227 protein-coding genes and 1 tRNA gene (2 of these 228 cut by a window edge) are annotated in these 230686 nt (G+C 57.4%); 101 read left to right on the top strand and 127 right to left on the bottom strand.

The window, feature by feature from the left end; all coding sequences use genetic code 11:
- The 3 genes in view from GOX75_RS09740 to GOX75_RS09750 are tightly spaced (at most 10 nt apart) and all read right to left on the bottom strand, a layout consistent with a single transcriptional unit that may run on beyond the window.
- A protein-coding gene (locus tag GOX75_RS09740; protein WP_171122569.1) for a DUF1737 domain-containing protein crosses the window boundary here: on the bottom strand, positions 1-166 show its 5' portion. It extends 41 nt beyond the left edge of the window; only the first 166 of its 207 coding nucleotides appear in the window; its start codon is at positions 164-166; the stop codon falls past the left edge of the window.
- A 10-nt stretch (positions 167-176) separates the two neighbouring features.
- A complete protein-coding gene (locus tag GOX75_RS09745; protein ID WP_171122571.1) occupies positions 177-731 on the bottom strand; it encodes an NnrU family protein in 555 nt (184 codons plus the stop codon).
- Between the two features lie 6 nt (positions 732-737).
- Complete coding sequence (locus GOX75_RS09750) at positions 738-1595, bottom strand: CoA ester lyase (protein ID WP_171122573.1); 858 nt, start codon at positions 1593-1595, stop codon at positions 738-740.
- Between the two features lie 171 nt (positions 1596-1766).
- Here GOX75_RS09750 and GOX75_RS09755 point away from each other — a divergent pair, with 171 nt between their 5' ends.
- Positions 1767-2066, top strand: a complete 300-nt coding sequence (locus GOX75_RS09755) for a hypothetical protein (protein ID WP_171122575.1) — start codon at positions 1767-1769, stop codon at positions 2064-2066.
- Here GOX75_RS09755 and GOX75_RS09760 read toward each other — a convergent pair.
- Entirely contained in the window at positions 2063-2818 is a 756-nt protein-coding gene (locus tag GOX75_RS09760) for a sulfite exporter TauE/SafE family protein (RefSeq protein WP_171122576.1), read from the bottom strand. The two genes, GOX75_RS09755 and GOX75_RS09760, sit on opposite strands and share 4 nt — an antisense overlap.
- 147 nt (positions 2819-2965) lie before the next feature.
- Here GOX75_RS09760 and mdh point away from each other — a divergent pair, with 147 nt between their 5' ends.
- The 9 genes from mdh to GOX75_RS09805 all read left to right on the top strand — a co-directional run bounded on the left by mdh (position 2966) and on the right by GOX75_RS09805 (position 14215).
- Positions 2966-3928: a malate dehydrogenase gene (gene mdh, locus GOX75_RS09765; protein ID WP_170353522.1), complete on the top strand. Its 963-nt coding sequence runs from the start codon at positions 2966-2968 to the stop codon at positions 3926-3928.
- Between the two features lie 321 nt (positions 3929-4249).
- Positions 4250-5443 (top strand): ADP-forming succinate--CoA ligase subunit beta, encoded by a 1194-nt coding sequence (gene sucC, locus GOX75_RS09770; protein WP_171122578.1) that lies wholly within the window; start codon positions 4250-4252, stop codon positions 5441-5443.
- A gap of 83 nt (positions 5444-5526) precedes the next feature.
- Positions 5527-6408 (top strand): succinate--CoA ligase subunit alpha, encoded by an 882-nt coding sequence (gene sucD, locus GOX75_RS09775; RefSeq protein WP_171122580.1) that lies wholly within the window; start codon positions 5527-5529, stop codon positions 6406-6408.
- Between the two features lie 40 nt (positions 6409-6448).
- Positions 6449-6991 carry a DUF805 domain-containing protein gene (locus tag GOX75_RS09780; RefSeq protein WP_171122582.1) on the top strand — a complete coding sequence of 181 codons (543 nt, stop codon included), beginning with the start codon at positions 6449-6451 and terminating at the stop codon, positions 6989-6991.
- On the top strand, positions 6988-9945 hold the full coding sequence (locus tag GOX75_RS09785) for a 2-oxoglutarate dehydrogenase E1 component (RefSeq protein ID WP_171122584.1): 2958 nt from the start codon (positions 6988-6990) through the stop codon (positions 9943-9945). The genes GOX75_RS09780 and GOX75_RS09785 overlap by 4 nt, the downstream gene beginning before the upstream one ends.
- 3 nt (positions 9946-9948) lie before the next feature.
- A complete protein-coding gene (odhB, locus tag GOX75_RS09790; RefSeq protein ID WP_171122586.1) occupies positions 9949-11475 on the top strand; it encodes a 2-oxoglutarate dehydrogenase complex dihydrolipoyllysine-residue succinyltransferase in 1527 nt (508 codons plus the stop codon).
- Positions 11476-11477: 2 nt separating this feature from the next.
- The gene (locus tag GOX75_RS09795) at positions 11478-11747 is read left to right on the top strand and encodes a hypothetical protein (protein ID WP_171122588.1); all 270 of its coding nucleotides are present in this window, start codon (positions 11478-11480) and stop codon (positions 11745-11747) included.
- A gap of 72 nt (positions 11748-11819) precedes the next feature.
- The gene (lpdA, locus tag GOX75_RS09800; protein WP_171122590.1) at positions 11820-13208 is read left to right on the top strand and encodes a dihydrolipoyl dehydrogenase; all 1389 of its coding nucleotides are present in this window, start codon (positions 11820-11822) and stop codon (positions 13206-13208) included.
- Between the two features lie 158 nt (positions 13209-13366).
- On the top strand, positions 13367-14215 hold the full coding sequence (locus GOX75_RS09805) for a DUF533 domain-containing protein (protein WP_171122592.1): 849 nt from the start codon (positions 13367-13369) through the stop codon (positions 14213-14215).
- Positions 14216-14224: 9 nt separating this feature from the next.
- On the opposite strand, the gene GOX75_RS09810 is transcribed toward GOX75_RS09805, so the two are convergent.
- Genes GOX75_RS09810 through GOX75_RS09825 form a run of 4 tightly spaced genes read right to left on the bottom strand, consistent with a single transcriptional unit; the run spans position 14225 to position 17130 of the window.
- A complete protein-coding gene (locus GOX75_RS09810) occupies positions 14225-14830 on the bottom strand; it encodes a pyridoxamine 5'-phosphate oxidase family protein (RefSeq protein ID WP_171123204.1) in 606 nt (201 codons plus the stop codon).
- The gene (locus GOX75_RS09815) at positions 14817-15557 is read right to left on the bottom strand and encodes a 1-acyl-sn-glycerol-3-phosphate acyltransferase (protein WP_171122594.1); all 741 of its coding nucleotides are present in this window, start codon (positions 15555-15557) and stop codon (positions 14817-14819) included. Before GOX75_RS09815 ends, GOX75_RS09810 begins: the two co-directional genes overlap by 14 nt.
- A complete protein-coding gene (locus GOX75_RS09820; protein WP_171122596.1) occupies positions 15557-16456 on the bottom strand; it encodes an ABC transporter permease in 900 nt (299 codons plus the stop codon). Before GOX75_RS09820 ends, GOX75_RS09815 begins: the two co-directional genes overlap by 1 nt.
- Positions 16453-17130, bottom strand: a complete 678-nt coding sequence (locus GOX75_RS09825) for a cell division ATP-binding protein FtsE (RefSeq protein ID WP_171122598.1) — start codon at positions 17128-17130, stop codon at positions 16453-16455. Before GOX75_RS09825 ends, GOX75_RS09820 begins: the two co-directional genes overlap by 4 nt.
- Positions 17131-17314: 184 nt before the next feature.
- On the opposite strand from GOX75_RS09825, the gene GOX75_RS09830 reads away from it, so the two are divergent.
- A complete protein-coding gene (locus GOX75_RS09830) occupies positions 17315-18091 on the top strand; it encodes a zinc-ribbon domain-containing protein (protein WP_171122600.1) in 777 nt (258 codons plus the stop codon).
- A gap of 9 nt (positions 18092-18100) precedes the next feature.
- Here GOX75_RS09830 and GOX75_RS09835 read toward each other — a convergent pair whose 3' ends face one another.
- The 5 genes from GOX75_RS09835 to argH all read right to left on the bottom strand — a co-directional run bounded on the left by GOX75_RS09835 (position 18101) and on the right by argH (position 23815).
- On the bottom strand, positions 18101-20641 hold the full coding sequence (locus GOX75_RS09835) for a TIGR02302 family protein (protein ID WP_254428725.1): 2541 nt from the start codon (positions 20639-20641) through the stop codon (positions 18101-18103).
- 37 nt (positions 20642-20678) lie between these two features.
- Positions 20679-21944: a diaminopimelate decarboxylase gene (gene lysA / locus GOX75_RS09840; protein WP_171122602.1), complete on the bottom strand. Its 1266-nt coding sequence runs from the start codon at positions 21942-21944 to the stop codon at positions 20679-20681.
- A 65-nt stretch (positions 21945-22009) separates the two neighbouring features.
- Positions 22010-22159, bottom strand: a complete 150-nt coding sequence (locus GOX75_RS09845) for a hypothetical protein (protein ID WP_171122604.1) — start codon at positions 22157-22159, stop codon at positions 22010-22012.
- Between the two features lie 85 nt (positions 22160-22244).
- Positions 22245-22427: an argininosuccinate lyase gene (locus GOX75_RS09850; protein WP_171122606.1), complete on the bottom strand. Its 183-nt coding sequence runs from the start codon at positions 22425-22427 to the stop codon at positions 22245-22247.
- On the bottom strand, positions 22427-23815 hold the full coding sequence (argH, locus tag GOX75_RS09855; protein WP_171122608.1) for an argininosuccinate lyase: 1389 nt from the start codon (positions 23813-23815) through the stop codon (positions 22427-22429). Before argH ends, GOX75_RS09850 begins: the two co-directional genes overlap by 1 nt.
- A gap of 21 nt (positions 23816-23836) precedes the next feature.
- On the opposite strand from argH, the gene GOX75_RS09860 reads away from it, so the two are divergent.
- The 10 genes from GOX75_RS09860 (at position 23837) to GOX75_RS09905 (ending at position 31829) form a co-directional block, all read left to right on the top strand.
- Entirely contained in the window at positions 23837-24403 is a 567-nt protein-coding gene (locus tag GOX75_RS09860; protein WP_171122610.1) for a TlpA disulfide reductase family protein, read from the top strand.
- Positions 24404-24493: 90 nt separating this feature from the next.
- Positions 24494-24823: a hypothetical protein gene (locus tag GOX75_RS09865; protein ID WP_171122612.1), complete on the top strand. Its 330-nt coding sequence runs from the start codon at positions 24494-24496 to the stop codon at positions 24821-24823.
- A 61-nt stretch (positions 24824-24884) separates the two neighbouring features.
- Positions 24885-25271, top strand: a complete 387-nt coding sequence (locus tag GOX75_RS09870) for a hypothetical protein (protein ID WP_171122614.1) — start codon at positions 24885-24887, stop codon at positions 25269-25271.
- Entirely contained in the window at positions 25268-26239 is a 972-nt protein-coding gene (locus GOX75_RS09875; RefSeq protein WP_171122616.1) for a sterol desaturase family protein, read from the top strand. The genes GOX75_RS09870 and GOX75_RS09875 overlap by 4 nt, the downstream gene beginning before the upstream one ends.
- A gap of 90 nt (positions 26240-26329) precedes the next feature.
- Positions 26330-26518, top strand: a complete 189-nt coding sequence (locus GOX75_RS09880) for a hypothetical protein (protein ID WP_171122618.1) — start codon at positions 26330-26332, stop codon at positions 26516-26518.
- A 99-nt stretch (positions 26519-26617) separates the two neighbouring features.
- A complete protein-coding gene (locus GOX75_RS09885) occupies positions 26618-27451 on the top strand; it encodes an EAL domain-containing protein (RefSeq protein ID WP_171122620.1) in 834 nt (277 codons plus the stop codon).
- A gap of 182 nt (positions 27452-27633) precedes the next feature.
- On the top strand, positions 27634-28809 hold the full coding sequence (locus GOX75_RS09890; RefSeq protein WP_171122622.1) for an acetyl-CoA C-acetyltransferase: 1176 nt from the start codon (positions 27634-27636) through the stop codon (positions 28807-28809).
- Positions 28810-28995: 186 nt separating this feature from the next.
- Positions 28996-29718 carry an acetoacetyl-CoA reductase gene (phbB, locus tag GOX75_RS09895; RefSeq protein WP_171122624.1) on the top strand — a complete coding sequence of 241 codons (723 nt, stop codon included), beginning with the start codon at positions 28996-28998 and terminating at the stop codon, positions 29716-29718.
- A gap of 300 nt (positions 29719-30018) precedes the next feature.
- A complete protein-coding gene (locus GOX75_RS09900; protein WP_171122626.1) occupies positions 30019-30966 on the top strand; it encodes a transcriptional regulator GcvA in 948 nt (315 codons plus the stop codon).
- Positions 30963-31829: a DMT family transporter gene (locus GOX75_RS09905; RefSeq protein WP_171122628.1), complete on the top strand. Its 867-nt coding sequence runs from the start codon at positions 30963-30965 to the stop codon at positions 31827-31829. The genes GOX75_RS09900 and GOX75_RS09905 overlap by 4 nt, the downstream gene beginning before the upstream one ends.
- On the opposite strand, the gene GOX75_RS09910 is transcribed toward GOX75_RS09905, so the two are convergent.
- From GOX75_RS09910 to GOX75_RS09920, 3 genes are all read right to left on the bottom strand, one after another.
- A complete protein-coding gene (locus tag GOX75_RS09910; protein ID WP_170563647.1) occupies positions 31826-31990 on the bottom strand; it encodes a YdcH family protein in 165 nt (54 codons plus the stop codon). The genes GOX75_RS09905 and GOX75_RS09910 overlap by 4 nt on opposite strands.
- A gap of 121 nt (positions 31991-32111) precedes the next feature.
- Positions 32112-32885, bottom strand: coding sequence for a tRNA1(Val) (adenine(37)-N6)-methyltransferase (locus GOX75_RS09915; protein WP_171122630.1), 774 nt, complete (start codon positions 32883-32885; stop codon positions 32112-32114).
- Entirely contained in the window at positions 32882-33097 is a 216-nt protein-coding gene (locus tag GOX75_RS09920; RefSeq protein ID WP_037316655.1) for a DUF2007 domain-containing protein, read from the bottom strand. Before GOX75_RS09920 ends, GOX75_RS09915 begins: the two co-directional genes overlap by 4 nt.
- A gap of 56 nt (positions 33098-33153) precedes the next feature.
- On the opposite strand from GOX75_RS09920, the gene GOX75_RS09925 reads away from it, so the two are divergent.
- Positions 33154-34152 carry a polyprenyl synthetase family protein gene (locus GOX75_RS09925; protein ID WP_171122632.1) on the top strand — a complete coding sequence of 333 codons (999 nt, stop codon included), beginning with the start codon at positions 33154-33156 and terminating at the stop codon, positions 34150-34152.
- On the opposite strand, the gene GOX75_RS09930 is transcribed toward GOX75_RS09925, so the two are convergent.
- The 4 genes from GOX75_RS09930 to soxR all read right to left on the bottom strand — a co-directional run bounded on the left by GOX75_RS09930 (position 34145) and on the right by soxR (position 39010).
- Complete coding sequence (locus GOX75_RS09930) at positions 34145-34966, bottom strand: 4-(cytidine 5'-diphospho)-2-C-methyl-D-erythritol kinase (RefSeq protein ID WP_171122634.1); 822 nt, start codon at positions 34964-34966, stop codon at positions 34145-34147. The two genes, GOX75_RS09925 and GOX75_RS09930, sit on opposite strands and share 8 nt — an antisense overlap.
- On the bottom strand, positions 34956-36671 hold the full coding sequence (locus GOX75_RS09935; RefSeq protein ID WP_174825806.1) for a tetratricopeptide repeat protein: 1716 nt from the start codon (positions 36669-36671) through the stop codon (positions 34956-34958). Before GOX75_RS09935 ends, GOX75_RS09930 begins: the two co-directional genes overlap by 11 nt.
- 101 nt (positions 36672-36772) lie before the next feature.
- Positions 36773-38419: an electron transfer flavoprotein-ubiquinone oxidoreductase gene (locus GOX75_RS09940; RefSeq protein ID WP_171122638.1), complete on the bottom strand. Its 1647-nt coding sequence runs from the start codon at positions 38417-38419 to the stop codon at positions 36773-36775.
- A 135-nt stretch (positions 38420-38554) separates the two neighbouring features.
- On the bottom strand, positions 38555-39010 hold the full coding sequence (gene soxR / locus GOX75_RS09945; protein ID WP_171122641.1) for a redox-sensitive transcriptional activator SoxR: 456 nt from the start codon (positions 39008-39010) through the stop codon (positions 38555-38557).
- Between the two features lie 86 nt (positions 39011-39096).
- On the opposite strand from soxR, the gene GOX75_RS09950 reads away from it, so the two are divergent.
- From GOX75_RS09950 to GOX75_RS09960, 3 genes are all read left to right on the top strand, one after another.
- The gene (locus GOX75_RS09950; RefSeq protein ID WP_171122643.1) at positions 39097-39477 is read left to right on the top strand and encodes a VOC family protein; all 381 of its coding nucleotides are present in this window, start codon (positions 39097-39099) and stop codon (positions 39475-39477) included.
- A gap of 141 nt (positions 39478-39618) precedes the next feature.
- Positions 39619-40089 carry a transcription elongation factor GreA gene (greA, locus tag GOX75_RS09955; RefSeq protein WP_171122645.1) on the top strand — a complete coding sequence of 157 codons (471 nt, stop codon included), beginning with the start codon at positions 39619-39621 and terminating at the stop codon, positions 40087-40089.
- Positions 40090-40103: 14 nt separating this feature from the next.
- Positions 40104-41096, top strand: coding sequence for a hypothetical protein (locus GOX75_RS09960; protein WP_171122647.1), 993 nt, complete (start codon positions 40104-40106; stop codon positions 41094-41096).
- Here GOX75_RS09960 and glp read toward each other — a convergent pair.
- The 5 genes from glp to GOX75_RS09985 all read right to left on the bottom strand — a co-directional run bounded on the left by glp (position 41093) and on the right by GOX75_RS09985 (position 45529).
- The gene (gene glp / locus GOX75_RS09965) at positions 41093-42358 is read right to left on the bottom strand and encodes a gephyrin-like molybdotransferase Glp (protein ID WP_171122649.1); all 1266 of its coding nucleotides are present in this window, start codon (positions 42356-42358) and stop codon (positions 41093-41095) included. The genes GOX75_RS09960 and glp overlap by 4 nt on opposite strands.
- Positions 42355-42846 carry a molybdopterin-guanine dinucleotide biosynthesis protein B gene (gene mobB, locus GOX75_RS09970; protein WP_171122651.1) on the bottom strand — a complete coding sequence of 164 codons (492 nt, stop codon included), beginning with the start codon at positions 42844-42846 and terminating at the stop codon, positions 42355-42357. The genes glp and mobB overlap by 4 nt, the downstream gene beginning before the upstream one ends.
- A complete protein-coding gene (gene mobA / locus GOX75_RS09975; RefSeq protein ID WP_171122653.1) occupies positions 42843-43487 on the bottom strand; it encodes a molybdenum cofactor guanylyltransferase MobA in 645 nt (214 codons plus the stop codon). The genes mobB and mobA overlap by 4 nt, the downstream gene beginning before the upstream one ends.
- A gap of 47 nt (positions 43488-43534) precedes the next feature.
- Entirely contained in the window at positions 43535-44488 is a 954-nt protein-coding gene (locus GOX75_RS09980; protein ID WP_171122655.1) for an AEC family transporter, read from the bottom strand.
- Positions 44489-44587: 99 nt separating this feature from the next.
- Entirely contained in the window at positions 44588-45529 is a 942-nt protein-coding gene (locus tag GOX75_RS09985) for a formate dehydrogenase accessory sulfurtransferase FdhD (RefSeq protein WP_254428726.1), read from the bottom strand.
- On the opposite strand from GOX75_RS09985, the gene GOX75_RS09990 reads away from it, so the two are divergent.
- Positions 45528-46244, top strand: coding sequence for an AzlC family ABC transporter permease (locus GOX75_RS09990; protein WP_171122657.1), 717 nt, complete (start codon positions 45528-45530; stop codon positions 46242-46244). The genes GOX75_RS09985 and GOX75_RS09990 overlap by 2 nt on opposite strands.
- Positions 46241-46573: an AzlD domain-containing protein gene (locus GOX75_RS09995; protein ID WP_171122659.1), complete on the top strand. Its 333-nt coding sequence runs from the start codon at positions 46241-46243 to the stop codon at positions 46571-46573. The genes GOX75_RS09990 and GOX75_RS09995 overlap by 4 nt, the downstream gene beginning before the upstream one ends.
- Here GOX75_RS09995 and GOX75_RS10000 read toward each other — a convergent pair.
- The 7 genes from GOX75_RS10000 to GOX75_RS10030 all read right to left on the bottom strand — a co-directional run bounded on the left by GOX75_RS10000 (position 46562) and on the right by GOX75_RS10030 (position 53072).
- On the bottom strand, positions 46562-47194 hold the full coding sequence (locus GOX75_RS10000) for a hypothetical protein (RefSeq protein ID WP_171122661.1): 633 nt from the start codon (positions 47192-47194) through the stop codon (positions 46562-46564). The genes GOX75_RS09995 and GOX75_RS10000 overlap by 12 nt on opposite strands.
- A gap of 21 nt (positions 47195-47215) precedes the next feature.
- Complete coding sequence (locus GOX75_RS10005; protein WP_171122663.1) at positions 47216-47350, bottom strand: aa3-type cytochrome c oxidase subunit IV; 135 nt, start codon at positions 47348-47350, stop codon at positions 47216-47218.
- 68 nt (positions 47351-47418) lie between these two features.
- Positions 47419-47979 carry a hypothetical protein gene (locus tag GOX75_RS10010; RefSeq protein ID WP_171122665.1) on the bottom strand — a complete coding sequence of 187 codons (561 nt, stop codon included), beginning with the start codon at positions 47977-47979 and terminating at the stop codon, positions 47419-47421.
- On the bottom strand, positions 47966-49804 hold the full coding sequence (locus GOX75_RS10015) for a glycerophosphodiester phosphodiesterase (RefSeq protein ID WP_171122667.1): 1839 nt from the start codon (positions 49802-49804) through the stop codon (positions 47966-47968). The genes GOX75_RS10010 and GOX75_RS10015 overlap by 14 nt, the downstream gene beginning before the upstream one ends.
- A gap of 64 nt (positions 49805-49868) precedes the next feature.
- A complete protein-coding gene (locus GOX75_RS10020; RefSeq protein ID WP_171122669.1) occupies positions 49869-50318 on the bottom strand; it encodes a DUF6173 family protein in 450 nt (149 codons plus the stop codon).
- A gap of 4 nt (positions 50319-50322) precedes the next feature.
- Positions 50323-51369, bottom strand: a complete 1047-nt coding sequence (locus GOX75_RS10025) for an MBL fold metallo-hydrolase (RefSeq protein ID WP_171122671.1) — start codon at positions 51367-51369, stop codon at positions 50323-50325.
- Positions 51369-53072 carry an acyl-CoA dehydrogenase gene (locus GOX75_RS10030; protein ID WP_171122673.1) on the bottom strand — a complete coding sequence of 568 codons (1704 nt, stop codon included), beginning with the start codon at positions 53070-53072 and terminating at the stop codon, positions 51369-51371. Before GOX75_RS10030 ends, GOX75_RS10025 begins: the two co-directional genes overlap by 1 nt.
- A gap of 137 nt (positions 53073-53209) precedes the next feature.
- On the opposite strand from GOX75_RS10030, the gene GOX75_RS10035 reads away from it, so the two are divergent.
- Complete coding sequence (locus GOX75_RS10035) at positions 53210-54160, top strand: L-threonylcarbamoyladenylate synthase (RefSeq protein ID WP_171122675.1); 951 nt, start codon at positions 53210-53212, stop codon at positions 54158-54160.
- Here the strand turns inward: GOX75_RS10035 and GOX75_RS10040 are convergent, their stop codons facing one another.
- Positions 54161-54715, bottom strand: coding sequence for a YqgE/AlgH family protein (locus GOX75_RS10040; protein WP_171122677.1), 555 nt, complete (start codon positions 54713-54715; stop codon positions 54161-54163). It abuts the gene before it with no gap.
- A 145-nt stretch (positions 54716-54860) separates the two neighbouring features.
- Between GOX75_RS10040 and GOX75_RS10045 the strand changes: the two genes are divergently transcribed.
- Positions 54861-55673 carry a protein-disulfide reductase DsbD domain-containing protein gene (locus GOX75_RS10045; RefSeq protein WP_171122680.1) on the top strand — a complete coding sequence of 271 codons (813 nt, stop codon included), beginning with the start codon at positions 54861-54863 and terminating at the stop codon, positions 55671-55673.
- Positions 55674-55678: 5 nt separating this feature from the next.
- Positions 55679-56098, top strand: a complete 420-nt coding sequence (locus GOX75_RS10050; protein WP_171122682.1) for an NUDIX hydrolase — start codon at positions 55679-55681, stop codon at positions 56096-56098.
- Here GOX75_RS10050 and GOX75_RS10055 read toward each other — a convergent pair.
- The 6 genes from GOX75_RS10055 to GOX75_RS10080 form a co-directional block, all read right to left on the bottom strand.
- Complete coding sequence (locus tag GOX75_RS10055) at positions 56095-59493, bottom strand: efflux RND transporter permease subunit (protein ID WP_171122684.1); 3399 nt, start codon at positions 59491-59493, stop codon at positions 56095-56097. The genes GOX75_RS10050 and GOX75_RS10055 overlap by 4 nt on opposite strands.
- Positions 59494-59499: 6 nt before the next feature.
- Positions 59500-60954 carry an efflux RND transporter periplasmic adaptor subunit gene (locus tag GOX75_RS10060; RefSeq protein ID WP_171122686.1) on the bottom strand — a complete coding sequence of 485 codons (1455 nt, stop codon included), beginning with the start codon at positions 60952-60954 and terminating at the stop codon, positions 59500-59502.
- Positions 60955-61058: 104 nt separating this feature from the next.
- A complete protein-coding gene (moaB, locus tag GOX75_RS10065) occupies positions 61059-61601 on the bottom strand; it encodes a molybdenum cofactor biosynthesis protein B (RefSeq protein ID WP_171122689.1) in 543 nt (180 codons plus the stop codon).
- A 6-nt stretch (positions 61602-61607) separates the two neighbouring features.
- A complete protein-coding gene (locus GOX75_RS10070; RefSeq protein ID WP_171122691.1) occupies positions 61608-62228 on the bottom strand; it encodes a LysE family translocator in 621 nt (206 codons plus the stop codon).
- Entirely contained in the window at positions 62225-62824 is a 600-nt protein-coding gene (locus GOX75_RS10075) for a metallophosphoesterase (protein WP_171122693.1), read from the bottom strand. The genes GOX75_RS10070 and GOX75_RS10075 overlap by 4 nt, the downstream gene beginning before the upstream one ends.
- A complete protein-coding gene (locus tag GOX75_RS10080) occupies positions 62824-63588 on the bottom strand; it encodes a uracil-DNA glycosylase family protein (protein ID WP_171123210.1) in 765 nt (254 codons plus the stop codon). Before GOX75_RS10080 ends, GOX75_RS10075 begins: the two co-directional genes overlap by 1 nt.
- Positions 63589-63803: 215 nt before the next feature.
- Between GOX75_RS10080 and GOX75_RS10085 the strand changes: the two genes are divergently transcribed.
- From GOX75_RS10085 to GOX75_RS10115, 7 genes are all read left to right on the top strand, one after another.
- Entirely contained in the window at positions 63804-63989 is a 186-nt protein-coding gene (locus GOX75_RS10085; RefSeq protein ID WP_171122695.1) for a hypothetical protein, read from the top strand.
- A gap of 409 nt (positions 63990-64398) precedes the next feature.
- Complete coding sequence (locus GOX75_RS10090) at positions 64399-65334, top strand: aspartate carbamoyltransferase catalytic subunit (RefSeq protein WP_171122696.1); 936 nt, start codon at positions 64399-64401, stop codon at positions 65332-65334.
- Entirely contained in the window at positions 65331-65849 is a 519-nt protein-coding gene (locus GOX75_RS10095; protein WP_171122698.1) for a hypothetical protein, read from the top strand. Before GOX75_RS10090 ends, GOX75_RS10095 begins: the two co-directional genes overlap by 4 nt.
- Entirely contained in the window at positions 65834-66220 is a 387-nt protein-coding gene (locus GOX75_RS10100; protein ID WP_171122700.1) for a hypothetical protein, read from the top strand. Before GOX75_RS10095 ends, GOX75_RS10100 begins: the two co-directional genes overlap by 16 nt.
- A complete protein-coding gene (pyrC, locus tag GOX75_RS10105; protein WP_171122702.1) occupies positions 66217-67497 on the top strand; it encodes a dihydroorotase in 1281 nt (426 codons plus the stop codon). Before GOX75_RS10100 ends, pyrC begins: the two co-directional genes overlap by 4 nt.
- A complete protein-coding gene (gene plsY / locus GOX75_RS10110; RefSeq protein ID WP_171122704.1) occupies positions 67497-68102 on the top strand; it encodes a glycerol-3-phosphate 1-O-acyltransferase PlsY in 606 nt (201 codons plus the stop codon). The genes pyrC and plsY overlap by 1 nt, the downstream gene beginning before the upstream one ends.
- Before the next feature lie 460 nt (positions 68103-68562).
- Positions 68563-69039, top strand: coding sequence for a YHS domain-containing (seleno)protein (locus GOX75_RS10115; RefSeq protein WP_171122705.1), 477 nt, complete (start codon positions 68563-68565; stop codon positions 69037-69039).
- Between the two features lie 70 nt (positions 69040-69109).
- On the opposite strand, the gene GOX75_RS10120 is transcribed toward GOX75_RS10115, so the two are convergent.
- Positions 69110-70093: a quinone oxidoreductase gene (locus GOX75_RS10120; protein WP_171122707.1), complete on the bottom strand. Its 984-nt coding sequence runs from the start codon at positions 70091-70093 to the stop codon at positions 69110-69112.
- Between the two features lie 194 nt (positions 70094-70287).
- Here GOX75_RS10120 and GOX75_RS10125 point away from each other — a divergent pair, with 194 nt between their 5' ends.
- Complete coding sequence (locus GOX75_RS10125; protein WP_171122709.1) at positions 70288-71145, top strand: DUF2189 domain-containing protein; 858 nt, start codon at positions 70288-70290, stop codon at positions 71143-71145.
- Between the two features lie 16 nt (positions 71146-71161).
- On the opposite strand, the gene GOX75_RS10130 is transcribed toward GOX75_RS10125, so the two are convergent.
- The gene (locus tag GOX75_RS10130; RefSeq protein ID WP_171122711.1) at positions 71162-72145 is read right to left on the bottom strand and encodes an NAD(P)H-quinone oxidoreductase; all 984 of its coding nucleotides are present in this window, start codon (positions 72143-72145) and stop codon (positions 71162-71164) included.
- 55 nt (positions 72146-72200) lie between these two features.
- On the bottom strand, positions 72201-72893 hold the full coding sequence (locus GOX75_RS10135) for a COQ9 family protein (RefSeq protein WP_171122713.1): 693 nt from the start codon (positions 72891-72893) through the stop codon (positions 72201-72203).
- A 111-nt stretch (positions 72894-73004) separates the two neighbouring features.
- Here GOX75_RS10135 and rpsU point away from each other — a divergent pair, with 111 nt between their 5' ends.
- Positions 73005-73211, top strand: coding sequence for a 30S ribosomal protein S21 (gene rpsU / locus GOX75_RS10140; RefSeq protein WP_005614280.1), 207 nt, complete (start codon positions 73005-73007; stop codon positions 73209-73211).
- Positions 73212-73329: 118 nt separating this feature from the next.
- On the opposite strand, the gene ppk2 is transcribed toward rpsU, so the two are convergent.
- Positions 73330-74247 (bottom strand): polyphosphate kinase 2, encoded by a 918-nt coding sequence (gene ppk2, locus GOX75_RS10145; protein WP_171122715.1) that lies wholly within the window; start codon positions 74245-74247, stop codon positions 73330-73332.
- A 345-nt stretch (positions 74248-74592) separates the two neighbouring features.
- Between ppk2 and GOX75_RS10150 the strand changes: the two genes are divergently transcribed.
- Positions 74593-75381 (top strand): CPBP family intramembrane glutamic endopeptidase, encoded by a 789-nt coding sequence (locus GOX75_RS10150; protein ID WP_171122717.1) that lies wholly within the window; start codon positions 74593-74595, stop codon positions 75379-75381.
- A 1-nt stretch (position 75382) separates the two neighbouring features.
- Here GOX75_RS10150 and GOX75_RS10155 read toward each other — a convergent pair whose 3' ends face one another.
- Positions 75383-75841: an Lrp/AsnC family transcriptional regulator gene (locus GOX75_RS10155; RefSeq protein ID WP_171122720.1), complete on the bottom strand. Its 459-nt coding sequence runs from the start codon at positions 75839-75841 to the stop codon at positions 75383-75385.
- 136 nt (positions 75842-75977) lie between these two features.
- Here GOX75_RS10155 and ald point away from each other — a divergent pair, with 136 nt between their 5' ends.
- Complete coding sequence (gene ald / locus GOX75_RS10160; RefSeq protein ID WP_171122721.1) at positions 75978-77096, top strand: alanine dehydrogenase; 1119 nt, start codon at positions 75978-75980, stop codon at positions 77094-77096.
- 130 nt (positions 77097-77226) lie between these two features.
- Here ald and GOX75_RS10165 read toward each other — a convergent pair whose 3' ends face one another.
- Positions 77227-78033: a mechanosensitive ion channel domain-containing protein gene (locus GOX75_RS10165; RefSeq protein WP_171122723.1), complete on the bottom strand. Its 807-nt coding sequence runs from the start codon at positions 78031-78033 to the stop codon at positions 77227-77229.
- A 214-nt stretch (positions 78034-78247) separates the two neighbouring features.
- Here GOX75_RS10165 and GOX75_RS10170 point away from each other — a divergent pair, with 214 nt between their 5' ends.
- A complete protein-coding gene (locus tag GOX75_RS10170; RefSeq protein ID WP_171122725.1) occupies positions 78248-78946 on the top strand; it encodes a glutathione S-transferase family protein in 699 nt (232 codons plus the stop codon).
- A 42-nt stretch (positions 78947-78988) separates the two neighbouring features.
- On the opposite strand, the gene GOX75_RS10175 is transcribed toward GOX75_RS10170, so the two are convergent.
- From GOX75_RS10175 to GOX75_RS10215, 9 genes are all read right to left on the bottom strand, one after another.
- Positions 78989-79438 carry a YtoQ family protein gene (locus GOX75_RS10175; RefSeq protein ID WP_171122727.1) on the bottom strand — a complete coding sequence of 150 codons (450 nt, stop codon included), beginning with the start codon at positions 79436-79438 and terminating at the stop codon, positions 78989-78991.
- Between the two features lie 128 nt (positions 79439-79566).
- The gene (pheT, locus tag GOX75_RS10180; RefSeq protein WP_171122729.1) at positions 79567-81963 is read right to left on the bottom strand and encodes a phenylalanine--tRNA ligase subunit beta; all 2397 of its coding nucleotides are present in this window, start codon (positions 81961-81963) and stop codon (positions 79567-79569) included.
- 78 nt (positions 81964-82041) lie between these two features.
- Positions 82042-82845 carry a PHB depolymerase family esterase gene (locus tag GOX75_RS10185; protein ID WP_171122731.1) on the bottom strand — a complete coding sequence of 268 codons (804 nt, stop codon included), beginning with the start codon at positions 82843-82845 and terminating at the stop codon, positions 82042-82044.
- Between the two features lie 428 nt (positions 82846-83273).
- Positions 83274-84347: a phenylalanine--tRNA ligase subunit alpha gene (gene pheS / locus GOX75_RS10190; RefSeq protein WP_171122733.1), complete on the bottom strand. Its 1074-nt coding sequence runs from the start codon at positions 84345-84347 to the stop codon at positions 83274-83276.
- Positions 84348-84432: 85 nt separating this feature from the next.
- Entirely contained in the window at positions 84433-85500 is a 1068-nt protein-coding gene (locus GOX75_RS10195; RefSeq protein ID WP_171122735.1) for a Hint domain-containing protein, read from the bottom strand.
- Positions 85501-85627: 127 nt separating this feature from the next.
- Positions 85628-86998 (bottom strand): glutamate--cysteine ligase, encoded by a 1371-nt coding sequence (locus tag GOX75_RS10200; RefSeq protein WP_171122737.1) that lies wholly within the window; start codon positions 86996-86998, stop codon positions 85628-85630.
- A 64-nt stretch (positions 86999-87062) separates the two neighbouring features.
- Positions 87063-87590: a hypothetical protein gene (locus tag GOX75_RS10205; RefSeq protein ID WP_171122739.1), complete on the bottom strand. Its 528-nt coding sequence runs from the start codon at positions 87588-87590 to the stop codon at positions 87063-87065.
- Entirely contained in the window at positions 87587-88399 is an 813-nt protein-coding gene (locus GOX75_RS10210; protein WP_171122741.1) for a GNAT family N-acetyltransferase, read from the bottom strand. Before GOX75_RS10210 ends, GOX75_RS10205 begins: the two co-directional genes overlap by 4 nt.
- Positions 88400-88431: 32 nt before the next feature.
- Complete coding sequence (locus GOX75_RS10215) at positions 88432-89157, bottom strand: 16S rRNA (uracil(1498)-N(3))-methyltransferase (RefSeq protein ID WP_171122743.1); 726 nt, start codon at positions 89155-89157, stop codon at positions 88432-88434.
- 12 nt (positions 89158-89169) lie between these two features.
- Between GOX75_RS10215 and ubiA the strand changes: the two genes are divergently transcribed.
- The 3 genes from ubiA (at position 89170) to GOX75_RS10230 (ending at position 92430) form a co-directional block, all read left to right on the top strand.
- The gene (gene ubiA, locus GOX75_RS10220; protein ID WP_171122745.1) at positions 89170-90132 is read left to right on the top strand and encodes a 4-hydroxybenzoate octaprenyltransferase; all 963 of its coding nucleotides are present in this window, start codon (positions 89170-89172) and stop codon (positions 90130-90132) included.
- Between the two features lie 65 nt (positions 90133-90197).
- Positions 90198-92108, top strand: a complete 1911-nt coding sequence (locus GOX75_RS10225) for an OmpA family protein (RefSeq protein ID WP_171122747.1) — start codon at positions 90198-90200, stop codon at positions 92106-92108.
- A gap of 1 nt (position 92109) precedes the next feature.
- A complete protein-coding gene (locus GOX75_RS10230) occupies positions 92110-92430 on the top strand; it encodes a hypothetical protein (RefSeq protein ID WP_170387322.1) in 321 nt (106 codons plus the stop codon).
- Between the two features lies 1 nt (position 92431).
- Here the strand turns inward: GOX75_RS10230 and GOX75_RS10235 are convergent, their stop codons facing one another.
- From GOX75_RS10235 to pgsA, 3 genes are read right to left on the bottom strand one after another with little or no spacing between them, the layout of a single operon-like run.
- A complete protein-coding gene (locus GOX75_RS10235; protein WP_171122749.1) occupies positions 92432-92875 on the bottom strand; it encodes a molybdenum cofactor biosynthesis protein MoaE in 444 nt (147 codons plus the stop codon).
- 3 nt (positions 92876-92878) lie between these two features.
- Entirely contained in the window at positions 92879-93124 is a 246-nt protein-coding gene (gene moaD, locus GOX75_RS10240) for a molybdopterin converting factor subunit 1 (protein WP_171122751.1), read from the bottom strand.
- 3 nt (positions 93125-93127) lie between these two features.
- Positions 93128-93796 (bottom strand): CDP-diacylglycerol--glycerol-3-phosphate 3-phosphatidyltransferase, encoded by a 669-nt coding sequence (gene pgsA, locus GOX75_RS10245; protein WP_171122753.1) that lies wholly within the window; start codon positions 93794-93796, stop codon positions 93128-93130.
- Between the two features lie 170 nt (positions 93797-93966).
- Here pgsA and GOX75_RS10250 point away from each other — a divergent pair, with 170 nt between their 5' ends.
- Positions 93967-94851, top strand: a complete 885-nt coding sequence (locus GOX75_RS10250) for a DMT family transporter (RefSeq protein WP_171122755.1) — start codon at positions 93967-93969, stop codon at positions 94849-94851.
- Here GOX75_RS10250 and uvrC read toward each other — a convergent pair.
- From uvrC to GOX75_RS10285, 7 genes are all read right to left on the bottom strand, one after another.
- Positions 94848-96722 carry an excinuclease ABC subunit UvrC gene (uvrC, locus tag GOX75_RS10255; protein WP_171123212.1) on the bottom strand — a complete coding sequence of 625 codons (1875 nt, stop codon included), beginning with the start codon at positions 96720-96722 and terminating at the stop codon, positions 94848-94850. The two genes, GOX75_RS10250 and uvrC, sit on opposite strands and share 4 nt — an antisense overlap.
- Positions 96723-97012: 290 nt before the next feature.
- The gene (locus GOX75_RS10260; RefSeq protein ID WP_171122757.1) at positions 97013-97792 is read right to left on the bottom strand and encodes an SDR family oxidoreductase; all 780 of its coding nucleotides are present in this window, start codon (positions 97790-97792) and stop codon (positions 97013-97015) included.
- A gap of 21 nt (positions 97793-97813) precedes the next feature.
- A complete protein-coding gene (locus GOX75_RS10265) occupies positions 97814-98776 on the bottom strand; it encodes a calcium/sodium antiporter (RefSeq protein ID WP_171122759.1) in 963 nt (320 codons plus the stop codon).
- Positions 98777-98944: 168 nt separating this feature from the next.
- Entirely contained in the window at positions 98945-99742 is a 798-nt protein-coding gene (locus tag GOX75_RS10270) for a S49 family peptidase (protein ID WP_171122761.1), read from the bottom strand.
- A gap of 113 nt (positions 99743-99855) precedes the next feature.
- On the bottom strand, positions 99856-100617 hold the full coding sequence (locus tag GOX75_RS10275; protein WP_171122763.1) for an ABC transporter permease: 762 nt from the start codon (positions 100615-100617) through the stop codon (positions 99856-99858).
- Positions 100614-101543, bottom strand: coding sequence for an ABC transporter ATP-binding protein (locus GOX75_RS10280; protein ID WP_171122765.1), 930 nt, complete (start codon positions 101541-101543; stop codon positions 100614-100616). Before GOX75_RS10280 ends, GOX75_RS10275 begins: the two co-directional genes overlap by 4 nt.
- A 100-nt stretch (positions 101544-101643) precedes the next feature.
- Complete coding sequence (locus GOX75_RS10285; protein ID WP_171122767.1) at positions 101644-102909, bottom strand: TAXI family TRAP transporter solute-binding subunit; 1266 nt, start codon at positions 102907-102909, stop codon at positions 101644-101646.
- A 122-nt stretch (positions 102910-103031) separates the two neighbouring features.
- Between GOX75_RS10285 and GOX75_RS10290 the strand changes: the two genes are divergently transcribed.
- Positions 103032-104120 (top strand): CaiB/BaiF CoA-transferase family protein, encoded by a 1089-nt coding sequence (locus GOX75_RS10290; protein WP_171122769.1) that lies wholly within the window; start codon positions 103032-103034, stop codon positions 104118-104120.
- Between the two features lie 82 nt (positions 104121-104202).
- On the opposite strand, the gene hemE is transcribed toward GOX75_RS10290, so the two are convergent.
- Positions 104203-105237, bottom strand: coding sequence for a uroporphyrinogen decarboxylase (gene hemE, locus GOX75_RS10295; protein ID WP_171122771.1), 1035 nt, complete (start codon positions 105235-105237; stop codon positions 104203-104205).
- 106 nt (positions 105238-105343) lie between these two features.
- Here hemE and hemC point away from each other — a divergent pair, with 106 nt between their 5' ends.
- Positions 105344-106303: a hydroxymethylbilane synthase gene (gene hemC / locus GOX75_RS10300; RefSeq protein WP_171122773.1), complete on the top strand. Its 960-nt coding sequence runs from the start codon at positions 105344-105346 to the stop codon at positions 106301-106303.
- Positions 106304-106535: 232 nt separating this feature from the next.
- On the opposite strand, the gene GOX75_RS10305 is transcribed toward hemC, so the two are convergent.
- The 5 genes from GOX75_RS10305 to GOX75_RS10325 are packed head-to-tail and all read right to left on the bottom strand — an operon-like array spanning position 106536 to position 113022.
- The gene (locus GOX75_RS10305; protein WP_171122776.1) at positions 106536-107813 is read right to left on the bottom strand and encodes an aspartate aminotransferase family protein; all 1278 of its coding nucleotides are present in this window, start codon (positions 107811-107813) and stop codon (positions 106536-106538) included.
- Between the two features lies 1 nt (position 107814).
- Complete coding sequence (locus GOX75_RS10310; protein WP_171122778.1) at positions 107815-108918, bottom strand: mandelate racemase/muconate lactonizing enzyme family protein; 1104 nt, start codon at positions 108916-108918, stop codon at positions 107815-107817.
- Complete coding sequence (locus GOX75_RS10315; protein WP_171122780.1) at positions 108915-109490, bottom strand: dimethylsulfonioproprionate lyase family protein; 576 nt, start codon at positions 109488-109490, stop codon at positions 108915-108917. The genes GOX75_RS10310 and GOX75_RS10315 overlap by 4 nt, the downstream gene beginning before the upstream one ends.
- Positions 109487-110569: an alcohol dehydrogenase family protein gene (locus GOX75_RS10320; RefSeq protein ID WP_254428727.1), complete on the bottom strand. Its 1083-nt coding sequence runs from the start codon at positions 110567-110569 to the stop codon at positions 109487-109489. Before GOX75_RS10320 ends, GOX75_RS10315 begins: the two co-directional genes overlap by 4 nt.
- On the bottom strand, positions 110566-113022 hold the full coding sequence (locus GOX75_RS10325) for an FAD-dependent oxidoreductase (RefSeq protein ID WP_171122782.1): 2457 nt from the start codon (positions 113020-113022) through the stop codon (positions 110566-110568). Before GOX75_RS10325 ends, GOX75_RS10320 begins: the two co-directional genes overlap by 4 nt.
- 68 nt (positions 113023-113090) lie before the next feature.
- Here GOX75_RS10325 and GOX75_RS10330 point away from each other — a divergent pair, with 68 nt between their 5' ends.
- Genes GOX75_RS10330 through GOX75_RS10340 form a run of 3 tightly spaced genes read left to right on the top strand, consistent with a single transcriptional unit; the run spans position 113091 to position 115490 of the window.
- On the top strand, positions 113091-113978 hold the full coding sequence (locus GOX75_RS10330; protein WP_171122784.1) for a MurR/RpiR family transcriptional regulator: 888 nt from the start codon (positions 113091-113093) through the stop codon (positions 113976-113978).
- Positions 113975-115063, top strand: a complete 1089-nt coding sequence (locus GOX75_RS10335; RefSeq protein ID WP_171122786.1) for an aromatic ring-hydroxylating dioxygenase subunit alpha — start codon at positions 113975-113977, stop codon at positions 115061-115063. Before GOX75_RS10330 ends, GOX75_RS10335 begins: the two co-directional genes overlap by 4 nt.
- A gap of 43 nt (positions 115064-115106) precedes the next feature.
- Positions 115107-115490 (top strand): carboxymuconolactone decarboxylase family protein, encoded by a 384-nt coding sequence (locus tag GOX75_RS10340; protein ID WP_171122788.1) that lies wholly within the window; start codon positions 115107-115109, stop codon positions 115488-115490.
- 39 nt (positions 115491-115529) lie between these two features.
- Here GOX75_RS10340 and GOX75_RS10345 read toward each other — a convergent pair whose 3' ends face one another.
- On the bottom strand, positions 115530-116126 hold the full coding sequence (locus GOX75_RS10345; RefSeq protein WP_254428728.1) for a TetR/AcrR family transcriptional regulator: 597 nt from the start codon (positions 116124-116126) through the stop codon (positions 115530-115532).
- A gap of 140 nt (positions 116127-116266) precedes the next feature.
- Here GOX75_RS10345 and GOX75_RS10350 point away from each other — a divergent pair, with 140 nt between their 5' ends.
- Genes GOX75_RS10350 through GOX75_RS10365 form a run of 4 tightly spaced genes read left to right on the top strand, consistent with a single transcriptional unit; the run spans position 116267 to position 120232 of the window.
- Complete coding sequence (locus GOX75_RS10350; protein ID WP_171122793.1) at positions 116267-117622, top strand: NAD(P)/FAD-dependent oxidoreductase; 1356 nt, start codon at positions 116267-116269, stop codon at positions 117620-117622.
- Positions 117619-118521: a bile acid:sodium symporter family protein gene (locus GOX75_RS10355; protein WP_171122795.1), complete on the top strand. Its 903-nt coding sequence runs from the start codon at positions 117619-117621 to the stop codon at positions 118519-118521. Before GOX75_RS10350 ends, GOX75_RS10355 begins: the two co-directional genes overlap by 4 nt.
- A complete protein-coding gene (locus GOX75_RS10360; RefSeq protein ID WP_171122797.1) occupies positions 118518-119456 on the top strand; it encodes an SDR family oxidoreductase in 939 nt (312 codons plus the stop codon). Before GOX75_RS10355 ends, GOX75_RS10360 begins: the two co-directional genes overlap by 4 nt.
- A complete protein-coding gene (locus GOX75_RS10365) occupies positions 119453-120232 on the top strand; it encodes an SDR family oxidoreductase (protein ID WP_171122799.1) in 780 nt (259 codons plus the stop codon). The genes GOX75_RS10360 and GOX75_RS10365 overlap by 4 nt, the downstream gene beginning before the upstream one ends.
- Positions 120233-120248: 16 nt before the next feature.
- Here the strand turns inward: GOX75_RS10365 and GOX75_RS10370 are convergent, their stop codons facing one another.
- The 4 genes from GOX75_RS10370 to GOX75_RS10385 all read right to left on the bottom strand — a co-directional run bounded on the left by GOX75_RS10370 (position 120249) and on the right by GOX75_RS10385 (position 124367).
- The gene (locus GOX75_RS10370) at positions 120249-121325 is read right to left on the bottom strand and encodes an AI-2E family transporter (RefSeq protein ID WP_171122801.1); all 1077 of its coding nucleotides are present in this window, start codon (positions 121323-121325) and stop codon (positions 120249-120251) included.
- Between the two features lie 224 nt (positions 121326-121549).
- Positions 121550-121825, bottom strand: coding sequence for a hypothetical protein (locus GOX75_RS10375; protein ID WP_171122803.1), 276 nt, complete (start codon positions 121823-121825; stop codon positions 121550-121552).
- A 35-nt stretch (positions 121826-121860) separates the two neighbouring features.
- Positions 121861-122598, bottom strand: a complete 738-nt coding sequence (locus tag GOX75_RS10380) for a hypothetical protein (RefSeq protein ID WP_171122805.1) — start codon at positions 122596-122598, stop codon at positions 121861-121863.
- 95 nt (positions 122599-122693) lie between these two features.
- A complete protein-coding gene (locus GOX75_RS10385) occupies positions 122694-124367 on the bottom strand; it encodes a sulfatase-like hydrolase/transferase (protein WP_171122807.1) in 1674 nt (557 codons plus the stop codon).
- A 276-nt stretch (positions 124368-124643) separates the two neighbouring features.
- Between GOX75_RS10385 and GOX75_RS10390 the strand changes: the two genes are divergently transcribed.
- The 3 genes from GOX75_RS10390 (at position 124644) to GOX75_RS10400 (ending at position 127224) form a co-directional block, all read left to right on the top strand.
- Positions 124644-125600, top strand: a complete 957-nt coding sequence (locus GOX75_RS10390; protein WP_170620713.1) for a helix-turn-helix domain-containing protein — start codon at positions 124644-124646, stop codon at positions 125598-125600.
- Positions 125601-126136: 536 nt separating this feature from the next.
- On the top strand, positions 126137-126730 hold the full coding sequence (locus tag GOX75_RS10395) for an ankyrin repeat domain-containing protein (RefSeq protein ID WP_170752041.1): 594 nt from the start codon (positions 126137-126139) through the stop codon (positions 126728-126730).
- A 14-nt stretch (positions 126731-126744) separates the two neighbouring features.
- Positions 126745-127224 carry a YHS domain-containing (seleno)protein gene (locus tag GOX75_RS10400; RefSeq protein WP_170752043.1) on the top strand — a complete coding sequence of 160 codons (480 nt, stop codon included), beginning with the start codon at positions 126745-126747 and terminating at the stop codon, positions 127222-127224.
- 19 nt (positions 127225-127243) lie between these two features.
- Here GOX75_RS10400 and GOX75_RS10405 read toward each other — a convergent pair whose 3' ends face one another.
- From GOX75_RS10405 to GOX75_RS10445, 9 genes are all read right to left on the bottom strand, one after another.
- Positions 127244-129562, bottom strand: coding sequence for an adenylate/guanylate cyclase domain-containing protein (locus GOX75_RS10405; RefSeq protein ID WP_171122809.1), 2319 nt, complete (start codon positions 129560-129562; stop codon positions 127244-127246).
- Positions 129563-130066: 504 nt separating this feature from the next.
- Positions 130067-131371 (bottom strand): aminotransferase class III-fold pyridoxal phosphate-dependent enzyme, encoded by a 1305-nt coding sequence (locus tag GOX75_RS10410; protein WP_254428746.1) that lies wholly within the window; start codon positions 131369-131371, stop codon positions 130067-130069.
- A 52-nt stretch (positions 131372-131423) separates the two neighbouring features.
- Positions 131424-132986, bottom strand: coding sequence for a trimethylamine methyltransferase family protein (locus GOX75_RS10415; RefSeq protein ID WP_171122813.1), 1563 nt, complete (start codon positions 132984-132986; stop codon positions 131424-131426).
- The gene (locus GOX75_RS10420) at positions 132979-134211 is read right to left on the bottom strand and encodes an aromatic ring-hydroxylating dioxygenase subunit alpha (RefSeq protein WP_171122815.1); all 1233 of its coding nucleotides are present in this window, start codon (positions 134209-134211) and stop codon (positions 132979-132981) included. Before GOX75_RS10420 ends, GOX75_RS10415 begins: the two co-directional genes overlap by 8 nt.
- Positions 134208-136271, bottom strand: coding sequence for an FAD-dependent oxidoreductase (locus GOX75_RS10425; RefSeq protein ID WP_171122817.1), 2064 nt, complete (start codon positions 136269-136271; stop codon positions 134208-134210). The genes GOX75_RS10420 and GOX75_RS10425 overlap by 4 nt, the downstream gene beginning before the upstream one ends.
- A gap of 60 nt (positions 136272-136331) precedes the next feature.
- The gene (locus GOX75_RS10430) at positions 136332-137408 is read right to left on the bottom strand and encodes a PotD/PotF family extracellular solute-binding protein (protein WP_170752057.1); all 1077 of its coding nucleotides are present in this window, start codon (positions 137406-137408) and stop codon (positions 136332-136334) included.
- 4 nt (positions 137409-137412) lie between these two features.
- Complete coding sequence (locus GOX75_RS10435) at positions 137413-138510, bottom strand: ABC transporter ATP-binding protein (protein WP_170752059.1); 1098 nt, start codon at positions 138508-138510, stop codon at positions 137413-137415.
- Positions 138507-139295 (bottom strand): ABC transporter permease, encoded by a 789-nt coding sequence (locus tag GOX75_RS10440; protein ID WP_170752062.1) that lies wholly within the window; start codon positions 139293-139295, stop codon positions 138507-138509. Before GOX75_RS10440 ends, GOX75_RS10435 begins: the two co-directional genes overlap by 4 nt.
- The gene (locus tag GOX75_RS10445; protein ID WP_171122819.1) at positions 139292-140161 is read right to left on the bottom strand and encodes an ABC transporter permease; all 870 of its coding nucleotides are present in this window, start codon (positions 140159-140161) and stop codon (positions 139292-139294) included. The genes GOX75_RS10440 and GOX75_RS10445 overlap by 4 nt, the downstream gene beginning before the upstream one ends.
- A gap of 88 nt (positions 140162-140249) precedes the next feature.
- On the opposite strand from GOX75_RS10445, the gene GOX75_RS10450 reads away from it, so the two are divergent.
- Positions 140250-140924, top strand: a complete 675-nt coding sequence (locus GOX75_RS10450; protein ID WP_254428729.1) for a TetR family transcriptional regulator C-terminal domain-containing protein — start codon at positions 140250-140252, stop codon at positions 140922-140924.
- A gap of 339 nt (positions 140925-141263) precedes the next feature.
- Here GOX75_RS10450 and GOX75_RS10455 read toward each other — a convergent pair whose 3' ends face one another.
- Positions 141264-142163 carry a sterol desaturase family protein gene (locus tag GOX75_RS10455; protein WP_170464538.1) on the bottom strand — a complete coding sequence of 300 codons (900 nt, stop codon included), beginning with the start codon at positions 142161-142163 and terminating at the stop codon, positions 141264-141266.
- A 551-nt stretch (positions 142164-142714) separates the two neighbouring features.
- On the bottom strand, positions 142715-143179 hold the full coding sequence (locus tag GOX75_RS10460; protein ID WP_171122370.1) for a hypothetical protein: 465 nt from the start codon (positions 143177-143179) through the stop codon (positions 142715-142717).
- A gap of 127 nt (positions 143180-143306) precedes the next feature.
- Here GOX75_RS10460 and GOX75_RS10465 point away from each other — a divergent pair, with 127 nt between their 5' ends.
- The 6 genes from GOX75_RS10465 to GOX75_RS10490 all read left to right on the top strand — a co-directional run bounded on the left by GOX75_RS10465 (position 143307) and on the right by GOX75_RS10490 (position 149095).
- Positions 143307-143822: a DUF805 domain-containing protein gene (locus GOX75_RS10465; protein ID WP_170756011.1), complete on the top strand. Its 516-nt coding sequence runs from the start codon at positions 143307-143309 to the stop codon at positions 143820-143822.
- A gap of 42 nt (positions 143823-143864) precedes the next feature.
- Entirely contained in the window at positions 143865-144635 is a 771-nt protein-coding gene (locus GOX75_RS10470; RefSeq protein ID WP_171122821.1) for a hypothetical protein, read from the top strand.
- The gene (locus GOX75_RS10475; protein ID WP_171122823.1) at positions 144619-145005 is read left to right on the top strand and encodes a hypothetical protein; all 387 of its coding nucleotides are present in this window, start codon (positions 144619-144621) and stop codon (positions 145003-145005) included. The genes GOX75_RS10470 and GOX75_RS10475 overlap by 17 nt, the downstream gene beginning before the upstream one ends.
- A 223-nt stretch (positions 145006-145228) precedes the next feature.
- Positions 145229-145447 (top strand): DUF3955 domain-containing protein, encoded by a 219-nt coding sequence (locus tag GOX75_RS10480; RefSeq protein WP_170555315.1) that lies wholly within the window; start codon positions 145229-145231, stop codon positions 145445-145447.
- A complete protein-coding gene (locus tag GOX75_RS10485; RefSeq protein WP_170555317.1) occupies positions 145444-145857 on the top strand; it encodes a hypothetical protein in 414 nt (137 codons plus the stop codon). Before GOX75_RS10480 ends, GOX75_RS10485 begins: the two co-directional genes overlap by 4 nt.
- A 652-nt stretch (positions 145858-146509) precedes the next feature.
- Positions 146510-149095, top strand: coding sequence for an autotransporter outer membrane beta-barrel domain-containing protein (locus tag GOX75_RS10490; RefSeq protein ID WP_171122825.1), 2586 nt, complete (start codon positions 146510-146512; stop codon positions 149093-149095).
- A gap of 386 nt (positions 149096-149481) precedes the next feature.
- Here the strand turns inward: GOX75_RS10490 and GOX75_RS10495 are convergent.
- Positions 149482-149571, bottom strand: a tRNA-Ser gene (locus GOX75_RS10495).
- Between the two features lie 315 nt (positions 149572-149886).
- Here GOX75_RS10495 and GOX75_RS10500 point away from each other — a divergent pair.
- Entirely contained in the window at positions 149887-150390 is a 504-nt protein-coding gene (locus GOX75_RS10500; protein ID WP_171122827.1) for a hypothetical protein, read from the top strand.
- Between the two features lie 31 nt (positions 150391-150421).
- Here GOX75_RS10500 and GOX75_RS10505 read toward each other — a convergent pair whose 3' ends face one another.
- Positions 150422-151039, bottom strand: coding sequence for a hypothetical protein (locus GOX75_RS10505; protein ID WP_171122829.1), 618 nt, complete (start codon positions 151037-151039; stop codon positions 150422-150424).
- A gap of 331 nt (positions 151040-151370) precedes the next feature.
- On the opposite strand from GOX75_RS10505, the gene GOX75_RS10510 reads away from it, so the two are divergent.
- The 3 genes from GOX75_RS10510 (at position 151371) to GOX75_RS10520 (ending at position 154751) form a co-directional block, all read left to right on the top strand.
- Positions 151371-153479, top strand: a complete 2109-nt coding sequence (locus tag GOX75_RS10510) for an alkyl/aryl-sulfatase (protein WP_170676892.1) — start codon at positions 151371-151373, stop codon at positions 153477-153479.
- Positions 153480-153572: 93 nt separating this feature from the next.
- A complete protein-coding gene (locus GOX75_RS10515) occupies positions 153573-154091 on the top strand; it encodes a DUF1269 domain-containing protein (protein WP_058284048.1) in 519 nt (172 codons plus the stop codon).
- 81 nt (positions 154092-154172) lie between these two features.
- Positions 154173-154751, top strand: coding sequence for a DUF3611 family protein (locus tag GOX75_RS10520; protein WP_170621342.1), 579 nt, complete (start codon positions 154173-154175; stop codon positions 154749-154751).
- 62 nt (positions 154752-154813) lie between these two features.
- On the opposite strand, the gene GOX75_RS10525 is transcribed toward GOX75_RS10520, so the two are convergent.
- The 4 genes from GOX75_RS10525 to GOX75_RS10540 all read right to left on the bottom strand — a co-directional run bounded on the left by GOX75_RS10525 (position 154814) and on the right by GOX75_RS10540 (position 159670).
- On the bottom strand, positions 154814-155674 hold the full coding sequence (locus GOX75_RS10525; RefSeq protein ID WP_171122831.1) for a hypothetical protein: 861 nt from the start codon (positions 155672-155674) through the stop codon (positions 154814-154816).
- Between the two features lie 33 nt (positions 155675-155707).
- The gene (locus GOX75_RS10530; RefSeq protein WP_171122833.1) at positions 155708-157369 is read right to left on the bottom strand and encodes a SulP family inorganic anion transporter; all 1662 of its coding nucleotides are present in this window, start codon (positions 157367-157369) and stop codon (positions 155708-155710) included.
- 48 nt (positions 157370-157417) lie between these two features.
- A complete protein-coding gene (locus tag GOX75_RS10535) occupies positions 157418-159418 on the bottom strand; it encodes an alkyl/aryl-sulfatase (protein WP_217354426.1) in 2001 nt (666 codons plus the stop codon).
- A 66-nt stretch (positions 159419-159484) separates the two neighbouring features.
- Positions 159485-159670, bottom strand: a complete 186-nt coding sequence (locus tag GOX75_RS10540; protein ID WP_171122835.1) for a hypothetical protein — start codon at positions 159668-159670, stop codon at positions 159485-159487.
- A gap of 381 nt (positions 159671-160051) precedes the next feature.
- On the opposite strand from GOX75_RS10540, the gene GOX75_RS10545 reads away from it, so the two are divergent.
- On the top strand, positions 160052-161608 hold the full coding sequence (locus tag GOX75_RS10545) for an alpha/beta-hydrolase family protein (protein WP_254428730.1): 1557 nt from the start codon (positions 160052-160054) through the stop codon (positions 161606-161608).
- Positions 161609-161666: 58 nt separating this feature from the next.
- On the opposite strand, the gene GOX75_RS10550 is transcribed toward GOX75_RS10545, so the two are convergent.
- From GOX75_RS10550 to GOX75_RS10600, 12 genes are all read right to left on the bottom strand, one after another.
- On the bottom strand, positions 161667-163484 hold the full coding sequence (locus tag GOX75_RS10550) for an SLC13 family permease (RefSeq protein ID WP_171122839.1): 1818 nt from the start codon (positions 163482-163484) through the stop codon (positions 161667-161669).
- Between the two features lie 48 nt (positions 163485-163532).
- Positions 163533-163889, bottom strand: coding sequence for a hypothetical protein (locus tag GOX75_RS20340; protein WP_254428731.1), 357 nt, complete (start codon positions 163887-163889; stop codon positions 163533-163535).
- An 89-nt stretch (positions 163890-163978) separates the two neighbouring features.
- Complete coding sequence (locus GOX75_RS20345) at positions 163979-164404, bottom strand: hypothetical protein (RefSeq protein WP_254428732.1); 426 nt, start codon at positions 164402-164404, stop codon at positions 163979-163981.
- Positions 164405-164826: 422 nt separating this feature from the next.
- On the bottom strand, positions 164827-165756 hold the full coding sequence (locus tag GOX75_RS10560; protein WP_371808152.1) for a DMT family transporter: 930 nt from the start codon (positions 165754-165756) through the stop codon (positions 164827-164829).
- A 180-nt stretch (positions 165757-165936) separates the two neighbouring features.
- Positions 165937-166311: a hypothetical protein gene (locus GOX75_RS20570; protein ID WP_171122840.1), complete on the bottom strand. Its 375-nt coding sequence runs from the start codon at positions 166309-166311 to the stop codon at positions 165937-165939.
- 297 nt (positions 166312-166608) lie between these two features.
- Positions 166609-167181, bottom strand: a complete 573-nt coding sequence (locus tag GOX75_RS10570; protein ID WP_170336663.1) for a hypothetical protein — start codon at positions 167179-167181, stop codon at positions 166609-166611.
- A gap of 378 nt (positions 167182-167559) precedes the next feature.
- Complete coding sequence (locus GOX75_RS10575) at positions 167560-168681, bottom strand: alanine/ornithine racemase family PLP-dependent enzyme (RefSeq protein WP_171122842.1); 1122 nt, start codon at positions 168679-168681, stop codon at positions 167560-167562.
- Positions 168678-169877, bottom strand: a complete 1200-nt coding sequence (locus GOX75_RS10580; protein ID WP_170647618.1) for a DUF1611 domain-containing protein — start codon at positions 169875-169877, stop codon at positions 168678-168680. Before GOX75_RS10580 ends, GOX75_RS10575 begins: the two co-directional genes overlap by 4 nt.
- A gap of 92 nt (positions 169878-169969) precedes the next feature.
- Positions 169970-170599, bottom strand: a complete 630-nt coding sequence (locus tag GOX75_RS10585) for a hypothetical protein (protein WP_254429639.1) — start codon at positions 170597-170599, stop codon at positions 169970-169972.
- A 214-nt stretch (positions 170600-170813) separates the two neighbouring features.
- Positions 170814-171167: a hypothetical protein gene (locus tag GOX75_RS10590; RefSeq protein ID WP_170329075.1), complete on the bottom strand. Its 354-nt coding sequence runs from the start codon at positions 171165-171167 to the stop codon at positions 170814-170816.
- 3 nt (positions 171168-171170) lie between these two features.
- On the bottom strand, positions 171171-171479 hold the full coding sequence (locus GOX75_RS10595; RefSeq protein ID WP_170329073.1) for a hypothetical protein: 309 nt from the start codon (positions 171477-171479) through the stop codon (positions 171171-171173).
- A 447-nt stretch (positions 171480-171926) separates the two neighbouring features.
- Positions 171927-172679: a Crp/Fnr family transcriptional regulator gene (locus GOX75_RS10600; RefSeq protein ID WP_171122846.1), complete on the bottom strand. Its 753-nt coding sequence runs from the start codon at positions 172677-172679 to the stop codon at positions 171927-171929.
- 135 nt (positions 172680-172814) lie between these two features.
- On the opposite strand from GOX75_RS10600, the gene GOX75_RS10605 reads away from it, so the two are divergent.
- Together GOX75_RS10605 and GOX75_RS10610 are read left to right on the top strand one after the other, a co-directional pair.
- On the top strand, positions 172815-173048 hold the full coding sequence (locus GOX75_RS10605; protein WP_170336649.1) for a hypothetical protein: 234 nt from the start codon (positions 172815-172817) through the stop codon (positions 173046-173048).
- Positions 173049-174400: 1352 nt separating this feature from the next.
- Entirely contained in the window at positions 174401-176758 is a 2358-nt protein-coding gene (locus tag GOX75_RS10610) for a sulfatase-like hydrolase/transferase (RefSeq protein WP_171123220.1), read from the top strand.
- A gap of 321 nt (positions 176759-177079) precedes the next feature.
- On the opposite strand, the gene GOX75_RS10615 is transcribed toward GOX75_RS10610, so the two are convergent.
- The gene (locus tag GOX75_RS10615) at positions 177080-178318 is read right to left on the bottom strand and encodes an adenylate cyclase (protein WP_171122848.1); all 1239 of its coding nucleotides are present in this window, start codon (positions 178316-178318) and stop codon (positions 177080-177082) included.
- Between the two features lie 236 nt (positions 178319-178554).
- Here GOX75_RS10615 and GOX75_RS10620 point away from each other — a divergent pair, with 236 nt between their 5' ends.
- From GOX75_RS10620 to GOX75_RS10645, 6 genes are all read left to right on the top strand, one after another.
- Entirely contained in the window at positions 178555-178797 is a 243-nt protein-coding gene (locus GOX75_RS10620) for a hypothetical protein (RefSeq protein WP_171122850.1), read from the top strand.
- Between the two features lie 23 nt (positions 178798-178820).
- Positions 178821-180461 (top strand): sulfatase-like hydrolase/transferase, encoded by a 1641-nt coding sequence (locus GOX75_RS10625; RefSeq protein WP_171122852.1) that lies wholly within the window; start codon positions 178821-178823, stop codon positions 180459-180461.
- A gap of 119 nt (positions 180462-180580) precedes the next feature.
- Positions 180581-181276: a hypothetical protein gene (locus tag GOX75_RS10630; protein WP_171122854.1), complete on the top strand. Its 696-nt coding sequence runs from the start codon at positions 180581-180583 to the stop codon at positions 181274-181276.
- 370 nt (positions 181277-181646) lie between these two features.
- On the top strand, positions 181647-182537 hold the full coding sequence (locus tag GOX75_RS10635) for a tyrosine-type recombinase/integrase (protein WP_171122856.1): 891 nt from the start codon (positions 181647-181649) through the stop codon (positions 182535-182537).
- Positions 182538-182921: 384 nt separating this feature from the next.
- The gene (locus tag GOX75_RS10640; RefSeq protein WP_254428734.1) at positions 182922-183965 is read left to right on the top strand and encodes a FecR domain-containing protein; all 1044 of its coding nucleotides are present in this window, start codon (positions 182922-182924) and stop codon (positions 183963-183965) included.
- Between the two features lie 33 nt (positions 183966-183998).
- Positions 183999-186233 (top strand): CHASE2 domain-containing protein, encoded by a 2235-nt coding sequence (locus GOX75_RS10645; RefSeq protein ID WP_371808149.1) that lies wholly within the window; start codon positions 183999-184001, stop codon positions 186231-186233.
- 44 nt (positions 186234-186277) lie between these two features.
- Here the strand turns inward: GOX75_RS10645 and GOX75_RS10650 are convergent, their stop codons facing one another.
- From GOX75_RS10650 to GOX75_RS10660, 3 genes are all read right to left on the bottom strand, one after another.
- On the bottom strand, positions 186278-187246 hold the full coding sequence (locus GOX75_RS10650) for a hypothetical protein (RefSeq protein WP_171122858.1): 969 nt from the start codon (positions 187244-187246) through the stop codon (positions 186278-186280).
- A 217-nt stretch (positions 187247-187463) separates the two neighbouring features.
- A complete protein-coding gene (locus GOX75_RS10655) occupies positions 187464-187781 on the bottom strand; it encodes a DUF3775 domain-containing protein (RefSeq protein ID WP_171122860.1) in 318 nt (105 codons plus the stop codon).
- Between the two features lie 89 nt (positions 187782-187870).
- On the bottom strand, positions 187871-188644 hold the full coding sequence (locus GOX75_RS10660) for a DUF1365 domain-containing protein (protein WP_171122862.1): 774 nt from the start codon (positions 188642-188644) through the stop codon (positions 187871-187873).
- Positions 188645-188791: 147 nt separating this feature from the next.
- Between GOX75_RS10660 and GOX75_RS10665 the strand changes: the two genes are divergently transcribed.
- The 3 genes from GOX75_RS10665 to GOX75_RS10675 are packed head-to-tail and all read left to right on the top strand — an operon-like array spanning position 188792 to position 190570.
- Complete coding sequence (locus GOX75_RS10665; protein ID WP_171122864.1) at positions 188792-189448, top strand: sigma-70 family RNA polymerase sigma factor; 657 nt, start codon at positions 188792-188794, stop codon at positions 189446-189448.
- Between the two features lie 10 nt (positions 189449-189458).
- Positions 189459-190109 (top strand): ChrR family anti-sigma-E factor, encoded by a 651-nt coding sequence (locus GOX75_RS10670; protein WP_171122867.1) that lies wholly within the window; start codon positions 189459-189461, stop codon positions 190107-190109.
- 59 nt (positions 190110-190168) lie between these two features.
- Entirely contained in the window at positions 190169-190570 is a 402-nt protein-coding gene (locus tag GOX75_RS10675) for a hypothetical protein (protein WP_171122870.1), read from the top strand.
- 3 nt (positions 190571-190573) lie between these two features.
- On the opposite strand, the gene GOX75_RS10680 is transcribed toward GOX75_RS10675, so the two are convergent.
- The 6 genes from GOX75_RS10680 to GOX75_RS10705 form a co-directional block, all read right to left on the bottom strand.
- Positions 190574-191803 carry a DNA recombination protein RmuC gene (locus GOX75_RS10680; protein ID WP_171122871.1) on the bottom strand — a complete coding sequence of 410 codons (1230 nt, stop codon included), beginning with the start codon at positions 191801-191803 and terminating at the stop codon, positions 190574-190576.
- Positions 191804-191855: 52 nt separating this feature from the next.
- Positions 191856-193715 carry a DNA mismatch repair endonuclease MutL gene (mutL, locus tag GOX75_RS10685; RefSeq protein WP_171122872.1) on the bottom strand — a complete coding sequence of 620 codons (1860 nt, stop codon included), beginning with the start codon at positions 193713-193715 and terminating at the stop codon, positions 191856-191858.
- A gap of 280 nt (positions 193716-193995) precedes the next feature.
- Positions 193996-194925: a metal ABC transporter permease gene (locus GOX75_RS10690; RefSeq protein WP_171122875.1), complete on the bottom strand. Its 930-nt coding sequence runs from the start codon at positions 194923-194925 to the stop codon at positions 193996-193998.
- The gene (locus GOX75_RS10695; protein ID WP_171122877.1) at positions 194922-196127 is read right to left on the bottom strand and encodes a metal ABC transporter permease; all 1206 of its coding nucleotides are present in this window, start codon (positions 196125-196127) and stop codon (positions 194922-194924) included. Before GOX75_RS10695 ends, GOX75_RS10690 begins: the two co-directional genes overlap by 4 nt.
- 2 nt (positions 196128-196129) lie before the next feature.
- On the bottom strand, positions 196130-196933 hold the full coding sequence (locus tag GOX75_RS10700; RefSeq protein WP_171123226.1) for a metal ABC transporter ATP-binding protein: 804 nt from the start codon (positions 196931-196933) through the stop codon (positions 196130-196132).
- A 3-nt stretch (positions 196934-196936) separates the two neighbouring features.
- A complete protein-coding gene (locus GOX75_RS10705) occupies positions 196937-197890 on the bottom strand; it encodes a metal ABC transporter solute-binding protein, Zn/Mn family (protein ID WP_171122879.1) in 954 nt (317 codons plus the stop codon).
- Between the two features lie 201 nt (positions 197891-198091).
- Here GOX75_RS10705 and deoC point away from each other — a divergent pair, with 201 nt between their 5' ends.
- The 3 genes from deoC to GOX75_RS10720 all read left to right on the top strand — a co-directional run bounded on the left by deoC (position 198092) and on the right by GOX75_RS10720 (position 202303).
- A complete protein-coding gene (gene deoC, locus GOX75_RS10710) occupies positions 198092-199090 on the top strand; it encodes a deoxyribose-phosphate aldolase (protein WP_171122881.1) in 999 nt (332 codons plus the stop codon).
- 10 nt (positions 199091-199100) lie between these two features.
- Positions 199101-201434 carry an aldehyde dehydrogenase family protein gene (locus tag GOX75_RS10715; RefSeq protein ID WP_171122883.1) on the top strand — a complete coding sequence of 778 codons (2334 nt, stop codon included), beginning with the start codon at positions 199101-199103 and terminating at the stop codon, positions 201432-201434.
- A gap of 137 nt (positions 201435-201571) precedes the next feature.
- Positions 201572-202303, top strand: coding sequence for a cyclic nucleotide-binding domain-containing protein (locus tag GOX75_RS10720; RefSeq protein ID WP_171122885.1), 732 nt, complete (start codon positions 201572-201574; stop codon positions 202301-202303).
- A 3-nt stretch (positions 202304-202306) separates the two neighbouring features.
- Here the strand turns inward: GOX75_RS10720 and GOX75_RS10725 are convergent, their stop codons facing one another.
- From GOX75_RS10725 to GOX75_RS10755, 7 genes are all read right to left on the bottom strand, one after another.
- Positions 202307-203611: a pitrilysin family protein gene (locus GOX75_RS10725; RefSeq protein ID WP_171122887.1), complete on the bottom strand. Its 1305-nt coding sequence runs from the start codon at positions 203609-203611 to the stop codon at positions 202307-202309.
- Positions 203608-204948 carry a pitrilysin family protein gene (locus GOX75_RS10730; RefSeq protein ID WP_171122889.1) on the bottom strand — a complete coding sequence of 447 codons (1341 nt, stop codon included), beginning with the start codon at positions 204946-204948 and terminating at the stop codon, positions 203608-203610. The genes GOX75_RS10725 and GOX75_RS10730 overlap by 4 nt, the downstream gene beginning before the upstream one ends.
- A gap of 82 nt (positions 204949-205030) precedes the next feature.
- On the bottom strand, positions 205031-205549 hold the full coding sequence (locus GOX75_RS10735) for a DUF3035 domain-containing protein (RefSeq protein ID WP_171122891.1): 519 nt from the start codon (positions 205547-205549) through the stop codon (positions 205031-205033).
- Between the two features lie 50 nt (positions 205550-205599).
- A complete protein-coding gene (lspA, locus tag GOX75_RS10740; RefSeq protein WP_171122893.1) occupies positions 205600-206070 on the bottom strand; it encodes a signal peptidase II in 471 nt (156 codons plus the stop codon).
- Complete coding sequence (purH, locus tag GOX75_RS10745) at positions 206070-207659, bottom strand: bifunctional phosphoribosylaminoimidazolecarboxamide formyltransferase/IMP cyclohydrolase (protein WP_171122895.1); 1590 nt, start codon at positions 207657-207659, stop codon at positions 206070-206072. The genes lspA and purH overlap by 1 nt, the downstream gene beginning before the upstream one ends.
- Positions 207660-207681: 22 nt before the next feature.
- Positions 207682-209421 carry a heparinase II/III family protein gene (locus GOX75_RS10750; protein WP_171122897.1) on the bottom strand — a complete coding sequence of 580 codons (1740 nt, stop codon included), beginning with the start codon at positions 209419-209421 and terminating at the stop codon, positions 207682-207684.
- A 90-nt stretch (positions 209422-209511) separates the two neighbouring features.
- Positions 209512-210768 (bottom strand): RsmB/NOP family class I SAM-dependent RNA methyltransferase, encoded by a 1257-nt coding sequence (locus GOX75_RS10755; RefSeq protein WP_171122899.1) that lies wholly within the window; start codon positions 210766-210768, stop codon positions 209512-209514.
- An 88-nt stretch (positions 210769-210856) separates the two neighbouring features.
- On the opposite strand from GOX75_RS10755, the gene GOX75_RS10760 reads away from it, so the two are divergent.
- Complete coding sequence (locus tag GOX75_RS10760) at positions 210857-211039, top strand: DUF1674 domain-containing protein (RefSeq protein WP_171123228.1); 183 nt, start codon at positions 210857-210859, stop codon at positions 211037-211039.
- 4 nt (positions 211040-211043) lie between these two features.
- On the opposite strand, the gene GOX75_RS10765 is transcribed toward GOX75_RS10760, so the two are convergent.
- Complete coding sequence (locus GOX75_RS10765) at positions 211044-211898, bottom strand: LysR family transcriptional regulator (RefSeq protein WP_171122901.1); 855 nt, start codon at positions 211896-211898, stop codon at positions 211044-211046.
- Between the two features lie 98 nt (positions 211899-211996).
- Between GOX75_RS10765 and GOX75_RS10770 the strand changes: the two genes are divergently transcribed.
- Both GOX75_RS10770 and GOX75_RS10775 read left to right on the top strand, forming a co-directional pair.
- The gene (locus GOX75_RS10770; protein WP_171122903.1) at positions 211997-213133 is read left to right on the top strand and encodes a TauD/TfdA family dioxygenase; all 1137 of its coding nucleotides are present in this window, start codon (positions 211997-211999) and stop codon (positions 213131-213133) included.
- Positions 213130-213720: an HD domain-containing protein gene (locus GOX75_RS10775; RefSeq protein WP_171122905.1), complete on the top strand. Its 591-nt coding sequence runs from the start codon at positions 213130-213132 to the stop codon at positions 213718-213720. The genes GOX75_RS10770 and GOX75_RS10775 overlap by 4 nt, the downstream gene beginning before the upstream one ends.
- 128 nt (positions 213721-213848) lie before the next feature.
- Here GOX75_RS10775 and dapB read toward each other — a convergent pair whose 3' ends face one another.
- Positions 213849-214658, bottom strand: coding sequence for a 4-hydroxy-tetrahydrodipicolinate reductase (gene dapB, locus GOX75_RS10780; RefSeq protein ID WP_171122908.1), 810 nt, complete (start codon positions 214656-214658; stop codon positions 213849-213851).
- A 90-nt stretch (positions 214659-214748) separates the two neighbouring features.
- Here dapB and rbfA point away from each other — a divergent pair, with 90 nt between their 5' ends.
- From rbfA to GOX75_RS10835, 11 genes are all read left to right on the top strand, one after another.
- A complete protein-coding gene (rbfA, locus tag GOX75_RS10785) occupies positions 214749-215144 on the top strand; it encodes a 30S ribosome-binding factor RbfA (RefSeq protein WP_171122910.1) in 396 nt (131 codons plus the stop codon).
- The gene (locus tag GOX75_RS10790; protein ID WP_171122913.1) at positions 215141-215878 is read left to right on the top strand and encodes a phosphodiester glycosidase family protein; all 738 of its coding nucleotides are present in this window, start codon (positions 215141-215143) and stop codon (positions 215876-215878) included. Before rbfA ends, GOX75_RS10790 begins: the two co-directional genes overlap by 4 nt.
- 60 nt (positions 215879-215938) lie before the next feature.
- Positions 215939-216844, top strand: coding sequence for a tRNA pseudouridine(55) synthase TruB (truB, locus tag GOX75_RS10795; RefSeq protein WP_171122915.1), 906 nt, complete (start codon positions 215939-215941; stop codon positions 216842-216844).
- A gap of 20 nt (positions 216845-216864) precedes the next feature.
- A complete protein-coding gene (locus GOX75_RS10800; RefSeq protein WP_171122917.1) occupies positions 216865-217368 on the top strand; it encodes a DUF1643 domain-containing protein in 504 nt (167 codons plus the stop codon).
- Between the two features lie 95 nt (positions 217369-217463).
- Entirely contained in the window at positions 217464-218447 is a 984-nt protein-coding gene (locus tag GOX75_RS10805; protein WP_171122919.1) for a calcium-binding protein, read from the top strand.
- 146 nt (positions 218448-218593) lie between these two features.
- Positions 218594-218863, top strand: a complete 270-nt coding sequence (rpsO, locus tag GOX75_RS10810; protein ID WP_171122921.1) for a 30S ribosomal protein S15 — start codon at positions 218594-218596, stop codon at positions 218861-218863.
- Positions 218864-219196: 333 nt separating this feature from the next.
- Positions 219197-219826, top strand: coding sequence for an outer membrane protein (locus GOX75_RS10815; RefSeq protein WP_171122923.1), 630 nt, complete (start codon positions 219197-219199; stop codon positions 219824-219826).
- Between the two features lie 100 nt (positions 219827-219926).
- The gene (locus GOX75_RS10820; protein ID WP_171122925.1) at positions 219927-220583 is read left to right on the top strand and encodes a sulfotransferase family protein; all 657 of its coding nucleotides are present in this window, start codon (positions 219927-219929) and stop codon (positions 220581-220583) included.
- A gap of 225 nt (positions 220584-220808) precedes the next feature.
- Complete coding sequence (locus GOX75_RS10825) at positions 220809-220964, top strand: hypothetical protein (RefSeq protein ID WP_171122927.1); 156 nt, start codon at positions 220809-220811, stop codon at positions 220962-220964.
- Positions 220965-221099: 135 nt separating this feature from the next.
- The gene (locus GOX75_RS10830) at positions 221100-221432 is read left to right on the top strand and encodes a Hint domain-containing protein (protein WP_171122929.1); all 333 of its coding nucleotides are present in this window, start codon (positions 221100-221102) and stop codon (positions 221430-221432) included.
- Complete coding sequence (locus tag GOX75_RS10835) at positions 221429-221941, top strand: Hint domain-containing protein (RefSeq protein ID WP_171122931.1); 513 nt, start codon at positions 221429-221431, stop codon at positions 221939-221941. Before GOX75_RS10830 ends, GOX75_RS10835 begins: the two co-directional genes overlap by 4 nt.
- Positions 221942-222054: 113 nt before the next feature.
- Here GOX75_RS10835 and GOX75_RS10840 read toward each other — a convergent pair whose 3' ends face one another.
- A complete protein-coding gene (locus GOX75_RS10840; RefSeq protein WP_171122933.1) occupies positions 222055-223656 on the bottom strand; it encodes a BCCT family transporter in 1602 nt (533 codons plus the stop codon).
- Positions 223657-224077: 421 nt separating this feature from the next.
- Here GOX75_RS10840 and pnp point away from each other — a divergent pair, with 421 nt between their 5' ends.
- Complete coding sequence (gene pnp / locus GOX75_RS10845; RefSeq protein WP_171122935.1) at positions 224078-226225, top strand: polyribonucleotide nucleotidyltransferase; 2148 nt, start codon at positions 224078-224080, stop codon at positions 226223-226225.
- A 56-nt stretch (positions 226226-226281) separates the two neighbouring features.
- Here the strand turns inward: pnp and GOX75_RS10850 are convergent, their stop codons facing one another.
- Positions 226282-226917, bottom strand: coding sequence for a DUF1326 domain-containing protein (locus tag GOX75_RS10850; protein ID WP_171122936.1), 636 nt, complete (start codon positions 226915-226917; stop codon positions 226282-226284).
- Positions 226918-227195: 278 nt separating this feature from the next.
- Here GOX75_RS10850 and GOX75_RS10855 point away from each other — a divergent pair, with 278 nt between their 5' ends.
- Complete coding sequence (locus GOX75_RS10855) at positions 227196-227918, top strand: glycosyltransferase family 25 protein (protein WP_171122938.1); 723 nt, start codon at positions 227196-227198, stop codon at positions 227916-227918.
- Between the two features lie 65 nt (positions 227919-227983).
- Here the strand turns inward: GOX75_RS10855 and GOX75_RS10860 are convergent, their stop codons facing one another.
- Positions 227984-228634, bottom strand: a complete 651-nt coding sequence (locus GOX75_RS10860) for a peroxiredoxin (RefSeq protein WP_171122940.1) — start codon at positions 228632-228634, stop codon at positions 227984-227986.
- Between the two features lie 218 nt (positions 228635-228852).
- Here GOX75_RS10860 and GOX75_RS10865 point away from each other — a divergent pair, with 218 nt between their 5' ends.
- Positions 228853-230292 (top strand): aldehyde dehydrogenase family protein, encoded by a 1440-nt coding sequence (locus GOX75_RS10865; protein ID WP_171122942.1) that lies wholly within the window; start codon positions 228853-228855, stop codon positions 230290-230292.
- A gap of 54 nt (positions 230293-230346) precedes the next feature.
- On the opposite strand, the gene GOX75_RS10870 is transcribed toward GOX75_RS10865, so the two are convergent.
- Positions 230347-230686 carry the 3' end of a bifunctional helix-turn-helix domain-containing protein/methylated-DNA--[protein]-cysteine S-methyltransferase gene (locus GOX75_RS10870; protein WP_171122944.1) on the bottom strand. The gene runs 503 nt beyond the window's last position, so only the last 340 of its 843 coding nucleotides appear in the window; its start codon lies beyond the right edge, outside the window; it ends in the stop codon at positions 230347-230349.

The following is a 230686-nucleotide window of genomic DNA, read 5'->3' on the forward strand; positions in this document are numbered from 1 at the left end:
CGACCTCTTTGGTCACAGCCTGCGCGCAGCGCATCACGTTGTTTGCTGCGTCAAAGGCATAGGACGGGTCGCCATACAGCTCCCAGCCTTTGGCCAGCGCGTCGGACACTTTGTGGCAAAAGGCCGAGGTGTCCTCTTCCGTCAGCAGACGATAAAGTTTTGCCATCCTCAGCCCCCTATGATCCGAACGGCGACGGGCCAACCAACCCGTGAATATAGCCGATCACGCCCAGCAGCACGATCGAGGCCACAAAGAACATCGCATCCTTGCCATAGGTGCCAGGCTCACCAGGGGTCCAGTCGGGTTCGGCCCGGTTGATCATAACCACCTCGACCAACGCCCACAGGAACAGCCCGCCGAACAGGATGATCGAGGCTAGATCGCCATTGACCAGCAAATGCGCAAATGCCCAAGCGCGGAAGCCTGCCAGTTGCGGGTGGCGCATCTTGTTCAGCAGACGGCCTTTTTTCCCAGCGGGGCTCATCATGAAGATGGCGATCAACACCAACAGATTGTTGATGTGAACCATGAAAGTCGGCGGTGCCCAAACATAGATGAAATCGGTCATGCGATAACCGAAGATCATCAGCAAGATCGCCGCCACCAGCGCTAGCGCCACCGCGCCTTTGCCGCCATTGCCCATCGCCGCGCGTTGCGCTGGCATCACACGTTTGAACAGATGCGCGGCCCACCAAAGCGCCACACCAAGGATCAGAAGAACAAAGCCCATGCTGGCTTACCCCGCTTGCAAAGCTGAAATCGCCTCTGCTTTTGCCAGAATTTCGCGGGCGGTTGCAACGTGCAGGTTTTCCACGATCTTGCCATCCACGACAGCAACGCCCTGCCCTTGTGCTTCGACCTCTTCAAAGGCGGCAATCTGACGTTGCGCCAGGTCAATTTCGGCGTCAGACGGGGCGAAGGCCGCGTTCGTTATCTCGACCTGAGCGGGGTGGATCAGGGTCTTGCCGTCAAAGCCCATGTCACGGCCCTGCGTGCATTCTGCGGCCAGACCTTCGTCATCCTTGAAAGCGTTATAGACGCCATCCACGATGATCAGCCCCTCGGCCTTGGCGGCCAGCAGACACAGGCCCAGCGACGTCATCAGCGGCAGGCGGTCGGGGCGGAACCGGGTCTGCAATTCCTTGGCCAGGTCGTTGGTTCCCATAACAAAGCCCGCCATCAGCGGATGCGCGGCGATCTCGGCGGCGTTCAGCATTCCGCGCGGGGTCTCCATCATCGCCCAGATCGGGATATCGCCAGTGATCGCGGCCAGCGCGTCCACATCAGCGGCCGAGTTCACCTTGGGCAGCAGAACCACATCGGCGTCCATGTCCCGCACGGCCTCGGCATCGGCGCGGCCCCATTCGGTGTCCAGTCCGTTGATCCGCACAATCTTAACCCGCGCGCCATATCCACCCGCGGCCAAAGCGGCCTTGAGCGTTTCCCGCGCGTTGTCTTTTTCGTCGGCGGCGACGGCATCTTCCAGATCAAAGATAATCGCGTCGACCGGCAAGGTGCGCGCCTTGTCCAGCGCCCGATCTTTCGAGCCGGGGATATACAGAACAGAACGATAGGGGCGCTGACGGGGGTCCATTGGCCTCTCCCTTGTGAAATAAAGTTGCGCGGAATGGGGCATTTTTTGTCGGAAAGTTCAAGGACAAAATCGCCGCGTTGCAGCATTCGCGACGCAACGTGCGTCGGTTTAACCAGATTTCGGCACGTCACTTGCACCCTTTTGGACAGATGGAATCGAAAGGGTGCAAGGATGCAGAATACGCTGTTCAAGATGACGATGGGGCTGGGCATCATGGTTCTGGCCGCCGTTCAGGTGCAGGCACAGACCTGCGCGCCCCGCGAGGAGATCATAAAGCGACTGGCTGAAACCTATGGCGAGACCCGACAGGGTATTGGCATCGCGCGACAAGGTGCGGTGATGGAGGTCTATGCCTCGACCGCAAGCGGTAGTTGGACGATCACGGTGACGTTGCCGGACGGGATGACCTGCCTAATCGCGTCCGGTCAGTCCTATGAGGACATGGACGAGGCACTGCCGCCCAACGTCTAAGTCAGTGCATCCCAGATCAGCTTGCTACCCGTCAGAGTCAGCAGGACATAGGCGATGCCAAAGAATAAGCGTTCGGACATCATAAAATGTGCCCGGACACCCAACCATGCGCCAAGAATGGCAAAGGGGGCCAGCAGCAAGTCCGCCAGCGCCGTATGCCACGTAAACAGGCCCAGATAAGCGAAGGGCACGAATTTCACCGCGTTGATGACCCAGAAGACCAGCACGGTGCTGGCCTGAAACTCGGTCTTCGTCAGGCGTTGCGACAGCAGGTACACGGCGGCAGGCGGACCGCCAGCATGGCTGACAAAACTGGTGAACCCGGCCACCAACCCTGCAAACAGCCCGGCCGACGGCGGCAGACGGTTGGCAAAACCACGAATCCAGCCCCTGCTTTGCGCCACATGCCAAATCACGAACCCGACCGAGATCCCTCCGATCAGCAGGCGAAGCAAGTCGTCGTCGGTGGCACGATAGAGCCACGCGCCCAGCGCGACACCCGGCACAGCCCCCAGAATCAACAGGCGCGAATCCGGCCAGCTCCACCGTTTCCAATAGGGTTTCAGGGTGGCAACGTCGATCACCATCAGAATCGGCAACATCAACGCCAGCGCCTGTCCGGGCGTCAGGATCAACGCCAGAATCGACGAGGACGCAAAGGCCACGCCCGACCCGAACCCTCCCTTGGAAATGCCTGCAAAGATCACGGCAGGGATAGCCACGGCAAAGAACATCAAGTCCAGTTCGAACATTCAGCATTCCAGAAAAGCAAGAATTCACGCCCCTTGGACGCTAGGAAAATCGGTATGCGGTTGTATGCCACGCAGCAGAACACTTGCACAAATCCGTTTTACCGACTAGCACAACCGCGATTTCAAAACCCATCGGAGATATTCCAAATGGCCAGACCCAAGATCGCGCTGATCGGCGCAGGTCAGATCGGCGGCACGCTCGCCCACCTCGCTGCAATGAAAGAACTGGGTGATGTCGTCCTGTTTGACATCGCCGAAGGCACACCGGAAGGCAAGGCGCTGGACATCGCTGAATCCGGCCCCTCCGAAGGGTTCGACGCCAAGCTGAAAGGCACCCAGTCCTACGAGGACATCGCTGGCGCCGACGTCTGCATCGTCACCGCCGGTGTTCCCCGCAAACCGGGCATGAGCCGCGATGACCTGCTGGGCATCAACCTGAAAGTCATGAAATCCGTGGGTGAAGGCATCGCCGCCAATGCGCCCGATGCGTTCGTCATCTGCATCACCAACCCATTGGACGCGATGGTCTGGGCGCTGCGCGAATTCTCGGGCCTGCCCCACAACAAGGTCTGCGGCATGGCAGGCGTTCTGGACTCGGGCCGTTTTGCGCATTTCCTGTCGGAAGAGTTCAACGTGTCCATGCGCGACGTCACAGCATTTGTTCTGGGCGGCCACGGCGACACGATGGTTCCGTCGGTGCGCTATTCGACCGTTGCTGGTATCCCGCTGCCCGATCTGGTTGAAATGGGCTGGACCACACAAGAGAAACTGGACGCCATCGTTCAGCGTACCCGTGACGGTGGCGCCGAAATCGTTGGCCTGCTGAAAACCGGCTCGGCCTTCTATGCTCCGGCAACATCGGCGATCGAAATGGCCGAAGCCTACCTGAAAGACCAGAAGCGCGTCCTGCCCTGTGCCGCCTATTGCAACGGCGAACTGGGCGTTGACGGCATGTATGTAGGCGTCCCCACCGTGATCGGCGCGGGCGGCATCGAGCGTGTTGTCGACATCAAACTCAACGAAGAAGAGCAAGCCGGTTTCGATAACTCGGTCAACGCTGTGAAGGGCCTGATCGAGGCATGTAAGGGCATCGACAGCTCTCTGGCCTAATTTCGGCCGTTTCGACATTCCAAACCGGCCCACAAGTTGGGCCGGTTTTCTTTTGTACTGGCCTCTTGATCCGCAATACTTGCGGGAAGAGTATTAGCGCAAACACCTCAAACACCCTTTTTGAATTTGTTTTCAAAGGCGCGAAACGATTTATCGAATCATAAATTTAACTTCCGTCATTTTGTGATCACACCCAAAAAAAGTGTGATCACAAACAGTAAAAATCTCTGTGAAAAAGGGCTTTGAAAACAAAAAAACCTTTAAATTTACCCTTCGGACATTTCTATAACGAAGTAATCGTAGTCAAACGGGACAGTTTCGATGAACATTCACGAATATCAGGCCAAGGCTCTTCTTCGCAGCTATGGCGCTCCGGTCTCTGAAGGTCGCGCGGTTCTGCGCGCCGAGGAAGCCAAAACCGCAGCCGGTGAACTGGACGGCCCCTTGTGGGTTGTAAAGGCCCAAATCCACGCGGGTGGCCGCGGCAAGGGCTCGTTCAAAGAGGCTGACGCCGGTGAAAAAGGCGGTGTCCGTCTGACCAAGTCGGTGGAAGAAGCCGCCGAAGAAGCCAAAAAGATGCTGGGCCGCACGCTGGTCACACATCAGACTGGCCCCGCAGGCAAGCAGGTCAATCGCATCTATATCGAGGCTGGTTCCGGCATCGAACGCGAACTGTATCTGGCCCTGCTGGTGGATCGCCAGACCAGCCGCATCTCGTTCGTATGCTCGACCGAAGGCGGCATGGACATCGAAGAAGTGGCCGAGTCCACGCCTGAGAAAATCCTGTCCTTCTCGGTGGACCCTGTGACCGGCTATCAGGCTTATCACGGCCGCCGCATCGCCTTCTCGCTGGGTCTGGAAGGCGCGCAGGTCAAGCAATGCGTCAAGCTGATGGGTCAGCTGTACCAGGCTTTCGTCGAGAAGGACATGGAGATGCTGGAAATCAACCCGCTGATCGTGGCCGAAGGCGGCGACCTCAAGGTGCTGGACGCCAAGCTGGGCTTTGACAGCAACGCGGTTTACCGCCACCCCGACATTGCCGAGCTGCGCGACGAGACCGAGGAAGACCCCAAGGAACTCGAAGCCTCCAAGTACGACCTGAACTACATCGCGCTGGATGGTGAGATCGGGTGCATGGTGAACGGTGCCGGTCTGGCGATGGCCACGATGGACATCATCAAACTGTATGGTGCCGAGCCTGCCAACTTCCTCGACGTGGGCGGCGGTGCCACCAAAGAGAAAGTGACCGAGGCGTTCAAGATCATCACCTCGGACGAAAACGTCAAAGGCATTCTGGTCAACATCTTCGGCGGCATCATGCGCTGTGACGTCATCGCCGAAGGCGTTGTCGCAGCGGTGAAAGAGGTCGGCCTGAAGGTTCCGCTGGTCGTGCGTCTGGAAGGCACGAATGTCGAGAAAGGCAAAGAGATCATCAACACCTCTGGTCTGGACGTGATCGCCGCGGACAACCTGAAAGACGGTGCCGAGAAGATCGTGAAGGCGGTAAAAGGCTGATTGTCATCCCGTAAGGCGGGCTTCAGCCCGCCTTTCCCAAGATTTTGGCGGGCCAAAACCCGCCCTACAAAGGAGAACGCCAGATGGCAGTCCTCATCGACGAAAATACCAAAGTGATCTGTCAGGGCTTTACCGGCTCGCAGGGCACATTCCACAGCGAACAGGCCATTGCTTATGGCACCAAGATGGTCGGCGGTGTAACCCCCGGCAAAGGCGGGATGACCCATCTTGACCTGCCCGTGTTTAACTCGGTCCACGAGGCCAAGCATGTGACCGAAGCCAACGCCAGCGTGATCTATGTGCCGCCGCCTTTCGCGGCTGACTCGATCCTCGAAGCGATTGATGCCGAGATGGAGGTGATCGTCTGCATCACCGAAGGCATCCCGGTTCTGGACATGATGAAGGTAAAGCGGGCGCTGGAAGGCTCGAAATCGCGCCTAATCGGCCCGAACTGCCCCGGTGTCATTACGCCCGACGCCTGCAAAATCGGCATCATGCCCGGCCACATCCACAAGCGCGGCTCGGTCGGCGTTGTGTCGCGTTCCGGCACCCTGACCTATGAGGCCGTTAAGCAGACCACCGATGTGGGTCTAGGCCAGTCCACCTGTGTGGGCATCGGCGGCGATCCGATCAAAGGGACCGAGCATATCGACGTGCTGGAATGGTTCCTGGCGGACGACGAAACCCACTCGATCATCATGATCGGTGAGATCGGTGGCTCGGCCGAAGAAGAAGCCGCGCAGTTCCTGGCGGATGAGGCCAAGAAGGGCCGCAAAAAGCCGGTTGCTGGTTTCATCGCAGGCCGCACAGCCCCTCCGGGCCGCCGTATGGGCCACGCGGGCGCGATCGTCGCCGGCGGCAAAGGCGGAGCCGAGGACAAGATCGAAGCCATGCGCTCGGCCGGTGTCGTTGTGGCAGAAAGCCCCGCGACGCTGGGTGAGGCCGTGCTGGAAGCGATTGGTTAAAGCGGCGGCTTAGCCGTCTACTTTGGGAGGAACGGAAAACATGACCTTTGGTGAGGCTGTCAAAACGTGTTTCTCAAAGTTCTTAACATTCTCGGGCCGCGCCTCGCGGCCCGAGTACTGGTTCTTTTTCCTGTTTATCGTGATCTGGAATATCATCGCCGGGATTATTGACTGGCAGTTTTTCACTCAGGTCACCACGACGGAAACGGGCACGACGAAATCCGTCACCGCCACATCAAGCCAACCGGTACAGTCAATCGTCGGCGTAATCGTCTTTTTCCCGCATCTCGCGGTCGCATGGCGCCGGATGCATGACACCGGGCGCAGCGGGCTTTATGCGCTGCTGCCGATCCTGCTGATCCTCGGAGCCGCCGCAGTTCTGATTTTCGGAATTGGTCTGGCGTCCAGTTTCCAGCACGGTGGCAATCTGGACATCCTGTTTACCCGCGCCACTTTGCTGGTCGTAATTCCGACGCTGCTGGTTCTGGTGGTGTCGCCTCTCCTGGTGCTGTGGTGGCTGACCCGCCCCAGTCAGCCAGGCACAAATCAATACGGTCCCAACCCATATGAGGTAACCCAATGACCGAACACTCGCCCAACTCTGCCTTTCATGCCTCAAGCTTTATGCAAGGGCATAATGCCGAATATCTGGAGCAGCTTTATGCTCAGTACACAAAGGACCCCGGCGCGGTAGACGCGGCCTGGGCCGAGTTTTTCAAGGCCATGGGCGACGCGACGCCGGACGTCCAGAAAGAAGCCGAAGGGCCATCATGGGCGCGAACCGACTGGCCGCCGATGCCAGCGGATGATCTGACCGGGGCGCTCACTGGGGAATGGGCCGAGATTGACGCCAAGGCGGCGGGAAAAAAGATCAAGGACAAGGCGGCAGACAAAGGCGTTGAGGTCAGCGACGACCAGATCAAGCGCGCCGTTCTGGACAGTCTGCGGGCGCTGATGCTGATCCGGGCCTATCGCATCCGGGGCCATCTGGCCGCCAATCTGGATCCGCTGGGGATGCGGGCGGCCAGCACCCATCCTGAACTGGACCCCAAGACTTATGGGTTCACCGAGGCCGACATGGACCGGCCGATCTTTATCGACAACGTGCTGGGTCTGCAGATGGCCTCGATGCGGCAGATCGTAGATATCGTGAAGCGGACCTATTGCGGCACCTTCGCGCTGCAATACATGCATATCTCCGACCCTGAACAGGCCGCGTGGCTGAAGGAACGGATCGAAGGATACGGCAAGGAAATCGCGTTTACCAAGGAAGGCCGCAAGGCGATCCTGAACAAGATGGTCGAGGCCGAGGGCTTCGAGAAATTCCTGCACGTCAAATACATGGGCACCAAACGGTTCGGTCTGGACGGGGGTGAGGCCCTGATCCCCGCGATGGAGCAGATCATCAAGCGTGGCGGTGCCTTGGGCGTCAAGGAAATCGTCATCGGGATGCCGCACCGTGGCCGTCTGAACATTCTGGCCAACGTGATGCGCAAACCCTATCGCGCGATCTTCAACGAGTTTCAGGGCGGCAGCTTCAAGCCCGAGGACGTGGATGGCTCGGGCGATGTGAAATACCATCTCGGTGCTTCTAGCGACCGTGAATTTGACGGCAACAGCGTGCACCTGTCGCTGACCGCCAACCCCAGCCATCTTGAGGCAGTGAACCCGGTGGTTCTAGGCAAGGTCCGCGCCAAGCAGGATCAGTTCAAGGACGCCGAGCGTACCTCCGTGATGGGCATCCTGCTGCACGGCGACGCAGCTTTTGCCGGTCAGGGTGTTGTTGCCGAAGGGTTTGGCCTGTCTGGTCTGCGCGGTCACAAGACCGGCGGCACCATGCATATCGTGGTAAACAACCAGATCGGCTTTACCACCGCGCCGCATTTCAGCCGCTCCAGCCCATATCCGACGGATATCGCGCTGATGGTTGAGGCACCTATCTTCCACGTGAACGGCGACGACCCCGAGGCTGTGGTTCACGCCGCCAAGGTCGCCACTGAATTCCGCCAGAAGTTCCACAAGGACGTGGTCATCGACATCTTCTGCTATCGCCGGTTTGGTCACAACGAGGGCGATGAGCCCATGTTCACTAACCCGATCATGTATAAGAAGATCAAAACGCATAAGACCACGCTGTCGCTGTACACCGAGCGTCTGGTCAAAGATGGCCTGATTCCCGAGGGCGAGATCGAGGACATGAAGGCCGCGTTCCAGGCTCATCTGAATGATGAGTTCGAGGCCGGAAAAGACTACAAACCCAACAAGGCCGATTGGTTGGACGGGCGCTGGTCGCACCTGGACAAGAACAAGGAAGAATATGTGCGTGGCGACACTGCGATCACGCCCGAGACAATGGCCGAGATCGGAAATGCGCTGACCCATGCGCCTGCGGATATCGCCGTTCACAAGACGGTGTCGCGCCTGCTCGATCACAAGAAGCAGATGTTCGACAACGGCAAAGGTTTTGATTGGGCAACGGGTGAAGCGCTGGCCTTCGGGTCCCTGCTGACCGAAGGCTATCCGGTGCGTCTGTCCGGCCAGGACGCGACGCGCGGCACATTCAGCCAGCGCCACTCTGGCTTTGTGCATCAGGAGACCGAGGAACGGTATTACCCGCTGAACAATATCCGCGCCGGCCAGTCGCAGTATGAAGTGATCGACTCGATGCTGTCCGAATACGCGGTGCTGGGCTTTGAATATGGCTATTCGCTGGCCGAACCCAACGCCCTGACCCTGTGGGAGGCGCAGTTCGGCGATTTTGCCAACGGCGCGCAGATCATGTTCGACCAGTTCATCAGCTCGGGTGAATCGAAATGGCTGCGTATGTCCGGGTTGGTGACGCTGCTACCGCACGGGTTCGAAGGGCAAGGCCCGGAACACTCGTCCGCCCGGCTTGAACGGTTCCTGCAGATGTGCGGTCAGGACAACTGGATCGTGGCGAACTGTACGACGCCCGCGAACTATTTCCACATCCTGCGCCGACAATTGCACAGGACATTCCGCAAACCGCTGATCCTGGTAACGCCCAAGTCGCTGCTGCGTCACAAGCTGGCCGTCAGCACGGCCGAGGATTTCACCACCGGGTCCAGCTTCCACCGGGTGCTGTGGGATGACGCGCAGCAGGGGAATTCCGACACCAAGCTGGTCGCAGACAAAAAGATCAAGCGGGTCGTTCTGTGTTCCGGCAAGGTCTACTATGACCTGCTGGAAGAGCGCGACGCGCGCGGTATCGACGATGTCTATTTGTTGCGGATCGAACAATACTATCCCTTCCCCGCGCACTCACTGATCAACGAGCTTGAGCGATTCAAAGAGGCCGAGATGCTCTGGTGTCAGGAAGAACCCAAGAACCAAGGGGCCTGGACCTTTATCGAGCCGAATATCGAATGGGTCCTAACTCGGATCGGTGCCAAGCATACACGGCCACGCTATGTCGGCCGCGCGACGTCGGCCTCGCCCGCAACGGGTCTGGCCAGCCAACACAAAGCCCAACAAGAAGCGCTGGTGAACGAAGCGCTGAGCATTGAAGGAAAATAAGCAATGTCCATTGAAGTTCGTGTTCCCACGCTGGGCGAGTCGGTCACCGAGGCCACGGTTGCAACCTGGTTCAAAAAACCGGGCGACGCAGTGGCTGTGGATGAGATGCTGTGCGAGTTGGAGACCGACAAAGTCACCGTCGAAGTCCCTTCGCCTGCCGCTGGTGTGATGGGTGAGATTGTTGCAGCCGAAGGCGAAACCGTAGGCGTTGACGCTTTGCTGGCGACGATCGCAGCCGGAGAAGGCGCCGCCCCGGCTCTGGCGGCGGCCCCAAGCCCTGCACCTGCCGCCGCACCCGCAGCGTCTGGCGGAAGCGTGGACGTGATGGTTCCCACGCTGGGCGAATCCGTCACCGAAGCGACTGTGTCCACTTGGTTCAAACAGGTCGGCGACAGCGTCGCGCAAGACGAAATGCTGTGTGAGCTTGAAACTGATAAGGTCTCGGTCGAGGTTCCCGCCCCGACGGCTGGCGTATTGGCCGAGATCGTAGCGCCCGAAGGCACCACCGTCGACGCAACGGCAAAGCTGGCCGTGATTTCCGGCGCAGCGGCAGGTGCAGCCCCGGCACCGTCAGCACCGGCAGCGGCACCTGCCGCGGGTACCGGCGATGGCGGTGGCAAGGATGTCACCAACGCACCGTCCGCTGAAAAAGCTATGGCCGAAGCAGGACTGTCTGCAGATCAGGTCACCGGAACCGGGCGCGATGGCCGCATCATGAAAGAGGACGTCGCAAACGCTGTTGCAGCGGCCGCTACGGCACCAGCACCTGCGGCGGCTGCCCCCGCCCCTGCTTCCCCTGCCCCACGCGCGCCGGTTGCCGCAGAGGATGCCGGGCGCGAAGAGCGTGTGCGCATGACCCGTCTGCGCCAGACCATCGCCAAGCGCCTGAAAGACGCGCAGAACACGGCCGCGATCCTGACCACCTATAACGAGGTAGACATGACCGAAGTGATGGCCCTGCGCAGCCAGTACAAAGACCAGTTCGAGAAAAAGCACGGCGTCCGTTTGGGCTTTATGTCCTTCTTCACCAAAGCCTGCTGTCACGCGTTGAAAGAAGTACCTGAGGTGAACGCCGAGATCGACGGTACGGATATTGTCTATAAGAACTTCGTCCACATGGGCGTGGCTGCGGGAACTCCGCAGGGTCTGGTAGTTCCGGTCATCCGCGACGCGGACAGCATGTCCTTTGCCGAAATCGAAAAGGCGATCGCAGAAAAAGGCAGACGTGCCCGTGACGGCAAGCTGTCCATGGCCGAGATGCAGGGCGGCACCTTCACCATCTCGAATGGCGGTGTCTATGGCTCGCTGATGTCTTCGCCGATCCTGAACCCGCCGCAATCGGGCATTCTGGGTATGCACAAGATTCAGGACCGCCCCATGGTGATCAACGGTGAGATCAAAATTCGCCCGATGATGTATCTGGCCCTGTCCTATGATCACCGGATCGTTGACGGCAAAGGCGCGGTGACGTTCCTTGTCCGCGTAAAAGAAGCGCTGGAAGACCCACGCCGCTTGCTGATGGATCTGTAATCATGGCGACTCATGTACTTTGGGAGGCTGACGTGGCGGACTTTGATGTCTGGCTGAAAGTCTTCCGCGAAGACCAAAAAATGCGAGAGGCCGCGGGAATCCGCGACCTCCACATCTGGAAAGACCCAGATCAGAAAGACCACGCAGTTGCGTTGTTCGAAATCACGGATCTGGAGCGCGCTCAGGACTTTATTGAATCTGAGGAACTGGCCATGCATCACGAGCGTGGCGGAGTTGCCCATATCAAAACAAAAATTCTGACACCGGTCTGACTATTGCCGGGTGCGCCATCCCATGATGGCCACCCGATTTAAATTTAACTCCTCAGGTTCTAGGAGAATAAAATGGCAAACTATGATGTCATCGTTATTGGCGCCGGCCCCGGCGGCTATGTCTGCGCGATTCGCTGCGCCCAGTTGGGTCTGAAGACCGCTGTCGTTGAAGGGCGTGAAACGTTGGGCGGCACCTGCCTGAACGTAGGCTGCATCCCATCGAAGGCATTGTTGCACGCATCGCACCAGCTTCATGAGGCCGAGCATAACTTTGCCAAGATGGGCCTGAAGGGCAAAAGCCCCTCGGTCGATTGGAAGCAGATGCAGGCCTATAAGGACGAGGTGATCGACGGTAACACCAAGGGCATCGAGTTTCTGTTCAAGAAGAACAAGATCGACTGGCTTAAGGGCTGGGGCTCAATCCCTGCCGCAGGTCAGGTCAAGGTGGGCGATGAGGTCCACGAGGCCAAGAACATCATCATCGCCTCAGGGTCCGAGCCGTCCTCGCTGCCGGGTGTCGAGGTGGACGAGAAAATCGTCGTGACTTCGACCGGTGCGTTGTCGCTGGGCAAAATCCCGAAAAAGATGATTGTGATCGGCGCGGGCGTGATTGGGCTGGAGTTGGGCTCGGTCTATCAGCGTCTGGGCGCCGAGGTGACTGTGATCGAATTCCTCAACGAGATCACGCCGGGTATGGACCCCGAGGTACAAAAGACGTTCCAGCGGATTCTCAAGAAGCAGGGCCTGAAGTTCGTCATGGGCGCCGCCGTGCAAAAGACCGAAGCCACCAAGACCAAGGCCAAGGTCACCTACAAGCTGCGCAAAGATGACAGCGAGCACGTGATCGACGCCGACACCGTGCTGGTCGCCACCGGGCGCAAGCCGTTCTCGGATGGTCTGGGACTGGATGCTCTGGGCGTCGAGATGACGCCGCGCGGCCAGATCAAGGTTGGCAGTGATTGGCAGACCAACGTGCCCGGCATCTATGCCATCGGTGACGTGACCGAAGGCCCTATGCTGGCCCACAAGGCCGAAGATGAAGGCATGGCCGCCGCCGAGCAGGTCGCAGGCAAGCACGGCCATGTGAACTACGGCGTTATTCCGGGCGTGATCTACACATGGCCCGAGGTCGCCAATGTCGGCGAAACCGAAGCCACGCTGAAAGAGGCGGGTCGCGCCTATAAGGCCGGCAAGTTCATGTTCATGGGCAATGGACGCGCCAAGGCAAACTTTGCCGCCGACGGTTTCGTCAAGATTCTGGCCGACAAGGAAACCGACCGCATTCTGGGCGCACATATCATTGGCCCCGCTGCAGGTGACCTGATCCACGAAGTCTGCGTCGCGATGGAGTTCGGTGCGTCAGCCGAAGACCTGGCCCTGACTTGTCACGCCCACCCGACCTACTCGGAAGCCGTGCGCGAGGCTGCGCTGGCCTGCGGGGACGGCCCAATCCATAGCTGACCTTTCAGCACTCAAAACATCAAAGGCGGGCCAAAGTGTGCGCCTTTTTTATTCCGCGACTCTGCCTTATTTTTGCTCTCGCTTAGGTTGATCAACACCTTGTGACCGCTGGGCGCGTCCCTACGGCTGGGATCGAAAAAATTTTTTTTGAGGCTGATATGAGATTTCTTTCATTTTGCGCTGCGGCGCTGATTATCACGTTATTTTTCGGACAAGAGGCGCAGGCGGGGCGCGCGGGTGGCGTCTGGGGTACATCCGAGCAGATGACCCTGATTACCCCCACGGATATTGAAGACAACAACGGTCAAAATCTGTCGTTGTGCCATCTGACCAAGAAAACGCACATCATGTTCGCCGGGGTTTGGCGCAGCTCTATCGGCTATGTGATGGCGCCGAATAAATGCGACAGCGACAGTTACTACAACATGCCCGCAGACAGGCTGGAGCTTGGGAAAGCACTGGGAGACTTTCCTTCGGACTTGCCAGCGCAACCCAAAATGTCGCGTGCGGACATGGTGTCCGGCTTTTGGGGCTTGGGCGCAATCGCCGTTCTTCTTATTTTGGCCGGAGCAAAAAAGGCGGGGCAATCCAAGCGCACGAAAGAACGCTATGCGGAAATGGGCACAGCAAATCCCGCAGCGTTGCAGGCAATGGATGCGATGTGTCACGCTGCAAAAGCGGACGGCTCGCTTGATGCGGCGGAAATTTCAACGATGGCCAACATCGCCCAGCAGATGACGGGTGAAACCTTTGATGAATCCCGTATTCGCCGCATATACAATATGGCCGAGGCCAAACCAACGGATGCGCAATTTGCAGCCTTTGGCCGTGGGCTGACTGCCGATCAGAAACGCATGGTCATGCAAGCCACGCTGATGATCGTGGGCGCAGATGGCGATCTGGACAAGGCTGAAACAGTGTTTATTCACAAACTGGCCAAGGGTCTCGGCATCAGCGTGGACGAGGTCAAGGCGATGTTCCAGAACATGACCGCTCAACCCGCCTGATCTGCGGATTTACCACATCGTTTTCGCGGCTCGTGCTTGCCATTCCTGATCATAGCGCGCGCCGCCCTCTTCTCCGCTTGAGGCCTCAGCTAGAATTTCGCCGATAGTGGGAAGGTTGGCGCTTTCGTCACCGCTGTTCCAGGTGCACGCCCGGATAAGCGCGCGGGCGCATTGTGTGTAGACCTCGGCGATGTCGACAACGATCACCGTCGCTGGACGTTTGCCGTTTTTCTCAAACCGCCCTGTCAGAGCCTTGTCTGCCGTCAGTCGGGCCGTGCCATTCACACGTACGACATTGTTTGACCCCGGCACCATGAACATCAGGGAAACGCGCGGGTCGCGCACGATGTTGCGCAGGCTGTCCAGCCGGTTGTTGCCCCGCCAGTCGGGCATCGCCAGCGTTCTGTCATCCAGTTCCAGAACCACGGGCCCGTCATCTCCGCGCGGGCTGCCATCCACACCTTCCGGACCGACCGTGCTGAGGACGCACAAGCGCGACGCCATAATCCATTTTCGGTACAAAGGGGTCATCCGGTCCGCCACTTTGCGTAGGGATGGCGCGCCTGGCGTACCATAGAGGCTTTCGAGCGTTTCTATGTCCTCAATGAACTCCATCTGGATCAAACCCCACTTCCCGCATCAACGCATATGAACGCGTTTCGATTGCCTCTTCCAGTCGGGTCAGAAACGCCTCCCGCTCGACACCCGGCTCGATCGGGTCCAGGAAATCGACAATCGCCAGACCGGGTTTTCGCATCACCCCGGTCCGAGGCCAGAAAACTCCGGCGTTAGTAGCCGCCGGAACACAGGCAAAACCCAACCCTTCGTATAGCACTGCGGCACCAACCTTATAGGGTTTCCGCGCGCCGGGGGCGACACGCGTGCCTTGCGGATAGATGACCAACTGACCCGGCTCGGCAAACTCTGTCGCGACGTCCTTTACCATCTTGGCCACCGCTACGCCTTTCTTGCCGCGATTCACCGGGATACACCCAAGCCGACGAGCGTAAAGACCAATCATCGGAGTCCATAGCAATTCCCGCTTCATGATGAACTTTCCATGCGGGACCGCGTGGAAGATTATCATGATATCCAGAAACGACTGGTGTTTGGCCCCGATTACCACTTCATCCACGGGCACCGTGCCGCGAACTTCGAAGCGAATACCAACCATCCAACGTGCCAGCCATAGGGTTGTGCGGGCGTACAGCTTGCAGGCCTGCAACGCGCCTTTCTTGGCAAACAGGGCGTAAGGCGCAAAGACAATGCCCAGAACCAACATCCAAGCGTAAATCACGATCATGAAAATCAACGATCGAACCCACTGTATCGCATCAGCCATCACGAAAGCTCCGTCAATTTGCGGGTTGCCGCGGTCCAGGTGGCCAGAAACGCAACTGCGGCTCCCATAAGGGGGATAAGTAACGGCAGAAACCAACCCAGCCCCTGAAACCCGAGGCCGGTCAGGAACCCACCCTCATCCGAGGCTTCGGGCAGCAGCAAGACCCCTGTCATCCCAAGCACAACGCCGACCAAGGCACCAAAGAACGCGCGATACGTGAACCGACGCACGAAAGCATTTGCGATGAACCTGTCGCGCGCGCCCACAAGCCGCAGAACTTCGATAATCTGCGCATTGGCCGCAAGTGACGCGTTTGCAGCCAATGTGATCATGGCCGCCGTCGCAACACCGATCAGCAGGATTGAAATCCACCCCAGCCGTCGCAGCGACGTCGCGGCATCGACCAGTGGCTCGCGCCAACGGGTATGGTCATCCAGCACAGCGCCCGGCACCTCGGCCCCAAGCCGCAAGCGAAGGCCGGTTACATCCAGCCCTGGCGCGCCCTCGACGATCTCGATCAGTTGCGGGACGGGCAGCGTATCCAATGGCAGGTCCGGGCCGAACCACGGAGACAGCAGGGCCAATTGCTCATCCGATGTCAAAGCCCGCGCAGATGCAACTCCGGGCGTTTGCGACAGCACCGTCAACGCGGCCTCGGTCTGCGCGGCAAGCTGATCGGACGGGGCATTGATGCGCAACGTAGCGGCCCCTGCCAGCTCGGTCGCCCAACGGTCCGCCAGTCGCCCCGATGCCAGTGACAGGGCCAGTGCAAACACCGCAAGGAAAGCCATCGCGCCTGAGACAAACACTGTAAGCTGCGCCGTATACCCCGTTGGGGGAACAACGCGATCAGCCCGCTTGTCCCGTTTCAGCAGATTGCGAATGGTAACCTCGCTCATAGATCTGCTCCGGCCAGTTGGACCTGTCGTTGCGAGATGCGCAACACACGCGCCTGAACCTGGCTTTTGGCCGCCCGGATGAGGCTAAGGTCATGGGTGGCGATCAAAACGGTTTTTCCCATCTTGTTCAGCTCCACCAATAGACGCAGCAGACGCTGGGACATCTCCCAATCGACGTTCCCGGTGGGCTCGTCCGCCAGCACGACATCCGGCGACAGGATCACTGCCCGGGCCAGGGCTGCGCGTTGACGCTCACCACCGGACAGTTCGGGCGGAACCGCCTCTTGCCGCGTGCCAAGCCCGACCCAGTTCAACAACTCGGTCAAGTCCTGCTGCTGCGCAGATTCGGCACGGCCCGACACCATCAGCGGCAGGGCCACGTTCTCGGCCAATGTCATGTGATCCAAAAACCGGCAATCCTGATGCACGACTCCGATCCGGCGGCGCAGCAACGCCATTTGATCGCGGTCCAGCGTGGCAACATCTTGCTCAAATGCCTTAAGCTGGCCTGAGGTCGGCAACAGCGCCCCATAGCAGAGTTTCAAAAGAGTCGTCTTACCCGCCCCCGACGGCCCGGTCAGAAAATGGAACGAACCCGGGTTCAACTGTAGGGAAACATCGCTCAGCAATGCCCCTCCACCATAGGTATAGCTGACGTTTTCCAGCTCGATCACAGGCGCCCCCCGGTTATTCTGTTGTTCTTCTTGCCCGAGCATGGTGACGGTTTCAATGCCTGCACCGGGTCGAATTGGTGACACTTACGGCGTGAAACCGAAAACACTCTTTGCTGTCAGGTCTTAACGGAATATCATTCCTGAAAAAACTATCATCAGGTCAATACTATGGCCGGGAGGCAGCATGCGTCTTACTTGTCCGAATTGCGGTGCCCAATACGAGGTGCCAGACGAGGTTATCCCTTCAGAGGGGCGTGACGTTCAATGCTCCAACTGCGAAAAAACATGGTTCCAAAGCAAAAACCCAGAACCCGTGGCCACGCCCGAACCAGCGAAACCCGAAACCGGCACGGCTGAGAAAACCCCGGCAGAACCTGCGCCGGAACCACCGCAAAAACCTGCAGCGGACGCGGAACCGGAAACCCCAACGGCCGAGGACAAACCGTCCGAGGACTCAGCGTCGGGCAACGTTGATCCTGCCGTAGCGAACATCCTGAAAGAGGAAGCCGCGCGTGAGGCTGACCTGCGCGCGAAAGAAGCTGAAACTCTGGAAACGCAGCCCGATTTGGCGCTAGACGCGCCTCCAGAGCCTGAGCCAGAGCAGGCAGTCAAGGACCTGACGGCAAGGGAAACGGCCGAGGATGCCGGTCAGAAAGACGCGCTTCCCGATGTCGACGCAATCAATTCCTCGCTGCGTAGCGAAGAACCCGCACCCAAGAAAAAAAAGAAAAAGAAAGAAGAGGTGGAACTGGTACCGCGCAAGTCTGGCGGTGGGTTCCGGCGTGGTTTCCTGCTGATGATCATCATTGGCGTTATCCTGTTCCTGATCTACGGCAACGCACAACGCATTTCCGAGGCCGTACCGCAGGCTGATCCTGTCCTTGATGGCTATGTGACACTTGTCGATCAGGCACGCGTTTGGCTTGAGGCGCATACCGGAGCCGGCACACCGCAGAACTGACCTGTCGCGTTAGAACCGCTCCAGCAGTCGCTTGAGATATTCCAGTTCAATCTCAGGCCGGTCCGATTCTCCGGTCCGGCGGCGGATTTCGTCCAGCAATTCCCGTGCCCGGCGATAGACATCTTCGCCCTGCAGCAGGTTGTCATCGGTTGAAATCGACCCTGCTGCACCCGGGTTACGACCCAGAGGATCGCGATTGTTGGCCTGCATGTCGCCTTCCTGCGCGCCTTGACCGGGCTGGTTCTGCTGGTTCTGGGCTAACGCTTCACCCAGTGAACGCATACCTTCGCGCAGGGCTTCCATCGCCTCGGACTGGCGATCAATCGCCTCGGCCAGATCGTCACCGCGCAGCGCTTGCTCGGCCTCGTCCATGGCGCGGCCCGCACGACCCAGCGCGTCGCGGGCAGATTCGCCCTCGGGCGTTCCAGCGCCGGGCAAGTTCTGTTGCTGCCGACCAAGCTCATCGCGCAAGGCTTGCTGGCGATCGGCCAGCGATCCCTGACCCTGCTGACCTTCTCCGGCCTGATCCGAACCCTGACCCTGACCACCTTGGCCTTCATGGCTTTCGCCGCGGCCCTGACCCCCATTTCGGCCTTCATTGCCCTGATTTTCACCAGCTTGCGCGCCGGGATTGAACTGTTCCTGTAAATCGCGGAAAGCCTGATCGCTCAGCCCCTGCTGTTCGCGCAGCGTCTCGGCCAGACCTTCCATCGCCTGCTGGCCTTCGGACTGCTGGCCCTGACCCTGACCTTGCGTGATGCGCATGTTTTCCATCATCTGCTGGAACTCTTCCAACGCCTGCTGCGCCTCGGCCATACGGCCCTGTTCCATCAGTTCCTGAATACGGTCCATCATGCGCTGCAGGTCGTCCTGCGTCATTTGCATGGTTTCGCCGTTCTGACCTTGCTGACCTTCCTCACCGCCATTTTCCTGCGCCAGCCGCTGAAGCTGCCGCATATAATCCTGCGTAGCCTCGCGCAGTTCTTGCATCAACTCGGCGATTTCTTCATCGGTTGCGCCGTTCTGCATCGCCTCGGTCAGGCGTTCCTGCGCGCGACGCATCCGTTCCAACGCATCCGCCAGCGTTCCTTCCTCGATCAGAACCGCCAGATCCCACAGGGACTGAGCAATCTCAGCCTGCTGTTTCGGTTTCAGGCCGTATTCGGTGAATGTCTCAAGCCGCCGAAGCGTCACGCGCAACCGCAGATAGGCCGTATCCGATCGGAACACGTCTTCGGGCAAATGAGACACTGCCCGCAAAAGCTGCGCAACGCGCGTGGCGTTCTCGCGTGTCCATAGCAGATCGCGCCGCTGTTCGATAATCGCCGCCGCCAAGGGATCGAAAAAACGACGGGCAGGCAGCGCCGTCATATACGGTTCGGACTGCGTTTCCTGATCTGCGGCATCGCGCGCGGTCAGAGTGATTTTGACAGGCAGATGCGCCCAGGGGTGTTCCGAGAAATCCTCGATAAAGTCCTCGATAAAGTCGGTGCGATCCCCTGTAATCGGCATCGGCAATTCAACGGAAATTACGTCGCGTGGTTCTGGCTCATGCGTCAGACCATAACGGCGGTCAACAGAGGCAAGGTCGAGTTCGATGGTGGCCGAACCGGATTGAACGCCATAGTCATCACCAGCCGCAAAGGGCAGCTTCATCTGCCCTCCAGCTTCGGCCTCGGCTATATCCGCAACGGCAATCTGGGGCGGCGCGTCCGCTATGATATCCAGCGTCCAATCTCGTCCAGAAGGACCATCAATCCTCAATAGCCCGGACCGGTCAGCAACAAATTCCTGCTCGGGCGCGGTTGCAGCTTCGGTCCCCAGCGGAGTGGTTGTTTCGGTAAGGCTGTGCGCACCGACCTCGCCATAAAAGCGAAGCGTTACCCGGCTGCCCTGCGGGATCGACAGCGTTGGGTCGGATTGATCGGCCAGATAGAGCGTCGGTAGGCCGGTGTATCTTGGCGGCTCTACCCAGCCTTCCCAACTTGGCCCCTGCCCTGCCATCGCGGCCCCCGGTGTCATCTCGGCCACCGATCCGATGCGCCAGAACGACCCGAACAAGGCAGCGATCACCAAGGCCAGCAGCGCCGAATAGCGCAGGGCATAGGGGTCGCGATCCGCAAGGCGCAAGTTTGGCTTTACCGGCTCGGCCTGTGCCGCACGCTGGGCCATCCGGTTTTGGTGCGCGCGCCACAAAGCGACAGAGTCCGCATCCATCGCGCCAATTGCCTGACTGTCCATAAGCGCCTGAATAGGTCGGCCCGGAAGGGTCTCATCCAGACGCATCAACGCTTCGGCCCGGGACGGAAGATGGAATCGCCTTGCCCCCAAAGCCAGCGCAGCCAAAAGACCCAGCACCGAAAGTGATCCGACGATCCAGACGGTTTCAACCGTCACAAGATCTTGCAGGCCCAGCATTAACGCGGCCAAAATCACCATAAGTACAGAAAAAAACGGCCAAAAAGCACGCCATACTCGCTCGGCCAGCATCCCTGCATGCGTCAGCAGCAGGGACAGTCTTGGGATCGGCAAGGTCGGTCTTGTGCGCAAGGCGGGCCTCCGTCAACGGGCCCGCGCGCCTATCGCGTCAAAGCCACTCTGGTATGGTATCGCGGTTTATCATTTCGTCAAAGCTTGGGCGTTCACGAATTACGGCGAATTGATCGCCATGCACCAGAACTTCGGGGATCAGAGGGCGCGTATTGTATTCGCTGGCCATCACCGCACCATAGGCCCCAGCGCTGCGGAAGGCGACCAGATCGCCCGGCGCAAGCGGCGGCATGCTGCGCTGTTTGGCGAATGTATCGCCTGTTTCGCACACGGGGCCCACGATGTCATAGGGTTGCTGTTCCACCCCCGGCGCGGGTTCATTCACGGCGACGATATCGTGATGCGCCTCGTACATTGCGGGGCGGATCAGATCGTTCATCGCGCCATCGAGGATCAGGAAATCACGGCCTTCACCCGATTTCACGTAGATTACTTTGCTGACCATCAGACCCGCATTGCCCGCAATCAAGCGACCCGGTTCGATCTCGATCTCACAGTCCAAATGACCCAGTGTCTTTTTGATCAGCGCGCCATATTCCACCGGCAGCGGCGGCGCATCATTCGCGCGAGTATAGGGGATACCCAAGCCTCCGCCCAGATCCAGACGACGGATATTGTGACCTTCGGCGCGCAGCTGCTCGGTCAATTCGGCGACTTTGGTATAGGCTAGCTCGAACGGTTCCAGCTCGGTCAGCTGCGAGCCGATATGAACATCGATGCCGATCACCTCCAACCCCGGCAGGCTGGCTGCATGGGCATAAACCTCGGACGCGCGGGCGATCGGAATGCCGAACTTGTTTTCCGACTTGCCGGTGGCGATCTTGGCGTGGGTCTTGGCGTCCACATCCGGGTTCACCCGCACGGTGATCGGTGCCACAACGCTCAGTTCCAGCGCAATCGCGTTGATCACTTCCATTTCAGGTTCGGATTCCACGTTGAACTGGCGGATACCGCCGGTCAGCGCGGTGCGAATCTCATCCGCCGTTTTGCCAACACCCGAGAATACGATCTTGTCGCCCGGCACGCCTGCGGCCTTGGCCCGCAGATACTCCCCGCCCGAGACCACATCCATCCCCGCGCCCGCCTGCGCCAGCGTCTTCAGGATCGCCTGATTGCTGGCTGCTTTCATCGCATAGCAGACAAGGTGGTCCATGCCGTCCAGCGCATCATCAAACAGCTTGAAATGCCGCAGCAGGGTCGCTGTGGAATAGACATAGAAAGGGGTTCCGACGCTCGCGGCGATTTCGGAGATTGGGACATCCTCGGCGAAAAGCGCGCCGTCGCGATATAGAAAGTGATCCATACCCGCGCGCTTAGACCAAAAAGGGCGCGCGGATCAATGGATTCTGCGCGCGCCCTTGCGTTGCATTAGTTGGATGTTGAAACGCCGACCCGTCCGTAGCCGGAAATCTTGATCCCTGACCCGCCCGAGTTGGTCTCGGGCTCTGGGCGCGGGTTGTACGAAGGATCACACGCCGCCAGAACGGCAAGCGACAGGATCAGGCCAATAGTTTTCATTCGTGTCTCTTCGGAGTTAAGGCGCCAAAGCGCCAGTTACCGGGTGCAAATGGGCGCGGAGCCAGAGAATTGCAATCTTCGCTCGTCAGCGGCCCAGGTAAATTCCCAACCCGCCGCGTTGCAGACCAATTCCGCCACCCACATGCGTGCCGCTGCTGCCGACGCCGATGCTGGCATTCATCGTCGGCTGAATCGGCTCGCCGTCCGCGCCGCACCCGACCAGTACCGCTCCGAGCGAGACCAAAAGCAAAACTCGCATGATCTGCATTACACCAACGCCTTCCACCGCTTGATCTGGGCACGCACCTGATCCGGGGCTGTGCCGCCGTAGGACTGACGCGAGTTTACCGAGTTTTCGACGGTAAGAACAGAATAGACATCCTCGGTGATATCCGCGTGAACCGATTGCATGTCTTCCAGCGTCAGGTCAGGCAAATCGCAGCCCTTGCTTTCGGCCATCGCGACCAACGAACCGGTGACGTGGTGCGCGTCGCGGAATGGCAGGCCCAGCACCCGCACCAGCCAATCGGCCAGATCGGTCGCGGTCGAGAACCCAGACCCCGCCGCAGCCGCCAGACTGTCGCGGTTGGCGGTCATGTCCTTGACCATCCCCTCCATCGCAGCCAGCGCCAGCATCCAGTTGTCGGCGGCGTCAAAGACCTGTTCCTTGTCTTCCTGCATGTCCTTGGAATAGGCCAGCGGCAGACCCTTCATCACCATCATCAGCGCGGTGTTCGCGCCGTAGATACGGCCAACTTTGGCGCGGATCAGCTCGGCCGCATCGGGGTTTTTCTTTTGCGGCATGATCGACGAGCCGGTCGAGAATCGATCCGACAGCGTGACAAATCGGAACTGGGCCGAAGACCAGATCACCAGCTCTTCGGCAAAGCGAGAGAGGTGCAAAGCGCAGATCGAGGCGATGGACAGGAACTCCAGCGCGAAATCCCGATCACTGACAGCGTCCAGCGAGTTCGCTGCGGGGCGGTCAAAGCCCAGCGCCTGCGCGGTCATGTCCCGATCAATCGGGAAGGACGTTCCGGCCAGCGCTGCAGCACCCAAGGGGGATTCGTTCATCCGTGCGCGCGCATCTCGCACACGCGACAGGTCACGGCCAAACATCTCGACATAGGCCATCATGTGATGGCCCCAAGTGACCGGTTGCGCCGTTTGCAGATGGGTGAAACCGGGCATGACCCAATCAGCCCCGGCCTCGGCCTGTGTCAACAGCGCGCGGATCAGGGCCAACAAGCCGGTCTCCGCCGCGTCGAACTGATCACGGACCCACAGCTTGAAATCGGTCGCCACCTGATCGTTGCGGCTGCGGCCCGTGTGCAAGCGGCCTGCCGGTTCGCCGATGACTTCCTTCAGGCGTGCCTCGACATTCATGTGGATGTCTTCCAGCGCGGTTGAAAACTGAAACGAACCGGACTGAATTTCTGACAAGACTGTGAGCAGCCCTTCCCGAATAGCCTGCGCATCATTATCAGTAATAACGCCCGTAGCCGCCAGCATGGCGGCATGGGCGCGCGAGCCTGCGATGTCCTGGGCTGCCATCCGCTGATCGAACCCGATCGAGGCGTTGATTGCCTCCATGATCGCGTCTGGACCGGCGGCAAAGCGGCCGCCCCACATCTGGTTCGAGGATTGATCGGTCATGTAAGAAAACCCGGAGTTGATATGCGCCTATTTCGTCTGATCCCCCTTTATATGGCCCTTGCGCTGGGTGCAAACGCGGCTTTGGCTGCGGATGTCGAATCTCTGAAGCCGCTCCGTGACGGCACGCTGAAACGGCTGATCCTGCACAAAGAACCCAAACCTCATGAGTTGGTCGAATTCCAGCTTGAAGATGACGGCGGCGCCGCAACGCTGGCGGATTACAATGGCAAGTATGTTCTGGTGAACTTCTGGGCCACGTGGTGCGCCCCTTGCCGTAAGGAAATGCCCCAGATTGCTGAACTGCAGGAAGAGTTCGGCGGCGACAAGTTCGAGGTTGTCACCCTGGCCACAGGCCGCAACTCGGCCGCCGGGATCAAGAAGTTCTTCGAGGAAAACGGCATCGATAACTTGCCCCGCCATCAGGATGCGGGCTCGGCTGTTGCGCGTGAGTTCGGTGTGATTGCCTTACCGATTACCGTGATCCTGGATCCCAATGGCGACGAGATCGCCCGGCTTATCGGAGATGCCGAGTGGAATTCAGACAGCGCGAAAGCGATTATCGCGGCTCTGGTGGGTGCGGAAAGCTAGGCCCAACGCACCAAACTCCATTCTGTGCTAAACTAAGACCGGCCCCAACGGGCCGGTTTTCGTTTGTAACCTGCAGAAAGGGAGACGGCGATGAAACCGGTAGTCTTACTGATTGGCCGTTTGCCAAATGTGATCGGTGATGTTGCGCAGCAATTGGACCATATGCCCATTCAATGGCTCGGCGCGCATGATCAGGACGAAGTCAGGCGGCAACTGGATGCCGAGCCGCAGATTGCCTGCGCCATAATTGGAGCAGGGCTGGACGACAAAATACGTGGCGAACTGGTTGGAATAATTGCGTCACGCAGGCCGGATATCTGTATCCACCTCAAAGATCGGGCCTCCGGTCCCGAAGGGTTGGTCCCGTTCGTCAGACGCGTTGTTCAACACGAAATCTTGACCGACGCCCCGGCAAGCTGACGCGACGCCACCTTTGACAGTTTCCGCCGGGATTTGCACTCTGCCCGTCGGGAGGAAGGCTATGCCGCTTGAATTACTGCTGGTTCTGGTGGTTGGAGGAATCGCCGGGATCACGTTGATGATGCATCTCTCGGGCAAATCCCGTGTGCGTACCCTGACGCCGGAAAGCGCGCGGTCGGAATGGCTGCGCCATGTGCCGGATGATGACATCATAGATGTGACAGTGGCCCATGATGGCCATAGCGCGCTGATCCGCACCCCTTCTGGTAGCGGGCTGGTGTGGTCCTTTGGCGCAGACACTGTGGCCCGTCATTTGCTGGACTTTGACTGGATGGACCATCCGGACGGATTTGAAGTCTTTTTCCACGAATTCGGCACACCCAAAGTCCTTGTCCGCCTAGACGAATTCGAACGCCAGCACTGGCAACTTCTGTTGGAGCCTGCATGACCGATCAAGTTACATTTCCAGACGCCGTGCAATGGGCCATTCCCTTTTTCATTGCCGCCATTCTGGCCGAATTCATATGGATCGCCGTGAAAGGCAAAGGGGGCCGGTACGAGACCCGGGATTCTGTCACTTCGTTGATCATGGGGGCCGGCAATATCGCCTCGGATCTCATGGTGGGGTTCCTGATATGGGCCGGGTTCATGTGGCTTTGGCAAATCACTCCGCTGAATCTGGGCACGTCGATCCCGGTGATTATCCTGTGCTTCGTGCTGGATGATCTCCGGTATTACTGGGTGCACCGTTTCGGTCATCGCATCCGCTGGGTCTGGGCCAGCCATGTGAACCACCACAGTTCGCAGCACTACAACCTGACAACGGCGTTGCGACAGACCTGGACCTATTCATTCACCTTCATGATGGTCGTCCGTTCACCATTGATCCTGCTGGGGTTCCACCCTGCAATGGTGCTGTTCTGCGGCGGTGTGAACCTCGTCTACCAGTTCTGGATTCACACTGAAGCCATCAAGAAAATGCCCCGCTGGTTCGAGGCCGTAATGAACACCCCTAGCCATCACCGCGCCCACCATGGCCGCAACGCACGCTATCTCGATTGCAACTATGCGGGCACCTTCATCATCTGGGACAAACTGTTTGGCACCTTCGTCCCCGAGCAGGAAGACGACAAAGTCGATTATGGTCTGGTTCACAACATCGGCACGTTCAACCCATTGCGGGTCGCCTTCCATGAATGGGTCGGTATCTGGCGTGACGCCACGCAACCGGGGCTGACAGTGCGGCAGCGGCTTGCATATTGCTTCGCGCCTCCGGGCTACAGCCACGACGGAAGTCGCGACAACTCGGAACAGATCAAAGCCAAGCACATTGCCCGCCATCCCGAAGATCGCGGGTCGCCCGGATTTGAACAATTCGAAACAGAAATGCCCAATTCGCAGGCAAAGCGCGTCTGACGCCTCCACCCAACTTATGTCTGATCTTGAAATGTGATGCGCGCAATCCATATCAACGGGATACGCGAAACACACAGCAGGAGGCAGGACATGACCCGGATTATGACCGCATCGACCATATTGGGTCTGACTGGTTTGCTGGTTGCAATGTTCGCCGCGTTAAGCGGAGCGTTGCCCCTGTTGATTGCAATTGGGTTTTCCATGTTGGCGCTTGGCTTTACCGGAGCCGTAATCGGGGCCGCTGCGTCCCTGGGACGAGCTTGGGAAGCGGCACGATAACGCTGACGCACGGATCATTCCCACCCACCGTTAACTGCAAATTAACGAGTATGCCTTGAAATCGAAACCTGACCTATGGCGGCAGGGATTGGCAGACTCATGCAGGACAAAACACTGGCAGACATGCCCGAGGGGTCGGAAAACCCCCTGAATGCGGCTGTCACTTCGCGCGATGCCACGGCGGTACAAATGGCCTCCGAAGCGATAAAGCACAAACAATGCAAACTGGCTTTCCAACCCGTCATACAGGCCAGTCCTCCGCACCGCGTCGCATTTTATGAGGCGTTCATCAGGGTTCTGGACGAAACAGGCCGGGTGATCCCTGCGCGTGAATTCATGCCGCAACTGGAAAAGACTTCAATCGGTCGTGAAGTGGACTGCGTCGCGCTTGAGATGGGATTGCGCACGCTGGCCCGGAATCCCGACATCCGAATGTCGATTAACATGTCCGCACGTTCGATCGGGTATGGGCGATGGTCCCACGTGATGGAACGGTTTCTCAAGAAGGACGTTAGCATAGGTGAGCGCTTGATTTTGGAAATTTCGGAAAGCTCGGCCATGACCTTGCCTGATCTTGTGGTCGATTTCATGGACCGTATGCAGCCTCGGGGGGTTGCGTTTGCACTGGATGATTTTGGCGCCAGCAATTTCAGCTTTCGTCATTTCCGCGAGTTCCTGTTCGATGCGGCCAAAATAGATGGCCAATTTGTCCGCGGCATCAGCACCAACCCTGACAATCAGGCACTGGTGCGCGCCCTGATCGCCGTCGCGCGTAAGTTTGAAATTCTGGTCACCGCCGAATCGGTAGAAACCAGAGAAGACGCGGAATTCCTTATCGCTAACGGCGTTGACTGCCTTCAGGGTTTTTTGTTCGGTTCGCCTTCGATCAAGTCTCCGTGGAAGGCGGAAAAAACACCTAAAACAGCAAGTTAACCGGGAACAATCCGCCCAAACCCCGCCTGAGACAAGCTGACCATTGCTGCAACTGCAGCATTGCGCTATTCCAAGTGCAGTTGGAGCGGGGGATCACGAGGCGCTCTTTCTGTCAGGGGGCCACCCCTGCGACCTGCGCCGTCATGTTTCCCACAGAACCTTGATGGTAAAGGATTGTCTTAATGACCAACGTAGTAATTGCATCCGCAGCACGCACAGGCGTCGGCAGCTTCGGCGGATCATTCGCCAACACCCCTGCCCATGACCTCGGCACGGCAGTTCTTGAGGCCGTGGTTGAGCGTGCCGGAATCGAAAAAGGCGAAGTCAGTGAAACCATCATGGGTCAGGTACTGACCGCCGCGCAGGGTCAGAACCCCGCGCGTCAGGCGCATATCAACGCCGGTCTGCCCAAGGAAAGCGCCGCCTGGGGCATCAACCAAGTCTGCGGTTCGGGCCTGCGGGCGGTTGCGCTGGGCGCGCAACACATCCAGTTGGGCGATGCGGATATCGTCGCCGCCGGTGGCCAGGAAAACATGACCCTGTCCCCCCACGCCGCTGCGCTGCGAGCCGGTCACAAGATGGGCGACATGAAATACATCGACACCATGATCCGCGATGGTCTGTGGGATGCGTTCAACGGCTACCACATGGGTCAGACCGCTGAAAACGTGGCCGAGAAATGGCAGATCAGCCGCGATGCGCAGGACGAATTCGCAGTCGCCAGCCAGAACAAAGCCGAGGCCGCGCAAAAGGCCGGCAAGTTCGCTGACGAGATCACGCCCTTTACCATCAAAACCCGCAAGGGCGACATCGTGATGGACAGCGACGAATACATCCGCCACGGCGCAACGATGGAGGCGATGGCCAAGCTGCGCCCCGCGTTCACCAAGGACGGCTCGGTCACGGCGGCGAATGCGTCCGGTCTGAATGACGGTGCGGCGGCGACCCTGCTGATGTCGGCCGAGAATGCTGAAAAACGCGGGATTGAGCCTCTGGCCCGCATCGCATCTTATGCCACCGCGGGTCTGGACCCGTCGATCATGGGCGTCGGCCCGATCTATGCATCGCGCAAGGCGCTGGAAAAAGCCGGCTGGTCGGTTGACGATCTGGATCTGGTCGAGGCCAACGAAGCCTTCGCCGCACAGGCCTGCGCCGTCAACAAGGACATGGGCTGGGACCCGTCGATCGTGAATGTGAATGGTGGCGCGATTGCCATCGGCCACCCGATCGGTGCCTCGGGCTGCCGGGTTCTGAACACGCTTCTGTTCGAAATGAAGCGCCGCGACGCGAAAAAGGGTCTCGCGACCCTCTGCATCGGCGGCGGCATGGGCGTCGCCCTGTGTGTGGAGCGCGACTAAGTGGCTTGAAACCCGAATACAAAGGGGCGTCCGGTGGGCGCCCTTTTTTGTTACACTGGGGCCTGCCCCACAGATGCGACGATATTACCGTGCGGAACTTCAAAATTCAGAGCGAAATAATATTGCGCAAGATCACCTCTCAAAGTAACAGCATTACCCAGACGATATGAATTGGAGGAGTCCTAAATGGCACGTACAGCACTCGTCACCGGCGGTTCCCGCGGCATCGGCGCAGCAATTTCCAAGGCGCTCAAGGCCGAAGGATACAATGTTGCAGCCACCTATGCCGGCAATGACGAAGCCGCAGCAAAATTCACCGAGGAAACCGGCATCGCCACGTACAAATGGAATGTTGCCGACTACGACGAGTCCAAGGCTGGGATCGAAAAGGTCGAGGCCGAGGTCGGCCCGATCGACATCGTGGTCGCCAACGCAGGCATCACCCGCGATGCGCCGTTCCACAAGATGACCCCGGAACAGTGGCATCAGGTAATCGACACCAACCTGACAGGTGTGTTCAACACCGTGCACCCGGTCTGGCCTGGAATGCGCGAGCGTAAGTTCGGTCGCATCATCGTCATCAGCTCGATCAACGGTCAGAAGGGCCAGTTCGCACAAGTGAACTATGCCGCGACCAAGGCAGGCGATCTGGGCATCGTGAAATCCCTCGCGCAAGAAGGCGCGCGCGCAGGCATCACCGCGAACGCGATCTGCCCCGGCTACATCGCAACCGAGATGGTCATGGCGGTCCCTGAAAAAGTGCGTGATTCCATCGTTGCGCAAATCCCGGCTGGTCGCCTGGGTGAGCCCGAGGAAATCGCACGCTGCGTTGCGTTCCTGGCGTCGGACGATTCTCAATTCATCAACGGCTCGACCATTTCGGCCAACGGTGCACAGTTTTTCGTCTAATCCGAACACAGAAACAAAAAACGGGCCGGTCTCTTCAGACCGGCCCTTCTTTTATCCCGTAAGGACGCGCGCGCTGCGTTCAGCGGGAACCAAAAAGCCAGTTCATGGCCTGCTTAAGCATCTTACCGCGTTCAGCATGGGCCCGCTGAAAGGCGCGGGCGGCTGCGGGGTTTGTTGTCATCTCGATCATGGCAGACATCCTTTCAGTTCAGCTTTGTTTGACTTGAGCTGAATATGCGCCTTATCAATGTTGGAGACAAACGAGCTTTCTGCGAACTTCAGTTAAGAATTTCTTATGCCATGAGCGACTACCTTCCCCCGCTGACCGCGTTGCGCGCCTTTGATGCCGCCGCGCGCCATATGTCCTTTGCGAAAGCCGCCGAAGAACTGCATGTCACCCCTGCGGCCCTGTCCTTTCAGATCAAATCGCTTGAGGAACATCTGGGCCGCCCGTTGTTTCGCCGCCTTAACCGAGCCGTCGAACTGACCGAGGCAGGGCGCGCACTGGCACCCGGCGCAGCAGAGGGCTTTGCCGCATTGCAGGCCGCCTGGCAGGCAGCCCGAAGACAAGGAAACGATACCAGCCTGACCGTGACCGCAGGCCCGGCTTTGACCGCCAAGTGGCTTGCCCCGCGCCTTTATGAATTTGCACGGGCGCATCCTGAGATTGACCTCAAATTCTCGGCCACCTTGCGCAATATGGATCTGGAGCGTGACGACGTAGATGTGGCGATCCGGTTTGGCTATGGCGATGACGAGGGATTATATTCCCTGCCCGTGCGCAAAGAATGGCTGACGCCAGTCATGACACCTGAAATGGCCGAACGGTATGCAACGCCCGACAGCCTGAAAGACGCCCCCCTGATTTTTGACGACTCGATTGCGTTTCTCCAACCGCCCAGTGACTGGCCCACATGGTTTCGGGCGGTCGGCGTAAATTATTCGCCCACTCATGGCGCCCATTTTTCGAACGCAGACCACGCGATCGACGCAGCGGTTGCGGGGGTTGGGGTTGTGCTTGGTCGCCGCGCGATGATCATCAAGGACCTGACCGAAGGGCGCTTGGTCGCGCCGTTCAAGACGGCCATCGAAACGCGGGGGCGGTTTCGTTTTTTGTGCCTCCTGGGGGCAGAGAACCGCCCTCAAATCGCCGCCTTCCGGGATTGGTTCATGGACGAGATTGAAAAAACCGCGCATATCTCGGATGAATTCGAAATCATTCCGGTGGAAGAGGTCCCTGCCCTATGACAAGAACCCGTGCGACAGGGATCGGATTTATCGCGGTCCTGCTGTGGTCTCTGTTGGCCTTGTTCACGGTAGGATCTGCGCCCACACCGCCATTGCAGCTAAACTCCATATGTTTCTCAATCGGCGGCACGCTTGGGTTAATCTGGATCTGGGCCAACGGTGGCCTGTCTCAGCTTCGAAACGTGCGCTGGACAACCTACCTGTTCGGAACGATCGGGCTGTTTGGCTACCACGCGCTGTATTTCTCGGCCTTGCGCATGGCACCTGCGGCCGAGGCTGGCTTGATCGCATATCTCTGGCCCTTGCTGATTGTCCTCTTTTCAGGGCTGTTGCCCGGCGAGAACCTGCGACTGGGGCATCTGTTCGGTGCCTGTCTGGGGTTCGCCGGGGCCGCTGTGATCATTGCCGGGGGCGGAAGTGCAGGATTCCAATCGGATCACCTGCCGGGATACGCCCTGGCCCTGTTATGCGCGCTGACATGGTCCGGCTATTCGGTATTGTCCCGGCGCTTGGGCGACACGCCGACAAGCTCAGTCGCCGTGTTCTGCGTTGCTACGGCCATAGCGTCCGCTTTACTGCACCTGGCCGTTGAAGAGACCGTGTGGCCGGACACAGCGACAAGCTGGGTTTCCGTGCTGGCCTTGGGTCTGGGGCCGGTGGGACTGGCGTTTTATGTCTGGGATATAGGGGTTAAACAAGGCGACATTCAGATTCTGGGAACGGCGTCCTACGCGGCACCCTTGTTGTCTACGCTTATTTTGGTTGTGGCCGGGATCGCGGCCCCCTCGTGGGGGTTGGCGATCGCGGCCGTATTAATTACGGGCGGCGCGACAATCGCGGCCCGCGCCAGTATGAGCAGTTAACTGGACAGGCGCTCGATCTCTTCTTTCAGTTTCAGCTTCTGTTTCTTGAGTTGAGCGATATGGAGATCATCGATACCTGGCGAGCGTTGGGCTTGTTCTACTTCGAGACCGAGAGTTTCGTGCTTTTTCTTCAGTTCCGTCAGATGTGCGCTCACGCTCATGGCGATACTCCTTTGTTGGTGTCTCAGGTTTACGTATGAAGTTGATCACATCGTTTCCAGCCTGTCACGCTGCAGACGCACAGAATCTGTAATAAATCCGACAAATTCGGCTGGTTAATGCCTATCGATCCGGGAAACAGGCCAGCGCTGCGCCATCGCGCAACACCGAAGATACGTGCGGCGTATAGCTTTCCCCGTCTTTTTCGTGGCGTTCTCCTGCGTGCAAAATCAGGGGTGCATGCAGTTGGAAAGCTGCGCGCCCCCCCTTTTTTGCCCGCAGAATCACCAGCTCGGTCTTGCGCCCGGCCCGGGCTGACAGCGGCACAACTTCGATTGATCCCAGCCGCCCAGAACACGAGGTCAGCATTTCCGGCAACCGATCCGCCTTTTGGATCATGTGTAGGGAACCCTTCGGCGCAAGGCGTTTGGCTGCAGCGTCAAACCAAAGGTCCAGCGGTGTATCTCCGCCCAATGCGACGCTTCGTCCCTGATCCATGGACGGGCTATGCGCCCCGACACGGTAATAGGGCGGATTGGCGATCACATGATCAAACTGACGCTGTTTCAGGTCCGACGGCATGGCCGTCAGGTCCGCTTGAATAACTTCCAGCCGTGCGGCGTTTTCAACAGCGTTCCGACGAGCCAGATCAGCATATGGCGCTTGTAATTCCACCCCGACAGCCTGCAACCCCGGCACACGTGCCATCAGCGACAGCACCGCTGCCCCAGCCCCGCAGCCCAACTCCAGCACGCTTTGGCCCTGTTTTGCCGGAACACAAGCGGCCAGCAGGATCGGGTCCACCCCGGCGCGGTATCCGCCACGAGGTTGCCACAGGCGCACACGGCCACCCAAAAAGTCATTCAGGGTCAGGTCATCATCGTCAAACAGGGTCATCGGCCCAACGGAATTTCATTGTCACGCATCACGCGCTCGGCCCGCGTCAGGTCATCGGCCCGGACCATCAGGCGGCGCGGGAAAATTCCTATGCCACCTTCGAGGATGCTCATATTTACGTCCATCTGAAAGCAGTCTATATCCTCGCCTTCAAGAAGGGCGGATGCAAACGCCAGGATCGTTGGATCGGTGCTGCGCAAAAGTTCTTTCATGGGGATGGATGTAAGGGCAAGGTGCGGCAGAAGTCGAGCCTTGTATCAGGAGTGTGATGACGATCAGCACGGTCTCAAAACCGCATGAGCGGCTGGCGGAAATTCTCGCGGGAGAAATGGACGCAGTAAATGAACTGATCCGAACCCGCATGGCGTCCGAGCACGCCCCGCGTATCCCGGAAGTAACGGCGCATCTGGTCGAGGCGGGCGGCAAGCGTTTGCGCCCGATGCTGACCCTGGCCGCAGCGCAACTGTTTGGCTATCAGGGCAGCCACCATGTACGGCTGGCAGCGACTGTTGAATTCATCCATACCGCCACTTTGCTGCACGACGATGTTGTGGACGAAAGCGGCCAGCGGCGTGGGCGCCCCACGGCAAACCTTTTGTGGGACAACAAATCCAGCGTTTTGGTGGGCGACTACCTGTTCTCGCGCAGCTTTCAGTTGATGGTCGAGACAGGATCGCTGCGCGTGCTAGATATCTTGGCAAACGCATCAGCGACGATTGCCGAAGGTGAAGTCCTGCAAATGACAGCGGCCACCGATCTGGGCACCAACGAAGCGATCTACTTGCAGGTTGTACGGGGCAAAACGGCGGCATTGTTCTCAGCCGCGACTGAAGTCGGCGGTGTCATCGCCGGTGCAGCAGAAGAGCAGGTTCAAGCCCTGTATGACTATGGTGATGCGCTGGGGATCGCCTTTCAGATCGCGGATGACCTGTTGGATTATAAGGGCGACAGCACTGCGACCGGCAAAAACGTCGGTGACGATTTCCGCGAACGCAAACTGACCTTGCCCGTAATTAAGGCCGTCGCGCAAGCAACCCCAGAAGAACACGCATTCTGGGAGCGTACGATTGGCCGTGGCCGTCAGGAAGACGGTGATCTGGACCACGCGCTTGGGTTGATGGCCAAATACGGCTCGCTGGACGCCACGCGCTCGGATGCGCTGGGATGGGCGAATAAGGCCAAAGCGTCGCTCGACATTCTACCCGACCATGAAATTCGCACGCTGCTGCGCGATTTGGCGGATTATGTGGTGTCTCGCCTCAATTGAGCTGAACCGCGCGACACCACCAGTCGGGATAGGCTGCGCCAATCTCGTAGGCTGCGTAATGGGCCGCCTTCATACTGGGGAAGAGCGCAAAGCACGTCGACCCTGACCCTGACATCCGAACAAGCAGAGCCTCCTTGGTGGCGGCAAGTTCATCCAGAACCCGACCAACCTCGGGTGCAAGCCCCTTGGTCGGGCCTTCAAGATCGTTTCGTTGATCGCGCAACCATGTGGCACAGTCCTCAGCGGCGGCAAAGATCGGAATATCATCCGGCATGGGGTCGTTGTTGCGGCTATCCAGTGCAGAGAAGACGGCCCCTGTGGGAACCTCAACGCCCGGATTGACCAAAAGGGCTGGCATTTGTGGCAAAACAACCGGTGTCAGCCCGTCGCCAATGCCGCGCATTCGGCTGGCCTGCGCAGCCATGCAGACGGGGACATCCGCACCAAGTGACAAAGCGATCTCATCCGGAATGGTACCGCCCTGATCGGCAACCATGCGCAAAGTGGCCGCGGCATCGGACGATCCGCCACCGATCCCGCCACCGTGCGGCAGCACCTTGTTCAGGTCGATATGCCCTGCCCAACCTGCGGCTTTGGCTGCTTTCCAAACCAGATTACGATCATCCGCAGGAACCCCTGCCGCATGCTCACCCGTAACCGTGATCAACAGATGATCTCCATGCGTGAAGCGTAGCGTGTCACCCACATCCGCAAATACCACCAGTGAATCCAGCAGGTGATACCCGTCGGCCCGTCGACCGGTCACATGCAGAGTCAGGTTGATCTTGGCGGGCGCGAAAGCCTCAGCCTTCATTTGCGACCTTCAATGGGTCTGCACCTTCTTCGGCCAGAACTGCATCCAGCCCGATCTCAAGCTTGCGGCGAATTCGGTCCGGGTCGACTTCGCCGTCCGTGTCATCGGGGTCGATGAAGGATAAGGCGCGTTTCCATTGGAACTCGGCCTCGCGCGCGCGTCCGACCGCCCAATAGACATCCCCCAGATGGTCGTTCACCACGGGATCGACCGGCATCAGCTCAACCGCGCGCTCCATATGCTCAACCGCTTCGTCATAGCGTCCGAGACGGAACAGAACCCAACCCAAGCTATCCACAATGTAGCCGCTGTCAGGCCGCGCGGTGACAGCGCGTTCGATCATGTTCAAGGCTTCGTCCAGCTTCTCGCGCCGCTCAACCAGCGAATACCCCAGATAGTTCAACACCTGCGGCTGATCCGGGTTCAGTTCCAGCGCCTGCCGGAAATCGGCCTCGGCCTGATCCCAGTTCTTGAGCCGCTCGTGCGAGATGCCGCGCGCGTAATACAGGAACCAGTTTCCCCCGACACCGCCTTCAATCAGTTCGATGGCCTTGTCATAGGTTTCCACCGCATCAGCATAGTTCTCCTGCCGTCGCTGAAGATCGGCCAACGCAACATGAACGCTGGGCAGGTTCGGACTTTGGGTGGCAAGGGTCTGCAAGACTTCGGCGGCCGCATCGGTTTTACCTGCGCGGCCAAGCACCTCGGCGCGGCCCAACTCGGCGGCGTGATAATCGCTGCTTTCGGCAGGCACTTTGCGATATGCCTCAACTGCCAGATCATATTGCTCGAGCTCGTCCAGCAACTCGGCGCTCAGCAAAATTGCGTCCACGTGGTCAGGCCGCAAGAAAGCTGCAGTTTGTGCGTAAAGCAGAACGTAGTTCTCCGCCGCCTCGGTGCTGAGCGCAGCCCCCACGGAAAAGAACACTTCTGCCATGCCGTCCTGCGCCGTTCGCACATGCGTGAAGGGCAGGGTTTCTTCCGCTGCCAGGCGCGCCTCATAGCTTTCGATGGATGGGTCGCTGCCAGCGGCAAACACGTCATCCAGAAAGGCCAGCGCATCCTGGTTGCGATCAAGCTGTGACAGCACCTCAACCCGTGCCAGTGCCGCACGGCGCGTGAATTTTGCAACCGCCCCTTCGTCGGCTGCAAAAATCGCTTCGGCCCCTTCGAAATCCCCGACCGAGGCCAATGCCAGCGCCTTGTGGTAAAGCGCGAATTCCCGCAACCCTTCCTGTGTCGCCACCTGATCGAACTGATCCATCGCTTTGGTCATGGACCCCTGACCAATGTGGGCCCATCCCAACATCAAACCGTCGACCAACGGTCCGACGCCCTGCGTTTCGGGATCAAGCGCCAACAGTTCGTCCAGCTTGTCATCCGCAACAAGGTTAGCGGCGATAACCATCCGAGCTGCCTGACTGGGAAGGTCCATTTCAACAACTGTGCGGGCCACAGGCTGAGCGCGTTGCAACTCGCCCAGCGACAGCCTGGCAACAACGACGCTTTCCAGCAGCTTTTGGTTTTCGGGGTCAGCGCGCAGGGCCTGAGCAAAGTAACGCTCGGCTGCGGTATAATCGTTCTGGAAAATCGCCTGACGCCCGGCCAAATATGGCCCGGACCCGGTATCCGAAAAAGCCGGAAACGTGACTGACGAAGAAAGCAGCGCAACTAGCGCTGCGCGACGGAGGAGGGAAGCCACCAAAATCCTGCCTTGCTATTGTTTACTGACCAACAAGCTAGGACTTTGGCAGGTAAGAGGCAATGGCAGAGCCTTCACGGCCCTGCCAGTGCCCGTCTTTTCGCTTACATGTTGGGATAGTTTGGCCCGTCACCACCCTGTGGCGTGGTCCAGGTGATGTTCTGGCTGGGATCCTTGATATCGCAGGTCTTGCAGTGAACACAGTTCTGGAAGTTGATGACGAATCGCGGTCCGTTCTCATCCTCGACCATCTCGTACACGCCTGCCGGGCAATAGCGTTGCGCCGGTTCGTCGAACTTGGGCAGGTTGACATTGACCGGAATCGCCGGGTCGGACAGCCGCAGGTGGCAGGGCTGACTTTCCTCATGATTGGTCATTGCAAACGAGACATTGGTCAAACGGTCGAACGACAGCACGCCATCGGGTTTGGGATAGTCGATGGGCGTGTGCTTGCTGGCCTCTTCGGTTGCTTCGGCATCGTTCTTGCCGTGACCCAAAGTGCCAAACAGCGAAAAGCCCAGCGTGTTGGTCCACATGTCCAGACCACCAAAGGCAAGAGACGCCGTCAGGCCCCATTTCGACCACATCGGTTTGACGTTGCGCACCTTCTTCAGGTCGCTGCCGATGGCACCGTCGCGCACGTCGGCCTCGTAAACAGTCAGCTCATCGCCCGCACGGTCGGCCTTGATCGCGTCAAACGCGGCCTCGGCTGCGGCTTTACCCGACAGCATCGCATTGTGGTTACCTTTGATGCGCGGCACGTTGACCATACCCGCCGAACAGCCCAGAAGCGCCACGCCCGGCGCGACCAGTTTCGGCATCGACTGATAGCCGCCCTCGGTGATCGCACGCGCACCATAAGCCACGCGCTTGCCGCCTTTCAGCAACTCGGCCAACATCGGGTGATGCTTGAAACGCTGGAATTCCATGTAGGGATACAGGTGCGGGTTCTTGTAGTTCAAGTGGACCACAAAACCGACGTAGACCTGATTGTTTTCCAGGTGATAGATGAACGACCCGCCGCCTGCGTTGCTGCCCAGGGGCCAGCCCATCGTGTGCGTGACCGAGCCTTCCTTGTGCTTGGCCGGGTCGATCTCCCAGATTTCTTTCATGCCGACGCCGTATTTCTGCGGCTCTTTCCCGGCTTGCAGATCGTATTTGGCGATGACTTCCTTGGACAGCGACCCGCGCACGCCTTCCGACAGGAAGACGTATTTGCCGTGCAGTTCCATCCCCGGCTCGGTGTTGGGGCCATATGAGCCATCGGCTTCCAGACCAAAGACACCGGCGACCACGCCTTTGACTTCGCCGTTCTCGCCGTAAACCAGCTCGGAACACGCCATGCCGGGGAAGATTTCCACGCCCAGCTCTTCGGCCTGATCAGCCATCCAGCGGCAGACATTGCCCATCGACACAATGTAATTGCCGTGGTTGTTCATCAGTGGCGGCATCGGCCAGTTGGGGATGCGGATCTGTCCCGCCTCACCCAGCATATAGAAGTTGTCCTCTTCGACCGGCGTTTTCAGCGGCGCGCCTTTTTCTTTCCAGTCTGGGATCAGCGCATCAAGGCCACACGGGTCAAGAACCGCACCCGATAGGATATGCGCGCCCACTTCCGAGCCCTTTTCCAGAACCACAACGTTCAGGTCCGCATCCAACTGTTTCAGACGGATGGCCGCCGACAGACCCGCGGGGCCTGCACCCACGATCACCACATCGTATTCCATCGCTTCGCGTTCAATCTCGGCCATCGCGGGCTCCTTAGCTAACTTTCCGAATTGGCGCTTTCACTGCGTGGTCTGCGCAATTTTGTTTCACGGGTGATTACATGGTCACAAAGACCTTGGTCAATCAAAACACGGCGTAACATTGCTGCAATGCGGCAGTTATGCCTCGGGAGAGTCTCCCATCAGATACCTGGGACCGCTACCATAGGACTTGGCACGGTCATCCGGGTTGTAAAGCGCGCATTTCGGCAGGCTCAGGCACCCGCAACCAATACAGCCGTCCAGATTGTCGCGCAGTCGTGTCAGTGTCTCGATTCGCTGATCCAGATGGGTCCGCAACCCGACACTGATTTTCTGCCAATCCTTTGGGGTCGGGGTCCGATTGCCCGGCAAGCCTGACAACACTTCACGGATTTCGGGCAAGGTCAGGCCGAACTGTTGTGCGATCATGACAAAGCTCAGCCGACGAATATCGGCGCGTTGATACCGTCGCTGCCCGCCCGCATTCCGCCAAGGCGCGATCAGGCCCTGCGCCTCGTAATATCGAATGGCCGAAACTGCCAACCCCGTACGCCGTGCAAGAGCGCCAATTGCAAGCCCCTCAGATACCGCCATTTTACCCTCAAAAATATCTTGACCTAAAGTTAGGTTTAGAAATTACGGTGAGTCGGGACAAGCTTCAAACTTAAAAAGGAGTTCCCATGATGGCGACGCTTGAACACACAAACTTCACGGTCCGCGACCCTCAGGCTTCGGCCAAGTGGATGCACGATGTCTTTGGCTGGAAAACCCGCTGGGAAGGACCGGCGATCGCGGGTGGATATACGGTCCACGTGGGCAGCCCGCATACCTATCTGGCACTTTACGCACCCAGCGATCCCAAACCATCAGGCGAAAGCAGCTATGACATCATTGGCGGGCTTAATCATGTTGGTGTTCTGGTCGAAGATATCGACGAAACCGAAGCCCGGGTTGTCAAAGCCGGGTTCACGCCAAAGTCGCACGCGGACTACGAACCCGGTAAACGGTTCTACTTTGATGACGAAAACGGCATAGAATTCGAAGTCATTAGCTACGACTAGGCTGTAATCCGCAGGTTGGGCGGCTTCGCCCCCTTGCATTTCCCGCGCCATTTGGGTCAGGTATTTGACGACCCATCAATTCGCCCCGACGCTTGTCTCATGCGGCGGGGCGAAACAATTTTATGCGTGGACGAAAAGAACATGGAAAAAATTCCGATGACGCCCGCGGGCAATGCCGCGCTCGAGGCGGAACTGAAAAACCTCAAGTCGGTCGAGCGCCCGGCGATCATCGAAGCCATCGCCACGGCCCGCGAGCTTGGCGATCTGAAGGAAAACGCCGAATACCATTCGGCCCGTGAAAAGCAGGGCTTTATCGAAGGCCGCATCAAAGAGCTGGAAAGCATCCTGTCGCTGGCAGATGTGATAGACCCTGCCAAGTTGTCGGGCGCGATCAAGTTCGGTGCAAAGGTCACGCTTGTCGACGAAGACACGGATGAGGAAAAGACCTGGCAGATCGTGGGTGAGTATGAGGCCAATATTGAAAACGGCCTGCTCAACATCAAATCCCCCATCGCCCGCGCTCTGATCGGCAAGGACGAGGGTGACAGCGTCGAAGTCCGCACCCCCGGCGGTGTGCGCTCTTATGAGATTTTGAACATAGAATACGCCTGACCGGAGCGGTAACCATGTCCGAGCCCACGCCAGAGCAGGAAGACGAACGGCCGACCGCACTGGGCATATATGACAAGCCTGCAACGTCGTCAGTGACCGAAATCGAGATTGTCGCGATCGCGCTCAGCGTGATCTGGCTGATCGTGTCGGTCGTGTTTCTGGTCCTGCCCGGCAAGGTGGAAGGCGGCAGCTTTGTCGTCACCTTGCTGGCTGTCTTCATGCCCGTCGCGATGATCTGGGTTGCGGCCACGTCGATGCGTGCCAGCCGGGTCATGCGCGAGGAAAGCGCCCGGCTGCAAACCGCCATTGACGCGATCCGGCAGGCTTACGTGGTGCAACAACAGCGCGCCGCCAGCGGGTACGAACCCGCCGTTACCAAGAAACTGGATGAAATCGCTCAGACCGCAAAAAAGACCGAAAGCGCACTGGCAACTTTTTCGACCCAGCGTACCGAACCCGCGCGCAGCACAATCAACAGCGGGACCGGGGACCAAACCTCGCTGGAGCTGGGCACGCAGGCCGACGAGATTGCCCCGCGGCTGAGCACGGATGTCTTTATTCGCGCGCTGAATTTTCCCGAGACACAGGAAGACACCGAAGGCTTCGACGCGCTGCGGCTGGCCCTGAAGGATCGAAAAACGGCGCAGTTGGTGCAGGCGTCACAGGATGTTCTGACCCTGCTCAGTCAGGAAGGCATCTATATGGACGACCTGCGCCCCGACATGGCGCGACCAGAGGTGTGGCGGCAGTTCGCCCAAGGCGCGCGCGGTCGCGCCGTTGCGGCATTGGGCGGAATTCGCGACCGATCGTCCCTTGCACTGACAGCTGCACGCATGAAGCAGGACCCGATTTTTCGGGACGCGGCACATCATTTCCTGCGCCGGTTCGATCACATGATTGTCGAGTTTGAACCGGATGCCAGCGATGCCGATCTGACCGCGCTTGGTGATACGAGAACCGCGCGGGCTTTCATGCTTTTGGGGCGTGTGGCCGGTACGTTCGACTAAAGCCCGAAACTGCCAAAGGGAATAAACCGCACCGTGTCGCCCGGCTGAATGTGGCGGGCACCGTCCTCGATCTCGACCAGACCCTCCGCCCAGCTCAGCCCGCTGATCCGACCGGACCCTTCCGAGGCAAAGACTTCGACTCGGCCCCCGCGAACACGGCCGCGCAGGTATTCACGTCGTCCGGGTTTCTTGTGTTTTTCAAACGCGGCAGGAAGATCAAAGCCCTGCGGCGTCGACCAGCCCTCGCCCGCCAAAAGACCAAGCGCTGGCCGTGCAAAAATCAGCGTGCAGACCAGCGCCGCCACGGGATTACCCGGCAGGCCGAAAACAGGGGTTTCCTTCCACATCCCAAGCGCCAGAGGGCGCCCCGGCTTCAATGCAATCCGCCATTCCTGCATCGCACCGGCCTGTTTCAACAAGGCTGACACGTGATCTTCATCCCCCGCCGATGCCCCGCCGCTTGTCAGGATCACATCCGATTGCCCGGCTGCAAGATCCAACCTGTCCTTTAGGATCGCACGGTCATCGGGGACACGCCCCAGATCAACCGCTTCGAATCCCATTTTCCCGATCATCGACAAAAGCATCGGGCGGTTGGCGTCGAAAATCTGACCCGGCCCCGCGATGTCGCCGGCTTCAATCAGCTCATCGCCTGTCGACAGAACGGCAACGCGCAACTTGCGGCGGACCGGCACCTCGGCAATCCCTATCGCCGAAAGAAGCGCAAGATCTGCCGGGGTCAACCGTCGCCCGGCGTCCAAAACAGTATCGCCTTCGTTCACGTCCTCTCCGGCGCGGCGGGCGTTTGCGCCTTTCCTGAGCGGGCCGTGAAAGGCGATATGGCCATCCTTGACGGTGACGTCTTCCTCGAGAACGACAGTGTCCACGCCCTCGGGCAAGGCGGCGCCCGTCAAAACCCGTAGGGCATGGCCCGAGGCCACCCGCCCCTCAAAGGGCATCCCTGCCGCTGCACGTCCATCTTGCAGGGGCATCACCTGCGGCCCTTCCGGGGCGGCGCCAGAAAACCCATACCCATCCACGGCGGAATTCGGCTGCGGCGGGTTTGAACGCAGCGCCTGAATATCTTCAGCCAGAATTCGCCCCTCGGAGTCCGAGACCGGAGTCGTCTCAGACCCGGTCACACCTGTCAGCCTGTCCTGTAACAGAGCCAGGGCATCATCCACCGGCGTCCAGCTCACCCCGGCGGGCAGCGCAAAACAATCGTTGCTCAATGGGGGCGGTGCGATGTTCGGTTTGCTCATAACCCGACTTCCTGCAGGATAAAATCTGCGATGGCCTTTGTGTCGTTCAGGTCGAAAACGGGCACATTCAGGTCCATCAGAGTATCGCTAGCCACGGCGCGGATCGTGTCATTCTCCTCCGCCAACAAGCTATTACCGGGCTCGGCCCTGAAAGCTTCGATCTTGGGATGGGCTTCACGTTTGAAACCTTCGATCAGAACCAGATCAACCGGGGTCAGTCGGGCCAGAAGGCTTTTCAAGGACGGCTCGGGCGCTCCGCGCAATTCCTGCATGATGGCGATCCGTTGGCCCGAAGCCAGCAAAACCTCATTGGCCCCGGCGGTACGATGGCGATAGCTGTCGGTGCCCTTCTGATCGACATCTACACTGTGATGCGCGTGTTTGACGGTGGACACGGAAAATCCGCGCCCGCTGATTTCCGCCACCAAACGTTCCATCAGCCCGGTTTTACCTGCGTTCTTCCAGCCGGTGACGCCATAAACTCTCATGCCTGCGCCAACAATTTCTGCGCCCGGTCCAGATCATCCGGCGTGTTGACGTTGAAGAAAGGATCAAACGGATCGACAGGAAACAGCGCCTCGCGCCCCGCATGTTGATCCGTCCACAGGACGACTTTGCGCAAACCACCCTGCAAAGCCGCGCGCAGGTCGTCACGCAACGCCACGGGCCACAGTCCAAATGTCGGATGCCGGTTGATCTTTTTGCCACCCCCGGATTTCAGGGTCTCATCCCCTGTGCGCGGTGTGGTTGCAAGAACCAGCGGGTTGGCCTGCGCTTCTGCTGCGGCAGTTAGGCGCGCAACCAGATCGCGCGGAAAGAACGGCGTATCGGCGGCGGCAGTAACGATACATTCGGCACCCTGTTCAGCCGCCCAGTCGAGCCCGGCCAGAACGCCCGCGAGCGGGCCTGCAAACCCTTCGATCGTGTCGGGAACAATCGGCAGGTCGTACCCACCAAACCGGGTCGGATCGCCATTCGCGTTCAGCGCCAGATCAGCCACCTGCGGGCGCAACCGGCCAATCACGTGGTCCAGCAAGCTTTTGTCGCCAATTTTCAGCAGGCCCTTGTCTCCACCCCCTATCCGGGTGGCCAGACCGCCTGCAAGGATAACGCCGAGAGGTTTGTTCATTCCTGTACCTGATTGGGATCAGTCGCTTACAACCTTGTAAATCGAACTCAGTTCAATTGGAACGCGGTTGGATAAAGGTTGTGCAATACAAATAACCACATAATCAACGTTCCCACCGACAAAAACGACGTTGCGGAAACGATGTGCGCGGCCAGTTGCGGTTCCTGATCATAGTGCTTGGCAAGCAGAAAGATGTTCTTGGCGGTCGGAACCGCCGCTGAAACCGTTGCGGCGATTGTCCAAAGTGGGTCCAGACCAATCAGATGCGCCGCCAGAAGCACCAGCCCGGGCGCAGCGATCAGCTTGACCAGTGTCAGAAGCAGGATCAAAGGCCCCGTTTGAATAATCGTCCGCACGCTGGTCGTGAAGCCGATTGCGAACAGCGCAACCGCGGCCAAAGCTTGGCTCAGAAGTTCAAGGTAATCGGATACCGAATCCGAAAACCCGATCCCGGTGAAGGAATACGCGACCCCCAGCAATGTGGCCGCGATGATCGGATTTTTCAGCACGTTCAGGAAAATCCTGTAGATTGGTGTCTTGGCGCTGGCCTTATGTCCAGCCGAGCTTTCCAACACGGTCGTCATGACCAAAAGCATCAAGGCGACAACCAGATTCGCCAACACAGCCGGTAGCGCACCCTTGGCTCCGAAAATCGCGTGTAGAACGGGCAACGCAACTAAAGCCGTGTTCGAGGCAACCCCGGCAAAGGCCGCGACGGTGGCAGAACCGGTCTCAAATCCCGTGAAACTTTTCAAACCTGCGAAAAGCAGCACAAACAAAAGCAGCAACGTCCCGCCGTAAGACAGATAGAACCCATAATTAAGAAGATTTTGGAACTCTTCCTGCCCGATCAGATAGAACATGATGGCCGGGATCAGGACATAAACCGCAAACTGGACCAGCGCGTCAGACGTGTCCTGGCCCAAAAGGTTCGTCCAGGAAAATACGTATCCGGTCAGGATTACCGCGAAAACCGGCGCGATAAGATTAATCAGCTCCATGTTGCCATCAGGCGGGAATTCACCTGCACTCCTGTTTGCTATACCCCATACTAGGGCATATCTGTCGGAATTCGCAGCATTATTTATAAAGTGCCATTTCTAGCCCAGTGCGCTTTTCCGTTTGTGCTTTTTCTCTTCAATCGGAACGGTTGCCGGATCCACGTCCCGCACGAGCCGATCTTCGCCTGCCAGACACACGAAACGCTGCCCGCGCATCCGACCGATCAGCGTCAACCCAACCTCGCGCGCGATCTCAACGCCCCAGGCCGTGAAACCCGAACGGGATGCCAGAACAGGAATACCCATCATGGCCGTCTTGATCACCATTTCCGAGGTCAAACGACCTGTGGTGTACAGGATCTTGTCCTCTGCCGCTTCGCCCTCGGACAGCATCCAACCGGCGATCTTGTCGACCGCGTTGTGCCGACCCACGTCCTCCATATAAACCAACGGGCGGTTTTCCCGGCACAACACCGTGCCATGGATCGCACCCGCCTCAAGATAGAGCGAGGGTGTGCGGTTGATCTTGGCCGCCAGATCATAAAGCCACGATGTGCGCACGGTGACCTGAGGCAAGCGCACGTCTTCGAGACCCTCCATCATATCCCCAAAGACGGTTCCAACGGCGCAGCCACTGGTACGGGTCTTTTTCTTGAGCTTATCCTCATAAGACGTCTCGCGCGCCGTGCGGACAACGACGGTTTCCAGATCTTCATCGAAATCGACACGGGTAATCTGGTCGTCAGGCAGCAGCATGCCCTGATTGCGTAGAAAACCCAGCGCCAGATATTCGGGGTAATCGCCAATTGTCATCGCGGTCACGATCTCTTGCGAGTTCAGGAAAATCGTCAAAGGACGTTCTTCCACCACTGAAATCTGGCTGGCCTCGCCATTCTGATCCACACCTTCGACGGCACGTGTCAGGCGGGCCGCCCTGGGGTCGGGGGCGATGATGTAGTCTGACAGGTTCTGTTCCGTGGCCAATTGCAACCCTTTCCCAAGACCGCTACTGCTGCGATCAACACCATAGGATTTAGCCATGGCAGACACCACATCCAAGTCATACTTCTGGAAAGGGTTTCGGGACGGGACCCCGTTTATCTTTGTTGCGATACCGTTCGGCACACTGTTCGGCGTGTTTGCGACCGAAGCAGGCTTGAACATCGTCCAGACGATGGCTTTCACCTCAACCGTTTTTGCCGGGGCTGCCCAGTTTGCCGCCCTGCAACTGCTGCAAGATCAGACCCCGACCGCGATCATTCTGGTATCCGCCTTGGCGGTGAACCTGCGCATGGCGATGTACTCGGCCTCATTGACGCCGTTTCTGGGCGCGGCCCCGATGTGGCAGCGTGCTTGCGCGGCCTATCTAACTGTCGACCAATCCTATGCCAGTTCGATCGTTCAGTTCGAGAAAGAGCCAAACATGACCGTCCCGCAACGGATGGCCTATTTCGTCGGCTCGGTCACGCCGATCACACCTCTTTGGATACTGGCAACCTACCTCGGCGCGGTTCTGGGTACGCGTATTCCGGAAAGTTGGGCACTGGATTTTGCCCTGCCGATCACATTTCTGGCGATGATCGGCCCAATGATGCGCACCCTGCCTCATGTGGCGGCGGCACTTGTTGCGATCATTGTGTCCCTGCTGACGGTGGCGATTCCGTTCAATCTGGGCCTGCTGATCGCCGGGTGCGCCGGCATGATCGCAGGCGCGCAGGCCGAATTGATGGCCGAACGCAGAAAGGCCGCCGCATGACACAGCCTGATCCTGTCACTATCTGGACCATCATCATCGGGCTTGCCATCGGCAGCTATGCCCTGCGCTTTGTCTTTATCGGCCTGGTCGGAGATCGCCCGATGCCGCCATGGTTGCTGCGCCATCTGCGCTATACGGCCGTGGCAATCATTCCTGCGCTGATCGCGCCGTTGGTCGTCTGGCCCACGGCAACAGGCGGTCAACCCGACGCACCGCGCATGGCAGCGGCGGCTGTGGCCATAACTGTCGGACTATTCACCAAGAACGTGATCGCGGCCATCTTCAGCGGGGCCGCAACGCTTTACGGGCTGCTCTACCTATTGGGCTGAGTCAGCCTCCAACTGGTTCAGTTGCTCATTATTAAAGGCGAGACCGGTTTGAAGATCGGCGTCGTCGTTTTCCCGGTATTCAGCGGTTTGAACACCCGGTAGCTGGGCAAACTGGTCCGACAACTTAACGGGATAGAACGTGGTTTCGATCTGCTCGAACCCCGGCACTTGCTGCAGCAACTGGGCAGTCGAATTGGCACAGAATGCACCTGCAACCGGCCCCGATTGCTTGGCAAGCTGCAGGGCAATCTCGGCCTGTTGGGGGGTCACTTCGACAGTTTGAATGCGCGCATAATGCGTTTCGCGCGCGTGGCTGCTGCGATAAGCGCGTTCCACATTCGGGGTAATGCCGTACAGGACGTCGTCCTTGATCGGCACCACATCCGCCCTGAATGATCCGGCGGGGTCAAAGATCACCCTTTCGCTGCCGCTGATCATCAGCGACGTATGGGCACCTGAACCCGTCCGGGTGCTGATCATTGTATAAAGGGTCAGGCTCGACGGCCCCGGATCGCGATAGGACCGCGCCGAAATTTCAGCCAATTCCGCCTGCGGACGCTGTGACCCAGCGCAACCCGCAACTGTCACAGCCAGCAGGCAGGCAATCAAAACCCTGATCACGGCCAACCCCGTTTTTCGGATTTAAGCGGCAAAAACCGCCAGGAAAAGGCAGAGGAAGGCGATGGCAACCACACACCATGTGGTCGCTTTGATGAACCCGTTGAAGGTTTTGGTTTGGACGGTGATGTCCATTTCGCCGTGCTTGTGTTCAGCCATGATTGTCAGAATCCCAATTCGCGTGTTTGAGATGTTGGATAATCGAAAATCCCGGGCCTGTCACCACGTCATTCGCGCGCAGGGGTCAGGGGTGGAAACACCGAACATCCCGGATAGCCGAACCCCCAGCGCCACGGAAGCCCGGAACACGGAGCTCCGCCAAATCGGACGGCTGCGTGCATTGCCTCGGCGGTCACGGAGTGCGCTAGGCGAATCTGATCCGGCGTCATGTCATAGCGCTGTGCGTAGCCATCGGCGTGGTCTTCTCCGTGCTGTTTGACACAGGCGCGCAAGGCGCTGTCCGCTGCCACGCGGGCCGCGAAACTGTCATCGGCCGTAAGCGCGCCACCGGCATTGTGATAGGCGCGGTCATGGGTGACGCAGCATCCCTCCCACGGCGGGTGGGCTTCGTAGAGCGCGCTGAACTTGGGAAATGTATCCGCAACAAAACGCCAGCTTGCCGACAGGCCGCCCGAACAGCCATCTGTTTCAAACGGCGTCAAGGCGGCCTCGTCCAATTGCGGGACCAAGGCGCGATGCGCGGGCATTTCGATGCTGCGCAGGACATCCTGCGAATGCGCAGGTGATGCGATCAGCCCCACCGCAAAAATCAGGTTACGGGCTGTCATCTCGCATCGCCTCTGTGTCTATTGACAGACCAAACGCGTTGGCCAGCCACAGCACCAACCGCTCACCCGGCCCCATTTCGGCACGTGCACGCAGAACTTCGTTTGCCATAGCGGGGCGGTCTGTGATCAGCCCGTCCACGCCCATCGACGCCATCGCAGACATCTGCAGCGGATCATTGACCGTCCAGACATAGATGTCCTTGCCCGCCGCCTGAACCGAACGCACCAGTCCCGGCGTGGCCATCGCAGCATTTACAGCGACAAAATCCCCTTCAAGCCCTGACAGATCACCGATTGCGGTGGCCGCAAGAACCCCGGCGCGCCAGTCCGGGCGCAATTTCTTCATCTTTTGCACGGCCGGATACTTCAGCGACATCGTGGCGATGTCGTCCTGCATATCGAGTTCCTCGACCAATGCCGCCACGCGGTTTTCCAGATCAACGTCGTGACCATAGTATTTCAATTCGATGATGACCTTGGACTTGCCCTTGGCCGCCGCCAGCACGTCGCGCAGGGTCGGGGTGCGTTCTTCCGCGTATTCGGGGTCAAACCAACTGCCGATGTCGATCTCGGCCACCTCTTCCATGGTCACATCCCAAACCTTGGTGGGGACGCCCGCCAGTTTCATGAAATCGCTGTCATGAGCAACGATCACCACATCATCCGCAGTTTCCTGCACGTCGATCTCGACCCAGTCGGCGCCGTCCTCGATCGCCTTCAGGACAGCCGCCATCGTGTTTTCCGGCCGCAAGGCAGCGGCCCCGCGGTGGCCAATGACCTCGGCCCGGTCGGGGGCCTGTACCTGTTCCAACAGATGCTGACCAAACCACAGACCGATCAGCACCGCGACCACAGCGCCGCCGACTGCGGTGAACAACGGCACCCGCAGGCTGCCGGGTTCGGGGTGTGGAGGCTCATCCGTCCTGATTTCAAAGAACCTGTCCAGAACCACGGCCAATGCGCCCAGCGCGGTCGCTGCCAAAACCAGCCCCGCCAGCGACCATAACCCGGCAATCAAAAGGCTGTAGGTCAATGCCAGGCGCAGGTTCGAGCTGTCCTGAAGTGGCACGATGGCGAACAGCACCCCGGCAACCCATGCAATCAGCGTCGCAATCAGCAGCCGCACTATCAGCCACACCGCAAGTTCGATCTTTAGCTGCCCCCGTTTCCCTTCCATCCTTTCGGTGCTGAGGGCGAAGGTCTCAGCCGGGCGCACCTGTTCGAACAGAACCAGATGCAGCGACAGCGCCCATCCCGACAATCTACGGATCAGAACCCAGGCCATGACCAGCAAAACAGCCCCGATCAGAACCACGGCCAACCAAAAAGAGGGCGGTTTGAAAGTCAGGTAATAGTTGATGTCATATTCCGTCAGTGTCCACCAAGCGATCAGGGCAGACACCGCAGCGAAGGGCAAAACCAACAGCAAGACCCGCAGAACAAACCGCACCGCGAAGCCAAACAGCGCTGGAAGGCTCGACAAAATCAGGCCGATGGCAGCGCTTCCTGCGCGCCATGGGTCAGATTCCCCCATCCGTAGCGATCCCGTCATGACAGAAAATACGAACACTTCGGCCAGCAGAAACAGGCTCAGAACGGCGACAGCGACCAAAAAACCGGCCGGAGATAGGACAAAGGCCGCGATGTCCTGATCCGTCAGCGCCGTCTGGCTGGACAGTGAAACTGCAAGGTTCGCGGCAATCGCCAGCCCCGGTGTGATAAGCGCGATCAAAAGCAGACGCACCACGAAATAGATCGGAACAAACACGCGGCGGCGCGCCCATGCGCCTTTGTAGGCATTTGTAACGGCTGAGAAACTTGTCACCTGACGCCCCCCTGAATGATCCCTTCATTCAAGGCCGCGCCGTCACGAATTGCAAGTCAGGCGATCAGCTTTCTTCCAGATTAGCCGCCAGCCGGAACCCGATGCGATTTGCGGGTTTGTCTTCGACCGATTTCGGCAGGGCGCGCAGCATCACGTTCAATTGGCTCACATGCTGCACAAGCTGGGTTCGCGCACCAGTCGCGTCCGAACCGTAGAAAGTGATGACATCGGGGTCAAAATACCCCATCCCTTCGATCCGCATTACACCCGCATCGCCGCCGGTAAAGCCCATCGCGATCTCGTGGTCGCTGTCCAATGTCTGCTCAAAGTTCTGGATGTACAGGATCAGACGCTCATAGGCCCATTGCGCAGGGCTTTTGGTTTCTACGGGCGTCTTCAACGGGTCGGGCAGGTCTTTTGCACCGGATTTCGCATCGGGGTTGGAATGAACCTCGTAACATCGGGGAAGGGCCGCGGATTCTGCTGCCTCGGCCGAGGTTTCGATCTTGTCCATACCTTTACCCTTTGCGCTGAAACTCCCACGCCCCGTCCGCGCGGAGCGTCCGGGTGACAGCACCAATGTGGTAAAGATGGTTGAGATGTGCAACCGACTCAACCAAAGCCAGCCCGTACTCACCCTCGGAAATCTTGCGTTTGAACAGCGGAAGGAAACAGTCGGCGGCGGTTCTGGGCGTGTCCAGATAGTCGCGCAGGCGATCCAGTGCACTGTGGTGGTTTTCGATCAACTGCTTCATCCGTAGTGGCAAACCGGTAAATGGCAGCTTATGCCCACCCAGTGCCAGTTGGTCAGGCCGGGCCAGACCTTGCAGACGCTCGCACGCCTCCAGCCATTCAGCGACCGGGTCCGCCATCGGTTCGGTGACAAAGACGCCAAGGTTGGGACTGATCGAACTGAGAATCTGATCACCCGTAATCACCAGATTGTCGTCGCGGCTCCAGAATGTGGCATGTTCGGGTGCGTGGCCATTGCCCATATGCACGACCCAGTCGCGACCACCCATGCGGATCACGCCATCCTGCTTGATCCGGGTAAAGCCCAACGGCATCGGATAAACCGTGTCGCAATAGTTAAAGGGCCGCTCGGTCAAGCGCTTGGCCAGAATGTCCGGCGCCATGCCAGCGCTGCGATAATAGTCCAGCGTTTCCTGCGGCCAGTTTTCCTGCACATCCAGCGTCAGCATTCGCGCGAACAACCACGCCGTGCGGGTCGTGATCAGTTCCGCGTCGTGTTCGGATTGAAACCAACCTGCATTGCCGATGTGATCCGGATGATGGTGGGTGACCACCACGCGTTTGATCGGCTTACCCGCCAAGGGGCCAGCCATCAGGGTTTCCCAGATGGCACGGGTCTTATTCGACGAGAAGCCGGTGTCGATCAGCGTCCATCCATCACCGTCATCCAACGCATAGACATTGACATGATCCAGCGCCATGGGCAGCGGTAACCGCATCCACAGAATACCTTCGGCGACCTCGATCGCTTGGCCCGTAGCCGGAGGCTCGGGCCATGGATAGCGGATCGCCAAAGAGGTATCGCCGTCCATCAGGCTGCCAGCTCGTCCGCGCTGAGGGCATAGACATCGTCCGCGCCGTTCTGCGCCTGCGCCAGAAGACCCGCGAATTCAGGCAGCAGCGCATTTACATAGTAGCGCGCCAGCTTAAAGCGGGGGCCTTCCGGTTCCGCCAGAGCCGCCTTGAGGTGATAATGCCCACCCAAAACACGCGCGAAGGCGTGCAGATAAGGCACCGCACCTGCGAAACGGGTATTCATGTCGGTCTGCGACACAAGCCATTCGGTAGCTTCACGCAGGCTCTCGGTGGCTTCCCAGACAGGTCCGGCCAATTCGGGCATAGTCGCGCGCGCTTTTTCTGCGTGATCTTCGATTTCGTCCAGAAGGCGGCTGGCCGCTTCGCCACCATCCATCATCTTGCGGGCAACAAGGTCCATGGCCTGAATGCCGTTGGTGCCTTCGTAGATCGCAGTCACACGGACGTCGCGGTAAAACTGTGCAGCTCCGGTTTCTTCGATGAAGCCCATGCCGCCATGCACCTGAACACCGGTTTCCGAGACACGCATACCGGTTTCGGTGCCGAACGCCTTGCAGATCGGGGTCAGCAACGCCGCACGCGCGCTCCAATCCGCGTCGCCAGTGGCATCGGCCATGTCGATCGCAGCCGCGTTTGCCAGCATGATCGAGCGCGCAGCAAAAGTGTCGGCCCGCATCGCCATCAACATCCGGCGCACATCCGCGTGGTCGATAATGGTCCCGGACGGTGTCTTGCCCTGTTTCCGTTCCAAAGCGTATTGCACCGCGTGCTGATAGGCACCTTCCGCAGCACCCACTCCCTGACCGCCAACGCCCAGGCGCGCGTTGTTCATCATGGTGAACATCGCGGCCATGCCGCCATGTTCCTTGCCCACAAGCCAGCCCTTGGCGCCGTCATACTGCATTACACAGGTCGGCGACCCATGCAGGCCCATCTTGTGTTCCAGCGAAACCACTTTCAGGTCATTGGCCACACCGGGGTTTCCACTCTCGTCCGGCAGGTATTTTGGCACCAGGAACAATGAGATACCTTTTGTGCCCGGCACTCCATCGGGCAAACGCGCCAGAACCAGATGGCAGACGTTTTCGGCAAAATCGTTGTCACCCCACGAGATATAGATCTTCTGACCTGACACCGCATATGTGCCGTCGCCATTGGGTTCCGCTTTTGAAGTCAGCGCGCCAACGTCCGATCCGGCCTGCGGTTCGGTCAGGTTCATGGTGCCCGACCATTCGCCTGCGATCATCTTGGGCAGGTACAACTCTTTCAACTCATCACTGGCGTGATGTTCCAGCGCCTCGATCTGGCCCTGTGTCATCAAAGGGGCCAGTTGCAGCGACAGACAAGTAGCAGCCATCATTTCGTTTACTGCTGTGGTCAAAGTCATCGGCAGGCCCATGCCACCATATTCGGGGTCCGCGCTCATCCCGATCCAACCGCCTTCGGCAATCGCTTTCCAGCCGTCCGCATAGCCCGGCGAGGTGCGCAGCACGCCGTTTTCCAGACGCGCGGGTTCCAAATCACCGGGGCGTTGAAGCGGTGCCATAATCTCTTCGCACATCTTCCCGGCCTCGGTCAGGATGGCGCTGACTACGTCCTCGCTGGCTTCCGCGAATTTTTCAGTCGCAGCGATCTGGTCGAACCCGATCGCGTTTCGTAGCAAAAATTCATAATCAGCGATTGGCGCGCGGTACGGCATGTCTTCCCTCGGAGTTGTTTCGTTCGGTTTAATATGGCGGGGTTGGAAATTCCACCGCCGACCTATATGCATCTGGGTTTGAACGATTACGTAGCTTTACCAATGTTACACGCAATCAAAACGCAGCGTCACCGCCAATGAGTCCTAACGGCACACGGGAATATACCGCGACCCCCAGCGGAATAGCGCAGGCTGCGGACCTGTTACGGCAGGGGCTGTTGGTCGCCTTTCCGACCGAAACGGTTTACGGGCTCGGCGGAGATGCCCGAAATGGCGAGGCCGTGGCCAGCATTTACGCCGCCAAGGGACGCCCCAGTTTCAACCCGTTGATCGCGCATGTTGCGTCTGTCGAAGCCGCTCAACGCTTTGTTGAATGGTCCGATCTGGCGGAAAAGCTGGCGCGAGCTTTTTGGCCCGGTCCACTAACATTGGTGCTGCCCTTGCGCTCGGACCACGGCATCTCTTCTCTGGTTACCGCCGGGTTGGACACGCTGGCCGTGCGCGTTCCAGCGCATCCCACGGCACGCGCGCTGCTGGGTGCGTTTGACGGGCCGGTTGCGGCACCTTCGGCCAACCCTTCGGGTCAGATCAGCCCGACCACGGCCGATCACGTGCGGGCCGGGCTGGACGGTCGCATCGCCGCCATTCTGGACGACGGGCCCTGTGGTGTGGGGTTGGAGTCCACCATCGTCGGGTTGGCTGGCCCTCCGGCTCTGCTCCGCCCTGGTGGAGTGGCGCTGGAACAGATCGAATCTGTTCTGAACACTCAACTGCATCTCCACCTGCCGGAGGACCCGTTATCCGCGCCGGGGCAGTTGCAGTCGCATTACGCCCCGGACGCACCTGTTCGGCTAAACGCCTGCAAAACGCAGGGCGACGAAGTACTGCTGGGCTTTGGGTCGGTCGATTGCGATCTGAATCTGTCACCGGACGGAAACCTGACCGAGGCAGCGGCCAATCTGTTTGCCACGCTGCACAGCCTTAACGAGACAGGCCGGCCCATTGCGGTATCGCCGATCCCCGATCACGGGTTGGGGGTGGCCATCAATGATCGCCTCCGCCGCGCTGCTGCACCGCGCGATAGCTGATCAGGCGCGCCCGGCGCTGGCCGACAAAGTCAGCGGGTCCACACCCAGCGTTGCAAGTGTAGCTTCCCATTTCTCATCATCAGGAACGTCGAACACAAGCCGCGACGACGCCTCGGTCGTCAGCCAACCGTTTTGGGCGATCTCATCCTCAAGCTGCCCCGGCCCCCAACCAGAATAGCCCAGCGCCAGCGTGGAATTCAAAGGCCCCTTCCCCGAGGCAAGATCTTCAAGCACGTCCAAAGTGGCGGTCATGCTGAAATCGTCCGAGATTTTCATCGAATGCAGGTTCGCGTCGTAATCCGAACTGTGCAGCACAAATCCACGGGACATTTCGACCGGACCTCCGAAATGGACCAGACGCTCGCCTATGATCGGGATCTCGCAGGCGATATTTAGCTGTTCAAGCAGGGCTTTGATCCGCAGGTCCGACGGTTTGTTCACAATCAGCCCCATGGCACCGTCTTCCCCGTGGCTGCACATATAGACCACCGAATGATCAAAGCGCGGATCCCCCATGCCGGGCATGGCAATCAACAGTTTTCCGGTCAGGTCCATAAGATGCCATCTCTTGCTGAGTACCTTTCAACAATGGCCTTGGGGGGGTTGGATTGGCAAGGGATCAACGCAGATTTCCGCGGATTTCATTCTGGTGACCGGAACGTGACTTGGATTCTGGCCCAACTCCGCGCATGTATTGGGTATGAAAGTAAACGGGACATTACCTGCGGTCGCATTGACCCTGAGCTTTTTGACATCAGGGCCAGCTTTGGCTCAGGTCACAGGGTCGGTGGTCGAACTGGACGTGCTGGATGGGGGTCGCACCGCGCAGGGCACCTATCTGGGGGCTATGCGTTTGACCTTGCAGGAAGGTTGGAAAACCTACTGGCGCGCGCCCGGAGATGCAGGAATTCCGCCTCAGTTTAACTGGAGCGGCTCGGAAAATGTGGGCGATATATCCTTTACATGGCCCGCGCCCTCGGTCTTTGATCAGAATGGTTTGAAATCTATCGGATACCAGGATCAACTGGTTCTTCCCGTTGAAATCACACCGAAGAATGCCGCCAAACCCGTTCGCTTGCGGGGAACAATGGATTTGGGCGTCTGCAAGGATGTGTGCATCCCCGAGCAGTTGGGCTTTGATCATACGCTAAATGCCGATGCGGGTCGCAATCCCGCAATCGCCGCCGCGCTTGCGCAGCGCCCGTTTTCCGCGAAAGAGGCGCGCGTGGCGCACACCAGTTGCCGTCTGACACCCACGTCGGACGGAATACAGATCGAAGCCCGCGTCACCATGCCCTCGGCCGGAGGGCGTGAGATCGCCGTGATCGAACCCGGCAACTCGATGCTGTGGGCCTCGCCCCCGGAAACGGAACGCCAGGGTGACACGCTGGTTGCCACGTCTGAGGTGATCAGCGAATCCGGCGGTGCCTTTGCGCTGGACCGATCCGAGATTCGGATTACCATTTTAGGCGCAAGCCACGCGGTTGATATTCAGGGGTGCAGCGCAGGCTGACAGGCATGACGCAAACTCCTAAAATCGGCGCATTGGCCGTCGTCGTCCATAACGAACAGGTTCTGTTGGTCCAGCGCAGCAAACAGCCCGACGCGGGGCTTTGGGGTTTTCCCGGCGGCCACGTAGAATGGGGCGAAACTGTTCTTGAGGCCGCGCAACGGGAATTGCGCGAAGAAACCTCGGTCATTGCCGAGCCTTTGCGATATCTGGATAATCTGGACCTTCTTCGCCGGGACGCGCAAGGCGCAGTACAGTCACATTACCTGCTGGTCGGTGTCGCCTGTGAATACCGCTCAGGAACCCCTGTTGCCGCAGACGACGCGCAGGATGCGCGCTGGTTTCCTTTGGATCAAATCCGTCGCGGCGAGCTGGCCATGAGCGACCGAGTGCCAGATTTGCTGGAAATCGCGCTAAACCGCGATTAGGCTGGCCGCCCTTTCAGACGTACATACAGCAGGCTGGACAATGTGACGGAAAGCAAAAGGATCAGCACCGCCCCGGCAAAGAAGGCGCCAAGCCCCATCTGCAATACAGCGAGTCCATCCTCACCGGCGTAAAGTCCCGACAGCGGTCCAAACGGTATGCCGGTCACGGCTGGCAGAACCATCGTCACGCCAAGCCATAGCAACATGACCAGCCCCGTCACAGCCAGCGCACCGCGCACGACACGGTCCGGTGCCCGCAGCCCCCTGCGCATGGCTGTCATCGGGCGCGACAGGTCATTTAGAATGGCCAGCAGCGCAGGAACCAGCAGCAGAACCAACAGCATCCCGAAGGCCAGCCCGTAGACCAGAGTAATAACCGTCGGCTTGAGGAATTGCGCCTGTTGCGATCCTTCATACAAAAGCGGCGTGAGCCCCAGAACAGTAGTCAGCGTCGTCAGCATCACCGGCCGCAAACGGTCTGCCGTTCCTTCAATGATCGAAGGCACAAGCCCACGCTCTTGTCGGTAAGCATCGATGGTCGTCACCAGAACAATCGAGTCGTTGATGATGATCCCAGTCATCCCCAACAACCCCACTACTGTGAACATGCTCAGCGGCACGTCCCAGACGTAGTGCCCCCAAATCGTTCCGACCAAGCCAAACGGTATGATCGCCATAACGACCAGAGGTCGCGTCCAACTGGCGAAGACCCAAGCCAAAACCAGATAAATCCCCGTCAGGCACAAAATCAGACCAGTCCGCGCCTCGGACAGGAATTCATCCTCCTGTTCACTCAGGCCTGCCATCGTCCATTCGACCTGGCGCTCCGAGGCGATGCCGGGCAAAATCTCTTCCTGCATCGCGCGGGCGATTTCGGCGGCCCGGGCGGGGTCATCCTCGGAAATGTCGCCATAGACCGAGACCACCCGCAAGCCGTTCTCGCGCCGCACGGTCGAGAACCCGGACTTTCGCTGTACGGACACGATATCGGCCAAGGGTACATAAACGCCGTCTGGCGTGCGCATCAGCGTTCGCTCAAGGAAGTCGGCGGTCAGTTCCCCCTCGGGAAGTTCCACGCGAATCTCGGCGCTTCGGGGACCATCGGGGAAGGTGGCGGCCTCAATACCGTTCAACCGGTCGCGCAGAACCCGGCCCAGCGTTTCGATCCGGAAACCCAGCGCCTGCCCCTGCGCTGTGAGATCCAGAATGAACTCTTCCTTGTCATATGCCAGATTATCTTCAAGGGCCGAGACTTCGGGGTATTTCGAAAGTTCGGATTGCAGATCTTCAGACGCGGATTTGAGCGTATTTACGTCCGCGCCATAAAGCTGAACGTCAATCGCATCACCACCCGGACCGGACCGCCAGCCCCGGAAGCTGAGGATTTCCACCTTGGGATGGCGCGGAACAAAGTCCTGTAGCTCGCCCACAAATTCAAAGCTGGAATAAGGGCGCAGATCGGCGTCGATCAATTCAATCGAAATCCCGCCCAACAGGTCCGAATCCTTGCCATCCGCTGCCGACAAACCGCGCCCTGCTGTGCCGCCCACTTCGGCTAGCACGTATTCGATGGGATTGCGCCCATGGCGTTCTTCGTAAATCTCGCCCAGTTCTTCGGCTGCGCGTTGGACCTGCTGCATCATTGCCAGCGTGTCGGCGCGGGTCGCGCCCTCGACCATGATGAAATTGCCTGTGATCGAGCCGCGCTCGGGCGCGTTGAAGAACCGCCAGTTCACGTCGCCCCGAATGAAAAGCGCGATCTGGCTGGCCAGAAATACGATCATGACCGCAACTACGACATACCGCGCCCAGATTGCCCATGCGATCAAGGGCCGGAACAAAGTGTCCCGGACCCAACGGAACCCCCGATTTACCACCCGGTTAGGCAAGTCATACCAATGTTCCTTGGCCGAATGCGCGATTGCGTGGGCCATGTGGTTGGGCAGGATCAGAAAACACTCGATAAGCGAGGCGATCAGGACCGCGATGACAGTAAAGGGTATGTCGCGGATCAGCTCTCCGAACCGCCCGCCAATGGCAGTTAACCCGAAAAAGGCGATCACAGTTGTCAGGGTCGCGGCAAAGACAGGCATCGCCATGCGCCGCGCGGCGCGTTCGGCAGCGATCATGGGGGCCTCGCCCAGCCTTCGCGCCCGGAAATCCGCGTGTTCTCCAACAACAATCGCGTCATCGACAACGATGCCAAGCGTAATGATCAGGCCAAACAACGAGACCATGTTAATCGAAAGCCCGCCTATATACATGAAGGCGATGGCCGCAGACATGGCCACCGGAATACCCGCCGCAACCCAAAAGGCGATGCGCGCGTTCAGAAACAGGAACAGCAGGCAAACGACAAGCCCCAGCCCAACAAGCCCGTTGTCGATCAGAATATCCAGACGGTTGGTAATCGCCTGCGCTCGTGTGCGGATCAACTCAACCGTCACGCCTTCGGGCAGGCTAGCCTGCATCTCGGCAACCACATCTTCGACGGTATGCTGAATTTCAATGGCATCCCCGAGGTTCGAGCGGTCGACCCGCACGGACATGGCCGGGTTATCACCCACGTAATAACTGCGGTTCCGGTTGACGCCCTCCACCCGGATCACGGCGACATCGCCAATAAGAAGTTTTGAGCCGTCCTCGAAATTGCGGAGTGGAATGCCTTCGATTTCCTCTGGCGTCCGCTTTTCGGTGCCGGTCCGAATGCGCGCATTGGCTCCGGTAACATCACCTGCTGGATTCGCCGTTACTTCGGCAGCGATGGCCGAGGCGATCTCGGACAGGGTGATATCATTTGCGATAAGCTGCGCTGTCGGAACTTCGACCACGATACGAGGGGCCGCAAGGCCACGGATCGTCGTCCGCGTGACACCCACGGCGAACAGGCGGTTGATCAACTCATCGGTGAACTTGGCCAGATTGTCAGGCGCGACAGGTCCTGTGACCACCACATCCGTAACTCGGTCGCGCCACCCGCCGCGGCGTATAGTCGGTTCGTCGGCGTCTTCCGGCAGGTTGGTCACACCGTCGACGGCGGTTCTGACATCCTCCACTGCGCGGGACATGTCCCAGTTGGGCTCGAACTCCATCCGAATACTTGCCCGCCCCTCGCGCGAGGTGGTTTCGGTACTGGCCACCCCCTCGACCGCCAATAGCGCAGGTTCAAGAAGCTGAACGATGCCATTGTCCACGTCTTCGGGACCGGCCCCGTCCCACGCGACGTTCACATCGACGCGCTCAAGAATGACATCGGGAAAAAACTGCGCGCGCATGTTCGGGATGGCCGCTGCCCCCAGAACAAGCATGACAAGCAGCAAAAGATTGGCGACCGTCCTGTGCCGGGTAAAGTAGCTGAGAACGCCGCCTGCCGCACCGGGTATGTCGCGCATCATCGGGCCTTACCCCCCTGCCCGATTTTCCAGACGCCGCACAAGTGACGCCGGCACTTTCGCCTCGCGCAACTGCCCCAGAACGCGGTCCTTCACAGCATCCGGCATTCGATCACTGGCTTCGACCTGCGCCACCAACCGCGCGCGTTGTTCTTCGGTCAGCTCGACCATATCGGCCAATGCGCCTGCGTTGGCCTCGGCTCGCAGGGGTCGCACCCGGACACCCGCCCCCAGCAGGGGCGTTCTGCCGACCACAACCTCTCGGCCTTCCAGACCCTCACCGCGCAACAAGACCTCATCCCCCTGACGACGAACAAGCTGCACAGGCAGCGACTCAAGCCGATCCCCCTCGCCCAGCACCAAAACCGTGCCGACCGCATCCAGAACGGACGAGGGCAGGCGCACGACGTTGTCCAACGGTTGTTCCTCAACAGTGACCGTCACGAAATCGCCGGGCTTGAACCCGGATGCATCGTCCAGACGGGCATAGATCAACCGCCCGGTCTGCCCTTCGCCCGCCGAACCGCTGTCGCGGCTGATGCGCCCTTGCGCCATCAGGTCGGTGCCTGTGACCTCGAGCGACACTGTGACAGGCGCGTTGATCAACCCGCCCTGCGCATCCAGCAGGCGTACATATTGCGCAGTCGAGACGCGGAACGCCACCTCCAGCGCATTCGGATCGACCAGTTCCGCCAGCTTTTCATTGGCGGACACCAAGCGCCCTTCAACCAGAGTCACATCCGTCAGCGTACCGCCAAACCGCGCCTTTACTGTCATGTCGTCCAGATCACGCTCGGCGGCCTCCAGCGCGATACGCGCCCGCGCCAGCAGGGTGGTTGCCTGATCCACGCGCGATTCCGCCTGCGCCAGTGCAATCCGCCGCGCCAGAACCGACTGTTGAGCGGATGCCTCGGCCAGTTCAGCCTCTTCCACGGCGGCCGGGGTTCCGACGCCCCGCGTCTGCAAGTCTTTCTGACGCTGCAAGGCACGACCGCGCAGGCCTGCCTGCGCCTCGGCTGAATTCAACTCGTCCTGCGCCAGCAGCAAAGACCGCTCGGCATCACGTTCCTCGAACTGAGCGTCCAGAAGATCGGATTTCGCACGATCCAGTGCAGATTGCGCATCGGCGGGATCAAGCTCGACCAACACTTCGCCTTGTGTCACCACGCCGCCATCCTCGAAATCTTCGGACAACGACATCACCCGCCCCCCTAAAGCGGCGCGTAGTTCCAGACGCCTGCGGCTTTGCACTTCGCCGAAGGCCTCCAGATAGGGGATGACAGTTGTAAGCTCGGCTGGCTGGACGGAAACGGCAAACACACGCTCGCGCGCCTGCGGAGCCTCATCGTCGCGTGTCAGCACATCCTGAACAGCGCCCGAAATCATTTGAACAGCCACAAACAGCAGGGCCAGCGTCAGAAACGCCAGAAAAACACCGACAAGGCTCTGCCGTAGAAATCGCATTCACTTTTACCCCGGTTGCATCAGGCTGCCATTTGCAAAAGGTAGCCGGGCTGTCGAAATTGCCAAGCTACAAAGCACGTTAAACGCTTAAACGTGTGAACAGTTTACTTCCGTCGCAGATGTTCGTCCAATCTGGGCATTATTTCCACGAAATTGCAGGGCCGGTGTCGGTAATCGAACTGTTTTTCCAAAATGCCGTCCCACGCATCCTTGCACGCGCCGGGGCTGCCGGGCAGCGCAAACAGATAGGTTCCTCCGGCTACGCCGCCGGTTGCGCGGGATTGCACCGCCGAAGTGCCGATTTTCTCCATCGACACTATGGTGAAAACGGTGCCAAACGCGTCGATTTCTTTCTCATAGACGTCGCGATGCGCCTCGACTGTTACATCGCGCCCGGTCAGTCCGGTACCACCGGTCGAAATCACGACGTCGATTTCCGGGTCCGCGACCCAATTCCGCAACTGCGCAGCAATCTCGGCACACTCATCCCGGATGATCTTGCGGTCCGCGACTGTATGGCCAGCCCGTTCGATCCTGTCGACAAGCGTCTGGCCCGATCGATCTTCCTCCAGCGCGCGCGTATCCGATACGGTCAAAACAGCGATCCGGACGGGGATGAAATCCAAGGTTTCGTCAATGCGCGACATTTAGCGTCAGGCCCTTTCCATGATGGCAAGTCGAATGGCAAGGGCCGTGAAAATACCGCCCGTCACCCATCCCATGATACGAGAGGCGCGCGGGTTCGAGATCAGCACTCGCCCCGCACCGCCTGCGAAAACCCCAACCAGCCCATTCACCACGAATCCGCCCAGCGCGATGATCACGCCCAAGATCAGGAATTGCGGCAGGATCGGACCGATGGCCGGGTTCACAAATTGCGGGATAAAGGCCAGCACGAACAGAATGACCTTGGGATTGGTCAGGTTCACAACCAGCCCGTCCCGAAACGCGTATCGCGTTGGTTTGGAGGGTTTGTCATCCGAAACCGCCCCGTAGCGAATTGCACCCCAGGCCAGATACATCAGATAGGCCACGCCCATCCAGCGGATCACGTCGAACAACCACGGCAGGGTAGACACGGCAGCACCCAAGCCAAGCCCTGCCAGCAACACGTGAACCATCAGCCCCGCGGAAACCCCCGCGCTGGCGATCAGTGCAGGTTTCGCACCAGATCGCAGCCCCTGTCCGAAACAGAACATCATGTCGGCCCCCGGCGTAAAATTCAGCGCCATAGCCGCCGGTATGAATGCCAGCAACGTCACCGTTTCGATCATGAGGTCACCTCGAACCAGTTCACTTTAGGACCAAGATTGGCGATCTGCGTGCGTCCGATGGCGCCACGATAGCCCCAACTATCATGGATATGGCCGTGCAAAGAGTATTGCGGCTGCAGGCGTTCTATCGCATCGCGCACGGCAACCGACCCTACCGCATCGCCCATTGACGTCGTATCGCCATACCCTTTGGGCGGGGAATGCGTGATCAGGACATCGGCGGCGTCGCAACGCTCCAGCAACTCGGCGGCTTCCGATTCCGACAAGTCACAGGACCACTCACCAAACGGCGTGAGGGGAACTCCGTACCCAAGGCCAAACAGACGCAGACCATCCACAGTCATCCCCGACCCGTGTAGAACATGGACACCCTCGGGCGCGGCATCCGTCAATTCGGCCGCGCTTTCGGCGTTTCCGGGGATCAGGACAAGAGGGGCGGAAATCTCTGACAGCATCGCCATCGCCTCATCCAGACCCTGTCGCATGTTGCAGTAATCACCCGCGCCGATCACCAGATCAGCCTCGGCGCTGGCCACGGCAATCTCGGCCGCGCGGTTGCGTGCCATATGCAGGTCTGAGAACGCGAGAACTCGCATCACTTACCCTCCAGCCAGGCTTTCAGCTCTAGCAAATCCGCCCATGCCTGCCGTTTCAACTGTGGCTGACGCAGCAGGTCCTCGGGTCTCAGCATCGGGATCACCGGCAGGTCAAACCCCAGATCCCACTTACCGCGCAGCCGGGTGATCCCGCGCCTGCCCAACACAGCCTGAGAACTGATGTTGCCCATGACCACCAGAACATCCGGCTTGGCCAGCGCTACGTGTCGCTCCAGAAACGGCTGCATCATACCGATTTCCTGAGGGTTCGGGTCCCGGTTCTGGGGCGGGCGCCAGGGAAGAACATTGGTGATATAGACGTTTTTGGACCGGTCCAGATCTATCGCGGCCAGCATCCGGTCCAGCAACTGACCCGCTCGACCTACGAAAGGCTTGCCCGCGCGGTCTTCTTCGCGGCCCGGCGCTTCGCCGACGATCATCACCCGCGCACCCGGTGTGCCATCGGCAAAGACCAATTGGCGCGCCCCGCGTTTGAGATCACAATGCTCGAACGCATCCATCGTGCTGCGCAACTGATCCAACGACCCTGCGCCGGCGGCTGCCGCCTTTGCCACGGCAACCGGATCCACCTGTTTCGGCTTTTCGGGCGCGGCTTGGGCTGCTGCAGGCTTTTTGGCCTTGGGCGCGGTATCGGGCAGCGCATAGCGATCCACCGGAACATCCCCGGTCGCTTCTGTTGCGCCCAGTTCGACCTGCCATTCCAGCAAAGCCCGCGCCGTGTGATAGTCCAAAGCCGATTCCATAACCCTCAATCTAACCACCTTTTGACCGAGGGAAAGTGAATAGCACTTGATCGGATGGCCCGTCCCGCTCAGCATTGTCTCATTCATGTTGGTCCTATTACGATTCCTTGCCATTGCACTGTTGCTGATCCCCCTCGGCGACCCCGGTTTCGCGCAGCTGCAAAACCGAGGCGGTCTGTATGACAGGAACACCTTTCCAAACCGGGGCGGCATCTATGAGCGGAACAATCAGTGCCCCGGTGGTCAGTTCAAATGCGGTGCGCGCTGCTGTTCCGGCGGGCAAAGATGCAGTTTCGACGGCCACTGTATTCCGCTGGGCGGCACCTATTGCGGGGGTGGGCGCACATGTGGCCCGTTCGAGCGGTGTGTTGCAGGCGGCAGATGCGCACCACGAGGGGTAAACAAGTGCCGGTCGCGCCTTGACTGCCCCGGCGGCAGCTTTTGCAATATGCGGGGTGAGTGCGAGCGGACCACGCCCGATCTTCAACCGCTCCCTTCCTTAAAATGCGATGACGGACGGACCTGCGATTCGGGCTCCGCTTGCCTGCCCGGCGGTGGATGCTCGCGCCCGGGCTGGTTTTTCTGCGAAAAAACCGGGTCGCAATGCCGTCCCGGGTTCAAGTGTTCCAAGAATCAGGGCTGTGTCCCGGTCAAGGCGGTGGACTGCGGCTATGGCAAATGGTGCAAACCCGGTGAACAGTGTCTGCCCGACGGCGGGTGCGAGAAACTGCCCGAAGGGTCCGATCCGTAGGTTGCCTTGCCTCGCGCAGCTTCTTATAAGCGGCTCGATTGTCAGACAGGAGCCCGCCCATGCGTTTCGCCCATCGTCACCTTCTTGGCATCGAGCATCTGTCGCAATCCGATATTACCGCCATTCTTGATCTGGCCGAAAAATATGTCGATCTGAATCGTCAGTCAGCCAAGCGTTCAGACGTGCTGTCGGGGCTGACCCAGATCAACATGTTCTTTGAAAATTCGACCCGCACACAGGCCAGCTTTGAAATCGCGGGAAAGCGATTGGGCGCGGATGTGATGAACATGGCGATGCAGGCCAGCTCGATCAAAAAGGGCGAAACGCTGATCGACACGGCGATGACCCTGAACGCGATGCACCCCGATCTGCTGGTGGTGCGGCACCCCCATTCCGGCGCGGTCGATCTGCTGGCACAAAAGGTTAATTGCGCCGTGCTGAACGCAGGCGACGGGCGCCACGAACACCCCACGCAAGCTTTACTGGACGCGCTGACAATTCGCCGCGCCAAGGGTCGGCTGCACCGGCTGAACATTGCAATCTGCGGGGACGTGGCCCATTCGCGCGTGGCCCGGTCGAACTTGATCTTGCTGGGCAAGATGGAAAACCGCATCCGGCTGATCGGACCGCCGACTCTGGTGCCCGGTCAATTCGCTGACTTCGGTGCTGAAATCTATGACGACATGAACGAGGGGCTGAACGACGTGGACGTCGTCATGATGCTGCGCCTTCAAAAGGAACGGATGGACGGCGGCTTCATCCCTTCGGAACGCGAATACTATCACCGCTACGGGCTGGACGCCGCGAAACTGGCGCAGGCCAAGCCAGACGCCATCGTCATGCATCCCGGCCCGATGAATCGCGGCGTGGAAATCGACGGCACTTTAGCCGACGACATCAACCGCTCGGTCATTCAGGAGCAGGTCGAGATGGGAGTCGCCGTCCGCATGGCCGCGATGGAGCTGCTTGCCCGCAACCAGCGTGAGGCCGCATGAGCGATCTGACCGTTGCCCCCCATGAACACGGCGTGATCCGCCTGTTCACGCTGGGCATGCGCCCGGAAGAGGCGAAGTTTCTACGCGAACCGGGCGCTGCGGATCAGGTTCTGGGGGTTGCGGGTCTGGACCCGAATCAAATCGACATTTTCCCGGTCGCCGACCTCGAAGACCTGGGGCTTTATGGATATCTCAACGAGGGGTGCGGGGTAACGGAAGATCAGTTGAACCGCACAGATCTTGAGGCGGTTGACGGCTGGGTCATGGCCGTTCGCAGCGCAGCTTTCGGTGGAAACGCCGCCGAATTGCACCCCGATCCAAGGCTGCACCTCATCGGCCTTTATACGGAAGAAACAACCAATTGGTCCGGCGGTGCCATTGCATCTGAAAGCGCCAAGCCGTTCTCGGCCCCGCAGGCAGCTTCGGCTGACGACACGCCACCCCGTGTCGGGTCCGCTGTCTTGGGACTTGTGATCCTGTTGTTGATCGGGGGTGTTCTTTGGCTGATCCTGTAACCTTCACCGCCGACAAAAGCGCCTATATCCGCACAAACACATGGCTGGCCGCCTTTGCAATGGCAGGTGCCATGGTCGTGCTCTGGCTGGTTGGGAATCCGTACATCTGGACCGGTGCGCCTGCGGGCCTTGCAGCGGTTGGCGTCCGTGCATGGTATCTGGCCTCGGAAGAACTGACCAACACGTGGAAGATGTCCGAGACTGCCCTGACGGGCCCCGGCCCACGCAACGTACCCCTGAACCAGATCGAGGCCGTCAACATCATGGGTAGCTTCGTTCAGATCGTCACAAAGGGCGGCGACAAGCACCTGATCAAATATCAGGCCGACCCCGCTGCCACCAAAGCCGCAATCGAAAGGGCCATGGCATGACCGACCAGCTTTTCACCAACGCCCGCCTGATCGACCCCGAGGCCGGGACAGACAGCCTCGGTTGGCTACAGATAGCCGGAGGCCGGATCGTCGCGCGCGGCGAAGGTGCGGCCCCATCCACCGACGCGCAGGTGATCGACTGCGGAGGGCATTGCCTTGCCCCCGGCATCGTCGATATCGGCGTCAAGGTGTGCGAGCCTGGCGAGCGGCACAAGGAAAGCTATAGATCCGCAGGTCTGGCCGCCGCTGCGGGGGGCGTGACCACAATCGCCACCCGGCCCGACACTCTGCCCGCCGTTGACACACCCGAAACGCTGGAATTCGCCACCCGCCGCGCACAGGCGGATGCTCCGGTGAACGTCATGCCTATGGCCGCCCTGACCAAAGGGCGCGAGGGGCGCGAGATGACCGAGATCGGGTTCCTGCAAGACGCGGGTGCCGTGGCCTTTACCGATTGCGACCACGTGATCGCCAATACCAAGGTGTTTTCCCGCGCGCTGACCTATGCGAAATCCTGCGGCGCGCTGGTGATTGCCCATCCACAGGAACCGGGCCTCAGCGCAGGGGCCGCCGTCACCAGCGGCAAGTTCGCCGCCCTGCGCGGCTTGCCCGCCGTTTCCCCCATGGCCGAGCGGATGGGGCTGGACCGCGACATCGCCCTACTTGAGATGACCGGCGCCGCCTATCACGCCGACCAGATCACCACCGCCCGCGCCCTGCCCGCGCTGGAGCGCGCCAAGCGAAACAGGCTGGATATCACCGCAGGCACTTCGATCCACCACCTGACGCTGAATGAACTGGACGTGGCTGACTATCGCACCTTCTTCAAGGTCAAGCCGCCGCTGCGGTCCGAGGACGACCGGCAGGCCGTGATCGAGGCAGTGCGGACCGGGCTGATCGACACGATCAGTTCGATGCACACCCCGCAGGACGAGGAAAGCAAACGCCTGCCGTTTGAAGAAGCCGCATCCGGCGCTGTGGCGTTGGAAACGCTGCTGCCTGCCGCGCTGCGTCTTTATCATAGCGAACAACTTGAACTGCCGACCCTGTTCCGCGCCATGTCCCTGAATCCGGCCAAACGGCTGGGGCTGGAATCCGGCCGTCTGGCACCGGGCGCGCCTGCTGATCTGGTTCTGTTCGACCCGGATGTCCCATTTGTGCTGGACCGGTTCAGCTTGCGATCAAAGTCGCAGAACACACCATTTGACGGCCAGCGGATGCAGGGTAAGGTCACCGCAACCTATGTCGCGGGACAAGAAGTTTACCGGAGACCCTGATGCCACCATTTGACAGTTCCATGACCCAATTACTGCTGTGGGCTGTGTTTGGATACCTGATCGGGTCCATCCCGTTCGGGATGATCATCGCCAAGGTCATGGGCTTGGGCAACTTGCGCAATATCGGGTCTGGCAATATCGGCGCAACGAATGTGCTGCGCACCGGCAACAAATCGGCAGCCGCCCTGACGCTGCTGTTAGACGCGGCCAAGGGCGCAGTTTCAGTCCTGATCGCACGAGCGATGGCCGGCGAAGATGCGGCTCAGGTCGCGGCGCTGGCGGCCTTTCTGGGGCACTGTTTTCCAATCTGGCTGGGTTTCAAGGGCGGCAAAGGGGTTGCCACCTTTCTGGGGATTTGGCTGGCCCTGGACTGGCGCGTTGGCGTGGCGTGTTGCCTGACATGGTTGGTGGCGGCTGCGATCTGGAGGATTTCGTCGCTGGGCGCACTTGCGGCGGCGGCGCTTTCGACCATTTGGGTCATGATCCTGACGGACACCACTACATTCGTTCTCGGAGCGATCCTGACCTTGCTGGTCTATTGGCGGCATAGCGCAAATGTTGCGCGTATACGTGCCGGAACAGAACCCAAAATCGGGCAGCCTTGACCGCGACACAGCCCTTTCTACAGGCATTTTTTGCCCTACCCGCTGGAACATCAACGGGGCGGTTCAAAGGCAATCCCTATGTCCTGACCCGAACCGAGCTGGCCGGGGGCAAATCCCAAAAACTTGTCGCCCATCAATTAGGTGGGCCGGACTATATAAGCCTGAACCTTTATCTCACGAAAAACAGTGGCGCCTTGCTGCGCCCATGTGAGATGTCGGTGCAAAAAGTCACTGATTTTGTTTTTTGTTTTCAGCCGGATTATTAGGCATCGCCCTATTTTCATGCCTGAAATCCAATTATTACAGCGCCCTCACATTTCATTGTTTTGAACGTGATGCCAAGGCCGCCCATTTCGGGGTCGTGACGGCCAATTCCCGACCGCACTGAACAAAATCTCGAGAGTTGACCGGACACAATTTGCGCGTCGTCCGGTGGCTCAATTCACGAAAGGTGAAAACCATGAACAAGATCAAATCCCTCATCGGCGGCGTTGCGCTGTCCGTCGCAGTCGCAAGCACAGCTCTGGCCGCTGGTGTTGAACTGAACGCAAGCTCGACTGGTCTGGCGTTGCAGGGCTATGACCCGGTTGCCTATTTCACCGTTGGCGAAGCGACCAAAGGCGACTACCGCATCACCGCGCTGCACAACGACGCGCTGTACCGTTTTGCATCGGAAGAAAACAAAGTCGCGTTTGAAGAAAACCCCGAAGCGTACCTGCCTGCATATGGCGGCTACTGTGCGTTCGGCACCGCAATGGGCTTCAAGTTTGACGGCGACCCGAACTACTGGAAAATCGTTGACAACAAGCTGTACCTGAACCTGTCGTCTGACATTCAGGAACGCTGGGAAGGCGACATCCCGGGCTTTAACAAAGCCGCAGACGCCAACTGGAAAGACATCGCAAGCAAAACTCCGGCCGAACTGCAAGCGCAGTAAGCCAACCCTTGCGAAGAAAAGACCGGCGGCAGGAATGCCGCCGGTTTTCTTTTTTGACGACGGTTGCCGTTTACAATTCCAGCACCGTGCTGCCTGTGGTCTGGCGCGCTTCAAGCGCGCGATGGGCGTCCGCGACTTGTTCCAGCGGGAAACGCTGATCTATGTGTATCTTGACCTCATTGCCCGCCACCTTGCCGAACAAGCGCCGAGCCATGGCCTGACAAACAGCGTGATCGGCAATATGGGTGAACAAGGTCGGCCGGGTGATTTGAAGCGACCCCTTCTTGCCCAGAATTCCGATATCCATCAGCGGCACGGGACCCGACGCATTCCCGAACGAAATCATCATCCCCAGCGGCCTAAGGCAGTCCAGCGACCCGTTGAACGTATCGGCCCCGATCGAGTCCATCACCACATCCACGCCTTTGCCACCCGTAATCTCGGCGACGCGTTCCGCAAAGTTTTCGGTCCGGTAATTTATGCAATGGGTGGCACCGTTGAACTGCGCCAGACTGCATTTCTCATCCGTGCCTGCGGTTCCAATCAGCTTGATGCCTTCGGACTTGGCCCATTGACAGGCAATCAGGCCCACACCCCCGGCTGCCGCATGGAACAGAACGGTGTCTCCGCGTTTCAGCGGCGTCGTGCGGTGGAACAGATATTCAACTGTCATGCCCTTGAGCATCATTGCCGCCGCCGCGTCGAACGAGATTTCATCAGGCAGGGGACAGACCTGAGCCGCAGGCATGACACGCGCTTCGCAATAGGCGCCCGCTGGGGCCGCGGCATAGGCGGCACGTTGGCCGGGTTCCAGATGGGTCACACCGTCGCCAACGGCTTCGATTATCCCTGCGGCCTCCATACCCAGAGCGTGCGGCAACTCCATCTGGTACAGTCCGGTGCGCTGGTACACGTCGATGAAATTCAATCCGCAGGCGTGATGGCGAATGCGTACTTCTCCGGGTCCCGGTTCACCAAGGGGGCGGTCTTCGATCTTGAGAACCTCAGGGCCGCCGTGTTCGTGAATAACGACGGTTCGTGCCGTTTGATGCATGCTGAACCTCCTGTTGTCTGCCGCCAAGCTAACACGCCTGCGACACATAACAATCGGCACAATACCGCGAGCAACCGCCAAAACGGAAAAAATTGTGTTATACTGGTGCCTAAGCGTTGCCGGCTGGTCCGGCCAAAGGCAACTGTCGCCGGATCATCTCTGCTGCGTTCAAATGCAAACCGGAGGGGATGACGATGGCCAAGACTATTGGAAATCCGATCAGCTGGGCAGCCCGCAATATTGGTGCGACCGGTGATCATATCGCAGAAAGCGTGACCCGTATCGGCAGTTCGGACACGCAGCAATTACCGCGGGTTCAGACTCTGACCCTGAGCGACCTCTGGGCCTGTCTGCGCGCGGGTTCGGAAGATTTTGTGGAAACCCGGGCAGACGCGATTTTCGTCGTGCTGATCTATCCGATCGCAGGGCTTTTGATGTTCGGGTTCGGGCTGAACAGGAACATGGTTCCTTTGCTGGCCCCGCTGATCGCAGGGTTCGCCCTTGTCGGACCAGTGGCTGCCGTGGGCCTTTATGAAATCAGCCGCAAACGCGAACAGGGGGCCGAAGCCCATTGGCTGGACGCGTTCGGCGTTTTCCGCTCTCCCTCATTCGGGGCGATACTAGCGCTGGGTTTCTACCTGGTCATGTTGCTGCTGATTTGGCTGATGGTTGCGCAAAGCATTTATGTCCAAACCCTGGGACCCGATTTGCCAACGTCCCTTGGGGCATTCCTGACCGAAGTCTTCACGACCCGCGAAGGCTGGACCATGATCCTAATTGGCAATGCAATCGGGTTCCTGTTTGCCCTAATCGCATTGGCCATCAGTGTGGTCAGCTTCCCATTGCTCTTGGATCGCAAGGTCGGTGTGCCGGTGGCCGTCGTAACATCGGTACGGGTGTTGCGACATAACCCGGGGGTTATTCTGACATGGGGACTTATCGTTGCCGCCTCATTGATTCTGGGCGCAATTCCGATGCTGCTGGGGCTGATTGTGATCATTCCGGTTCTGGGCCACGCCACATGGCATCTGTATCGCCGTGCCGTGGCCTGAACCGTTCGGCTGGCGCTTAGCCGACCTTCAGAACGATCTTGCCAATGTGGCCTGAGCTTTCCATTCTGGCGTGCGCCGCCGCTGCATCGGCCAGCTCGAATTCGCTGTCCATCACAGGTGCCACTTTCCCGGCGTCAAGCAGAGGCCAGACGGCCTCGCGCAGGTCCTGCGCGATCTTCGCCTTGGCCAGATCGGATTGCGGACGCAAGGTGCTGCCGGTCAGGGTCAGACGATTCACCATCATCATGGCAAAGTTCAATTCGACCACCGGCCCCTGCAGAAAGGCGATCTGAACCAATCGCCCGTCCTCGGCCAAGGCTTTCACGTTGCGCGGGATGTAGTCGCCGCCCACCATATCAAGGATCAGGTTCGCGCCACCTTCGGCGCGCATCGCTGCCACGAAATCCTCCTCGCGATAATTGATCGCCTTTTCCGCGCCCAGCTTTTCGCAGGCCGCGCATTTTTCAGCCGACCCGGCGGTTGCAAAAACCCGCGCGCCAAACGCATTCGCCAACTGGATCGCCGTTGTACCGATTCCGCTGGAGCCGCCATGGATCAAAATCCGCTCGCCAGCTTTCAGACCGCCGCGCGTAAACACGTTTGACCAGACCGTAAAGAAGGTTTCGGGCAGGCACGCGGCCTCTTTCAGGCCCATGCCTGCGGGCACCGGCAAGCAATGCGCGGCGGGTGTGGCCACGTATTCAGCATAGCCACCCCCCGGCAAAAGCGCGCAGACATTGTCGCCCACGGACACCCCTTCGACACCAGCTCCGACGGCTACGATTTCACCAGAAGCCTCAAGCCCCGGCAGATCACTGGCACCCGGGGGCGGATCATAAGCCCCCGCCCGTTGCAGCGCGTCGGGGCGGTTCACACCCGCGTAAGCCACTTTCAGGACAACCTGACCGGCTTGTGCCTCGGGCACCGGGCGTTCAACCAATTGCAGAACATTCGGGCCGCCGGGCTTGGTAATTTCAACGGCGCGCATCGTTTGGGTCATGGGCAAATCTCCTTTGCCCAATGCCTAACAGCCAAATAACGAAAGGCCCAGACGCTTACTTGCGTGGGTTCAGCATTCCCGGCATATCAGCTTTCATTTTCATCGGAGCCTTCACTTGACCCGCCAGCCAGTTCGGAACTGCAAGAAACGGCTTGAACAAAGGGTTCCCGTTCACCTGCGCCTTGATCTTTTCGAACTGCATGACATTGTCGATGCGGCGGTCCAAAAACTCCCACGATTTTTGATGGTTCGGCGAATCGTCCCCCAGCCAGAACAACACGGTTGAGGAATAGACCCCAGACAGCGTCGCGCGCTTGGTGTACCAGTTCACGTCGTCAGACGTATCGCCCAGCGTATCCCAGATCAGATCGCAGGTCTGCCACATTGCTTTGGCCCCGTCGGCCGCGTGCATCGGCAGTGAAAAAAGTGTCACGCCCCGGCGCACCAGTTCTTTGTCCTCAACCGCTTCAAGGCGGAACCGGACGGCCGCGGCGATGCGGTCGCGGAACTTCAGATCGCTTAAATTCTCGGATTTCAGGCGCTCCACCATCGCAGCGTCCCCCCGCGCGTGAAACGCTAGCGCCAGGTCGACCGCACCACGGGGACAGATGGCACGCGCCAGCGCGTCGTCCATATCGCAATCGACTATGGCCATTCGAAAGCTGGTTTCAGACCAGCCGTCAAAGGGCACATGGGCCAGCATCGCGTCCAATAGCTGGGTTTTGGCGTCTTCATAAGTGGTGGTCATGGCGGTTCTCCGGGTTCTTGCACCAGTACTAGACAAGTTAGGGGCGCTTTGCTATACGGCCACTTCCTGCAATTTCCTTGCAACTCTATCTAGAAAGGTGGTGACAACCACATGCAGGTTAGTGTTCGCGACAATAACGTCGATCAGGCGCTTCGTGCCCTGAAGAAAAAGCTGCAGCGCGAAGGCGTGTTCCGTGAAATGAAGCTTAAGCAACATTTCGAGAAACCGTCCGAGAAAAAAGCGCGCGAGAAAGCTGAAGCGATCCGCCGTGCCCGTAAACTGGCACGCAAGAAAGCCCAGCGCGAAGGTTTGCTCTAAGCACCTGACGCTCGTCCAGCTTTGGATGACACTATTTGACGACCCCCGAGGCCACGCCCGGGGGTTTGTCGTTTCAAGGCCAAAGAAAAACGCCCCCGAAACATCAGGGGCGTCAGAATCAATAGATTTTCGGAACGTGCAACTCATCCGGCAGGATGCGGCGTTCATATTCCGGGTTGTACTTACGATCCGGCAGATTGACCTTTTCCTGCGGTACGTCCGTATAGGGGATCTTGGTCAGCAGGTGTTCGATACAGTTCAGCCGCTCGCGTTTTTTGTCGTTGCCTTCGACGATATACCACGGTGCCTCGGGAATATTGGTGCGGAACAACATATCCTCCTTGGCCTTGGTGTAAGCTTCCCAGCGGATGCGGGATTCCAGATCCATCGGAGACAGCTTCCACTGCTTCATCGGGTCGTGGATGCGCATAAGGAATCGCAACTGCTGTTCCTCATCCGTGATCGAGAACCAGTATTTCAGCAAGATAATCCCCGAGCGCACCAGCATCCGTTCAAATTCGGGAACGTCCTGAAAGAACTGTCCGACCTGATCCTCGCTGGCAAAGCCCATGACCCGCTCGACGCCCGCGCGGTTGTACCATGACCGGTCGAACAGAACGATTTCACCGGCCGCAGGCAGATGCGGAACGTAGCGCTGAAAATACCACTGGCTTTGTTCCCGGCGGCTTGGCGCTGGCAAAGCCACAACCCGCGCGACCCGGGGGTTCAGTCGCTGGGTGATCCGCTTGATCACCCCCCCTTTTCCGGCGCTGTCGCGGCCTTCGAACAGAATGCAGACCTTGGCCCCGGTATGCTGCACCCAGTCCTGAACCTTGATCAATTCGGCCTGAAGGCGCAGCAGGTTGCGGAAATAGACTTTGCGGTCCAGCATCTCGGGGTGCTGATCCTTGTAAATCTTGCGGATCTCCATCGACAGCATTGGCTCGCTAAATTCGATCTCGAAATCTTCGTCCAGCGTGTCTTCCAACTCGGCTTCCAGCCAGTCTTTGGGGGCATCGTTGTTTTCGTAAGCCAAGGTCTGTTCCTTATCTCATATCGGGCTCGGACCGTACCGGGCGAGTGTAAACGCCTGATGTCATCAGAAAAATTGATGAAGGCCCTTTTCCTAAGCTTAACCGCACTGGGCCGCAAGGTCACTGCGACACGAGAAAACGCGTAAGACAGCACTGGCAACAAAGGATGCACACGCCGTGTACACGCGGCAAAAATACCGCATAGCCAAATGGTTGGCACCGCTGCCCAGCACGTTATCTTGCCTTATTCAACCGCGTGAACGCATCTGTACCTGAAGCAAACCCGCGAGAGTCCCGTGACACATTTTGCATCTTTGCTACCCGCAATTTGGCCCTGGCTGATACTCATGACTGCGCAGATCGTCGCGGTCGCTGGCAAGAGGATGCTCTGCCTTGCTTTGCTCGCCCTGTTCGGCGCGGCCGCTCTTACAACCGGGTTGATCACCCCAATCGCGCTTTGCATTGCGCTTGCGGGTCTTGGTGGCGCGGCCATTATACCTCGGTTATCCGGGTATTCTGCAGGATTTGGGCATACCGCAATGATCCTGTGGGCCGCTGCCTTGGGTGCGCATCTGGTCCCTGGTTTCCACAACCTGCTGGTTCTTGATCAGGTCCAATCGGGACCAGACAGCACGGCGTTCAGCATGTACTTGAACCTGGACAAACCCCTGGTTCTTTTCGCCGTTCTTCTGGCCTGGCCCAACGTGAACACCCCAATCGCTCAGGTTCGCCGTCGCCCCTTGTTCGTTGGCCTAATACTCTTGCCTCTGCTGTTCGCAACTGGCCTTGCAACCGGGGCCGTACGGCCCGAGATCGGCCTGCCCGAGTGGTGGCTGTTGTTCGCACTCGCAAACCTGCTGCTAACCTGCCTGACGGAAGAGGCTTTCTTTCGCGGCTATCTGCAATCCATGATTTCTTCAAAACTTGGGGCAGCCTTGGGAATTGCCGCCGCGAGCGTTCTGTTCGGTCTGGTGCACTGGCCGGGTGGATTGGCGCTGGTCGCGTTCGCTTCGATCCTCGGGGCGGCTTGCGGGCTTGGCTATTATGCAACCAGTCGGCTTTGGGTGCCCACGCTGATGCACTTTGCGTTTAACGCGGTGCATCTGACCTTTTTCACCTATCCCGGCCCTGTCTGAATTACACTGGCAAAGCCGTGGTCTTGAACACCGTCCGCAGCGCGAAAGAGCTTTGCATCTGCGCCACGCCCGGCAGTCGCGACAAGTACTGACGGTGAATGCGAGCGAAATCTTCAGTATTTTCAGCCACGACCTTCAGAATATAGTCCGCCGTTCCCGCCATCAGATGACACTCAAGAACATCCGGAATCCGTGCAACGGCCTTCTCGAATGCATCCAGAACCTCTTCGGCCTGACCCTGCAGCGTGATCTCGACAAATACGGTCGTCGGCACCTTCATCATGCGCGCATCGAGCAAGGCAACATAGTCCCGGATATACCCTTCTGACTCGAGTCGCTGCACGCGACGATGACAGGCCGAGGGCGACAAGTTGGCCTGCTCGGACAACTCGGCATTGGACATCCTGCCATTTCTTTGCAACGCGGCAAGAATCTTTCGATCTGTCGTATCAAGGCTCATGAGCGCAATCCTTTTGCAGGTAGACGCTATTTTATCGAAGAATCTTCGGAAGAAAAGCACAGTGGCAGGCAGAGTTTCACAGAAATTGCATCCGGCATTGCCTATATTTTAGGCAATTAATAAACGGAGAGGCCAAATGAAAATCGGTTGCCCCAAGGAAATCAAACCGCAAGAGTTCCGCGTCGGCATGACACCCAACGCCGCGCAAGAGGCCATTGCCAGAGGTCACGAGGTGATTATCGAAACCGGGGCCGGACAGGGCTCGGGCTTTGACAATACCGACTACATCGCAGCCGGAGCGACGATCGTCGACACCGCGGCCGAGGTTTTCGCCACGGCAGACATGATCGTCAAAGTGAAAGAACCGCAGGCAGCCGAGCGCAAGATGCTGCGCGAAGGTCAGTTGTTGTTTACCTACCTCCACCTTGCACCCGATCCAGATCAGACGCATGACCTGCTTGCTTCGGGGTGTACGGCCATTGCTTATGAAACCGTAACCGACTCCAGCGGTGGCCTGCCCTTGCTTGCGCCGATGTCCGAAGTCGCGGGTCGCCTTGCGCCGCAAGTCGGCTCATGGACCCTCCAGAAGGCCAACGGTGGCCGCGGGGTGCTGATGGGCGGTGTCCCCGGTGTAGGCCCCGCGAAAGTTGTGGTCATCGGCGGGGGTGTTGTGGGAACGCATGCCGCCCAGATCGCAGCCGGCATGGGCGCAGATGTCACTGTGCTGGACCGTTCTCTGCCGCGCTTGCGCTACCTCGACGACGTGTTCGGGAACAGGTTCAAGAACCAGTACTCGACGGCCGGTGCCACGGCTGAGCTGATTCAAACCGCGGACATGGTCATCGGTGCGGTGCTGATCCCCGGAGCCGCTGCGCCAAAACTGGTTACGCGCGAACAGCTATCCACGATGAAACCCGGCGCGGTTTTGGTTGATGTCGCCATTGACCAGGGTGGTTGTTTTGAGACCTCAAAAGCCACAACCCACGCCGAGCCGATCTACGAGGTCGATGGCATCATGCACTACTGCGTGGCCAATATGCCCGGCGCCGTCGCGCGGACTTCGACCATTGCATTGGGGAACGCGACGATGCCCTTCATGCTGGCGCTAGCCGACAAAGGTTGGAAACAGGCCTGTCAGGACGATCCGCACCTGCTGGCCGGGCTGAATGTTCACGCCGGACAACTGACCTATTATGCGGTCGGCAAGGCGCTGGGTATCGACGTTGTATCGCCCAATGTGGTGATCAAGTCCTGAACCCTCCCGCCCCTGAAAGCGCCCTCTGCCGAGGGCGTTTACAGCGTTGGGCCAAGCGCCGCGCAAAAGGCGCGGCGCCGGACCCAACCGGAGAAGGGCATTTCAATGCCCGACCGACGGGCGGGAGCACTTACGCCTGTTTGTGAATCTCCACCGAATGCGGATATGGAATCGAGACACCCTTGGCGTCGAACGCTTCCTTGATCGCTTTGGTCAACTCGAACTTCACGTCCCAGTAATCGGCATTTGCGCACCACAACCGTGCGGTCAAATCAACCGAGCTGTCGCCCAGATTGGTCACCCGTACCCAGGGTTCGGGATCGCTCAGAATGCGGCTGTCCGCCTGCGCGACACTTAGAATGATCTTCATCGCCTCATCCGCGCTGTCGCCATAGTCGATCCCAAACACCAAATCGACACGCCGGGTATCATGCGCCGAATAGTTCGAGATGATCGACCCCCAGGACTGACCATTGGGGACAATGATCTGTACGTTGTCGGGCGTCACAAGCTCGGTCGTGAATAGGTTCAGGTCTTTCACGGTGCCGGACGTCCCGCCAATGTCGACATACTGACCCAGCTTGTAGGGGCGGAACACCACCAGCATCACTCCGGCGGCAAGATCGCTGAGCGTTCCCTGAAGCGCCAAACCGATCGCAAGCGAAGCAGCACCCAGAATGGCGACGATGCTGGTCGCCTCGATGCCGAAAATGCCCAGCACGGCGACCAGAACCATGGCCAGTATCGCCCATTTCACAAGGCTGGCGACAAAATTCCCAAGCGTCTGATCAATGTTCGGTGTTGCATTGATCCGGCGGCGGACCACGCCGCTGATCGCTCCGGCCACGATCCACCCAAGGATTAGAACAATCAATGCCTTCACAGCGTTCACGATAAGGGGGGCAAACGCACCCACCTGAGTCACGACCTCATCCACGCGCTTCTCCTTTCCGAGTTGTTCCTGACCCGCGACGGCTGCGCGGGATTGCCGAAGTTTGAGCGATAACGGGGCTTTGGTCTAGGTGTGAGATCCAGACCTTTTCCCCGTTGTTCCAGAATACACAGCCGCTGACCGGCTGCGCACACTCCCACCACTGGAAGGATCGTCCATCCGTGCTTACCTGTTGCAGACCGTCTGAAAGGAACCAACCATGCTGGACACCACCTCACACCCGATTACAGCTCGCTGGCCTGCCAGCAGCCCCGACAAGATCCAACTCTATTCCTATCCTACGCCCAATGGCGTCAAAGTCTCGATCATGCTGGAAGAAACCGGCCTGCCCTATGAGCCGCATCTGGTCACGCTGGCCGACAAGGATGTTAAAAGCCCCGAGTTTCTTTCGCTGAATCCCAACAACAAGATCCCCACGATCATCGACCCCAATGGTCCGGACGGAGAACCGCTGGCGCTTTTCGAAAGCGGTGCGATTCTGCTGTATCTCGCCGAAAAAAGCGGCAAGTTGCTGGGGTCAACGCCGGCCGACAAACATCGTGTCACCCAATGGCTGATGTTTCAGATGGGCGGTCTGGGGCCGATGTTCGGACAGTTGGGCTATTTCCACAAATTCGCCGGAAAAGAGATCGAAGACCCACGCCCCCGCGAACGGTACATCGCCGAAGCGAAACGGTTGCTGAACGTCCTGGACACACAACTCAGCGGTCAAGACTGGATCGCTGGAGAGTATTCGGTCGCCGACATAGCCATCGTCCCATGGCTGCGCGGTTTGGACTATTATGGCGTCAAAGAAATCGTGGGATGGGACGATTTCGCGAACCTTCAACCCTATGTCGACCGGTTCCTTGCACGGCCCGCCGTTCAGCGCGGCCTGCGCATTCCAGCGACAGAGTAAAACCGGGTAGGGTGAGGTCCCGCCTCACCCCGCACCTTCACTTCAGCCAGGAAGTTTGCCCGTCAAAACGTACCGCAGCACGTCAACAACTTGCGCGGGCTGCTCGGCAACTGCCAGCGCAGCGGCGTCCACCTCTTTTAGGGCGTGCTGGTGATCGGGGCCGTGCAATACGATCAGGGACTTGCCCAAAGCCGCAGCATACCCTGCGTCGAACGCTGCGTTCCACTGCTTGTACTTCTCGCCAAACCGCACCACGACAACGTCAGCATCGGCGATCCCCTTGCGCGTGCGAATAGCGTTAACCATCGCGCCCTTATGGTCATACCAGTATTTGTTCGACTCGGCACCCAGAATGGCCACTCCGCAATCATCGCTGGCGTCGTGATCCGTCACCGGGCTGTTGAACGTAATATCCAACCCTTTTGCGCCTTCGATAATCTGCTCACGCCAGTCGGTGTGAATCTCTCCGGACAGGTAAACGCTCAGGCTCATGGAACTCTCCTTGCTGGTTGGCGCGACCCTAGTGCGAATTCCTTGGCAACCCAAGGGGTCGCAACGTTATAGGTTCGGCAAAAAAAGCGCGCCCGAAGGCGCGCCCTGAACTTCGATTGCAGACCGGCTTAACCGCGCAGCGTTCCACCGGTCGCCTTGGTAACCTTGGCGATGATCTTCTGGGCGGCCGCCTCGATATCTTCTTCCTTGAGCGTCTTGTCAGTCGGCTGAAGGCGAACAGTAATGGCAAGGGATTTCTTGCCCTCTCCGACGCTGCCACCGATGAATTCGTCAAAGACACGCACATCCTCGATCAGTGCCTTGTCCGCACCTGCGGCTGCATTGACCACAGTCAGTGCCTCGACACTTTCGTCTACGACAAAGGCAAAATCCCGCTCGACCGCTTGCAGGTCACGCAGTTCTAATGCCGCTCGGGTCGCGCCGGACTTACGGGGCAGAGGCACCTCATCCGGCCATATGGTAAGGGCCATCGCCGGGCCTTTGATATCCATCGCCTGCAGGATACGCGGGTGCAGTTCACCAAACACACCCAACACCTTTTTCGGACCCAGACAGATTCTACCGTGACGGCCCGGATGCCACCACGCATCGCCATCGCGCAGAATCTGAACCTTGGCGGGCGCACCAATGGCTGCAAGCACAGCCTCGGCATCTGCTTTCACGTCGAACAAGTCGACGGGGCGTGACGCACCATGCACATCTTTTGGCCCGTCGCGGCCGACCAGCAGACCGGAAATCTGAGTTTTCTGATCCCCCGGTTCGCCATCATGGAAGACAGGGCCAACCTCGAACAGGGCCACATCTGCATATCCGCGCGCCTGATTGCGCGCCGCCGCCTGCAACAGACCGGGCAGAAGATCGGGGCGCATATGGCTCATCTCGGACGAGATCGGGTTTTCCAACTGGGTCGCCTCATCACCGCCACCGAACAGCGCTGCCGACGTTTGATCAATGAACGTGTATGACACGCACTCATTATACCCCAAGGCCGCGCAGGTACGGCGCGCCATGGATTGACGGCGCTGTGTGGGCGTCATCACCGGTTTGGGGATACCATCCGTGATACGCGGCAGCGGCTTGCCTTTCAGCTTGGTCAGGGACGCAATCCGCGCGACCTCTTCCACCAGATCGGCTTCACCCATGATATCGGGGCGCCAACTAGGAACATGGGCCATCTCGCCCTCAAGGCGGAAACCCAGACGGGTCAGGGTCTGGCGCTGCTCGCTTTCGGGAATATCCATCCCGACCAGCGACTGCACACGCGCCGCGTCCAGCTTGTAGGCACGCGCATGGTTCGGTGCTTTGCCTGCTTCGACAACGGACGAAACCTCGCCCCCGCAGATATCCAGAATCATCTGCGTTGCCTGCTCCAGCCCTTCGCGAGTGTAGTCCGGATCAACGCCACGTTCGAACCGATAACGCGCGTCCGAGTTGATCTTGAGCGCACGACCGGTCAGGGCGATCTGCACATGATCCCAGAACGCGCTTTCGAGGAAGACATTCACTGTCTCTTCGGTACAACCGGTTTCCTCGCCACCCATGATGCCAGCGATAGATTCCGCGCCCTTGTCGTCCGAAATCACCATCATGCCGGGCTGCAAAGTGTATTCTTTTTCGTCCAGCGCCACCAGCTTCTCGCCGCCCTTAGCGCGATGAACGCGCAGGTTGCCCTGCACCTTGTCCGCATCAAACACATGCAACGGGCGGTTCTGGTCAAAGGTCATATAGTTGGTGATATCCACCAGAGCCGAAATCGGACGCAACCCAATCGCCTTCAACTGATCCTGCAACCATTGCGGGCTGGGTCCATTCCTGACCCCGCGGATCACCCGTCCAGTGAAATGAGGCGCACCGTCGAGCGTGTCTTCGTCAATCGTCACCTTGATCGGGCTTTCGAAATCGCCGGGTACAGGCGTATAGTCACGCTGCTTCAGCGTACCCACACCCCGCGCGGCCAGATCGCGCGCAATCCCCGCCACACCAAGCGCATCGGGGCGGTTCGGCGTGATCGCGATCTCGATCATCGGGTCAACCTTCGAGGGTTCATTCTCGGCCAGCCAGTCTACAAACGTGTCACCCACCTCGCCCGAGGGCAGCTCGATAATGCCGTCATGTTCGTCGGACAGCTCCAGTTCACGTTCCGAGGCCATCATGCCATAGCTTTCGACACCCCGGATTTTGCCGACGCTGATGGTTATGTCCAGACCGGGGATATACATGCCCGGCTTACAGACGACGACCGTGATCCCTTCGCGGGCATTGGGTGCACCGCAGATGATCTGCAAATCGCCCTCATCGGTTTCCACGGTGCACACACGCAGCTTGTCCGCGTCGGGGTGCTTCTCGGCGTGTTTCACATGGCCCAGCGTAAAGCCTGCCAGCCGGTCCGCCGGGTTCACGATCTCTTCGACCTCAAGGCCAAGGTCGGTCAGCGCCTCGGCGATCTCATCAACCGACGCATCCGTATCGAGGTGGTCTTTCAGCCAGGACAGAGTGAATTTCATTGCAGCGGGCTTTCTTGGGCAATCATCCGTTTGGCACAGGCAATGGCAAAGATTGCGCCAAGGTGCAAGCGCTGCGCGCTACGGATAGGTGGGGGTGCGGCCCAAAAGCTCGTCCAATTGCCAGCCGATCCAGCCATGCGGAATGAAATGTCCGCCCGGATGCGTGTCCAGCACCACCTGCCCCTGCGCGCAATCGGTCCATTCCGTGCGGCTGAGCGTCAGGAACGGCTTCACGCTCCAATCCCCGCGCGGGGTCGCGCCGTTGCAATTGTACTTCTCGCGCCACAGCGCCACCGGATAGGTCGTGTCCCCATCGGGGCCAAGGGGGAAATCCATCACCGTATCATCCAAGCCATGCACATGCCGCACCTCACGCGGAGCTTCGGGGCAGGTTTCCGTCTGACGGATCGAGCCGGCAACGGCCAGCAGCGCCGCCATGTCATTACCCGACTGGCACACAAAGCGCCACGCCATCGCACCGCCATAAGAATACCCCGAGACATAGATACGGTCCGGATCGACCGGATAGCGACTGGCCACATCCTCCAGCACCCGATCGGCAAAGAGGACATCCCCGGTATCCGCCGACCAGAAATTCCAGCTTTTGCCCAAGCCGTTCGGGGCCACCAGCAACACACCCCGCAGCTTCGTGGCCCCCGCGATCCGTTCATGGTTCACCACTACGGTGCCCTGCCGCGACCATCCGTGAAAATGCAGCAGCACCGGCAGAGGACTTTCTCCATCCCATCCATCCGGCTCCAGCACATGATACGAGCGGTCCCCGACCTCACAGGCGGTATCGCCATGGCAATCGGATTTCCAAGGTCCCATGGCGAGCGCCGGGGTTGCGGTCATCAAGAGGAAAAGCAGTCGATAGATCATAGGCCAGAGCCTAGTCACCTGACACGCGGTGTCACATAAAATATTGGTGTAGGCCGGGCTTCAGCCCGGCACCCATCCGAACCAAATGGCGGGCTAAAGCCCGGCCTACAATCAACGCAGCGCCAAGCCGTACAATTCTACTTTCTCTTCTTTGTCCCGCGCTGCACTCGCAAAATTCGCAATTTTTCTTCCTGTCGCGGCCTCACTTGCATGCTGAAACGAACGTAAGCGGCCCAAATACCTGGGCAAACCGCTACAAGAAGGACAAAACCCATCAACACAGCGCTGGAACCTGCAATAGAAACAGCCACTCGTGTAACTATCACAATCCCAAACGCTAGACCCAAAAGCCAACGTAAGAGAGCATGTGAAACCCGATCGTCCCAACAATCCAAGTAACGGGCCAGATACAGTCCCAGCGGATATATTTACCGCGACAAACCACCATGCAGGTTCGGCATATCCAGCGCGGCAAACCCGTAATGTCTCAACCAGCGCAGGTCGGAATCAAAGAACGCCCGCAAATCCGGAATGCCGTATTTCAGCATCGCCAGACGGTCGATCCCGATCCCGAACGCAAAGCCCTGATAGACCTCAGGATCAATGCCACCGGCGGCGATCACCTTGGGGTGGACCATGCCGGAACCCAGAATTTCCATCCAGTCGTCGCCCTCGCCGATCTTTAGCTGGCCGTTATCCCACGAACAGCGGATATCGACCTCGGCCGATGGCTCGGTGAAGGGGAAGTGTGAGGCGCGGAAGCGTAGTTCGACATCGTCGACTTCGAAGAACGCTTTCACGAACTCTTCCAGAACCCATTTTAGGTTCGCCATCGAGATGTCTTTGTCGATGGCCAACCCCTCGACCTGATGGAACATCGGCGTGTGGGTCTGGTCGTAGTCGGCGCGGTACACACCGCCCGGACAGATCACGCGGATCGGCGCGCCCTGTTTCTCCATCGAGCGTATCTGCACCGGAGACGTATGCGTTCGCAGCACATGCGGCGGGCGATTGTCACCCTCAGCGCGGTGCATATAGAACGTATCCATCTCGGCCCGTGCAGGGTGGTGGCCGGGGATGTTCAGCGCGTCGAAGTTGTACCAGTCGTCTTCAATGCGCGGCCCCTCGGCCACCGAGAAACCCAGTTCAGCAAAGATCGCAGTCAGTTCCTCGGTCGCCTGACTGACCGGGTGGATCGACCCCTGTCGGCGCGCGCGGGTCGGCAGGGTCACGTCCAGCCATTCAGTGCGCAGGCGTTCGTCCAGCGCGGCATCGGCCAAAGCCGCCTTTTTCGCGGACAGGGCCGAGTTGATCTCGTCCTTCAAAGCGTTCAGCGCAGGGCCTGCGACCTGACGTTCCTCGGGCGTCATCTTGCCCAGTTCGCGCATTTTTAGCGCGACCTCGCCTTTTTTGCCCACGGCCGCGACGCGGATCGCCTCAAGCGCGTTCTCGTCGCCTGCCTCGGCGATCTGCCCCAGATATTTTGCCTTAAGATCGTCCATGACGCTTCCTGAACCTGGCCTCTGACTGATGTTCAGGACCTGCTATCACAGCGACGCGCGAAAGCAAGAGGGGGCCGGTGCGCTTTCAAATCGACCGCAGCGCAATTGCCTCGGCCTTGCGCTGTACAGGCCGTGATGTCGGGCCATAGCTGCCAGGATGGTCGCGCAATTCGGGAAACAGCGCGAAAAGTTCATCCGCCGTGTCAGCACCAAGCCCCTTTAGCCCTTCACCCCCTGGAAAAAAACTCTCAGAAATCAAGCCAGAGGTTGAGACAAGCTGATGGCGATCAAACATCAGATGCACATAGCGCACGATATCGCAGGGCGCAGAGGCGATCGTTTTGCCATTGGTCAAAGCGCTGGCGGCGATCAGAACGTCGTCCTCGCCAAACAGCAATTGCGCCTGCCAGCCAGAAATCAGCAACCGATGTTGGGGTGAGACAAGGATGTCGCGCTGCGCGCCCAAGGTGCCGGCCTGAATCCGAACAGGGGCAAACCGGCCGTTGCCCCTGACCGTCTTCCCTCCGACCCACCGCACCGGGCACGCACCGTCGTCAACCGTCAAAACCAGATCGCCCGGCCGCAGCGTTTCAACCCGACGCGGGCCGTCCGGTGTCTCCACAAGCGCTCCCGCCACAAAACAGGCCGCACCGCTGTCACCCGGCGAAAGAGGCGCGTTAACCTGCGTATCAGGGTCTGGCTGATTAAACTGAATAGACGTCGTCGTCTGACCCGGATTTGTCAAAACCGGCAGGTTTTCCGAGGTCGCACCAGCAGCGACCCCATCCAAAGCCAGAATATTCTGCGTCCCGCGACCGATGTCGTAAAAGTCGATCACTTCGTTCGTCGTGGTGTTGGTGAGCGCATAAGCCTCAAAAATGTTCGGACCACCACCGTTGGGATCGGTAAGCAGGATCGGGAAATCGTCCGCCGAGATCACAAAGACCTGCTCGCCGTTGTCAGGGTCGGTAAAGATCTGAACAGACGGGTCATCAAGCGGAATTTCTATGCCGACCGTACCATTGGCCTGATAAAAGGACACCGTGAAATCCGATGGGTCCTCGGACGGGCTGAGCGAGACTTCCAGAAACTCGGCCACGCCTGTTTGCGCGGCATACGCGTTCGAATAATGTAGTTCACTGATACGAGCCATATGTCCACCGACACACAAAGGTTTGTCGGGACTATACCCTCAAAACCAAAAACCGAACCTTAATACACATGAGATTTGGACCGGGGATCACTCATTTGCAACAATCCGGCGATCGGCGTGACGGCAATCAATAGCTGTATTCGGGATAAATCCGGGTCAGATCGCCGTTCCAGTCGCCATTGTAGTGATCCAGCAACTCGTCCGCGGGGACTTTGCCTGTCTCGATGCTGTCCTTCAGAGCGTTCAGAAAATGGGTCTCATCCGGAACCAACCCGCCAGCGCCGGGCAAGGCGCGGGACTTCAGGCCAGACTCGGCAATCGAAACAACTTCGCGCGCAAGATCGTGCATGTTGATGTTTCCGACCCGTGCCTGCAGGCCATCTTTAGCGGCCTCGACGCGTAAGGATTCGCGCGTTTCAGCGTCCCATCCTTTGACCAGATCCCACGCGGCATCCAGTGCACCCTGATCATAGGTCAGACCCACCCAGAAGGCAGGCAACGCACACAGCCGACGCCAAGGGCCGCCATCTGCGCCGCGCATCTCCATGAACTTCTTGATCCGCGCTTCGGGGAAGGCGGTCGTCAGGTGATCGGCCCAATCCGACAGGGTTGGCGTTTCACCGGGCAGCGCGGGTAGTTTGCCCTGCAGGAAGTCGCGGAAGGACATGCCCAGCGCGTCGATATACTGCCCATCGCGATAAACGAAGTACATCGGCACATCGAGCGCGTATTGCACGTAACGCTCGAATCCGAAGCCTTCTTCGAACACGAAAGGCAGCATTCCGGTCCGCGCATCGTCCAAATGCCGCCAGATATAGCTGCGCCAGCTTTTCTGGCCGTTCACCTTGCCCTCGAAGAACGGCGAGTTCGCAAACAGTGCGGTCGCCACCGGCTGCAACGCCAGCGCCACACGCAATTTCTGCACCATGTCGGCCTCGGACCCAAAGTCAATATTGACCTGAACCGTACAGGTGCGACGCATCATGGCGCGCCCCATGGTGCCAACCTTTTCCATATAGTCGTTCATCAACCGATAGCGGCCCTTGGGCATCAACGGCATCTCGTCATGGGTCCAGATGGGGGCCGCGCCCAGTCCGATGAACCCCACGCCGATCTCGTCGGCAATATCCTTCACCTCGCGCAGGTGGGTGTTCACCTCATCGCAGGTCTCGTGGATGGTCTCGAGCGGAGCACCCGACAACTCCAGCGCACCGCCGGGTTCAAGGCTGACATTCGCGCCGTCTTTCTCAAGCCCGATCAAGTGACCCGCTTCGCGCACCTCGGCCCAGCCATGGCGGTCGCGCAGACCTTCCAGCACAGCCACGATCGAGCGTTTGCCTTCAAACGGCAGCGGTTTCAGAGTGTCTTTGCAATAGCCGAACTTCTCATGCTCGGTCCCGATACGCCAATCGGACTTGGGCTTGCAGCCCGATTCCAGATATTCGGCAAGTTGTTCGTGGCGTTCGATCGGCCCGCCGCCGGACTGGGGGATGGACATGAACCGCTCTCCGATCCTGATGTGTCTGTCTTTCGGTCAGTCCTGCGGTGAAATGCCGCCAGTGTCAATGCAGCCGAAGATGTTGCGGGCGCATCGGCTTACGCTCCCATATGACCACCGGATGCACGCCTCCGCTGTTCAGTTCCGCCAGCATTGCTTCGGTTTTAAGCCCCGGCAAGGCCGAGAAAACGTCGAACAACGCCTCGGCCCCTTCTGCATTCACAGGAATGTGAAGCGCAGGCTGACCCGGCTGATCCAGAACCCAATGCGCAGGGTTCGAGGTCGGGTCCAATGCCAGCCGCTCGATTTCACGTGCAGCGACGATGCCACCATCCAACGGGCCAAGATAGGTGATCTGCCCTTCGTCAATAGTAACAACGCCGGATCCGCCTGCTCCGGTTCTGAACCGCGCGCGTTGAATACCGACCACGGTCAACGCCGCGGCGACAATCACCAGCACCCACCCCAACCAGCCAAGCAGGCCCCCGGGGCCGCTGATCCAACTGAGTCCGACCAACAGAACCACACCGGCCGCCAGCACCTCGCGCCAGCGCCACAGGGTCAGTTTGGCTTCGGGTCGGATGAAACTCATGCCGGGTCCTTTGGGGTCTTGAACAGGATCAGGGAATACTGACCTGCGGGTTTAAATCCGATTGCGATATAAGCACGCGCAGCGGAATCGGAAGCCGCAAAAAGAACAGCGCGGGTTACACCCGCCGCCCGAGCCTCAAGCAGGTGCAGCGCGACAGCCAATTTCGCATAACCGCATCCGCGCAAGGTAGGCGGGGTATAAACGCCACCGATTTGCACCACTTCGGGCAATCGCGCATTGAATCCCGTCATTCCCACAGGCTGACCAGAAACCAGCAAAGCCCGGTGAGAATCGCGTTCGACATAGGCGGCAACGTCTTTCTTTGACTGGTTTTGCGCGCGATCCTCGTCGAAATCCATCGCTTCGGTCAGGTAGCTCTGACGCCAGCCCTCGGCAATCTCGCGATCCACATCACCCAGCGGCACTAGCGTGGCGCCGGACGTATCGGGCAAGACGATGTGGTTCAGATCCAGTGTGAAGCCCGGTTCGTCACTGTTCATGGTCGCAGGCCGATCGTCCCACCCTGCCAGATGCATGAATCGGCGGGCCTGCGTTGCCTCGGCCGCCAGACCGAACAATGCGCGACCCCGGATCAACTCTATCGCTTCTAAAAGCTCGGCATCGCTGCAATCAGGGCATTGCGGCAGCACCATACCCTCGTTCGTGATGGCAAGAATGGCACGCGGACTATCGCCCAATGCCCAGACATTCAACGCGCGCGGGTCACACCCCCGCAAACCAAAATCACGCAAATTGGCCAGAGGAAACATCGATGCCTGAATGTGTTTCGACAGAAACCGGTCGATCATTGGCACGTCTTCTTGTCGCGCCTGCCGCCACGTCACGTCCAATCCCCCAGCGCCTGCTGCCACATTGTCAGCGCAGCAACCGCCGCCGTATCCGCCCGCAGGATGCGTGGGCCCAGACTGACCACATGCGCAAAGGGCAACCCAGACAGGCGCGAGCGTTCCCGATCGGAAAACCCTCCTTCGGGCCCTATGAGGATAGCCCAGGGCTGATCCTTTTCGTTCGCTGCCAGACGCAGGGCTGATCCCACCTCGGCCTCGTCACAGAACATCAGTTGGCGACCGTCAGGCCATGCATCCAGCACGCGGTCCAGACGCTGCAGGTCGGCGACTTGGGGTACATAAGTCCCGCCGCATTGCTCAGCGGCTTCGACCGCGTGGGCCTGCAGGCGGTCCTGTCGGATACGTTCGGAATTGGTGAATTCGGTCTGGACGGGCAGGATGCGCGCGGCACCCATCTCGGCCGCCTTTTCGACAATGAAATCGGTCCGTGCTTTTTTGATCGGCGCAAAAAGCAGCCACAGATCAGGCGGCAGTTGCAAAGGTTTGGACTGTTTCAAACAGGTCAGCACCCCGCCGCGTTTTCCGGCCTGCACGACCTGGGCCAGCCACTCTCCGTCCTGGCCGTTGAACAGCGCCACGTGCCCGCCCACGGCCAGACGCATGACACCGAAAAGGTAATGCGCCTGCTCGCGCGTCAAATCAACGGATTGCCCCGGACCCAGAGGGTGCTCTACATACAGTCTGATCTTTGCACTCATGAGACGTTACATATGCAAGGCAACGCCCCAACACCAGACGGTCAGGTCGCCGATGCGGTATCCGGCAACTGGGTCGATACACACGCGCCCGCTTTCGCCCGGCCATACTTGCGCCTGAGCCGTGCAGACCGGCCCATCGGCACATGGCTATTGCTGATCCCCTGCTGGTGGGGTCTGGCGCTGGCGATCCTGAGCGACGGCAATCCGCGTTTGGAAGATCTTTGGATCGCTGTCGCCTGTGCCATCGGTGCGTTCCTGATGCGGGGCGCGGGCTGCACATGGAATGATATCACCGACCGAGAATTCGATGCTCAGGTCGAACGCACCCGGTCGCGACCCATTCCTTCGGGACAAATCAGTGTGCGGCAGGCTGCGTTCTGGATGGTGCTGCAATGCCTTTTGGCGTTGATGATCCTGCTGACCTTCAATCGGGCCGCCATAGCAATGGGCGTGCTGTCTCTGCTTCCTGTAACGATCTACCCTTTCGCCAAACGCTTCACTTGGTGGCCGCAGGTGTTTCTGGGCCTCGCGTTCAATTGGGGCATCCTTCTGACTTGGGCCGCGCATACGGGAACAGTCAGCGTTCCCGCAATCACGCTGTATCTGGCAGGCATCGCGTGGACGTTGTTCTATGACACGATCTATGCCCATCAGGACGCCGAAGATGACGAGCTGATCGGCATCAAATCCACCGCCCGTCTATTTGGTGAGAACACGGCGAAATGGCTGAAATACTTCCTTGTCGCAACCGTCGCGTTAATGGGCCTGGCGATCATCGACGCAGCAACGGCACAGGCGTCGACCCTTGCACTGTTCGTGGCTCTTTTCGGTCCTTGGGCGATGGGATGGCATATGGCGTGGCAGTTGCGCGGATTGGACACGGATGACAACGCCAAGCTGCTGCAATTGTTCCGCGCCAATCGGGACACCGGCCTTATTCCGCTGATCTTCCTTGGCGTCGCGTTGCTGGTCTGATTGCACCTCGGCGCAGGCCTCTGTAAGAGTGCTGCTCAATCACCCGAGGAGTCGATTGCCCGCACATGCGCCTGCCCTATTTCATCGCCGTTGCCCTGATTTTCCTCGTGTCAGCCGGAGTATCCCTGCTGGCGGCCAGTTACGCGGTGACAAAGGTCGAAGAGGCATCCGAATTCGCAGTGCGGCGCGCGCTGGACCTTAAAGGCCATGACTGGGCCGAAGTTGAATCCGACGGCCTGCGAGTCATCCTGACCGGAACCGCACAGGATGAGGCCGCCCGTTTCAATGCATTAACGGCCGCAGGGACCGAAGTTGATACGTCGCGCGTCATTGACGAGATGCAGGTTGAAGCGACGCGTCAGTTGGCTCCACCACGCTTTTCCGCAGAAATCCTGCGCAACGATAGCGGCATTTCGGTTATTGGCCTCATACCTGCCAGCCAGGACCGGGACGCGTTGGTAGACCGGCTTCGCAATCTGGATGGCGGCAATGTCTCGGACCTGATGGAAACCGCAGACTATCCAAAGCCGAAAGGCTGGGAAGAAGCGTTAAACTATTCGGTTGAGGCTCTGGCGCGTCTGCCGCGCGCCAAAATCTCGGCCAGCCCCGGACTGGTCAAGATCACGGCCATCGCAGACAGCCAGCAGGAAAAAGAGCAACTGGAACAGGACCTGACCCGGGCAGCCCCCCCCAGCCTGCGCATCGGGCTGTCCATTTCGGCGCCAAGACCGGTGATCACGCCTTTCACCCTGCGTTATTTGATTGATGAGTCCGGCGGGACCTTTGATGCGTGCTCGGCGCAAGACGAAGAAGCGCGCGACACGATAATCCAAGCGGCGCAAGGCGCTGGTCTGACGGGGCCGTATTCCTGCACGATCGGGCTGGGTGTGCCATCGCCCCGCTGGCCCGAGGCTGCATCACTGGGCATTCGCGCGCTGGCAGAAATTGGTCAGGGTTCAATCACAATTTCGGATGCTGATGTAACGCTGGTCGCCGCCGAAGGCACCAATCCCGCGCTTTTTGACAGGATCGTAGGCGAGCTTGAGGCCGCTCTGCCCGGTGTTTTCGCCTTGCACGCCGTATTGCCGGAACCGACCGAAGACGCACCTGCAGGTCCGACAGAGTTCTCCGCAACGCGCAGCCCTGAAGGTCTGGTGCAGATGCGCGGCCGTTTGGGTGACGAAGCGGCGCGCGACATGGTCGACAGTTTCGCACGGGCGGCTTTTGGGTCTGAACGAGTTTATACCGCCGCGCGGATTGCCCCCGATTTACCGTCAGACTGGCCCGTGCGCGTGCTGGCCGGGCTCGAAGCCCTGTCTCACCTGCACAATGGCGCTCTGACAGTAACGCCGGATGATGTCGTCCTTAGCGGCATCAGCCACGATCCCGAGTCCAAGGCCCGCATCGCCGGTCTGCTGTCCGAAAAACTGGGAGACGCGCAGGACTATACTCTGTCCATCACCTATCAAGCACCCCCTGAACCAGAAGACACGCTGCCGGACCCCGAAATGTGTGAGGAGCAGATCGCGGAAATTCAGGCAGCAACCAAAATTGCCTTCGAGCCGGGCTCGGCCACGATTGCGTCAGACTCGCGCGATACTGTGAACCAAATTGCCGACATTTTGCGAGAGTGCGGACCAATCCGGATGGAGATTCAGGGCCATACCGACAGTCAGGGCCGCGAAGAGATGAACCAGCAACTCAGCCAGGCGCGGGCGCAGTCCATCCTGAACGAATTGCGCGGCCGCAGGATTCCAACCGGCAGCTACTCGGCCGTCGGCTATGGTGAAACCCAGCCCATCGCAGATAACGACACTGAAGAAGGCCGTGAGGAAAATCGCCGGATCGAGTTTCGACTGATCCGACCCGAACCTATTGCCAATTCCGAAACCGGGCTTGAGGCGATGGAAGCCACAACAGGCGACTCGGAAGACGCGCAGCCAGAGGCCGAAGATACCGGCGCAGAGGAACAGTAAGTTGAACAGAATCGAATTCATCATCGCCACCGCCGTTATCCTGTTTGCGGCATTCTGCATGGGCTGGTTCGCGAACTGGCTTGCGCACCGCCTGTCGCGTGTGCGTCAAAGTGATGTCGCCGATCTGGACCGCATGAGTCAGGAATTACACGAAGCCGAAGAGACCCGCGATCAGGCGATCACTTACCTGCAACAGCGCGAAGCGGAACTGACCAACCAACTGACGCAGGCCGAGGCAGAATTGTCCGCAGCCATGGATGGCCTGCGCGCTGCACGTCAAGAGGCCGAGGAACTGCGGGGCCGTATCAACAACGCGGACTGACCTACCACCGGGTCAGCGCGTCTTCATCCTCGTCCTTGGCGGCCACCCAATCGGCCCCATCCGACGTGATTTCCTTTTTCCAAAACGGTGCGCGGGATTTCAGGTAGTCCATCAGAAATTCTGCAGCCTCGAACGCATCCTTGCGGTGCGGTGCGGCGGTTGCCACCATCATGATCCGATCCCCCGGAGCCAGTCGCCCGTGGCGGTGGATGACAAGGACATCACCCAGTGACCAGCGGCTTTGCGCCTCTTCCGCGATCTTGGTCAGGGCCCGTTCGGTCATGCCGGGATAATGTTCGATCTCCATGACATCCAAATCGGCCGCAGCCAGATCACGGACAACGCCGGTAAATGTCACAATCGCCCCGTTTGCGGCATCCTTGGCGGCAAAAGCGTTGGCTTCGGCACCCAGATCAAACGCGTCTTCCTGAACCACGATACGCATGGATCAGCCGCCGGTCATGGGAGGGAAGAACGCGACTTCACGAACCCCGGCAAGCGGCGCGTCAAAGTCCGAAAGCTCCTGATCGAGCGCCACGCGCAGCGCCGAAAGATCAGCAAAGGCCGCGGCATAGCGATCCTCTCGCGCGCTGAGTTCCGCGACCAGATCGGAAACGGTCGCGGCTTCGGTATCCACCCGCTCTTTCGGCAGGCCGATGCGTTCGCGCACCCAGGCGAAATACAGCACGTCCATCGCTTAGCTCTCCTTCAGATGGGGCATGGCTTTACGTAGGTAGTCGTAGCCCGTGATCAATGTCAGGGTCGCTGCGATCCACAGCAGCCACAATCCGATCCGGCCCGACCAGAACATCCCTTCAAGGTGCCAGCGGATGTTATTTACATCACCTACCTGTCCCGTAAGAACCTGATCAATGGTCGTAGGATCCATTCCGAACGTGGACATCACAAAGTTATGCTCGAATATCCCTTGCGAAAACAAGATAGCGATCGCAACCATCTGCGCGGTGGTCTTCCACTTGGCCAGCTTGGTCACTTTCAGGGTCCCCGCCACATCGCCCAGATATTCGCGCAGGCCCGAGACAAACACCTCGCGGAACAGGATCACGGTTGCGGGCAGTACCAGCCACGGCGTCCAGTGTTCGGTGGAATATCCAACAAGGATCATCAGCGCGATCACCACCATTGCTTTGTCAGCAATCGGGTCCAGCATTGCACCAATCTTGGTTTCCTGTTTCCACGCCCGCGCCAGATAGCCATCAAACCAGTCGGTGATTGCGGCAGACAAGAACAGGATTAGGGCAAACCAGTCCGCATAGGGTCGGGTGAAATACAGAAACATCACGGCCAGACCGGGGGCCGCAAGCAGGCGAAGAACGGTCAGAATATTGGGCAAGTTCCACTTCATGACCCGACCCTACATCGCCGGTTCAGGACATAAAAGGTGGCCCATCGAAAATCTGACCCGATCACAGGTAGTTGTGGCGCCCGGGGTCAAAGGGTCGCAACCCCGAATGCGCGGCTTGGCGCGCGGGGGCTTTGCGGTCAGATTGGCGCGCGGTCCAGACAGAGCAAAACATGACACAGCACATTCAAACCGATCCCCGATCCAACCTGATCGGCAGCGCGTGGATGATCGCCGCAATGGCGCTGTTCGCGCTAGAGGATGCGCTGATCAAGGCGGCTTCGGCGGCGATTCCGATTTGGCAGGTGCTGGTTCTGTTTGGCGCGGGCGGCGCGGTGATCTATGCGGCGGTGGCCCTGCTTCGCGGCTCGCGGCTGTTTCAGGAAGATGTACTGTCGCGCCCCATGGAAGTACGTGTGGTGTTTGAAATTCTGGGGCGGCTGTTCTATGTGCTAGCCATCGCACTGACGCCGCTTTCATCCGCCACGGTGATCTTGCAAGCCACGCCTCTGGTCGTTGTCGCGGGGGCCGCGCTGGCCTTTGGCGAAACCGTCGGCTGGCGGAGGTGGAGCGCCATTCTGGTCGGCCTGATCGGCGTCGTGATCATCATTCAACCGACCGGAGACAGCTTTTCGCCCCTGTCCATCCTTGCGGTGCTGGGGATGCTGGGGTTCGCGGGCCGTGATCTGGCCAGCCGCGCTGCGCCCGCCTCACTGGGGACCGAGGTGCTGGGTTACTACGGTTTCCTCTGCATCATCATCGCCGGGCTGGCCTATCGGTTTTGGGAGGGGACACCGATGCAGCCCCTTACCCCGCATGTCAGCCTGCACATGACAGGCGCAATCGTGATGGGCGTCTTGGCCTATGCCTCGCTGATGAAGGCGATGCGCACAGGCGAGGTCTCATCCGTCACGCCCTTCCGCTATTCCCGGCTGTTGTTCGGGATCGGGCTGGGCGTGTTCATGTTTGGTGAGCGACTGGACCAGACCATGTGGATCGGGTCGGCGCTGATCGTGGCCTCGGGCCTCTATATCCTGTGGCGCGGACGGCGAGCCTAGCCCTTGTCATGGAAGAAATCATAGACCTTCTGCGCCAACCCGGCTGAGATCCCCTCAACCGCTTTCAAATCCGCCAGGTTGGCCCGGCTGACCGCCTTGGCGCTGCCGAAATGAGTTAGCAACGCGCGTTTACGCGCCGCCCCGACGCCGGGGATTTCGTCCAGAGGCGTCGCCCCCACCGCTTTGGCACGTTTCGCACGATGGGTGCCGATGGCGAATCTATGCGCCTCATCCCGCAGGCGCTGGATGAAATACAGCACCGGATCATTGCGTTTCAGCGCAAAGGCGCGCTGGCCGATGCGGTGGAATTCCTCTTTGCCGTGGTCGCGATCCACGCCCTTGGCGACACCGACCATCGGGATGTCTTCGACGCCATGTTCGACCATGATTTCATGCACCGCGCTCACCTGACCCGCGCCACCGTCGATCAACAACAGGTCCGGCCAATGCCCCTTGTCGCGGTCGGGGTCTTCTTTCAACAGGCGGGTAAAGCGGCGGGTTAGGACCTCTTTCATCATGCCAAAGTCGTCGCCGGGGGTCAGATCATCCCCACGGATGTTGAACTTGCGATAGGCGTTTTTCATGAACCCTTCGGGGCCCGCCACGATCATCCCGCCCACCGCATTGGTGCCCTGTATATGTGAGTTGTCGTAGACCTCGATCCGGCTTGGCGGGCTGTCCAGGTCAAACGCCTCGGCCACGCCGCGCAACAGCTTGGCCTGCGTGGCGCTTTCCGACATGCGCCGGGCCAGTGATTCACGCGCGTTGCGCAGGGCACCCGCGACCAGTTCCTGCTTCTCGCCGCGCTGGGGGACAAGGATTTCCACCTTGCGCCCGGCCTTTTCCGACAATGCGTCCTGCATCAGATCGGCGTTTTCGACCGCATCCGACAGGATCAACTGACGCGGCGGTTCCTTGTTGTCGTAGAACTGACCAAGGAACGCCTCCATCACCTCGGCTGGCGACACATCCGCCCCCACCCGAGGGTAATAATCCTTGTTTCCCCAGTTCTGGTTGGCGCGGATAAAGAACACCTGCACACAAGCCTGCCCGCTCTCCATATAGAGGCCGATCACATCCGCCTCGGCCACGCCGCGCGGGTTGATGCCCTGGGACGTCTGCACCTGCGTCAGCGCCCGAATGCGGTCGCGCAGGCTGGCGGCACGTTCAAACTCCATCGCCTCGGAGGCGGCCATCATCTGTTCAGCCAGTTCTTCCTGCACCTTGGTCGACCGGCCCGACAGAAAGCGTTCGGCATCCTTGACGCTTTCGCCGTAATCGCTTTCCGAGATCAGCCCAACGCACGGCCCCGAACAGCGCTTGATCTGAAACAGCAGACAGGGCCGCGTGCGGCTATCGAACATGGAATCCGAGCAGTTGCGCAGCAAGAACGCCTTTTGCAACTGGTTCAGCGTCCGGTTAACGGCACCCGCACTGGCGAAGGGGCCAAAATAGGCGCCCTTTTCTTTCTTCGCCCCACGATGCTTCTTGATTTGCGGAAACCCATGATCCTTGGCGACCAGAATGTTCGGAAAACTCTTATCATCGCGCAGCAGCACATTGTATTTGGGCTTGAGCTGCTTGATCAGGTTCTGTTCCAGCAGCAGCGCCTCGGTCTCGGTCCGCGTGGTCAGAAACATCATCGAGGCGGTCGCGGCGATCATCTTCTCGATCCGCCCCGAATGGCCGGGGCGCGTATAGTTCGACACCCGCGCCTTCAGGTTCCGCGCCTTGCCCACGTACAGAACCCGGCTGTCCGCATCCAACATCCTGTAAACGCCCGGAGAACTGTCCAGCGTTTTCACATAACGCTGTATACATTTGTATCCAGTGGCTTGGCCGTCGGGGTTCGATTCGTTCTGGGTGGTCATGAGTCCGAAATATGATTCCCTGACCATGGCTGCAATCTTAAGCGTCTCAATTCAAGAGAAAACAAATCCACGGTTTCTGTGGATAACTATGAAGATAAGTTTCCAAGGGTCTCGATTTTCCCTTGATTCATTAAGGATTCCTTGATTTGCACAAAAAATAGGCGCTATATTAACTATCTGTTTTTAAATGTAATTTTTTCATACACATGGCAAGTGTATGAAAAAAAAGACAATTTTGTAACGCGCAAGTAACGGAAATGCGAGCGGTGCAAAACTTGAGGCAAAGATGCCTATTCAACCCCCAAAACATCCGGAGTTTGCCATCCAAGATGCTGCCCGCCATCGACGCATAGTAACTGCCCGGTCACGGCATGCGCGTCCAGAAAATATCCCAGCGCAGCGGTGATATCAGATGGGTTCGCGCCGCGTTCAAGCACGGTATTAGCGCGCTGCGCCTTGAAGTGATCTTCGCTTTGCCTGTGGCCCTGCATCGTCGGGCCGGGGCCGATCGCGTTGACGCGGATCGCGGGGGTTAGGGCCTGCGCCGCCGTGCGGGTCAGCGCCCAAAGACCCATCTTGGCAATGGTGTAGGACATGAACTCGGGCGTCAGTTTACGGACACGCATATCAACCATGTTGACGATCAGGCCAACTGCCACGGGCTCTCCCGCATCGTCGGTATCCGGTTCCAGATCCTGCTCTGCCATTGCCTGTGTCAGAACGAAGGGCGCGCGCAGATTACTGTCCAGATGCCGATCCCAGCTTTCACGGGTCGCCGTATGGATGTTATCATATTCAAAGATCGAGGCGTTGTTGACCAAACAGGTAATTGGCCCGCCCAAAGCCTCAGCCGCGCGCGGCAAAACCGTCTGGACCTGCGCCTCGTCCAGCAGGTCGGCCTGCAATGCGATAGCCTTGCGACCCATGGCCTGAACCTCGGATACAACCTCGGCGGCAGGATCGGCAGAAGTCGCGTAATGCACAGCAACATCATACCCGCGTTGGGCAAGGTACAAGGCCATGGCTCGGCCAAGGCGGATTCCTGCACCGGTTACCAACGCTCGGGTCATACGTACTCCCTCTTAATCAAGTCACGCCAACAAAGAGATGACGTAGACCGCATAGAGCAGAGTCAATAACAGTCCCCACCCACGCGTGATGTCTTTTTTGAAGAACACAAACGGGATCAGCAACAGCGACGCGCCCAACATGACCCACAGATCGAACCGCAGGAATTCCTGATCAACCGGAATAGGCCCGACCAGTGTGGCGATGCCCACGATGGCCAGCAGGTTGAACATGTTCGAGCCGATCACATTGCCTAACGCAACGTCCGCCTGACGGCGCAGGGCGGCCATGACAGTCGTTGCCAATTCCGGCAGCGAGGTCCCGACCGCGACCAATGTCAGGCCGATCACGGTTTCGCTGACGCCATAGGTGCGTGCGATGACGGTCGCATTATCCACCAGCAGATGCGCCCCCATCGGCAACCCGATCAGACCCAGAACCAAATAGATCGAGATCTTCCAATAAGGCATGTCCGGGTCGGCTTCTTCCAGCCCGTCAAGCTCTTCATCGTCGGCGCAGGCTTCGCCGCAGGCCTTGCGGTGAGCGTGGGCCTCGCGGAACGCATTCCACAGAACAAGACCAAGCGCGGCCAACAGGATCGCACCGCTGTACAAATTGAATATGCCACAGAAGGCCAGTCCGATGAAAAGAACTGAGGCCAGCAACATGAAGACATAGTTCTTGCGGCTGTCGCATTCACTGGTGTGCAGCGTCGCCAAAAGCGCAGGCAGACCCAGCACCAAAAGGATATTGGCCGTGTTCGACCCCACCACATTCCCCAGCGCGATCCCCGGCGCATTTTCCTTGATGGCGCTGATGGCAATCAGCAGTTCGGGGGCCGAGGTGCCAAAGGCCACGATTGTCAGACTGACGATCAGCGCGGGCACGCCCAGACGCAGGCTCAGGTTCACCGCACCACGCACCAGCGCATCACCCGCCAACAGCAAGATCAGCAGCCCGAGGCCGGAAAGCAGCCATGCCGTCATGTACGGCCTCCTTTTTCGCAGGCGCAAGGACCTTTGCCGATCCTGAACCGCCCGCAGCGCGGGCATCTTGAAGACTGCAACCTATGCTGTCCCGGAAAGCGCAGTTTCCCGAACATGGCCAGGACACCCATAGCAATCAGAAAAAGGGTTACGATCTTGATAATCACGTTACAAACCGAAACGCGCGTAGGCCGCGCGCTCCTCAAGGCCGGCAATCGCATCCTGGGCCAGTGACGCCCCGAACCGAGACCACAGCGGTTTGCGAAGGCCGTATCGACGGAACTTTACCTTGTCGCCGAAACGCTCCTGCATCTTTGGCTTAAGATGGGCGATACCGTCGATCAGCCCCAATTCCCGCGCGCGCCGGGCTAACCAGACCTCGCCGGTGAACAGGTCCTCGTTCTCATCCAACTTTGCGCCCCGGCGGTTTTTTACATGGGTGATGAAATTGTCGTGAATATCGGCCAGCAATCTTTCGAGCCGCGCGACATCCTCTTTCTTTTCCGGAGAGAACGGGTCCAGCATGGACTTTGACTGCCCGGCCGTGTGGACACGACGTTCAATTCCCTGACGTTTCAGCAACACATGCGCCCCGAACCCGGACGAGATCACCCCGATCGAGCCAAGAACCGAACTGTCGTCTGCATAGATTTCATCGGCTGCCGCTGCCAGCCAGTACCCGCCCGAGGCTGCAACATCCTCGACAAACGCAATGACCGGCACATTCAGTTCGTCAGACAGCCGCCGTATGCGGGCGCCAATCAACGAGCTTTGAACCGGTGACCCTCCGGGCGAGTTAATTTCAAGCGCCACCGCAGAGGGTTTTCCTTTGCGAAAGGCTTTCTCAAGTACCGGGGCAAGCGAAGTATCAGACATCGACGCACGTCCGGCCATTCCGATGGCACCGGACAATCGCACGACAGCGACGCTGGGTTGTTTTTTGAGAAACGGCAGGCTGAGTTTCATGGATGCCGATGTAGAGTGCAGCCAACCGGTAAACAAGGGACCGCTGGGGCCTAAAACGCGACGTGAACCAGATTCACACACATGACGGGCAAAAATGCAACGCCACGGATCGCCTAGCTGCGAATGCGCCAGCCTGTTTTGAAAATCCACCCGATGATGCCCAGACAGATGCCGGTGAACACCAAAATTGCCAAAAGGCTGAACCCAATGGGAACATCGGCAAGCCCATAGAAGGACCAGCGGAACCCGGAAATCAGATAAACCACCGGGTTGAACAGGGTGACTGTCTGCCACACTGGAGGCAGCATCGAAATCGAATAGAACGTACCTCCCAGAAAGATAAGAGGCGTCACCACCAATTGTGGGACCAGTGACATCTGTTCAAAATTGCTGGCCCAGATGCCTATTATGAACCCCAGCAGCGAAAAGCTGAGACAGGTCAGAACCAGAAACCACACCATCGCAAAAGGGTGTTCGATCCTTAGATCCACAAAGAACGTGGCGGTAATCAGGATTACCACCCCCACGAACAGCGCCTTTGTCGCGGCGGCTCCGACGTAGCCGATCACAATCTCGATAAAGTTCACGGGGGCGGATAGCAGTTCGTATATCGTGCCTAGAAACTTGGGAAAATAAATCCCAAAGGACGCGTTCGAGATCGACAGCATCACTACCGACAGCATGATAAGCCCCGGTACGATGAACGCACCATAAGATACGCCCTCGATCTCTTGGATACGGCTGCCGATTGCGGTGCCAAAAACCACGAAATACAACGAAGTCGACAGGACCGGAGACAGAAAGCTCTGCGCCAGTGTTCGAAAGAACCGGGCCATTTCGAACCGGTAGATGGCGGCGACGGCGGACCAGTTCATGCTGGGGCTCCGGACACTAGATTAACAAAAATTTCCTCAAGGCTCGACTGACGGGTCTGTACATCGCGCAACACCAACCCCGCCTGGGCCACGTCATTCAGCAAGGTGGTGATGCCTGTCCGGTCGGCGTGGATATCATAAGTATAGATCAGCACATCACCGTTTCCGTTCAAAGTCAGATTGTGCTCGGCCAGGGCTTTGGGAATGGATTGAATGGGTTCTGTCAGCATGACCTCGATCTGCTTCTTGCCCATCTGGGCCATAAGCGTGTTCTTGTCCTGAACCAGCAGCAATTCACCCTTGTCGACGACCCCCACGCGGTCAGCGATGGCCTCGGCTTCTTCAATGTAATGCGTGGTCAGAATGATGGTGACGCCTGCCTGTTTCAGCTCGGCCACGATCTCCCACATGTCTTTGCGCAGCTCAACATCAACACCGGCTGTGGGCTCGTCCAGAAACAACACCCGCGGTTCATGCGCTAGAGCCTTGGCGATCAGAACGCGGCGCTTCATGCCGCCTGACAATTCCTTGATCGCGTTCTTGCGCTTGTCCCACAAGGACAGCTTGCGCAGGATTTCCTCGATCCTAGAATTGTCAGCACCATACCCGAACAACCCGCGCGAAAACCGCACCGTATTCCAAACTTTCTCGAACGGCTCCAACGCAATCTCTTGCGGAACCAGCCCAATCATTCGACGGGCGGCCCGAAAATCGGTCTGGATATCATGCCCGCCTACCGTCACCGACCCGGAAGTCGGGGTCGTGATCCCGCAAACGGTTGAAATCAGGGTCGTCTTACCCGCTCCGTTCGGCCCCAGCAGCGCAAGAATCTCACCTTCTTCAATATCCAATGAGACGCCCTTCAGCGCCTCGAAACCGTCGGCATAGGATTTGCGCAAGTCCCTGATGGACAGAATTGGTGTCATTCACTTTCCCCGTTCTGGCGGGGACATTACCCCGGCGAACCGACACAGAACAGGCCCATTCCGCACAGGGTCCTGCGCATTTTTGTACGCGCCAACAGCCTCAAGCGGGTCCGGCATTGCGCAATTCGGCTATTCGCTTCTGGATCAACTCAACGTGCAACCGAGCGTCGTATTGCCCCTGCCGATAAGCAGCCGGCAACCGCAGCGCAGCCAGACGCTCATCCAGTTCACTCAAATGCGCCTGCATCATGTCCAACTCGGCGTCGCTTGGGTCATTGGCCAATTCCAGCTCGATATCGCGGATTTCGGGGTAATGTTGCCAAACACGCCAGCGCATCGCGTAGGCATAGGCAAAGGGCAGCAGCCGCATCAACGGAACCACGATAAAAAAGAACGGCAGCAACAACAGCAATACCCGGTTGATCTGCGCGGCAATCCAATAAGGCAGCCAGTTATGCCAGGTGGACGGGCCATCAAGGATCAATTGACGCGCGGTATTGCTGACATTCAGGCCGGTGCCGTCAATATTCGGAAAAACGCCCGGGTCCGAGATAATGCCCCTTGCCTGGTGCAACTCGATCGCTGCCATTGTCAGACGGTTGACCAAAGCCGGATGCAGATCGGGTCGCACGACCAACCGTGCCTCGATCGCGACCAACTCAACAGCGCGTGGCGGCAGCACAGGGTCCAAAGACATTCCCCCGGCCGGCACCGATACCACCGTCGCATAGGTCAGGCGTCTGGAAATTGCCTGTACATGTGCCAGGTCCAACACCCGCAGCCCCGGAGATTCATAGGCCGCCTTGAGATAGGGCGCTTCTATCGGGGCCACATAGACTGCGATATCCAGTTCACCCGCAAGCAGGGCAGCCGCAGCTTCGGCATAAGGTATTGAGAAATGTTCGTTTGTGTCCTCGGCCAGCCCCACAGCCCGTTCAAGATCACGAAACGCCGCCGCCGTTCCTGACCCTGGTGCGCCACTGTTGATCCGCAAACCGGACCAAAGGGCAGGATTGCGCGGGATGGCCGCGTCTTTGTTCACCAGAAAAACAACAGGCTCAAAGAATACGGCACCGACAGCTTCGGCTCTGTTTGGGTCAACCTTGATTCCACCTTGCAGAAAAGCGGCATCCACCTCGCCATTATTCAGCAGATCAGCATTCTCTACCGATCCGGCCGTTTCGAGTATTTCAAGCCGGATGCCATCCCGCGCCAATATGTCTGCATAGTCCTGCGCTACGGTTTCATAGGCCCCACCCGCGGGACCCGCAGCCAATACGATGGTTCCAGGGGGATGCAGGCGCGACAGAACACCGGCGAGAACCGCCAGCGCAAGAACGCTCCCGAAAAGGATCCACAACCGCATCCGAGCCTCTCTCCAATCCCCGCTGGAAACGCTAGTGGTCACGTAACCATCTTGCAAGCCATCAGAATCCGGCCTTGCAATTCCCGCAAAGCCTCGAAACCCTGCCTGAAAAGGAGGCCACAATGCTGAACGGAATCCGGATCATCGAAGTCGAGGGCTTGGGCCCCGGCCCGTTCGCGGCCATGATGCTGGCCGACCTGGGCGCAGATGTCATAACCATCCATCGCAAGGGCCAGCCCACCACCCCCGGAATGCCTGAGAGTTCCGTGCTGGATCGCGGCAAACGGTCCATAGACCTGAACCTCAAGGATGACGCCGATCTTGAGATCGCCAAGCGCCTGACCTCATCCGCCGACGCCCTGATCGAAGGCTTCCGCCCCGGCGTGATGGAAAAACTCGGCCTCGGACCCGAAACCTGCCACTCCCTCAACCCCAAACTGGTCTATGGCCGCATGACGGGCTGGGGGCAGGACAGCCCCCTTTCGGACAGGGCGGGCCACGACCTGAACTATATCGCGATGTCCGGCGCGCTCTGGTACGCCTCGGCAGCAGGGCAAGCCCCACAGACACCGGCAACATTGGTGGGCGATATCGGGGGCGGCGCGATGTACCTTGTCGCAGGCATAATGGCTGGCCTGATCAATGCACAGCGCACAGGTCAGGGTACCGTCGTCGATGCCGCCATCTATGACGGCTCGGCGCATATGATGAACCTGCTCATGAGCATGCGTCAAACCGGCAACCTGTCGGAAACGCGGGGCCAAAGCCTGCTGGACGGCCCTCATTGGAGCCGCACCTATACCTGCGCCGACGGCGGGTTCATCACCGTGCAATGCCTCGAGCCAAAATTCTACGCTGAGTTCCTCAATAAATTGGGCCTGTCACAGGATCCTGACTTCACTAAACAATACGACCCAAAACTGTGGCCACTGCTCACCGCGCGCCTATCCGAAATCTTCTCTCGACACCCCCGCGATCATTGGGCGATGCTTTTCCACGACACCGACGCCTGCGTCGCCCCCGCGCTTAGCCCCGAACAGGCACATTCCCATCCCATGAACAACGCGCGCCAGACATGGCAGAACATCGACGGAACCCTCCAGGCCGCCGCCGCGCCGCGCTTTTCAAACCACGCATGGCAACCAAAGCCCAGCCCATTGCGCGGCGAACACCGTTCGGAAATTCTGGACGAACTCAACCCAAAGCGCTGATCCGCCCCTTCACCTGGCTATGAATATCCCGGGGGATGAATTGGCCGCAGGCCAAGAAGGGGGCTGGCCCCCTTCAACCAGCTTACCGCGATCGCACAGTATCAATCATCAATTGCACGTTCTCGGGGTCGGCATCCGGCGTGATCCCATGCCCAAGGTTGAAAATATGCGGTCCCTTTGAAAACGCCTCAACGATCTTGCGCGTTTCATCCACCAAAGCCTGCCCACCCGTCACCATATGGGACGAGGCCAGATTGCCTTGAACACAGCCATCCACCTGCACGTGGGCCGCCGCCCAATCTGGCGCGACCGAGTTATCCAGCGCCACACAATCCACTCCGGTCGCCTTAGCAAACCCGACATAGCCTTCACCGGCCTCACGCGGGAAACCGATCACCGGAATGCCGGGATGGCGCGCCTTGATGGCCTGAGTGATGACCCGGCACGGCTCAACGGCGTATTTCTGGAACGCGTCCCCCTTCAACGACCCAGCCCAGCTGTCAAAGATCTTGACCACCTCGGCCCCTGCCTCGATCTGGGCCGAGAGGTATTCGATCGTCGCCAGCGTGATCCGCTCCAGCAACGCCTCGAACAATGCCACATTCCCTTCGCGCAGCGCATGGGCCGGGCCCTGATCCGGCGTGCCGCGCCCGGCGATCATATAGGTCGCCACCGTCCAGGGCGCGCCTGCAAACCCGATCAACGTTGTCTCGGACGGCAATTCACGCGTTAGGATTCGCACAGTTTCATAGACCGGCGACAAAGTCTCGTGGATCGCATCAACAGGCTTCAATGCGTCAAATTCGGCCTGCTGTGTGATGGTCGACAGGCGCGGTCCCTCGCCGGTCACGAACCACAAATCCGCGCCCAGCGCCTGCGGCACCAGAAGAATGTCAGCAAACAGAATCGCCGCGTCGAACCCATAGCGGCGGATCGGCTGCAATGTGACCTCGGCCGCCAGTTCGGGGTTATAGCAAAGCGACAAGAAATCCCCTGCCCGCGCCCGTGTCGCGCGATATTCGGGCAGATACCGCCCGGCCTGACGCATCATCCAGATCGGTGGCACATCCTGCACCTCACCCGCCAGCGCCCGCAGCAGTTTCTTTGTTTCGGCCATGTCTGCCCCCAATCATCAGGTTTGCGCCACGGGTCGGCCCTCAGTGGCAATTTGTCAAGCTCTGCCCCCATTGTCAGGGCAATGTGACGCGACTAAAGCTGTGCGCATGACACTGACCCTGCCCTCCCCCGACTCGCCGCTCAAGATCGGTACCCGAGGATCACCTCTGGCGCTGGCACAAGCCTATGAGACACGGCAGCGACTGGGCGCGGCTTTCGACTTGCCGGATGAAGCGTTCGAGGTCGTGGTCATCAAGACCACCGGTGACAACCGCGCCATGATCGACGCGGACCGCCCGTTGAAAGAGATCGGCAACAAGGGCCTCTTCACCAAGGAAATCGAAGAGGCGATGCTGCGCGGCGATATCGACATCGCGGTGCATTCCACCAAGGATATGCCAGTGGAACAGCCCGCAGGTCTGGTGCTGGACACCTTCCTGCCGCGTGAAGATGTGCGCGACGCGTTCATCTCGCCCAGCCTGACAACCATTCGCGACCTGCCGCAGGGTGCCACCGTCGGCACCTCATCCCTGCGCCGACGGGCTCAGTTGCTGAACCGCCGCCCCGACCTGAACGTGGTTGAATTTCGCGGCAATGTGCAAACGCGGCTGAAGAAACTGGCCGATGGCGTGGCGGATTGCACCTTTCTGGCCATGGCCGGTATCCGCCGCCTGAAAATGGACGACGTCCCTGCCACCGCCATTGCGCCCGAGGACATGCTGCCTGCCATTGCGCAGGGCACTATCGGTATCGAACGCCGCAGCGACGATTTCCGCGCAGCTTGTATGCTCGAAGCCATCCACCACGCCGAAACCGGCCAGCGCCTGGTCGCAGAGCGCACGCTACTGGCTGCGCTGGACGGTTCGTGCGAGACGCCGATCGCTGGCCTTGCCGAAATACAGGACGGCCACCTGCGCCTGCGAGGTGAGGTTCTGCGCCCGGACGGGTCCGAGGCCATCTCGGAAGACATCACCGGTGCGGTTGCCGATGGGCCCGAGATGGGCCACGCCATGGCGAAAACGCTGCTGCAGAAGGCGGGTTCAGGCTTCTTCGACTGGAGAAGTTGAGAAAAAGTTGCGCAATGTGAACTACTTCACTGCTCGCATTTCCAAACGCTGACAACATACAGATACACCGATTGAGACGTCGGGCTGCTCTCGAAAAAGTCGAAAGTTTGCAAGTCTGTCCGTATTTTTAAGTGGTATTCGAGGGGGCGAGGTGCAGCCCCGGACATCCAATCATTCAGGGCCGCTGTCATCAACTGGCAGCGGCCCGTTTCTTTGCCCAGACTAAATCCGTTTAGGCATTGGCAATTATCTGGATCGCTTTTTCAACCGCGTGCTTAGTCTGTTGCAGGTCCGCTTCCGTCACAGCCAAGGAAGGATAAAGCTTGCCCGGCGACTTGAATATCCCGCTCGCCCTTAAGCTGTTGTTGTAAATCACGTTACGATGCGGATCATCATGCTTGGCGCTGCGGTACTCGCGGCAATCGTTTTCCGTGAAAAAGATATCGAACAACGTCTCGTCGCCGCAAATCCGAAACGGAATCCCGGCTTTGACCAAGGCAGTACCCTGCATCTGTTGCAACGCTGCACCCGTTGCGCGCAGTTGGTCATAGACGCCGTCGCGCCGAAGAACCTCCATCGTTTTCAGGCCCGCGACCGAGGCCACCGGGTTTCCCGACAAGGTCCCAAGCTGCATCAGCCACCCGTCCTCGCCAACCTGATCCTTGTCGAAATGTTTCATGATCTCGGCGCTTGCACCCAGCGCAGCCAAAGGGAACCCTCCGCCGATGATCTTGCCCAGCGTACAGATATCGGGTGTCACACCGTATTTCTCCTGCGCACCGCCATAGGCCAGACGGAACCCCGTGACGATCTCGTCAAAGATCAGCAGGACGTTGTGCTTGTCGCACAAGTCGCGCAGCCCTTGCAGGTATCCGGGCAAGGGCGGGATGATCCGCTGCAAGGGTTCGACCATGATCGCAGCGATATCGTCATGCTTATTCAGCAGGGCCGCGACGGCCTCAAGGTCGTTGAACGGCGCAATCAGCATCTGCTCGGCCACCCCCGCAGGTATCCCGGCGCTGTCAGGCACCGCTTGCGGAAAGTTGACCCGACGGCTGGGGGCAAGGCTCATCTGCGCCTCGGCGCTCATGCCATGATAGCCGCCTTCAAATTTCAGAATCTTGTCACGCCCGGTATAGGCGCGGGCCAGACGGATTGCGTACATGTCGGCCTCGCCACCCGAGGCCACAAAACGCACCTGTTCGCAGCACGGCACCGCATCGACAATAGCCTCAGCCAGTTCGATACCCTTGGCGTTATTGGCAAAGAAGGTCATGCCCTTGGACAGTTGCTCCAGCACTGCCTCCATCACTTCGGGGTGGCCGTGGCCCAGCAGCATCGGGCCGGACCCGATCAGATAGTCGATGTATTCATTGCCGTCCTCATCCCAGACGTGGCTGCCCTCGCCACGTGCGATAATGATGCCGGGGTCGAAATTGCCAAAACCCCCAGCGGGCAAGACCTCATTCGCACGGGCGATCCATTCGGATTGGGTGTTGATCTTGAGCATCTCAGGCAATCTCCAATATCGGGGCGCCAAGGATATCCGGGTCGGGCGTCACGCCCAAACCGTGTCCTTCAGGCGGAGCAATGCGACCGTCTTTGCGGCTGGGCGCATCGGGGCAAAGGCGTGGCGCCACGTAAGAGGACAGATCACAGGTGTTCATCAGCGATCCCTGCGGGGTCGAGGCCGCGAAATGCAGCGCGGCCGCGGTGACGATATCGGACCCCCATGTGCACTCGGCGCAGATTTCGGCCCCCAGATATACGGTCAGGTCCCGTGCACGGCGCATGGCCGACAGACCTCCGAACTTAGATAGTTTTAACGCCACCGCATCCATGCAGCCAAGTTCATGCGCCCGCAGCAGCGAGGCCAGATCATGTGCGTTCTCGTCGATCTTCATCGGCAGGCCAGTGGCTTGCCGGACGGCAGCACAATCTTCCAGCGTTTTGCAGGGCTGTTCCAGCATCACATCCAGATGCGCCACCGCGCGGCCCGTGCGTGTGGCCTGAAGACGCGATGCGCCGCAGTTCCAGTCGCCATAGACGATAGGGCCCTGCCCCACGGCCTCGCGCACTTTGATCAGGCGTTCAGCGTCGGCCTGCCAATCGGCTTCGACCCCAAGTTTGACCTGAAACTGGCGAATGCCTGTCTGATAGGCGACTTGCGCGATGCGGGCCATCTCATCCGGAGTAACGCAGGTGATCGAGTGATAAAGCGGCATGTCCTTGCGCGTGCGCCCGCCCAACAGCGCATAGACCGGTTGGCCCGTGGCTTGGCCGAACAAATCCCACAGCGCCAGATCGACGGCGGACTTGGCGTAGCGATGACCTGGCAAAAACCCATCAAGCTTGCGCATGGGCGCGTCCGCCCCGAAAGGTGACATCCCGAGGATTTCCGGGGCCATTTCAGTAATCGCGGCGGGAACACCATCGGCATAGGCCGGAAGGTAGTGGGGGATCGGGCAAACCTCACCCCACCCTTGCAGGCCAGTATCTGTGATTAGGCACAGGACATGGGTTTTGACCGTGGCGCAGGTTTTGCCTTCGGCCATGCGGTACGTTTCATGGCTGCTGAGGTCGACAGACCAGAGGGTGAGTTTGGTAACCTTCATGCGGCGTCCATCTGGGGCAGATCGTCCAAACCTTCGCCGCGCCACAACACATAGGTCAGGATCGGGCTGTCGGTGGTGATCATGGCATGGCTCTGCCAACTGGCATGCAAGCGGGTTTGATTGGGGGTTAGGTCGGCCTCATTTCCTTGAACGCGAAACCGCGCGCGGCCAGCGGCGATCAGGTACAGTTCTTCGGCCTTGTGGCTGTGCCAATCATAGTTCAGCCCGTCACCCCAATAGGCCACATAGCCGCGCAGTTGCGCCGAGTAGAAATGGCCGGTTGGACCGAACAGCTCGTAATATCCATAGCGATTCAGAAAATCGGCTCCGACTTCGTCTTCAGTATAGGTCTGTTTCCAGTTGGCCAGATGTGCGGTTGCGCGAATTGCCTCGGTCAGGGCTAGGGTCGGCCCGGCGTCGGGCCGGATTGCCTGCACCAGGGGAACCGCCGGAATTGCGTTTGGCGGCACATCAGCGGCAAACAGGTCGTCGGGCCAATCTCCGAACGCAGCCAGATCGGGATGCGTGTAATGCAACCGCCACGCGGCTTCGAGGACATCATCCATGGTCATGGGATCACCACAATGTTTCCAGTGTGTTGTTTCGCGATGAACGCGGCCTGCGCCTCGCGCAGTTCTTCCAGCGGATAAGTCGCGGCAAGGGCCGGTTTGATCTGACCCGCCTCGATATATTTGACGAGGTTTTGCATCACCTGCGGGTCGATGACGGTCGAGCCGGTGAAGGTCAGGTCGCGCAAATAGAAGGTGCGCAGGTCAAAATCCACCATTGGCCCTGCGATGGCACCGGAACAGGTATAGCGCCCGCCACGTTCAAGGATGTCGATCAGGTTGGACCAATAGGGGCCACCGACCACATCGGCGACCACTGTGATTTTTTCGTCCCCCAGCGCCGCACGCAAGTTATCGGGCGCGCGCGGCAGGATTTTGTCCGGGCCAAGTGCGGCGACGTCGGCGTGTTTCGCCTCGGACGCCAGTGCAATGACCCGCGCGCCGTGACGTTTGGCCAGTTGCACCAATGCGCCTCCGACCCCGCCCGAGGCTCCGGGCACCAGAACGGTGTCATTCTGGCTGACATTGGCGCGGGTCAGCATCCCCTCGGCGGTCGAGTAGGAACAGGAAAACGTCGCCAATTCCGCATCCGACAGGTCGGAGGTAATCGGCACAGCATTCACGGCCAGAGTGGTGGCGTATTCCGCAAACCCTCCGTCCCGTTCCGAGCCGTAGTAGCCGGTTTTGTCCTTGTTTCCGGGATCATCCGGGTCGCGCAACCAGCCATCTGTGATTACACGCTGACCGATGCGGGCCGGGTCGACGCCTTCGCCTACGGCGACGATATGGCCACAGATATCAGCTCCTTGGATGCGTGGGAAGGTGATCGGGTTGCCTCCCCAGGTGGGGTCTTCTTCGCCTACCTCTTCAAACGCGCCTCCGGTGGTCGCGTCAGTGACGGTCTTGGAATACCAGCCCGACCGCGTATTGACGTCCGTGTTGTTCAGACCGCAGGAGGCGACCTTGATCAGCACTTCATTGGCAGCCGGTTCGGGGCGGGGCCAGTTGGGGTGCAACACCATTTGTTCTAATCCGCCATGACCCATCGTGACCATGGCTTTCATTGTATCGGGCAGGGTCATTGCGCGGCCTCCAGTACGGTGTCAGTGCGTGGCAAAATGCTTTGGGGATCGTAAGCCGGTTCATCCAGCACGCAGGCCACGCGGGGTCGGCCGTGGATCACGACCTGCAAGGCTGTGCCGGGTGTGGCGGCCTCGGGTTTGACGTAAGCGAAGGCGAGGATCTTGCCGACGGTATGCCCATAGGCCACCGATGCGATCGAGCCGACGACGCGGCCATCCAGCATCACCGCCTCACCGCCATGTCCGTCGATCTCACCATCCGGTTCAATCTCCAGATAAGCGCAAACCCACGGCAGGTCGCTGTTCAGGGTCTTGTCTTTGCCCAGATACTCCTTGTCGGTGCGCGCAAAGCGCAGCACATCGGCCTCGGCCAGAGTGACCTCATTGGTCAGCTCGCCTGCGCCTTTGAAGCCCTTCTCCATCCGCATCGCATTCATGGCAAAGCTACCATAGTCGGCGATGCCGTGCGGTTCTCCGGCGGCCCAAAGCGCCAAGTAAACGTCCAAACAGGCGGCGTTTGGCATGTGCAACTCCCAGCCCAGTTCCCCGGCATAGGACATGCGGAAAGCCCAGACCTTGTGACCCGCGATGTCGATTTCCTGCGCCGAGAGCCAACGGAACCCGGCATTGGTCAGATCGGCATCGGTGCACCGCGCCAGCACATCCCGCGATCGGGGGCCGTTCAGTGACAAGGCAGACCAGTCAGCGGACAAAGCGTTGATCTGCACATCCTCATCCACACGCTGTTGCGTCATATGGTCCAGCAGGCGTTGTTCGAAGAAGGCCGCGCAGACCAGATAAAAGCGATCCTCGGCCATTCGGACGATGGTTGTCTCCAACTCGATCCGGCCACGGCGGTTCAGCATATGGGTCAGCGTGATCGAGCCGACCTTTTGCGGCATCCGGTTGGCGGTCAGCCGATCCAGCAACGCATAGGCGTCCGGTCCTGAAACCTCGATCTTGGTAAAGGCGGTCACATCCATGATGCCGACGCGTTCGCGCACCGCTTTGACCTCGGCTGCGACCATGTCATCGGCGGGGGTTCGGCGGAAGGAATAGTGGTCACGCTGTTCCACCCCATCCCGCGCGAACCAGCGGGGGCGTTCAAACCCATAGACCTCCTCATGGACCGCGCCCTTGGAGTTCAGCAGATCATACAAAGGCGACGGTTTGATCGGGCGCCCCTGGAGCCGGTTGAAATGCGGAAAAGGTATTTCGTGGCGCAGGCAGTAATCTTCCTCGGCCTTGATCACCTGCCAGTCCTTCGTGGCATAGCTGCCGAACCGGCGCGGATCGAACTCGCGCATCGAGATATTGGCGGCCCCATGCACCATCCAGCGCGCCAACTCACGCGTCAGGCCCGGCCCCCAACCAATGCCGATCTGCGTACCGCAGCAGCACCAATAATTCCGCACACCCGGCGCAGGCCCGATCAGCGGGTTACCATCGGGCGGATGCGAGATCGCCCCATGCACATCGCGCTGAATGCCCAACTCGGCAAAGATCGGCATCCTGTTCAGGCTTTCCTCAAGCCACGGCATCACCCGGTCGTAATCCGCGTCGAACAGCCAGTTTTCATATTCCCATGGGCAATGATCGTGCCAAACCGAGTTCGGGTTTTCTTTTTCATAAATCCCGATCAAGCCCCGGTTTTGCTCCATGCGGATATAGCCCGAGACTTTGCGGTCATCGCGGATCACCGGCAATTCCTTGTCCAGATTCTGGAACTCAGGCACCGGTTCGGTCACGAAGTAATGGTGGGTCATCGAGGTCATCGGCAATTGCAGCCCCGACCATTCGCCCATCTGACGCGCATAGGTGCCGCCCGCGTTCACCACATGCTCGCAGGTGATGGTGCCCATTTCGGTTTCAACCACCCATTCGCCATTCTCGGCCTGCGTGATGTTGGTGGCGCGACAGTTGCGGAAGATGCGGACGCTCTTTTGGCGCGCGCCCGTGGCCATCGCCATGGTCACATTGGTTGGGTCCACATGGCCGTCATCGGGCGTGTGCAGCGCGCCCAGAACACCGTCCAAGTTATAAAACGGATGCAGCTCGGCCACCTTCTCTGGGCCAACCAGTTCAATATTGAACCCCAGCGAGCGACCCACCGACAGCGTGTGGCGCAGCCAGTCCATCTCATCCTCGGTATAGGCCAGACGGAAGGAGCCGCAGCCATGCCATGTCACCGGCTGGCCGGTCTCGGCTTCCAAAGCACCGGAGTACAAACCGATATTGTAATCCACGCATTTGCCCAGCCCAAAGCTTGAGGTCGAATGCGTGATCTGACCCGCCGCGTGCCATGTGCTACCGCTGGTCAGTTCGGCCTTTTCCAGCAGGACGGTATCCTCGCCCCAGCCTTCATGCGCCAGATGATAGGCTAGACCGACCCCCATGACGCCGCCTCCAACGATGACCACGCGGGCGTGGGTGGGCAATTTCTTCTCGGACATGACATTTCCTCTTCCCGAGTCGCTTTTCTGCTCGACAGGCTAATTCCACATTTGTACCATCGTCAATCATGAATGACACAAATGTATCATCCATCGTATTGGATCGTCTCAGTGAAGAATGGGACGCCCTGACGCCCGAGGCACAGAAGGCCGCGCGCTATGTGCTGGAAAACCCCACGGATGTCGGGGTTTCGACGGTGCGCGAGATCGCCGAAGCCGCCAAGGTCAAGCCCAACACCTTTGTCCGCATGGCGCGGCAAGTGGGCTTCGAAGGTTATGAGGATTTCCGCGCGCCCTTCCGCGATGCGATTCGGCGCGGTGGTATATCCTTTCCCGATCGCGCCCGCTGGTTGCAGGATATCGGCAAATCGGGTGAACTGGGCGGGCTTTATGCCGATATGGTCGGTGCTGCGATCCGCAATATCGAGGACACCTTTGCCGGGATCGACGCCGCCCGCCTGAAGGCGGCCGCCGAGGATATCTGGAACTGTCGCCAGATCTTTACCCTGGGCGTCGGCGTGAACAACTCGAACGCGCGCAACTTCACCTATCTGGCGTCGACGGGGATGAAGCAGTTCCACGCCATACCGCGGCCCGGATCGACCCCCGTGGACGATCTGGCCTGGGCGGATGAGCAGGACGTGCTGATCGCCATCACCTGCCACCCATACCGGACCGAGGTGATCGACGCGATCAAACTGGCCCGGCAACAGGGTCTGACCGTCATCGGCATCTCGGACAGCCCCGCCAGCCCAGTGATCCTGAACGCGCAGCACGGCTTTGTCGTGGCGGCTGACACGCCGCAATTCTTCCCTTCTTCCGTCTCGACCATCGCTTTGCTGGAAACGCTGCTGTCCTTTGTGGTGGCTGTGTCCAGCGATGAAATCGTCGACAGGGTCGAGAAGTTTCACCAACGCAGGCACCACCTTGGTCTTTACGCAGAGGAGCCCGAATGAACGCCCCCCTGACCCATTCACTGGACGCGCGATACTATACCGACCCTGCGATCTTCGTGCAGGAAATGCAGGGGTTTTTGGCGCGAACCTGGCAATTCGCGGGCCACGTGGCGCAGGTGCGCGAACCCGGCGATTACTTCGCCTTCGAGATTGCGGGCCAGAACCTGTTCTGCATTCGCGGTCGTGACGGTGAAATCCGCACGTTTTACAACGTCTGCCAGCACCGGGCGCATGAGATGGTCAGCGGCGCGGGCAATACCCGCGTTGTCGTCTGCCCCTATCATTCCTGGACCTATGAGCTGTCAGGCCAGTTGCGCGCCGGACCAAACATCAAATCAGTTCCGGGTTTCGACCGCAGCGCCATTTGCCTGACTTCGGTGCGGACCGAGGTGTTCAACGGTTTCATCTTCGTCAACCTCGACGATGACGCCGCGCCCATGGACGACTGGTACCCCGGCGTGCGCGAGGAAATCCGTGCCTTTGTTCCACAGATCGACGATCTGGAACCGCTGGAATGGGTGGAAATCCAAGAAAACTGCAACTGGAAAGTCAGCATCGAGAACTATTCGGAATGCTACCACTGCCCGACCAACCACCCAACCTTTGCCGAAGGCGTCGTCAAGCCCGAGACATATGACATCCAGCCCGATGCGGGCGGCGGCTATGTCCTGCGTCATACGACCGAGTGTCAGAGCCTCAACAAGATGACCTATCCGATCGACATGTCTGTACCGCACGCGGGCGATTATCAATCGTGGTTTCTTTGGCCGATGTTCTCGTTCCAATGCTATCCGGGCAACGTGCTTAACACCTATCATTGGCGCGCACATGACGCCGATCACTGCACCGTCTGGCGCGGCTGGTACACCGAGGGCGGGTCCGAAAGCGCGGTGATCCGGCAACTTGCCGTCCAAGACCGCGAAACCACTGTCGAAGAGGATATCCGGCTGGTCGAATCCGTTCATCGCGGCCTGAAGTCCCGCGGCTATCGCCCCGGACCATTGGTCTTGGACCCCGGTTGTGGTGTGATGTCAGAACACTCAATTGCCCGGTTGCAGCAATGGATGCGCGAAGCCGTGGACTGAAGACCTGCGCAACAGATCGAGACCCGATAAAACAGAGGATAATATGGCAGATATTTTCGACGAAGACCTGTTCCTGAAAGGGTTGGAACAACGCAAAAGCACTCTGGGCGCGGAATATGTCGAGAAGAACCTAGCCGCAGCCGATGACTTCACCCGCCCGTTTCAAGAGGCCATGACCGCATGGTGCTGGGGCTTTGGCTGGGGCGATGACGTGATCGACGCCAAGACGCGCTCGATGATGAACCTGTCGATGATCGGTGCGTTAGGCAAGATGCATGAATGGGAGATCCACTGTAAAGGCGCGATCAACAACGGTGTAACCCCCGAAGAAATTCGCGCCATTATTCACGTGATCGGCATATACTGCGGCGTCCCACAGGCGTTGGAGTGCTTCCGCGTCGCGCGTAAGGTTCTGGGATACGCATAACCGACGTGATGCGTGGCAGGTCCGAGGCCATTCGCGGGATCAGGCGGTCTCGGCGCTTAAACTGCCAGTAATGCCTGCCTCGCAAAAACTCAGCAGATTCTCGATCATATCCTGAGCCTTGGGCCCACCCTTGGAACCGGACAGGGCCGAAATACGCCAGTCGGACGTACACAGGGCCAGCATCGCAGACACCGCATAGACCAGTGACGCGGACACGCGGTTTGGATCGGCATTGGGGAACCGTGCACACAAGGCTTGAACCGCGAATGACGCGGCGGGGTCGAAATGCACCTTTGCCAGCGCCCGCCAGCGCGTATCTGCGGACACCATCGCCACGATACGCGCATAAGCCAGCCATTGCGGATCACCACCGAACGCGCGCGTGATCAGCGGTTGCATATAGGCCGCGACAAAGTCCCTGACCTGCCAATCCTGGCCCTCCAGCGCCTTGATCGCGGTCAGGCGTTCTTCGGAAAGAACAGAGGCACGGCGCGCGACGATCCGTTCAAACAGTTCTTCTTTCGGGCCACCGTGAAAATTCACGTTCGCCTTCTGAACCTGTGCCCGCTCTGCGATGTCCCGAATCGATGCGCCTTCGAATCCCCGTTCGGAAAAAACCTGCTCGGCAGCGTCCAAGATTCGCTCTCGCGCAGCTACAGATCGCTGCGACGGCGCCCTTTTTCTTTCTTTTACAGCGTGTTGCGACATCTCAAAAATCAGTTTGCCTTATTTAGAACGATCGTTCAAGGTAAATGACGTCGCAGGAGGAGAGACGCATGGAGCAGGTGCAGTTTGGAGCGGGCCAGCCGGTAACGGTGAAGGCCCGCCCGGAAGATAGTTTTGCGCTTATCGGGGCCGGACCCATGGGTCTTGCGATGGCAAAAACGCTCATCGAGCAGGGCGTGCCGTTTCAAGGATTTGAACTGGCAGATGATGTGGGTGGTCTGTGGAACATTGATGCACCTCGGTCCACGATGTACGAGACCGCCCACCTCATTTCTTCGAAACGCATGACCGAATTCGCAGATTTCCCGATGCTTGAGGAAACCGCCGAATATCCCTCACACCGCGAACTAAAGACCTACTTTCAGGACTTCGCCACCGCGTTCGATTTGTATCAGCACTTCCACTTCGGTGCCGAGGTTCTAAGCACCAAGCCGCTGGACAAAGGTGGGTGGGAGGTCCGCTGGCGCGACAAATCCGGCACCGAGCAAACACAGAAGTTCGCGGGCGTTCTGATCGCCAACGGAACCCTGTCAGAACCCAACCTGCCTGAGTTTGAAGGCACGTTCACCGGTGAATTCATCCATGCGTCGCAGTACCGCTATCCAACGCAGTTTGCGGGCAAAAGGGTTCTTGTCATCGGCGCGGGAAACTCGGGCTGTGATATTGCAGTTGATGCGATCCACCATGGGGTTTCGTGCGACATTTCCATGCGTCGCGGGTACTACTTTGTTCCGAAATACGTCTTCGGCAAACCAGCTGACACGATGGGCGGGAAAATTCGCCTTCCGATGTGGCTGAAGCGCAAGGTGGATGGTGCAATTCTAAAATGGTTTGTGGGGAACCCTCAGAAATACGGGTTTCCAAAACCGGATTACGAACTGTACGAGTCCCACCCCATCGTGAATTCGCTTATCCTGTTTCACGCCGGGCATGGCGACCTGAAAGTCCGCCCTGACATTGCACGGTTTGACGGCAAGACCGTCCACTTCCGGGATGGCAGTTCGGCCGAGTACGACATGATTCTTGCGGCGACCGGGTACAAGCTGCACTACCCGTTCATCGACAATTCGCTTCTGAACTGGACAGGCGACGCACCGCATCTTTACCTGAACTGTATGCATCCTGAACGGAATGACGTGTTTGTTCTGGGCATGGTCGAAGCATCCGGGCTGGGCTGGCAGGGCAGGCACGAGCAGGCCGAAATGATCGCTCGGTATATTTCCGGGTTGCGGTCCGGAAACACGGCAGCAGAAGCGATCCGCGCAACCAAGGCCGAAGGGTTCGAGCGGGCAACGGGCGGCATGAACTATATCGACCTGCCCCGCATGGCCTATTACGTCGACAAGGCAACCTATCGGCGCGAAGTGACGGGCCAGATCGCGGCTCTTAGGGCGGCAGAAAAATGAACGGGATCGACCAGGTCACACTGAACTTCGACGCGAGCAACCTGAAGCTGTTGAACGCCATCCTCGCCGTCGTCATGTTTTCAATCGCGCTGGACCTAAGGTTTGATGATTTTCGGCGGGTGGCTCGGGGGCCCAAGCCCCTGATCGTCGGACTGATTTCGCAGTTCGTCGTTTTACCCGCCCTAACATTCCTGATGATCGTCGCGTTAAAGCCCATGCCCTCTGTCGCGATGGGGCTTATTCTTGTTGCGGCATGTCCTGGTGGGAACATCTCGAATTTCATGACCCATCGTGCAAAGGGCAATGTCGCGCTGTCCGTGTCGATGACAGCTTTCGCAACCGTCGCAGCGATCATCATCACGCCCGCAAATATCGCGTTCTGGGGCAATCTCTATGGCCCGACCCGTGAAATCCTGCAGCGCACTGAAATCGACCCGATCGCGGTGGCAATCACCGTAGGGTTCATGCTGATCCTGCCGCTGATCCTGGGAATGTTTGTGAACGCGCGCTTTACACTGTTTGCCGATCGCATTCGCCGACCGATGCAGTGGCTGTCGATGGCCATCTTCGTTGCGTTCATTGTCGTCGCATTGGCGGCGAACTGGGACAACTTCCTTCAGGTTGCCGGGGCCATCATCGGGCTGGTCATCCTGCACAACGCCCTGGCCTTTCTGGGCGGCTACTTCACCGCCACCGCGGGCAGCCTGTCCAAGCGCGATCGTCGCTCGGTCACGATCGAAACTGGAATCCAGAACTCGGGGCTGGGGCTGATCCTGATCTTCGCCTTCTTCGGTGGCTTGGGCGGCATGGCCGTTGCCGCAGCCCTATGGGGTATCTGGCACGCAATATCGGGCATCGCCCTTGCCGCGTTCTTCGCAAGACGAGAGATTCCGCAATGACCCGGATTCTGATCACAGGTGCAGCCGGAGCCGTTGGCACGGCGCTGCTGCACCGACTTGGCCCCCGATCTGATCTTGAGATCATCGCGACCGACATTCGGGAACCTTCGAACCTGCCCGCAAATGCGCGGTTCAGAAAAATGAACGTGACCAGAAATGACCCTCAATCCGTTATCCTCGAAGAGCGTCCTCATACGATTGTACATCTTGCCTCTATCGTAACACCCGGTCCGAATTCGACCCGCGAAATGGAATACAGGGTTGATGTCGAAGGCACGCGCAATGTTCTGGACGCAGCAATCGGTGCAGGCACCCGGCGACTGGTGGTAACATCGTCTGGGGCGGCCTATGGATATTACGAAGACAACCCCGTTCCGCTAAAGGAAACGGACGCGATCCGAGGCAACGAAGAGTTTGCCTATTCCTGGCACAAACGTCTGGTCGAACAGATGCTGGCCGAGGCCAGATACTCTGCGCCGGATCTGCAACAGGTCATCCTGCGCGTTGGCACGGTACTTGGTGCAAATATCGAAAACCAAATCACCGCCCTGTTCCGCAAGCCCCGCCTTTTGGGCCTGAAAGGATCGGACAGCCCATTTGTCTTTATCTGGGACAAGGATCTGTCGGAAATCCTGGTGCGGGCCGCGACTGACAGTCCCGCCGGCATCTTCAACGTATCCGGCAACGGATCGCTGACCATTTCACAGATCGCGTCGGCGATGGGAAAGTCGGTACGATGGTTACGGCCTGGGCTGCTCAAAGCTGCGCTAACATTTGCGCGCCCTCTGGGTCTGTCACGCTATGGCCCTGAACAGGTGCGTTTTCTGCTGTACCGCCCTGTGCTGGACAATTCCGCGCTTAGGACAAGTTTCGGATATGAGCCCGAGCTTTCCAGCGCAGAGGCATTTCAACGCTGGTGGGAGGCCGCACAATGACACAAACCGCAGTGATAACCGGCGGCGCGGGTGGACTAGGCCGAGCCCTGTCTGCGGCGCTGCGTGCCCAAGGGTGGCACACCGTACTGATCGACCTTCCGGGCCCCGAGCTAGACTCTTATGCCCGCTTGGACGGCGTGACCACATTCGCCTGCGACCTGACCCAACCAGACCAGATCAAAGAGACCTGCACCCAGGTCATTGAATCCTGCGCGTCGATTGATCTGGTGATTTACAACGCGGGCGTTTCGCAGATCTCTGCCTTCGCCGAATGCGATATGGCCTCACACCGAAATCTCTTCGAGATCAATTATTTCGCGGCAGTCGACTGTGCCAGGCAGTTTCTGCACCCTTTGCGACAATCCAAGGGAACCCACTTGGCTATATCCTCGGTTGCCGGGTTTGCGCCGCTTTTTCATCGTACTGCCTATGCCGCCAGCAAACACGCGCTTGAAGGGTTCTTCAAATCGCTTGGCGCAGAAGAAATCAAGCATGGTGTAAGTGTCAGCATCGCCGCACCTTCGTTTGTAGCCACCAACATCGGACGCCCCGATGCGGCACAAAGCGGGTTTGTCAGGCCGGGTTCAGCCTCGGACGGCGTTGACTATATGGAGCCTGAGGACGCAGCCCGCGTCATCCTTCGCGGCTATGCCCAAGGCAAGCGGTTTATCCCCGTGGGCCGCGTGGCGCGGCTGGCCAATATCGTGAACCGCATTGCGCCGGGTTTTTACTTTTCACAAATGTTGCGCACGATCGCCAAGGACCATCCGACCTGATCCGGTGCGCCGCGGGTCAGGTATCTATTTTTCCATCACCGGACATCAATATCGCGATAGGTTTTGTGGCGGGGATGTTGGACATCACGATCATAATGCAGACGGTTATCGGGACGCTCATCAAAGCCCCTGCGACACCCCAGATTGCCGTCCAAAACGTAAGCGCAAGAATAACCATGAAGGGTGACAAATTCAGGCTTCGCCCCAAAAGCATGGGCTCCAGGATATTGCCAACAGAAAACTGGACCGCGCCGCACCCGCCCAACACGATCAAAAGCGGGATGACTTCTTCAAATTGAACCAGCGCCACCACTGTCGGCAACGCCACGCCAATAATCGAACCCACTGTTGGAATGAAGTTCAGTATGAAGGCAAGAACGGCCCATGTTTCCGCGAAATCCAACCCCACCGAAGCCATCACCAGATAGCTCCCAAAACCTGTAAGAGCGCTGGCGAAGGTCTTGATGCCGACATACCGCTGAACGCTGTCGGATGTTCGATCCAGAATACGCCTTACCTTCTCGGCGGTTTCTTCATCTTTGACCGCCAGCTTGATCTTTGCACGCATCGGGGTGCGCTCGATCAGCATGAAGGGGACATAGAGTAAAACCAGAAAGAACGCGCTGAGGAAGGCACCGGCTGACCCGATCACACCCTGCGCGAACCCCGACAGGTTGATCTGCTTCAACGCCTTGAGCGCGGCCGCATAGTTGTCTTGCCCCACCAACGAAACCACGCGCGCCAGAATACCTGTCAGTTTTTCTTCATATCGCGGAAAAGCTTGCGAGACTTCGCCCGCCTGACTGGACAGGATCGAAAGCACAACGCCAACCCCCATTATCACCAGTGCAATGGCCGCAAGTTGCGCAATCCATTTGGGAATTGTCCGCCCCCCAAGCCTGACCCTGCCGATTTGATCCGACGTGGCCGTCAGCAGAACGAACAAAAGAACTGCAAAAGACAGCGGCACCAGAACCGAGGACGCAAGCACCAGCGACGCAACGAAGAAAAACAAAAACGCGACCAGATGATACCAGAAAGCCAGTCCCCGAAAGTATGACGAGGGCGTGCCGGGTTGCTTGGTCTTATTCATACACAGGCTCCGTCCACAGGTTGCCAGAACTTTAAGACATTACTTTCGGACGTATTTGGCCTTTTCACGAGACATCTGACAAGGGCCACTCGGCAGCCGGTAAGTTCGGCTGTTTGGCCCCTGCGGTGAACTGCACTCCGAAAAGTGCCCGGGCGACCGCGACTGCCCGTTATTGAAATTCAGACTTTCGCTGATCAAAACTCGCAATCAGTCGCCATGCGACGTCACACTCTCTTGACGGCAGAGGCTGAAAAGAAGGGGCGAAGGCGCGGGAACACGCGTTGCGTCAGGCGCATCAGGCGTTTTCCGCGCATACCGCGATAGATGATTTCCCGTGTCTTAAGATCAAAATGCTCAAGAAATTCTATGACATCGCGTGTCGTGTATTCGCGAACATGACCCATATGGCCCAATGTGCGCAGCTTGCTGAATTCCTCATAGGGATCGGGGCAAACAAACGCGCTTCGGTTTGACAGAACCAGATTTCGAATACCCGCCAAACTTTGCAGGTTTGGGGTCGAAAGGTGTGGGTGAACTAGTAGTTGAAACGCAAACCTAAACCGGCACCTTTATCGTAGGGGCGGTCGGAACCTATACCGATGAGGAAATCAGCATAAATTGCGATGCCAGAACTGAGGTTCTTGCCAATCTGGAACTCAGCGGTCGCTGGCCAAGCATCATTCTCCCAGTCATATGGTGCTTTGATATCAGCCTTGGCCCAGTACCCATCGCCAAACGGTTGTAGCGCAATCAACCGCATCGCGGTTTGGTTTATGTCCGTCGGGCCATTGTATGAAGCAAAATGCTGGAGCAGTGGGATCAGCGTCAGCCCTGATTTTGTGTTTGCAAAGGCGAACCCGCCAAAAGGCGCAATTTGATCGGACCCGGTTCCGATCCCTTTTTCCGGGTCGCCAAAGTCCAGTATCCACTCCAGACCAATGGCCGACTTGATGGCCCACGTTTGGTTGAGCGGTCTCTGAGAAGGGAAATAGATCGCTTTGAGGCTCAATTTCTCAAAGTCAGTGAACCGAGTTCCAGTCACATCCGTTGAGTTGTAGTGCAACTCATATTTCAGTTTCAGATCAGGCCGCAGCATGTATGCGCCATCTATAAAGGCGTCCTGCTTGTCAGCACCGTTGCCCAAATCAAAATACTGATACCGGATGTCCGTGTTATTGACTGCGGCCAAAGGGTTTGAAGCGTTTTCATCGGCGATTGCTGGGGCCGCAACGATGCCAGTCGCCAATGCAAGGACAAGCGCTTGGATTTTCATATTGTTTCCAGAATTTTTGTTGTGGATGCCAAGCCCCACATCAAGCATATCATTATCCGATGCGGGGCTTGCATTACTCTTATCAGCTTCACCTTTTAGTCGGGCTGAATGTCCCGCTTGGCGACAAAGGCATCCACCGCTGCGACGGTTTCAGGACGAAGGTTCACGATACCTTCATAGGGACGTCCAGTCGCGGCCGGTTGATCGGGGTACATTTCCTTGAATTTCAGGTGGCGGGCAATAATGCGGTTAAACTCATGTCCAGCCCATGCTCCGATCTCGGTCGATACGCTCTGTTCTTCGCGGGGGTCGCGGAACAGGTTGTAGAACTTGGCCACGATAGCATTTTCACCTTTGGCCGGAACTTTGAGTTTGATGTGCTCCTTTACCACCTCTTTCAGCGAATTGATCGAGTAGATCAGTACATGATCCCTGCGCCCATGCGTATCGCCAATAAACATCAGGGACGTCTGATCGACACCGTCAATGATCCGGTCGCGGGGGATGGCATCCATCGCTCCGCCGATACGCGCAATTGACGTGAACAAATCAGAGATATGAATAATGTCAGATACAATCGAGTCTCCCTCGATCAAGCCGGGCAGGCGGGCAAACGCGTCCACCCGAACGCCTCCTTCAGACGTATCGGCCTTGCCGCCGCGGAAGACCAGCGGCGAAAACCCACTGCCGGGGGCATATTTGGTGAAGTGACCGTTGTCGCCCATCAAAACGATCAGGGTATTGTCCCTGAGCCCCAGCGCATCGACTTCGTTCAGAATAACCCCGATCCATTCATCCAGCTCTTCCATGCTTTCAACGAATGTACCGCCGTTGGGTGTCGTGAACGCCTCTCTCGTCGTGCGCGTTGTCGACAGAGGGACAAGCGGCCAGTATTGCAGGAAGAACGGTTCATCCCGTTCTGCTAGCAGGCGCAACTGTTCCATCGCCTGTGCCTGATAGCGGATGTTCATTTCATTATATTTGTCCTGGGTCCATTTCTCACCCGGTTCCATATGGACTTCGCGGACCTCCCCGCCAATAACAGCTTCAAGGCCGGTAATCATGTGTCCCGGATCAGGGCGAAACCAATCATCCAGCGTGTATTTGGAGTTGTAGTTGTCTTCCCCTATGGCCATGGTGATTTCTTCCTTGGCTGCATCTTCGTTGAAGATGGCCAACTGGCCCTGCTGATGGATGGGGAACGCGGCGTAGTCAAAGCCCTGATAAGTAGGCCAGGATTCCTGAATGTCGCCCATGTGCCATTTGCCAACATGCGAGGTGTTGTAGCCTACGGATTTCAGAACTTCGGCAATTGTGACTTCTTCATCGGCAAGGCCAAAACCTGAAATATCGACGGCGGTATCGCCCATCCCATTGCGATACGGCTGGCGACCCGTCATGAAGGCGACCCGCGACGGTGTGCAGGACGGCTCGGTATACATGCGCGCAAACCGCATGCTTTCCTCTGCGAGCGCGTTGATATTGGGCGTCGAATACCCGCGTATTGCGTTCATCTCGGGCATACCCATGTCGCCAAAACCCATATCGTCAATAAGGATGTAGAAGATGTTTGGAGGGTTCCCTCCGTTTTTCTCACGAAAGTCGGCCAGCAGTTGGTCAACCTGTGCGTCGTTCTCGACCCAAACGGTTTCGTTTTGCTGCTTCAGCACATAGTATTCCGCATCATGCACGATATTGCTGTCCTGAGCTGCCGCCGTGATAGCGGAGCCGGCAAAGACCAGCGCGGAGAGGAACAGTTTTGATTTCATGAGATACCCCTGTTTCATGATTTACTTGTTTTCAGACCTTCAAGGATCAGATGATGGCAAAAGGTTGAAAGGGAGAGTTCGCTGTCTTCAGCCTGTGAGCGCAACAACTCTTTTTCGCTTTTGGTTAGCAGCGTTACGACGCGTTCGGTGCGCGCAGTATCGTCAGGCAACGATGGGCGTCCGAACCTCTTCCCTCTCGATTTGTCTGCTTTGTCTTGCAATTTTCCAAGCCTACATTTTGGAATAACATTTCATGAAAACTACCTGCGGGGCGGAATGGACGACATCAAAAAACGATCAGCCCCCAAAAAAACCTGCGCCCCAAACACACTTTTTTTGCAGGACCCTTCGCAATTCCGCGAGCTGTCCCAATGGGATGTCGAGCTACGCCAAATTGAAGAGGGAACTATGAACTCTTCGGTATCCGTTTGGGCAGGTCTTGACCTTCAAATGATTGATTTGTCGTTTGATAAGGCTGTGTACCAAACCGGTGTTTCTCGCCCTGACATTCTAGCGTTTGGCTTACCAGACAAAGGGAGTGTACGGACTTGGCTTAACGGCTCACCCTCAGACACCGCTCTGATGAATTTTGGTAGCGGAGACCCTTTTGAAGGCGTGAGCAATTCAACGCTCACAGGCCTGACCTTTGCCATCGACATCCGAAGGGCTCAACGGATCGCCGACGATTGCGGTCTTGATATCAGCACCGTGCGAAATGACGCTTTAAGATCTTTCGTTAGCGACGCTGGCAGGCTTCATTCCTTAGTCAAAAACAAAGCGCGTTTTCTAATTGGATCAGCGGCCGGGCCAAGCTCTGATAGTGAAGAGAGTGATATGATCTTAGAGCTTCTGGAAATGCTGGTGGTAGGTGAAAAATGGAGTGATCGGCGAAACAGTAAAAATAGAACCCGTTTGGCACAACAAGCCGTTGAGTTCATGCGGGCCCATTTGATGGATAACGTGTCAATCGGCGAAGTATGTGCAGATATTCAGGTATCCGCATGCACTCTTCGTCGCGCGTTTCAGGAAACATATGGGGTGAGCCCCAAGCAGTTTTATCTAAGAGCCCGTCTCGGTGCTGTGCGCCATGAACTGGTATCCTGCTCGCCAGAGGAGAGTATATCGGACATCGCAAACGCTTACGGATTTTGGCACATGGGTCAGTTCGCGCGAGACTACAGAGCACTCTTTGGACAACTGCCGACACAAACGTTGTCAGGCAAAATGAACTGAAACAGAGCTTGGCAACAGTCTTTGGCGCAAAGTTTGTGTTAAGCAATTGTAGCTGTGGAGCCACTGTCAGAGTTCAGTGGCTAGCGACGCTGAGACCTTGGCAGTACGCGGCCTAACTTGTCCACAACACGAGAATTGCAAAGTCGGATTTTGAAGGTCCGCTTCGGGCTGACTACGGTCCTTTGGAGAAAAAATGCGGATGGCTGCAAAGTCCACACAGCGGTCGCTCGCGACATTTCGGCGAATGTCCGCACCGAGCCCGAAGCAGACCTTCTCGACCAGTAGACCACGCCGTTGCAGCATTACTGCTCGTTAACCGGAGCGCCGCGGCGCAGATTAAAGACCAAACACTCATGCCGGCTGCGGCGAAATTCGGAGGCACTACGTCTCCATCGCGGACAAAACACTCGTTGTCTCTGGGGCCGCTGCATGGACTAAACCCACTCGATCGGATTCGTCTTTAACACCGCAGCGAATAAGCCGTCGTTGCGCGAAACAGCGGCTCACTGTAGACTTCAAACAGGGGAGGTAGATCCATGCGTTGGATTATTACCATCTTTACAACGGCATTCTTTGTACTTGGGCCCGCTCAAGCAGGTCAGTTATTCGATGCAGCAAAGCAGGGTGATACAGCGACCGTTAAGGCTCTGTTGGAAAGCGGTATCTCGGTTGATGAGCGGGGGCCGAACAAGGCTACGCCCTTGATCGCTGCTTCGTTGGCGGGAAACACCGAAACCGCTGCGGCTCTGATCGAAGCAGGGGCTGACGTGATGGCGCGTAACCACAGCGGCTTCACTCCACTTCACGCGGCTGCCTTCGGCGGTAAGATTGAGACAGCACAGCTGCTTCTCGCTAAAGGCGCAGACGTGAATGGACGCATCAACAGGGCCGAAAAGTCACCCATCTTCATGGCGGCCGATGAGGGTCATATCGAGATGATCGAGCTACTACTCGACAACGGTGCGGATATTGTGACACTCGATAACGATGGCTTTTCGGTTCTAATCCGAACGATGTTCCGTAAACACTATGATATCGTTGGGCTGCTGAAGCAGAACGGAGCCACATGCCCGCCGCCAGACGCCTTCGGCCCGGAATTTCACCGCCTGTGTTTGGAGGCAGGCACATAAGGTAAGGTCAAAAAATGAACATTCGACTTCTGATGAGCGGGCTGGTTATTGCAGGCATGACCACGAGTGCGCTGGCGGATGAGCCCATCAACACTGGGCCTTTCGGCGATGTTGCAATCAAAGGTTATGATACTGTTGCCTATTTCACCGAAAGCCGAGCGGTAAAGGGGTCAAGTGAGTTCGCATATGATTGGCTTGGCACGCCGTGGCACTTCAACAGCGCGGAGAACCGCGAACTGTTTAAGTCTGACCCAACCAAATACGCTCCGCAATACGGCGGGTATTGCACATTGGGTGTCGGCCTTGGGGCCAACGCATCTGAAAATATCGACCCAGTAAATTCCTGGCGGATCATCGATGGGAAGCTTTACTTTATATCGGACCCGACCGGAGCAGAAATGCTTGACCACCCAGAAGGGGAGGCGGTGATCGCCAAGGCGGATGCGAATTGGGAGAAGACCAAGCCGCTGGCAGCCAAGGATTACTCCAACTGACGCGCACCTCGGATGATGGTCATCCGCCAGGTCTAAAGTGAAACAGAATATGCGGGTTGATGTAGCTGTAAGGCGCGCTCGCCCCGACCTCTTCTTCGGCATTTTTGTAGACCATGCCACAAGCCGGGCGACCAAGCGAAAGACCGGGTTGTTGCAAGCACAATATGTCATCTTTCACAAATGCCGATCCAGTGACAAACAATGTGGATGCGCGTAAGGCCATACTTCCGTTCTCTGAAATCTGCATCAAGCCGGGTCCGCGGCCTTCGAAGTTTCCCTGCCATACGTTGCCATCGATCAGAGCAGTAATCGCGTCGGCAGATAGCTTTTCGCGCGCGCCAGGTTGAAAGTCGAAGGGCCATTCCTGCACGCCCGCAGTCAACATTGCATCAATGATCCGATCGAGTTCTTCCTGCTTCCGAAAATGCGCAAACAAGACCTTGTAGAGTTGCGCCGAAGTATGTGGAGCAAATTCGGCCACCTCGTCTGCAGTTGCTTGCGCCTTTTGCGTCTGGCCAGCCTCTCCATAGGCGGCAGCGAGGATGTTAAAGTAGTCTTCAATGCCTTGAGAATTGCCTTTTATCTCCTCAAGGATTTCGACGGCGCGTTGGGGACGCCCTGTCAGAATATAGGACAAGCTTGCGATCTGACGTGCATAGCCCGGCAATAGTGGGTTGAGACGCAGAGCCGTTTCGAAATTCTCGATCGCCTCTTCATGTCGTCCGTAGAATGTTTGCGCAAAGCTCAGCGCAAGATAGGCAGATGCTTCACCGGGGGCCTTCTCGACAGAAAGCTGCGCCGAGCGCATCGCTTCCTCATACCTTCGATCCACAGTCTGCAACTCGCTTAATACTGCAAAAGGCATCGCCGCATCGGGATCAATTTCTAAGGCACGACCGGCATGTTCGTAGGCGCGTTTCCGGGCGACAGGAAAGGGCAGCACATCGTCATAGTTGCGGCGCATGATCAATGCCTCGGTGCGGGCCTGTGCCGCGAATGCCCTGGCAAAAGTCGGGTCGATTGCGGTTGCTTCCGAATAGAGGCTCAACGCTTCGCGCAGCTTGGGCCGAAAGCCGCTGCGAGCGGCTTCTTCGGCTCTGAGAAAGAAGTCATATGCTTCCAGATCCGTTGTAGGTAGGCGTTCGATCCGCTCCTTTTCGGACACACTCACATCCACACCAAGTTGATCAATGATCTCGTTTATCAGGCCAGCCTCCATGGAGAAAATATCGGCTTCGTCTCGCTCCAACCGCTCGGCCCATACTGTCTGCCCGCTGCTCACATCTGTCAGCCGCGCGTTGACCAAAAGCCGAGTTCCCGCTCTGCGCACGCTGCCTTCGAGAACATAGCCCACCCCCAACTCGCGACCGATAGACCTGCTGTCGATTGTCCGGTCCCGATAGGAAAACGCGGTGTTGCTGCCGATCACCATCAGCCCGGCGACTTTCGAGAAATCTGTAATCAGATCGTCCGTGAGCCCATCTGCGATGTAGCGTTCCGCGTCTGGCAGCCCGAGGTTTTCAAAGGGCAACACGACGAGAGAAGGCAACCCGTCCTCTGCCGCGATGATTTCACTTTCAGCGCCGCCGAAAAGGGCAACTATGCCATCACGCAATATAAAAGCGGCACCTGAAAGAACCGCTATTACCACCACCGCCGTGACAGCGCCTCGAACTTTGAAGCGAGACAGTGAAGTGTATTTCGAGCCATTCGGGTCCGCCATCCGAAATACCGTGAGAGGCTCAGGTATGTTTTTGACCCGGTGGACTCCCGCAGATTCAAATGGCTTACTGACTTTGCCGCGCGTGTGTTCGTAAACCTCGCGCGAGATGCAGATGCCTCCGGGCGTAGCTAGGGGTTCCAGGCGCGCCGCAATGTTAACACCGTCTCCGTAAATGTCGTCGCCATCGATGATTAGATCTCCCAGGTTGATACCAATCCGCAATTCGATACGCTGGTGGGGATCAATGGTGTCGTTTCTGTCCTTAACCGCCTCTTGTATCTGGATCGCAGCCTCGACTGCATCAACAACGCTTGCAAATTCGGCCAGCAGTCCGTCGCCGATAAGCTTGACGATCCGCCCGTTCTTTTCATCTATCAAACGGGTGAGGATGTCTTGGCGCACCGTGGTCAAACGTTCGAAAGTGCCCACCTCATCCTCGGCCATCATACGGCTGAAACCGACTACGTCTGCGGCGAATATGGCGGCAAGCCTGCGTTCCAAGGTTTGCCCCTCTCCTCCAAAATGCGGGCAGCACTGCGAAGTTAACACTAAAAAAAACGTTACGGAAACTGCGCTCGCTAAAAATATTTGGCTGGGCGGGTGCTTGTCTTTCAAAGGTACAGTGGCGCAACAAGCCAGTTGTCTCCGCAGCAGCATAAGGCAGCTTGCTCCGCATTTGAAACAATGTATCCGAGCGAAGCGAACGGCCTGATAAAGTTTTGGCCTATATGCATGATTTGAACGTCCGGTATCGAGAAATCGTGCTGCCCGTCGCGGGCGATACCGTGACACTGTCGAGCAATCGATTTGATTTCCGCTGCGCCAGCATCGGGTGGCTTTGTCCGCAGAGCGGAACTCCAGTTAGTTTTCAAAAATGCCCGCTTTCGGAAGAAGCAGACATTCAAGCCGCTGAAATTGGGGCGACGCTACGTGTTGTCTGCTTTCAGCGAGACCGGACGTTCAGAAAAATAGGCTCTAGGTCCGAGTTGCGGACAAAGCTGCCGATAAGTCATTTTGTCGGGATGTGTGACAACGGCCCATTGCGGACATTTAGGACGGAATTCAAATGCTGCGGTGGCATACCGGTCTGCGGACATCCGCAACAGTGGCGCAAGCTCTTCATTGTTCACTGATTCCGCCAAGCCACGTTCGTGTCGCTTCAAGCCCCTTGCGCAAGATAGAAAACATCTGCTCAATTTCACTTTCGTTGATGATAAGGGGCGGTGAAAGAACACACATGTTGATAATAGGTCGAACTAATAACCCACGTTTTTGGCATTCTATATCGATCTGGCCGCCAATCTCGTAGTCGCATCCCAGATCACTCCGGGGATCACCATCGACTGAGCATTGTACGCATCCCATCAACCCCATCCCGCGCACATCGGCAACGATATCAATCTGTCGCAAATGCTGCAGCTGATCCTGAAAAACCGGAGCGACCTTTTGAACGTGTTCGAGAAGTTTTTCCCGCTCTATGATCTCAATGCTCTTCAAACCCGCAGCCGCGCTAACCGGATGACCAGAATAGGTGTAGCCATTTGAGAAGGTCGCATCTTTTCCTCCAACGTCTGCGATCAATCGGTCAGAGATAATCGCGGCACCCATCGGCGCATACCCAGATGTCATTCCTTTGGCACAAGTGATTATGTCAGGCTGAATGCCGAAAACAGCATCTGACGAAAACCAATGGCCCAATCGCCCAAATGCCGTCACCACTTCGTCGGAGATATATAGAACATCATACTTCTTGCAGATGTTTAGGCAGCCTTTGTGGTATCCATTCGGCGGCACGATCACGCCGCCAGATGCCAGAACCGGTTCGGCGATAAAAGCGGCAACGTTTTCGGGGCCAAGAGCTACAATGGCGTTTTCAAGATCGGAAATTTTCTCCTTTAGAAAACTCTCGTCGCTTTGACCAGGTGAACGGTAGAGCGGATTCACGTCGGGCAGGAAATGTGCGAGGTCATCCGCCTTGTCTAGCCAAAGCCTGTCACGCTCTTTTCCACTGACGCTGGCCGCCAGATAAGTGCTTCCGTGATAGGCTTTTTGCCTTGAAATGATCTTCTTTTTCTCGGGCCGACCCAAAAGGTTGTTTCGAAAGTGGACAAAGCGGATGGCCGTATCCACCGCAGTCGAACCGCCGGTGGTAAAAAAGACATTGTTCAAGTCGCCCGGCGCACGTTTGGCGATTTCGCGTGCGAACAGCGCGGCAGTTGAGTTGGCGTTGTTGAAGGGAGAGAAATAGGCGAGGTTTCGAGCCTGCTCAGCCATGGCCTCGGCCATCTCCTCTCGCCCATAACCGATCTGAGTGCACCACATCCCGCCTGGTCCGTCGATCAAGCGTTCGCCTATTTCGTTAACCACATGGATGCCGCTGGCACCTTCGATAAAAGTGCGGTCGCTTTTGCCCAAAGTTGCCATTCCTTCCCACGGGTGCAGGAAATGATCGTTGTCCCAGTGCTTGGCGTTAGATTTATCCACGGCGGGCCATGCTTTCTGCGCTCATCACAATTGGGAACTCTTCGCGCACCTGAGCGTCTGAGGCGCCGAAGTAGTTGGGGAAATGGCTGTCGAGAATGGAATTGGCCTTGTCACGGGCGCGGTCCAATAGATCAGTTTTGCCTTCGTTTTCCCATGTATCTGTACGCTCACGATCCATGAGCCGCGGGTAGACAAATTCGGTGTTCATATAGTTCAGCGTGTGAGGGTTACCGAGGAAATGACCTGGGTCGATGGCACACTGGTGGATCACATCTACCGCCATGGTTTCATCCGTGACCTCTATCCCGCGCAACGATCGCAGGATCATACCACCCGCTTCGTCATCGATGACCATACTTTCAAAGCTGCATCCCATCAGGCTACCCATCATACCGCCGAACTCGCACAAACGATTGGCACCGGCATGGGCGGCAAGCGTGAAGGTCAGTGCTTTTTCCAACCCGTATTGCGCGTCGGGTATTTTTGCATCGGTCATGCCTGCGCCAACGGATGTGGGAAGGCCGTAGAAATTGCCCATCTGAATGGCTGCCGCCCCGATGAGAGCCTGTTCACCGCTGCCGCCGGTGAACGATCCGCTACGCAGGTCTGTGATGAAGGGCCAGGCGGCAAAGCAGACCGGACAGCCCGGTGTGATGAGGTTTACAATGGCAACACAGGCCAGCGTTTCGGCCACGGTTTGCACCAGTGTTCCCGCAAGCGTCGCGGGGGCTGTGGCCCCGGCCTGAGGAGGCACGGCCAGATCGACAGTTAGACCAAGTTTGGCAGTATCAATCAGGATTTCCATGTTCTCCTTGCCGATCCGCAAGGGGGAAACCATTGGGCAGCCGCCAAATATGACGCTTGGCTTCTTCATGAAAGCCCCTTCACCACCGTGAGCCAAATCAAACATGCGGATGGCATGCGGGATATGGCTGCGGTCGCGAAAGGTCAGACAGGCAGGCTTTTGGCTGCCTGCGAGCATCGCATATATGGTGTTCATGTCGTGAGCGAAATTATCGGTCACGTCGGTGGCCAAAACTGTGTCGCCCAGCATATGGATGTTGTCCAAGCGGTCCACTAGTCGGGTGAAATCATAAACGTCGCGCAGAACCGATGGACGATAGGACTTGGTCTCGGAATCGAAGGTTGTGACGGCGGTGCCAGAGTTGGCGAAATAGACACTCTCGGCCGAGCAATGCATGTCGTCTTTGCCTGCACGCTCACCGCGGGCATAGACATAAAACTCTCTGGCGGCAGCCGCCAGGATGTCTTCCATAAGGGCGCGGGGGAAGCACAGCCTATTGAGGTCATTCAAAACTGCGCCTTTGGGAAGCACCAGATCAAGCAATTCCGGGAAATGGTCGGTAACGCCCGTGTTTTCCACAACGGTTAAGGCCGCTTGATGGATGTTCTCCATATCTGCTTGGGTCAGCGGTTTATAGCGGCCGCCACTTAGGCCTCCACGTACGGCCTCATTGCCCGTGGTAGCCTGTTGAACCTTGATGCGCGCGGCGCGTCCGCCGCCGCCGCGACGGCGTGATTTTGCCTCAGCCATGACCGGACATCCTTTGTTCTGGGTCCGGGCTGATCATGTTGAAATAGAAATCGTAGAAGTCCTGGATCGAGGTTTCCATCTCGCCCAAGGGGCCCGGTTGGAAGTATTGAGAATTTACGCCGGACTGGTTGTGGCGAATGATGCGTTCGTCATCCAAAGATGTGACATGCCAAAGCCAGGTCAGGTCTTCTTTGTCGTAGTCTTCGCCTTCTTCGGCGTCAGCGCGAACCAGCCAGACCACCTGAATGTCGGTTTCCTGTAAGCCTCGTGGAATGAAGCGGTAGCCGACCATGTGATCCGAATAAATCAGGAACCAATTCAACGGACCAACATCAAAGTCTGTTGCGCCACCGTCGAAGCCTTTGAGCGTTCCAAGCAATGGTGCAAGTGCCTCGCCCGATTGGCTGCCGGTTTTGTAGCCTTGGTAAAGCGGATAGCGACGATAGTACCCGCTGGTAAATGGGGTCAGCGCAGCGTCGCCGACAAGAGTCAATTCATTGGGTGACAGCCCGGCTTCTACAGCCCTAGCCTTTAGCGGTTCGACCAAACCAGCCATGTCTTGCGGTGATTTCAAGCTATGGGATCGAGAATACTCTTTGTGAGCTGGCCCGCAGTGGTAGCATTCAAGGTAGTTCTCAACCGCTAGTTTCCAATTCGCGGGAACAGGAAATGACGCGGTATGCGCTACTTTCAAATCGTTCAGGCCATAGGGTTCGACGAGTGGCTCAAGTTTGCTGAGGACAGGATCAAGTGATGGGGTGTTTGCATCGGCACAGACAAAGATCAGGCCCTTGAAGACACTCACCTGAACGGGAAGAAGCCCAAACTTTGACGGGTCGAATTGTTCCCCCATATTGTGACTTGCACGAAGTTTTCCTGATAGCTCATATGTCCATGCGTGGTAGGGGCAAACAAGAACGCGGGCGTTGCCGGATTGTTCAGTGCAGACGCGAGATCCGCGATGGCGGCAGACATTCAAATGAGCACGAATGTCGCCATCGCGGTCGCGAACAACGATAATGCTCTCCGGGCCATAGTCTAACAGGAAGTAGTCACCGGGGCTTGGGATTTGACTGACGTGACCTGCCCAAAGCCAGTTGCGGTTCCAGACCCGGGCGATGTCATAGTTATAGATGTCTTGGGAGGTATAGAATTCGCGCGGCAGGGCGTGGCCGTACTGGTGCGAGGCTATCAGCGCATCCAACTCAAACGGTCGGCTGTTCATCTCGTTTCCTCCAAATCGATTATCTCGCGGCGAAACCAATCCTGGTCTGCTTCTGCCTTGGGGCGTTCAAAATCACGGGCCGCGCGGTGGCCCGCGAAGACTGCGTCGACGATCAGCCCTGGAGAAGCGGCATCGCCAATAAGTTCGACGGTTTTCAACCTGAGCCCGCGCAAGCTGTCATATAGCGTCGTCCCACGCTGACGTTCAGTGACCAGAATTGTCGAGGCACATGGAATATCCATTTCGCGACCAGTAAAGGCACAACCGATGCGGGCCATGTCACCTTGAACCGCCGTCAGCACCTGATTGCAACGAATGTCGATACCAAGCTCCATCAGACGGGCCTGAATGCGAGGCTGCTCCAAAGTATTGATGGAGTAAGCTGAAACCAAATTCTCCGGCGTGACAAAGACCACCTGGTATCCTGCCGTCGCCAGTTTTTCGGCGATCACTCCTGCCAGATAGATATGATCGTCATCATAGATCATGACCGGGCCATCAGGCGGTAGAACACCATTCATTATGTCATCAGGCGTCAGCACATTGGCGCTTTGCTCGATCTGTGGCACATGGCGCTGGGTGTTACGGCCCATGCCGTCGGTTCGCCAAAGGCTGCCGGTGGCCACAAAGACGTGTTCGACGCCCAGCTCTGCCACTTGATCGCCATCAAGCCTGCTGTCAGTGAAAAGCTGAACGTTGCCGCGTTGCTTTAAATCATGCAGACGATAGTCGACGACGCGGGACCAAGCTGCGAGGCCGGGAAGTTTGCTTTCCTTCGTAACCCGCCCGCCCAATTCGGCTGACGCTTCGGCCAAGGTCACCTGATATCCTCGCCTTGCCAACTGCATGGCGCATTCAAGACCGGCAGGGCCACCGCCAACAACCAAAGTATCCGCGTTGCTCTTTTTCGGCGCGATGATCTCGGGGTGCCAACCGCGTCGCCATTCCTCACCCATCGTAGGGTTTTGAGTGCATCGGATCGGGATACCCAGATTGTCCGACGACACGCAGATATTGCAGCCGATGCATTCGCGGATTTCGTCGATCCTGCCTTCCTCGATCTTTTTTGGTATGAAAGGGTCCGCAATGGATGGCCGCGCGGCACCGATAAGGTCGACAATTCCTTTTTTGACCATCGACAGCATCATGTCGGGGGATGTCAGGCGACCGACACCAACCACAGGTTTTTGGGTGATCTGCTTAACGTGGGACAGAAACGCGTTCTGATATCCGTCCTCTGGCTGAAAACGAGTCGTGGCACTGTCATTGGACCAGTCAGCCACATTCACATCCCATAGGTCAGGAAGATCGGCCAAAAGCTCGACAACGGCGCGGCCTTCTTCTGCTACCTGCATGCCCCCGGCACCCATCATCTCATCAATAGCAAAACGGAACGCCACAGCGCAGCTGTCGCCCACGGCTTCGTGAGTGTCTTCCAGCAGTTCACGTGTCAGACGCACGCGATTTTCGAGCGACCCACCATATTCATCGCTACGCTGGTTCATATGCGGCAGCATGAAATGTTGCGCCAATGTCATGTTGTGCCCGGCATACACATAAATGATGTCAAATCCGGCATCTTTCGCGCGCAAGGCGGCCTCGCGGTGCCAACGGCGAAATTCCCGAATGTCGGCTTTATCCATAGCCCGCGCCTGCTTGGGGTGTGTAGTGTCGACAGACATTTCGGAAGGTGCAAGAACCGGGGCGCGGGTAAGCAGGTTTTGCGCATGATTGCCGTTATGAACCAGCTGGATAGCCGCCAGCGCACCATGTGCATGCACTGCGTCTGTCATCAGCCGCAACGCGGGCACATCGCGCGCGTCCCATAGCCGCCCTTCGGCGTAAGGAGAAAGGTCAGAAGTCGGGTGAATCTCGGTCTCCTGATTGGAAACCACCGCCCACCCGCCTTCGGCCTTCATTCCACGAACGGCAGCATCCGCCCTTGGTCGGAGGTGCCCCAGCCCGGTGCAATGAGGCACCTGATAGAAGCGGTTCCTGGCAGTGACTGGCCCGATCTGAACCGGTTCCAAGAGCATAGCATATGGGTTCGCGTCTGACATGTTCACGCGTTTTCCTGTGTTTGTGTTCCAGGGCTGGTTGGCCCCGGAGATACTGTTGAATCAGAAGCCGGCTTTGATCCGTTCAAACTCCGCCAGCATTTTTGCCTCAAGCTCGGGGTTCACCGCATCAAAGAACAAACTGCCCTCGAAGAAGCTTTTTGGATCGGAGAAACCATAGGCTTCGATGTTGGCCTGATCGGCAACTTCGAACGCTTTTGCGTTCGAATGCGGGTAGCCCCAGTTGTCGATGATGTACTGACCGCTGGCCGGGTCGGTAAGCGCGTTCAACAGATCATAGACCTGATCGACCGGTGTCGTGGATGATTTCAGATGCACGTAGCCGCACGCCCAGGTCGCGATACCCTTGTCGACGTCTCGCATCATCGCGGCAGGCACCTCATTCCAGATCAGGTTTAGTTCTGACTGGTTCCAGGCCCAACCGAATTCGATCTCGCCGCTGGTCATGGCCTGGTCAAACTGACCTGCGTCGGACCAATAAAAGCGCATGTTCGGGTGGATCGAGCGCAGGAAGTCAGACGCTTCCTTGAACTGCTCATCGCTCAAGTTGGTGTAGTCGTCAGCATTTCCAGTAGCCAGCGCCGCTAACGCATAAGCAGATGATGCGGCATCCGGGATAGCGATCTTACCGGCATAGGCCGGGTCGGCCAGCAATTGCAGTGAGATATCGTCCCCCGAGATCTTGTCGGTGCGATAGATAAGGCCCGTGTTCCCCCATTCGAACGGCAACATGTAAAGCTGGCCGTCCAGAACGATGGCGTCGACCTCCTTGATCTCGGGCAGCACATCCGCCCAATTGGTCAGCTTGCTTTCGTCCAGCGGCTGAATCAGATCGGCTGCGACCCATTTTCTGACCGCGTCGGAACAAGGATGCGCTAAATCAGCTGTAAATCCGGAGCTTAGCTTGGTAAAGGCTTCTTCCTGGCTACCGAAATAGGAATAGCTCGGTGCTTCATTCCCGTATTTTTCCATGTAGCTGGCAAAGAATCCCGGGTCTTCATATCCCGACCAGTCAAATACCGTCAGATCAGCTCCACCAGCGCTGGCGCTTCCTGTACTTATTGCCGTCGCACATGCGAAGGCCGCAATTCCCTGAAGTTTCAATTTTTTTCCTCCCATTTTCTTATTCTGTGTCAGTGCCAAGATCGATCACGCTGGCGCTTTGGACTCCCAGCCAAACTGCGTCGCCGCGATTGAAATCAACCGTGTGAAAGTAGTTCGGAACCGAGACCGAGATCGGCTTGTCGGTTTCCGCAACCTGAATGTGGTAGTGAATGTTCTCGCCATAGAAGGCGACGTTGCTGACTTTGCCCTGAACAGTTGATGGATAGTCTTCGGGTTTTTCAGAGGTGATTTCCAATTGTTCGGGTCGAATACCGATGTTCATATCTCGGGCGCTGGTTGCGACGTTGGGGTTTTTTTCAATCTCCATTTGGCCAAAGGCCTTCGCGTCGATTGAAAGCGTATCGCCATTTTCCTCAAGCAACTGGGCAGGCAAAATGTTCATCTCACCGATGAAACTGGCAACCTGCTGATCGCAGGGCCGGGCGTAAAGCGTTGTTGGCGTATCCACCTGCTTTAGCCGCCCATTGAACATCACGCCAATGCGGTCAGACATTGTCATCGCCTCGTATTGGTCGTGTGTGACCATCACAAAGGTTATACCCAGCGATTGCTGCAGATTACGCATTTCAAATTGCATCTGCTCGCGCAGCTTCTTGTCCAAGGCCGACAAGGGCTCATCCAGCAACAATACTTTGGGTCGCATGATCAGCGCACGGGCGAGCGCCACCCTTTGCCGCTGCCCGCCTGACAGCTCACTTGCGCCGCGATCCTCAAGACCGCCCAGCTCGACCATTTCCAAGGCTTCGGCCACACGCTGGTCGATTTCGGCCTTGGGGGCCTTGCCACGTAATCCATAAGCCACGTTGTTTCCAACATTCAGGTGCGGGAAGATGGCGTAGCTCTGAAAAACCATGTTCGTCGGGCGGTTGTTGGCAGGCACACCATCCATATCCTGACCGTCGATCAGTACGGTGCCTTTGGTCGGCTCTTGGAAACCAGCGATCATCCGCAATACCGTGGTTTTGCCGCATCCCGATGGGCCGAGGAGTGAGAAAAACTCGCCTTCCTTGAGATCGAGGTCGATCCCGCTAGCCGCAAGAAAAGTGCCATAGCGTTTCTCGACGCCCCTGAGTTCGATGATGTTTTTTTCTGTCATTGGACCCCTGATGCGGATGAGCGGCGCCGGAAATACTCGGCCAGCACCAAAAGTAGAACCGATGAAAGCAGCAGGATAGAGCCTAAGGCCAAAACGTTTGGAAGCTTGGCGGGGAAACGAATCTGGCTCCAGATGTAGACTGGCAAGGTTGGTTGGTTGCCGGACAGGAAAAAGGCGAGCACGAACTCGTCGAAGCTGACTGTGAAAGTGACCAGCAAACTTGCGACGATACCCGGGGAAACGACCGGAAGCGTCACGCGGCGGAAGGTGTCGAACACGCCGACACCTAGATCGTATGATGCTTCCTCCAGCGACGCATCGAAGTCATCAAACGCAGACTTCAGGATCGAGACGGAAAACGGCAGCGCAAGAAATGTATGACCCAGAACGACGGTCAGCAAAGACGGCTTAAGACCGATAAACAAAAACAGAACCAGCATTGAAGAAGCGACGATAATGCCCGGTATAACCAAAGGCAGCATCACCAGACCTTCGGCAGCACGCTGACCCCGAAAACGGTACCGAACAAAGGCGCGGGCGGCGAACAATCCCATAGCGGTAGAAAGAAGTGCCACGACGGTGCCGACGCCAAGCGAATTCCAAAGGGCCTGGATCAAGGTATCCTGTTCGCCCAGCTTCCGATACCAGTCCAGCGTCCAGCCCTTGATGGGAAAGGCAACGATTGTGCCGCTGTTGAATGAAAACAAGGGCAGAAAAAGGACCGGCAGGTAAAGAAAAACCAAATACAGAAAGGCGTAGGCTGTCAGGGTCGAAGGGCGTCTCATCTTATCCGCCTCCCTAGCCGGGTGGCGGTAATTACAAACACTATAGCGACAAAGCCAACCGATAGCATCGCGATCAGTGAAAGGGTGGCGCCGAGTGGCCAGTTGTTGGCGGCCCCGAACTGCACCTGAATAAGGTTGGCGATCATCTTTCCATCCGACCCGCCAACCAGTGCCGGGGTCACATAGTCACCTACCGTGGGAATAAATATGATCAGACAAGCAGCAATGATCCCCGGGATGGTTAGTGGCAGCGTCACCCGCATGAAGCGTTGAAAAGGGCTGTTACCGAGGTCGGTGGCGGCTTCTAGTAAGCTCGGATCGATCTTCTGCAATGAGACATAGATCGGCAGGATCGCAAATGGCGCCCAAGCATGGGCAAGCGTCAGCACGACTGCAAATTCATTGTAGAGAAGGAAGTCGAGCGGTTCGTCGATCAGACCAAGCATCAGCAGTGCAGAATTCATTACGCCGTTGAACCCCAGGATGAGTTTCCACGCAAATACACGCAGGAGGTAGCTAGACCAGAATGGAATGGTGATGAGCAGAAGCCAGATGGTCTTTTTACGGGCCTTCATCGCGATGAAATAAGCGATGGGATATGCCAGTGCGACAGTAACTGCTGTAACTGCTCCGGCAATCCAGATCGACCTTAGCATTAAGTGTCTAACCAGAGGATCAGCAAACGCGTCGCTATAGTTTTTTAGTGTCGGCGTCTTGTCGAGCGTTACGTAGGTTTGCGTCCAGAACGAATAGGCGATCAGCATCAACAACGGAGCCGCCACCAGAAAGCCCACATAAGCCGTGGCTGGTGCGCTGAGGGTATAGCCCCGGGATGCTTCGCTACGAAAGATTACCCAAACTCCCATCCGGATTTTCACGAGTCACTAATGGACGATCGTCCATTAAATGTTGCGCCAGAACGGTCTTTCGTGTCAATCTTCCTGTGAGAAAGACTTGAGTGATGCTATCAAGGAAATGGAATTATTGAATAAAGTGGAAAACGTTAGAGGAAGAAAACGTGGCTCGAAACGTGATCCAGATGCCAGTAAGCAACTTCTGATCAAGGCGACTCTGGACTCTATCGCGGATATTGGAGTCACCGAGACGACGGTCAGCTGCATCTGCGAGCGTTCTGGTTTGTCACGCGGAATGATCCATTTGCATTTCGGCGGGAAGGACAATTTGTTGACGGCAGCAGCCCAGCATTTCAGTGCCCAATATTATTCCGAGATGGACAAAATGACCGATCTGGGCTCGGATGCATCGCCCGAAGACCGAGTGATGGCTGTGATCGAGGCGGATCTGTCCGAAGCACTGCTCAATCCAAGAAGTACAAAAATCTGGCATGCATTTCGCGGCATCGCGAGCTCACACCCAGGCATTGCCCGCTACAGCAGCACTCAGGATCAAAAACTTGTCGAGACATTGCGGCTTGCGTTTAAGGAGATAGCTCAAAAAAACGAGCGTGACCCAAACTTGGTGGACGATGCCACTGCCGGAACGCTGGCTTTGCTGGAAGGTATGTGGGTCAATTACCTAACAGATATGCAGGGTTTTTCACGACGACGCTCTGTTGATCTTATCAGACGTTTCTTGTGCGGACTTTTCCCCGAAAAATTTAAATTGTGAGATTTCGGGACGCTCAGATTTGAGACGGAAAAACAGCATGTTCTTGGAAAGCCGACTGCTGGTATTGGCGAATTCCCTGGCGTCTAAATGCAACACCCCCGTGCATTGGACGAAATCCAACGCCCGCTTTCCCCCGAAGAAAGGTTTCCATTGCACGTGCAGCGAAAGACCGCTTTCCGCCCAAAACGACAAATGCTGCGCCCGTAGCCTAAGTCGCCTTTGGGCTCGATGCGGCCGTTCAGCAGAATTCATTCAACGTCTGCTCTGCGGACTTTTCTGCCGATGCTGAACGCCTTGCGAAGGACACTCAAGCGCGGCAAAGCAGTCTTTGGTTCAACGCTATTGGTCTATTTGGTCAGTGCCAAGCTTGGTTCGCCCGGACGAGACAGATGAAGATCGCCTCCGTTGGCTCGGGGCGTCGAGGGCACCTCCGCTCGCCGGGCCGCGCAGCGGCTGAAGCAGCATTCGGTCGAGCCAGAGGTCTCGGCGTGTGCGAAACTGCTCGATGCCGATTTCCATGCCTTTATGCCCCTTCTCGGGTTGCGCAATGTAAGTACCTAGAAGGCGGTCCCACCACGGTAGGTTAAAGCCAAAGTTCGAGTTGGTCTCGCTTGGATCGACGGAGTGGTGGACTCGGTGCATGTCTGGAGTGACAACGAGCCATCTGAGAATTCGATCCACCGGACGCGGCAAATCGATGTTTGCGTGATTGAAAAGCGCGGTAGCGTTCAGGATCACCTCGAACAGGAGTACGGCGACAGCGGGCGGCCCTAAGGCTGCTACAACCGACAGCTTGATCCCCATCGAGATCAGGATTTCTACCGGATGGAAACGCAAGCCAGTGGTCGCGTCAAAATCGAGGTCGGCGTGATGCATCCTGTGTAGACGCCAAAGCCCAGGTACGGCGTGGAACATCACATGCTGAAGGTAGATTGCGAGATCGAGAAGCAGCATGGAGACCAAGATGGCAACCCAAACCGGCGCCTCGATGTTGTTGAAGAGCCCCCATCCGCGATCCTCGGCCATGGCTGCGAGACCGACTGCGAGGATTGGAAAGGTCAGCCGCAGAATGGCGGTGTCGAGCACCACGAGCGCAAGGTTGTTTGTCCATCGGATAACGCGCGGAATATCCCGTCTTCGCCGGGGTGCGGCCACTTCCCAAAGTGCCATCGCGGCCAGGACGGAAAGGAAGGCAATAAGGCGGATAGTTGGTTCAGCAACAAGGATTGTGTCGGACATGGACTTCCACCATTCGGGTTTCCGTCGCGATAGAATTGCAAGCTGTTCTAGGCGACGACCGCTCCAATGTAACGCAGACATGCAAGCGATACCATCTGAGAGCGGCTTGGTCCGCTTAGCGGAACTTCCAATGGTTTTCGGGAATGACCGTTTTCGGCAGAAGCAGACATTTAAGTCGAAAAAACGAGTCGATATTGCACGATATCTGCTTTCACCGAGACCGGGCATTCAGCAAATTAGGCTTTATGTCCGAGTTGCGGACAGAGCCGCCATCCACTTAGCACAAGGCAAGGACCGCACTGAACCCAAACCTGCCGTTCAACTGCTCTGCGCGTTGTTGCGCTATTGCCTGTGAAACCGGACTTTTGCCGCGCGTGCAATATTTGAGGGTTGTTCGAAGTCGATTCAGTTGGACTGCGCATATCTCTGGCCCAGACTTACACCTCGACATCACACAGCCGCCGATCCTCTCCGCGGGTCCAGCAGCATTTTGGCGCTTCTCAGCTGACTTTGGACCAATCGCCGGTCTCTACTTAGATGCAAATCCTGGCTCACAGCCCGACCAGCCCAAGGTTTTTGAAGAGTGACTGCGCGTCTGCGTTGGTCAAAGGAATGATCAGTTGGTCTCCCTCGACGCCTTCGATGATGTTCACCGAGCGAAGCAGGTTTCCATCCACTCTGATGTCGAGCGAACCACCCACAGATTCCTTGGTGAATGCAGCAAGGGCAGCGGCAGCGCCTGGCATTAGGCTTAGCTCGACAAGAGACTGGCCATCCGTACCTTCGCGTATTTCGCCCCTAATCACTTCCTGCGCTGTTACGAGGATAGGACCAAGCTGAAGCGGCGCTGTTGAGGCATTGATCACGCATATCGGATGGTTGCCGGGGTTTCGCCCCCCTCCCAGATCAAGGCATTGGTCGACATAGGTGGCTTTCTGTATCTCAGAACCAGCCCAGAATGCGATTCCGGCCACAATGAGTATGGCGAAGGTCAACGTATTGCGCGTTGAAAACATCGGCATTTTCCGTCTGCTTAGCCGCGTCAGGCGACGGAACAATCCGTGGCCGATGGCTTGACCCATAAACAAATAACTAAAGAATAACGGGGCAACATGAGCAAAGCCACTGATAAGGACGCTTGATATGGGATTTGTACAATCGATAAAGGTCTGTCTTTCGAAGTATGTCGTTTTTTCGGGGCGGGCGACTCGTTCGGAATACTGGTGGTTCGTGCTATTCGTTATCTTGTGCAACATCATCTTTTCGATCCTGGACGGGGCAATTTTCGGCATCAACCCAGAAACCGGCGAAGGCACGGGTATCTTTAATCCCTTGTTTCAAGTTGCGATTTTTTTGCCAATGCTGGCTGCTGGCTGGCGCCGATTGCACGACAGCGGACGCCCCGGATGGTATCTTCTTCTACCAATGGCCTTGGGGTTTGCGACCATGATTGCGCTTCTTAGCGGCGTTGCGGTCTTCACCGTACTGGAAGGTGGTGTTGACGATCCAGAGGTGCTACGCGGACCAGCGGCGTTTCTCGGAGCGACCGGTATGATGGTGGTTTGGGCGCTGCAATTGGTCTTGACGGTCATGATGATCTGGTGGTTGACCCGGCCGTCGCAAGACGGGGACAACGCGTATGGTCCGCCGGTGGCGTAGGACATTTGCCAAGCTAGCTTTTGATGCAGAGAGGAAACTGGAATGAAGAGTAAGATATCATTGGCCCTTGCGGTAGCCTGCCTCATCGCATCGCCAGTCTTTGCAGAGTGGACTTTCGTCGCCGGACCGACGGCAAATGCGTTCATTCAATCCAGCGACTCAACTCTTGAACTTCAATGTGACCGTATCCGTTTTGTGCCCGCGGGCTATGAGGATAGCGAAGACATTGTGGCCAAGCAGGGATTATCGATCCGTTTCATGAAGGATGGAACGACAGAAGCAGGTGCCTTCCAGATCGGACCAGAGAACGCCAACACTCAGATCGTCGACAACTACCCCGTCGAGATCTTGTTCAACAGTGCGGAGGATTACGGCTTCGTTCTGGATCAATTGGCAGCAAATGCCTCGGTCAATCTTTCTATGATCGATCAGGACATCACTTATGGGATCTTCGATTTGGCGGGTTCGAGCGCGGCCATCAAGTCGCTCAGGTCTGCCTGTGGCGGGGCGACACAGCAGACCGCGAGCACCGAGGCTCCGGAGGGCGTAGTCTATTGCGGTGGCGGCGCCGTGAAACGCCAGATCGAATACGTGATCCTGAACTCTCCGGACGGTGAATGGGATGCATTGCTCACCGTGAATGGTGAGGTGACGCGGGCCATGACCGCCTACAGCTACTTTGGCAATGCAGAAGCCCCGAAAGGGTTCGTTGTTGCGCTTCTTGGTGAGGACAGATCAGAAGCCCTGATTTTCCAGGATGCGGGAGCGGACTGGTTGGAATATGGGGATTATCGTTATGACAAGTGTAACTGATGCTTTGGCAGAGTTACGCTCGCAGAAACGAACGGCCAAAGTCTTGAGGAGTCTCGGGGTTTGGATTGCAGTCTGGCTTGCCTTAATCACACCGGCAACGTCCGCCGATGTGTCCGATCTGCCTGAACAGTTGCAGGAAAAAGTACAATCCGCCCGACAAGCTTGCGCAGAGTTCGACAATGGCACAGTCTACCTCGAATGGGAGGCCGTTGACCGGGTCGATCTGGACGGCGATCAATATCTAGATTGGGTGCTGAACGAGCGGGGGTTCGCCTGTTCGACAGCCGCATCGCTTTACTGTGGAACAGGTGGATGCATGTCGCACTTTCTCGTGCATGATAAAGTCTATTCCTTGTTGAACCAGGGCTGAGACTTGGCAGATCTGGGACCGAGCAAGGTCCTTCTAGCGGACGTCCACGGTTCGCAGTGCGGCGGTATCAATCCGACACCTTGTGCGGCAGCCAGCATTTGGGACAGCGAAGAGAAAAAATGGCGAACAACTGCCGCTGAGTGGGAGTGACCCGCGTGAGAAACATTGCCAGAGCGCTGCAATGATTTTCGCCACCCAAACTATGCCAACGGAGTAAGGCCACATGAGAAAGCTGACACTCATCTCCCTTTTGTTGCTTGGCTTGGGCCTTGCGCTCTGGGCCGGATATGCGGTTCAGGGCTCTTATGTCGATGAAGATGGCGTGTTGCAGGAGCATTTCCACCTCCTTGCCCTTGGTTGGGTTTTCACCTTCGCAGGGGCTGTTGCTCTAATGGGATCGCTCGTTTCAAAGTTCATGAAGCAGAGGACGACCTCCGAATGAACACTAAAAGCCAAGCCGTGATTATCCTTTGTCTGGTTTGCCTGTGCGGCCCAACGAACGCAGATGGTGTTCATTTTTCAGGCCTGTACGTGCCAGAAGGTCTGAGTTGCGAAGATGGTGCACAAATCTCTGAAGAGTATGGCGATCTTCGAGCAGGCTATGTCATCTATGACGATGAAGGTCGTAAATCGGATGACGCGGACTGCGCCTATGCGCAAGTTCAGGCCCTGCGCGGGACATCTCTGCAAATTGTCGATCTTGAGTGTTCTTACGACGGCTCGTCGTATGAATACCGTCAGGTGCTGTCACCCCTGAGCAACAATCGCATGTTGGTTGTCAACGGGCTTGATGACGGAACTTCGATCTATCAGGTTTATACGTATTGCGGTTGGGTTCCTGAGGGTAACTAGCGCCACGCACGCATCGCTGGCAGAGGTAGGCAATATGAAAAACAAACAACTCGCACCACGACGCAAGGCTTGTTTAGTGTGCACAACAGCGCTTTACCTGACGTTTAGTGTTATTGGCGAAGCCGCGGCGCAAGGGTATTGCAGTGCCGTCACTGGTACAGGATTGAACCTTGGTTGCGCGGAGACGCTCGCCAATACCTCAACCGGTACACTCGGCGCTGCAGATGTTTTTGTGGACCCCGTCATTGGCCGCTTTGATGGTCTGGTCTGGGACTCAGACACGATGTCAGGGCTTGCACTTGGGGGGTTCCGAACCCGTGAATCAATTGCATTTTCCAGATCAGTATATCGCTCTTGGGAGAATGTTTTCTTTGGGTCAACGAGAACCGACGGAGGGAAAACGGCCCTGGACGTGTTTGCATTCCGCGATCCGCCTTCGGGCCCCGGAAACGTTCAAGCGACTTTGTTGTTTGATCGACTAACGCTCGAGAACACCTCTTTGACGATCCGGGACGGGGTAAGTTCTGCTGGTCCTCAGACCGGTCAGATCGTCAACCTGAGTCTCGGCTTTGGCGCAGCCGGTATCGGGCGTGGCGGTGGACTTACGCTTCGCAATAGCGATTTGATTTTTCGGGATGGAACCCGCCTTTCAATGAACTCGCCGGATGGCGGACCTGCGTTCATCAGAGCCGAACGCGGAACAAACGAATTGCGTTTGGGAAGCAACCATATATTTGGTGTGCCGCTTACTGTCGACGTTGCAGACGGGGCGCGCCTTGACTTGGTCGGCACCACCATCGAGCCGTTTCTTGATAGTTGGTTGACCGTTGGTCAGGGTGCGGAGCTACAACTTCGATCCAACTCGGTTCTGGGTTTAACAAAGTCGAACGGCTCCGCTACGCCTTCCTCTGAGATCACGGGGGGTACGCTTCGCCTTGAAGGTGCGGGGACGGAGCTACAATTGACCGATCCTCAGATAACTGACGGCTCTATCCTTCTTGAAACGGGCGCCACGTTTCGTGTTCAGGATTCCAACAATGCCGCAAGCGCGTTGACATTCGCAGGAAACAGCACCCTGCGCTTCGAAAGTGGGGCTTCTGCCGTTGCCGGCTCTGTGACGGGGCCGGACGATTTAACGGTGAACGTGCGCGCGGGCACGACAGTCGTTTCGTCGTCAACGCTGATGGATGTAGGCGCAGGCTTGCGCGCAAGCAACATTGCAATAAATCAAGGGACGTTGGATATCTCCGGCTTGAGTGCTCAAAGCGACTTTTATGACAACTTGTCTGCGCTCTCTGTGGTAAATGGTGGAACGTTCATGGACGCCGGATCGCAGGTATACTCTGGCCTCGATACGCTGAACGTCGATGGCGGCACATTGCGCTCGCTGGCCACATTTGGGTCTTTTGCTGGCCCGAGTGGTCCAATGGTCGCACGACTTAACGATAGCACGATCGACCTTTTTGGAGCATTGCCTCCTGCGTCTAGCATCGCGCCGGGTTTGGCAAGCTTACGACTGAACGCAGAACAAGCGCAGTTCTCGGGTGACAACAATGTACGCATCGGGATTAGTCCCTCCGGCGAGTGCTCGGTCTCTGGGGGTAGCTGCATTCCGGGAACAACGAGATACAGTGGGCAACTGATCACCAATGTGGCAGGAACTGCACCAAGTCTGACGGGGTTCGACACTGTCTTTTTCGTGCCACTCGCAACTGACCAAAATGCCGGTGCCGCAGATTATGTGACCGGCGGCGTAAGCGGCATCTACACTGTTGCCTTGAATAATCCGGCAATCGGACTTCCTGGCACCACCGCATCCTACGATGCGAGGCCGCGCACTCCAACGGCTACGGACTTGGCATCCGCCGGTTCAACGCTCCCGGCAAATCTATTGTATTCCATCGTGAACGACCCGCTCGCAGACGATCAGGTGGACATAGCGTTCATAGACGTCGGATTAACAAATAACCCATTCATCACCTCCACCTACACACCTCAAACAACCACGTCCGTTGTCACCAATCCAAATACAGGCAATCAGACAACAACTACGGTCGTTACCACGCCGTCGGGCGGCGGCGCGACCCAAACTGTAACCACAACGATCACAGCACCCGGCGGTGGGGTGATTTCCACGAACACGGTGACAAACACCTTGGGACCCGCAACTGGGACGACAAATACCCAAAACCTTGGACAGTTGGTCTCGTCCAATGGTAAAAGCCTTCCTTACAACTCCCTGCAACAGGTCAGCACGCTGCACCCGGAAGCCTATGCCTCTTTTATGACTGTCGCATTGGAGCACAGCGATATGCGCCGCAACATGGTTCTTTCGAACGCCAATGGGCGCGCCACTGGCAATGGCCGTATCGAGGGATTGACCGACGAAGGCCGGAATGTCTGGTTCGATGCTGGTCTGACCAGAGGGCAAGTCGATGCCGATGGCAGGCTAGCAGGGTTTGATTATGATCTTAACCAGTTCATCCTCGGCGCCGATATTTGGGCAGACAATCGTCGCCGCTTTGGCGCCTATCTTGGTTACGGTACTTATTCGATGACAGATCACACAACCTCGACCGATACGCTCGACTTTTCCTCTGACGCGTTCAGCATCGGCGCGTACGGCGTGGTGGAGTCGACGAATTGGTCTTTTTCGGGAATGGCTGGCGTATCATGGGGTGACACAGACGCGACCCGGGACGCGGTTACTGGCTCAAGCGTAAATCGTCATACGGCAAACTATGATCATACAACATACGAGATTGCTGCGCGCGCGGAATACACTGCCCTGCCATCACGTGGCGGTTGGCATCTAGCACCGGAGGTCGGTCTGGGTTACGCCCGCTACGAACAAGACGGATTTACTGAAGATGGCGACTTGGCAACCGCATTGGCGGTAGACAATGCAACTGCGGATAGTCTGATCGGAAGCGTAGGCATCAACGTGACTGGGCCGGCATTTGCTGGTGGTCTAATACCTCTTGGCTTCATGCGTTATGAACACGATTTTCTTGCTGCATCCGACGAGACACACGGAATTGACGCGGCCTTTGCCACGTCCCCGGGCATTTCTCAGTCTTTTGTCGGCACCCATCGAGGCGAGAACGCAATCTCCGTCGGCTTGGGTCTTGCAACGACCGTGAACGCGTCCGTCGATGCTTCTGCGGGGGTTGTCTTCCAAAAAAATACAAACGGCGATGAATTCGGTGGCGGCTTAAGGATCACTTGGCGTTTCTGACTCGGTTTCCGTCGATGCCTTGGATTGCGAGGCAAATCAAATATCCGCAATACTTTAACCAGCTAATTAAGTCAGTTGAGAGACGACACTCGTGAAGCTCGCCGCCTGAACTTACAAATCCAAGGTCTTCTTTGGGCTCAAGGCAGTCATCTGAGTCTTTTGGTCAGGTGACTGCTTAGAATGGGAAAGCGGGCTTAGAGTTTTGCAAACCTTTAATTTGTACCACACGGAATTTTGCCTATCCACGCGGTCTCACTCCTAAATGGCCTATTGTTTGACCCGCCCCCAATCCCAACACTCAAATTAACAATGGAGGATAAAATGGGGGATGAATATAATATATATACTACTAATATATTGATTTAAAATAATTAAATTGAGTTTGGTGGCGGAGACGAAGGGATTCGAACCCTCGAGACGGTTTCCCGCCTACTCCCTTAGCAGGGGAGCGCCTTCGACCACTCGGCCACGTCTCCGCCGACGGGTATATCCTTGCAAGCAACGGGAATACAAGGCGAAACTTCCATTTTGTGTCTCACTCCGGCAAAACTGCTGAACCCGTTGAAATTACGGTAAAACACACCGATTTACGTGGATTATGGGCAAGATTTGGACAATTTTTTCTGAGGCATTTCCCAGCGCCGAACCATCCAGCCGTCAGGTTCGAAACACCACAACACATCGAATCCCCATTCTGCATCGCCGCGCCGATTGAGAGATCATTATCTGCCAACGAAGAATTTCTCCTGTTTCGGTTCGAACCCATCTCCTCCGGGCATCGGAGGTAGCGCATGTCAAAACAAACGGAAAAAGGTGTGAAGTGCGCTGATGCGCAAGCTGAATATGATGCGTACAACTTAGCTATCGCCATTAGGCAGAACCCTTCGCCGCTCTTGACCGTTCGTTGCTTAGCTAAGCGCTGGCGCTGCAGCCGATCTTCAGTTGAACGATTTCGCAAGCTTCATGGCCTGACGCCTGTTTCCGTTCCTGGTGAGCACCCCTGCTTCGACCTGCTCGATGTACTGCGGCTTGAAGAGGTAGACGATCCGATCTTGTTATGGGCGTTTGCTGGAAATGAAGGCCGCAAAGCCCTTCTGGCACCACTGCTGTCAATCGAGGACCTGCGGTTGCTCGACCGACGGTACGCAAGGTGCCACCTGGAGACCTTTCGACGCATGGCGCGCGACGGTCGACGCCACGGTTTCAAACTTGGACGGCGGTGGCTTTTCCGCCCGACCATCGAAGAAGTCGAACGTTTGGAATTTCTGAACTCCAGCAAAAGGGGAGAAAAATGACACTACTATACAGCAGTGAACAAATCCTACTTCACGACGCAACTTTGAAGAAAACACACAAAGGGATTTCCGGACGAAACACGGTTTTTGTTCCGGGCAGCCACCATTCCCGCGTGTTTGGATTCCAACCATCAGCGTTTAAAGCCATTGTCTCGCCAGGTCCGGCACCGGTGCCGAGCATGAAAGCAATTTTGCGAAGAGTCTGTCTGTCCGGATCTCGAAGGTCTGAAGTTTGTGGGTTGGCAGCAGCAATCAAAAGGCGCTCTGCCTCTTCTGGTGTAAGCCAACGGGTGCGCCGCGTGTCTGGGACGCTCTCACGCCTTTTTCCAGATGCAAAGTTCTGAACCGCCCGGATTGGCACGGTCAGCTGCCGGCGAATTGTGTCTCTTTTTGCGCTTGGATAAAGATCTTTGGTCGCCCGAGCCATGACGGCTGCGTCAACGTCCTGAACCAACACCTTAGGTCCGAGGTACTGGGTTATTTTCGCAAGAAAGCGTTTTTCTCCACCAGCTGAGATGTATTTCTCAGCGGCTACTTCGAAAGTTACGTCTTGGTTGCGTTCCCTTACGCGCAGTGCATTCGCCCATGCTTCTTCATGAAGATCTCTGGCGAGTGAAATTGCTACATCCTTGAGGCTACGGTCACGCACTGAAAGGCGCCGTCGTATCCTTTCTCCCCTCACCCGAAAGTCAACAACCCAAGAATTTGATTTTTGGTCCCAAACAGGGTGCCAGGTAGCTGCCATCGTGTTTCCCCCTGATCTGTGATCCACCTATTTTTAGATCGCGTCCTTTGTTGTTGGGCTCACTGAAGACGGCCCAATCGTCAGAAAATACTCAGGTATTCAATACATCCGCGAGCCGTGCTGGATGTTGAGCCATGCAAGACTGCCTAAATCTTAATCGTAGCACAATGACACTTAAATGTTAGGATGTGAGGCAGTGCTTTTCAGACAGCTTGATCAAAAGGGGGAAAATTTGATGGCACCTAATCGACGCGACTTCATGAAAACTGTTCCTGCAATTGGGGCTGCCTTTGCGGTAAGTCCTACTTTTTTGTCGGAAGAAGCAGCAGCACAAACCACATCGACAGCCGCGCCATTAGAAGGCCACTTTCACCCTAAAGGAAAAGCACCGTCCGAGCACACGCTCAAAATCCTGGCCGAAGCGAAAGAAACACTGCCTTTCTCAGACACTCAGGACTTTGACGAAGTTGCCAAGGGTTTCATTGCCCAGATGCCGGAACCTCAAATAATGGCAGACGCGGGCAATGTCGCCTGGGACCGGGGCGCATTTGATTTCATCGACGAGCAAGACGAGTACGACAGTATCCACCCGTCATTGATGCGTATCAGCAAGCTGAATCAGAACTATGGTCTGTACGAGGTAATACCCGGCATCTATCAGGTGCGCGGGTTTGATTTGTCCGACATCTCATTCGTGCGCGGTAAAACGGGTTGGATCGCCATTGACCCGCTGGTTTCGGCCGAAACGGCGCGAGCCGCATGGGAATTGTTCTCGGAACACAAAGGCGAAGGGTTGCCGATTACGGCCGTGATCTATTCTCATTCCCACGGCGATCATTGGGCAGGCGTTCGTGGCATCGTTTCGCAGGAGGACGTCGATTCCGGGAATGTCGAAATCATTGCTCCGCGCGATTTCATGGAACACACAATTTCCGAGAACGTGTTCGCGGGCAACGCAATGAACCGCCGGCTATTTTACCAATATGGTCTGTTGTTGCCTGTGGCCCCGCATGGGTTCGTCAATCAGGGTCTCGGCAAGCGCGTTTCAGCAGGTGCCACTGGCCTGATCGCGCCAACCCGGATTGTCGAGGATGACATCGAAGAATTCGAGGTCGATGGTGTGCGGATGATCTTCCAGAACACACCCAACACAGAAGCGCCGTCTGAGATGAATACTTACATCCCAGACATGAAGGCCCTGTGGATGGCGGAAAACGTCACGGCCACGTTGCACAACATCTATACATTGCGTGGCGCGCCTGTGCGCGATGCACTTCGATGGTCAAAATACATCTCTCGTGCCCTGTTCCTGTTTGGGCAAGAGGCAGACGTCATGTTCGCTTCGCACCATTGGCCGCGCTGGGGCAATGACCGCGTGCAGCAGGTTCTGAGAGATCAGCGCGACCTTTATGCCCATATGAATAACCAGACCCTGCATCTGGCCAATCAGGGCGTGACGATTAACCAGATACATCACCACTATGAGCCGTCACAGGGTTTGCAGCAGACATGGCATACACGTGGCTATCACGGCTCACCTCAGCACAATTCGCGCGGCGTTGTTCAGCGTTTCCTTGGATTCTGGGATTGCAATCCCGCGACCCTGATACCGTTAGAACCAGAAGCTTCAGCTCCGCTCTACGTCGAGATGATGGGCGGCAAAGATCCAATTATGGCCAAGGGTTTGGAACTACACAATGCAGGGCAATATTTCGAAGCGTCCGAGATTCTGAACAAACTGTTCCTGTCGGATCCATCAGATCAGGAAGTAAAAGATTTGTTAGCAGACGTTTACGAACAGCTTGGCTACCAGCAAGAGAACCCGGGCCTGCGGAACAGCTTCCTGTCCGGTGCCTATGAACTTCGTTCTGGCATCCCCACCGGTGAAACGGCCGACACGTCCAGCCCAGAGGTGATACGCGCGATGTCGACTGAGCTGTTCCTTGATTTCCTTGCGATCAAGATGGACAGCCGCAAGGCCGAAGGCATCGAGTTTACGATGAACCTAAGCACACCCGACAATGGTGAGATGTTTGCGATCGAGCTGGCCAAGGCAACACTCACAAATGTCGAAGGTTTCGCCTTCGATGAGCCAGATCTGACTCTAACCTTGAACCGATCCGATTTGGAACTTGTGATGACCGGAGAGGCTGATTTCGAGGACTTGCTGGCCGACGGTCGCGCAACGGCTGATGGTGACGTCAGCGTTCTGATCAAACTCGCTGGAGCCATGGTTGAGTTCGATCCTCTGTTCGAAGTTTTGCCTGGGACAAGTACCGGTCCAACCGAGGTAGCAGAGGCCGAGCCGTTGCAGGCGGTGACTGGTCAGGTCGTTATCGAATGATGTTTTGCGCGGGTCCCTTCGGGCCCGCGTTACCCACTTTTACACTCCAATACGATTTTAACGATGTAATCCAAATCACCCGAGGAGACTCCAATGGCTGATCTTGTTGTTCTTTCATTTGATGGTGTCGACAGTGCAGATGCTGTTTTGACAAAACTACGACAGCTCAAAAAACAGGAATTGATCGACCTGCTGGACGCCTGCGTCGTTGTGCGACCCGAAGAGGGAGACATACACATTAAGCAGTCAGTGAACATGACCCGAATTGGCGCCAGTACGGGCCTGAGCACCGGTGCAATAGTTGGTATGTTGGCCGGTATTCTTGTTCTCAACCCACTCGCCGGCATGGCAGTGGGAGGTTTGGCCGGGGCGGCAATGGGAGCGCTTGGAGGGTCCCTTTCCGATTACGGCATCAATGATGATTTCATCAAAGAACTGGGCGAGACCATCCAACCAAATTCATCGGCTCTGTTTCTGCTTGTCGCCAAGGCCACACCGGACAAAGTGATCGCCGAGATCGAACAATACGACCCGAAGATACTTCAGACGTCCCTATCGCAGGAACAAGAAGACAAACTCCGCGAAGCGCTCGCCGCTGCGCATAGCCAGTGATTTTTGATAGAGATCGGTCGCCAAGCCAAAGTGTGGACGACCTTCTTCAAATCATAGGGTTTAGGTTGAGAGCACTGCAATATGGTAGGCGAATCCGCTAATTGGCATGGGGAAAACACCGGGCGCGTCGCAGATGCGCTCGTCAAGCTTGGCCAGATCGGTTTCTGGGTTCAGCTGGTTTTTTTGATCATTGTCGTTGTACTGGGCGGCGTTGTCCTTGGCGTTGTCGGAGGTGGCGCAGGCGTGGGCAACGTGTTGTCCTTCTTGGGTTTGATCCTGCCCGCTTTCACCACATTTTGGTGTTGGCATTATTTGTCTTTGGGACGAAAGCTGAAAGAGACTGGAGATGACCCCTCAGCCGCCCGGCTTCAAAGTCGCGTGTGGATCGGCGTTTGGGTCGGAACGATCGGCGCTGTTCTGACAATTGTTTCATTGTTTGGAGCAGCTTTTGCGCTTCTGGTCACAATGCTGGCCAACCCTCAAGTTGGCTTGCAGATATCCGCAGCTGAAACCGGTGCCAGCCCCTACACGATTTCGGCGGTTGATGCAGTAAGCATCATGACCCTACTCTTAACGCTGACCGCTGAGTTGCTTGTTGTGGCGATTTCTTTGCGTATCGTTTTCCTGATCTCTCGTTCTCTGGGCGGAAAAGACGCCTGAATAGGCAATGCACTTGCTTTCGCGAAACCTTACCGAATTCCAGAGTAGGGCAGATAGTGGTGCTATGAGCCACCCAAAAACCGCTTGAACACGACCGAGGCCGGTAAAGCCATACAAACCCCGATCAGCGCAAAAAGCAGGATTGTTGGAATTGCCGGGTAAGATATTTCGGACTGTTCAGCAATATAGAGAGACAATCCTATGTTCCTCGCAATTGTTGCGATGGCAAGGCCCGCTCTTTTCGATCTGACCGGCCCCCCAAGCGTGTAGCCACTCGCTAACGCGACGGCACAAAGTATGACGACCGAAAACGCGGTGGCCCACCCAATTGCAAGTGATTGCCGTAGGTCCGTCAAAAGCGCCAGCGCGGTCAAAAGAGCGGCAAGGAACAAGAGATAAAGTCCCTTGGACACAATCGCCACCACCTTGTTGTGGCGATTTCGCAATCGCGGTACCGCGCGCGCCGATGCCCATCCAAGCACTGCCGGTAGAAAAGTCACCAGCCCGACCTGAGCGGCCACAGTACCCAACGAAACAGGAGTAGCCGCGACCTGGGGCAGATGACTAAATAAGAACAGCGCAAACGGCGTATAAACCACTGCCAACAGAGCAAGAAGCAACTGCAATGACCCAACATAGTTGAAATCGGCGGCTGCGGCTTCGGACCGGCGCGTTGTGAGAGGCGCACCGGGTGCAGCGGCCAAGATGGCCAAACCCAGAGCAACCTCAGGACGCACGGGAAGCAAAATAATTAGAACGAGTGTTGCCAAAGGCATCACGACGAGAACTGAAATCAGGGAACGAAACAAAAGCGAAGTATCGGACAACAGCGCACGAATGCTTCCAACCTCTTGCCGGGTTCCCAGCCCATACATCTGAGCAAAAACGACAACACCTGTAAAAATCAACACGACTTCGGGCATCTATTTACGTCCTTCTGATCCCGAAATGCTGGATTACTGACTGCGTTTCGCATCGATCCAAATACGGGACTGTTCCATGGCATCATTCAGCGCCGCCCCGATTTCAGGTTGCTCCTCAAAGATGCTCTCTTGCGATAATCGCTTCAGCAGTCCGGTTCGTTTCAATTGCCCTTGCAACTTGTTGTTCACACCGGTCAAAACCAGCTTGCTGTCGTGATGTTCAAGCTCTTTAGAGTATCGGCTTAGCAATCGAATGATCGTGCTTCCCAAGTCGTCAACGTCACGAAGCACCAATAATACCACTGAATGGCGTCCCGTATCTGCTTCGGGCAACTGAGCTTCAAGAGCCTGCGCCGACGCAAAGAACAGTTCTCCGCGAATGCGAAGAACCGTAATTTCGCCTTCCTCAAGAGCGGTCGCACCAGGCCGCTCTATTGGGAAGCCCCCTTCGACCAAGGAGATCTGCCGAACTTCGATCTGGTTAGCGGAGCGCAGAATTTGAAGAACGAAAGAGATTGCGATGCCCAACAGGATTGCAAACTGCAGCGGCAATAACAGCGTTGCCACCAGCGTCGCAGTAAAACCAGCACGGGCCATCGTTCCGGTCCGCCAAATGACGGCAATAGACTTGGGTTGGACATTCTGCACGCCCACTACGAACAAAAGCCCACCCAGACCGGCCATGGGAACAAGCTTGACCATGTCCACGAACAAAAAGACGATCAATACCACTGTTACGCCTGCAAAGATGTTTGACCAGCGCGAACACGCTCCGGCCTGAACACTGACAGCCGTTCCCGACATTGACCCACCTGAAGGGATCGAACCAAACACGCTTGCTGTGAGATTGGCCGCGCCTTGGCCGACGAAATCACGCGAAGTATCTGGAAACCGCCCATCGGGGTTCGGATAGCTTTGACCAACACCGGCGCCCTGTACCAACCCGATCACTGCGATGGCAATGGCGGGCAGGATCAGTTCTGGAAAGTAGCTTAAGTCCGGCAGCATTGGCGTGGGCAAGCTTCGGGGAATGATCGCGACATCTTTCACCAGCACGATCGAGCCGCCTTGAAATAGCGTGGCCAACCCGGTTGTCGCACCCAGAGCAAGGATCAGCGAGAACTTACTTAATCGCGTTTGCTGGATCAGAAAAATAAGGACAATTGTGGCCACGCCGATAGTAACCGAAGCGGTATCGAAACTACGCCAGTTCAAAGCGGTATCGGAAAGGCGCAACAAATGATTTGGCTGTGCGCTCTCGAACCGAGTGATATCAGGAATAGAGCCAAGAATGATCAGAGCTGCAATACCGGTAATGAATCCTGTCATCACCGAGTTGGATACATATCGGACCAGCCGCCCCATACGCAGCAGTCCAAAAATCAACTGCACCATCCCAATCATCATAACCAGGCCAATCAATGCGCCGATCTTTCTATCGTCCTCAACCCCATACAATGCCTCACCGACGGCAACCGATAGTGCGCCAGTCGTTGATACATTCATAAAAACGGAACTGGTGAAGATTGCGCCGACGGGCATGGCGACCATTAGCGCGTAAAGACCAGCGACAGGGTTGACGGTCGCAAGAACAGCATTGGCCATTCCTTGCGGAACGTTGACGATTGCGAACGTGGCACCTGCGACAAGATCCGAAACCACGTTCCTGCGATCAATCTTCAACCCGTCAAGCATGCAGCCGCGATCCAGTATATTTTGGGTATTCGGCGCGGGAGCACCACATCACTCAGGCACCACGCCCTTCAGTTCTTCCGCGTCATAGGGGTCGTGTTCAATGGCTTGTTCATCACTGGCGCGTGTGCCCGGAAAGACTTCGTATTTTGGGTCGAAATCCACCAGCAGACTGGCCAGTGTTTTCAGAATGGAGGGGTCACCCGTGATCTGCGCGGATCCTTCGGCAATGTGTTGCTCAAAACTCTTCTCTCCGGCCAGAGTTTCTTCCAGCTTGGCGCGGTCAATCGCCAGCGTCAGGTCAGCAGTTTCAGCCTGATACCCCTTTGTGTTCGTTAACGTCGCGTTTTCCAGTTCGACAATAAATTCCTCTCCATTATCCGGAGTTCTCAGATTGATCGTAAACCTCAGCCCCTTAGCTTTTTCGCTATCGAGCCGGATTCCGAGGAAGTTCAGGAACAGCTCAGTCGACATGGCGCGCATAACGTCAGGATTGGTTGTTTTGACGGCCTGCCCGGAAGGGATACCGGATCGCAATTCAAAAGCCCCCGCCAAGAATGAGTTGCGAAGCCCAGGGTTTTCCTGCTGATAACCGATTTGCTCGAAGGCATCCGCGAGAAGATCACGAGCGACTTCGTTTTCGGGTTCGGCAAGCGCAACCTTGTTCAGAATTTCAGCAACCATCAAATAGTCACCAGCGTCGTACATTTCACGGCAATTGGCGACAATTGCCTCGGCCCCGCCCATCAGTCGGACGTAAACCGGCGCTGAGTTTTCCGGTGAAGGCGGAATCAGTGTTGCAGGATTACAGTCCCAAAATCCGAGGTATCGCTGGATTACACCACGGCTGTTATGCTCAGGTGAGCCATGGTAACCGCGAGCGTGCCAGTGTTTCTGAAGACCCTCGGGGACTTTGTAGACGTTATGGATTTGGTTGATTGTGACGCCGTTGTTTGCGTGATGAAGAACCTGATTGTTCATATTCGCGTAGATATCGCGCTGCGCCCGCAGCACCTCTTGAATCCTCGCATTTCCCCATCGCGGCCAGTGGTGCGCGGCGAACATAACTTCGGCCTCTTGACCAAATCGGTACAAGGCCTGCGCTATGTACTTTGACCAAACCAACGCATCGCGTACCGGAGCGCCGCGAAGGGTATAGATATTGTGCAAGCAGTGGGTGACATTTTCGGCCATCCACAAAGCCTTCATGCCGGGAATGTAGGTGTTCATTTCCGACGGCGCCTCAGTATCCGGCGTGTTTTGGAAAACCATCGGAATGCCATCCACCTCGAATTCCTCATAGTCTTTTGAGACGATCCGCGTAGGGGCAATCAGAGTCACAGCGCCACGTGATGCAGCCTGCCCCAGACCCTGTGTGACATAGCCATGTGGATCAACGGGTAGTAGAATACCGTACTGGTAATAAGCCCTGCGATTCATAGCGTTACCAGCATAAACGTTTTCGGACACCGTATTGTCCATGAAGCCAACGGGAGCGATGATTTCTACTTTGCCGGCCGCCACATCTTCTTCCGATATGATACCCTTTATCCCGCCCCAATGATCCACATGATTGTGCGAGTAGATCACAGCGGTAATGGGAAGCTCTCCGCCAATATGTGATCGAAACAGTTCCAACCCGGCGCGTGCGGTTTCCGCTGACACCATCACGTCGAAAACGATCCAACCAGTTTTCCCGCGAACAAAAGACATCTGGGACAGGTCGAAACCGCGGATTTGATAAATACCCTCGACGACCTCATATAGTCCGTAATCCTGGTTCAGCTTTGCCTGACGAAACAGCGAAGGGTGAATGCTTTCGTAGCTATCCGCCTCGTCAATAAAATCGAACTGCCCCATGTCCCACGCAACATTGCCTGCATCCGCCATGATTTTAGGATGCTCCATTTTTGCGATCAGACCGCGTTCGCATTCGTCGAAGTCGCGGGTATCTTCGAAAGGCAAGGCATCGTGTGCGGCCTCCAGAACGGATTTGGTGTGCTGTGACGGAGGATTGCCTTTGGCATGAAAATGTGGCCGTTCGCTGGGCATGATCAAATTGCTCCTGATTGTAATGAGAGATTCCTGAACAGAACCGATCCGTGAAGGTTGGATAGTTTATTCGCTTTGGGTTGCATCACCGCCGACGGGAGCGATCCGGGTCGCGCCCTCTGAACGAGTGAATAGATAGACCATGAACAGGACAAAAAGGACTGCGACAAAGCCTACGACGCCGGCCATACCAAAAAGCGGTGCCCGATGCCGTTCATTCTTGTCGTTTGGATCGGTGTTGTTTGACGACATGTTGATCTTCCCCCCGAATGATCATTGTTTCCAAATCCCCGATTGCACCACGTGATAGGTCGCACGGACACAAACGTGCCGATGCAAAGACTGGCATTCGGCAACAAAAGATAATGTATTCTATATGTAAGAATATCATTATGCTTAGGTTTTGTTGTGAATTTTGTGACGGGTCAGTTAGTCAACAACGTTCCTGGCTCGCGCCGCAAACTTCGCGAATTTCTTAGCTGAAGCAGGGCGGACCCAAGCCGTACGATAGGAAGGATGAGGGAATTGGTTCGGTTGCGCGCTTTTATTGCTGGATTGTCCATTCCTTGTTTTCTGCTTGGTCTGATTTTGTTTGCGGCGTCACTGACACCGTCCATGATCCCCCGAGGGCCGATGGCGCAAGGCGTTCTTGGTGGCCTGGTCATGTCGCTTGGATACTTGATAGGGAAAGTGATTGGCTTGATCTGGCTTGCAGCCGACCTGCCTGTAATTCCACGTAAGCTGGCTGTTCTGCGTGATGTGTTGCTTACGGGTACAGTACTGACATTCGCGGTCTGGTCGATCACCCTTAACCTTGAGTGGCAGAACGATTTGCGTAGCAAGATGGGGCTTGCAGCGGCCGAAACCCAATACCTGATGACAATGCTACCCATCGCTTTGCTCACATTTTCCGCCGCCTATCTGATCGGCAAATTGATTGAAGGCATGTTTCGATGGACGCGCGCTAAGTTCTATCGGTTCATGCCGCCAAGGCGGGCCAATATCCTCGGCGCTTTAACAGTGTTCACAGTACTGTTTATCTTAACTCGAGATGGCGTTTTCGATCGGGTAGTCGCTACGCTCGACGAAAGTTATGAGGCGGCTCAGGAACTTTTTGACACCGCGCCACCAAAGCCTGCCAATCCAAACAAAACCGGGTCGTCTGCCTCGCTCATCGATTGGGCGGCTATGGGCAAGCCGGGCCGCGACTTTGTCGAGACCGGGCCGGATGCGGAAGCTATTTCAAATTTTTCTGGCAGACCCGCTTTGGACCCAATAAGGGTTTATGTGGGTCGGGCAAATGCCGACACACCAATGGAGCGGGCGGAATTGGCCTTGGCGGAGCTGAAACGCCTTGGTGCATTTGAACGAAAAATCCTGATTGTTACAAGCCCCACCGGAACCGGTTGGATGGATCCGGGATCGCATGATCCCGTCGAATACATGCACAACGGTGATATAGCGACCGTAAGCGTCCAGTATTCCTATATGCAATCACCACTTGCTTTGGTTCTTGAAACCCGCACTGGCCTGGATCAGGCGACCGCTCTTATGGAAGTTGTGCATGACTATTGGCGAACCCTCCCGAAAGAAGACCGCCCCAGGTTATATGCGCACGGACTAAGTCTCGGGGCCTGGTCGTCGATGTATGCAACCAACCTGTTTCGTCTGGTTGGTGATCCTATCGACGGAGCGTTCTGGGCGGGGCCGCCATTTCCTTCAGACTTTTGGCAGCGTGTGCAGAATTCCCGACAACCGGGCAGCCCTTGGGTTTTGCCTACAATTGGTGATGGTTCGATTGTTCGCTACGCTTCCCACTTTGCGGATGCGTCTGAGGCTGCGGCTGATTGGGGCCAGATGCGAATTGTCTTCTTGCAGTATTCAAGTGATCCAATTGTCTTTTACGATCCGTTTTCCTTCTGGCGCGCTCCTCCATGGATGAAAGAACCGCCCGCGGAAGATGTTTCAGAACACCTTACATTTATACCGGTTGTGACCAAGTTTCAGTTGGCGCTCGATATGGCATTATCTTTCGGGACACCACCTGGACATGGGCATGCCTACTTTGCCGAGGATTACATAGGTCCGTGGGTACAGGTTACTGCACCCGAGAACTGGACTGAAAAAGACACAGAACGCCTCGTTGCTCACTGCGATGTTGGATTCCAGTATGGGTGTGTAAACAATTGACTTCACTTTTCCCCCGAAGTGTCAACTAAAACAACGACATAAATTAGGGAGTAAACCGTTAATAAGGGAACAGCATTGGAGCGATGACCACCGCGACAGTGCCGGTCAAAATTGTGAGTGGCACACCGAGTTTGAGGAAGTCAGCAAAACTATACCCCCCAGGTGCAACGACCAATGTGACCACAGGTGTTGAGATCGGAGTCGAAAATGACGCGGATGCAGCGATCAGAACACACAGCGCAACTGGGTATGGTGAAATCCCAAGTGCTTCGGCGGCTGAAATAGCAATCGGCGCAACAAGTACCGCAGAGGCAGTATTGGATAGGACTAAGCCCAATAGGGCCGTTAAAACAAAGATCGCCGCCATGACTGCGCGCGGACTGGCTTCTCCGACAATGTAAAGAAGTTGGTCAACGATTATGTCCGATCCGCCCGTAGCCTGCAGCGCGTCAGCAAGTGGCAACATCCCGGCGATAAGAACGAGGCTTGGAAGTTTTACGGCGCGATAGGCGTCTTCGGCGGAAAGAGTGCGAAGCAAGACTGCCGCTACCGCGGCCATCAGTACTGCAGTAGTTATTGAGACGAGTTCTGAGACCGTTAGAGCAACCATCGTGACCATGATGGCAATCGCAGCCCAAAAACCCGTAGCTGCCGGTGGGACGGATGTCCGCTCATTTGGGAAGGACAAAAGCACCAACATATCATGCCTTTCAACCGCACGATCCAAGTCTTCCCACGATCCGGCCAGCATAAGACGATCGCCTGCTTGCAGTACTGTACTGTTGGGGTGTTCGACGGGCTCGCTGTTTCTCACCAGGCCAACAATCTCAATCCCTTTGGATTCGAACCCGGGTGCATCATGCATTTGTCGACCAATCACAGTAGCCTCGGGGTGGATCAATACATCCGCGAGACCCAACTGATCGATCCAAACAGTACTTGATTTCTGAAAACCCAAAGTTTTGGAAAACAACGTATTGGTTGATATCTCCGCCAGTGCATTTTGGGATCCTCGAATGAAAACAATGTCACCCGGTAACAATTCCATACCTTCACGAAACATGGCTGCGAGGTACTTTCCTTTGGCGCCAGGCCGCAGTCGAACGAGTATTGCCGTGCCACTTCCCGTCAGCTTGTCAACGTCCTCTGAGAGTACTTTGCCAGTGACCTTGAAAGTCGCGGAATGTACATCCAATCCAAAGGTTTCCCACATACCTGCAAGCGTCGTTCCGGAAATTGCGAGCTCCTGCTCATCAGGGGTCGATTTGGTCTTCAACCGGTAGCGGCCCCAAAACAAGACAAACAGGACTGCAACAACCAGAACCGACGCGCCGATCAAAAAGAAGGAAAACAAACCGAAAGGTTGGTATCCCTGCGCGACCAACTCATCACTTACGACAAGGTTCGGAGGCGTGGCGATCAAGGTCAGCATGCCACTTATCAACGCGGCATAGGACATCGGCATCAAAAAACGAGCCTTGTCGTTTGCCGTTTCTTGAGCAATTCGCAGAATGACCGGTATGAAAATTGCGACGACGGCTGTTGAGCTCATAACGCTCCCCAGAAGCGCCGTGCTGATCATGATGAGCACCAGCAATCCAGTTTCACCACGACCACCGTGCCGCATGATGGCGTCCCCTACTGCGCGAGCGACGCCGGTTCTATCCAACATTTCGCCCAGCACAAGAAGGCAGGCGACAAGGATTACAACGCTGTTCCCAAAGCCCGAGAGGCTTTCTCCAATTGTCAGCGTGCCGCTGAGGGCAAGCGCAAGAACAACTATCAAGGCAACGAAGTCATAGCGAACACGGTTGCTTGCCATCAGCACACCCGCGACGGCAATCAGAGCGAAGACAAATCCGGCTTCATTCGTCATTATATTACTCCCTTCAAACGATAGGGCGTCTATCCATGCGTGCAAATTTCAGGTGGTCGCGTCAGCCATATCCACGCCTGCTTCCCGCAGCAGTTCAAATTTCACAGCTGTTGCACTGACCTGTCGATAAAAGGCAATCAGCTGCCGCGTCGGGCCCTGAAGACGTGTCAAACCTACGGTGGCGGCGACGACTGTGCCGACATCCGTATTGCCTTCCAGGACCTGCCAACCGCCCACAACAAGAACCCCCACCGTCCCGGCGCCGTTAATGGCACTGAGTACAAATTTCGAAGACAGCTTCCAGACGAATATCCGGGAACGGGTATCGTAGATCTCGTCAAATTTAGGAGTAATCTCCGCTGCCGAGCGATCAGGGTCAACAAGCCAGTTTGTGGCTTTGCGCAATGTGTGAACTCTGTCTGACACAAGGGAGTTTACGCGCGTCTGGACGAGAAGAACAATAAACACCTGAGGGATAATCATACCGATTGCAATCAGCCCAGAGAGGGTTGATTGGCCGCAATATACCCGACAATCACAACAAGGGTTCCGGCCTGTACGATGGGTTCAGACAAGGCGCTACCGGAGAACTTTCCTACTTGTTCGGCTTCGGCCGACACCATTGTTGCCTTGGCACCGTAGGCAACTTTCTCGGAACCCGCCGGGTTTTCGCGAGACAGGTTGCAAATACGCTTGCGCAGCCTGCGGATCATGTCCTCGCCAAGGACGCTCGAAAGATACCCCAGCACCCATTTCAGCGCGAGGCTCAGGGTTATCACCGCGCCCATAGCAGCACCAAGCCACAGCAAGCCTCCGGGGCTTATGTTCTTTTCGGTCAGACCGTTCACGATTTCCTTCTGGTAGTTCAGTGGAAACGCCGCCAGGGCGGCAATGGCCAGCGACAGCAAGATGTTGACCACCTGACGATGTCCCGTAGTTCTCAAGATAGATTTGTAAAATTCGATCACTCGATCCCCCAAAGTCCAAGAGCACCTTTGCTTGAAGGTGCGGGTACATTGTTGTGACTGCACCCTAACACTCAATCCAATCTGAATATAAATCTACCTATTCTCCGGACTAAACGACTACGCTTGAGACGCTCGAATTTAGGAGCAACGAAATGAGTGCAACACATACAGTGGGAATTGAGAGCGGCCGCTGAGGTCCAATCCTGGAGAAACGGAGCTGCACCAAATAGACGAGAGATTTCGAACACAATTTGGTGGATTGGTCGACTTACAGGTTGACCGGAATCTGAGATTAGTTCGAATGTCGGCTCTTGATGCTACAACGCAGAATGTGATTGAACGATGAGTGTCCGGAACGGGCCGGGCGAGTAGCCTTAGATTGGAGTTACGGCACGTACGGTGACCAGCTGCCTGGCGGCCACCCTTTCGCGATGTATCATATACAGCCCTGCACCGATGATGATGGCAATGCCAAGCAGGCTAAGCGTGTTCGGGAAATCATTAAAGACAAGATAGCCGAACAAGGTCGCTATCGGCAGCTCAAAATACTGCAGCGGTGCCAGCGTGACGGAAGGCGCAAAAGACAGCGCGTAGGTCATCAGCATGTGGCTCACCGTCGCAAAAAAGCCAGCGCCTAAAAGCCACAACAACGCGATATCTGTCGGCCAAACGGGATCAAACAAATCAGAGCCGGAACCTTGGGCAATAATTAGAGCTGGAATGCAAAACAGGCTGGCGATCAGGCCGGTGTGGAATTGCAGGGTCACAGGGTGCACCCGACGCGACAATCCCCGGGTCAACAGAATGTAGAAGGCGAAGGCAATTGCCGTGCCAAGCGGAATAATGGCAACCGCGCCGAAAGCTGCGAAACTGGGCTGGATGACTAACAACACCCCGACAAACCCCACAAGCGCCGCGCCAACGCGACGCGGGCCGACGTCTTCACCAAGATAGAACTTGCCGATCAACAAGACGATGAAAGGGGCAATGAACACGATTGCCAGCGCATCGGCAAGGGGCATCACCCGGATTGCGGCAATGAAACAAAATGTTGCGAACACCAACAGCAATGAGCGGAAAACCAGCACCATCACCTGATCTTTCGCCACGCGCACTGACAGACCCATTATCCAGATGAAAGGCGCCATTAGCGCGCATTGCACCACAAACCGGGCAGCCGTAATCTGCCCAACCGGCACGCTGGTCGACGCGAGTTTCGCAGAAACGTCCAGCAAAGGAGCGGTTAGGCAAAACCCCAGCATCAGCGCAACGCCGACAAGGGTGCGATCCGGAGATTGGGGTATGGTTTCAGCAGAGGTCATCGTTTCATTTAGATATGTCGCCAAATGCGTGTCTGTTCTCAATACGACGACAGGCAAAAATCCCGCAATCCACGAGTTCGGGTTGAATTGGATATAGCGCTCGCGGCGAATGTCTCCTCTGACGGGCCGTACAGCCGCATCAGGTGGCAGGGTCAAAGGCAGCTAAGGGCCGTTTGCTTCTTTGGGACGCCAGGGCGGGATCCGGCCATTCGCCGCCAGTGCGATGAGATGGTGCCAGGACAGTGAGAGCGGACGTTCAGAATGGCCTGAAACCGAGCATCTCGCCGCACGACCGCATGGCAACTCCGAGTCCAACTCGGACATAGCATAATCGTTTTGCGTGCGCTCGCGGCGCAGATTTCGCTGCAAGCCGATCTGGAAGAATGGCTGCACCACTACAACCAAGAGCACACTCATCAGGGCAAAGTGTGTTGCAGAAGAATACCCTTCCAGACCATGATCGAGAGCAAAGAGATCAGGAAGCAAAAGATCCGGAACCAAACTTAATCTGGCATACACCACAGGAAAAACGGCCAACTGTCAGATCACATCGGAACCACTACATGTCAGTACATCAGCGACGCCGAGCAAACCCAGGGCTTTCCGATACGCCATTTCGCCACGCGTTCAACCCCTTGCAGCGTCGACAAATCCGCTCTCCGAACCCTTCGCTCCAGAATGGAGTTCTGCAACGAAGACACGGGCGTTCTTGCGGCACGTCATTGTGGGCGCAAGCCATGATCGTATCTGCTTCGTCGTCGGAGTCTTCCATCAGTTCTTAGCCTCGATTTCTGTTTTGGTTTATACAGCGACTGGAAAAGAAAGTTCCGAGCCCTAAGCCTTGAGATTGAAGGAGCTGCCCATTTCAGTCTGTCCAATGGGACGGCCTGTAATCCGAGGGGTTTTAATAGGACGAACCGGCATTCCTTCGTTCTCAGCAGCTTGGACAGCGAAAGTATACCGAGAACCGTTTCCGCATCCTCGCGGTAGGGCTCGTTGATCTGATGATATGTCGTCTGCCTCAGAGATGAGCGACTCCGAGTAGAGGTGCCGAAGTTGAGTCTCTGAAACGCCATCCGCTTCCATAATCAATTGCACCATGGGATCGGCCAAAAGTTGGTCGAGCAAGAACTGCGACAACTGCTTTGAAGACAATTTATCCTTTGCGCGGGCTCTCTCCAAATCAGTAAGAGAAACGGTCAAGGTACGCGCCAGACCGGGGTAAGATTTCCGTGGATGCAGACAGATTAACACCGAGGCCTTCCAGGCTTCTGGGTCCGAATAATCTGGTGGTGCGGAAAGCTCAGTTTCTATGTCGTACTCGCCTGCCGGGAGTAATTCGTCGAAGCCAGGGAAAGTAAACGGCCTGGAAAAGACTGCGATTGTCTTGCTGATTATCTGGTTCATTTGGGTAATTCTCCTTTGCTGATACCGCTCGCTCGGAGATGCAGACAAGAACAAGCCACCCACTCCCGGCAGGGTATTATCAGTTTTGAGGTTTAGGCTTTGGTTTTTCGGGGACGACGTCAGGCGCTTCAGACGTAACTTCTTTTTTCGGCGCGTCCGCATCGTTTTCCTTCAGTGCGGCAGCCGCTCTGGTCGTCAGGTCTTTGAAAGACATCATTTTGATCCTTTGATTGTCCGCAACACCCACGAGCCCAGATAGGGTGTGAAAAGTGAATGCGGCTACGTCCAATATAGGGATTGGGTGCCTCATTTACTACGTAAAGCCGTAGAATAAGACGGATGGCTGAAGCAGAACCGAGGCGGCGGCACCTTGGCGCGCTATTTTCGATTCGAGTATGGGCGATCAGTGTTCGCTGCGTTACAGTCAACCAAAGCGCTATCACCATGGAAGACTTTTGCTACATCGGGTGCAGCCATGCCGCGCGAGAGCGCGCTATACTTCATTCTCAGCTTCACCTCGCCACCAGGGCGAAGCAGCCAATTGGTGTTTTCTACAACGATATGATCACTGGTGGCTCCGACGAACGTGACGCCAGCAGGGAATATTAGACCCGCCGCATCAGTGTCCTGGAGTCCGATCGCAAGGATCGACCGAGTATTCGAAGGACTGTCTAAAGTCACACACTGCATTGAAGGTATGGGATAATTCATTTGCAAGGGATTTGGATTTGATTTGGTCTTCGTTTCGATCACTTCCGCCCAAAGCGTAAAAACATCTGTGTAAAGCCCGTCGATCGAGTATCCAGAAACGGGATCGGTACCCAGCAGGATGGCCTCACCCAGACGCAGGTTGTTGATCTTTCCGGTCGCCCCCTTGCCAAGCGCCCATGGCAAACTGGCAGAGCCGCCGCCTGACACTGTTTCCAGAGCGGGTCCACTTGCAAGTTCGGTGTCGGCGGCAAGCGACGAAAGCAATTCCATTGCTCCTGCAGAGGGTGCCACATGACCCAGACAGGCAAAATTTGCGCCAATCCCCTTCAGAGAAATCCCTTCCATTCTAAGAATTTGAGACACAGTGCTTTCAAGGTGTTCAGGCAAGATGCCATCCCGCATATCCCCCATTTCCACCATCAGGATAATATTGTGAGTAATGTTCTTCCCCAGCGCCTCGATGGCCAGGCTGGCGATAATGTCCATCTCAGTGTTGAAGCTGACATCGCAGTTATCAAGGACTTGCGCGACCTGGCTCAGCATGGGCGTTCGGATCAAGGATATGGAGCACGAGATTCCAGCATCGCGCATACGCATGATATTGCTGATCCGCGCGTCCGCCAGCCCTGTCACGCCACCTTCAAGCATAGCATTCGCAATCTCAGGATGACCGCAAACGGCTTTTGTCACACCTGTCACCGATATTCCGCGGGGTCTAAGGTGGTCGACCAGGAACCGTGTGTTGTACCGAATTTTGTCCAGATCAACGTCGATACGCAGCTTGCTCATTCAATCGTCGTAACACGTACGGGTTGCAAGCGCGGAAAGGCAGATAGAACCATATTCACCAAGTTTTTTGGAGGACGGTTCAATGCGTCAGTGACCGGGAGATACAATTTGCAGTTGTAGTCTGTGATGGCCTTTGAAATCTCAACATCATTCATTCCTTCATGGTTGATCGTCATGCCAATTACCTCTGTGTTCGCAAATGCCTCGATCAGGGTGATTTCATCGCAAGGGGCGGGCATAGTCATGTTGGGGAAATCACATCGACGTTTTCGTTTAGGCGCGTGTTGAAGAATAACTGCATGTGGCTGACTGCCTCGCAGAATGAAGGCTGATGTGCAAAAAGCCGGATGGCTTAGCGCGCCCTGGCCCTCGATCACTATTACATCCGGGTGCTCACCCTCGGATGCCGCAACGACAGCGCGCTCAAGTTCGCCACAACAAAATTGCGGCGGCACCGAATCCATCGCGACACCATACTTGGCGCCCTGCATCAAGCCAGTTTGGCCGGTGCCGACCAAAACTGTTTTGATCCCATGCGCGTTAAGTGCACCTGTCAGGATTGTCGCGGTTGTACGCTTTCCAATTGCACAATCGGTGCCGAACACCGCGATGCGGATCGCCTGGACGTCTCCAATACTGCCATCTAACAGGCGCAGGTCGGGATTTGGCCGCGGCTTGCGAATGTCGCGTATCGTGACATCGTGAATTTTGGCAAATCCGGCGAGCTCCTTGTCATCGCTAAGAAATTCATGCAGCCCACTGACGATGTTCATTCCGAGTGTTATCGCATCCAAAACAACTTCGCGATCCTCAAGGGACATTCTGCCGCTGGCCGGCGCCATTCCGTAAATAAAAGTGTCGGGGATCGTAGCTTCATTAGCGACGGCGGCATCAAGATCATCGAAGATGGGAACCTGATTTGCGATATTATCAAGCACTTTGCCACTGTCACAACCGCCATACGTGCTGTCGATCACCGAAAGAACGCGATAGGCCTGTGAATGTCGAACGAGACCATTAGCCGTCTTGCCATCGATCTTTGCGAAGTTTCCTTCGCAATACACAATTGCAGTCGGTGTATCTGTCACGAGTGTCTTGCGGTGAAGCTCTGGAAAAACTGCTTGTTCAGGCGCCAGCTTTTGCGCATCGCTGGCAATGAACTGCTTGGCATCCGACGCAATGGGTACGGGTTTCATATTTGTTCCTTTTTAGAGTGTGAAACGCGCGTCCTTGGTAAGGACGGGCAAAAATTGTGAAGTTTGGGAAGGTGGGCTTTCTGTCTGAATTCTCACTGGTTCAGAACACACAGCCCTTCTGATCGATGATAGTTTTTGTGGCATTGCCACCCATTGCCGGATCGGTCGATATGGGCATTTGCCGGTAGCTCGATTGCATTGCAGCGATCACCGGACGCCTCGTAGCCACGTTCGCATTTCCATCCAACTCCATGGATCGCGTCATCGTAGAAAGCATTTTCAGGCACAAAGACGGCATCGCACCGTCCGTCGCGCTCAAAATACCCACGCTCGCACGTCCAGGGACGCCCGCTGGTTGATGCGTTCAGAAAAGCGTTTTCCGGCACCACTACTGCCACGCATGCTTCTCCGTCTTTTTCGTAGCCACGGTTGCAACGCCATGCAGATCCATAAGTGCTATTCGTCAGGTAAGCATTATCCGGCACCACGATTTTCTGGCAGCTATCGTCTACTCTTGTGTATCCACGCAGGCACCGCCACCTCTCACCTGATGGATCGAGATATCCACCCTCAGGCACAATCACTTCAGTGCATGAGGTGCCGCCAACTTCAACAAAGCCATGCATACATGCCCACCCTGAGCCATAGGTTCTGTTTGTGGGGTAGGCATTTCCCGGCACGACAATGGCCACGCATTCTTCGCCTTTCAACCGATAGGACAAATCGCATTTCCAACCGTCGCCATACTTTTTGGGATGCGCGTTATCCGGGATCGAATTTGTTTCGGCCGATGCGGGACTTGATGAGATAAAGGAGCCCGCCAAACTGCTGAAGACGACAACAAACAACGCAGCCATTAAGTGAGCGCAAAACCGGTACTGATTTTTTCGATTTGCCCTGATGCAAACGGCGTTGTCCGAATGTTGAGTGATTGAGTTACGATCCATCCAGGTTCAGCCCCTCGATACAGGCCTGCGCCAGGTCTTTGTTAGGAGTTTGGGATCCCGGCACCGTTGCCCAGCCAGCCGCCATGACGGCATCCTTCTGCTTGAAAGAAGAAGCCTCTTTGATCGTCGTTATTTTTTCGGCGCGTTGGGCGTCAGTTCTCGCCATGTCGACGCAGACCGGAACCAACGCAGCGATTACATTGTCGCGGGACATGGCGTTGGCCATCTTGTCCGCGCTACCGCCGGTCATCCATCCACCCCATGAAAATCCAACGACGCCTACGAAAACCCCGCCGATCAGAGCACCGTAGATTCCGGGTTTAAGCCATTCGGGCGTGTTCATAATCTATTCCTCCTGCGGGGAAAGCGCCGCATCGCTGTCATTGTTAGATGTGGCCAAGGTCTGGTCGTGCTTAAGCGCCAGTTCAAAATCTTCTGGGTCAATTGGGCGCATTTCCGTGCGGCCTGGCTTGCTGCCTTTGCCCCGAACTGTCAGGTAGGTTCCGGTTCTGCGATAGGCTTCGAAACTCAGGCCCTGCAGTAGCTCTTCTTCGACAACTACTTCATACTCGCCTGCAGGAAGTACATCCGGGTAGCCGGACAAAGAGAACGGATTTGAAAACGTCACCAAGGAACTGGACGATCTTGTGCTCACCTTTGTCCTCCATTTAGTTTGTTGGATCTTCCCCGCGCAGTCTGCCGCGGTACACGCTCGTAAGCGCCGCGGTAGTACTGGCGTTGTAGTTTAGAATAATGTGCAAATGTCATGCGCGCGCTGATCGATGTTAGTCGGCGGCCAATGACCTGAGATTTTATTGGAATCTCAAATGCATTTGGTGCCCGAGGATCAGGCACACTGCCAAAAATTGACTAACCTGCGTCAGTGCAACGATGTTTGGATTCCGGCAACGTGATGTGTGTTGGCGGGATATTTGCTGGCGTGTTCTTAACGAGTAATTGAGAAGCGCAGGAAATCCAGTACCGCAATCGGACTGTATTTATCTTGCGCTTCTTTTTCAGTGAAATCCCAAATCTGCCGAAGCGAATTCCGTCTCTAACAGGCAACGATCATCAAAATCCCGGCATCGCTGTAGGGGTGAACTTATTGCTTCAACAGTGGCCCGGCCTGATCCAGATAAGTGGGGTCAAAACCGGCCAACGTCACCAGTCCTTCATAATCATCAAATACCACTTGCCCGGATTGAAAAGTAACCAGCCCCTTCTCCCGCAGTTGCCGTAGGACACGATTAACATGTACGGCACTCAGTCCCAGTGCATCGGCAAGGTGGTATTGTGTCAGTGGGCAGGCGTATCCCGTCTTGCTTGCCATCCCGACCTGAGACAGCCTCACACCAAGTTCCAATAGAAAATGCGCCATGCGCTCACCCGCATCTCGCCGTCCTATGTTGACCAGGTGCTCAACCACCATCGCTTCATCTCGAGAGACCGCCCAAAGAATTGCTGTCGCCAGCCGGGGCGTTTGCGCAAATGCGTCCAGGAGATCATCCACTACTACTTCAATGGCTTGGATTTCCATGATTGGTTCTATGCTGTGATCCGAGGTGTGCAGCAGAACGCTTCGCAAGCCCAGAAAGTCACCCGGTATTTGGAAATCGACGATCTGACGCGACCCGTCAGTCTGGGTTTTGTAGGAACAAACCCAGCCCGAGGCCAGAATGTAGGCAGCCTGCTCTGATTGCCCTTGATGCACAAGGTCACGTCCGGCTTCAAAGGTTCTGCGACGCTTGTGCAGGCGTGCCAATGCCGCAAGTTCAACCTCAGTAAGAGCGACGAAGTTTGAAAGCTTTCGGGTGAGTGGACCGTTTTTGATAGTGCGCAAGTGTTCTTCCTTCATCGATGAGCAGCCCGCGAAACTATCCGACGCCAAGACTGCTTTCGATCAGTTAAGTATACAGCAATCTATGCCAGTATGATGCAATTCATTGTGGCGCTTCCTTGCTTGGACGCCTGTTAAAAAAGGACGTCTACCATGGCTGACCGGCAAGACCACTCTGGAATGGCCGCACTCTCAATTTGTGAAGCGCTTTTGCTTGCAATCAAAGATCGTGAGCTCCTGCCCGAACATGAAATTGTGGGAGTTCTGCGTGACGCAGCTGCTGCCCACGAAACAGCGGTCGGCAATAACGATGAAAAGGATATGCACCAGGCCGTCGCCTTTCTCATTAACCGGATCATTGCTTCCGGCTATCGGGTTCGGCAGTAGCGTAAAGTCCCGTATCGGAAAAACAAGATTATGCTCGTCAAAAAAGCTTAACAGCAAGAAGACACAAAATTGGCGTCTCGTTTCTAATCAGTTCAAACACGAAGCAAAAACCAATGTTTCAATACTTGCCATATCCCGCGTCTTGCTCGTCCGACCGAGCCGCGGCGAAGGTACGGTTCCCGTTAACGCAAATACAACGGCTGCGAATGACCTGATTGGTGACACTTGCCGCGACGCAACAATAAGTATGCCGCGACCGCGAGCAAGTGCTGCTTTAGCGAAGGCTCCAGATCGAAAGACGGCAAAGCCAGCTTACCGTGAGTTCACCAAAGCCCAGATTTCGCTTGCGCAGCGAACGGCAGGAACGCAGGCAGTAGCCGCAGCATCCGAGGGGTGCACTGGATGTCTCCTTTGGGCCGATATTTACTTGAACCGCACGTTAAAGAAATTGAGCAACTTCAAGGAACTCAATGGTCGCGCAGGCTCTGACAACCCAGATGTGCGACCGTTCTAATCATCAGTTGCAATCGGATGCATAAATTTCTGGTCGCAGGTTCAAGTTGAAAAAGGTCACCAGAGTTAATAGGAACGTTCACTTTTACTCCCAATCAAATCTTTGAGGAGATGATATGGCGCGGTTTCCCGAAACTGTTCGACGAATGTTTGGCGGGTGGCTTTTTGTCGGTAAATCGCATTCTGATCTCTTCAAGGCAAAGTTCATTGGCTTGAGAGAGCAGCTGAAATCAGCTGTATATGGTGTGTTGGAATGTCGAACAGTCGCTAAGCATTCAACGGCTTCTCTCAAGAAGGCAGATTTGAGAGAGCCCGTATATAGCTGGAGGAAGCGCCAAGAATGCTGTTCATAGATTAAATCTAATCTTCCTTGCCGGCATTCTCAAGACAGCCTGAAAGAAATAAATAAAATTCATGTATTTAGGAGCTCTGACAGTAGATCCTTTGCTGCCGTATCCCGAAGATTACGTTCAGGGCATCCTGCCGGGCATCACATGGCGCCGAGCGGAAGTAAGCCCAGTTTTCGCGCTCTATCGCGGATAAATGGTCCACTTTTGTCTTCATCCTGGATCTCACCGACGGTGCTCTCAGACACATCATATGTCGAAATGAATTGTGAGCAGACATCAATCCCATCTACGCGTCTCTTAGGGTCTGGGGTTGCTCGGTAAGCCAATTCTTTCCATGAAATAGGCCTGCAATAGTTCAGCGACACAGCCCGATTTCCAAACCGTGCTAATTTTGTTTAAGTTTCCTGGTCCCAACATGTTAGACGAATGGGATGTTGAGGTGCCGTTTCGATTCCATCAATCCTTGCAAGCTCACCAAGTCATTCGCTCATTTTTGCAGCCGGAGTAGATTTCAAGCTAAAATTAGTTTTTGCAGTAGCGACAGTAAGTTTGGCTGGGCAGGTTCACGCCGAAAACTGGCCAAACCGAGGCAATCTGCCGATACCTCTTGCGCCTTTTGAGGGAACCATAGGTGAAACGTATCAAGAGTCCGAAGCAGACTGGCAGGAGCCAATCGCTGCGCCTGAAGGCGCACCAAACATCATCGTCGTTCTTCTCGACGATGTGGGTTTTGGTCAAACTTCGACTTTCGGTGGATTGATACCAACTCCTTCGCTGGACCAATTGGCCGAAGAAGGGCTGCGTTTCACTCGCTTCCATACCACCGCGATCTGTGGGCCTTCCCGGGCGGCGCTTCTAACTGGGCGCAACCACCACAGCTCCGGCAACGGTTTCCTGATGGAATGGGCAACGGGGTTCCCAAACTATTCAACCATGTTGCCAAAGGAAACTGCAACCATCGGAGAAATCCTAAAGGGCAACGGGTATGCCACTTGGTGGTTTGGCAAGAACCACAACACGCCAGACTGGGAACAGACCGTAACTGGGCCATTTGATCGCTGGCCCACTGGCATGGGCTTTGACTACTTCTATGGGTTTAACTCGGGCGAAACTCACCAGTATTACCCAGTTCTTTTTGAGAACACTTTCCCAGTGGAACCGGAAACCACGCCCGATGAGGGCTATCACTTCATGACCGACATGACCGACAGAGCCATTTCGCGGATGAAGTTCTCAAAGTCGGTTGCGCCCAACAAACCCTTCTTCATGTATTTTGCACCAGGTGCCATGCACGCCCCACATCATGTAACGGCCGAGTGGCGTGAACAATTCGACGGTGCTTTCGATATGGGGTGGGAGGCGTATCGCGAAGAGGTTTTTGCCCGGCAGCTCGAGATGGGGATTGTGCCCGAAGGTACGGAGCTCACCACGCGCCCAGATTGGGTGCCAGCATGGGATACGTTGAGAGACGATCAGAAGGAGGTCTATAACGCGCTTTTCGAGAATTACGCCGGCTACTTTGCCTTTACGGATCACGAGGTCGGTCGACTGCTTGATGCGGTGAAGGAACTGCCAGACGCAGAGAATACTATGGTGATCTATATTGTCGGGGACAACGGAGCCTCTTCGGAAGGCGGACCTGATGGAACGCTCAATGAGATCATGAACCTCAACGGCATCCCTTCGGATATTGATGACATAAGAGCGAACCTCGACAAGCTGGGTGGGCCGGAATCTGAACCGCACTATCCGGTAGGCTGGGCTTGGGCTGGCAACACCCCTTTCCAATGGGTCAAGCAGGTTGCTTCGCATCTTGGTGGTACGCGCAATCCAATGGTTATCACTTGGCCTGCCCGGATAGAACACGACGCGGAACCGCGAACAGCGTTCCTGCACCTTGTGGATGTCGTTCCGACGATCCTTGAAGCAGCAAATATCCCCATGCCCGATACCGTGAACGGAATCGATCAAAAACCGTTGGAAGGCGAAAGCTTCCTGGCGAGCTTTACTGACCCAGGTTACATGGGCAGAACCCAGCAGTATTTCGAAGTCTTTTCTGACCGTTCAATGTATGCAGATGGCTGGAAAGCCAATGCCCAGCATACTTTCCCGTGGCGGCAGGACTTTGCTCCCGGAGAATGGGAAAAAGATACATGGGAACTATACAATCTTGAGGAAGATTTTTCTGAAGCCAACAACCTTGCTTCCGAAAATCCGGAGAAGCTTGAAGAGTTAAAGGCAATGCTGGGCGAGGCCTTCGAAAAATACGGCGTGCTGCCGCTTGATGACCGCGGGGCGGGCCGCCTTGCCAGTGCCAAGCCACCTGTTCCGGGTGCCGACGAAGGCGCCAAGACTTACACATACTACGAAGGCGCAATCCGCATCGCAGAACCCGCCGCACCGCCTATGAAGAACCGTTCCTGGACCCTGACGGCGCAAGTCGACACCGAAGGAGCCGGAACCGAGGGCGTAATTATGGGCTTCGGTGGTGTTGCTGCCGGGATGGTCCTCTATCTCGACGGCGGTGTACCGGTGTTCGACTACAACCTGTTTGAAGAACACACCGTCGTGAAAGGTAGCGAGCCATTAGCTTCTGGCGAGACTGAGGTCAAAGTAGACTTCGCTTACTTGGGTACAGCAAACGAGGCGGGTAAAGGCGCGGCTATCACGCTTCTCGTCGATGGCGAAACCGTGGCTACCGGCACGATGGAGTCCACTGTCGCTGGTCGCTTCGGAATAGACACTTTCGGTATAGGAGAAGACACCGGCCAACCTGTAACGTCGGCGTACGAGCCGCCATTCGCGTTCACGGGCGAAATTCAAAGCGTTGTGATCGAGGTGCAATGAAAGTGCTGAGGATGTTTGGCTTTCGCAGCTAGCGCTCGCGTATCGATTGAAGTGCTGTTGGCGGTCACAAACGACCGTGTTTGGCAATTCCCGAATTCCAAAAGCAGTCATTGGCGCAGATGCAGCGAATTGGTGCTTAGTCCCGCGGAGCCGTCATTCATGCCTAGCGCAGCGAATGTTCACTTCGAGCCCATTTTGACCAACGCTGCGTAATGTTCGAATGGCAGGAATTCGAATGAAGCAGACATGGTGCAATTGCTGACCATTCGGTCTCAATGCCGTTGAGATAAACTCAAGCGGTCGCAATGCGAAATCACACTCCTAACTTGGTGGCTTCCAATTGGCTTGTCTCATGGCGTCACCGAGGTCTTGCCCGTATTTCGGATTTGCAAAAAGTTTCTCAAACAGCGCACCCACGCGACTGTCTGGCCACTCGCGTGACAGTTGTTCTGATAGTGACTGAGCTTGAGCCTTATTCCCCAACATCTGATGTGACGCCATTAGGTAAGCAACGGAGACAGGTCCGACAGGGCCGCCTTTTTCCGTTACTCGTTCAAAGGCTGACACAGCACCTTCATAGTCCTTCAGATGGAATTTTGCAGACCCCATTGCGTTCTGAAACACATAAGCCCGTTCTAGCTCAATTTTTGAGAGTGCGTCCTCGCTAATCGCTATGACTTGTTCGAATGAACCAGAATAAAGCAGGACCAGCGACACGAACTCCAACACATGTACGTCGTGTGGTGCCAAACGTTGCGCTCTTTGTGCAGATTCTATTGCCTCAGGCCAGTTTCCCTTGGCAAAGTTGACCCAGGCCATTGCGGACTGGCTCCAACCCGTTTCCGGAGCCAACTCGATGGCCTGGTTGGCCTGAGCATCGGCGTAGTTCAACATGTCCTGAGCCAAGTCGGCATCGGATGTCAGTACAGCAATTGTCGCAGCGACCTGTGCAGTGCCTGCATAGCCGCCGAAATAGCTGTCGTCGTTTTCAATTGCCGCCTTGAATATGGTCAGGGCCGCTTCAAGACGCGCAGGTTCTAAAGCCGGAAAGATCAGGTCCCGACCAGTATTGGCTAGATTTACAGCCTGTAGACGCATTGGGGATGCGTCAAAAATTGCGCTGCGCTCGTCACGGCTCAGGCCATCTACGGAAAAATCAGTCGGAAGATCCTGCTTTTTCGAGCTCATCCAAAAAGCAATCGCAACACAGCCTAAAATGATAATCCCGATAATCCCAACCCCTGGCCGAGCCCATGCGCGCGCACTGGTTTCCAGCTCTGAGAATTCGGGCTGTGCCGTTTCGGAACCGCTTTTCAAAATCCGAGGTGCGTAGCCGCCCTTTGGCAGTTCAAACACCGTTTTCTCGTCCTGCCCGTCGGAAGCGTAATATTCAGTAAGCTTTCGGCGCAGGCGACCAGCGTCGACCCGAACCACGTTTTCACGGCGCGACATCTCTGACAGGGTCCCACCATAAACGTCCATTGCGATGGTCTTGGCACGAATGTCATCGGCCCGACCATTGAGCGACTCTTCAACCACATACACCAGAAAGTCCTGCAAGCGCTGCGAACCCGCGAAAGTCGAAGACCTGATAAGCCGCTGAAGTGCCGCCCGAACATCTTTTGCAGCAGGTGACCCGCTCTCATTCAGTGGAGAAGATGTGTATTTGGTTAAATCCATATTTTCAGAAAGTTACGCATCTGATTACACCGTATTATGCCCCGATATACCTATTGTTAAAAGTGAATTCGTCCAACACTCCCCTAGACCAGCTGATCCATTGAACGAGCTCCGAAATGAAAGGCATCGCCCTTGATATCCTATTTCCCGACCACCAATCAGCAATTGCGGAATTACGGCTCTCGGACACGGTATTCGATGAGATCTGCCGCGACTATGAGCTTCTTTGTGACGAGTACCTTGCGTTGAACGCTGAGACCGGAAGCCAATCATTCAATTTTGTCTGCGATATCCGCGAAACGCTGAAAGGTCTTCAGGATGAAATTGCTGAATCGCTGCGGCGTGCAGGGAAGAAATAATTCAAATAGGGGAAGGGAAACCGATGAGATCAATATTGAAACATGCCACAGCCATGGTGCTGATTGCTGGCGCGGGTTTTGCCCAAGATGCGCCCATTATCCATGACGGCGAGTTTGAGTTCCTACGCGCGCAGTTTGGCGAGCAATGGGATGCGCAGGACACCGAGATTGAGACGAAACTTGCCGAGATCCGCGACGCCAATGGCGGCCAGCCACCCAACATTCTCTACATTCTGATTGACGATGTGAGTTTCGGTCAAATGGGCAACCGGACGATGAACTACGTTACAGGCTTCGATACACCCAACATCAATGACTTTGCCGCGGAAGGCATGTCTTTGATGAGGATGTATACCGAGCCATCTTGCACACCGACACGAACGGCTATGTTGACTGGTCGTCACCCGGTGCGTGCAGGCGTCGAAGAGGTCAAAGTTGCGCTAGTTGGCGAAGGTCTTGCTGCTGAAGAAGTCACGATTGCCGAGATACTGAAGGAAGAAGGATACAACACTGCGCACGTTGGGAAATGGCATCAGGGCGATATTGAACAGGCCTACCCACATAATCAGGGATTCGACTGGGCGGCCTTTCCCTTGCATCAACAGGTTCAGCTTAGCCTGATGACGCGGGATGCAATGGTCGCCAACAATATGCTTGGTTACCATCCAACGGGGCAGTCCAACCAGTTTCAGTTAGACGAGCGGTTCAAACCTTACGGTCTGGTAACTGGCGTCGAAAGTGAAACGGGAGCCCTAGCCCGCGAAGTCGATATGGCGCCGGGCGAAGAATGGACCCAGGCGAAATACGAGGAAATGAATCTGCGCTATCAGCGTCAAGCTTTGGAGCAGCTAGAGCGGCTGGCTTCGCAGGACGCGCCTTTCTTTATGCAATACTGGCCGCTCTATCCGCTGAACTTTGCTTATCCTGATCAGGCTGTATCTCGCAACGGCGGCTTCCATGCGGACAAATTGCAGGTTCTGGACGGTTGGATCGGCGAGGTTTTGGCCAAGCTGGATGAAACCGGCAAGGCAGATAATACCGTCGTCATGATCATGGCTGACAATGGCTTGATGTATCATTATGAGGGGACTTCCGGCCTGAACCAACTGATCTATCGCGGCGGAAAGACACAGCACCTTGAAGGCGGTGTGAGAACTGATGCGTTCATCCGATGGCCCGGTGCAATCGAAGCGGGCAGTGCGGCAGGTGACATCGTTCATGTCTCGGATTTGTTTTCTACATTTGCCCGGATCGCAGGCGCGACAGACCACATTCCACGAGACCGGGTGATTGATGGCATCGATCAGACGGCATTGTTGCTCGAGGGAGAAGGCAATTCGCGCCGCGATTACGTCTATGTTTACGAAGGGCCAGTATTGCGTTCGGTGGTGAAGCAAGAGTTCAAGATGCATCTGCCAGCCCCCGGTCAGCCAGGCGCGGCGGCCCCTGTCTTCAATGTCTATCGCGATCCCCGTGAAGAACATCCGCTTGTCGGGTATTCACTGTGGTCCGGGGCGTCTTTCCAAGACATGGTAAAGCGCCATCAGAAAACCATCGTGAAGCACCCTCACAAACCGCTCGGCAAGGGTGTCCCTTATGAAGGAATTGAAAATCTCAGACCCGAAAGCGAATTGGCCCGAGAAGTCTTTTCAAGCTGGCAATGACGAACTTGAGACGGCGGTGCCTAAGCGCCGCCGTCTGACTGGTCGTATGAACTTTTCCAAGGTGTACGATGACCCGCATCTCCTTTCATCTGGCAGTCTTAACTTCAACGTTGCTCGTGATGGCTTCTGCCACCAATGCCGAGGAAAACGCGTCAAATCCACTGGCGGCGGTTAACAACACAGACATTCGCTATCAGTACTTCGATCTGGAAGGTGGCGCAGACCGTCAAGACGTTTTCATCGATGGTGCATACATGCTGCGCCCCGATCTTAAACTAAAGTACGAGCTTCATTACAATTCGACTAATGCGACCGGAGAGAGGTTCGATGGGTTCGAAAAGACCAGCCTTAAGCTGATCTACTTCCCCTCCCAAAAACCCTTGAATGACACATGGAGCGTCAAATCTGCGCTTGGTTTGGAGTGGATACTTGATTTCGGCGACCCCGATGAAGGCATTGGCACCGGGTCCGATCAAATCGCTCCGTTCGGAGGATTCGCATTTGCAAACACTAACACCGGCTTAACACTGATCCCACTGGTCCAGCATTTCGCAACTTACAATGGACCGACCGATGTCAACCAAACCGCGACGCGCCTAATTGCACTTCAGCCATTTGGTGAGGGGTATTGGATCAAAGCTGATGTGAAAGCGCCTTATGACTGGGAGAATGACGCCTGGCCCGCGACCGCAGAATTCCAGATCGGAAAGAACCTCAGCCCCGGAGTAGCCCTCTATGCAGATGTGCTGATCGGGATCGGTGCTGATCGCCCTTATGACCAGGGCGCCGGGATTGGTCTTAGATTCAATTATTAAGTCGCAATTTCCTTAAGGCATCAGTTACTCCCTGTACCGCATCACAAAACGCCATTGTACTTGAGACAAGCCTAATAGCTCTGCCAGAGGTCGTATCTGCTCAATCTCTACCAGCATCTGGTCTAAACGAAACCGGTTGGCGTTATGGGGCGTCTTTCTATTTTTTATCCCTCTATCCTGAGCGACTCGCAAATATCCAAGGGATGTGAAGTGTCAATCTTTCGAGTTCTGTGAAACATCGGAAAGCGTTGTCAGCTTTGAGTAGCTTGGCATCCGTGACAAAAGCCTCAAAGGCGTAGCTCGCGCTAAGGCCCAGCAACTTTATAAAGAGGAATGGGCGGCCCAATTAGCTATTCCTACAAACAAAGAGGTGCCATTTTGGGAGGCGGCAAAGGGCTACGTCGACGATGGTGGTGAAGCACGTTTCCTGCCAAAACTCATCGGGTATTTCGGCAAGTACACAACAATTGATCAAATTGGAGAGTTGGAAATCGTGAACTGTGCCATGGAGTTGTACCCCAACGCAGTTCCCGAAACTCGCAGACGCCAAGTGCGTGTACCGATCACCGCGGTAGTTCGCTGGGCCAGGGGAGAGCGGAAAAGGCCGTCCACAGATAACAAGCGAGTTCGCTGGCTCCATCCAGAAGAAGCTGAGGCGCTGTTGAAAGCCGCCGCCCAACTTACCCTGCCGCGCCACGACAAGCCCGAACTGTATACACTCAAGAAGATTGCTTTCCTTTTGGGGTCTGGGTGCCGAACAGGAGAGTGCTTTGCAGCGGACATTAATGATTGGAATCCAGCAACCTCTCAACAGTTTATTCCTGCTGAGGAGGACGGCGCAGGTAAAACTGTATCGAGTGAGCGCTTGGTACGGCTACCTAGCCGTGCTGTATGTTTAATGGGGGAGTTGCCCGAGTCGGGACGCATGTTCCGCACGCCATATGGAAAACCGATCAAGTTGAGAAAGAATGGCGGCGGCCAAATGCAAGCGTCGTTTAACAAGGCCCGAGATGCGGCCGGCCTTGGAAAAGATGTGACACCACACGTTCTCCGGCATACTTGGGCAACTTGGTACTACGCTCAGACAAGAGACTTCGGTGGGCTCATGGACCTCGGGGGCTGGGCAAAGAGCGAAATGGCCAATCGTTATAGAAAGATTGCACCTGACGACTTAGCGGATCGCCTGCTTGAACATGGGTGGGACTTTCGGCAAAAATCTGGCAACATCGAACTAGATTCCCGCTTACGTATTGTAAAATAAGGGAATATTCTTACCAAGTTTTCCCTTAGCAGGGGAGCGCCTTCGACCACTCGGCCACGTCTCCGCTGGCGGGTATATCCTTGCCTGCGCACCAGATACAAGGCGATTTTCCTGCGCTTCGCCAATTTTCTAAAAACCGACACTCATTTGATATTCCAAGCTGGGTCACATGCGAAAGAACGGCAGAGCAGCCCCTGCTCGATATGCACCCAAGCCAATGAAAAACATGCAGAAAGTCAGGATACTTGCCAAAAGCACGATGTTTAAGGCATATTTGGTCAGACATATTTTAAGCCATATCAATAAAAAGACTGATTTTTCAGAGGTTCAAACCGGGCAGTGAGCACATCGCTCACGACATATTCTATTTGGGGGAATAGACGCTTGGCCTGGTTCAGAGTTATTTTTGTTATTCTTTGTGTGTCTCTTATGCCTGTTCAGGCGATTGCCAACATCGGGACGGTTATCGGAGTTAAACAAGGCGCCAAGATCACACGCGCCGGAAATTCGCAGCCATTGGAATCGGGAATGGAAGTCGTCTCGGGCGACGCGATATCCACTGATGGCAATGGACTGGTCCAGTTGGTTTTTGTCGATGAGACAAAGATCGCGATTGGCCCGAATGCCAGTATGGTTCTGGACGTGACGATGTTGCGCGGCAACCGCAAAGCCAAGTCATTTGCGGTACAGGCACTCGGCGGCAGCTTTCGGTTTATCTCGGGCAAAAGCAAGAAACGAGCCTATTCGATCCGAACGCCGACCGCGACGATGGCAGTTCGCGGCACGACGTTTGACATGTGGGTCGTCCCCGGCAGCCAAAGCGCCATGCTGGTGCTGGAAGGAAATGTTCAAATGTGCAGCCTCAGCGGAAGCTGTCGCGCAACCGGACGGCAGTGCAGCCTGTTCGCCACGAGCGAAAGCGGAAGTGTCGGTCGCCCTGTGGATCAAGCACAGTATGAGTTGGCCTTGAGCAATGGATTTCCCTTCATTCAGTCTCAGGAAAACTTGCTCAGCCCGTTGCAGATCGACATTGGTGGTTGCGCGGGAGAGCTTGCGCCGGTCCCGGTCCTGAAGTCTGATGCTCAGTTTCAAACGCCTGGAAGACCGCGCAGGGCAGCATTCCGCGAAACGCCTCGCAATGCCCCCCCTGCCCCAGAGCCCCGGTCGCCAGAGCCACCTGCGCCGGAGCCACCTGCATCAGAACCACCAGCACCAGAGCCACCCACGCCGGAACCGCCTGCGCCAGAACCACCTGCACCGGAACCTCCGGCACCTGAGCCAGAAACCAAGACAAACCGGTCCGGCCATGGGGATGGCAGCAATCCCGGAGGGCAAACCAGAAATTCACGCGGCTTTGGCAATCCCGGAAAGGGCAAAGGTCCGGGGCACGGAAAGGGCAAAGGTAAAGGCAATCAAGCAGCGCGTTAACAAGGGCATAGCCCGCTGACTTCGGAGGTTAACGTGACCGTGAAGCCCAAAGAAAGAACACCTCGCCGGCGTGGTTTTCGGCTGGTGGGTCTGGGTCTGATCCTGATCGGATGTTTCATCAGGGTCATGGATCCTTATCCCGTGCGGATGACGCGGCTGGTTTACTTTGACATTCTTCAGCGCGCCATTCCCAGAGAGTACAACCCTGATCTGCCTGTTCGGGTTCTGGACATTGACGAAAAGTCTCTGGCGAATTGGGGCCAGTGGCCTTGGCCCAGAACCTTATTGGCCCAGATGGTAGAAAACCTGGGCGAATATGGTGCCGCAGCCATTGCGTTCGATATGCTCTTTGCCGAACCAGACAGGTATTCTCCGGTTCGGTTGCTGAATGATCCAGCGCTCGCTGGCGTAGTGACGGTCGAAGATCACGCGCAAAAGATGGACTATGACGTGCTGTTCGGAATGGAGGTCGCCAATTGGCCCGTGGTCATGGGAACGGCTGCAAGGCTGTCTGACGAAGGCAATCAGGTCAGCCCAACGGCAGGGATTATTGAAATTGGGGAAAATCCGACCGCTGGCTTGATCTCGGTTCCTTATTGGACCCCGATCGCCGCCCCTCTTGATCGCAGCACCGCCGGGATCGGCGGCGTCAACGTCTCACCTCTGGGGGGAACTGGAATTGTACGACGGGTTCCAGTTCTGTGGGGCGGCCCGAGCGGCCCCATGCCCGGCCTGGGGATCGAAGCCCTAAGGGTTGCCATCGGCGCGCCTTTTATCCTTGCCGAAGGTGCATCCGACGAAGAAGGCATCATGCTTGCTGTCGAACTGGGGGATTTTCGCCTGCCCACGACCGAAAACGGCGAGGTTTGGATCAGGTACAGACATGACCAGCCAGAGCTGTACCTCTCTGCCGACGATGTGATGCAGACCCCGGATGACCCGGATCTGAGGGCTGAAATCGAGGGCCGTATTATTCTGATCGGAACCTCCGCGGCCGGCCTGTTCGACATGCACCTCACGTCATTGGGGGAATCCGTCCCCGGCGTGTCGATCCACGCCCAGATGCTGGAACAGATCATTACGGGCGAGATGCTCAGCCGGTCTGACGTGACCGCCGCGCTCGAGCTTTTGTCCTTTGTCCTGCTTGGCCTGATTGTGATCGCGGTCATGTCCAGCTTTGGCGCGGTCGCCTCATTCGTCGCCGGCGGTGCGGCGGCGGGTGTTGTTCTGGGCACCAGTTGGCTGGCCTTTCAGAACCAGCTTGTCCTGTTCGATGTGACATTTCCCTTGATGGGCGGAATGGCGAATTTTGGGATGCTTGCCGGCTATTTGTTCGTTTCAACCGAGCGGGAGAAAAGGGAAATACGGCAGGTCTTTTCCCACTACGTCGCCCCCGAGATTCTGGACGAGATGGAAGTATCCGGTCACAGTCTGCAACTGGGCGGTGAAACGCAGGAAATTACCGTCATGTTTTCGGACATCCGGGGATTCACGCCTTTGTCGGAATCCGTGTCAGCCACCGATCTTGTCGCGTTGTTGAACGAGCTGTTCTCGCAAGTGGGCGATCAGATTCTGAAGGAACGAGGGACAATCGACAAATTCATCGGTGACGCGGTGATGGCGTTCTGGAATGCGCCCCTGCCCGTTGAAGATCATCCTTGCAGGGCAGCGTATGCCGCCTTGTTGATGCGCAAAGCACTGACAGAATTCAATGCATCGGACGTTATGCGAGGCAGACCTCCGATTGCCTTGGCAACGGGCTGCGCCACGGGGCAGGCCTGTGTGGGTAATATCGGGTCGCGCAGCCGGTTCAACTACACCGTCATTGGGGATGTTGTTAACGTCGCGGCGCGGATCGAACAAAGTTGTCGCCATGTCGAATACGATATCTTGGTCTCAAGCTCGGTGCACCGCCTTGCCCGGCAGGATCTGGCGATGCTTGAGGCCGGGTTTGTCGATCTCAAGGGTAAATCCGATCTCGAAGCCGTGTACGCATTGGTTGGCGACAAAACAGTGCTCGACAGTCCGAAATTTAGAAAACTGTCAACGGCACACGGTGATCTGGTGGCTGCCATGCGGGACCGCCAATCCCACGTGCAGATCGAAAAGATGTGCCAGCGTTGTGCCATGATGGCTAAGGAAATCGAACCCGGCCTTCAACGCTTTTATCTCTCACTGCCCGGGCGGGCTGCGGATTTTCGGTCGGACGTCCAATCAAGCCAAGTGGTGTTCAGCCATCATGGTCGGGAAAGGCAGCCATCCGCATAGCGTTCATTCGGTCGCCCGTTCGGTACACTTGCATGTTCCCAGAATTAGTTCTGCTCAAACTGAACCAAGGTGTTTTCAATAAGAAACTGCGCTGCGGGCTCCAGTTGTTCTGTCGACAAGATCGAACGAAGCTCCGGGTTCAATATGTCCGTTTCCCAAGACTTCGCTGCAAGGGCAATCCACACGGCAAGCGATGAATTCTGCTGCAACTCGCGTTTGAAAATGTCCAATATCTGCGTCTGAAACTCTGACCGGGCTGTACCGGCATCGGTCAATGCTCGGACCAAATCGCGTTTCATGTCCTGGGGCAGGCTCTGCTGTTTCAGGGATGCCTCAATCGCCGTAATCGCGGCCGCACCATCAACCTCAATTCCCGCAAGCGCCCAGTCATAAAGGTTCGTGTCGCCAGAGGCCAACGCCTGCTGATAGCGTGTTCTGACGGCGGCTTTGGCCGCCGGGTCTGACTGAAGACCCAATAGCCGGATCACAGCAGGCGCGTAGGCCAGCCGGTTCACGGACCGCAATTCCTGCAGCAACGCGGCGGAAGATCCCTGATCGCGCAATTGCCGGACCATTGCATAGGGCGCACGGTGAAACTCGATCAAAGCCGCGTTTCGCAGCAACGCATCCTCATGCCCAAGATACGAGCCAAAAAAGGCGACGCGCGATGGGTCGTCGGTTTTTCCAAAAGCCCAGGACGCGCCTTGATGGCGTATCGCCTCCACGAAATTCGCACGCTCTGGCGTCATCAAGAAGCCTTTGCTCCATCCCATAGACAGGCTACGTCCAGCCTTGTCCGGATATCCTGCACCGTAAATCATCAACACGCGTCTGCCGGGATCGGTGCGAAACGCGGATCGGGTCACGCTGTCGACCAGAAAGGGAATTTCCGGCAATGCGGAAAGCTGTTCTGCCGTGCCCTTCAGAATTGACACGGGTGAATAACTGAACGGGTTGTCCAAAGCCGGTGCAGCCAGAACGATAACGCGGGCGGACAATATACGATCTGCCAACGAGTATTCCGGCAGCGTTATGCAAACCGGGCATGCGGCCGACGGGCGCGGCCCGGCCAGGCTGCCTGCCAAAAATACCAAAGCCACCACTGTGACCAGCACTGAGCGCACCAAAAACCCTTTCGTTCTAAAGGCATTTGGGGGCAAGCGTACCTGAACGTCGCAAATTTTGCGAATGAACTCAGGTCATCAGAGGGCATTTCCCGACCCTAGACCGTCACATCAGGTCATTTTCAACATCTTCAGCCGAGATACCCAACGAATCCAAACCATTCTCAAGATGGTCTGACAGGTGCGGCGTTCCGATCAGGTAATCCGCGCAGGGTGTTGATGCCTCGGCCTTGGCGGTTGCGATGGCCTCGGCCAGATCTTCGGCGAAAAAGCTTTCTCGCCCGATCCACATGACGGCAACCAGTTCGGCCTGTTCATCCTCGCTCATCCGGTCGATGAAAGCGCGCAATTCGCCCTCGGCCCGGTCCAGTTCGCGCCCCATCATGGCGACCTGAGCGACTTTTCTTGCCGAGATTTCCAACATGGCCCAACTCCTTCGTGTTCGCGGTTTCCAACCTACCACAAACACACTGCCGGGGCCTGAGTCTTTGATCTTACGCAAACAACCCGGGCTTATGGCTCGCGGGCCCGCGAGATTGCATGATCCGGGACAGGGGTAGAGCGAAACGGACGAAACCTGGCCTTTTTCAACTTCAGTTTCAGCGCTTGCCACAGGATCAGGGCAAAAGCGCGCCGCGCGCCGAACGGTCTACGTATCAACGACCAAAGGATCGTCCGGTCCGTCAGCGCAGAACGCGGGCCGGTAAGCGTTGCAATCAACCCACCATTCTTTCGCCCGTAATCTATCCACACGCCGACCCTGTCCGCGCGGTAGTCAAATCGGAAGGTATAAGCACCTTCGATCTTCTGGAACGGTGACACATGCATCAGCTTGTCTGCCACGATCCGGTCCGAGGGCTGAATTGGCGCAAAATTTTGGTTGTGACACAGATAGCTGTGGCGCGTGCCATAGGTATTGGTCACTTCGGCCACAACAGCATAAAGCACGTCTTCCGCGTCGAAACAGAACCAGAAACTAACGGGGTTGAACACGTGACCGAAAACGCGCGGCTGGGTCAATAACATGATCCTGTTCGGCTGCGTGACACCGAGGTCATGGAATTGCTCACGCAGCCACGCGGCGCCGCGCCCTTTGCCGGGTTCTCCGCCGTGATCGCGATCCCGCCAGTTCGTCACATTTACCCCGTTGACGGTGAACAACGCAGGTGTGGGCCCGGTGTTTTCCGGGTCCAGCAGGATGTAGTCGACAGAATAGCGAAAAGCGTTTTCAATCGACCCTTTGCGGCCGTGAAACGTATGCCCTGCAATGTGATCGACCCGGTTCATGCGGCCTTTTCCATTCTGACTGTAAACCGTTCAAACGGCGGTCTTTTCCTCAAACCTTATACAGATATTCTACGAAACGAACGCCCATATGGATTATTATTTGCTGCAGAAACTGATCCATCTTGGGCAGGCCCGCGTAATGTGGTTATGTTTACCGAGATCGATACCGCGAGCTTGGATGAACCGGTGGCCGACGGGCCCCTAGCAAAAACCTGGCACGCGAAAGAACGTGTCAGGGGCAGGCCGGTGAACGAAGCAAACGGCAGTTGCAATACCAAGACCGAGTGGGTTGAACACGTCACCCGCATTCGGGATGCGCAGGATCAGGCGGCATTTGCCGAGCTGTTCCAATATTTTGCGCCACGTATCAAGGCGTTCCTGATTAAATCGGGGTCTGATGCGGCGATGGCCGAGGAATGCGCGCAAGAGGTGATGGCGACCTTGTGGCACAAGGCGCATCTGTTCGACTCCTCGCGCGCGACAGTGGCCACTTGGGTCTTCACGATCGCACGGAACAAACGCATTGACGTCCTGCGCAAGCAGCGGCGACCGGAACCCGAAGATCTGGGTTGGGGTCCCGAGGCTGAACCGGAACAACATGACGTCATTGCGTTGCAACAGGAAACCGCGCAATTGCGCGACGCATTGTCAGCGTTGCCACAGGCGCAGAGAGAACTGATCGAAAAGGCGTATTTCGGTGACCTGAGTCACCGCGAGATTGCGTCTCAGACCGGGTTGCCCCTGGGAACGATCAAATCACGTATACGGCTGGCGCTGGACCGCTTGCGCCACGCGATGAACTGAGATGATGACGATGAGCAACAAGATCAAACATCACCTGACAGATGACCTGCTGATGGCGTATGCTGCGGGCGGTTTTCCAGAAGCATTCGACCTGATGGTCGCAACGCACCTGTCCCTGTGTGACCATTGCCGCGCGCGCGCCGAGAGCTTTGAGGCCGTCGGAGGGTGCGTCCTGCAAGATCAGGACGATAGCGTTGCGCTGAGCGACGGTTCACTTGCCGCAACCATGGCGCTGATCGCCAATGGCGCGCCGATTGCCAAGCCTGATCGACCCGGCTGTTCCGTGCTTCCCGCGCCACTACAGGATTATGTGGGCGGTGACGTGAATGACATCCAGTGGCGCGCGATTGGGATGGGCGTCAAACAAGCGATCCTGCCCACAACGCGCGAAGCCACAGCCCGCTTGCTGTTTATTCCTGCAGGGGCTGCCGTACCGGACCACAGCCACAACGGCATGGAACTGACAATGGTCCTGCAAGGGGCATTCTCGGACGAAGTCGATCACTTTGCGCGCGGCGATGTCGAGATTGCGGATGAAGACCTGCACCACACGCCAACGGCGGATATCTATGAGGATTGCATTTGCCTGGCGGTCACCGATGCACCGCTGAAATTCAACAAACTGATGCCGCGCCTGTTCCAGCCCTTTCTACGCATCTGATCTGTGTCGCGGTTTTGTGTTATACTGAGACTTCGACCCTGCAATCGGAGGATGTATTCATGAAAGCACTTGCCCTGACACTTGCCTGTATCGGTTTCGCCACATCTGCCAGCGCTCAGAGCGTTGCCGACGTAAAGTTCGAGACAGGCAACTATGGCACGATGGTCAACGGAACCGTTACGGGCAACGAATATTTTGACTACCGACTGGGTGCGAAGGCCGGGCAGGAACTGTTCGCAGAGCTTCAGGTCAGCGACACCAACGGGTATGGCGTAATTTATTTTAACATCCTGCCTCCGGGCAGTGACGGTGCCGCGATCTATAACGGGTCCATCAACGGAAATACCGCACGGGTTGAACTGCCTGAGGACGGAGATTACACGATCCGCGTCTACCTCATGGGCAATGACCGAGACTCCGATAAGACGGTTGGGTACAATCTGGACCTTTCGATCCAGTAGCGTTTAAGCCTCACTTTTACCAAGCGGCACCACGTTGGCGTGATCCTCTGGCGCGAGTTCCTCGAAATCAAAATTGTCCAGACGTTGTGCGCGACGCCCGGCTTTTTCGGCACTGATCTTGATGTCCGAGATATCCTTGGCCGCCTGTCCAAAGTGACGGTCCAGATTGGCCACGCGATCGCCCAGTCGTTCGACATCTTTGTGCAGCATTCCTAGTTCCTTGCGGATCGCACCAGCCTGTTCGCGCATTCGGGCGTCTTTCAGGATCGCGCGCATGGTGTTCAGCGTCGCCATGCAGGTGGTAGGGGACACGATCCAGACGCGCGCGGCAAACCCATCGCGGACCACATCGGGAAGACGTGCGTGCAACTCGGCATAGATCGCCTCGGACGGAACGAACATCAGCGCGCCATCGGCGGTTTCACCATCCAGAATGTACTTTTCTGAAATCGCCTTGATGTGGACCTTCACAGCGGCACCAAATGCCTTCAGGCACATTTCGACGTCGGATTTGGTTTGAGCCGCCGCCAGTGCCTCGAAATCCTCCAACGGAAATTTTGCGTCAATGACAATGGGTCCGGGCGGGTTGGGCAGATGGATAAGGCAATCCGCCCGCTTGCCATTCGACAACGTGGCCTGCAACGAATAGCTGTCAGCAGGCAGCGCCTTCGAGACGATGTCGTTTAGCTGAATCTCACCGAACATCCCGCGTCGTTGTTTGTTCGACAGAATGTCCTGCAACGACAGCACATCGCCCGACAGCTTGGTGATATTGTCCTGCGCCTTATCGATCGCCGCCAACCGTTCCTGCAATTGCGTCAGAGAGGTCGCGGTCTGTTTCGACGATCCATGCAGTGATTCCTTCATCCTCTCCTGCATCTCGGCCAGCGCGCGGGCGGATTTCATCGCGTTATCCGCCAGCCGGTCATTCATCTGCTGCTGCACCGAAGAAAGCCGCGCCTCAACCGTCTGGATCACCTGCACCTGCGCATTGGCCTGCGTGTCCGAGACATGTTGGAGTCCACCGCGCAACTGCTCCTGCCCTTGACCCAACTGCTGCACATTCTGCCCCAGATGCGCCATCTGCCGCGCCAACGGTTCTGCCATCCGCGCCGAGCGATTGGCGGCACGCAAAGACAAGAACAACAACAGCAGGATCAGCGCCACCACCCCGCCCCCGATCAGGATCACGGGGTCGTTCAACGCAACTTCTGTGCCAGCAATCTCGATCATGTCGCCTCGGATGTTCTTGTTTTATTCTTCATATCGCACGCGCGCGGTGGGTTCAACTGCGTCCGAACAAACGTTCGATATCAGCCAGTTTCAGCTCCACATAGGTTGGCCGCCCGTGGTTGCACTGTCCGGAATGGGGCGTCGCCTCCATCTCGCGCAGCAGGGCATTCATCTCTTTGGCCCGCATCCGGCGACCCGACCGGACCGAGCCATGGCAAGCGACGCGGCTGAGGATCGCCTCTATCCGCGCCTGTACGGTTTGGCTTTCGCCCTGATCGGCCAGTTCGTCAAGGATATCCAAAATCATCGCCCGGGCGTCGACCTCACCCAATATGGCCGGCGTTTCGCGCACCGCGATGGCACCGCCGCCAAAGGGTTCCAGCGTCAGGCCAAGGCGTGACAGGTCATCGGCCACGGCCATTAGACGGGCGCAGTCGCCATCGGACAGTTCCACAATCTCAGGGATCAGCAGCGCCTGCGCAGCCACCCCATTTTCCGCCATCTGATGTTTGAGCTTTTCATAAACCAACCGCTCGTGCGCTGCGTGCTGGTCGACGATCACCATGCCGTCTGCATTCTGGGCGATGATATAGTTCTCATGCACCTGACCGCGCGCCGCACCCAAGGGCAAATTCTGCGCTGGGGGCTCTTCTGTGGCCACGGGCGCAGGTTCCACAATACTGCCGCTGTAGTCCTGTGACAGCTCCGCAAAACCCGGCGCTTGGGCCTGATACGCCACCTGTGGCGCGGCGGACGAGGGGCGGTCCATCTGATACACCCGCGCCGGGGTGGGTTGCGGGGGCAGCGCGGGTTCCGGCCGCATCGCACCCAGAGTCGCATTCGCCACGGTCGAGGATGCGCGATGTCCCGCCTCGGCCAGCGCGTGCCGCAGGGCCGAAACGATCAGCCCGCGCGCCACGCCGGGATCGCGGAACCGGACCTCGGATTTCGCGGGATGCACGTTCACATCAACCAGCGCCGGGTCACAGTCGATGAACAAAGCCGCTGCCGGGTGGCGGTCGCGGCTAAGGAAATCGAAATACGCCGCCCGCAGCGCGCCGGTCAGCATCTTGTCGCGCACCGGGCGGCCATTGACGAACAGGTACTGCGCCACCGCCGCGCCCCGCGAATAGGTCGGCAGAGCGGCATACCCATAAAGGCGAATCCCTTCACGCGTGGCGTCGATCTGCAAGGCGTTCTCAGCAAATTCGCGCCCTATGACCCGGGCCAGACGAGCGTGCAGGGCATCAAACAGATCACCGTTCTCGCGGTCAGCGCGAAAGGTCACGCGCCCCTCACCCCCGCCCGAGACATCGCGCAGGGTGAAAGTAATCGCCGGTTCGGCCATGGCCAGACGTTTGACGACGTCCGTGATGGCCTGCGCCTCGGCCCTATCGGTGCGCATGAATTTCAGACGTGCGGGCGTGGCAAAGAACAGGTCGCGCAGTTCAACCACCGTCCCCGCACGCAGAGCGGCGGGCTTCACGGCGTCTGTCTTGCCGCCCGCAACGTGGATAGAAGCGGCCTCGGTCCCCGAAACGCGGCTGGTGATTGTCAGCCGTCCTACCGCGCCCAGTGACGGCAGCGCCTCGCCCCGGAACCCGAAAGTATGAATGTTCAGCAGGTCCGATCCGTCGATTTTGGACGTCGCATGACGAGACAGAGCCAGCGGCAGATCTTTGCCAGAAATCCCACACCCGTCATCGGTGACTCGGATTAAAGTCTTTCCTCCATCAGCAATATCAATGGCAATGCGCGTCGATCCCGCGTCGATTGCATTTTCAGCCAGTTCTTTCACGGCAGAGGCTGGCCGCTCGACCACCTCACCCGCCGCGATGCGATTGATCGCAGCATCGTCGAGCTGTCGAATTACGGGTCGAGTTTCGCTGATATTGGGGTTTGCCTGCGCCATACCCCTAGACCTAGCACAGTCACAGACGATTCTGCCACAGGTTTGAGGACCGGATTTTAGGGGGGCGAGGGGGCGTTCGAACAATCGCGCCGTGTCACAGAGAGGCGGCGAACATCGCCGCGATTGTCCGAACGAACCATTGTGAGTGGTGGACGTCCTTTAGCAATGATTGGTTCGTAGCACGATGAAACGCATGTGACTCTTAAACTCTGGTCGGGGTCATTTGGTGGGCGGAGATCAGCCGAAAGACCGCATCCTCACATAGCAAGATCACGCCTAGTCAAGTCGTACCGGGCGCGCCGGTCCGCGTTCGACAAGGGCCCCAAATTGCGGCGCAAGCAAGGATCAAACCCGAAACCGTTGCGATCATTCCCGCCGCGCTGACAGCATCTACAGCGCCCAACCACAACGGCCCGTACCCCGCCAGCACATAACCCGCGACAGCCGAAACAATCGCGAAAACGATACTCCAAGCGATCTGAGTTTCCAATCGGTTGGTCATCATGCGCGCCGCCGCCGGGGGGCATATAAACATCGCGATCACGATGATCGAACCCACGGCATCAAACGCCGCAACGGCCGCAATCGCCGCAACGATCACCAGAGCCATGCCAAGCGCTCCGGTCCTGATTCCGATCGTTCGGGCAAACCCTTCGTCGAAGGTAGAGATCTTGAGCGGTCTCCAGAACAGCCAAGTGAACAAGCAGACACCGGCCAATGTCAGCGCGATACGGGGCAATTCGGGCGGCAGCCCCGCCAGCGCCTGAACATCCCACACAGACGCCCATCCCACCGCGTCCAACCAGATCAAACTTTCAAGGTTCCCGTACAATGCATGTTCGACATCCAGATGAACGGTCGACGTGTCAGTTTGCTCCAGCAACAGCACCCCGGCTGCAAACATTGTGGTAAAAACGACCCCCATTGCGGCGCCGGATTCAATCTGACCCATCCTGCGGATGGCCTCGATCATGATTACCGCCACCACCGCGGCACCTGCGGCACCCAGCATCATGGGCCAGGTCGAAATCGCTCCGGTCAGCAGAAAGGCCACAACGATACCGGGTAGAACAACGTGGCTGATTGCATCGCCGATCAGAGCCTGCTTACGCAGCACCAGAAAATTGCCTGGCAAAGCGCAGGCGATGGCCGCAAAAGTTCCGATCAGCAATGGCGTGAGGGACAGGGGGACGAATTCTTCTCCGCTCATGGGGTCACTCCCTGCGGGTCGCCGATCTGACGGTCAATTTCGGTGATCTGATCTGGGGTCAGGACAGTTTCAATGTCACGCAAACCGTCATACAGGGCAGCCGTGGCCTCGTGCGCCTGATCCGCCCGGACGATCTCCCACCGTTTTTCGTCGCGCAGCGCCTTTGCAGCGCGTGCCCTGCCCGCCTCGGTCGCAACCCCATCGGCCCGGACCAGCCCCGCGCTGCGTAACAGTCGGAGCGTTAACGGCTCGTAGATATTTTGTCCCTGCGCCAGCGCCAAAAGCCCTTGTCGAATATGGACCCTGCGTTGGAATCTGAGATGCCGCAAAACAGCCGCCAGTACGCCCCGAACCGGCGCAAGCAAAAGGGATATTGCAAACAAGGCAAAGCTAACCAGAACAATGATCGGACCGGTTGGCAGATTGGGGGCCGAGGCCGACAGTGCCGCCCCCAGATATCCCGAAAGCCCTCCGGTCAGACCGGCCAGCAGCACTACACGTTCCGACCGCTCGGTCCAGAAACGCGCGGCAACAGGCGGAATGATCAGCAACGCAACGATCAGGATCAACCCAACGATTTTCAACCCCACAACCGTCACGGCCATGACCAGCCCCATCATTGCAAGGTCAATGCGATGCACAACATGCCCGCGGGCCGCCGCATATTCGGCGTCAAACGCCACCAGAGTCATGGGGCGGCGAATGATCATAACCAAAGCCAGCGTTGCCGCGCCACCAACCGCGATAATCATGGCGTCAGCCCACAACATGCCCGCCGTAGAGCCCAGCAAGAACCCTTCCAGCCCGGCCTGGCGGCCCATACCCATCGTCTGAATCACCGTCAGCAGGACGATACCAAACCCAAAGAAAACGGACAGAACTGCACCGATCGCCGCGTCCTCGGCCAGCCTTGTGTGCCGGGTCAACCAGTTCATGCACAGAAGGCCCACCCAAGCGGAAAGGGCTGACCCAACCAGCAGACCGATCAGATTGCGACCATCGCCCCCAAGCGCGACCAGAACCATGAACGCCAGACACACGCCCGGCAGAGTCGCATGGCTGATCGCGTCACTGACAAGCGCACGTTTTCTCAGGAATAGAAACGTTCCGGTGACCCCAGCCGAAATACCCAGCAAAGTCGCGCCGATGGCGACCAGCGTGGCGTTATAGCCAAGCTGCAGGGTCAGGGCATCCCAAAGCATGTCTACCCCAGCGCGCGCGAAATCTGGTCGATCTGAGCGGTCGCAAGGCGGCCTCCATACGCAGATTGGAGCGTTTCGGCGGTGAATGCCTCGGACACCGGTCCTTCGGCGACTTTGCGCGTGTTGATCAGGAAGACGTGGTCAAAATAATCCGTGATGGTCGCCAGATCATGATGCACGGCGACAACAGTCTTACCGGCTGTTTTCAACTCCTTCAACACCGCTATGATCGCCTTTTCCGTGGCCGCATCAACGCCTGCGAACGGCTCGTCCAGCAGGTAAAGCTCTGCGTCCTGAGCCAAGGCGCGTGCTAGAAAGACGCGCTGTTGCTGGCCGCCCGACAACTGACCGATCTGACGGTCGGCAAAGTCGCGCATTCCCACCCGGTGCAGACAGTCCATCGCCCGCGATATGTGACGAAACCGCACCCGACCAAGCAGCCCCAACTGACTGGACAGCCCCATCAGCACCACGTCGATCACACGGGCTGGAAAATCCCAATCGACACTCGCCCGCTGTGGGACATAGGCGATCCGTTCGCGCTGTTTGTCCAGCGGCTTGCCAAACACTGTCACCTGACCGGACAAAGGCGATACAATACCCAAAGCCGCCTTTAGCAGGGTGGACTTGCCCGCGCCGTTGGGCCCGATGATCGCAGTCATCGCGCCCGGCTGAACCGTCATATCCACAGAAAAAACCGCAGGTTTCTGGCCGTATGAGACTGTCAGACCCCGGATCGCCAACGGGCTGTCATCAAGACAGTCCTCCGATATCGAAACACCCTGATCAGCGGCCAGTTCCAGCATCACTCAAAACCCCGCAGACAGCTTTCCGTTCATGCCACGGTCAGGCACATCCGCACCCAGCGCCCCGGCAATCACGGTGATATTGTGATCCAGCATCCCAACATAGGTGCCTTCATAAGTTCCCGGCTCGCCCATGGCATCCGAGTATAGTTCGCCGCCCACACCAACCTCATGACCCCGTGCAGCAGCACCTTCGATCAGGGCGCGCATCGACCGATCAGAGACCGAGCTTTCGACGAATACCGCCCCAAGCTGTTGATCCACCAGCGTATCGACCAGTTCACCAATCCGGTTCAGACCGGCCTCGGACTGGGTCGAGATCCCCTGAATGCCCATCACCTCGTAGCCATATTCAGCCCCGAAATAGCCAAACGCATCATGCGCTGTGACCAACACGCGGTTGTTTTCGGGGACAGAGGCAAGGGCCTCAGCAGCATATGCTTCCAACTGTTCAATCTCAGCCAGATGCACCTGTGCGTTACTTGCAAAGAGGTCAGCGGCCTCGGGGCGCGCCTCGGTCAGGGCTGCTTGCACCTCGACCACCACGTCGCGCCAAAGGGCCGGGCTCATCCAGACATGCGGGTCGAACTTGTCGGCGTAGTCGTCATGCGCCCGCAGTTTAGAGGTATCTACCCCTTCAGCCACCGCCACGACGGGGCGTTTGCGGCCCAGATCATGAAAAAAGTCCTGCATCTGCGCCTCAAGATACAGCCCGTGCCACAGAATGAGGTCAGCGCGGGTCATGGCAACGATATCGCTGCGGGTCTGACGATAGGCGTGCGGGTCCACGCCCGGACCCATCAGGCCTTTGACGTCGACCTCATCACCGCCAATCTGACGAACGGCGTCTGCAATCATACCCGTGGTTGCCACCACCTTCAGCGGTGCCTCGGCCCATGCCGTAACGGGCAGTGCAGCGGCAAATGCCAGCGCTGCAATAAAGGTACGACGAATCATAGTGTGACCCCGGCTTTCTATCCCCTTGAGTCTGAATATGCGAACCATTCGCAACTAAGTCAACGCTATTGCGAATTATTCGCAAGAAAGGTGATCAATTTTGTCCATTTGGTCAAAAAAATAACACCCAGGCGGCCGCCACGCCTTCCATTTAGGCGCAACCCGTGCGATTTTGGCGCAAACTTCCCAAAGGATGTGAAGATGGATACGCAGAGCTCAGACAGCCCCGTGCGCACCGCGCATCTGCCGCAAGTGACCGAACCCCGGAACCCCGGAATGGATCTGGACCTTGAATGGGTTCGGGGGGTTCAGGCCAACACCTCGGCAATCGAACGCCGCGCCGCGACCCTACCGGGCCGACGGTCGGTGAAAAAAGACTATCAGGCCGCGTGGCTGTTGAAGGCAATCACGATGATCGACCTGACGACGCTGTCCGGTGACGACACTGTGGGGCGAGTGCGCCGCCTGTGCGCGAAAGCCCGTCAACCCATCGCACCCGCGCTGCTGCGGGCGATGGATATGCCTGCTATCACCACCGGGGCCGTCTGCGTCTATCATGATATGGTCGAAACCGCTGTTGATGCGCTGAAAGGCACTGGCATCCCAGTCGCCGCTGTCTCAACCGGGTTTCCAGCAGGACTGTCACCGTTCCACCTGCGCGTGGCTGAGATCGAAGAAAGCGTCAAAGCAGGGGCGGAAGAGATCGACATTGTCATCTCTCGCCGCCACGTTCTGTCAGGCGACTGGCAAGCTTTGTATGATGAGATGAAGGCATTCCGAACCGCCTGCGGTGATGCCCACGTCAAAGCCATCCTCGCGACCGGCGAGCTGGGCAGCCTGCGCAATGTCGCGCGCGCTTCGGTCGTGTGCATGATGGCGGGGGCGGATTTCATCAAGACGTCGACCGGCAAGGAAAGCGTCAACGCCACGTTGCCCGTCACCCTAGTGATGATCCGCGCGATCCGCGACTACTATGACCGCACCGGGTATCGGGTTGGCTATAAGCCTGCAGGTGGGATTTCCAAGGCAAAAGACGCTCTGGTCTACCTGTCACTGATCAAGGATGAGTTGGGCGACCGCTGGCTGGAGCCGGACCTGTTCCGCTTTGGCGCGTCATCGCTGCTTGGCGATATTGAACGACAGTTGGAACACTATGTCACCGGGGCATACTCTGCCGGCTACCGTCACTCCATGGGCTGAGGAAAGAACAATGACAGTCAAAGAAATCTTCGAGACCATGGACTACGGACCCGCCCCCGAAAGCGCTGCCGAGGCTTTGGCATGGCTGGTCGATCAGGGTGGCAAGTTCGGCCACTATATTGACGGTGCCTTCACCAAGCCGGGCAAAGGCTTCGAAAGCCGCAACCCGGCGACCGGAAAGGTTCTGGCCAAGCTGACCCAAGCCAAGCAGGGCGACGTGGACGCCGCCGTTTCCGCCGCCTGCAAAGCCCAGCCCAAGTGGGAGAAACTGGGCGGTGCTGGCCGTGCGCGATACCTCTATGCCATTGCGCGGATGTTGCAGAAACATTCGCGCCTGTTCGCGGTTCTGGAAAGCCTTGATAACGGCAAACCGATCCGGGAATCGCGCGACATCGACATCCCTCTGGTCCAGCGGCATTTCTACTATCACGCAGGCATGGCGCAGTTGATGGAAAGCGAGTTGCCCGATGCGCAGGCGTTGGGTGTGTGCGGTCAAATCATTCCGTGGAACTTCCCCCTGTTGATGCTGGCATGGAAAGTGGCCCCCGCTTTGGCAATGGGAAACACGGTGGTTCTGAAACCTGCTGAATACACCTCGCTTACCGCGCTGCTATTTGCCGATATCTGTTCGCAAGCCGGGCTGCCTAAGGGCGTGGTCAATATCGTCACCGGCGATGGCGAGGTGGGCGAGATGATCGTGGCCTCGGATGTGGACAAGATCGCCTTCACCGGTTCAACGGTTGTGGGGCGGCGCATCCGCGAAGCGACGGCAGGCTCGGGCAAAGAACTGACGTTAGAGCTGGGCGGCAAGTCCGCCTATATCGTCTTCGACGACGCGGATATTGATTCAGCTATCGAAGGGCTGGTTGATGCGATCTGGTTCAATCAGGGTCAGGTCTGCTGTGCAGGTTCGCGCCTGTTGGTGCAGGAGGGAATCGCTGATCGTTTTCATACCAAACTGCGCGCGCGGATGGACAACCTGCGCATTGGCGACCCGCTGGACAAATGTATAGACGTCGGCGCAGTTGTGGACCCGGTTCAGTTGCAGACCATCAAGGGTATGGTCGAAAGCAACACCGCAGGTGACCTCTACCAAGCCAATTGCGCGTTGCCCGATAATGGCTGCTACTATCCTCCGACCCTGATTTCGGGGTTGGAAACCTCGGACCCACTGATGCAGGAAGAGATTTTTGGCCCTGTTCTGGTGTCGTCCACCTTCCGCACCCCGTCCGAGGCGGTCGAGCTGGCCAACAACACGCGCTACGGACTGGCAGCGACTGTCTGGACCGAGAATGTGAACCTCGCGCTGGATATTGCGCCGAAACTTGTTGCGGGCGTGGTCTGGGTGAATGCGACCAACCTGTTCGACGCCGCCGCCGGGTTTGGCGGCGTGCGCGAAAGCGGGTTCGGGCGCGAAGGCGGCTGGGAAGGACTGACCGCCTATACCAAGCCCAAGGGCAAGTCCAATGCGCTGACAAAGCTTGACGCCACCACCGGCGAGGGTGCGCCAGTTGATCCAATCGACCGCACCGCAAAAATGTATGTCGGCGGCAAGCAGGCGCGACCCGATGGCGGCTATTCCAAACACGTTTGGGGTAAATCGGGCCTGTTGGGGCATGTGGGTCTGGCGAACCGCAAGGACGTACGTAACGCGGTCGAGGCTGCGGCAGGCGCAAAAGGTTGGTCCAAGACTACCGGCCATCTGCGGGCACAGATTCTTTATTACATTGGCGAAAACCTCTCGGCCCGCGCAGGTGAATTCGCCGCGCGGATCGACGCCATGACCGGCGGCAAAACCGGCGCGGCCGAGGTTGAGGCCTCGATCCAACGCCTGTTCACCGCCGCCGCATGGGCCGACAAGTATGACGGTCAGGTGCATGGCGTCCCGATCCAGGGTGTCGCGATTGCGATGAAAGAACCCGTGGGCGTGATCGGCGCGCTTTGTGCGGATGAGGCACCTCTGCTGGGTCTGGTGTCAGCCATGGCCCCGGCGATCGCGATGGGCAACCGAGTGGTGCTGGCCGCGTCCGAGCCCTTTCCGCTGGCCGCAACGGATTTCTACCAGATCCTTGAAACCTCGGACGTGCCCGCAGGCGTGGTCAACATCCTGACCGGAAGCCATGCGGAACTGGCAAAACCGCTGGCCTCGCATCTGAACGTGGATGCGGTCTGGTCGTTCTCGTCCACCGACCTGTCGAAAGAGATTGAGGTTGTATCTGCCGGGAACCTCAAGCGGACATGGGTCAACAACGCCAAGGCAACCGATTGGAACGTGGATCACACGCGCCAATTCCTGCAGGCGGCGACCGAGGTCAAGAACATCTGGGTCCCCTACGGCGAATAGGACGGCGCGGACCGGCCTGCCTGCTTTAAACGGGCGAAAGGTCGCTCATGCGTGAACATGTTGTGACGCGGGTCACATACAATTTCACAGCCCCACCCCAGTTTAAGGCCCATTCAATCCCAGAATGGGCCTTTTTCATGCTGAATTTTCCAATAGATTTCCCAACGTCCCTTCAACTGGTCACAATGGTGGGCGTGTTCGGGGCGGGGCTTTATATCCTGAACTACTTTCTGCTGCAGATCGGCATCGTCCGGGGCAATGGGGCCCTTTACCCCTTACCGGTCATCATCGCAGCGGGCTGCGTTTTGATCAGCATGGCCGAAGAATTCAATCTGGCCGGGGCGATCATCCAGATATCTTACATCGCAATCTCTGTGATCGGGTTGTTGCGCGGGTACCTCTCGCGCCATCTGGTGCGCTTCTCCGAGGCCGAACGACAATTCATCTCGCAACACCTGCACTCGCTCAAACCCCATCAGGCACGCAGATTGCTGAACACGGCTGTGATACAGACTTTCGATACCGGGGATATCCTGATCGAAGAAGGTGAGACGACCGACTTTCTGGGTTTCGTCCTAAAAGGGCGCACAACGGTTCTGAAAGACGGGCAGGTGATCAATCAATGCGGTGCAGATGAGATTTTAGGGGAACTGACCTTCAGCCTTGGCCTGCCCGCGACGGCCACGGTGATCGCCACGGAACCCACAACCTGCTTGGTGTTCGACGACCGTCGCCTGTCCCGGCTGCTGCGGCGAAACCGGTATATCGACGACGCATTGAAAGCCGCGCATTTCAGACATGCGCGACAAAAGCTGTTGAACAGCAACAAACACACATTACAGGCCCAGAAACGGCCCACAGCGGCCTGAACTTTAGCCGTCCAGACCTTCGGGTTTGCCGACGACCGTGAAATGTAGACCCTCGGGATTCAGCAGTTCTGACGCGACGCGGTTCACATCTTCCAGTGTCACCGCGTTCACCTTGTCGTTGCGGGTCGAGATATAGTCGATCGGCAGGTCATCCATCTGCATCCCGACCATGATGCTGGCAATCTGACCGTTCCCATCAAACCGCAGCGGATACGCGCCCGTCAGATAGGTTTTGGCATCATCCAATTCTTTCTGTGTGACGCCCTCTGATGCTGCGCGCGCCCATTCGTTTCGGATCACGTCAACCGCCTCGGCGATGCGGTCGTTTGAGGACGACACCGACCCCAGATAGACCGAGGCCAGATCCTTGGGGACAAGATAAGTTGCCACGCCATAGGTCAGTCCACGCTTTTCACGCACTTCCTGCATCAGGCGACTTTCAAATCCGCCGCCGCCAAGAATGTGGTTCAGAACAAACGCCGCAAAGAAATCGGGGTCATCACGATCAATGCCCGCATGTCCGAACAGAGCGACCGACTGAGGGGTGTCGAATTCGACAATACTGATCCCGCCGGGAATGGTCACTTCGGCACGGTCTGGAATGGGTTTCCCCGTTTCGGGTAGATCGGCAAGCAGTTTGTCCAGCAACGTACCCAACTCGTCGGCAGTAATGTCGCCAACCGCGCCTACGTATAGCCGATCTTTCGCGAACACGTTCTCAAAGGCCGAAACGACGTCGTCCCGGGTCAGGGCCGTCACGCTGTCAATGGTGCCTTTCCCCTCGGACCCATAAGGGTGGTCCCCGTAGGCCATGCGCGCAAAATTGCGCCCAGCGATATCATTTGGGTCTGTCTGGTCCGAGCGCAGGCCCGACAGGACCTGCCCCCTGACACGGTCAACGGCATCCTGATCGAACCGGGGTTCGTGGAGCGTGGTGTGCAGCAGATCAATCACGTCATCCCGGTTTTCGGTCAGAAACTGCGCCGAGACCGAAACCGTATCATCGCTCGCATTATAGCTGAACGAAGCTGCCAGCGATTCCAATTCCCGCGCATAGGTGCGGGCGTCCATTTCCCCGGCCCCTTCTTCTATCAGGCCGCTCATCAGATATGTGGCCCCGCGCTTGTCGGGATCATCCAAAGACGTACCCCCGCGAAAGCGCAGTTCCAGCGCGGTGAAGGGGATCGAGTGATCTTCGACGAGCCATGCCGTGATCCCACCGGGCGAGGTAACCTCCTGAATGTCGATCTCGGCCCATGCGGGCAACGCGATGACAAATGCGATCAGGGTTGCGAAAATCCGTTTCATTGCGTCACCTCGTCGTCACGCGTCAGCCACCCGGTCACAGAGGATTCCGGCTGCAAGACCTCACGGGCGGCTGCGATAATCTCGTCGCCGGTCACAGCCTGAAGGATATCGGGCCACGCCTGAACATCCTCGACCGTCAGCCCGCTGGTCAGGGCACGGCCATACCGATTCCCGATGCCGTCCACATTGTCACGCGCATAAGTTTGCGAGGCGCGGAGTTGCATCTTGATCCGGTCCAGATCCTCTTGGTTCACACCTTCGGCAATAAAGTCGGCTACGGCCTGATCCATTGCATCTTCGGCCTCTTGCAAGGAAACGCCCTGCGCCGGTACGACCAAAAGATCAAAGGTTGTGTCGTCCAGGGACACCCCACGGTAGAATGCGACCGTATAAATGGCCTTTTGCTCCTCGAACTGCAGCTTTTCGTTCAGGTAAGACGTGTTTCCGCCGCCCAGCAATTCAGCCAGCAAGAACAGCGCCGCCGCTTTTTCCTGCGCGCCGGGGTCACGCTCGGGCGCAAGATAACTGCGCTGAACATAGGGCTGAGACACGCGCGGATCCTTGTAGGTCAAGCGACGTTCAGCGGTTTGCGGCGGTTCCTGAGACCGCACCCGCTCGGGTAGGTCGGGGTTGGCCGGGATGACGCCGTAATACTGATCCGCCAGTTCCTTGACCGCGTCGGGCTGCACATCGCCGGTGACCACAAGAATCGCGTTATTTGGCGCATAGTGGGTCCGGTAGAAAGACAGCGCATCTTCCATGTCCAGCGTTTCCATCTCGTGCCGCCAGCCGATGATCGGAACGCCATAGCGATGGTTCAGGTATTGCGCGGCGTTCATCTGTTCGCCAAACAGTGCGCGCGGGTTGTTTTCGGTGCGCTGGTTGCGTTCTTCAAGGATCACATCACGCTCGGTGCGGATGTCCTCGTCGGACAGGCGGATGTTGCGCATACGGTCCGCTTCCATCTGCATCATCAATTCCAGCCTATCGGCTGCAACGCGCTGATAATAGGCGGTATAATCATAGGACGTGAACGCATTGTCATTGCCGCCGTTAGCCGCAACGGTCGCCGAAAACTCACCCGGCGCAAGCGTATCGGTCCCTTTGAACAGCAAATGCTCCAGGAAATGAGCCACGCCGGACGAGCCAATCGGCTCATCCGCTGACCCAGCGCGGTACCAGACCATATGCTGCACCACCGGGGCGCGGTGATCCTCGATCACGACGACATCCATGCCGTTGTCCAGCGTAAAGGTAGTGACCGCTTCAAGGCCATCCTCGGCAAAAACCGGTGTGGCGGCGATCAGGGCGGCCGACAATGCCAGGGCCCGAACCATGGGGCATCCTCCGTTTCGTTCTGTGATCTTCAAACTACGGTGGTGCGGCGCGGGTTCAAGGCCGATGACGAAAAGTTAAGGATTATTCATCGACCGGCGGTGCCGAGGGCGTTTCTATCCCCGCACGGCGCGCGGCTTCGTTCTGAATGTCAGCATCAAGGGCTTGGCGGCGATAGATTTGCGAGTACCGGTCGACCTTGAACAGGCGCAATCTGGTAAAGCGGCCCTGCTTTTTGCGGAACGCGGCATCTTCGCTGTCGACGACCTGACGCGTATTCGCTGGCACACCATAGCGGCTGGACGCTGTCACAAGCGCCCCATCCGATGACGGAATCGGTGTGTTTGGATTCAGCGCCGCAGCATTGCCGCCCAGCGCCACGACTGCGTCCGCATTGGGCGTCGGGTCTGTCAGATTGCCTCCGCCGGGTGTCGGTGCAGGCAGAAACTGATAATCCTTCGGCTGTGTCAGCGGTTTGACAGGCAGGACCGAGAATTCATCCGGACCCGGGCCGGGCGCTTCAAGATGGCGCAAGCCAATGTCAGAGCATCCCGCCGTAGCAACGGCCAATGTCACTGCAATAATGGAACGCGGCAACCGCATCAAAGTCTCCAGCCTGTTTGAGGGGCTTTTATCGCATTTCCCCGGGCGCGTCACGAGGCCTTTTTTCCATCAAACAACACAAGTCCAATGGCACCGGCAAAGATGAACACGTCGGCAAGGTTGAAAACAAACGGGTTGTTGATGCCGCAGCAGGACATGTTCAGAAAATCCAGCACGTAGCCATAAAGCACCCGGTCCAAAACATTCGCCAGCGCCCCGCCGATCAGCAGCCCGCCGCAAAACTGCATCAGTTTCGGCGGTGTGGACCGCAGCAACCAGATCAGCACACCCAGCGAAATTGCCAGCGAAATCCCAATCAGCACCCAGCGCGCCGCATCCGTATCGCCCTGAAACAGGCCGAAATTGATGCCTCGATTCTCACCGTATTTGAACACCAGCAGGGGCGGCAGTACGTCGATACTGCCCTCGGCCACGCGCATGACGTGAACGACCAGATACTTACTGATCTGGTCGATGAGAAACGCGGCCAGCGCGGCCCATAGCAGAAGACGATACCGCATCAGTGACGGAAGTGGCGCATGCCGGTAAAGACCATGGCAAGGCCCGCCTCATCCGCGGCCGCGATCACCTCATCATCGCGCATCGAGCCACCGGGCTGGATCACACAGGTCGCGCCAGCCTCTGCCGCCTCCATCAGACCGTCAGGGAAGGGGAAAAACGCGTCCGACGCCACGGCCGAGCCGATGGTCAGCGGTTGCGGCAGCCCCAGCACGTCGGCCATGCGCTCGGCTTTCTTGGCGGCGATCAGCGCCGAATCTACGCGGCTCATTTGCCCTGCACCCACGCCCACTGTCGCGCCATCCTTGACGTAGACGATGGCATTGGATTTAACGTGTTTTGCCACTTTCCAAGCAAACAGAAGATCGCGCACCTGTTCATCAGACGGGGCCTTTTTGGTCACGACCTTCAAATCATCCATGCCGACAAAGCCGTTATCCTTGTCCTGCACCAGCAGACCACCAGCCACTTGCCGCACGGTCTTGCCGCCTGCGGTCACGTCAGGCAGCGCCTCGGTCGTCAGCAGGCGCAGGTTCTTCTTGGCAGCAAAGATCGCTTTGGCTTCATCCGAGGCACCCGGGGCAATTACGACCTCAGTGAAGATGCCCGTGATTTCCTTCGCGGTTTCCGCGTCCAGAGGCTGATTCAACGCCACAATTCCGCCAAAGGCGGACGTGCGGTCGCAGTCGAACGCAGCCTTATAGGCGTCGATCAGCGTTGCACCTATCGCCACACCGCAGGGATTGGCGTGTTTGATAATGGCACAAGCAGCACCTTGGGTCGGGCCAAACTCGGCCACCAGTTCAAACGCCGCATCAGTGTCGTTGATGTTGTTATAGCTCAGTTCTTTACCCTGATGCTGCAGGGCCGTCGCCACACCGGGACGGTTGGTGCCATCGGTATAGAACGCCGCTTGCTGATGGCTGTTCTCACCATAGCGCAGGGTCTGTTTCAGCTCACCCGCAAAAGCACGACGGCGCGGAGCCTTGGCAGCCAGCGCATCGGCCATCCAGTTCGACACGGCAGTATCATAGGCCGCCGTGCGCGCATATGCCGTCTGCGCCAATGTCTGACGGAACGCATAGGATGTCTGGCCGTCATTGGCCGCCAGCTCTGCCAGCAGCGCGTCATAATCTTCGACATCAACCACAACGTTGACAAAAGCGTGGTTCTTCGAAGCGGCACGGATCATCGCGGGGCCACCAATGTCGATATTCTCGACACATTCGTCATAGCCCGCACCCTTGGCGACGGTCGCCTCGAACGGATAGAGGTTCACGACCAGCAGGTCGATCGCGCCAATGCCATGTTCGTCCATCGCCGCAACGTGGGTGTCATTGTCGCGCAGGGCCAGCAGGCCGCCATGCACCATCGGATGCAGGGTTTTCACGCGGCCATCCATCATTTCGGGAAAACCCGTCACGTCGCTGACATCCTTGACCTCAAGCCCGGCCTCCCGCAGCGCCTTGGCCGTGCCGCCGGTCGACAACAGTTCGACTCCGCGCTCGGCCAGTGCCTTACCCAAGTCTATCAATCCAGTCTTGTCGGAAACGGAAAGCAACGCGCGGCGCACGGGGTGAAGATCGGTCATGGGTCCAAAGGTCCTTTTGGCGTCAGTCGAAATCGGGCTCGTCCCGGTGCATGTCGCGCACGGCATAGGCTGTATCCTGAGCCTTGCTCAACGTCCACCGGATGCGCGTCGCATACTCCATTGCGCGGCCAGATAGAACGATCTGTTTTGTCGCGCGTGGCTTCAAGCGTCCCTTCTCAAGGTAAACGCTTGGTTCAACTGACAATTTTGCCACGCCATCGTGGCGAAACACCCAGATCTCACCACTCTTCAGCGCCATGGACACCGCCGCGCCACCCAGATCAATCGCTGCATCCACATCCGGGTGCAGGTGAAACCTTACGTCAAACTCGATACCTTTGAGGTTCGACGCATCCAACGCCTTGTCGAACTGCCGCTTAGCCTTGTCGGTCGCCGTCAGCAAAATATCCTCACCAGTCAGCTCGCGACCGTCAAAGCGCAGCTCGAAGGTTCTGGCATGGGTCAGACCGAACACCTTGGCGTATCCGTCGTGGCCGATCATGAAACGCGCACCCTCGATGACGTCCTCGAACTCTGTCGGCACGTCCTTGGGAGTATCGACCAGCGCCTCTTTCTCGGTGCCGGGAACCGGCCCGGTCAGGCGCGCGCTGGAATAACCATCCAGACACAGGGTTGAATGCGATGGCGTCGCCCGCCCGGCCCGGCGCCACTCCAGCCCGAAACTCTCGCCCGAGCCGCAATTCACGATCAACGGCCGCCGACCAGACGTAAGCTCAAACGCCAGTGTCGAGGCATGCGCATTGTAAGACGCCGTCCCTTTGGGCGGGGCGCTTGCATCCACGATGACGCTGGTGCGCGCTGCGTATAGCCGGGCATATCCCATCGCCAGCCCACTTGCGTGCTGGGGTCGGACCCCGCTTTGCGCCAAGGCCTGATCCAGCCGCCCTTCAAGGCCGCGACCGCCCCCATGAAACCGGGCCAGCGCACCGTCCGAATGGCGCAGGTTGCGCAGGGTCGGCGCAATACGCTTGATTGCATCTGCCTGCGCCCCGGGTGTGCCACGCCCCAGATCGCTGAGCGCCGCCGACGTCCAGGTCAGCAGGGTAAACACCTCAAGCAACTCTTCGGGATTGCGCGTTGGGATGCCGCCCTGCGTGTCGATCTGTTTTTCGCACTCTCTCGCCAAAGCCCGCAGCGCCGGGTCCGCCATCTGCTCGAGCCCTTGCAACGCCAATCCTGCCTGCACCAACCCGGCCAAAGCCTCGAACCTTGGCAAACCGGGTGTTGCGGCCTGCCATCGTTTGGACAGGAACCAGGATTGCTGCGCCAAAGCCCGAAAAAACACCTTGGACCGTTCGTCATCCATGCCGCGTAACAGAAACGCCGAATGGTTGATCCACCGTATCACCCGGCGTCCGGTCAGATCCGGTGCCCAGCCCGGACCCTGCCCACGACCATGTGCGTCGATCCAACCCCACACCCAGCGCTGCGCCTTTTCACGGGCGCGCATATCGCCGACGGCGGCTAGGTCATCCAGCCACGCAAACCCGTGGCGTTCATTGTCAAAACCAGTGCTGGGCGCAGTCACGTCCCACAGGCCGGTATCCTGCGCTTCAACCAGAAACCCCGCGAACAACAGGTTGCCAGCAACCAACTGACGACCCCGCGCGAACGAGCCCACGGTGCGCGGCTCGGGATCAGCCGCGAACCCTGCAACCGCCTTGCGACGCTGACTGAGCCGCGCATAAAGACGGTTCTGAAACCGCGTCCACCGATTGGCCATGGTATCTGAGTTCGACATGCCGCTCGTTACTCTGCCTCTTGCGCTCTGCTGGCGCCTGAGACCCAACGATAGACCGCGACGCCCGTCAAGTCACCGAAAAGCGTCGCCTTATTCCGTTTTGTTCAGACAGGCGATGTAGAACCCGTCCATTCCACCGCTATCCGCCCAGTAATCGGGCCGCAGACGCAGGCCGCCCTCTTCCGTGATCCAGCCTTTTTCGACCCCGGCCACCATGACGGCCCCGCGATCGACCTGCATGTCGGGATATTGAGGCAACGCCTCTTCGATCTGAACCTCACCCTCGTCGGGCAGCAGCGAACAAGTGCAATAAACCAGCCGTCCGCCGGGTTTAAGCAGACCCCACGCATGAGCCAGCATCTGCGCCTGCAATTCGATCAACCCACCAAATTCCGATCCGTCCTTGGCAAAGGGCAAATCAGGGTGCCGACGAATGGTTCCCGTGGCGGAACATGGCGCGTCCAGTAGAATCGCGTCGTACTGGCCCTGATGCTCCAACGCATCCCCTGCGATGACTGTGGCCTTCAACCCGGTCCGCACAAGGTTTTCGCGCACACGCTCAAGCCGCGACTCCGAGATGTCCAGCGCTGTGACTTCGGCCCCTTCTGCCGCCAACTGCAAGGTCTTCCCGCCCGGTGCAGCGCACAGATCCAGTATTTTCTCACCCGACTTGGGTGCCAGTATTCGAACCGGCAGCGCCGCTGCCGCATCCTGCACCCACCAGTCTCCGCGATCATATCCTGGCAGCGCCGAGACCTGACCCGCATCACGCACCCGAAGCGACCCGGTCGGCAATGCCTCACCCGGACCGTCGGTGTCGGGTTTGGTGGATATATCCAGCGGAGCGCCGTCGAAATGCGCGCTTTCCATACCCGTTACCGCCTCGGCGCCCCAAGCCATGACAAGCGGATCGCGCAACCATTCGGGCAGGCGCGGCACACGCATCTTTGGCCATGCGTCCGGCCCTTCGGCGACCACTTTGCGCAGTACAGCATTCACCAACCCTTTGAGGCGGCCATGCTTGCGCGAGCGGCCCACAATTTCGACCATGGAATTGACGACACCATGCGCCGCCTCACCGTGGCACAGCTCAACCGCGCCAAGACGCAGGGCGTTATGGACCGTCAGCGCGGGCGTCCGGTTCAGGTGATTGTCCAGCAGACGGTCGGCGCGCTCCAATCCGCGCAGGGTTTCCAGCGTCAGGCGCTGCGCCCGCGCGCGGTCCTCGGGGCTCAATCTGTCCAATGCGCCGGCGGCCAGACATTCGGACAACAGTCGCCCTTCTCCCAGAATCTGATCCAGCAGATAGATCGCGCTGCGCCGTGCTGCCGTTGCGGTGTCGGACATGAAATCGCCTTTCGATACGCCGCGCCTGCATTGCCAAGCGGGGACGGGGGCGTATATCAAGCCCAAGCACGGAAAGGAACCCGATGTCATGAGCGATGATTCCAAAGACCTGCCACCAGCCGCCCAGCGCGCTTTGGCCGAGGCCGAAGAGCGCCGCCGCAAGGCCGAGGAGAAGGCAAAAGAGAGTCCAAAGGAACTGGGCGGACGCGACGGCCCCGACCCGGCGCGTTATGGCGATTGGGAAAAGAAAGGCATCGCAATCGACTTCTGATTGCCTAGCCGCGCAACGCCTGCAGGAAATCCATGATCAGAGCGCGCTGATTTTTCGACTTTGCCCGTTCTTCGGGCCATGTCAGCCAATACCCATCCTTCGTTTCCAGTTCAGGCAAGCCCATCCTGTGCAAACGACCCTCGCGCAGGTGCGCGTCGGCCAACGGCACCGACCCCAGCACAACGCCCAATCCCTGACACGCCGCCGTCAGCGCGTGTTCCATTGAGTCAAAGCTGACTTTCGAAGGGGGCACGTCCTCGTGTCCGGTCTTGTTTGCCCAATCGCTCCAACCCGGTCGCTCACCACGCAGGTTGATCAGCGGCGCCCCCCACGCGACGTCCGGTGCAGCCATCGGAACGAGCACCTCGGGCGCGATCAGTTCTGCGTCGCGGCCGGGCCATGCCCCGCGCCCGTACCGGATCTGCAACCATGTAGGTTCCTCAGCCAAGGACGACCGACGCGCGACAGAGTCGGTCATGACCCGCACTTCGGGACGACGCGCTTGAAACCGGATCAGGCTCGGCAACACCAGCGCGTGGATATTCGACGACAAACCGGCAACGCGCAATTCACGGGGGGCTTTGCCAAACAGATCTTCGGTATTCCGCTCTAGCGCCTGCAGGCTGTCCTGCACCAGCGGCAGATAGCTTTCGCCTTCAACCGTCAGCGACACGCCGCGTGCCTCACGCACGAACAATGTCCGCCCCAGCCACGCCTCAAGGTTTCCGATCCGCTGACTGACCGCCGCCTGCGTCAAACCGAATTCTCGTGCGGCTGCCGAAAACCCGCCCAAACGCCCTGCGGCCTCGAACACGCGCAGCCAATCCAGTGGCGGTAATCCGACTTTCTTTTTAGACATAAATTTTTCCAGCCCTCAGTCGTAATAAGGTTTAATTGTGTTTATGTCACTGGACTCATATCTCCTCAAGCGTAGCCCGCGCTGATCAGGAGGCCCCTATGCTGCGTACCGCCAATCATGATGCGTCCGTTGTGACAGTAGAGTTTGATACCGGCATTCAGGCCCGTTTCCATGCGATATGGCTGCGTGACAACGCGCTGGACCCAGAGACACGCGCACCCGGCAATGGCCAGCGCCTGATAACAATCGGTGATATTCCCGCCGATGTTTCCGTCGAGTCCGCAAGCGTAAAAAACGGCGACCTGCACATCACTTTTCAGCCCGAAAACAAAAGCGTGACCTTTCCCGCCGATTGGCTAGCCGATCACATCTATGACTGCGATCGACCGCTTCTCGCAGGTCGGACAGCCCCGGGTATAACGACGTGGCAAAGTGGTTTGGACGCCCCCAGCGCAGATTGGGATGAGGTTCACGCCGACCCCGCAGCCAAGCGCGACTGGCTGGCCGCCATTGCTGAATTCGGCTTTGCCAAGCTGACGAACGGCCCGTGCGAGCCGGAATCCCTGCTGAAGGTCGCAGATCTGTTCGGCTATGTGCGCAAGACCAACTATGGCCCCTATTTCGAGGTTCGGACCGAGGTGAATCCGACCAACCTCGCCTTTACCGGGCTGGGTTTGCAGGCCCATACCGACAACCCTTATCGCGACCCGGTGCCAACCCTGCAAATCCTCTATTGCCTTGAAAACAGTGCCGAAGGTGGGGACTCGATCGTGGTGGACGGCTTCCGCGCTGCCGAAAAACTGCGGGATCAGAACCCCGACGGCTTTGCCTTGTTGTCAGGTTACCCGGCCCGGTTCGAATTTAAGGGGTCTGACGGCGTTTGTCTGCGCGCGCGCCGCCCAATGATCGAACTGTCCCCGGACGGAGAGTTGATCGGCATCCGGTTCAACAACCGCTCCTCTGCTCCTTTCGTGGATATCCCGTTTGACCACATGGAAGCGTATTACACCGCCTATCGCCAACTGGCCGAGATCATTGATGACCCTGCCATGGGTGTGTCCTTCAAGCTGGAACCGGGCGAGAGTTTCATCGTCGACAACACCCGTGTCCTGCACGCGCGACTGGGATATTCCGGCGCGGGGTCACGCTGGTTGCAGGGGTGTTATGCTGACAAGGACGGCTTGCTATCGACGTTGGCCGCAATGGAAGAGGCCCAACCGGAGGCAGCGGAATGAAACCTGATTACTCGACCCTGAGCCGTGACAACATCGTGGCCTTTATTGGCGACATCTTCGACCGCCGTGGCAGCGAAGAGTATCTGGGTGAACCCGTCACCATGGCCCAGCACATGCTGCAAGGCGCGACCATCGCCGAACAAAACGGAATGCCGGATGAAATCATTGTGGGTGCCTTGCTTCATGACATCGGCCATTTCACGTCCGAGTTCGGCAGTTACCATCCCGACGACACTGAAGACCGCCACCACGAGGACGCAGGCGCGGCGGTGCTGGAACAGTTCTTCCCCTCGGTTATCACCGATTGCTGCCGCTACCATGTGGCCGCCAAACGCTATCTGTGCGCCGCCAAACCCGAGTATTTCGACCGCCTTTCTGCGGCCTCAGTTCATACGTTGGAATTGCAGGGCGGCCCGATGAGCGCCGATGAAGTCGCCGAATTCGAGTCCAATCCAAACCTGAAAGAGATCGTTCAGGTTCGTTATCTGGACGAAGCAGGCAAACGCCCCGACATGGAAACCCCCGACTTCGCCCATTTCGCCCCCATGGTACAGAGGATGGTCGATCGTCATCTGGGCGCGGGCTGATCACAGGAATTAGCCTGCCCCCAATATTATGAAAATCCACCTGTCTTGTGCGGCAGACCTACGCCCTGCACGCGGTCTGGACCGACGTCTATGTTGCTTACAACTATCTGAGATTGCTGATTTAGCCCCTACAACCCCAGCACATCCACCATGTCATATTGACCCGGCGCCTTACCCTGCCCCCAAAGCGCCGCCTTCAACGCACCGCGGGCAAAGATGGCGCGGTCGGTGGCCAGATGGCGCAGGACGATGCGCTCGCCGGGGGCGGCAAACAAGACGTCGTGTTCACCCACGATGTCGCCGCCGCGAATGGCGTGGAATCCGATATCCCCGCGCTTGCGCGCTCCGGTGATGCCGTCGCGGCCCCGATCAGACACATCGGCCAGATTGACACCGCGTCCTTCCGCTGCGGCCTCGCCCAGCATCAGCGCCGTGCCCGAGGGCGCGTCGACCTTGTGGTGGTGGTGGCCCTCGATCACTTCTATATCGAAATCCTCATCCAGCGCAGCGGCAACTTTTTTGGTCAGTTGCACCAGCAGGTTGACGCCGAGGCTCATATTACCAGCGCGCACGATCGCCGCGTGGCGGGAGGCAGGCTCAAGCGCAGCGATCTGTTCATCCGTCATGCCCGTCGTGCCGATCACATGGACACAACGTGCCTGCGCTGCCAGTGCAGCAAATTCCAGCGTCGCTTCGGGCGCGGTAAAATCGATGACAGCCTGCGCCTGTGCGAATGCCTCAAGCGGGTCATCCGTAACAGTAACACCCAACGCCTGCCCACCCATGGCGGTGCCCACGTCCTGCCCGATCCAGTCATGGCCCGCGCGTTCGACCACGCCGACCAGACGCGCCTGATTGCTGTCGGTCACGGTCTTGATCAGCATCTGCCCCATACGGCCCGAAGCCCCTGTGATGACGATCCCCGGAATATGGGTCATGGCGTTCTTTCCCTGTTTCTGTCGGCTCAAAGCCTCCTACCCGGTTCGGGACCGCTTGGCAAAGGTGGGATTTGGGCTTAGATCGAGGACATGGCAAAGAACAAATTCCACGATGGCCCCGGCCCGTCCCAACGACAGCTACGCGTCGGCGAACTGATCCGCCGCACCCTGTCCGAAGTTCTGGCGCGCGGAGATGTCCACGACCCCGACCTGAACCGCATGTCGATCACCGTGGGTGAGGTGCGCACCTCGCCCGATCTGAAGATCGCCACCGCCTATGTGCTGCCATTGGGCGGCAAGGGCCAAGAAGACGTGATCGACTTGCTGGCCCGCAACAAGGGCGAGCTGCGGCGCATGATCGGCAAGAAGCTGAATCTGAAATTCTCGCCCGATCTGCGGTTCCGTCTGGATGACACCTTCGACCGTCTGGACGACACCCGCCGCTTGTTCGAACAGGACGCGGTGCGCCGCGATCTGGACGAGTGATCCGCACGCTGGTCACATTGGGCGCGGTCCTTTGGGCCGCGCAGGCCGGTGCGGTAAGCTGCGAGAAAGTCACCCACGACGCCAAGCGTTATACTGTTTGCGAGGTGGACGCCGCCAACCAGGATCTGCGCCTCTTTCTGAACGACGACAATGGCGATCTGTTGGGTCATTTTTCCTCGGTGAACGACGCGCTGGCCAGTGACGGCAAGCGACTGGCTTTTGCGATGAATGCCGGGATGTATCACGACGACCGCTCGCCAGTGGGCCACTATGTCGAGAATGGTCAGGAACAGATGCGCGTCATCGCCAATCCCGGCCCCGGCAATTTCGGCCTGCTGCCCAACGGTGTGTTCTGCATCCGCGAGGGCCGCGCGGATGTGTTCGAGACTTTAGATTTCGTTGATCAATCTCCTGATTGTCAGTTTGCAACCCAGTCCGGCCCCATGCTTGTGATCAACGGAGAGTTACACCCGCGCTTTCTGCCCGACTCGACCTCGGTTTTCGTGCGCAACGGTGTCGGCACCAGCGCCGACGGCACACGGGCCGTGTTTGTGATCTCGGACGATTATGTCACCTTCCACGAATTCGGCAGCCTGTTTCGGGATGTGTTGGAAACCCCGAACGCGCTGTTCTTCGACGGTAATATTTCACGGATGTACGAACGGGCCAGCAATCGGTCGGACGTTGGTTTTTCGCTCGGGCCGATCGTGGGCGTGGTCGAGGACGCACCCTGAAATTGACAGGGCTTTTGTGATCCGCTAACTCGCGCGCCTTAGCAAGATTCAAGGTAAGACATGGGACGCAAACGCAAGGGCCGCGACATTTCCGGTTGGCTGGTGGTGGACAAGCCCGCGGGCATGACCTCGACCGCAGTGGTGAACAAGGTGCGTTGGGCGATGGATGCCAAGAAAGCGGGCCACGCGGGGACGCTGGACCCCGAAGCAACCGGCGTTCTGGCCGTTGCACTGGGTGAGGCGACCAAGACCGTTCCATATATCACCGATGCGTTGAAAGCCTACACCTTCACCGTGCGTTTGGGTCAGGCCACCAACACCGACGATGCCGAGGGCGAGGTGATTGCGCAAAGCGATGCACGCCCCACGGATGACGATATCAAGCAGGCGCTGACGCCGTTTCTGGGTGATATCATGCAAGTGCCGCCCAAGTTCTCGGCCGTGAAGATCGACGGCCAGCGCGCCTATAAGCTGGCCCGCGATGGAGAAGATGTGGAACTGTCCGCCCGGCCGCTTTGGGTTGAGGAGCTGATCCTTGTCGACCGCCCTGATGAAGACCATGTGGTGCTGGAGATGACCTGCGGCAAAGGCGGCTACGTCCGCTCGATCGCCCGCGATCTGGGCGCGGCGCTGGGATGCCACGGACATGTGAAAGAGCTGCGCCGCATCTGGTCCGGCCCGTTCGAGGTTGAAGATGGACTAAGCATCGAACAGATCGACGAGATGGCCAAGACCACCGCCTTGGACGACTACCTGCACCCGCTAGAAACCGGCCTCGCCGACCTGCCCGAGTTGAAATGCACCCCCGAGGGTGCCACACGCCTGCGCAACGGCAATCCGGGCATGGTGCTGGCCTCGGACGTGGAATACGGCGATGAGGCGTGGGCGTCTTTGGATGGTAAGGCCGTAGCGGTCGGCATCTATAAATCCGGCGAATTGCACCCCAGCCGGGTGTTCGTCACCTAAACACCGTGCTAGGCGGGGGCATGATTACCCGAACGCATATCAAGGGGGATGCGCCCTCGACAGCCGTCTACTCCGATTGCGAAAACTACCGTTATAGCCTGACCCGCGTGTGGGATGCGGACGGGCGCAAAGCGTTGTTCGTGATGCTGAACCCGTCCACTGCGACCGAGGTGCAGAACGACCCTACGGTTGAACGCTGCGAACGCCGCGCTCGGGCGCTGGGGTTTGGTGCGTTTCAGGTCACGAACATCTTTGCATGGCGCAACACCGACCCGCGCAAAATGCGCGCCGCCGCCGATCCAGTTGGGCCGAAAAATGACGCAGCCATTCTGGATGGTGTGCAATGGGCCGATCAGATCATCGCCGCTTGGGGCGCCCACGGCGCCCATCTTGATCGCGGCCCGGCGGTCGAAACCCTGCTGCGCGGCACCGGGCAGCCGCTGTTCCATCTGGGGCTGACCAAGGACGGCCATCCCAAGCATCCGCTCTATATTGCCTATACCCAACAGCCCGAACCATGGTGATCAAGGGTTAACCACAAGACCAGCTCGGCTTTGACCAACCACATGGCAACATGAGACAAATTCCCCTTGATGCAGCAAGTTTGCGGAGGGATGTCATGTTTCTTTTCAGATTGCTGGGCCTCGCCGCAGTTGGCGGCGCAGCCTATGCGATTGGTGATGTTTTTGAGGGCGACATAGACCTTGAAGACGAGGAAACCATCGAGGATGAGCCGCAGGAGGTTTCAGAAGGCAACCTGTTGGATGTTGACGAAACCGGAGACATCCCTGCTGAACCCTCGACAGGGACAGTGATATCCGAATTCCAGGGTGATCTGATTATTGCAGGCTCAGAGGGTCCAGACATCCTGGCTGGGCAGGATGGCGACGACCAAATCAACGGGTACAGTAGCAACGATACTGTTGCAGGCGAGGAAGGTGACGACACTCTGCACGGCGGCGAAGGTGAGGACCTCCTTCTTGGCAAAGATGGCAATGATGTCCTGCACGGGGAAGGCGGGGCAGATCAAATAGCGGGGGGTGAGGGGAACGATGCGCTGTTTGGGCATCTCGGCGACGACATTCTGGACGGCGGCACGGGTGAGGACGAGCTATATGGCGGACAGGACAACGACACCCTGATCGGAGGTAAAGGCGCCGATGCTCTGCATGGCGGCTATGGCGACGATCATCTGGACGGTGGCGCGGGACAGGACGTCCTGTTCGGTGATGATGGTGACGACGTCCTGATAGGTTCGGACGATACTGCGGATTTTCTGAACGGCGGTGATGGAAATGACACCATATTGGCTGATGGCAAAGATATTGTAACTGGCGGCGACGATGTTGTTGTGACGGATCAGCAGGAACAAGCGATCACTGTCATGGATTTCCAGCCGGGGCAGGACAAGTTGCTGATCTCATGGGAGGGTGAAGAAGACCCCGACATAAGGATCGAGCCGGACCCCGAGGATGACACGCTGACCAATGTCTCGATCAACGGCCAGCACGTCGCGCAGTTGCTGCACGCCGACGAGCTGACCACCAATGATATCCAACTGATCGCAGAAGGAGATCTGGCGCAACTGGCGGCGACAGGTTAAGCCGCACAGAATCCCTTTGCCATTCATCCCAATTCCGCTTATACGCGCGCATCCGTGCCGGAATCGGTGCGGTTTTCTCCATGGGCCTGCGCTGGACGACATCCCGGCCTGCGCCATCAACCTTAACCTTTTACAAGGAGACCCCGATGTCGATTACTGCCGCTGAAAAAGCACGCGTCATGAAAGAATTCGCAACCAAAGACGGCGACACCGGTTCGCCTGAAGTGCAGGTTGCAATCCTGACCTCGCGCATCAACACCCTGACCGAGCACTTCAAGACCCACAAAAAAGACAACCACGGTCGTCGCGGTCTGCTGAAAATGGTCGCCCAGCGCCGTAAGCTGCTGGACTACCTGAAGGGCAAGGAAGAAGCGCGTTACCAGGACCTGATCCAGAAACTGGGCATCCGCCGCTAAACACCAACTGGTGTTTTCGGGTTCGAAACCCCGGATTTTTGACTTTAACGCCCACCAAGCGGTGGGCGTTTTTGTTTGGCCCATAGACAAGTTCAGGCTGCGATTCGATAACCGCAACCGAACCGGGACATCTGCCAAAACCTCGGAATTCCTAAAGCGGCACCGCAGGACCGCTGATCGCGAGCCGATGTCTTGTTTTTTGGCACCAACACCCGCCTAAAATCTTAACGTTTTCTACATTTTCTTTTCCACTCCGGGCGGCTGCCCTATGATTCCCCTCAGCCCTGACACAAGTCATCTTGTAATTTGCGTAATTGTTTAAGGAGAGTTTGGATGAGGAAGTTTGCCCTCTTGTCCCTGATACCACTGGTGCAAGCCGTTCCTGACGCGGCCCACGCGGATAGCACGTCTGCCGCAAGCGCGTTTGAGGGTGTCTATGCGGGGCTTGAAATTGGCGCGGCCGCAGCAGACGGAACAACGGATTTTCCGGTTCTGTCCGGCGGTACAAGAAATGCCTCGTTCGATCCCGACAACGGCCGCAGCTTTGGTGCGCTGTTTGGCTATAACATGCAGCGCGGCGATATGATCTATGGCGCTGAAGTCCGGTATTCGAACCTGTCTCATGTCGTCGAAAAGGGCGACCCCGAAACGCGGGAAGTGATGGATTTCGCTGACCTTCGTGGCCGGGTTGGGTACGTGAACGGCGATTTCATGTTCTACGGCGCTTTGGGTTGGTCATGGTCCAGATTGCGGGTCCACCCAAGTGCGCAATTTGACAGGGAAAGCCAGACAACGCTGGACGGCTTCAACATCGGCTTGGGTATGGAGTACAACTTCAACGACCGCTGGTTTGCCGGTGCAGACTACACCTATCGTGATGTGAGCGGCGATTTTGACGACGCACCAAACGACTCGGATTTTGACCTGAGCACCATCACGGCACGCGTCGCCTATCGATTCTGACGCGCACAAAACGTCCGGCAGGTCCATAATCCTGACGGCCCGAAACAGGCACTCGGCTCGGTCTGGCAAGCTCGTACAGCCGCGCTCCAAGGGAAAACCGATGCCCATTTTTCCGAACATCAAGGTGATCTTCGTCCACATCCCCAAATCCGGCGGATCAACTGTGACTACGGTTCTGAAACGGGACCGCTTTTTTGGGCGGCAAGTCAATCCGCGCGACCCGCGCGACAAAAATATCGACTATATCTCTCAGTACTTTGACCTGTTGGGCGCCGACGCCAATGACTATTTCAAGTTCAGCTTTGTGCGCAATCCATGGGACCGCTTTGTTTCAGGGTATCACTACGTGTGTCAAAGGCGGCCCGAAATCACCGAGGTAACTGAACATGGGTCGTTCAAAGAATTCGCGCAGGCCCTTTCCCAAGACCCCGAAAAGTTTCTGCAAATCCGCTATTTTCAACCGCAATATCTGTACCTGACCGACGCATCAGGAAACATGCCCCTGGACTTTGTCGGGCGTTTCGAACGGTTTGATGACGACCTTCGCAAGGCACTGAAACAGATCGGAATGCGGCGCCTCGTTATTCGGCACCGCAAACAGTCGAAGCGCACGGATTATCGGGATTACTATGACCAGGAAACCCGCGACATTGTTGGCCGCGTGTACGCCCCGGACATCGATGTGTTCAATTATGCGTTCGAAGATGGACGCCACCGTGAAAAACCGGGTTTATTTGGACGGCTCGGGCAGTCCTAACTACAGTCCGTAGCGCCAACAAGGCCGCCACTGAGCCCGTCCGGCACAATCGCCTAAAGGCATACTTAAAACATAGAAACTTAAGAGATTTTTCAAAAATTTCTGCAAGGTAATTGTAGGAACACTCTTTTCGAACGCTCCGGGATGGGCCATTAGTCGGTTCGTCAAACAAGGGAACAAAGTTTTTTGTTCTCGTTTAGATTCTCAGGACTGGTCGACCCTCAAATGGCAAATTTCAGCATCGCAAACGGTGACTCCGCCACGTTTACGGATACGTCCGCAGGTGACGGTTTCGTCATTGATTTTGACACACTGGACAACAGCTTCAGCATTCGGATCAACGATGTTGACCTGTTCATAGGCGGGCCAGCGGGCGCGTAGAACGAACTTCAGTTCCAAATTGTCCAAACGGAAGGGCAGACTGTCCAGTTTGCCGATGGCGACCGGTACGAAATTGACACGCCCGCCGTCTGGCAGCTTGGCAATACCAACGGCGAACCCGTCGTCCGCCTGGAGGTGAGCCCCGACGGCACCATCGAACTGTACGGTGTAAAGGAAGACAACGGTCCGCTGGTCCCGCTGCAATTGTTCAACGGGCTGACCGTCAACACGGACGCAATTGCAGCGGCCTGGAATGACAGCAGCGACAACACAATTGAGATTGACCAGTCAGAAACAGGCCCCACAAACGCGGCCGGCGAATTTATCGACGTCCTGTGTTTTGCGGCCGGAACACTAATTGAGACCCGCGAAGGCCCCGTCGCAGTTGAAGACCTGAAAATCTCGGATCAGATTCTGACCTTTGACAACGGCTTTAGCCTATTCGCTGGATCGGGTCGCGCGCGTTGACCCGGGCCGAGCTTGACGCCCAGCCAAGGCTCAAACCCATTGTAATCAGGGCGAACGCGCTGGGGGTCGGTTACCCCAAGCGGGACTTGATTGTTTCACCGCAACACCGCGTTCTTGTTTCGTCGGTTGTCGCCTTGCGCATGTTCGAACGCAAGGACGTCCTGATCCCGGCGAAAAAGCTGATTTCTCTGGACGGTGTGGAAACTCTGAAGGCGACACCGGATGGGGTGGAGTATTTCCACATCCTGTTCGATGCGCATGAAATCATCTGGTCCAACGGGGCACCGACCGAAAGCCTGTTTACCGGGCCGGAGGCTTTGAAATCCGTCCCCGAGGATTCCAGAAAAGAGATTCTGGAGCTGTTTCCCGAATGCTGCGAGCCGCAATTCCAGACACATTCCGCTCGATATATCCCGCAGAAGGGCAAACAGGTGCGAAAGCTGGTGGAACGGCACCGGGCCAATAACAAACCCCTTATTGACGGCCTTGCGTCCTCGGCTCAGAACTAGGCGGCAACTGACCCAATCGCGGCCTTCAAGTGCGGGTTACTTCTCATTGCGCAGTCTTTAACCAAAAAAACGCCCGCCAAATGACGGGCGTTTCTGATTTCATTCGAACGTTGTTACATCTTGGCTTTCTCTGACTTCAGCGCCAGCCAGAGGCAATAGCACATGATCAGAACAACCATCGTAAACGGAATACCGGTCGAGACCGCCGCACCCTGAAGGGCAACCAATCCACCGCCCAGCAAGAGCGCGATTGCAACCAGCCCTTCCAGTGTGCACCAGAACACGCGCTGAATCACCGGAGCATCCATCTTGCCGCCCGCGGTGATCGTGTCGATCACCAGCGAACCGGAATCCGACGAGGTCACAAAGAACACCACGATCAGGATCAACGCGATCGGTGCGACGATACCATAAAGCGGAAGCTCTTTCAGGAAGCCAAACAGCGCGCCTTCGGGGGCATAGCTGTCGATCACGGTGGCGCGGACACCTTCCGCTCCGCCTGCGTTCAGCATGTCAATCGCGGCACCGCCGAAAGTAGACATCCAAAGGGCGCAAACCGCCGTGGGTGCCAGCAACGCGCAGATAACGAACTCTCGCACTGTGCGGCCCTTCGAGATACGGGCGATGAACATGCCCACAAACGGCGACCATGCAATCCACCAAGCCCAGTAGAAGGTCGTCCAGCCGTGGAAATAGCTGGTATCTTCTCGCCCGAACGGGTTGGACAAGGCCGGTAAGTGCAGCACGTAATCTGTCATGACGTTGAAATACCGCGCAATGGCTGTTCCAACACCGGTGACCGCGATCACGAACAGGAACAAACCAACGGCCATGATCATGTTGATCTCACTCAGCCGTTTGACACCTGCATCCATGCCCAAAAGGACCGATCCCAGAGCAATCATCGTGATTCCGATGATCAGCAGCACCACAACTGTCGGGCTGGGTTCGATGCCGAACACCTCATAAAGGCCCGCGGCCACCTGCTGCGCACCCAATCCAAGCGAGGTTGTCAGACCGAACAGCGTGGCGAAAACAGCCAGGGTATCAATGATATGACCCCACCAACCCCACACGCGCTCGCCAAGGATCGGGTAGAAGGCCGACCGTAGGGTCAATGGCAAGCCAAGGTTGTAGCTGAAGATGGCCAGTGCAAGGCCGACGGCGGCGTAGACGGCCCAGCCCTCAAGCCCCCAATGGTGGATCGTACCGACAACACCGGCATACTCATTACCGGGCACCGCGATATCAATTCCCAATGGAACTGCGTTTCCGCCCTCGGCAAAGTTGTAATAAACCGGCTCCATCACACCGAAGAACAACAAGCCGATCCCGATCCCGGCTGCGAACATCATCGCAATCCAGCCCGCATAGGAATAATCGGGTTTGGCGTCTTTGCCGCCGATCCGTACCTTGCCAACGGGCAAGACGATTAGCGCCAAACAAAACAGGGTGATTGCATCCACGGAAAGAACAAGGAACCAATCGAACGTACTGGTCAGCCATGGCCGGAGCCATCCAAAGAACGTCGCTGCGGCCTCTTGATTGGCCAATGCGATCAGAACGAACGCAAATATGAGGATACTTGAGATCAGGAATACCGGGTTATGGATGTCCAAACCGAAGGGTCGGACGTTATCCTGCCCAAGTTCGTATTCGGTTTCAAAGTCATAGATCCGAGGATCCGGATCCAGCATTTTCTTCGTCTGAGCCATTCGACTGCCCCTCTGTCCGCTAGGTGCAAACGCCAAGGTATTCGGTCGACTGACGGATATGAGTATTGTACCCCCTTGGCGCGTTTCCGTCTTTTCGACCGCGGGTTCAGTGATAACAGCTTACACTGACATCATATTTTTGCAAAATGCATTCGAATTGCCGCATTTGTACAAACAAATTCGAACGAAAGCCTGGTATGTTCGGCAACTCTGTTCCGATGGGTCGGATTGCCGTCAATTGCCCCACTATGCGGTTTCGCTTTCCTTTGGCTGCAATCTCATGTATGCGCGCGGGTATCTGAGACGTTGTGCCCTGACCCCGGCACTCGAACGGAAGATAAAATGGGGTCGGCGGCAATGGGGCCGCCATGCAAAACGGGAGACCCGGAGGGCCGGGAGTGCTCCCTTTTAGGATACGCAAATGTTTGATGAAACAAAGAAATCAATGCAGTGGGGCGAAGAGACGCTGACACTGGAAACTGGCAAGGTTGCCCGTCAGGCGGACGGCACCGTGATCGCCACGCTGGGCGAAACCAGCGTCATGGCGAACGTGACCTTTGCCAAGCAACAAAAGCCCGGTCAGGACTTTTTCCCGCTGACCGTGCACTACCAAGAAAAATACTATGCCGCCGGTAAGGTTCCGGGTGGCTTCTTCAAGCGCGAGGCGCGCCCGACCGAGAAAGAGACGCTGACCGCGCGTCTGATCGACCGTCCGATCCGCCCGCTGTTCGTTGACGGCTTCAAAAACGAAGTTCTGGTCATGTGCACCGTGCTGTCTCACGATCTGGTCAACGATCCCGACATCGTGGCGATGATCGCGGCCTCGGCTGCTTTGACCATTTCCGGTGCGCCTTTCATGGGCCCGATCGCCGGTGCCCGTGTTGGTTTCGTGGATGGCGAATACGTCCTGAACCCAACCGTAGACGACATGCAGGACCTGCGCCTGAACCCCGAACAGCGTCTGGATCTGGTTGTGGCCGGCACCAAAGACGCCGTGATGATGGTGGAATCGGAAGCTTACGAGCTGTCTGAGTCCGAAATGCTGGGCGCCGTGACCTTCGCGCATGAGCAGATCCAGCCGGTCATCGACCTGATCATCGCTCTGGCCGAAGACGCCGCCAAAGAGCCGTTTGAATTCGCAGCACCCGACTATGCGGACCTCTATGCTGCTGTTTCGGCCGCTGGCGAAGAGCAGATGCGCGCCGCCTTCGCAATCACCGACAAGCAAGAGCGCACCGCCGCTGTTGCCGCCGCCCGTGAAACGATCAAAGAAGCCCTGACCGAGGAACAGTTGGAAGACGCTAACCTCGGTTCCGCGATGAAAAAGCTGGAAGCTGGCATTCTGCGTGGCGACGTCGTCAAAGGCGGCAAGCGCATCGACGGTCGCTCGACCACCGATATCCGTTCGATCGTTGCAGAAACCTCGATGCTGCCGCGGACCCACGGTTCGGCCCTGTTCACCCGTGGCGAAACGCAGGCGCTGGCCGTGACCACGCTGGGCACCGGTGACGATGAACAATTCATCGACGCGCTGCACGGCAACTTCAAATCGAACTTCCTGCTGCACTACAACTTCCCTCCGTATTCGGTTGGTGAAGTTGGCCGCGTTGGTGGCCCCGGCCGTCGCGAGATCGGCCACGGCAAGCTGGCATGGCGTGCGCTTCAGGCGGTTCTGCCTGCGGCGACCGACTTCCCCTACACGATCCGTATCGTGTCCGAAATCACTGAATCGAACGGCTCCAGCTCGATGGCTTCGGTCTGCGGCGGTTCGCTGTCGATGATGGATGCGGGCGTTCCGCTGAAAGCGCCGGTTGCTGGTGTGGCCATGGGCCTGATCCTGGAAGATGACGGCAACTATGCCATCCTGTCGGACATTCTGGGTGACGAAGACCACCTGGGCGACATGGACTTCAAAGTGGCGGGTACCGAAAACGGCATCACCTCGCTGCAGATGGACATCAAGGTTGCGGGCATCACACCCGAGATCATGGAGAAAGCCCTGGCACAGGCCAAGGACGGCCGGATGCACATTCTGGGCGAGATGGGCAAAGCCCTGTCCGAGACCAACGAATTCTCGGTCCACGCCCCGCGCATCGAGACCATGAACATCCCAACCGACAAGATCCGCGAAGTGATCGGCTCGGGCGGTAAGGTCATCCGCGAGATCGTCGAAGTTTCGGGTGCCAAGGTCGACATCAACGACGACGGCGTCATCAAGATCGCGTCACCGGATGGTGAATCGATCCAAAAGGCCTATGACATGATCTATTCGATCGTGGCCGAGCCGGAAGAAGGTCAGATCTACACTGGTAAAGTGGTCAAGATCGTCGACTTCGGTGCCTTCGTGAACTTCTTTGGCAAGCGCGACGGTCTGGTCCACGTATCTCAGATCGAAAACCGCCGTCTGAACCATCCGTCGGATGTTCTGAAAGAAGGTCAGGAAGTTAAGGTCAAGCTGCTGGGCTTTGACGATCGCGGCAAGGTCCGCCTGTCGATGAAAGTGGTCGATCAGGAAACCGGCGAAGAGATCGTGCCTGAGAAGAAAGAAAAGAAAGAAGACACCGAGTAATCGGGAACTCTTTTCTTAAATAATGAAAGACCCCGGTTATGGCCGGGGTCTTTTGTTTAGTGGGCCACGCCGGACGGCCCATGCTTCATAATATGCCATTGTCCAAAGCTGTCGTTCAAATCCAGTTTGATCGCCGCATTCGCTTTGGTCGATGCATTGCCAATTTCCGCCAGAGTGAATTCGATCCCACCGGGGATGTCGATCCGCACCCGGTGCTCTCCTCCGCCGTGCGGGGCCTGAATCGGTCGTCCGGTCGAGCTGAGCACATCGCCGATGGTAACACTGGCCGTGCGCCTCTCCATGTCCATCTCGAAATCAATTGGCAAATACAGCGTCTCGTGAACGGTTTTGCACATCGCCCGAAAGACGAACCAATGGGTCGCCATTTCTTCGGTCTCTTCACCGTGGAAGACCTTTTCCAGCGCCGCGCGCTGCGCATCCGAGGCGCTTGGATCGATGATAACCTGCATCTCGCCGCCGCCTTCAAAAATCGGACCGGGCCACGCATAAATTAGTGCGGCTTTCGCCCCGACAAGGTTCGTATCGCCAAAATGCCCCTTTGAAATTTCCAGAACTTCAAATCCACGGCAGTTCCCGTGTGTAGGCAATTCTTCGAACTGACAAGGGCAGGCATAGCCGCAGTTGCAGTTCCCAAAAGCCTCACCTTCGACATACCAATCTGTAAATGCCATCGTCTTCTCCTGTAGTGCACAGTGTGAACGCTCGATGTTTGTGGCCGTGTGCCTGTTCGTCAGCTCAATCGCCATACCCTATCACAAAAGGTCGGATTCACGAACCGAGGCGCACCTGCCAGTTCGGTGCCAAACAAGGTCTTTCAGACCATGTGACAGATCAATCGCACAAGTCCTGAGGGAATTTCTGTACCTGACCGGACCTATAGTTGTATTTTGCCCTTCTTACCCTCTGGTTTCTCTTTCCCAGATTGCGTGCGTGTTCTATGCACTTGTGCATGCGCTCTTTTGTTATTCACATGTCCTCAAGTACGGCCCGGCGGCCCAACGCAGAAAAGCTTTGCGCTAGTCTGCCAAACGCCGAACTATTCGAGGCAGTGAATGGTCGCAATTCTGACCAGATCGCAGATGTAGAGTTGTTTCCCGGCAATTTGCATCGTCCCGAATACCCGTTCAATTTGCGACCAGCAGAAATCGGAGTGTTCGAAAGCCACCGCCGAATCTGGCAGAAGCTGGTGGATGAAAAGATCGACCTGGCCATCATTACCGAGGACGACCTGCGCGTTGACCCCTGCCGGATGGACGAGGCGCTGAAGATGCTCACCCCGATCGCGACACCCGACCATTACATCCGCATTCCGGTAAAGCAGCGCGAAATTGCGGCGCAGGTGCTGGCCCGGCGCAACGACATGCGACTGATCCTGCCCAAGGTGATCGGATTGCAATGCGTGTGTCAGTTGGTCGGACGTCGTGCGGCCGAGCGGCTGCTTGAGGCCACCAAAAAAATCGACCGCCCGATTGACACGTTCCTACAAATGCACTGGTTGACGGGCCAGCCGATTCTGGCGCTGCTAGGCAGCGGCAATCAGGAGGTCGCCAACGAGATCGGTGGGTCCACGATTCAAACCCGCCCCCCACTTGGTGACAAAATTTCCCGAGAGTTCAAGCGCGCCGCTTACCGCGCGAAGCTTTATCAACACCCGCAGCGACCCGCGGCATGACCAGCGCATAAGATCGAACCTATGCGCACAGCGGATAAGCGGGGCATTTAGCCCCGCCCTCTGTCTTAGCTGGGCGCCTTGGTTTTGCGCAGGTAAGGGAAGATCGTCTCAAACTCACCAAACTTTTCCTTGGCTTCTTCGTTCGAAACCGCTGGTGGAATGATCACGTCTTCGCCCGGAATCCAGTTGGCCGGAGTTGCTACGCCCTTGGCGCTCATTTGCAAGCCGTCCAAGGCGCGCAGGATTTCTGCAAAGTTACGGCCTACGGTCATCGGATAGGTCATCGACAGCTTCAGTTGCTTGTCAGGGCCAATGATAAAGACCGAACGGACCGTGGCGCTGTCAGCCGGTGTGCGGCCATCCGGCAGGTACGCTTCGGCTGGCAGCATGTCGAAAGCTTTCGAAACGGCCAGCCCGTCATCCGCGATGATCGGGAAACCGGGGTTGGCATTGCCATAAGCTTCGATGTCTTTCTTCCACTTTTTGTGGTCCTCGACGCCGTCGACGGACACACCCAGAACTTTGGTATTCCGTGCAGCCCATTCATCATTCAGTTGGGCCACGGCCGAGAATTCGGTGGTGCAGACCGGGGTGAAATCCTTGGGGTGCGAAAACAGAATGGCCCAGCTGTCACCAATCCAGTCGTGAAACTGAATGGTTCCCTGATCCGTTTCTGCAGTGAAATTCGGGACGGTGTCGTTAATGCGCAAACCCATGGGGCGTCTCCTTTCCTGCTGATAAGCCGAAATCGGCTGACGCAAATTTAGTCACTTTGCCGACAAGTTAAACCAATCATTTGAGGCTGAGTGACAAAACTGCGTTACTCATACGGTCGCGCATTTGGAATTGCCCCCTTGCCCCTTGCTGACCGGGGTGACAAAGTGCCCACAAAACCGACCGGGTGGTCGGAGAATATTTGTGGAAAGGTGGAGCCATGATCGACAAGCGGAACTTCTATATTAACGGCCAGTGGGTCGCCCCGGCACAGGCCAACGATTTTGAGGTCATCAACCCCTCGACCGAAGACCCCTGCGCGGTGATTTCACTTGGAGGCGCCGACGATACCAACGCCGCAGTCGCTGCCGCCAAAGCCGCCCTGCCCGGCTGGATGGCAACCCCGGTGCAAGAGCGCATTGCGCTGGTTGAAAAGCTGGTCGAGATCTACCTGTCGCGCTCGGAAGATCTGGCGCAAGCCATGTCTCTGGAAATGGGTGCTCCGATTGATATGGCGCGCACGCAGCAGTCTGGCGCCGGTGTCTATCACCTGAAAAATTTCGTCCGTGCAGCCAAGGCGTTTCAGTTCGAACGCCCCTTGGGGGATCACGCCCCCAACGACCGGATCATCTATGAAGCTGTGGGCGTCGCCGCCCTGATCACACCCTGGAACTGGCCGATGAACCAGATCACACTCAAGGTGGGCGCGGCTGCGATTGCGGGCTGCACCATGGTGCTGAAACCGTCCGAGCAAAGCCCGCTGAACGCGATGATCTTTGCCGAGATGATGGACGAGGCCGGGTTCCCGGCAGGCGTGTTCAACCTAGTGAATGGCGATGGTGTGGGCGTGGGATCGCAACTGTCGGCGCATCCAGATGTGGATATGATCAGCTTCACCGGCTCGACCCGCGCGGGCACCGCGATCTCAAAGAACGCCGCAGATACCTTGAAGAAAGTGCATCTTGAACTGGGCGGCAAGGGCGCAAACGTCGTCTTTGCCGATGCCGATGAAAAGGCCGTTAAGCGCGGCGTGCTGCATATGATGAACAACACCGGCCAAAGCTGTAACGCCCCCAGCCGTATGCTGGTGCAACGCCCGATCTACGATCAGGCGGTCGAGACTGCCGCGCAAGTTGCCAACATGGTTTCGGTCGGGAACGCTCAGGAAGAAGGGCGGCACATTGGCCCCGTGGTGAACGAGCTTCAGTGGAACAAGATTCAGGATCTGATCCAGAAAGGCATCGACGAAGGCGCGCGCCTTGTAGCGGGCGGCACCGGTCGGCCTGAAGGTCTGAACAAAGGCTATTATGTCCGTCCCACAGTTTTTGCCGATGCCAATAACCAGATGACCATCGCGCGCGAGGAGATCTTTGGCCCGGTTCTGACCATGATCCCCTTCGATACCGAGGAAGAAGCCGTCGAGATCGCCAATGACACGCCGTATGGCCTGACAAACTATGTCCAGACGCAGGACGGAAGCCGTGCCAACCGCATGGCACGGGAACTGCGTTCGGGAATGGTCGAGATGAACGGCCAGTCACGCAGCGCGGGGTCTCCGTTCGGGGGGATGAAACAATCGGGCAACGGACGCGAAGGCGGCGTCTGGGGTCTTGAGGATTTCCTTGAGATCAAGGCTGTCGGCGGTTGGGCCGCCGAGTAACCGCATTCGGACATAATCCAGTTGTGAGGCACCCTAGGGTGCCACACTTTGTTTTCAGGCTTCCGCCTGCGCGGCCTCATAGGCCAGCATGGCGCGTTTGACGGGCAGGCCCCAGTGATAGCCGCCCAGACCGCCAGATTTACGCAAAGCACGGTGGCAGGGAATCAGCCAACTGACCGGATTGCGCCCGACCGCAGTACCAACAGCACGCACCGCTTGCGGAGACCCAACCCGCTGCGCGATCTCGGAATAAGTCGTTACCTGCCCCGAAGGGATATGCATCAGCGCCTCCCAAACCTTGATCTGCAAGGGGGAGCCAATCAGATGCAGCGGAGTTTCCCCACGGTTCGCCCCAAACGATGCCTCGACCCACGGGCGTAGCTTTTCGGTATCC

This window comes from Ruegeria sp. HKCCD7251 (assembly GCF_013031165.1).
In the GTDB taxonomy this organism is placed as follows: Bacteria; Pseudomonadota; Alphaproteobacteria; order Rhodobacterales; family Rhodobacteraceae; genus Ruegeria.

Bases quoted from the DNA above. Each gene is read 5' to 3' on its own strand.
- GOX75_RS09745 (WP_171122571.1), bottom strand. From the start codon at position 731: ATGGGCTTTGTTCTTCTGATCCTTGGTGTGGCGCTTTGGTGGGCCGCG.
- GOX75_RS09750 (WP_171122573.1), bottom strand. From the start codon at position 1,595: ATGGACCCCCGTCAGCGCCCCTATCGTTCTGTTCTGTATATCCCCGGC.
- GOX75_RS09755 (WP_171122575.1), top strand. From the start codon at position 1,767: ATGCAGAATACGCTGTTCAAGATGACGATGGGGCTGGGCATCATGGTT.
- GOX75_RS09760 (WP_171122576.1), bottom strand. From the start codon at position 2,818: ATGTTCGAACTGGACTTGATGTTCTTTGCCGTGGCTATCCCTGCCGTG.
- mdh (WP_170353522.1), top strand. From the start codon at position 2,966: ATGGCCAGACCCAAGATCGCGCTGATCGGCGCAGGTCAGATCGGCGGC.
- sucC (WP_171122578.1), top strand. From the start codon at position 4,250: ATGAACATTCACGAATATCAGGCCAAGGCTCTTCTTCGCAGCTATGGC.
- sucD (WP_171122580.1), top strand. From the start codon at position 5,527: ATGGCAGTCCTCATCGACGAAAATACCAAAGTGATCTGTCAGGGCTTT.
- GOX75_RS09780 (WP_171122582.1), top strand. From the start codon at position 6,449: ATGACCTTTGGTGAGGCTGTCAAAACGTGTTTCTCAAAGTTCTTAACA.
- GOX75_RS09785 (WP_171122584.1), top strand. From the start codon at position 6,988: ATGACCGAACACTCGCCCAACTCTGCCTTTCATGCCTCAAGCTTTATG.
- odhB (WP_171122586.1), top strand. From the start codon at position 9,949: ATGTCCATTGAAGTTCGTGTTCCCACGCTGGGCGAGTCGGTCACCGAG.
- GOX75_RS09795 (WP_171122588.1), top strand. From the start codon at position 11,478: ATGGCGACTCATGTACTTTGGGAGGCTGACGTGGCGGACTTTGATGTC.
- lpdA (WP_171122590.1), top strand. From the start codon at position 11,820: ATGGCAAACTATGATGTCATCGTTATTGGCGCCGGCCCCGGCGGCTAT.
- GOX75_RS09805 (WP_171122592.1), top strand. From the start codon at position 13,367: ATGAGATTTCTTTCATTTTGCGCTGCGGCGCTGATTATCACGTTATTT.
- GOX75_RS09810 (WP_171123204.1), bottom strand. From the start codon at position 14,830: ATGGAGTTCATTGAGGACATAGAAACGCTCGAAAGCCTCTATGGTACG.
- GOX75_RS09815 (WP_171122594.1), bottom strand. From the start codon at position 15,557: ATGGCTGATGCGATACAGTGGGTTCGATCGTTGATTTTCATGATCGTG.
- GOX75_RS09820 (WP_171122596.1), bottom strand. From the start codon at position 16,456: ATGAGCGAGGTTACCATTCGCAATCTGCTGAAACGGGACAAGCGGGCT.
- GOX75_RS09830 (WP_171122600.1), top strand. From the start codon at position 17,315: ATGCGTCTTACTTGTCCGAATTGCGGTGCCCAATACGAGGTGCCAGAC.
- lysA (WP_171122602.1), bottom strand. From the start codon at position 21,944: ATGGATCACTTTCTATATCGCGACGGCGCGCTTTTCGCCGAGGATGTC.
- GOX75_RS09845 (WP_171122604.1), bottom strand. From the start codon at position 22,159: ATGAAAACTATTGGCCTGATCCTGTCGCTTGCCGTTCTGGCGGCGTGT.
- GOX75_RS09850 (WP_171122606.1), bottom strand. From the start codon at position 22,427: ATGCAGATCATGCGAGTTTTGCTTTTGGTCTCGCTCGGAGCGGTACTG.
- argH (WP_171122608.1), bottom strand. From the start codon at position 23,815: ATGACCGATCAATCCTCGAACCAGATGTGGGGCGGCCGCTTTGCCGCC.
- GOX75_RS09860 (WP_171122610.1), top strand. From the start codon at position 23,837: ATGCGCCTATTTCGTCTGATCCCCCTTTATATGGCCCTTGCGCTGGGT.
- GOX75_RS09865 (WP_171122612.1), top strand. From the start codon at position 24,494: ATGAAACCGGTAGTCTTACTGATTGGCCGTTTGCCAAATGTGATCGGT.
- GOX75_RS09870 (WP_171122614.1), top strand. From the start codon at position 24,885: ATGCCGCTTGAATTACTGCTGGTTCTGGTGGTTGGAGGAATCGCCGGG.
- GOX75_RS09875 (WP_171122616.1), top strand. From the start codon at position 25,268: ATGACCGATCAAGTTACATTTCCAGACGCCGTGCAATGGGCCATTCCC.
- GOX75_RS09880 (WP_171122618.1), top strand. From the start codon at position 26,330: ATGACCCGGATTATGACCGCATCGACCATATTGGGTCTGACTGGTTTG.
- GOX75_RS09885 (WP_171122620.1), top strand. From the start codon at position 26,618: ATGCAGGACAAAACACTGGCAGACATGCCCGAGGGGTCGGAAAACCCC.
- GOX75_RS09890 (WP_171122622.1), top strand. From the start codon at position 27,634: ATGACCAACGTAGTAATTGCATCCGCAGCACGCACAGGCGTCGGCAGC.
- phbB (WP_171122624.1), top strand. From the start codon at position 28,996: ATGGCACGTACAGCACTCGTCACCGGCGGTTCCCGCGGCATCGGCGCA.
- GOX75_RS09900 (WP_171122626.1), top strand. From the start codon at position 30,019: ATGAGCGACTACCTTCCCCCGCTGACCGCGTTGCGCGCCTTTGATGCC.
- GOX75_RS09905 (WP_171122628.1), top strand. From the start codon at position 30,963: ATGACAAGAACCCGTGCGACAGGGATCGGATTTATCGCGGTCCTGCTG.
- GOX75_RS09910 (WP_170563647.1), bottom strand. From the start codon at position 31,990: ATGAGCGTGAGCGCACATCTGACGGAACTGAAGAAAAAGCACGAAACT.
- GOX75_RS09915 (WP_171122630.1), bottom strand. From the start codon at position 32,885: ATGACCCTGTTTGACGATGATGACCTGACCCTGAATGACTTTTTGGGT.
- GOX75_RS09920 (WP_037316655.1), bottom strand. From the start codon at position 33,097: ATGAAAGAACTTTTGCGCAGCACCGATCCAACGATCCTGGCGTTTGCA.
- GOX75_RS09925 (WP_171122632.1), top strand. From the start codon at position 33,154: ATGACGATCAGCACGGTCTCAAAACCGCATGAGCGGCTGGCGGAAATT.
- GOX75_RS09930 (WP_171122634.1), bottom strand. From the start codon at position 34,966: ATGAAGGCTGAGGCTTTCGCGCCCGCCAAGATCAACCTGACTCTGCAT.
- GOX75_RS09940 (WP_171122638.1), bottom strand. From the start codon at position 38,419: ATGGCCGAGATTGAACGCGAAGCGATGGAATACGATGTGGTGATCGTG.
- soxR (WP_171122641.1), bottom strand. From the start codon at position 39,010: ATGGCGGTATCTGAGGGGCTTGCAATTGGCGCTCTTGCACGGCGTACG.
- GOX75_RS09950 (WP_171122643.1), top strand. From the start codon at position 39,097: ATGATGGCGACGCTTGAACACACAAACTTCACGGTCCGCGACCCTCAG.
- greA (WP_171122645.1), top strand. From the start codon at position 39,619: ATGGAAAAAATTCCGATGACGCCCGCGGGCAATGCCGCGCTCGAGGCG.
- GOX75_RS09960 (WP_171122647.1), top strand. From the start codon at position 40,104: ATGTCCGAGCCCACGCCAGAGCAGGAAGACGAACGGCCGACCGCACTG.
- glp (WP_171122649.1), bottom strand. From the start codon at position 42,358: ATGAGCAAACCGAACATCGCACCGCCCCCATTGAGCAACGATTGTTTT.
- mobB (WP_171122651.1), bottom strand. From the start codon at position 42,846: ATGAGAGTTTATGGCGTCACCGGCTGGAAGAACGCAGGTAAAACCGGG.
- mobA (WP_171122653.1), bottom strand. From the start codon at position 43,487: ATGAACAAACCTCTCGGCGTTATCCTTGCAGGCGGTCTGGCCACCCGG.
- GOX75_RS09980 (WP_171122655.1), bottom strand. From the start codon at position 44,488: ATGGAGCTGATTAATCTTATCGCGCCGGTTTTCGCGGTAATCCTGACC.
- GOX75_RS09990 (WP_171122657.1), top strand. From the start codon at position 45,528: ATGGCAGACACCACATCCAAGTCATACTTCTGGAAAGGGTTTCGGGAC.
- GOX75_RS09985 (WP_254428726.1), bottom strand. From the start codon at position 45,529: ATGGCTAAATCCTATGGTGTTGATCGCAGCAGTAGCGGTCTTGGGAAA.
- GOX75_RS09995 (WP_171122659.1), top strand. From the start codon at position 46,241: ATGACACAGCCTGATCCTGTCACTATCTGGACCATCATCATCGGGCTT.
- GOX75_RS10005 (WP_171122663.1), bottom strand. From the start codon at position 47,350: ATGGCTGAACACAAGCACGGCGAAATGGACATCACCGTCCAAACCAAA.
- GOX75_RS10010 (WP_171122665.1), bottom strand. From the start codon at position 47,979: ATGACAGCCCGTAACCTGATTTTTGCGGTGGGGCTGATCGCATCACCT.
- GOX75_RS10020 (WP_171122669.1), bottom strand. From the start codon at position 50,318: ATGGACAAGATCGAAACCTCGGCCGAGGCAGCAGAATCCGCGGCCCTT.
- GOX75_RS10025 (WP_171122671.1), bottom strand. From the start codon at position 51,369: ATGGACGGCGATACCTCTTTGGCGATCCGCTATCCATGGCCCGAGCCT.
- GOX75_RS10030 (WP_171122673.1), bottom strand. From the start codon at position 53,072: ATGCCGTACCGCGCGCCAATCGCTGATTATGAATTTTTGCTACGAAAC.
- GOX75_RS10035 (WP_171122675.1), top strand. From the start codon at position 53,210: ATGAGTCCTAACGGCACACGGGAATATACCGCGACCCCCAGCGGAATA.
- GOX75_RS10040 (WP_171122677.1), bottom strand. From the start codon at position 54,715: ATGGACCTGACCGGAAAACTGTTGATTGCCATGCCCGGCATGGGGGAT.
- GOX75_RS10045 (WP_171122680.1), top strand. From the start codon at position 54,861: ATGAAAGTAAACGGGACATTACCTGCGGTCGCATTGACCCTGAGCTTT.
- GOX75_RS10050 (WP_171122682.1), top strand. From the start codon at position 55,679: ATGACGCAAACTCCTAAAATCGGCGCATTGGCCGTCGTCGTCCATAAC.
- GOX75_RS10055 (WP_171122684.1), bottom strand. From the start codon at position 59,493: ATGATGCGCGACATACCCGGTGCGGCAGGCGGCGTTCTCAGCTACTTT.
- GOX75_RS10060 (WP_171122686.1), bottom strand. From the start codon at position 60,954: ATGCGATTTCTACGGCAGAGCCTTGTCGGTGTTTTTCTGGCGTTTCTG.
- moaB (WP_171122689.1), bottom strand. From the start codon at position 61,601: ATGTCGCGCATTGACGAAACCTTGGATTTCATCCCCGTCCGGATCGCT.
- GOX75_RS10070 (WP_171122691.1), bottom strand. From the start codon at position 62,228: ATGATCGAAACGGTGACGTTGCTGGCATTCATACCGGCGGCTATGGCG.
- GOX75_RS10075 (WP_171122693.1), bottom strand. From the start codon at position 62,824: ATGCGAGTTCTCGCGTTCTCAGACCTGCATATGGCACGCAACCGCGCG.
- GOX75_RS10080 (WP_171123210.1), bottom strand. From the start codon at position 63,588: ATGGAATCGGCTTTGGACTATCACACGGCGCGGGCTTTGCTGGAATGG.
- GOX75_RS10085 (WP_171122695.1), top strand. From the start codon at position 63,804: ATGAGCGGAACAATCAGTGCCCCGGTGGTCAGTTCAAATGCGGTGCGC.
- GOX75_RS10090 (WP_171122696.1), top strand. From the start codon at position 64,399: ATGCGTTTCGCCCATCGTCACCTTCTTGGCATCGAGCATCTGTCGCAA.
- GOX75_RS10095 (WP_171122698.1), top strand. From the start codon at position 65,331: ATGAGCGATCTGACCGTTGCCCCCCATGAACACGGCGTGATCCGCCTG.
- pyrC (WP_171122702.1), top strand. From the start codon at position 66,217: ATGACCGACCAGCTTTTCACCAACGCCCGCCTGATCGACCCCGAGGCC.
- plsY (WP_171122704.1), top strand. From the start codon at position 67,497: ATGCCACCATTTGACAGTTCCATGACCCAATTACTGCTGTGGGCTGTG.
- GOX75_RS10115 (WP_171122705.1), top strand. From the start codon at position 68,563: ATGAACAAGATCAAATCCCTCATCGGCGGCGTTGCGCTGTCCGTCGCA.
- GOX75_RS10120 (WP_171122707.1), bottom strand. From the start codon at position 70,093: ATGCATCAAACGGCACGAACCGTCGTTATTCACGAACACGGCGGCCCT.
- GOX75_RS10125 (WP_171122709.1), top strand. From the start codon at position 70,288: ATGGCCAAGACTATTGGAAATCCGATCAGCTGGGCAGCCCGCAATATT.
- GOX75_RS10130 (WP_171122711.1), bottom strand. From the start codon at position 72,145: ATGACCCAAACGATGCGCGCCGTTGAAATTACCAAGCCCGGCGGCCCG.
- GOX75_RS10135 (WP_171122713.1), bottom strand. From the start codon at position 72,893: ATGACCACCACTTATGAAGACGCCAAAACCCAGCTATTGGACGCGATG.
- rpsU (WP_005614280.1), top strand. From the start codon at position 73,005: ATGCAGGTTAGTGTTCGCGACAATAACGTCGATCAGGCGCTTCGTGCC.
- GOX75_RS10150 (WP_171122717.1), top strand. From the start codon at position 74,593: ATGACTGCGCAGATCGTCGCGGTCGCTGGCAAGAGGATGCTCTGCCTT.
- GOX75_RS10155 (WP_171122720.1), bottom strand. From the start codon at position 75,841: ATGAGCCTTGATACGACAGATCGAAAGATTCTTGCCGCGTTGCAAAGA.
- ald (WP_171122721.1), top strand. From the start codon at position 75,978: ATGAAAATCGGTTGCCCCAAGGAAATCAAACCGCAAGAGTTCCGCGTC.
- GOX75_RS10170 (WP_171122725.1), top strand. From the start codon at position 78,248: ATGCTGGACACCACCTCACACCCGATTACAGCTCGCTGGCCTGCCAGC.
- GOX75_RS10175 (WP_171122727.1), bottom strand. From the start codon at position 79,438: ATGAGCCTGAGCGTTTACCTGTCCGGAGAGATTCACACCGACTGGCGT.
- pheT (WP_171122729.1), bottom strand. From the start codon at position 81,963: ATGAAATTCACTCTGTCCTGGCTGAAAGACCACCTCGATACGGATGCG.
- GOX75_RS10185 (WP_171122731.1), bottom strand. From the start codon at position 82,845: ATGATCTATCGACTGCTTTTCCTCTTGATGACCGCAACCCCGGCGCTC.
- pheS (WP_171122733.1), bottom strand. From the start codon at position 84,347: ATGGACGATCTTAAGGCAAAATATCTGGGGCAGATCGCCGAGGCAGGC.
- GOX75_RS10195 (WP_171122735.1), bottom strand. From the start codon at position 85,500: ATGGCTCGTATCAGTGAACTACATTATTCGAACGCGTATGCCGCGCAA.
- GOX75_RS10200 (WP_171122737.1), bottom strand. From the start codon at position 86,998: ATGTCCATCCCCCAGTCCGGCGGCGGGCCGATCGAACGCCACGAACAA.
- GOX75_RS10205 (WP_171122739.1), bottom strand. From the start codon at position 87,590: ATGAGTTTCATCCGACCCGAAGCCAAACTGACCCTGTGGCGCTGGCGC.
- GOX75_RS10210 (WP_171122741.1), bottom strand. From the start codon at position 88,399: ATGATCGACCGGTTTCTGTCGAAACACATTCAGGCATCGATGTTTCCT.
- GOX75_RS10215 (WP_171122743.1), bottom strand. From the start codon at position 89,157: ATGAGTGCAAAGATCAGACTGTATGTAGAGCACCCTCTGGGTCCGGGG.
- ubiA (WP_171122745.1), top strand. From the start codon at position 89,170: ATGCAAGGCAACGCCCCAACACCAGACGGTCAGGTCGCCGATGCGGTA.
- GOX75_RS10225 (WP_171122747.1), top strand. From the start codon at position 90,198: ATGCGCCTGCCCTATTTCATCGCCGTTGCCCTGATTTTCCTCGTGTCA.
- GOX75_RS10235 (WP_171122749.1), bottom strand. From the start codon at position 92,875: ATGCGTATCGTGGTTCAGGAAGACGCGTTTGATCTGGGTGCCGAAGCC.
- moaD (WP_171122751.1), bottom strand. From the start codon at position 93,124: ATGGACGTGCTGTATTTCGCCTGGGTGCGCGAACGCATCGGCCTGCCG.
- pgsA (WP_171122753.1), bottom strand. From the start codon at position 93,796: ATGAAGTGGAACTTGCCCAATATTCTGACCGTTCTTCGCCTGCTTGCG.
- GOX75_RS10250 (WP_171122755.1), top strand. From the start codon at position 93,967: ATGACACAGCACATTCAAACCGATCCCCGATCCAACCTGATCGGCAGC.
- uvrC (WP_171123212.1), bottom strand. From the start codon at position 96,722: ATGACCACCCAGAACGAATCGAACCCCGACGGCCAAGCCACTGGATAC.
- GOX75_RS10260 (WP_171122757.1), bottom strand. From the start codon at position 97,792: ATGACCCGAGCGTTGGTAACCGGTGCAGGAATCCGCCTTGGCCGAGCC.
- GOX75_RS10265 (WP_171122759.1), bottom strand. From the start codon at position 98,776: ATGACGGCATGGCTGCTTTCCGGCCTCGGGCTGCTGATCTTGCTGTTG.
- GOX75_RS10270 (WP_171122761.1), bottom strand. From the start codon at position 99,742: ATGAAACTCAGCCTGCCGTTTCTCAAAAAACAACCCAGCGTCGCTGTC.
- GOX75_RS10275 (WP_171122763.1), bottom strand. From the start codon at position 100,617: ATGAACTGGTCCGCCGTCGCCGCCATCTACCGGTTCGAAATGGCCCGG.
- GOX75_RS10280 (WP_171122765.1), bottom strand. From the start codon at position 101,543: ATGACACCAATTCTGTCCATCAGGGACTTGCGCAAATCCTATGCCGAC.
- GOX75_RS10285 (WP_171122767.1), bottom strand. From the start codon at position 102,909: ATGCGGTTGTGGATCCTTTTCGGGAGCGTTCTTGCGCTGGCGGTTCTC.
- GOX75_RS10290 (WP_171122769.1), top strand. From the start codon at position 103,032: ATGCTGAACGGAATCCGGATCATCGAAGTCGAGGGCTTGGGCCCCGGC.
- hemE (WP_171122771.1), bottom strand. From the start codon at position 105,237: ATGGCCGAAACAAAGAAACTGCTGCGGGCGCTGGCGGGTGAGGTGCAG.
- hemC (WP_171122773.1), top strand. From the start codon at position 105,344: ATGACACTGACCCTGCCCTCCCCCGACTCGCCGCTCAAGATCGGTACC.
- GOX75_RS10305 (WP_171122776.1), bottom strand. From the start codon at position 107,813: ATGCTCAAGATCAACACCCAATCCGAATGGATCGCCCGTGCGAATGAG.
- GOX75_RS10310 (WP_171122778.1), bottom strand. From the start codon at position 108,918: ATGAAGGTTACCAAACTCACCCTCTGGTCTGTCGACCTCAGCAGCCAT.
- GOX75_RS10315 (WP_171122780.1), bottom strand. From the start codon at position 109,490: ATGACCATGGATGATGTCCTCGAAGCCGCGTGGCGGTTGCATTACACG.
- GOX75_RS10320 (WP_254428727.1), bottom strand. From the start codon at position 110,569: ATGACCCTGCCCGATACAATGAAAGCCATGGTCACGATGGGTCATGGC.
- GOX75_RS10325 (WP_171122782.1), bottom strand. From the start codon at position 113,022: ATGTCCGAGAAGAAATTGCCCACCCACGCCCGCGTGGTCATCGTTGGA.
- GOX75_RS10330 (WP_171122784.1), top strand. From the start codon at position 113,091: ATGAATGACACAAATGTATCATCCATCGTATTGGATCGTCTCAGTGAA.
- GOX75_RS10335 (WP_171122786.1), top strand. From the start codon at position 113,975: ATGAACGCCCCCCTGACCCATTCACTGGACGCGCGATACTATACCGAC.
- GOX75_RS10340 (WP_171122788.1), top strand. From the start codon at position 115,107: ATGGCAGATATTTTCGACGAAGACCTGTTCCTGAAAGGGTTGGAACAA.
- GOX75_RS10350 (WP_171122793.1), top strand. From the start codon at position 116,267: ATGGAGCAGGTGCAGTTTGGAGCGGGCCAGCCGGTAACGGTGAAGGCC.
- GOX75_RS10355 (WP_171122795.1), top strand. From the start codon at position 117,619: ATGAACGGGATCGACCAGGTCACACTGAACTTCGACGCGAGCAACCTG.
- GOX75_RS10360 (WP_171122797.1), top strand. From the start codon at position 118,518: ATGACCCGGATTCTGATCACAGGTGCAGCCGGAGCCGTTGGCACGGCG.
- GOX75_RS10365 (WP_171122799.1), top strand. From the start codon at position 119,453: ATGACACAAACCGCAGTGATAACCGGCGGCGCGGGTGGACTAGGCCGA.
- GOX75_RS10370 (WP_171122801.1), bottom strand. From the start codon at position 121,325: ATGAATAAGACCAAGCAACCCGGCACGCCCTCGTCATACTTTCGGGGA.
- GOX75_RS10380 (WP_171122805.1), bottom strand. From the start codon at position 122,598: ATGAAAATCCAAGCGCTTGTCCTTGCATTGGCGACTGGCATCGTTGCG.
- GOX75_RS10385 (WP_171122807.1), bottom strand. From the start codon at position 124,367: ATGAAATCAAAACTGTTCCTCTCCGCGCTGGTCTTTGCCGGCTCCGCT.
- GOX75_RS10390 (WP_170620713.1), top strand. From the start codon at position 124,644: ATGGACGACATCAAAAAACGATCAGCCCCCAAAAAAACCTGCGCCCCA.
- GOX75_RS10395 (WP_170752041.1), top strand. From the start codon at position 126,137: ATGCGTTGGATTATTACCATCTTTACAACGGCATTCTTTGTACTTGGG.
- GOX75_RS10400 (WP_170752043.1), top strand. From the start codon at position 126,745: ATGAACATTCGACTTCTGATGAGCGGGCTGGTTATTGCAGGCATGACC.
- GOX75_RS10410 (WP_254428746.1), bottom strand. From the start codon at position 131,371: ATGGCAACTTTGGGCAAAAGCGACCGCACTTTTATCGAAGGTGCCAGC.
- GOX75_RS10415 (WP_171122813.1), bottom strand. From the start codon at position 132,986: ATGGCTGAGGCAAAATCACGCCGTCGCGGCGGCGGCGGACGCGCCGCG.
- GOX75_RS10420 (WP_171122815.1), bottom strand. From the start codon at position 134,211: ATGAACAGCCGACCGTTTGAGTTGGATGCGCTGATAGCCTCGCACCAG.
- GOX75_RS10425 (WP_171122817.1), bottom strand. From the start codon at position 136,271: ATGTCAGACGCGAACCCATATGCTATGCTCTTGGAACCGGTTCAGATC.
- GOX75_RS10430 (WP_170752057.1), bottom strand. From the start codon at position 137,408: ATGGGAGGAAAAAAATTGAAACTTCAGGGAATTGCGGCCTTCGCATGT.
- GOX75_RS10435 (WP_170752059.1), bottom strand. From the start codon at position 138,510: ATGACAGAAAAAAACATCATCGAACTCAGGGGCGTCGAGAAACGCTAT.
- GOX75_RS10440 (WP_170752062.1), bottom strand. From the start codon at position 139,295: ATGAGACGCCCTTCGACCCTGACAGCCTACGCCTTTCTGTATTTGGTT.
- GOX75_RS10445 (WP_171122819.1), bottom strand. From the start codon at position 140,161: ATGGGAGTTTGGGTAATCTTTCGTAGCGAAGCATCCCGGGGCTATACC.
- GOX75_RS10455 (WP_170464538.1), bottom strand. From the start codon at position 142,163: ATGTCCGACACAATCCTTGTTGCTGAACCAACTATCCGCCTTATTGCC.
- GOX75_RS10460 (WP_171122370.1), bottom strand. From the start codon at position 143,179: ATGTTTTCAACGCGCAATACGTTGACCTTCGCCATACTCATTGTGGCC.
- GOX75_RS10465 (WP_170756011.1), top strand. From the start codon at position 143,307: ATGGGATTTGTACAATCGATAAAGGTCTGTCTTTCGAAGTATGTCGTT.
- GOX75_RS10470 (WP_171122821.1), top strand. From the start codon at position 143,865: ATGAAGAGTAAGATATCATTGGCCCTTGCGGTAGCCTGCCTCATCGCA.
- GOX75_RS10475 (WP_171122823.1), top strand. From the start codon at position 144,619: ATGACAAGTGTAACTGATGCTTTGGCAGAGTTACGCTCGCAGAAACGA.
- GOX75_RS10480 (WP_170555315.1), top strand. From the start codon at position 145,229: ATGAGAAAGCTGACACTCATCTCCCTTTTGTTGCTTGGCTTGGGCCTT.
- GOX75_RS10485 (WP_170555317.1), top strand. From the start codon at position 145,444: ATGAACACTAAAAGCCAAGCCGTGATTATCCTTTGTCTGGTTTGCCTG.
- GOX75_RS10490 (WP_171122825.1), top strand. From the start codon at position 146,510: ATGAACTCGCCGGATGGCGGACCTGCGTTCATCAGAGCCGAACGCGGA.
- GOX75_RS10500 (WP_171122827.1), top strand. From the start codon at position 149,887: ATGTCAAAACAAACGGAAAAAGGTGTGAAGTGCGCTGATGCGCAAGCT.
- GOX75_RS10510 (WP_170676892.1), top strand. From the start codon at position 151,371: ATGGCACCTAATCGACGCGACTTCATGAAAACTGTTCCTGCAATTGGG.
- GOX75_RS10515 (WP_058284048.1), top strand. From the start codon at position 153,573: ATGGCTGATCTTGTTGTTCTTTCATTTGATGGTGTCGACAGTGCAGAT.
- GOX75_RS10520 (WP_170621342.1), top strand. From the start codon at position 154,173: ATGGTAGGCGAATCCGCTAATTGGCATGGGGAAAACACCGGGCGCGTC.
- GOX75_RS10525 (WP_171122831.1), bottom strand. From the start codon at position 155,674: ATGCCCGAAGTCGTGTTGATTTTTACAGGTGTTGTCGTTTTTGCTCAG.
- GOX75_RS10530 (WP_171122833.1), bottom strand. From the start codon at position 157,369: ATGCTTGACGGGTTGAAGATTGATCGCAGGAACGTGGTTTCGGATCTT.
- GOX75_RS10535 (WP_217354426.1), bottom strand. From the start codon at position 159,418: ATGCCCAGCGAACGGCCACATTTTCATGCCAAAGGCAATCCTCCGTCA.
- GOX75_RS10540 (WP_171122835.1), bottom strand. From the start codon at position 159,670: ATGTCGTCAAACAACACCGATCCAAACGACAAGAATGAACGGCATCGG.
- GOX75_RS10545 (WP_254428730.1), top strand. From the start codon at position 160,052: ATGGCGCAAGGCGTTCTTGGTGGCCTGGTCATGTCGCTTGGATACTTG.
- GOX75_RS10550 (WP_171122839.1), bottom strand. From the start codon at position 163,484: ATGACGAATGAAGCCGGATTTGTCTTCGCTCTGATTGCCGTCGCGGGT.
- GOX75_RS10570 (WP_170336663.1), bottom strand. From the start codon at position 167,181: ATGAACCAGATAATCAGCAAGACAATCGCAGTCTTTTCCAGGCCGTTT.
- GOX75_RS10575 (WP_171122842.1), bottom strand. From the start codon at position 168,681: ATGAGCAAGCTGCGTATCGACGTTGATCTGGACAAAATTCGGTACAAC.
- GOX75_RS10580 (WP_170647618.1), bottom strand. From the start codon at position 169,877: ATGAAACCCGTACCCATTGCGTCGGATGCCAAGCAGTTCATTGCCAGC.
- GOX75_RS10590 (WP_170329075.1), bottom strand. From the start codon at position 171,167: ATGAACACGCCCGAATGGCTTAAACCCGGAATCTACGGTGCTCTGATC.
- GOX75_RS10600 (WP_171122846.1), bottom strand. From the start codon at position 172,679: ATGAAGGAAGAACACTTGCGCACTATCAAAAACGGTCCACTCACCCGA.
- GOX75_RS10605 (WP_170336649.1), top strand. From the start codon at position 172,815: ATGGCTGACCGGCAAGACCACTCTGGAATGGCCGCACTCTCAATTTGT.
- GOX75_RS10620 (WP_171122850.1), top strand. From the start codon at position 178,555: ATGAAAGGCATCGCCCTTGATATCCTATTTCCCGACCACCAATCAGCA.
- GOX75_RS10625 (WP_171122852.1), top strand. From the start codon at position 178,821: ATGAGATCAATATTGAAACATGCCACAGCCATGGTGCTGATTGCTGGC.
- GOX75_RS10630 (WP_171122854.1), top strand. From the start codon at position 180,581: ATGGCTTCTGCCACCAATGCCGAGGAAAACGCGTCAAATCCACTGGCG.
- GOX75_RS10655 (WP_171122860.1), bottom strand. From the start codon at position 187,781: ATGTTGGAAATCTCGGCAAGAAAAGTCGCTCAGGTCGCCATGATGGGG.
- GOX75_RS10660 (WP_171122862.1), bottom strand. From the start codon at position 188,644: ATGAACCGGGTCGATCACATTGCAGGGCATACGTTTCACGGCCGCAAA.
- GOX75_RS10665 (WP_171122864.1), top strand. From the start codon at position 188,792: ATGTTTACCGAGATCGATACCGCGAGCTTGGATGAACCGGTGGCCGAC.
- GOX75_RS10670 (WP_171122867.1), top strand. From the start codon at position 189,459: ATGAGCAACAAGATCAAACATCACCTGACAGATGACCTGCTGATGGCG.
- GOX75_RS10675 (WP_171122870.1), top strand. From the start codon at position 190,169: ATGAAAGCACTTGCCCTGACACTTGCCTGTATCGGTTTCGCCACATCT.
- GOX75_RS10680 (WP_171122871.1), bottom strand. From the start codon at position 191,803: ATGATCGAGATTGCTGGCACAGAAGTTGCGTTGAACGACCCCGTGATC.
- mutL (WP_171122872.1), bottom strand. From the start codon at position 193,715: ATGGCGCAGGCAAACCCCAATATCAGCGAAACTCGACCCGTAATTCGA.
- GOX75_RS10690 (WP_171122875.1), bottom strand. From the start codon at position 194,925: ATGAGCGGAGAAGAATTCGTCCCCCTGTCCCTCACGCCATTGCTGATC.
- GOX75_RS10695 (WP_171122877.1), bottom strand. From the start codon at position 196,127: ATGCTTTGGGATGCCCTGACCCTGCAGCTTGGCTATAACGCCACGCTG.
- GOX75_RS10700 (WP_171123226.1), bottom strand. From the start codon at position 196,933: ATGCTGGAACTGGCCGCTGATCAGGGTGTTTCGATATCGGAGGACTGT.
- GOX75_RS10705 (WP_171122879.1), bottom strand. From the start codon at position 197,890: ATGATTCGTCGTACCTTTATTGCAGCGCTGGCATTTGCCGCTGCACTG.
- deoC (WP_171122881.1), top strand. From the start codon at position 198,092: ATGGATACGCAGAGCTCAGACAGCCCCGTGCGCACCGCGCATCTGCCG.
- GOX75_RS10715 (WP_171122883.1), top strand. From the start codon at position 199,101: ATGACAGTCAAAGAAATCTTCGAGACCATGGACTACGGACCCGCCCCC.
- GOX75_RS10720 (WP_171122885.1), top strand. From the start codon at position 201,572: ATGCTGAATTTTCCAATAGATTTCCCAACGTCCCTTCAACTGGTCACA.
- GOX75_RS10725 (WP_171122887.1), bottom strand. From the start codon at position 203,611: ATGAAACGGATTTTCGCAACCCTGATCGCATTTGTCATCGCGTTGCCC.
- GOX75_RS10730 (WP_171122889.1), bottom strand. From the start codon at position 204,948: ATGGTTCGGGCCCTGGCATTGTCGGCCGCCCTGATCGCCGCCACACCG.
- GOX75_RS10735 (WP_171122891.1), bottom strand. From the start codon at position 205,549: ATGCGGTTGCCGCGTTCCATTATTGCAGTGACATTGGCCGTTGCTACG.
- lspA (WP_171122893.1), bottom strand. From the start codon at position 206,070: ATGCGGTATCGTCTTCTGCTATGGGCCGCGCTGGCCGCGTTTCTCATC.
- purH (WP_171122895.1), bottom strand. From the start codon at position 207,659: ATGACCGATCTTCACCCCGTGCGCCGCGCGTTGCTTTCCGTTTCCGAC.
- GOX75_RS10750 (WP_171122897.1), bottom strand. From the start codon at position 209,421: ATGTCGAACTCAGATACCATGGCCAATCGGTGGACGCGGTTTCAGAAC.
- GOX75_RS10755 (WP_171122899.1), bottom strand. From the start codon at position 210,768: ATGTCCGACACCGCAACGGCAGCACGGCGCAGCGCGATCTATCTGCTG.
- GOX75_RS10760 (WP_171123228.1), top strand. From the start codon at position 210,857: ATGAGCGATGATTCCAAAGACCTGCCACCAGCCGCCCAGCGCGCTTTG.
- GOX75_RS10765 (WP_171122901.1), bottom strand. From the start codon at position 211,898: ATGTCTAAAAAGAAAGTCGGATTACCGCCACTGGATTGGCTGCGCGTG.
- GOX75_RS10770 (WP_171122903.1), top strand. From the start codon at position 211,997: ATGCTGCGTACCGCCAATCATGATGCGTCCGTTGTGACAGTAGAGTTT.
- GOX75_RS10775 (WP_171122905.1), top strand. From the start codon at position 213,130: ATGAAACCTGATTACTCGACCCTGAGCCGTGACAACATCGTGGCCTTT.
- dapB (WP_171122908.1), bottom strand. From the start codon at position 214,658: ATGACCCATATTCCGGGGATCGTCATCACAGGGGCTTCGGGCCGTATG.
- rbfA (WP_171122910.1), top strand. From the start codon at position 214,749: ATGGCAAAGAACAAATTCCACGATGGCCCCGGCCCGTCCCAACGACAG.
- truB (WP_171122915.1), top strand. From the start codon at position 215,939: ATGGGACGCAAACGCAAGGGCCGCGACATTTCCGGTTGGCTGGTGGTG.
- GOX75_RS10800 (WP_171122917.1), top strand. From the start codon at position 216,865: ATGATTACCCGAACGCATATCAAGGGGGATGCGCCCTCGACAGCCGTC.
- GOX75_RS10805 (WP_171122919.1), top strand. From the start codon at position 217,464: ATGTTTCTTTTCAGATTGCTGGGCCTCGCCGCAGTTGGCGGCGCAGCC.
- rpsO (WP_171122921.1), top strand. From the start codon at position 218,594: ATGTCGATTACTGCCGCTGAAAAAGCACGCGTCATGAAAGAATTCGCA.
- GOX75_RS10815 (WP_171122923.1), top strand. From the start codon at position 219,197: ATGAGGAAGTTTGCCCTCTTGTCCCTGATACCACTGGTGCAAGCCGTT.
- GOX75_RS10820 (WP_171122925.1), top strand. From the start codon at position 219,927: ATGCCCATTTTTCCGAACATCAAGGTGATCTTCGTCCACATCCCCAAA.
- GOX75_RS10825 (WP_171122927.1), top strand. From the start codon at position 220,809: ATGGCAAATTTCAGCATCGCAAACGGTGACTCCGCCACGTTTACGGAT.
- GOX75_RS10840 (WP_171122933.1), bottom strand. From the start codon at position 223,656: ATGGCTCAGACGAAGAAAATGCTGGATCCGGATCCTCGGATCTATGAC.
- pnp (WP_171122935.1), top strand. From the start codon at position 224,078: ATGTTTGATGAAACAAAGAAATCAATGCAGTGGGGCGAAGAGACGCTG.
- GOX75_RS10850 (WP_171122936.1), bottom strand. From the start codon at position 226,917: ATGGCATTTACAGATTGGTATGTCGAAGGTGAGGCTTTTGGGAACTGC.
- GOX75_RS10855 (WP_171122938.1), top strand. From the start codon at position 227,196: ATGCGCTCTTTTGTTATTCACATGTCCTCAAGTACGGCCCGGCGGCCC.
- GOX75_RS10860 (WP_171122940.1), bottom strand. From the start codon at position 228,634: ATGGGTTTGCGCATTAACGACACCGTCCCGAATTTCACTGCAGAAACG.
- GOX75_RS10865 (WP_171122942.1), top strand. From the start codon at position 228,853: ATGATCGACAAGCGGAACTTCTATATTAACGGCCAGTGGGTCGCCCCG.